This window comes from Nocardia sp. NPDC003183 (assembly GCF_053590715.1).
Genome location: NZ_JBSFTG010000001.1, coordinates 113185 through 343870 on the forward strand (window position 1 = coordinate 113185; position 230686 = coordinate 343870).

Genomic DNA, 230686 nt, shown 5'->3' on the forward strand with positions numbered 1-230686 from the left:
GATGCCGCGACCGCACCGAGTTCGCCGGCGACCCGCCGACAGAATCCGTCGCCCATCGCCGCATTGCCGATGAGGTACCCGCCGCCGTGCACGAACAGCACCGCCGGTGCTTTCGGTCGCGCGCCGTCGGGCCGGAACAGCCGGACCGTGACATTCGCGTCGACCCGCTCGAGCACGCCTTCGGACGGTGGTCGGCTGCCGCTGCGAGCCGTCAGCTTCCGGATGGGACCCACCGACCGTGATCCGACGACCGTGCGTGGCAGGTATCGGGCAAAGCGCAGGTCGGGATGAAAGTCGGTAGGTTCGTCCACGGACGCTCAGGCCACCATCTCGTCGGAGTCGAACGGCGCGAAGAACGCACCCATACCGCCCACTGCCAAGGCGTGGCCGAGGGCATCGAAATCATAGGTCGCGGCGATGTTTCCGGAGGCACCCAGTATCCGGGCGAGGATCTCGTGGGACGTGTCGGGCAGCAGGGCGGCGCGAGCTCGATCCAATCCGGGCAGTGCGCAGCGCTGCTGGACGTGGGCGATCATCAGGTGCAGACACAGCTGCTGGGCTGGTGTTTCCGGCCGCGGGCTCGTGCCGTCGGCGAGCCTGGTGGTGAGCGAGTCCAACGTCTGCGCGAGGTAGAAGCCGAACACCGGTCGCGAGCTGTGCAGGATATCGGCGCGGACTCGGTCGGCCAGGCCGGCGCCCGCGGCACCGAGGGCGGCGGTGATCGCGGGTGTGAGGGCTGGATCCTTCGGCTGTCTCATCGGCTCTGCTCCTCCATCGCCCGCTTCGCGTGATCCAGGATGCATTCCAGCCCCCATTCGAAATTTCGGTCGTCCGGAGCTCCGGTCCGCCTGCCCTTGGCCATGGCGGCCGCCAGCAACGGAGTCGTCTCGGGGTCGACGTGGATGACGTCGTAGTAGGCGGTCGCATCGCTGCCCAGCTCCTGGTTCTTGTCGTGGAGTCGTTGCAGGACGACCGAGCCCTGCACATGCAGGTTGACCGCTGAGTAGACGGTGAACGCCTCGTCGACCGAGAGCCCGGCCTTCACCAGGCTCGCGACCGTGCGCTCCACCTGCTCGGCGCCCAACCTCGCCGCGTGCTGACTCAGCGCCGAACGGATCAGCACGAGGTCGCACAGGATCGGATTGTTCAAGAACGCGCGGCGCATGGTGCGCGCGTGGCGCGACAGCGACTCGCGCCAGTCGTGCGCGTCGACGGCAGGGTAGGGCGCCGCGTAGATGAACTGGCGCAGCGCGCGATCGGTCATGGCGTTGAGCAGGTCGTCCTTCTTGCGGAAATACCAGTAGATGCTCGTGACGCCGACATCGAGATGTTTGCCGAGTAGCGGCATGCTGAGCCCGTCGACCGAGACCTGTTCGGCGAGTTCGAACGCGCCGTCGATGATGTCCGCGGGATTGAGCGATCCTCGTTCGCGTCGGCGACGCGGCTGCCCGAGTTTTCGACCGGTCATAGCGCGACTTGCTGATCGGCGGCGGCGTACACCGGTTCACGCTTTTCGGCTAAGGCGGCGAAGGCCTCGATCACGTCGGCCCCCGTGAGGTTGACGCCCGCGGCCTTCGCCTCGGCATCCAGCGCCTCGGACAACGTTCGATCGGATCCGGCATTGAGCAGATTCTTGGTCTGCCGCAACGCAACGGGCGGACCCGCCGCCAGTTTGCCCGCTATCTCGTCGACGAACTCATCGATCGTCTCGGCAGGCCGCAGCCAGGTGACGAGTCCGAGCCCCTCGGCATGCTCGCCGGTGATCATCTCGGTCAGCAGGGTCAGGCGCTTGGCCTGCTGCAAACCGACGAGCCGGGGAAGCAACCACGAGCCACCGCAATCCACCGACAGCGCACGGCGGGCGAAGATCTGGCAGAACCGTGCCTGCGGGGTCGCGACAACGAGATCGCAGGCCAGCGCGAGGTTCCATCCCGCGCCGACCGCAACGCCACGCACCTTGGCCACTGTCGGCACCCGCAGCTCGTGCAGCAACTGCACGGTCTCGTTGATGGTGCGCAATTCGCGAGCCGGATCCGGAAACTCGTCCATTCCCTCGGTGGCGGCGAGATCGGCTCCCGCGGAGAACGATTCGCCCGCGCCGGTGAGTACAACGGCCCGCACCGTGGGGTCGCTCGTGATGTCACGCAGTGCCGCCCGCAGCGCGTGCCACAGCGGGGTGCTGATCGCGTTCTTACGACGTGGGCGGTTGAGCGTCAGCGTGCGCACGCCGCCGGCGTTGCCGATGAGCAGTACGGGCTCGTCTGTCACAGGGTCATCCTTTCGTCGCCGTCACTGCGGACGGGGCGGGAGTGGTAGTGCCGATCGCACCGCGATCACGGAGTTCCGCGATGTCCGAAGGTGTGAATCCTGCTGCTGCCAAGACTGTCTCGGTGTGCTCGCCGAGACCGGGTACCGCACCCATCGGCGGCGCGAAGCCCGCGATGACCGGAGGCGGCAACAGGGCTGTCACCGAACCCGCGGGAGTGCTGATCTCTTGCCATCGGTCGCGCGCCGCGAGATGAGGGTGCGCGATGACCTCGCGCGGCGTTCTGAAACGAGAGTTCCCGATGCCTGCCGCATCGGCCCGAGCTTGGACGGTGGCTGCGTCATGGCGCGCACACCACTGGGCGATCTCGTTGTCCAGTTCGGTCCGGAGTCGGACCCGGTCGAGGTTGCCCGCGTAGCGCTGGTCGTCGGCGAGGTCGGGCCGATCGAGCAGATCCCGGGCGAGGCGCTGCCATTCACGGTCGTTGGTGGTGCCGAGAACCACGGTCTCGCCGTCCGAGGTTCGGTAGGCGCCGTACGGTGCGACGGCGGGGGAACTCATCCCGAGCGGTTGCTGATCGACACCGGTATGGCGGGTGTAGGTGAGCTGGTAGCCCATCAATTCGGCGGCGGTATCGAACAAGCTCACCGATGCGTGGGTGAACGGGGCAGGCTCGGCGGTGCCGCCGGTGCGCGCACCGGGTGATCGTCTGGCGCAGATCATCGCCAGGATCGTCAGCGCGGCATACAGACCCGAGCTCACATCCGCGATGGGCGGGCCCGGCTTGGCCGGTGCCCCTGGCGAGCCGGTGACGGCGCAGACTCCGGACTCTGCCTGGATCAACAGGTCGTAGGCGCGTTTATGGGACAGCGGTCCCCCCGCGCCGTATCCGTCGATCTCCATCACCACCAGGTCCGGGTGTCGCTGTGCGAGTTGGACCGGTGAGATACCCAGTGCTGCGGTCGCCCCCGGGGCCAGGTTGGCGACGAAGACATCCGCCGTGTCGAGCAGTCGGTGCAGGACCGTCATCCCGTCCGGATTTTTGAGGTCGAGAGTGATCGACTCCTTGCCGCGGTTGGCCCAGACGAAGTGCGCGGCGAGCCCGTGGACCACGTCGTCGTAATGTCGCGCGAAATCGCCGCCGCGGGGGTTCTCGATCTTGATCACCCGGGCACCCAGATCGGCCAGTGTGCGCGTGCACATCGGTGCCGACACCGCTTGTTCGAGCGTGACGACCGTGATCCCGGCAAGCGGACCTTCCGACTCGTCCTGAACAGGGATGTGCACAGCTCACCTCATCGCTCGTCACCACGCCACTCTGGCGCACCATTGTACTGTAAGCTATACAGTAAGAAAGACCGAGTTGGCCACTGTTGCGCTCGACGTGGTTCGTCGGCCAGTGGCACGCTGTCGTGCGCGAACGACGTGCGCGGTGATCTGGACAAAGGAATTCGCGCAATGAAGTACGTTCTCGAGTATCCCGCCGAGCTGCCGACGGCATCCGACGCGTTCTTGGACCCCGCGGTCATTCGTGATGTGGTGAGCCAAGCCGAGGAGTCCGGTTTCGCCGCGGTGGCGCTCAGTGAACACCCGGCGCCGTCGTTGAAGTGGCGGCACAACGGGGGTCACAACACTCTCGACCCGATCGCGGCACTGAGCTATATGGCGGGGTTCACCACGCGTATTCGATTGCTCACAAATCTGTATGTACTGCCGTTCCGTAACCCCTACCTCGCCGCGAAAGCGCTGGGCAGTCTGGACATCGTCTCGGGTGGTCGGTTGATCGCCGGTGTCGGAGCCGGATACCTGCGGGCCGAGTTCGCTGCTGTCGGCGTCGATCATGACCGGCGCGGCGAGTTGCTGGACGAAGCGCTGGATGCGCTGCGGCGCATTTGGGCCGACCCTGAAACGCCGGTCGCGGGAGTGGGTTTCGGCGCGCCGGGGCCGCTGTGGTTGCAGTCTCCCGCGCAGCGCCCGCACCCGCCGCTGTGGATCGGCGGTAACGGCAGGGCGGCTCGGCGCCGCGTCGTCCGGCACGGCAGCGGGTGGATGCCGATCATCGCCGATGCCGGCATGGCCGCTGCTATGCGAACGACCGCTATCGAGAGCGTCGAGGCGTTCGGTGCCGCGGTGGCCGACCTGCGCCATGGTCTGGCGGCAGCGGGCCGAGATGCCGACGCGGTCGACATCCAGGTCGTATGTCCGCACCTGGACTTCGGTGATACCGATACGGTCCTGGCGGCGTCGGGCTATCTGGACGACCTCGAAAAGCGTGGCGCCACCTGGGCTGTTGTGCACGTCGACGGTTCCAGCCCGGCCGCCGCTACGCAGTTCGTGAAGAGATTCGGGGCAGAGGTCATCGCCGGGCGACACGGCATACTGTAATCTATACAGTAACTATATCAATATACGGGTTCTGTTGCGGCGACGACCAGCGCGCCGGTGCGGAATCGTGTATCTCACTGCGAATCGATGGTGGAGACTCTCATGACCTCAAGGGTGCCTACGGAATACGAAGACTTGCTTCAGCGACCGATCGTCGGTGTTCTCGGAACCGTGACCCCGCAGGGTTCGCCTGACCTGTCGCCCATGCGCTTCACCTGGGACGGTGCGCACCTGCGGATGAGCCATACGATCCCGCGACGCAAGTTCACCAGCTTGCAGGCGAACCCGAACTACTCGTTTCTCATCACCGACCCCGATGTGCCGACCAGGTCGCTGGAGACACAGGGATGGCTGGTCACGGTCTTGGGAGACGATGAGGGGGTCTTCTATCGTGAGCTCAGCGAGTTGTACGGTGACGTCGACGCCGGGCTGCCCGATGATGTCTACGATCGCGTCGTGCTGATTCTCGACGTCACCAGGTTTACCGTGAAGTGACTGCTCGCCGATAGTCCTACCCGAACCGTGCAACATCCCGAATACGCAATGCGGCTCCCCGTCGGTGACGGGGAGCCGCATATTTCGCGCTATCGGCTGGGTGACTCCTGGGCGACATTCGAGCCGATCAGATCGAGAGCGTTGTCGCGCATCACTTTCCGGGTGTCCTCATATGAGAATTCCGGAAACTGCGGAATGTCCGCGGTGAAGGTCGTCGGATCGGCGAGCCCCTCGCCGTGTGGCCAATCGGAGCCGAACAAGACCTTGTCCACGCCGATCGTCGCGGCGAGCAGTTTGACGTCGTCTTCGTAGTAGGGCGCGATCCAGACATTGTTCTTCAACTGCTCCACCGGATCCTCGGTGAAGTGGTGAGGAGCAGTGTTCGCGGCCTTCTTCAAGCGCTTGATCAACCGGTAGACGAAGTACGAGCCGTTCTCGATGCTCACCACTCTGAGCTTCGGGTGGCGGGTGAACACCTGGTGCACGATCATCGAGGCGATCGTGTCGTGGATCGCGCGATCGTCGAGCAGGATCTGATCGAGCGGATCCTTCTTGCCGAATCCCTCGAACGTCGCCGTGCCGCCCCACAGCGCGTTGATGGCGAGATATCCGCTGTCGGACAGGTGGAAGCCGACTGGTACGCCGGCTTCGGCCAGGCGGGCCCACACCGGGTCGTGCAGAGGGTCACCGAGGGATCGCGGGCGTGTCACACCGGGTACCGGTGCCGGGCGCACGAGCACCATCTTGGCGCCGCGGCTCAGCGCGAACTCGACCTCCTCGACCGCCGCCGCCGGATCGGCGAGGGAGATGATCGGCGCCGAGATGATGCGGTGGTCGGGACGGTCGAATCCCCAGTCCTCGTCGAGCCACAGGTTGAAAGCGTGGACCGAGGCGATCGTCGCGGGAATGTCGTGCTTGAGCGCTTCCTCTACCCCGCAGGCGAAGGTCGGCAGCATGAAGACAGTTTCGAGGTTCTGTCGATCCAGGACCGTCACGCGAGCGTCGCGGTTCTGGTATTCGGGGTGCTCGGACAGGCGGTCTACTTTCATCAACGAGGCCGGAGAGACGCCCTCGGGAATCTCACCGCGAAACAGCAGATCGAGGCACCCGGGCTTGATGATCGGGTCGAACGTAGGGTTGGGGACGAATTGGTTGACCTTTCCGCCCATTATCGCCAGCGTCCGCTTTCCGTCGTTGACCATCTGCACCCCGCGCTGCTTGAACTCTTTGGGTAGATGGCGGGTGAACGCGTCCAGTGGTTCGTAGTAGTGGTTGTCGACATCGACCGCCAGATAGTCCAGCTTTGTCATTCTTCGTCCTTTCGCAACCGGTGGTCTCGCCGGGCGCTCCGTCGTCGAACCGGGCGATCGGCATCCGGCACGGACCGCGCCGGGAAGACCTCCAGGAAGACCATCGTCGGCACTAACGTTTGACTTACTGTACCTCTTTCAGTAGCGCCTCGCGCAAGTCCGGCTTCACAGCGGTTCGCGGTCGAAGCGTGTCAGTCGGCAGCGCTGATCAATGCGAGTGTCCCCAGGTCGCGAATCGCCCGGCAGCTGCGCTCCAGCATGACGAGGAAAACCTCTTCGCCGCGCGCTGTGGGTGTCGCGAAGGCGGCGCCGAGGGCGATGATCAGCGGGGCCTGTACCATTCCGAATCGATAATCCTGCCAGCATGTTTCGCGGGTATATCCGGTGACGCCGTACTCGAGCAGTCTCCGGTGGTACACGTCGACGAGGCTGTTCTCGCACGCCGATCGCGCGTCGGGGTTCAGGCCGGTCGCGGTGAAGTAGGCGAGATCGCGCGCGGGCAACCCGACGCCGAGCGTTTGCCAGTCGACCACGCTGACGCTGCTCGTCGCGGTATCGAACATGAGGTTGTCGAGTCGGTAGTCTCCGTGCAGCAACGCGAATCGGCCGGTGTCGGAGCCGGCCTGCAGCCAGGGTGTCACCAGACCCAGGGCCTCGGAGAAGGTTTCACGGTCGCGATGATCCATGCGCGCGCCGAGCTTGTCGAGCGTGATGTCGGCGGCCATCCGCGCCACGTCGCCGAGGCCGCCTGCCGCTGCGGTGTCGCCCGGTTTGGGCATCGCTACGGCGAGGTCCAGCCAGCGTGGATCGCGCCAACTCGGCCCGTGTAGACCGGCCAGCGCGGACACGGCCTGGTACGCCGCATCGGTCCCGCAGCCCGCGATCTGGTCGCCGGGGACGGCGGGGGACAGGTCGGCGAGGAGCAGGGCGAATTCGGTCCCGTCCTCGGTGATGTCGCTGTAGAAGCAGCGTGGCGTCGGCACGCTCGTCTGCGTAGCGGCTTGTCTGTAGAAGGTGATCTCGCTGAGATAGCCGAGCGTGACGCCCGCCCGCACACCGTCGTCGTCGGCGGGCAGTTTGATGACGAAGGTCGACGGGAATTCGTGCTCGCTGTGTGCATAGCGTGGCGTGATCCGGAACGTCGCCCCGGTCTGGCCGGTGCCGATCGGGCAGATCTCGACACCCTCGACGACGTCTGCCTCCGGTCCGAGCACCGCCTGCAGCCAGTGGCTGGTGATGTCGGCGGCGCGGCGCGGAATCGGTACGGTCGCACTCATTTCGAGATCCTCACTGTGTCGCTGTCTCGGTACGCGGCGACGACAGGCGCGAGTTCTTCGGGAGTCGCGCCGTGCAGGATCACGCGGTCGGCGCCGTTACCGAATTCCTCGCGTATTCGGTCGGCGCATTGCCTCGGCGTGCCGGTGGCCGCCGATGCCAGCCACTCCGAGGGCAGTATCGCCGCGATGTGCTCGATCTGGTCGGCGGTCGCGACCCCGTCGATCGGACCGGCGATCGAGGTGACGACCCGGTCTTCGCGGAACCGCCGCAGCGCGCCCGGATCCCAGCCGTTCGTGCGCACCATCAGGTCCCCGTATCCCTGCAGATATGTCGCCAGCCGGGCGACGGTCTTCTTCAAGCGAAGCTCTTCTGGCAGATGGTCGCCCACGGTTGCCAGGCATGACCAGACCCGCACCGAATCGGGATCGCGATCGGCCTTCTCAGCAGCGAGCTTGACCGTCCGCACACACCGTCGCAGAGTCTCCGGTGAGAAGTAGGTGTGCAGGATGACGTCGTCGAAGACCCGTCCGCCGAGCGCCAAGGTGTTCGGACCGAACGCGACCAGCGCGAGTGGAATGTCCTCATCGAAGCTCTGGTCGAGAAAGAGTACGGGGTAGGAGCCCAGTGGGCCGTCGTGGCCGATGATCGCCTCCCCCCGCCACAGCCGTCGCATGACGTGGGCCCAATCCTCCATCTGAGCGGTGGTCACCGCTGGGATGCCGAACGCGGAGTACATCGCCGCGACGCCCCGCCCGATACCGAGAGTGAACCGGCCCCCGGAGAGCCTGTGCATGGTCGTGGCCCACGACGCGGTGACCAAAGGGTGGCGCGTGTTGTGGTTGGTCGCGGCAGTGGCCACCCTGGTTCGCTCTGTCACCGCGCAGGCCGCGCCGGTAAGCGACGCGGCCTCTTTGACGTTCCAGCGTTCGGAGATGAACGCTGTGCCGAGCCCGAGTTCCTCACCCCTGCGCGCATCTTCGATCAGGCGTGCCGGACCGCCCCCGCCCGAGCCCGCCAACAGGTAGTAACCCAACTCTTCGAGTGGGCGCTGGTCCACGGTCATGGTGTACCTCGATCTGGAATCGCGAAGGAGACGGCGCAATCCTCAGGTCCGGAGTGGTCGTGGCCTCGGCGCAGCTCGGCTGGGAGCTGGTCGACGCTCACACGTGCAGCGCGGTGAGGACTGGGGGAGCCTCTCGAAGAGGCTACCAATGGGGAAACGGTAATGCTATCGGTTCAGTGAACGGTAGTAGGTCGGAATCACTGATCGATCTGTCCGTGGCGACGCGCAGTTCGAGACGGGTGAGGCTGACCAGCGCCGCACCTACGGGTTCGCGAATTCCCTGTAGAGATCGGGCAGGAATTGGGCCAGGTGGTGCATCTCCTGCCCGCAGTGCAGCAGGAGATCGCGGGCGAGATCGGTGCCGAGGACGAGATCCGCTGCATCGACCGCGGCGCCCCGGCTGATGGCCTGTGCGGCTCGGACCAGGTCGGGGCTGTGGAGCCCGTAGTGGTTGAGATAGAAGCGGCTGCGCATTTCGCATCCGCCGGGAACGGGCCGAACCTGATGCGCGAGCCACCCCAGATCGACGGGCGCCACGCTGCTGCCTACCCGTCCGAAAATCACTGTGTGTCCAGCGGGTACATCGAATCCGTGGTCCTGTGGATCGAGAAAAGCGATAGCCAGCTGTTGTAGTTTCGGGCCGACGTACTCATCGACATAGGAGATATTGCCGACGTACTTCGCGCGATCCGGCACCGCGTGGCCGGTCTTGTCCACGCTGATTCCGGCATACAGGTGTGCGTCGGGATGCCACAGCTTGTATCTCGCCGATTCCGCCGAATGCCAGCCGAACCACCAATCCCACATCGCCGCAGAGACATTCGGCATATCGGTGTGTACTGCCGCCCACACCATTCCGCTCGCGGTCTGTCCGTATCCGGTCTCGACCGGAGAGTAGCCATGGGCGGCGAGATCGTGCGAAAGTGCCGAAAAATCCGGAATGGTATTCGGCGGCACCGGCGGACCGTCGTAGGTGGTGAGCACTGATGCCGGTGCGGGTGCGGTTCGTGCGGCCATGAACCGCGCATAGGGCTTCGCCCGGTCGTCGGCGGAGTACCCCTGGTATCGGACGCCGGGGTCTTCTTCGGCATGTGACACGGCCGAGGCCCCCGCGCCCGAGAACGCTCCACCGACCAGCAGGGCTCCCATCGACAGAGTCTGCCGTCGAGTCCACCGCCTGTGTCTCCACATGTGTCGACGCTATCGAAAGCCGCCCGGCGCGGACCGCGGAACGGCGTGAGCAGGCCGCGTTCTGTGGGAACTAACAGACCGGCTCGCACACTAGTAGGTCCCGTCGACATTCATCGAGACGCGACGCGTGTGCTGAGCGGCAGTGTCACCGGGCTCAGCCGTCGACGGTGTTGGGCGCCAAACCGGCCACGAACGGGGTATCTCCGTCGTATTTCCCGAATTTGGCGGCGCCACCGGGGGAACCGATCGTGTCGAAGAAGTCCACGTTCGTCTGCGTGTAGCCCGTCCACTGGTCGGGGACGTCGTCCTCGAAGAAGATCGCCTCGACCGGGCAGACCGGTTCGCAGGCACCGCAGTCGACGCATTCGTCGGGCTGGATGTAGAGCATCCGGTCGCCCTCGTAGATGCAGTCCACCGGGCACTCTTCGATGCAGGCTCTGTCTTTGATGTCGACGCAGGGTTCAGCGATCACGTAGGTCATGCGGTCGGGATTTCTTCGAGTGCTTCGAGCCGGGCCGGGACGTGTTTGTGCCATGGGGTGCCTGCGAAGGCGTCTTTGAGTGCGAGGCCGGTCAGTTCGTTGGGGGAGACCCCGGCACTGGTCGTTGTTCCGTCGCCGGTGGGGTAGTCGAGGCCGAAACCGTTGGGCAGGGCGATGTTTCCTGCCCGCATCATGTCGCTGACCTCGACGATCACGGTGGCGGATCCATTCGCGGTGACCAGTCGTGCCGGGGCGCCGTCGGTCAGCCGCAAGGCGGTGGCATCCTCGGCGCTGATCCGGAGGTGGCCGTCGCGGTCACGGCGACGCCAGTCGGGGTTGCGGAAGATCGTGTTGGCGGTGAACGATCGCCGCTCACCGGCGGCCAGGACCAGCGGGAACTCCGGGGTCGTCCACGCCGTGCGCGCGGTGGGCAGCCGGCGGACCTGGTCGAGCAGATTGTCGATGTCGATGGTGAAGCGGCGGTCCTTGCGCTTGACGTAGTGCCAGACGTCATCCCAGGTGTCGTCGGTGAAGACCACGCCGCTCGGGGATTCGATGATCGCGTCGAACAGCCGGTTGCCCGGCGTCAGGCCGGTACCGGTGAAGCCCGCTCGGGCAACGGCTTTCGGGTTCGACATCGCACATATCTGACTGATGCCCCACAGCACCGCGGCGCCCCTCATCTGTGGCGCCATCGTGGTGCCGAGCGTTTCGTACAACAAGTACGGAGCGATCTTTCCGAGGGCGGGATCAGCGGCGACGGTGGCCAGGAAGGTCGCGCCGAAGGTGTCACGGCCGGTCTGCGCGGCGCGTCGGAGCCGGGCGACGGTGTCGGTGTCGAGGACCCGCATGCGTCGAAGTACCCGCGCGTAGATCTCGGGTTCGGGCAGCGTGCCGTCGAGCGGCTCCATGAGCGGTTTGCGGAGGTGAACGACATTGCGCGGGAATTCGAAGTTGAAGAACGTCGCTTCGGGCTTCTCGTACTGGCTGGCGGCGGGCAGCACATAGTCGGCCTCACGCGCGGTTTCGGTGAACGCCACATCGATCACGACCGACAAGTCCAGTGCGCGCATCGCGGCCCGGAAGCGGGGCGAATCGGCGAGGGAATGCGCCGGGTTGGACGAGTCGATCCACATCGCGCGGAAGCGATTCGGGTGGTCGGTGAGGATCTCGTCGGCTATCGAATTGCAGGGGATCAGGCCGCCGATGATCTTGGCGCCGGTGACCGGTGAGGTCCGGCCACCGCCGCCACTACTGCCGCTGCCGAGCATCCCGCCCGCCAAGGGAACCATCGCGTCGAGCAGGGCCGAGGCCCCGGCCTCCACCCGCGCGCGCAGCGGAGTCACCCGGGCGAGGGTGGGCAACGTCGCGCTGATCGCCGTGGCCGCCGCGGTGACGGTCCGCGCCGTCAACCGCTTCTGCGCGCGTGCCAGTGCGCTCGGCTTCTTGCGCGGTGATCCGGACCCGGAACCGCCGGTCAGCATCGCGAAGGAGGAGTGCAGGTACATGGTGCCGGGTCTGCCGAAGTTGCCGGTGACGATCCACAGGAGCTTGTCCAGGTAGGACACCAGGGTGCTGTTGGGCGCCTGCTGGATGCCGAGGTCCTCGTAGACGCACACGCTCGACGCGGTCGCGATCCGGCGCGCTGCCGCCCTGATCTCGCCCTCGCCGACACCGCAGATCGTCGCGAAATCCGTGATGTCGCAGGCCTGGAACGCCGCCTGGACCTCGTCGTAGCCGGTGGTGTGCGCGGCGATGAAGTCGGCGTCGACCAGGTCTTCCTGCACGATCACCGCGACCAGTGCGGCCATCAGCCAGGCGTCGCGCCCCGGCAACACCCGCAAGTGGTGCTCGGCCATCGCCGCGGTTTCACTGACGCGCGGATCGATCACGATCATCGAACGGGTCGGGTCGGCGGCTACCTGCTTGAGTACCGGTCTGGCCCGCGGAAAGCTGTGTGATTGCCAGGGGTTCTTGCCGACGAACACCAGTACTTCGGCGTGTTCGAAATCGCCTTTGGTGTGACCGCCGTACAGGCGGCCGTCGACCCAGATCTCCCCGGTCTTCTCCTGTGCCAGCGCATTGGAGTGATAGATCGAGCCCAGTGCCCCGCGCAGCCCGGCCGCGTTGGCGGCCCCGAGGTGGTTACCTTGGCCGCCACCGCCGTAGAAGAAGATCTTGTCTCCGCCGTGTTCGTCGGTGATGGCGGAGAGTTTCGCGGCGATCTCATCGATCGCTGTGTTCCAGTCGATCTCCTGGTAGGTGCCGTCGGGCCGGCGTTTCAGTGGGGTGGTGAGGCGGTGGGCGCCGTTCTGGTACAGGTCCAGGCGCATCGCCTTCTCGCAGGTGTAGCCCTCCGATGCCGGATGCGCCTTGTCGCCGCGGATCTTCGCCAAGCGGCGACCCGCCACCTCGACGGTGATCCCGCAGTTGCACTCGCACAGCACACACGCGGTCGCCTTCGGTTCGGCCATGTCACACCCCTTCGACGAAAGTATGCTAGGCAACATAGCATAATGTTATGCCAAGTAGCATAGTATTGCTGAGTTGACCCGAATCCCGTAAGGAGCGCGACGACATGGGAGCCCGCACCGACACCCGGCAGAAGATGCTCTACTGCGCTGTCGAGCTCCTTCGCGAACGTGGCTCGGCCGGGGTGACCATCGACGCCGTGCTGGCGCGCAGTGAGGCACCGCGCGGATCGGTCTACCACCACTTCCGCGGTGGACGCGCCCAGATCATGACCGAGTCGCTCGCGCTGGCCGGTGACGCCATCGGCACCATCATCGACAAGGCGGTGGAGCAGGGATCGGTTGCGGCGTTGCGGCGATTCGGGCAGTTCTGGAACACCCTGCTCGCGCAGTCCGACTTCGAGGCAGGCTGCCCGGTCGTCTCGGCAGCAGTCGGCAGCTCGCCCGATGACCGGCACCTGCAACCGGCGGTCGCGGGCATCATCCAACGGTGGCAAGCCGCCCTCGTCACCGCGCTCGAAGCCGACGGTGTCGAATCCGAGCGCGCCGTTCGGCTGGCCACCATGGCGATCGCCGCCATCGAAGGCGCGGTGATCCTGTGCCGGGTCAATCGATCCACGACGGCGCTCGACGATGTCATAGAAGAACTCGAGGGGCTGCTCACCTCGGTGGTCGCCGGCTGAGGTGCCCTCGGTGCCCGGCGTCGCGATGGTCGCTCGTGTTCCGAGCTCCGCGGTGAGCCGGTGCTCTGGGGCCGTGGGAGCGAATTCCTATTGCTGCATCTAGTGCAGCTACAGCGTGTGTAGAATTTTCCTCTGCGCTGTCGCTGGACTCGCTCGGCGCGGAGAGGGTGGTACGCGATCGTGGCCGAACGGCAGAGCAGGGCAGCATATGCCCCGCGAATGGCTCCTGAGCAGCGCCGGGAGCAACTGTTGGACGCGGTTTTGCGGGTCATTGTCGGGCAGGGCGTGCACAAGGTGTCCATCGACACTGTCGCGAAGGAGGCCGGTGTGAGTCGCCCGGTCGTCTACGGCCATTTCGACGACTCCGACCAGCTGCTGCTGGCCTGCCTCGACCGGGAGGAGGCCGCGGCGGTAGCGCAGATGGCCACCGTAGTCCCGATGATGACGACCGATCCGACCCAGGCAATGGCGGACAGCCTCGAGCATTTCCTCGACGCGGTGCAGGCCGCGCCCGATAGATGGCGGGCGGCATTCCAGCTCGCCGACTCCAGCACTCCCGCCTTCCGCCGCCGTCTCGAACGCGGACGCCGAGCGTTCACCGAGGCGCTGACCGCGTATGTGCGCGCGGCGGCGCCGTCCGGACAGCTTGTCTCGGTCGATGTCGAACTCACTGCCCGTCTCGTGTACGCGCTGTTCTGGGAAGCGGGCCGGCTCGTTCTGGCGGAACCCGATGCGTTCCCGCCGCAGCGCATTCGTGACTACGCCGCACAGCTCATTCCCGCTCTGCCTGCGTTTCATACCTCTGCCTGATCGAGCCGGGCCGACACCCTCGCGGCCGTCGATGTTTCGCCGCCTTCTCTAGGCGCTGCTGTTTACCGGCCGAAGATCGCCGTTATCGAGCGGCGACCTCGGCATGCCTTGCCGTCGTGTTCATCGACTTCCCGGTGTACGCCCCGCGTGAGGCCCGAAAACCGACTCGTGCTTGACAGGGCACCGCCAGGTAGCAAATACTACACTCAATGTAGCTACAAAGACTGTAGCTTTTGATGGGAGGTCGCCATGACGCGCCGGTACTGCATCATCGGAGCGGGATACACCGGTCTGGCCGTGGCCAAGGCCTATACCGACCTCGGTCTCGACTACGACCACATCGAGGCGACCGCCGCGATCGGTGGCAACTGGTCGCACGGGGTGTACGACTCCACCCACCTGATCAGCGCCAAAGCGGTCACCGAGTACCCCGACTATCCGATGCCGGACGACTATCCGGATTTCCCCAGTGCCGGGCAGATGCGCGACTATCTGCATTCCTTCGCTGCCGCATTCGGGCTCGATCGGCGCATCGAGTTCGACTCTCAGGTCACCGACGTCGCGCCGCTCGATGACACCGGGATGGCGGGATGGCGAGTCGAATTCGCGAGCGGTGAGGCACGTGAGTACACCGGCGTCGTCGTCGCCAACGGGCACTACTGGGACACCAACATCCCGACGTATCCCGGCGAATTCACCGGCAAGCAGATCCACTCCAAGAACTACAAGCGCCCCGCCGACCTCGACGGCACGCGGGTCCTGGTCGTCGGCGCCGGTAACTCCGGATGCGATCTGGCGGTGGAAGCCGCACTGAATTTCGGTACGTCGGAGATCTCTCTTCGCCGCAGCTACTGGTTCATCCCGAAGTATGTGCTCGGCGTGCCGAGCAGCAAGTTCGACATCGGCTCGGTTCCGGTGCCGAAACTGCTGCAGGAGGCCGTCTTCCGGTCGATCGTCGCAGTGGGGATGGGTAGCTTTCACCAGTTCGGGCTGGAGAAGCCGAAGCACCGCATCTTCGACCAGGATCTGGTGGTCAACCAGCAACTGCCGTATTTCCTCAAGCACGGCCGGATCGCGGTCCGTCCCGAGATCGCGCGCTTGGACGGGCACACAGTGCATTTCGTCGACGGCACCAGCGGGGAGTACGACACCATCGTCTGGGCCACCGGTTTCAGGACAACCTTTCCGTTCCTGCGCGAAGGGCTGCTCACCTGGGAGAACGGGCAGCCGCGGCTGGTGTCGCACACTTTCGCGCCTGGCCTGGCCAACCTCTCCTTCGCCGGACTGGTCGCGCCGCGTTCCGGCGCGGGCATGTTGTTGATGAACAGCTCCCGGCTACTCGCCGAGGCCGCGTTGCTGCAACAGCAAGTACGCACCCCGCTCGGCGATCTCTACTCGATCGTCTCCGAACCCTCCGGTGAAATCCTCGCCGGTGGACCGGAATTGCGCTGGGAGGTGCTGCGCGGCCGATGGCTGGTGCGCGTGCTCACCCAGCTGTTCACATTGCGGATCCTGCTGTTGCGCAGTCCCGTCACGACGGCGACGGAACCTGCGAGCCCAGAACCCGTGCCGGTTGCGCCACGCAGGCTGACCCGCATCGTGGTGAGCCCAGTCCTCGCCGTCGCCCGTCGGATCGCTTGACTCCCAACCCACTACACAGGAGCCCCTTCCATGCCTCCCAAGAATCGTGCACCCCGGACGATCGCCGTCGGTAGCCCCTTGACCCTGCCGTGCGGGGTGACTTTGCCCAACCGCATCGCCAAGGCCGCGATGAGTGAACAGCTCGGCGAGATCAACGGTGCGCCCAGCCAGACGCTGACCCGTCTCTACAGTGCGTGGGGTCGCGGCGGCGCGGGTCTGTTGATCACCGGCAACGTGATGATCGATCGCCGCGCCTATGTCGAACCCCGCAATGTGACACTCGAAGACGATCGCCACTTCGAAGCCGTCGGCAACTGGGCGCGCGCGGGGTCGCGGGAAGGTGCCGTGATGGTCATGCAGATCAACCATCCCGGCCGAGTCGCGATCGGCCCGCTGAACCGGCTTCCGGTGGGCCCTTCGGCATTGCGTCCGGGGACGATCGGCTACAACCTGCGCAAGCCGCGCGCGTTGCCGCTCGACGACATCGCCGACCTGCGACGTCGCTTCGTACGCTCCGCGGAATTGGCGGTCGAGGCCGGTTTCGCCGGTGTGCAGGTGCATGCCGCGCACGGATATCTGCTCTCGCAGTTCCTCTCTCCCATCGCCAACCAGCGAACCGACCGATACGGCGGCAGCCCGGCGAATCGTCGTCGGCTGCTACTCGACATCGTCGCCGACGTGCGCGCAGCCATCGGGCCACGCGCACTGCTCTCGGTGAAGCTCAACTCCGCCGACTTCCAGAGCGGGGGACTGGACGAGCGCGAATCGCTCGATATCGCACTCGCCCTCGAGCAGCTCGGGATCGATCTGCTGGAGGTCTCCGGCGGCAACTACGAAGCGCCGGCGATGACCGGCGTGGTGCAGGACAGCACCCGTGCGCGCGAGGCCTACTTCCTGCGCTACGCCGAGAATCTGCGCGCCGAATCGGCGATGCCGCTCATGCTCACCGGCGGTGTCCGCACCCTCGAATTCATGAACGACGTGCTGGCACAGGGCGCGGTCGATGTGATCGGGCTCGGCCGCCCGTTCGCGGTGCGCCCCGATATCGCGGCCGAACTGCTGGCCGGTACGCAGGAGCCGCAGACGCTGCCCACGGCGCCGCGCATCCCGATCAAGGGCGCGACGCCGATCAACTCCTATCTCCAATTGGCCTGGCACGCGGCGAATTTCCGGCGCATCGCGGCTGGCGAGCGTCAGGTGAGCGGACCGGGCGCGATCCGGACTCTGGTCGCCGCCGGGACCACCGTGACCGCCCGCGCGCTCACCCAATTCTGATCACCGAGGAGCAACTCATGAGCCTGCCCACTCCCACTCCCGCCCTGCGGGCCGTCGTCACCGGAGCCTCCTCCGGGATCGGCGAAGCCCTCGCCGACGGCCTGGCCGGTCGCGGATACTCGTTGATCCTGGTGGCACGCCGCGAAGACCGGTTGCACGAGTTGGCCCAGCGGCTTGCCGAACGTCACCGCGTCGAAGCCGAGGTCCGCGCCGTCGACCTGTCCGACCGCGACGAGCGCGCGAAACTGTGCGAGGAACTCGCCACCCGCGAGATCGCCGTCCTGTGCAACAACGCCGGTTTCGCCACCTACGGCACGCTGGCGACCGCGAACCCGGCCAGGGAACGCCAGCAGGTGGAGCTCAATACCGTTGCCGTCCACGACCTCACGCTCGCTGTACTGCCCGGCATGCTCGCCCGCCGCGCGGGCGCGATCCTGATCACCGGATCCACCGCGGGCAACCAGCCCGGCCCGAACAATGCCACCTACGCCGCCAGCAAGGCCTTCGCCAACACCTTCGCCGAATCGCTGCACGGTGAATTGGCCGGCACCGGCGTGCAGTGCACCTTGCTCGCGCCGGGGCCGGTGCGGACCGAATACGCCGAGGTGGCTGAGGTTCCGAACCTGGACCGGATGGTGCCGGGCCCGCTGTGGGTCAGCGCCGAACAGGCCGCGAACGATGCGATCGCGGGCATGGCAGGCGGTCGCCGCCGTGTAGTTCCCGGCATCTTCGCCAAGGTACAGACCGTCGGCGGCCAGTACACCCCGCGCGGGTTGGTCGGGCCGATCCTGCGCACCATCTACCGAAGGGTCAAGTGACATGGGTTGGGAACCTGCCGACCGGACGGAGGGCCGATCTTTCCGGGCGGATATGCGCCGCGCACTGGCGATCGGCGATCCGCGCCGCAGCCTCTACCGCGACGCCCACTACTTCAGCGCCACCGTCGACATCGACCCCGCTGCGATGAAGAGGTGGCTCCCGGCCGGCGTGCGGTTGACCGAACCGGCGCGCGCGGATCTGTTCACCGCGTGCTTCCCGGACAACAACTTCGAGTCGCCGGGATACCACGAGGCGGGGTTGTTCGTGCACATCAAGACGGTGCAGGGCACCGGAATCCACTGCCCGTGGATGATTCTCGACGACGATGTCGCCTTGATCATGGGGCGCGAACTGCTCGGCTATCCGAAGAAGCTCGGTGAGGTCGACTGGACAGTCACCGACACCGAGATCCGCGCCGAGGCGTCGCGCCGCGGCAACAAGCTGCTCACCATGGGTGGCAGGCTCGGCGCGGTTATCGCCGATCCGCCACCGATTCTGGGCCGCCCGCACCGCAATGTCGTCGGCCTCGCCGGGCTGTTTCCCGCCTTCGTGGTGGGCTTCACGCCCCGCGAGCGGGTGATCGAGGTGCGCCAGATCGAGGACTTCAGCCTGGACGTACACGGTTCCGAACGCGATCCACTCGACCAGATGGGGATCGGGCGGGTGATCCAAGCGCGGCTGCACCGCGTCGATCTGCTCGGTGTGTGGGTGCCACCGATACCGCTGCGACCGCTCACCCCGCTGTTCACAGCGAGCCGGATGCGGCCTCGAGTCCTATGAGCATCGCCGATCGACTCATCACCGAACCGCTCGCCATCCCGCGACCGGCCGTCACCGCGCCGTTCCCCCGCATCGATACCTTCGACAAGGCACTCACCGCACCGGGCGGTTTCGGTCCACGACTGCGCGCATGCCGCACGGCCGCACTGGATTTCCGTCGCGAGTTCGCCGCCACCGGGCGACCGGACTCGGTGCGGACCCACGATCTGATATCGCTGCCGTATCCGACCCGCTACGGTCTGTTCCGCGCCGCGATCAGTCCCACACCGTTCGTCACCATCAGCAACCGCTTGCTGATCGTGCGCTGGACCGAGACCGACGGCACCCCGCGCACGTTGCTGTTCGAGCCGAGCGATCATGAACTCGACTCCTACACACCGTATTTCGATGACATGAAGCGATTGGCACCAGGACCGGCACGAGGCCTGTTCGTCCATGAGCACACCGATGTGCTGACTGCCTGCCGCCGCGCCGGAGTCGACCCGGCCGAGGTCGACTACCTCGCCTTCGACCACCTGCACACCCAGGATGTGCGGCGCTGGCTGGGCACCACCTCGCCGCAACCCGACATCAGCCCGAATCAACCTGTGGTAGCGGCTTTCCCGAATGCGAAGCTGCTGGCTCAGCGTGACGAGCTCGAGGCCATGGCCGACCTGCACCCGTTCCAGCGGCCCTGGTATCAGCCGAGCACCTTCGTCGACCTGCCACCCGAGAAGATCCTGCCGCTCGACGGCAGTGTCCTGCTCGGCCCCGGTGTCGCGCTGATCACCACGCCGGGCCACGCCATGGGTAACCAGTCGCTGGTGCTCAATACCGACACCGGCATCTGGGCGATCAGCGAAAACGCCATCGCCACGGAATGTCTCACGCCGGACCAGTCTCGAATTCCGGGTCTGGCGAAGGCCGCGAAATCCTGGGGACACGAGGTGGTGCTGAACGCCAACACCATCGAAACCACGTACGAGCAGTACAACTCGCTGGTCATCGAGAAGACCATCGTCGATGTGTCCCAGCAGGATTCACGCTTCCTGCAATTCTTCCCGTCCAGCGAGCTGACCGGCGCACTGCTCAATCCCGGCACCACACCCACCTTCACCCACCGCGCCATCCGGCACGGCTGACCCACTCGGCGGCATCATGACCACCACACCCGCGCGCAACCTCGGACTTTTCGCTCAGCTGCTCGATCCCGCACACCGCGCAGACCCGTACCCGCTCTACCACCGCATCCGCGAGCACGGACCTGTCCGGCTCGGCGGGGCACCGGTAGTGGTGTTGTCGTCGTATCAGGACTGCGCAACGGTATTGCGCGACAAGGCGAGCAGTGTCGAACGCCACTACGCCTCGATTCCTTTGGGACCCACCCCCGTTCACGACCTCGCGGGAGACCTCGCCGGCGAACTCACCGGCATCGCCCCGATGCTGTTCCGCGACAACCCGGATCACGCCCGCCTGCGTCGTCTGGTCGCCGCGACCTTCACTCCCGCCGTCGTGCGCCGGATGGAGCCACGGATCACCGCCATCGCCGACGCAGCTCTGGACCGTGCGGCCGAGCGCGGGCAACTCGATATCGTCGCCGATCTCGCCGGCCCGCTGCCGGTCACAGTGATCTGCGAACTACTCGGTGTCCCACTCGATGACGAACCCCTGATTCGAGGGTGGTCGACTGGGCTGGCACGCGCTCTCGACCCGGTGTCGGCCACCGCCACCACCGGCCGCCCCGACCCCGCGGCACTGGTCAGCGATAACAACGCGCTGCACGATTACTTCGAACAGCTCGTGCGCCACCGCCGCACCCGGCCGGGTGCGGATCTGGTGTCCGCCCTGATCGTCGCCGAGGACTCAGGCCAGGCCCTGAGCCACGACGAACTCATCGCCACCTGCGCGCTCCTGCTGATCGCTGGACACGAGACCACGGTCAATCTCATCTCCAACACCGTTCTGGCTCTGCTTTCTCATCGCCTCCATCGCCAGAGCCTGCGCGTAGCACCGCCTTTCATCACATCGGTGGTCGAGGAGAGCCTGCGCTACGACCCGCCGGTCCAGCTGGTTCCCCGCATCGCCCGCGAGGCCATCCAGCTCCCGGATATCACCATCGCGGCCGGTGACTTCATCGTCATGCTCCTCGCCGCGGCCAACCGTGATCCGGCGGTGTTCGCCGACCCCGATCGATTCGACCCCGCCCGTGCGAATCGTCATCTCGCCTTCGGTCTCGGCCAGCACTTCTGCCTCGGTGCCCCGCTGGCTCGGCTCGAAGCCACCGTCGCCATCAACTGCTTCGCCCGCCGGGTCATCGACCCCCGCCTGGTCAGCGACCCACTGAGCTATCGCGAGCACGTCACCTTGCGTGGACCGGCGGCGATGCCAGTCACCTTCGCCTCGATCGCTTCCGCGAACGCCGCGTGACCGGATGCGTGTGGTCCTGAGTGACCCGGGCGGGACCCAATCGGTCCAGTCCTCGTTCAGCTGGCGGAACGGGCCATGTAGCAGACCAGAGCCTCGATCGTGCTCGGCAACGAACCGAGGTGAGGCTCTGTGAGTCCGGCCGCCTCGACGCTGAACCGGATAGCGCAGAGGCGCCCGCTCGATGACTTCCGCGCCGGCACGGTGCAGCCCCGGGATCGACCCGGAATTGCTCAGTCCAGGAGCTGGGGGTCCCGTCGGCAGTAGGTGATGGGCGGGTCGATGACGATCACATCGGTGACGGTCAGCAGGTCGGCGGGCACCTGGCCATCGAGGTGGATGAACGTGGGGCACAACACCACATCGACGGCGAGCTCGGTGACGAGGAACTGTAATCGGGCCAACGGTGTCGCCGTGAGTATCAGAGTCCCGAGGAGCTCGTAGCCGAGATCGGTCGCGGTGGTACGGATCAGTGATTCGCACTGCGGTCGGCTCGGACCGGTCAGGTCGGCACGCACATAGCCGATAGCGGTCCTGACGGCCGGACGCCGGCGCCGACGGGCGAACCCGATGTCTGCCGAGGCGCGAGTGAACCGGCGCGCACCGGCCGGGTCCGAGATCTGTTTGTGCATCGGATGTCCTGCCTTCGGTCGAAGCCATGTCTGCGGGCACGGCACGGATGGGAAGGTGATGGCGAGATCGCACCAGGCTGGAACGATCTGGCGCGATGAGCTATCGAGTCCGCCCGCGGACATAGGACGGAGTGGTCGCATCGGCGAAGTAGCGCACGGCGCCACCGGTGGTGATATCGGCTGCGCTGTCGCCGATGTCCGGGTGGGCGGCACACGCAACTCGAGGGGCAATCATCACCTGAACACCTCACTGTCTGCGGGGTGGAGCGTTCGACGGGCCCAACCTCATCACAGTTACCGATAGGCAAATAGAGTAGAAAGTCCCTCTAAAAAGAGTGGTCGGGTAGCCGTGTCAGCATCGGGGACGTGCTCGCGTCTCGGGTAGCGTTCGACCGGGTGGGTTGTGAGTACATCTTCACGAGCAGATCCACTGCTCGGTACGAAGCTCGCCGAAACCCCGGTAGGACTCGCACATCCGGGCACACTGGATCGGCTCGCCGCCGGACCGGCGTGTTACGCCGAAACCGAGACGGCATCACGTGGTGACACCGGCAGCGAATCCGGTACGTCTAGCGAGATTCGCTGATTCCGATTCGATCATGCAGTGCGGCAAGGGGTTTCGGAGCCCACCAATTGGCGCGGCCCATCACGTGCATCGCCGCAGGCACCAGCACAGTGCGTATCAGTGTCGCATCCATCAGCACCGCCAGGGTGAGCCCGAGGCCGAACATCCTCATGAATGGCACTTGCGAGGCTGTCAGCGCGCCGAATGAGATCGCCATGAGCAGCGCGGCGGCGGTGATCACCCGTCCGGTTCGGGCTACGCCCAGCGCCACGCCCTCGTCGTTGGCCTGAGTGCTGTGGTCGGAGGTCTCCCAATGTTCGCGGAACCGCGAGACCAAGAACACCTCATAGTCCATCGATAGGCCGAATGCGATGCAGAACAACATCACCGGCATGCTGGCGACCAGGGTTCCGGTGGGCGTGGTTCCCAGGGCTCCGAGGTTGCCGTCTTGGAAGATCCATACGAGCGCGCCGAACGTCGCCGTCAGTGACAACACGTTGAGGATCAACGCCTTCACCGGGAGCACGACACTTCCGGTGAGCAGGAAGAGCAGTGCGAAGGTGAGGCCGGCGATCAACCCGAGCACCAGCGGCAACCGTGAGGTGATGGCATCCACGCTGTCGCGGTTGATTTGCGCGAGTCCGGATATCTGTACCGATCGGCCCGCCGGGCCCGCCACATCGTGAATCCTGTCCAGCTGTGTGTCGGAGGCGTCAGTGCTCATCGGTGCGGTGCTGAAGACCGTGAGAAACCCGCTGCCCTCGGCCAAGCCGGCCAGATCGGCCGGTGGCCCCACTTTCATGCCTCCCGCGAACGAGCCGGTCGGGGCGGCCACCGCGGCGACGTCGGGCACGAGAGAGAGGTTTGCGGCGTAACGCTCCAGGTCGGCCTGTTCCAGGCCGGACGCGTCAGGGATGACGATGGGGATCGACGCCGCGGGATCGATGGCGAACTCGCTGCGTAACTGGTCACCCACCTGATGTGCCGACATGGAATCCGGGAGCAGGCGGTCGTCCGAGAATCCCCATTTCATGCCGATGGCGGGAGATCCGAGCAGCAGTAGGAGTGCGATCACAGCCAGACCGATCGGTATGGCGTGGCGCATGACGCGCTTGGTCGAGCGGTACCAGAACGACTGCTCGATCGGTGTGGGCACGGGATCGGGTCTGCCCAGCAGGCGTCGAGCCAGGCGCCGCACATCCAGGGCATCCAGTCTGTGCCCCAGCAGGACGATGACCGCCGGTGACACTACGATCGCCGCAATCGCCGCGAAGGCGACGATGGACACGCCCGCGTACGCGAACGACCTCAGGAAGTACATCGGGAACACCGCCAGCACCGACATGGACAGTGCGACGGTGATCGCGGAGAACGCCACGGTGCGGCCCGCGGTGGCCATGGTCCGGAACAGCGCGGCGTTGCCGGTGGCGCCGTCGGCCACTTCGTCGCGGTAGCGACTGATGATCAGCAAGGTGTAGTCGATCGCCAGGGCGAATCCCAGCGCGGTCGCCAGGTTGAGAGCAAAGGTCGACACCTCGGTGCCGAAGGTGATCAGCCTGAGCACCGACAACGAACCGACGATGGCGATCAATCCGACGGCGACCGGCAAGGCCGCCGCCAACAGCCCGCCGAATACCCACACCAGCGCAACGAAGCTCAGCGGAATCGCGATGGCTTCCATCAGAAGCAGGTCGTGCTGGCTCTGCTCGTTGACTTGCGCGTAGGCCAGTGGCGTGCCGCCGGCGCGCACGGTGACGTCGCCCCTGTCGCGCGCCACTTCGTCGGACAGGGTCTTCGCGTAGTGCTCCGCGTCGTTCTCCGAGCCCGCGAGATTGGCCACGATCAGCCCGGACCTGCCGTCTTTGCTGACCATGGCCGCCGCTGCCTGCTCGGGCGAGGTCCACGCCGACGACAGGTCCATGACGTGCGGCGACCGTTTCATATGGTCGACGACATCGATGGCGACCTGTCGACCTTGTTCACTGCGGGCACCGTCGGGGGCGGTCACCACGATCAGCAACTGCTGATCGCTGACGCCGAACTTGTCCGTCAGTAGCCGGGTCGCCCTGGCCGAATCCGACTCCGGATCATTGAAGCCGCCCGCCGACAGGCTCCCCACCGCCGGGATGCCGAATATCGCCGCGCCGACAAAGAGCGCCATCGTGACGGCGACGACTCGTCGTGGTGCGGCGACAGCCAGTTGTGTGATCCGGTGAAACAATGCGGGGTCCTCTCGGGGCGGGAGCTATCGGCGGACGGCTATATGATCAGTCGCGCCCCGGCTTGGTTGCCGAGAAATATGCGATCGCGCCCGAACAATTGATGGTGATCTGATCGAGGCCGGCCGCTTGAAGCCATTGACGAAGCTCGTTCTCCGGGTAGACGTCGGCGAAGATCCCGCGCCGTTGCCACAGTGACACGAAGAGATCGTTCTTCCGGCCCTTACCGGTGAGAACCGTACTTCCGCGCAATACACCGCCCGGGCGTAGCGCGCGCCCGACAGCGGCTATCGCACCCGCCGGATCGGGCATGCAATGCAGGCCCATGTAACTCAGGCAGAGGTCGAATTCCGAATCGTAGGGAAGTGTCACCACGTCGCGTTCGACCAACTCGAGGTTCCCGATTGCGGATTTCTCTGCTTCTTTGGCGGCGAGCGTGAGCATCGCCGGGGAGACGTCGGCGCCGATGTATCGCTTCGGTGTGGTGCCGGCCAGTTGCGGGAATACCGCACCACCGCCGCACGGAATATCGAGGACCTCGGCGCCGTCGACCAGACCGCGCACGTCTTTCAGGTCGGCATAGAAACGCCGGTAATCGGATCCGAATGCGACGTATGTGTAGACCATCGCAACGATCGGATGCTTCACCGTGTAATCCCATCCTGAAGTGATGGGTGTGCCTTTACGCCATTTCTGGGTGACGATCGTCATTGTTCTTTACCATCCTTTTCTTCGGCGTATCGCACTGATATGAGTGTCTTCGAGATCCGGCCGTTCATGCGCAAAACGTATGTCCGCCGATATGTTGGGTTCGAGGGGTGCGCGGGTCGGTCCAGGGCGATCACGTGGATTGCGGGATGCTTGCGAAGGCGCCGCGCGGAAAGCCAATTGCGATGGGGTGCAAGGGTATTGGTGGTCGTAACCACATGCTCCCGGGTCGCGCTCGCCGGCGGCCGGACCGGCGGCCTGCAGTCCGGGGCCGCCACGTCGCTGCTGGACTGGTCTGACCTCTGAAGATGCATGCTGACATGCTGAAATAAACCTGCGCCAGGTATGGCGGCCCCCTGCCGATCCGAGTGGACGAATTGCTCCCCAGGCTTCACGGAGGCCACCATCACCTCAAGCGAGTGTGACTTATCTCACATTAGGCGGAGAAGCTCCGGTCCTACGTAGCTGGTAGCTTCCAAAGTAAGGGGACTCGGGGCGAGGAGCGTCGAAGTCACGCGGGAGAAGTGCAATTCATGGCTCGGAGGGGATGACTATGTTCAACGATTCTAATCCAAAGATCGATGCCGGTGTAGCCCACTGATGCAGCCCGGCGCGGAATCGCTGTTAAAAAAGCTTTCTCCGGCAACCAAGGCTGCGCTACGCCGTGCGCTCGCTGCCGAGGATGTGAACGTATCCACGTCGGCGGAAACGGACGCTGTAGCGCTTATCGGCGTTGGTTGCAGGTTCCCCGGGCGCATCACCGATTCCGGTAGTTACTGGGATTCCCTGATGGAAAAACGGGATGCGATCACCGAAGTGCCGGCGGGGCGCTGGAATATTCGCGAGCAGTACGAACGGCATCCGGGAATTCCCGAGAGCAGTTCGATGAACTGGGGCGGATTCATCGATGATCCCGCTGGGTTCGACGCTGAATTTTTCGGTATATCCAGCGCCGAGGCTACGGCCATGGATCCGCAACAGCGGGTACTTCTCGAAGTCGCTTGGGAGTCGATTCAGAATTCCGGAATTCGCTCCGACGCTCTCGGCAACAGCCGGACCGCTGTGATTGTCGGGATGACGAGCTGGGATTATACGATCGTCAATATCGAGCGGCGCAGTGAGCCGGTCGCGCATATGGCTACCGGAAACACCCACAGCACCGCCGCCGGGCGTATCTCGTATCTGCTGGGTCTGCACGGGCCGTCTTTCACGGTCGATACGGCCTGCTCTTCTTCGCTGGTCGCCATCCACCTCGCGTGTCAGAGCCTGCGGTCGGGCGAAAGCGACCTGGCCCTCGCCGGTGGCGTGCAGCTGAATCTGGCGCCCTACGCGGGGCTGGCGATGTCGCGATGGTCTGCCTTGTCGCCGACGGGCAGGTGCCGGGCGTTCGACAGCGAAGCCGACGGATTCGTCCGGAGCGAGGGTTGCGGTGTCGTCGTGCTCAAACGCCTGTCCGATGCGGTGCGCGACAACAATCGCATCATTTCCGTCATCCGCGGATCGGCGGTGAACCACGACGGACCGACGAACGGGCTCACTGCCCCGAGCAGGGCTGCGCAAGCCGATCTGATCCGTCAGGCACTGGCATCGGCCGATGTCCCGCCGGGGACTGTGGGTTTGATCGAAACACACGGCACTGGAACGCCGCTCGGCGATCCCATCGAGTTCGATGCGATACGTCGGTCCTACGGCGCCGCGGGTATCAGTTGCGCGCTGGGTGCGGTGAAGACGAACCTGGGTCATCTCGAGGCAGCGGCCGGGGTGGCCGGGCTGATCAAGGCGAGTCTGGCACTCTACAACGACGCGATTCCGCCCAACAATCATTTCAACGAGTGGAATCCGCAGATAGACGCGTCGGGATCGCGGTATTTCGTTCCGACCGATTGCACGAAATGGCCGGTCGCCGATCACCCGCGTCGTGCCGGGGTGTCGTCCTTCGGCATTTCCGGCACCAATGCGCACGTGATCGTGGAACAGGCACCGGAAGTGCCGCTGACAGCGGTGCTGGAACGTCCCGTCACGGCATTGCGCCTGACGGGGAAGACGCCGGAACGGATTGCCGCCGAGGCCGATGCCCTCGCAAACTGGATGGCAGGCGACGGGGCGAAGGTCTCGATCGACGATATCGCCCACACCGTCAACCGGACACGGGCGAGCTATCGGCATCAAGCTGTGGTGGCAGGCCGGGACCGGGCCACGATTACCCGCAGGCTTCGGCAACTGTCCCGGCCGGAAGCCGATGGCGCCGTGGTGCATCGACGGTTCCGGAGCGGGCTGCGGCCGGTGTGGTTGTTCTCGGGCCAGGGATCGCAGTGGGCCGGGATGGGTCAGCGGCTGATGGCGGACGAGCCCGTCTTCGCCGCGGAAATCTCGCGGGTGAGTTCGCTGATCTCCGCCGAAGTGGATTTCGATCTTCGTGACATGCTGAGCCGCGGCGAAGAATTCAGCGGAATCTCGCAAATTCAACCCGCACTGTTCGGTGTTCAGGTCGCGCTCGCGGCGCTCTGGCGTTCGTACGGGGTCACACCCGGCGCCGTAATCGGTCATTCCATGGGGGAGATCGCCGCGGCGGTCGTTGTTGGCGCTATCGACGTACAGACCGGGGTGCGCGTCATCTGTCGTCGCTCCCTGCTGCTGCAGCGAAACGCGGGCCGAGGCGCGATGGCGATGCTGTCGCTCAGCTCGGCCGACTGCGCCGCACTGATCCGCGGATACCGCGGCCTGGATATCGCCGTGCTCGCGGCACCGAGCCAGACGATCGTCTCCGGCGACGAAACCGAGCTGGCCGACCTGATGGCACGGGCCGAGAAGGAGTCGATTCCGGTCTGGTCCATCAAATGTGATGTGGCGAGCCACAGCCCCCAGGTGGACAATCTGCTCGGCGATCTGCGCCAGCGTCTCGCGGGGGTGGCGAAAAGACAAGAGCCGGAAGGCGGGTACTACTCTGCGACCTCGGCCGACCCGCTGGAGACGCCGCTGTTCGATCCCCAGTACTGGGTCGACAACCTGCGCCGGCCCGTGCAGTTCCACCGAGCCGTGTCGGCCGCGGCTGCCGACGGATATCGGCTTTTCACCGAGATGTCTCCGCATCCGCTGCTCGCCTCACCGGTCACCGACACGCTCGAGTCGGTGCTGGCGGGAGAAGAGTTCATGGTGAATTACTCCATGAAGCGCGATCAGGATGAAACCGAGGAGTTTCGTTCTCAACTCGAGCGCGTCTTGTCCGCGCTCGAGCCGGCATTCGGCGAACTCGGGCCCGACACGGGTCGATTCGTCGATGTCCCGGCCGCGCCGTGGGCACATCAGAACTTCTGGACGGCCGATCGAGCGCCCGTCGTGGATACCGGCGGTCACCCACTGCTCGGCCGAAACGTTGGTGTCCCGCGCACCGGCACCCACGTCTGGAGTGTCGATGCCGGTACCGAACGGAATCCGTGGCTGAACGATCACCGGGTGCACGGAATGCCGGTGATGCCGGCCGCGGTGTTCGTCGATATGTGTCTGGGTGCTGCCGGTGACGTATTCGGTCTCGGATCCGAACAACTGGAGCTGCACGATTTCACCGTCGACACCATGCTCGTGCTCGACCAGCACTTGACCCTGACCACGCACCTGACCTGGCGGGTTGCTGATCGAACGGCCGAGATCGAGATCTTCTCGCAGTCGGTTGACGGCGACTGGCTCCGGCACGCCGGGGCAGTGGTGAGTCGCGTCGATGATGTGACCGGCGATCGCGACCGGGCTCCCGTCGATATGGCCGGCGAGCCGGGGACTTCCACGAAGACGGTGCCGGTGTCGGCGCTCTATGCCCTGTTGAGGCAATCCGGCCAACTGCACGGGCCTGCTTTCGCGGCGTTGACCAGGATCGAACGGCATGGCGGGGGAAGGGCTTCCACCATGATCGAACTCCCGGCCTCCGCTCCGCAGAACCTTCGATTCACGGCGCATCCGGTCATCCTCGACGCTGCCCTGCAGAGCATCGGCGCCGCGCTGAGTGACACCTCTTCGACGCTGTCTGCGGACGCCACCTATCTGCCGCGATCGATCGAGTCTTTCCGGATCTTCGAACCGATCGGCCACGCAGTCGGCTGCCGCGTACGGCTACGGCAGTCCGACGATGTGGACCGCAGTGTCCAGGCATCGGTCCAGCTCGTGAACGAGGACGGCCGGTCGGTGGCGGAATTCACCGGTATCTCCTTGAGGAAAGTGACCTCCCGGAGGCTGGATCTTCCGATCGGGCACAAGGTTTTCGACACCCGATGGACTGCGAAACCACCGACGGCACCGGCGAGTTCGTTCGATGGGAGCAGCTGGATCCTGGTGACCGACGGCGACAACTGGTCATCGTCCGCGTCGGCTGTCGCCGCCGCGATCGGCGAGAATCAGGGGCGGGTTCTCCCCGCTACGCTCGCGGACGAGCGATCATTGCTCGCGGCATACGAGTCGGCCGCGGAGGGTGAAGGCACTTCCCCGGCCGGGATAGTGATCTTCCTCGATCCCGCCGGGCCGCGGGAGGCAGCCACCGCGGTGGGAATCGCGCGCGCACAGGGGTGGCTGCGGCACTTGTCGTCCATTGTTCGGACGATCGTTCAGCACCCCGCCGAGCAATCGCCACGTCTGTGGCTGGTGGCTCGGGGCGGCCTTGCTGTTCACGATGACGAAGTCGGCGACCCCGGGGTCGGGGCACTGCGCGGGGTGATCCGGACGCTCGCGTTCGAGCATCCGGAATTGCACGCGACGCTCATCGATCTCGACCCCGGTGCCGACGGTGCCGCGGAACTGTTGTCCGAACTGAGGGCAAGCGCCGGAGACGATACGGTCGCCCTGCGTCGCGGTCTCAGATATGTGGAAACACTCGCGAGAGCGCAACTCGGCTCAGACGTTCCGGGCAATACGGTGCGAACCGACGGCTCGTACATCATCACCGGCGGCCTCGGCGGGCTGGGACTCAGCATCGCGCGATGGCTGGTGGAACAGGGTGCCGGCCGCGTGGTTCTCAACGGCCGGTCCGCGCCATCCGACGAAGTAGCGGCGCTGCTGGCGGAGTTCGGCGGCAGCGCCGAAGTGGTCGTCGAACTCGGCGACGTTTCGGCCGCCACGACCGCGGACAGACTCGTCGCGGCCGCCGAGCAGACCGGTCGGCCGTTGCGGGGTCTGATTCACGCTGCCGGCGTGCTCGACGACGGAATATTCCTCTCGCTGGACGACGAGAGCTTGACGAAGGTGTGGCGACCGAAAGTGGCCGGTGCGGTGGCCCTGCACCACGCCACCGTCGGCCGGGACATGGATTGGTGGATCGCCTTCTCATCGATGGCCGCGATGCTCGGATCGCCCGGCCAGGCAGCCTATGCCGGGGCGAACGCGTGGCTCGACGCTTTCGTTCGATGGCGCCGCGCGCAGGGCGCACCGGCATCGGTGATCAATTGGGGCCAATGGTCGGGTGTCGGATTGGCGACGTCGGTAGTCCTTCCTGTAGTCGACCCGCTCACTCCGGCGGAAGGTGTCGAGGCGTTCGGAACGCTGCTGGCCCACAACCCGGCGCGTATCGGAGTCGCGCGGCTGCGGCTGGATCGTGCGCGGGATCTTCCGGAGCTGAAACAGCTGGCCTATTTCGGGGAGGTGATCCAAGAATTCGATCATGCGGACGTATCGGAAGAATGGATCGGCCCGGACGGTCTGCGGAAAATGGGCCCCGACGAGGCGCGCAAGGCAATAGCGGAACGATTGGCCTCCCGTCTGAACGCCATAGTCGGCGCGACGTCGTCGGTCGGACTCGATGCGAGTGCTTCACTGTTTTCGGTGGGAATGGATTCGCTGATGGCGATACGTATCAAGAATGCGTGCCGAAGGGATTTCGGGGTGGAACCGTCGGTTGGACTGCTGTTGCAGGGCGCATCATTGCATGATCTGGTACAGGACATCGCCGGTCAGCTCGGGTTGAGCCTGTCCGAGCATTCGAATGAGAACGACGAAACACATAATCGGCCGATAGCACGTGCGCACGCTCGCCGAAGCGCACGGGCACGACGGTCGCGCGGCGGAGAATAGGATTGCGTGAGTAAGGTGACAGTAGCGGCCGATTCCGGTATCGAGAACTCGATTGCGATCGTCGGTATCGCCGGGAAATTTCCCGGCGCCGAGTCAGTGGAAGAATTTTGGGAAAATCTTCGTCATGGTCGCGAATCCATTATCGATATCTCCGACGATACGCTGATCGGGTCGGGAGTTCCGGAAGCGGTGTTCAAACGTCCGAATTATGTGCGGCGTGCCCCGATTCTGGCAGACATCGACAAGTTCGACGCCGAATTCTTCGGGTTCACGCCGCGAGCGGCACGGATCATGGATCCGCAACACCGGATGTTCTTGCAGACGGCCTGGAAGGCGCTCGAGGACGCCTGCTGTGATCCGTACCGGTACGACGGCGCGATAGGAGTGTTCGGCAGCAGCGCGGCCAGCGGTTACCTGCTGCACAACCTGCTTTCGCACGGTGACCTGCGCGAATCGATCGCTCAGGGAGCGAACGCAGAGCTGCTCAACCTATTGATTCACAACGACAAGGACTATCTGGCAACCAGGCTGTCCCACCAGTTCAATCTCCGAGGCCCCAGCCTGACCGTGCAGACGGCGTGCTCCTCTTCCCTGGTGGCTGTGCACATGGCGTGTCAGAGCCTGCTGTCGAACGAATGTGACATGGCGCTCGCGGGCGCCGTATCGCTTCGGATACCGCACCACGTCGGATACTTCTACGAACCGGGATCCATGGCATCGGCGAGCGGACATTGCCGGCCCTTCGATGCCAGGGCCGACGGTACCGTCTTCGGTAGCGGTGCAGGCATCGTGGTTCTGAAGAGGCTCGAGGACGCGCTGGCGGCGAATGACACCGTCCACGCGGTGATCGCCGGTTCCGCCGTCAACAACGACGGGTCCCGGAAGATGGCGTTCACAGCGCCCAATGTCGCGGCCCAGGCGGACGTCATCGCCGAAGCACAGGCTGTCGCCGGTGTCGACTCGTCCGATATCAGCTATATCGAAGCCCACGGCACCGGGACGCCGCTGGGAGACCCCATCGAGCTGGACGCACTGCGCCGGGCTTTCGAGATATCGAGGAAACAGCGGTCGGCGCCATGCTATATAGGCTCCGTCAAGTCCAATATCGGACACCTCGAGGTGGCATCGGGTGTAGTCGGTCTGATCAAGACCGTACTGTGCCTGAAGAACCGAGCGATTCCGCCGACGCTGCATTTCGAAAAGCCCAATCCCGAACTGCGGCTCGATCGCAGTCCTTTCGTGGCACCGACAGAGTATCGCCCGTGGGATTGGGACGGCCTTCGGTACGCCGGCGTGAGTTCGTTCGGAGTGGGCGGAACGAACGCGCACGTCGTGGTGCAGGAGGCCCCCGTCGTCGCCGCTGCGCCGTCCCGTTCCGGGCCGCAGGTGCTGTTGCTGTCGGCGCACACCCATGAGGCCCTCGTGGAATCACAAGGGCGCCTGGCCGCGCACCTGAATTCGAGCCCGGAACTCGACCTTCTCGATGTGGCGTACACCCTCGACAAGGGACGAAAGCCCCATCAGGTGCGAGTAGCCACCGTGGTGAACGACCGGGCTTCGGCGACGCAGGCCTTGGCCGGTCGCGGAAACGAGCCCAAGATCGTGCTCGACCCGGACGCAGCGGTTGCCTTCCTGTTCCCCGGCCAAGGAACTCAGCACCTGGGGATGGCCCGGGACCTGGTGGAATCGGAGCCGGTTTTCGCCGAGACCTTCAACCGTTGTGTCGACGAGTTCCACAGACTGTCGGGTCGCGATATTCGCGCGGCGGTATTCGGCTCGGACACCACGCAATTGAACCGGACCTGCTACGCGCAGCCGGCGATCTTCAGCGTCGAGTACGCCTTGGCGAAGCTCCTGGAGTCGTACGGCGTCCGGCCCGCGGCGTTGGTCGGGCACAGCATCGGTGAATATGTGGCAGGCACGGTAGCCGGTGTCTTCGATCTCGACACGGCGATCCGGGCTGTGGTCGCGCGCGCTGAGCTGATGCATGCCGCGCCGATGGGCGCGATGCTCGCTGTCGCGTCTGCGGTCGGCGGGATCGAGGACGGGCTGGGGCCGGAGCTGGATGTCGCCGCGATCAACGACCCGCACCAATGCGTGGTATCGGGGTCGACTCCGCGCATCGAGGAGTTCGAACGCTGGTCGGCGGGCCGGGGAATTCTGACCCGCCGATTGGATGTCTCGCACGCATTCCATTCGGGCCTGATGGAGCCAGTGGTGCCGAAGTTCCACGATGCACTCCGGGACCTGCCGCTCGCCGAACCGAAGATCCCGTTGTTGTCGAACAGATCCGGTTCGTGGATGTCAGCGGTGGAAGCGACCGATCCGGCCACGTGGGCGCAGAGTATCCGCGCTACCGTCCGGTTCAAGGACAATATCGAACATGCCCTGGACACGGCCGGCTACGTGTTCGTGGAGGTCGGACCCGGCGGATCGCTGAGCGCATCCGTGAAGCGGCACCAGAGCTGGACCGAGGACAATCACGTTGTGCGCCTCATGCGCCGACCGTCGGAGAACGCGAACGATCACGACGTCTTCCTCGGCGCACTCGGCCTGCTGTGGACTGCCGGAGTGGGTATCGATTGGTCCCCGCGGTATTCGGGCGCCGCTCCGCGCTGGGCTTCGTTGCCGGCGTATCCGTTCGCACGTGACCGCTATTGGATCGACGCGGCCCACGTTGTCACCGGCGACTCAGGAGGAGCCGACGCCACCGAACCGAAGCGGGACGTGTCCGGACGGGTCTCGGCCCCGAGCGAGAACGCCGAAGACGTGGGCGGCGTCCGGTCGATCGAGATCATGCTCAGCGAGATCGCGAACGAAGTGATCGGTGTAGACCACCTCGATCTCGACACGAACTTCTTCGATCTCGGCGTCGATTCGCTCATGGCCGTCGGATTCGTCCGACGAGCGCTGGAGTCCGGGGCGGATATCGAACCACAGGATCTGTTGGAGAATCAGACGATCCGATTGCTGGCGCGGGCCGTGTACGAGCGGTCGTTGTCGAGTGAGGGCAGCGAGAGCGCGGCCACACCCGATGCACAAGCGGCGGATTCGGTCGCCGACACAGGCACACCGGCGAAGTTCACCGACCGCGAACTCACCGGGATCGCCGGTCAGCTGAGCGGACATCGACCGGGAACACCCGTGCCCGTCAGCGAGATCGAAGATATTTATCCGCTGTCTCCGGTACAGAAGGACACGCTGCGATACGTGCTCGCAGACGGGGGCGCCGGTGTCTTCCTCGAACAGTTGGTGGCGACGTTGGTCGGCCCACTCGACGTCGAACTGTTTCGCGATGCGACACAGCGGGTGGTCGACCGGCACCCTGCCTTGAGAACGTCGATCGCGTGGAACGGGGATGCCGAGCCTGTTCAGGTGGTTCGCCGCAGCGCGACAATTCCGTTCGTCGTCGAAGACGTGACGGCATCGGACAGCCACGATGGGGGGAAGCGCGAGAGCGAATTCATTGCCCGGGATCGGGGGCAGGGCTTCGACCTCGCCTCGGCGCCCCTCGTTCGGATCACGATCGTCAAGGTATCCGAGGACCGCCACCGAATCGTGTGGACGCATCATCGGATGCTCCTCGACGGCACATCTTTCGCCATGGTCGTCGCGGAAACCGCCGCCCGATACCAAGGTCTGAAGGCGGGAAGACTGAGCGCGCCGAAGGCCGCTCGGCCGTTCCGGGACTACATTTCGTGGGTTCACGAACTCGACGGCGATTCCGCCGAGGAGTTCTGGCGCGCCGAGCTGAACGGCATGAGGTCCAACGCGCTGAAGGAGATTCGTCCCGCGGAAGCCCCCGCAGCCTGCGGGGAGGGAGACGCGCAGCCGGTTGTCGCCGTCGGACTCACCGCCGCGCAGACGGCACACGTCACCGAAAGCCTGCGTGCTCAGCGCGTAACTTTGGCGACCGCTGCCTACGGGGCGTGGGCGGGCGTCGTCGAGCGGCACAGCGGCGAATCGGACGTCACCATCGGCGCGGCCGTATCCGGGAGGTTCGGTCCCTCGGCCGGCATGGAGCAGATCGTCGGTGCGTTCTCGAACGTGGTCCCGCTGCGCGTTCACTTCGATCCGTCGGTTCCCACCGGAGAATGGCTGCGACAACTCCAGTCCCATGTCACCTCGCTCAGGAGTTTCGAGCATGTCGCACCGCCTGACCTGGCGCAGTGGTCGGGCGTGCCCGCGGGGCGTCCACTGTTCGAGACCGCGGTGTCGGTCGCGGTCCACGCTTACGAAGGTCTGGACGTCGGCTTCGCCGATGTGTCGTTCGAGGATGTCGACGTTCACCTCCGATCGAACGTCCCGCTCTGGGTGATGGTGATTCCCGGCGCCGAGATCTCGTTCCGGGTGATCTACCACGCCGCCCGGATCGACGCAGCGGAGGCACGGTCGCTGCTCCAGGATTGGGTGTCGATTTTCCTGGAGTTGGTCGGGGAGGGTCGGCCGGGTGTCGATGGCGAATAGGGGCGGGCCCGACCGTGTTGCGGTGCCGGTCGTTCCGTGGGTGATTTCGGCCAAGAGTGCTGCCGCGTTGACCGCGCAGGCCGCGAAACTGCTGGCTCACGTGGAGCGACACCCCGGGCTGGACCCGGTCGATATCGGCTATTCGCTGGTGACGACGCGATCCACGTTCGATCACCGGGCTGTCGTTCTGGGCAGGGACAAGGACGAACTCGTCGCCGGACTCACGGCCTTGGCCCAGGACGCCACCGCGCCCGGACTCGTGACCGGCCGTACGACGGTCGGGGCCAAGACCGTTTTTCTGTTCCCGGGCCAGGGCAGCCAATCGTCGGGTATGGGGCGCCTGCTCTGGGATCGGTATCCGGTCTATACCAAGGCGTTCGACGCCATCTGTGCCGAGTTCGACGGAGAACTCGAGACTTCGCTGCGCGAGGTGATCTTCGCCGACCCCGGCTCCGGCACCGCCGAGTTGCTGCATCAGACCGTGTATACGCAGGCCGCACTGTTCGCGGTGGAGGTGGCGCTCTTCCGGCTGCTCGATTCCTGGAATGTGCGGCCGGACTGTGCGATGGGGCATTCGCTGGGCGAGATCACCGCCGCCCATATCGCCGGTGTCCTGCCGCTGAAGGATGCCTGCACCCTGGTAGCCGCACGCGGTCGGCTCATGCAATCCCTGCCCGCCGGCGGTTCGATGATGTCGGTATCGGCGGCGGAGGATTTCGTGGCACCCTTGCTGGCGGATTACGGAGACAGGCTCGGCATAGCGGCGGTGAACGCACCCACCTCGGTGGTCGTCTCCGGCGACGACGACGCGGTCGGAGAATTCGAAGAGGCGCTGGCAGCCGCCGGAAAACAGACGAAGCGACTACGGACCAGCCACGCCTTCCATTCCCGGCGAATGGACCCCGTCCTGGCCGACTTCGCCGCGGTCTGCCGCGGCCTCGATTTTCACGCGCCCGGCATCGAAGTCGTCTCCAACCTCACCGGAAAGCCCGCGGACCCCACCCAGCTCGGTTCACCGGACTACTGGGTTCGGCATCTGCGCGACCCCGTCCGATTCATGTCGGGCGCCCAATACCTGGGCCGAGGTGGCAACGCCGGCAGTTTCCTCGAAATCGGCCCCGGCACCGCGCTTTCCGCGATGACGCGGGAAAGTCTCGCGGCTGCGGGCGACGCCACGCCACCACAGGTCCTCACGTCGATTCTCCGGCTGAACCGTGACGCCGACACGGCTTTCGTCACCGGTGTGGCGGAGGCGTATGTGGTCGGTGTCGGTGTGGATTGGTCGGCTGTCTTCGCGGGGACCGGTGCCGGGCGGGTCGACCTGCCGACGTACGCGTTTCAGCGAAAGTCGTTCTGGCTGAACGAGAGTACGACTACAGATGTCGGCGCGGCCGGTCTATCCGCGGCGGGTCATCCGATGTTGGGTGCGGTGGTCGATCTGGCCGCCGGTAGCGGGGTGTTGCTGTCGGGGCGGTTGGGGTTGCAGACGCATCCGTGGCTGGCCGACCATCGGGTGGGTGGTGCGATCTTGCTGCCGGGGACGGCGTTCGTGGAGTTGGCGCTGCACGCAGGCAGTGTGGTGCAGGCTCCGGTAGTGGAGGAGCTGATCTTGCAGGCGCCCTTGGTGGTGCCGGACTCGGGCGCGGTCGAGCTGCAGGTCGCCGTCGACGAGCCGACGGGGTCCGGGCAGCGGTCGGTGACGGTGTTCTCCCGCCCCCAGGTCCCCGGCCACGGCTCGGGTGCGCCATGGGTGTGCCACGCGACGGGCGTATTGCGTTCGGAGAGTAAGGGTTTCGGAAGTTCGGGCGATTCGGCGCAGTGGCCACCCGCTGGTGCGTCGGCGGTCCCGCTGGGTGAGGTGTACGAAGATCTGGCCGAGGCGGGGTACGAATACGGATCGGTCTTTCGGGGTCTCCGGTCGGTGTGGCGTCGTGGGGACGAGACGTTTGCCGAGGTGAGCATGCCGGAGCATGCGCGGGCGGAGGTGGAAGGGTTCGGCATTCATCCGGCACTGCTGGATTCCGCACTGCACGCGCTGCTGGTCACGGGTGCGCTCGGTGCCGGAACCGCCGCCGGAGATGTCCGCCTGCCGTTCTCCTGGGAGGACGTTTCGCTGTCGGCTGTCGGCGCCACCGATCTGCGGGTTCGACTGCGGGTCGCGGGTTCCGATCGTGTCGAGATCGAGTTGTCCGATCCGGCGGGGGGACCGGTGGCGCGGGTGGGAGCGCTGACGGTTCGAGATGTTTCACCCGCCTCGTTCGGTGCGGCGGCGCAGCGCTTTTCGGTCGGTGACGCACTGTTCACGACCAACTGGTTGGCGGCTCCGTCCAAGGAAGCCGTTGTGCCGCAGGGTGAGTGGACGACCGTTGCCGACGAGACCGGCCTGCCGTTGGAGCGGTGCGTAGTCCACGGCCGGGAATACCTGGTGGCGCGGTGCTTCTTCGCCGAGATCGGTGCGGAGGGCGCCCGACAGGTGCGCACCGGTGTGACCGACGTCCTGGCGCTGTTGCAGAACTTGCAGGGGGTGGATTCGCCGCCGGCCGTCGTGGTCACCTCGGGTGCGGTCGCGACGCATCGCGTCGAGGATGTCGATGATCTGGTGGGCGCCGCCGTGTGGGGGCTGGTCCGCAGTGCCCAGAACGAGAACCCCGGACGGATCGTCCTGGTCGATGTCGGGGATCGTGCGGAATACCGCACCGGGGTCGTCGCCGCGATTTCGCATGGCGGCGAACATCAGAGTGCCGTGCGGGACGGGGAGGTACTCGTGCCACGGCTGGTACGAGTCGGCGCAGATGTCCTCGGCTCCGCGGAGCTTGTCACCGCCGGCGGCGATTGGCAGCTGGTGACGCGAGGGCGAGGGACGTTGCACGGCGACAACATGATCGCCGCTTCCCATGATTCGTCGCCTGCGTCGTTGCGGGCGGGTGAGGTTCGGGTCGGCTTGAATGCGGTCGGCCTGAATTTCCGTGATGTGCTGATCGCGTTGGAGATGTACCCGATTGCGGACACCCCGGTCGGCAGCGAGGGTGCCGGTGTGGTGCTCGAGGTGGCCGACGATGTGGTGGATCTGACGCCCGGCGATCGGGTGATGGGCATCTTCGCGGGGATCGGGTCGACGGTGGTGGCGGATCAGCGGATGATGGTTCGTCTTCCCGAAGTGCTGACGTTCGAAGAAGCGGCCGGAGTGCCCGTCGTGTTCGCGACCGCGGTCTACGCGCTGCGGGATCTGGCGCAGGCGTCGCCGGGCGAGTCGGTGTTGGTGCATTCGGCGACCGGCGGTGTCGGTATGGCCGCTGTGCAGCTGGCGCGCCATTGGGGACTGGATCTCTACGTGACGGCGAGCGTTCCGAAATGGGATGTCCTGCGTGCCGCGGGATTTTCCGACGATCGGATCGGCGATACCCGGAGCACCGATTTCTCCGCCGAATTCCTCCGGAACACCGGCGGCTCGGGAGTCGACGTGGTTCTCAATTCGCTGACCGGCGACAAGATCGACGCCTCGCTGGAACTGCTGTCACGCGGTGGCCGATTCATCGAAATGGGCGTCACCGATATCCGCGAGGCGGAGCAGATCACCGCGCGGTATCCCGGCGTCGAATACCGCGCGTTCATGCTGCCAGAGGCGGGCGCCGACCGGATTCACGAAATCTTGGTCGAGGTGGCCGACCTGTTCGACACCGGTGCGTTGCGGCCGGTGCCGGTCACGGTGTGGGATGTGCGTCAGGCGCCGGAGGCAAGCCGGTTCCTGAGTCAGGCCAGACACGTCGGAAAGAACGTCCTGTCGATACCGAGGAGCCGCAACCCCGAGGGGACCGTGCTCATATCCGGTGGCACCGGTGGTCTCGGAGGCAGGCTGGCCGAACATTTGGTGGCCGAGTGCGGTGTGCGCCATCTGGTGCTGACTTCACGCCGCGGGCCTGCCGCCCTGGGGGTCGGCGAATTGGCGTCGCGATTGTCGGAACTGGGCGCGCGGGTCGAGGTGGTCGCCTGCGACATGGCGAACCCTGCCGCGGTCCGATCACTGGTGGCGGGTATCGATCGGTCGCACCCGCTGACGGCAGTCGTTCAGGTAGCGGGTGTGGTGGACGACGCGGTCTTCTCGTCGCAGACGCCGGGGCATGTCGAGCGGGCGCTGCTGCCCAAGGTGGATGCCACGTGGAATCTGCACGAGGCGACTCGCGATCTGCCGTTGGACGCGTTCGTCATGTACTCCTCGGTGGCGGGGGTGCTCGGCAGTCCCGGCCAAGCGAATTACGCGGCGGCGAACGCCTTTCTGGACGGCTTGGCGCACCACCGCCAGCGGCTCGGCTTGCCGGCGACCGCCATGGCCTGGGGCGTCTGGGAGCGGCCCACCGGGATGACCGGGCACCTGCGGGACGCGGATCTCGAGCGATTGCGGCGTGGCGGTTTCGCGCCGATTTCGGACGCCAAGGGCATGGCCCTGTTCGATGCGGCGATGGCCACGGGTCTGCCGTCGACCGTGCCTGCCCCCATGGAACTGGAGGTGATTCGCCGGCGGATTGTCGACGTGGACGACATTCCGCCGCTGCTGCGCGGACTGGTCCGGGTAACCAGACGAGCTTCCGACAGCGATTCGGGTACCGTCTCGAAGCTGCTGGCTGAATCGGCCGGGCTCAGCCGCGCCGACAAGGAACGACTGTTCCTCGACGCGATCCGCTCGCACGCGGCCACTGTGCTCGGGCACGGCTCTCCCGACGACATCCCCGCCGACTCCGCCTTCGCCGACCTGGGATTCGACTCGCTCGGCGCGGTCGAGTTCCGCAATCGAGTGCAGTCCGCGACCGGTGTGAAGCTGTCGGCGACCGCCGTCTTCGACTATCCGACTCCCTCGGCATTGGCTCGCTACATCGGCGAGCATCTCGCGCCCGACGACAACCCGGCAAGACGAATACTCGGTCAGATCGACTCACTCGCCGAGACCTCGCTACTCGGGGATCTCGAAGATCAAGACCTCCGGATCTTCGCGGATCGTATGGAGGAAATGGCCAGGAGAGTCAGGGCGACATTGCCGGAGAGCGTCGTTGTGAGTCGTGAGGTCGATCCGGAAGAGGACATAGATTTTGATGAAGACGACGCCATATTCGAGTATCTGGACCGTTCCGATCCGACGTTCAACTGAGTTGAGAGGTCTTTGGCAGTGAGGGAGGACGAGCTCCGGGACTATCTGAAGAAGGCCGTCAAGGACCTGCAGAAGGCTCGCCAGCGCTTGCGGGACATCGAGGCGAGGTCGCGCGAGCCGATCGCGATCATCGGCATGTCCTGCCGCTATCCAGGTGGCATCGAATCACCACAGGAGCTGTGGGAGACCGTTCTGAACGGTCGCGATGTCATCACGGATTGGCCGACGGATCGCGGGTGGGACAACCTTGTCCGACATGGTCTCGGGCCCATAGATTTCGACAAGATCCGGAGTCGTTCCGGCGGATTCCTCACCGCGCCTGGCGAGTTCGATGCCGAATTCTTCGGGATCACGCCACCCGAGGCGTCGGCGATGGATCCACAACAGCGCCTGGTGCTGGAAGCGGCGTGGGAGGCTGTCGAATGCGCCAGGATCGATCCACGGACGTTGCACGGCAGCGACACCGGCGTCTATGTCGGCGCGGGCAATGACCAAGGCTATGGATCCCTGGAGGCGCAGGGGGAGTACGCCGATACCGACTCGACGGCTTATCTGACCGGAAGTGTCGCGGCGCTGGCCTCGGGGCGGATCTCGTACATCCTGGGCCTGAAAGGGCCTGCGATAAGCCTGGATACCGCGTGTTCGTCAGGTTTGGTGGCCGTGCATACGGCCGTGCAGGCCCTGCGTTCGGGCGAATGCGCGATGGCGCTGGCCGGGGGCGGTTCGGTCCTCGCGACGCCGGGAGTCTTCGCGCTGTTCGAGGGCGGTCTCGGAGTGGCCGGAGACGGGCGGGTGAAATCGTTCGCGGCGGGCGCCGACGGGACGATTTTCGCCGAAGGCGTGGGAATGCTGGTGCTGGAGCGCTTGTCGCAGGCACGGCGGCTCGGGCACGAGGTGCTGGCGGTGGTGCGTGGTTCGGCGGTCAATCAGGATGGTGCCTCGAACGGGTTCATGGCGCCGAACGGCCTGGCTCAGCAGCAGGTGATCCGCGCGGCGCTGGCCAACGCCGGGGTGCCGGCCGCCGAAGTGGATGTGGTGGAAGGACACGGGACCGGTACCGAGCTGGGGGACCTGATCGAGGCACAGGCATTGCTGGCGACCTACGGACAGAGCAGGCAGCAGGATCGGCCGTTGCTGCTGGGATCGATCAAGTCGAACATGGGCCACACACAGCTCGCTTCCGGGATCGCGGGGGTGATCAAGATGGTGGAGGCGATGCGCTGCGAGACAGTGCCGTCGACGCTGCATGTCGATGAACCCAGCCCCCATGTGGACTGGTCGACCGGGGGCGTGCACGTGGTTACCGAGACACAGTCGTGGCCGGACAATGATTGGCCGCGCCGGGCCGCAGTATCGTCCTACGGAATCAGCGGCACCAACGCGCATGTGATTCTCGAGCAGGTTCCCTCGGGCGTTCCTGTCGACGCGACAGATTCGGCCGTGCTCTCGGTGATTCCGTGGGTGATTTCGGCCAAGAGTGACGCGGCCCTGATGGCGCAGTCGGCGAAGCTGCTCGCTCATGTGCAGCGGCACCCGGAGTTGGATCCGGTCGATATCGGTTATTCGCTGGCGACGACACGATCGGCGTTCGACTACCGGGCCGTTGTCCTCGGCAGGGACAGGAAAGAACTCGTTGACGGACTGACGGCATTGGCCGAAGGTTCCACCGTGACGGGGCTTCTCACCGGCCGAACGGCCGTCGACGCGACGACGACCTTCCACTTCGCTGGACGGGATACCGGTGCGGGACAGCTGCTGTACGAGGAATTTCCGGTTTTCGCCGCCGCGTTCGACGCTGTCACTGCTGAGTTCGGTGAACAGCCGGCGGCGCCGTTCACGGTGGAGGTTGCCCTGGTCCGGTTGCTGGAATCCTGGGGTGTGCGGCCGGATTGTGTGATGGGCAGTTCGCTGGGTGAGATCACCGCTGCTCATGTCGCTGGTGTTTTGTCGTTCAAAGATGCCTGCACGCTGGCGACCGCGGACGAATTGCCCACGGCACTGGCCGATTTCGCTCTCGCGGAGCCGTCGATATCGTTCGCGGCCTCGGGCGAACCGGCCGGGCCGTTCGGCTCCTTGTACACCCCGGAGCCGGCGCGCGACGTGCTGGCACGTCCGGGAGCCACCCTCATCGAGATCGGATTCGACGCACCGCATGCGCTTCTTCGGGGCGTCGCGGGCGGCTGGATTCGAGGGATCCGGGTCGACTGGGGAGCCGTCTTCGGACGGCGGGGCACGGTGGCATTGCCCACGTATGCATTTCAGCGGCAACGCTATTGGCGTGGCATCGCCCTCGGAAATGAGGAATCCAAGTGAGTCATGACTCGTCGGGCGCCTCGTCCGGTTCGCGGCCGGTGAATATTCCCGGTGAGCGAGAAATCCGTTCCTGGTTCATCGGTGCACTCGCGGAGAAGCTGGCGGTACCACGCGCGGAGATCGATACCACCGTGCCGTTCGCGGAGCTGGGATTGACGTCGCTGCAAGGCGTGCGGATGTCGGATGAGCTGAGTCGATGGCTCGGCGTCGCGGTATCGGCCGGAGTCGTCTTCGACTATCCGACAATCGATCTGCTGGCCCGTCACCTGTTCAGTGAGATCAGCGACGGTGACTCGACCGAGATGACCGAAGCATCGGATCCCGGGGACGAGGATGCCGGGGAAAGTTTGGAAGACATAGAGCAACTGCTCCGACTGCTGGATGAGGATGCCGGCGGAGATGGTCACGGGGAGACCGAGTGAGTACTGCGAACTCTTTTCGCAGCTTGATTTGAATGGGTGCGCATATGTTCGGTTCGTTTTTGGATCTGTTGATGCTGCGGAAGGCGGAGCAAGGATCTGGTCTCGCCTTCCGATTCCTGAAAACGGGCGACATCGGCGGTGACATCGATGAACTGACCTACGCCGACCTGGAACGCCGGGCAATGGCGATCGGGGCACGGTTGCAGGCCGAGGGTTTCGCGCATCGGCGGGCGTTGTTGCTGTACCCACCGGGGATCGAGTTCCTCTCGGGCTTCTTCGGCTGCCTTGCCGGTGCCGTGGTGGCGGTGCCGGTGCCGTTGCCACAGCGGCACGAGGTCGATCGGGCGTTGCGCCGGTTGCGTCAGGTCATCGCGGACGCCGACATCCAGGTGGTGCTGACCACCCGATCGGTCATCGATGCGCTCGGCGCGGTGGTCGAGCAGGTGCCGGAACTGGCGAGGCTGCGATGGATCGCGACCGACGAAGTTCCCGGCGATATCGCGTCGACCTGGTCCGATCCCGGGGTGGGCCCGGAAACGGTCGCCTTTCTGCAGTACACATCGGGCTCTACGAGTGCACCGCGAGGCGTCGTCGTCACCCACCGCAACCTCCTGCACAATCAGCAGGCGATCGCCGAGGCCATGGACCACACCCCCGAGCGGGTGGCGTCGTGGAACGGTTCGTTGTTCGTCAGCTGGTTGCCGGTGTATCACGACATGGGGCTGATCGGGCCGGTGTTGCAGACGGTGTATCTGGGGGTCGATGCAGTTCTGTTCTCTCCGTTGCACTTTCTGCAGAAGCCGGAGCGGTGGCTGCACGCGGTATCGCACTTTCGGGCGCACACCAGCGGCGGTCCCAACTTCGGCTACGAACTGGCCGCACGGCGAGTCACCGCCGAACTGGCAGAACAGCTGGACCTGAGCCGATGGCGGGTGGCGTTCAACGGGGCGGAGCCGGTGCGCGCAGGCACACTGCGCCGATTCGCGGACGCGTTCGCACCGTCGGGGTTTCGGCCGGAGACATTCCAGCCGGTCTACGGCTTGGCCGAGGCCACGCTGCTCGTGACGGGCGCTCCGGTCGATCGCGCACCGACAGTGGTGAAACATTCCACCGATGCCGACCCCGCCCGGTCACGTGAGGTGGTCGGGGTGGGTTACCCGCCCCGAGGTGTCACGCTCGCGATCGTGGATCCCGAGCGAGGCGTGGAGTGCCGCGACGGCGAAGTCGGCGAGATCTGGGTGTCCGGCGACAGTGTGGCGGCAGGGTATCTGAACGACGAGGACAAGACGGCCGAGGTGTTCGGCGGCGTCCTCGTCGACGGTCGGGGTCGTTTTCTGCGGACCGGCGATCTCGGATTCCTTTCCGCGGGCGAATTGTTCGTCGCGGGGCGGAGCAAGGATCTGCTGATCATCGACGGCAAGAACCACTACCCGCAGGACATCGAGTTGACGGCCGAATCCGCGCACGGCTCGGTGCGTCCGGGCTGCGTCGCGGCGTTCCCCGTGGACACGGGCGATGTCGGGGAGCGGCTGGTACTGGTCGTCGAAGTGGCGGCGACCGAGGCGGACGAGCTGGACTACATCCGGGCAGCTGTCCGGGGCGCCGTTGCTACCGAACACGCCATCGCCATCCACGATGTCGTGCTGATCCGCCCGCGAACGATCTTGAAGACGAGTAGCGGCAAGGTCCAGCGCCGGGCTTGCCGCACAGCCTATCTCGACGGCGAACTGGACACGGTCGAGGTTCCGGCAGGCGCTGCGGCAGCGGAGAACCAGGAGACTCGACGCATCGCCGACACGGCTTCGGCGGCGCAGATCGAAGCGTGGCTGATCGCCGCGGTGGCGCAGGAGACCGGCCTGCACCAGGACCGGATCGACGTCGATCGTCCGCTGGCCGAATTCGGTTTGGGCTCCAGCAGTTTGGTCCGGCTCACGGCGAGTTTGGCCGAAAGCATCGGCCGGGATGTCGATCCGAGTGTGATCTTCGAACATCCGACTATCACCGCCCTCGGCACCGTCCTCGCTGAGGCGGCCACACCACGAGCCGACGAACAGCCCGACACCGGCGACAGTGCCGTGGCGATTGTGGGGATGGCATGCCGATTGCCCGGCGGAGCAGACGATCCGGAAGCATTCTGGAAGCTGCTGGCCGACGGGACAGACGTAGTCGGCGAGGTGCCGTCGGGTCGATGGAACCTCGACGGGCTGTACCATCCGGACCCCGACGTCGCGGGCACGGCATACACACTGCGGGGCGGATTTCTCGAGCGGATCGCCGAGTTCGACGCCGCCTTCTTCGGCATCACGCCGCGGGAAGCCGCGGCGATGGACCCGCAGCAGCGGCTGCTGTTGCAGACCAGCTGGGAGGCGATCGAACGGTCCGGGTGTGATCCTCGCGCATTGAGCGGTACGTCGACCGGGGTGTATCTCGGGCTCTACAGCAGCACCTACCTCGCCGGCGCGGCGCTGGCTCAGCTCGACGGTTATGTGGGCACCGGTTCGGCGACCAGTGTCGCGGCCGGCCGGATCGCCTACCAGCTGGGCCTGCACGGCCCGGCGGTGACCATCGACACGGCGTGTTCGTCGTCGCTGGTGGCGCTGCATCTGGCCGCGCAGGCACTGCGGGCGGGTGAATGTGATCAGGCCCTCGCGGGTGGGGCCACGGTGTTGGTGGGCCCCGAGACCCACGTTGAGTTCAGCAGGCTGCGAGCGATGTCGCCGTCTGGGGTGTGCAGGCCGTTCTCCGCCGACGCCGACGGCATGGTGTGGGGCGAAGGTTGCGGCGTGGTGATGCTCAAGCGCCTGGACGACGCCGTGCGCGACGGCGATCCGGTGCTGGCGGTGCTTCGGGGGTCGGCAGTCAACTCGGACGGTCGCAGCCAGGGCCTGACCGCTCCGAACGGTATCGCGCAGGAACGGGTCATGCGCGCGGCGCTGGCCGCGGCGGGTCTGCACGCGGCCGACATCGACTACGTGGAGGCGCACGGCACCGGCACCACCCTCGGCGATCCGATCGAAATGCGGGCGTTGGCAAGGGTATTCGGTCCGGGTCGCGAACCGGGGCGTCCGATGGGGGTGGGTTCGGCGAAGTCCAACCTCGGGCACAGCCAGGCAGCGGCCGGGATCGTCGGCGTGATCAAGACCGTGCTCGCGCTGCGGCACGAGACAGTTCCTGCTTCGCTGCACGCCGAGCATCCGACCGAGCGGATCGACTGGGAGACGAGCGGTGTCGCGGTGCAGAATCGGCCCGCGCGGTGGCTTCGCGGTAGCCGGCCGCGGCGGGCCGGGGTGAGCTCGTTCGGGATCAGCGGCACCAACGCGCATGTCGTCCTCGAGGAGGCGCCACCCGCGGCTGTCGAACCGGACGGCGCGGGCAGCGCGACCTTGTTCCCCCTCTCGGCCCGCAGTGATGCCGCACTGCGCGGTCAGCTCGAGCGCCTGATCGGCCTGGTGGAATCGGATCCGGGCCTCGCTCTGCCGTCGGTGGCGCGATCACTTGCCCTGCACCGCACGCACTTCGAGCGCCGGGCAGTGGTCGTGGCCGCCGATCGTGCGGAGTTGCTCGAGGGACTTCGGGCAGTCTCGCTGGGCGAGCCCGCGCCGAACACGGTGGGGCCCGAGGACGCGGTGATCTCGGGCAAGGTGGCGTTCGTATTTCCTGGGCAAGGATCCCAGTGGCTGCGGATGGGCCGGGATCTGTGGTCGCAATCCCCGGTGTTCCGAGCCGAATTCACACGTTGCGACGAAGCGTTGCGCCCCCACACCGGCTGGTCGGCGGTGGGTGTGCTGTGTGGTGATGCGGACGCGCCCCCGCTGCGTGACGATGATGTCGTGCAGCCGATGCTGTTCGCGGTGATGGTGTCGCTGGCCGCGATGTGGCAGGCGGCCGGCGTGCTGCCGGACGCGGTGGTAGGCCACAGCCAGGGTGAGATCGCCGCGGCCTATGTCGGCGGTGCCATCGGGCTGGCGGCCGCGGCAGCCGTGATCACCCGGCGCAGCCGGGCCTTGTCGACCGTCAGCGGTGGTGCGATGGCGGCGGTCGGATTGCCTGCCGCGGCACTGGAAGCGAGGCTGGGTGGCGGGGTGTCGGTGGCCGCGGTGAACAGTGGCGCCTCCACCGTGCTGACCGGTGACCGCGAGGCCGTGACGGCCCTGCTGGCCGAACTGGAGCAGGAGAACGTCTTCTGCCGTCTGCTGGCGGTGAACTACGCATCGCACTGCTCGGACATGGACCCGCTGCGGGAGCCACTGGCTGCCGAGCTGGCGGGGATCGTTGCCCTTCCGGCCTCGATCACCTGGTACTCGACGGTCTCCGCGGAGCCACTGCCCGCCGAGCCGCTGGCGCCGGACTACTGGTATCGCAATCTGCGCGAGCCGGTCCGTTTCGCCGACACGATCGAGCGGATGATCGGCGACGGCTACCGATTCTTCGTCGAGGCGAGCCCGCATCCGAGCTTGACCACGGCCGTCGAAACCGTTGCCGCGGAGTGTGATCGCGCGGTGGTCGCGGTCGGCTCCCTGCGCCGAGGCGAAAGCGGTCCACGTTGTCACGATCGCGCGGTGGCGCAGCTGTACGTCGGCGGTTTCGGGCTGGACTGGACACCTCTGATGCCCGCGTCCGGCCGCGCCGATCTGCCCACGTACGCCTGGGATCCGCAGTCGTACTGGACCGAGCCGAAGGGAATCGGCACGAGCAGGTCGGGGCTGTCCACGATCGGTCACCCGCTCCTGGATGTGGTGGTGGCGCAACCGGATTCCGGTGGTGTGGTGGTGGCAGGCAGGGTGGCCATGGCGTCGGCCGGCTGGCTTCGTGATCACACCGTGGGGGGCTCGGTACTGATGCCCGGTGCGGCCCTCGTGGAGCTGGCCGTGCGAGCAGGTGACGAGGTGGGCTGTCCGGTAGTCGCCGAACTCGTGCTGCACGCGCCGTTGGTGGTGCCCGCTGTGGGAGGCGCCTACCTGCGGGTCGTGGTCGGCGGTCCACAGCAGGGTGGGCTGCGTGCGGTGTCGGTGTACTCGCGCGAGGAGGGCAGGACAGAGGACGGCGAGCGACCCTGGGTGTGCCATGCGTCCGGGGAGTTGTCGCCACAGACCTCGGTGCCGACGATGCCCGAACTGGCCCAGTGGCCGCCGGCGCGCGCGGTCGAGTCCGATATCGGGTGTTTCTACGCTGACCTCGCCGAGCGGGGATACGAGTACGGTCCGGCGTTCCAGGGTGTGCGCGCGGCGTGGCGGCGCGGCGCGGACGAGGTGTTCGCGGAGGTGGTGTTGCCGGAGCCGGAGGACGTCGGCCCGTACGCGCTCCACCCTGCGCTGTGGGACGCGGCGGTGCAGGTCATCGCGTTGGCCGGGTTAGAGCCGGCGGACGGGTTCGTGCTGCTGCCCTTCTCCTGGTCCGGGGTGTCGATACACGCGTTCGGCGCGACCGCGCTGCGGGTGCAGCTGACCCGCAGCGGAGACCGGCAGGTGCGGGTGCGGATGGCCGATCCCTCGGGCGCGCCGGTGGCCTCGATCGAATCTCTTGCGGTGCGGGACATGTCGTTGTCGCAGTTCACATCGACCGTCTCCGGCCCGGGATCGCAATTCGCGGTCGAATGGGTGCCGCTTCCGTCGCCGGGGCGCACCGAAACCGTGGCGCGGACGGTCTTGACGGTGCGACCGCCCGACGCGCCGCACGCTGTCCCGGCCGACCTGGCGGCATCGACGCGGACCGCGGTCGCCACGGTGCTCGAACGGGTGCGGCGGTGGCTGTCGACCGGCCCGGATGCCCCGCTCGTGGTGGTGACGTGCCGGGCGGTGTCGGTCCACGGCGAGGACGTGGTCGATCTGAGCCGCGCGCCGGTGTGGGGATTGCTGCGCTCGGCCCAGACGGAGAATCCCGGGCAGATCGTGCTGGTCGATGTCGAGGATTGGACACAGGTCGACACCGCGGTGTCCGCGGCGCTGGCGGTCGACGAGCCACAGGTGGCATGGCGTGACGGTGCGGTACTGGCACCCCGGCTGATCAGGGACAACGGACAGTCCACCCTCAGCGCGCCCGCCGGGAGCGCCGCCTGGGGACTGGTCACCCTCGGTACCGGCACGCTGGACGCGGACAACCTGGCCTTGCGGCCGTGGCCGGCAGCGGATCGGCGGCTCGGTCCACGCGAGGTGCGCCTGGGTGTGCGTGCCAACGGTATGAACTTCCGCGATGTGCTGATCGCGCTCGGCACCTACCCCGACCCGGGCATCGCGGTGGGTGCCGAAGGCTCGGGCGTGGTCCTCGAGGTGGGGGAGGAGGTGACCGATCTCGCGCCCGGAGAACGGGTGATGGGATTGTTCGCCGGCGCCGGTTCGGTGGCGGTGACCGATCGCCGTACGGTGGTGCCGATTCCCGCCGGGCTGACCTTCGCCCAGGCCGCCGCGATTCCGGCGGCCTTCCTCACCGCCCACTACGCCTTGACCGAACTCGCGGACCTCCGCGCGGGGATGCGCATTCTCGTGCACGCCGCGACCGGCGGTGTCGGGATGGCCGCGGTCGCGCTGGCGCGGCATCGGGGGCTGGAGGTCTTCGCCACCGCCAGCCCCGGCAAGTGGGCCACGTTGCGGGACATGGGATTCGACGACGAGCACATCGCCTCGTCACGCACTCTCGAATTCGAGGACCGGTGCCGCGCGCAGTTCGGTTCCGCCGGAGCGGATGCCGTGCTCAATTCACTCACGGGTGACCTGCTGGACGCGTCGTTGCGGCTGATGGCGCCCGGCGGCACATTCATCGAAATGGGCAAGGCCGATCTTCGCGATCCCGAACACGTGGCAGCCACATACGCCGGAGTCCGCTATCGCGCGTTCGATCTGACCCGGGCCGATCCGGATCGGCTGCAGCAGATGTTGTGTGAGATCGTCGCGCTGTTCGACTCGGGTGCGTTGGCGCCGTTGCCGATTCGCGCCTGGGATCTGCGTGAAGCGCCCGCGGCGTATCGGTTCATGGCGCAGGCGAGGCACGTCGGAAAGCTCGTACTGACGGTGCCCCGGCCGATCGACCCGGACGGAACGGTCCTGATCACCGGCGGGACCGGAATGCTCGGCACGCTGCTGGCCCGGCACATGGTGTCCGAATACGGTGCCAGGAATCTGCTGCTCATCAGTAGGCGAGGACAGGCGGCGGCAGCCGCGGAGGCCGTCACCGAGGAATTGAGGGCGCTGGGTGCCAGTGTCACCCTGGTCGCCTGTGACGTCGCCGATCGGGACGCCCTGGCGGCCGTCTTGGCGGGAATCCCGGCGCAGCACCCGTTGACGGCCGTGATTCACGCGGCCGGAGTCCTCGACGATGCCGTGTTCGATGCGGTGACCCCGGCGGGGCTGGACACGGTGATGCGGCCGAAGGTAGACGCCGCGTGGCACTTGCACGAGCTCACCCTCGACGCGGATCCGGCCGCATTCGTGTTGTTCTCCTCGATGGCGGGTGTGGTGGGCACGCACGGTCAGGCGAACTACGCGGCTGCGAACGTCTTTCTGGACGCGTTGGCGCAGCATCGGCGGCACCGGGGTCTGCCCGCGATCTCGATGGCCTGGGGGCAGTGGGACCAGGCGAGCGAGATGACCGGTCACCTCGACGATCGGGACAGGGCCCGGCTGAGTCGAAGCGGCATGGTCGCGCTGTCCGCCGAGGAGGGCTTGCGACTGTTCGATACGGCGATGGCTGCCACGCGCGCAGTCGTGGTGACCGCGCGGATCGACACCGCCGCCCTCGCGGCGCTCGACGATGTCCCAGCGCTGGTCCGCGCCCTGGTGCCCACCCGGCGAGCGGCTCACGTGGAGCGACCGACCGCCGATACCGTGTCCACCGGCGCCACCGCCGCCGAACGGGAACAGCAGATGCTGGCGTCGATCGTCGAACACGCCAGTGCCGTGCTCGGGTCCGAGCAGCGGTCGGTGCACGTCGATCGTTCGTTCACAGAGCTCGGGTTCGATTCACTCAGCGCGGTGGAATTCCGCAACCGGCTCCAGCGGGCAACAGGCGTCCGGCTGCTGGTGACCGCGGTGTTCGACTACCCGACTCCGGCGGCACTGGCCCGTCACCTGACGGCCGAGATCGCGCCGCGGCCCTCGACACCTCCGTCGGCGAGCCGGATGGTTCGGCCGGACCGCGATGATCCGATTGTCATCGTGGGCAGCAGTTGCCGGTATCCCGGCGGGGCGGATTCCGCCGACGAACTGTGGGAGATAGTTACCCAGGGGCGCGATGTGCTCAGCGCATTCCCCGAAGACCGCGGGTGGAACCTGGCCGATCTCTATCATCCGGATCCCGATCACACCGGTACGACCTACGCTCGCGCCGGTGGCTTCCTCGACAGCGTGGCCGGGTTCGACGCCGACTTCTTCCGGATCAGCCCGCGGGAGGCGCTGGCGATGGATCCGCAGCAGCGGTTGCTGCTCGAGGTGTCGTGGGAAGCGCTGGAGCGTGCCGGGATCGACCCGGAATCACTGCGGGGCAGCGCGACCGGGGTATATGCCGGCATCACCTACGCGGACTATGCGGCCCGCCTGCTGAACAACGCGCCGCCCGAAGCCGAGGCGTATCTGGGCGAGAGCTCCACACTCAGCTTGGGCTCCGGTCGGATCGCCTATTTCCTCGGGCTGGAGGGCCCCGCGTTGACAGTCGATACAGCGTGCTCGTCGTCGCTGGTCTCACTCCATCTGGCCGCACAGGCACTCCGGTCAGGTGAATGCTCGATGGCGTTGGCCTGCGGCGCCACGATCATGGCGTCGCCGGGGGTGTTCATCGGATTCTCGCGCAAGAGGGGGCTCGCGCCGGACGGCCGATGCAAAGCGTTCTCGGATGCGGCCGACGGCACCGGATTCTCCGAAGGCGTGGGTGTTGTTGTGTTGGAGCGCCTTTCGGACGCGGAGCGGTTGGGTCATCCCGTGTTGGCGGTGGTGGCCGGCTCGGCGGTCAATCAGGACGGTGCCAGCAACGGCCTCACCGCACCGAACGGCCCGGCGCAGCAGGCGGTCATCCGCGCGGCCCTGGCCGATGCCGGCTTGGCGCCGAACGAGATCGACGCGGTCGAGGCGCACGGCACCGGCACCACGCTCGGCGATCCGATCGAGGCGCAGGCGCTGCTGGCCGGCTACGGGCAGGATCGCCCCGTGGATCGACCGTTGTGGCTGGGCTCGGTGAAGTCGAATATCGGCCACACCCAGGCTGCTTCCGGGCTGGCGGGCGTCATCAAGATGGTGGAGGCCCTCCGACGCGGCGTGCTGCCCGCGACACTGCATGTGGACAAGCCGAGCCGCCACGTCGACTGGGAGGCCGGCGCGGTGAGCCTGCTCACCGAGGCTCGGGAATGGCCGGCCGCCGATCGTCCCCGGCGTGCCGGTGTGTCGTCATTCGGACTCAGCGGTACCAACGCGCACGTGATCCTGGAGCAGGCGCCGTCCGGGCCCGCCGTTCGCTATGCCGGAGAGGAGCTGCTACGAGATACACCGTGAGCGGCTAGGGCCTTGCGATCGACTTTGCCGTTCGGATTGAGTGGAAATGCCGTTACTTCGACGAATTCGGCGGGGACCATCGCGTGCGGTAGCACTGCGAGCAACTCCTTGCGCAGTCGAGGCTTGTCGAGTGCGTCGGCCGTCGGAATCACGAAGGCGATCAGTTGCAGATCGTCGGCGTCGTCGGCCACCGCGACGACCGCCGCGTCGTTGACCGCACCGTTGCGCCGCACGGCTTGGTCGACCTCTCCCAGATCGATCCGATGACCGCGGATCTTCACCTGCGAGTCCATGCGGCCGACCAGGACGAGCTCGCCGCCTGGCGTCACATAGCCCCGGTCGCCGGTGCGGTACACCGGAATCAGCAGCCCGTTCCGCTCGATCTTCGTGAACCGAGCCGACCCCTCTTCCGACGGGTTGATATAGCCGGCGCCGACACTTGCCCCGGAGATGCAGATCTCCCCGACCTCACCGGGCCCCACCTCGTCCAGGTGCTCGCCGAGCAGGTGGATCGTGGTGTTGTACACCGGCTTTCCGGCCGGCGTGACACCCGCGGCGGCGTAGCCCGGGTAGTCGGTCATCGGGTGGGAGGTGGCGACGTCGGTGCACTCCGCAACGCCGTACTGGTGCAGCAGGACGCAGGTGTTCCCAGGCCGCGTCGCCCACGTCGACACCCGTGTGGAGGACAGCGCTTCGCCACCGATGAACACGTATCCCACCTGTGTCAGTGCCGTGCCACCGCGCTTCATCTCCCGGTCGACCAGCAGGTAGAGCGTGCTCGGGGCGCAGTGCAGGGTTCGCACGTCACGCTCACCGAGCAAGCGGTAGGCGAGCGAAAGGTCGAAGCTGCGGCTGCCGAGCAGGTGCACGGCAGCGCCCGAGAACAGCGGTGTCATGATGCTGCGTTGCGTGATGTCGAACCCGAACGAGCTCACCACGAGACTCGACGAGAGCTGGTCCAGACCGTATTCGAGGACGAGCCAGTTCAACAGGTTGTACCAGCCGCTATGGCGCACCGCGGTCGCCTTCGGAGTCCCCGTCGAGCCCGAGGTGAAGACGACATAGCACAGGTCCGCCGGCGTCACCGCCGACTGCGGATTACTCACCGGTGCATCGCGGATCGCCTGATCGCGCCCCTCGTCGGAGAGCAGGATCGTCTCGGGGCGGCTGGGGCCGAGCATTGCCTCGGTCTCGGCCGAGCCGATGACCATGGCCATGTCGGGCAGCTGCGCCAGCATCAGCCGCAACCGGTCCGGCGGGTACGAGGTGTCGAGTGGTACATAGGCGGCACCGGCCTTGAGTACCCCGAGAATCGCCTCGATCAGGCACGGAGTCCGATCCAGGCAGAGGCCGACCAGGGAACCGGGCCCGACCGATTTCGACCGCAGATGATGCGCGAGCTGATTCGCCCGGGCGTTGAGCTCACCGTAGGACCGGACGACAGGGCCGCATGTCACAGCGACTCGATCGGCAGCGGCAGCGGCGTGGCGTTCGAATTCGAGGTGGACAAGTGGGCGGTCGGGGAGCGCGAGGGTGTGTCCGGGCAGAGTCATACAGGGTGTCCTCGATCGTGATGGCGATGCGATCAGTGAATCGGCTCTGCGGATACCCCGCCGCGAACCTTGTTCACCGCGTTGATGATGGCGCGCACTTCCGCCGCCGTCGTCGAATCGTCCAGACCGACCCCGAAGGACCGCACCTGGTCGACGATCAGTTCGCAGTAGACGGGGTTGCCGTGCGGACAGCTCCGATCTGCCGGTGCTTGACGAGTCACGTCGACAACGTCGATGTCATGCCCCGCTCGACGCATTCCGTCGACGAGAGCGGAGCTCGGGTCCGCACCGGATCCGTGGAATTCGATCAGCCTGCCGTCCTCGGTGACCGTAACGATGACGGAGATCCCGGGGCCGCTGTTCTCCCTCCTGCAGTGCTCGAACAGCAGGGGCGCTTCCACTTCGACGTATTCCGCGCGGAATACGTCCCAGAGTCGATCCGGGTCGAGTTCGGTCCCACTGGCGTCCACCAGCAGCTGAACGGTATCGGCGAAATGGCGACGAAGCGCCTTGGGCAGGTGGAGGCCGTGCCGAGTCTCGAGTACGTGGGCGATGCCGCCCTTGCCGGACTGACTGTTGAGCCGGACGATCGACTCGTAGCTACGCCCCACATCTTTCGGGTCGATCGGTAGGTAGGGAACTTCCCACGCCAGGGAACGCACGTCCCGGTCCGTATCGGCGGCGCGCTGTTGCAGGGCCGCCATGCCCTTGGCGATCGCATCCTGATGGGTGCCGGAGAAGGCCGTGTAGACGAGTTCGCCGACGTAGGGGTGGCGCGGGTGGACCGGCATCTGGTTGCAGTACTCGACAGTCGCCCGTATGTCATCGATGTTCGAGAAGTCGAGTTTCGGGTCGATTCCGCGGCTGAACAGATTGAGTGCCAACGTGGCCAGGCAGACGTTGCCGGTCCGCTCACCGTTACCGAACAACGTGCCCTCGACACGGTCCGCACCGCTCAGCAACGCGAGTTCCGCCGACGCGACGGCGGTCCCGCGGTCGTTGTGCGGATGCACCGACAGGATTATCGATGCGCGATCCTCGAGATTCCGGTCCATCCATTCGACCTGGTCGGCGAACACGTTCGGCGTATCCGTCTCGACTGTCGTGGGGAGGTTCAGAATCAGCGGCCGATCGGGTCGCGCGCCGCAGATGGCCGCCACGGAGTTGGCGAGCTCCAGCGTGAACTCGGGCTCGGTGATGTTGAAGGTCTCCGGTGAGTACTCGAACAGGAGCCGTGACGGGTCGAACGTTTCGGCGCATCGCATCATGTGTTCGGCGGCGCCGTCGGCCATTCGCCGGACGTCGTTCATCGACATGCCGAACACGACCTCGCGCCAGAGGCACGCTGTCGCATGGCACAGGTGCACAACCGCGCGATCCGCGCCACGAACAGCTTCGAACGTCCGATCGATCAGCTCCGGCCTGGCCGGAGTGAATACGCTTATCGTCACATCGTCGGGAATCCGGTCTCCGTCGATAATGCTGCGGACGAAATCGAAATCGGCCTGGCTCGCCGACGGATAGCCGACCTCGATGTCTTTGAATCCGATACCGACGAGAAGATCGAACATCTTCGCTTTGCGGTGCAGGTCCATCGGATGTGCCAATGCCTGGTTACCGTCGCGCAAGTCCACCGAACTCCACAGCGGAGCATTGTCTATCGTTCGAGTCGGCCACAATCGTCCCGCCGGCTCATCTCTCAATTGTGTCGGGTGTGCCGCGCGAACATATCTGCCGAACGGCATCGGCGAGTCGACCTGTTGATTCCGGAACGGCTGAGTTGCAGGCGTCGGCGAGGCAAGCCGAAGATGTGGCAAGTCGCCACTGGTTGTCGTCATGTGCACCCCCGTCGCATATCGCTCCAGCATTGCACAGGTTGTCAAGTGCTGCAAGGCAATCGGCGAGAGTGACAACTGTCGGAACATTCGACAAACCCTGGCGCTCGGGGGAACGGGCACGCTAGTATTCGGTTGACCGGGGGTCACGGGCTCGATCCGACTACACGATCGCCTGTTAGTTGCACGAACGTGCACCGCGAGGGGGAAGCGTCATGGAATTCGTATTCGAGCGCCATCGATTCCGCGCCTCTCGGTAAATATCGACAAGCGGGAAGCTGCCGCTGTATATCGTCGAGCGGCTTACCGAAATGGCATGGTTCAGATGGGAGACTGCCATGGGAGAAAAGACCGACCTCAGTGTCGAGGCCACAGCTTGGGAGAATATCGCGTGGCCGGGTATCGTCCACCTGGCCACTCAGATCAGCGGTGGGCCGACAGATCTCACCGACACGCTGCGAGTACCGCGCGAACTCGGTCTTGGATCGGATACCGAAGAACAGCAAGGCGATCTGTTCCAGCGCGCACTTATCGTCGACGTATTGACAGATTGTGCCGAGCTTCTCGGCGATCAGGCGAAACCGCTGATCGAAGGTGAACTCGATTATCTGCTGAACCGGCGACGGGGTGACGGGCGTGGCTGGAACTACTTCCCCGACCTGCCGGAATTCCCGCCGGACGCCGACACTCTCTCCTGCATCACCATCGCTCTGTCGCAGGCGGGACTGCGAGCGGATGTCGAGAAATATTGCATCCCCGCATTGGAATTCGCGCTGGACCACTGCGTCGGGCCGAACGGCGTGGTCCGCACATGGTTGGTGCCCGACTTCGAACGGACCGCCGACGGGCGACTTCCCGAACCTTGGACGAATTGCCTGTGGGAGGACTCCGGTGACGCCGATGTATTCCCCAGCCTGTTGTTCGCCCTGCACCTGAGCGATCCGGATCGGTTCGCCGGTCCGATAGCGCGCGGAATCGACCACTTGGAACAGGTGCAGCGGCACGACGGGGGCTGGGCAAGCCCCTTCTACTGCGGGCGGTTCTACGCCATCTACGTGGGCCTGCGGCTGCTGTCGGCGGTGCGGCCGGATTCGCCGGCTGTGCTGTCCGCGGTGAATCTGCTGCGAGCGACCCAGCATCCGGATGGTGGCTGGGGCCGCCGTTCCGCGGGTAGCGACCCGCAGAGTACGGCGCTGGCCTTGCTGGCATTGGCCACCGTCCCGGATCTGCTGAACAGCGAAGACCTCGAGCGGTCCGCCCGGGCGGCCGACTACCTCGCCGGTTCTCGCGGTGTGGATCGGCTGTGGCCGGCCGGCTCGCTGTACTGGATCTTGGACGAGGTCGGCAAGCCGCCGACGATGACTCCCTTCGCGAGCTCCACCTTGACTGCGGCGTTCGTGGTGAAGGCGAGCTCGGCGTGGCGCCGGATCGACACCCGCCCCTCCTTGTGATCGTTGTGGCGGAGAACCGGCGTCGGTTTCGTACTCACCTGACCGCGCACTGGGAAACGTGGCGGCCCTACACGCTGGCGTATCCGGTAATGCTCGCGCTGGCCGGAGTCGGTTCGACTGGTTCTGACAGCGACGGCTGGAAGGTCGCGATGTCGTGTGTCGGGCTGTCCGCCGGCTGGCTCGGCGCACACTATCTCGGAGATCTACTCGATCGCGATCTCGATGCGATCGCGAAGCCGCACCGGCCGATACCTTCCGGACGGCTGACACCCACCGAGGCGGCTGTCTCCGCAATGGTGTGTTTCGGTTTGCTCATCGGGATCGGCATCGCGATCGACTGGCGCACGGTTCCCGTGTCCGCGGCGATAATAGTGGGAATCTTCGGCTATAGCGCGAGATTCAAGGCTCGGGGGTTCTCAGGTAACGCTGTGCGCGGCTCGTTGGGAGCTTTCGGACTGTTCTACGGTGCGATGGCCGTCCACTCCTGGGCGACGTGGACCCTGCTGGTATCGGCGTTCGTATTCTGCTGCCACGACATCAGTTCCAACCTGGTCGGTACGCTGCGAGATGCCGAGGGAGATCGAGCGGGCGGTTACGATACCGTCGCCGCGGTTCGCGGGACGACATTCACTGTCGCGCTTGCCCGTTCCCTATACGCTGCGGCGATTGCCGCAGCGATGGTCGTACCGTGGTTTCTGGGGAAGAACAACGTCGCGTACGTCGCGTCGCTCGTCCTTTCCGCGATGCTCGGCTGGTACGCGTTCCGCCTGCTGAGTCGTTCCGATCACTCCCAGAGAATTCGGGCATTACGAGCGCACGCGATGCTGAATATCGAACGACTCGTCCTCACTGCGGGATTCGCGACGTACGCGGTCGATCTGGGAGCGGTGGTGCCGGTATTGCTTGTTTCGATTCTGTCTGCTGTGGTCTTGCATCGCATCATGCGAGAAAAGCACGAATTCGGCGCGAATCACCCGGCGCGGGCGACGTCACCTACCGGACCGGGCTGACGGTCAGCGCGGCCACCGCCCTATCGGCGATCCGGCCGGCTCGCTCCGCCGACATGAGTCCTTCGATGAAGGTGAAGTTCCAGTACAGATCCCCACCACTGATCGTCACAACCGAACGCAGGCAGCTGAGACACGATATTCCGGCGGCCGCCTGAACGCCGGTGACATCCCACTCACCGATTCTGCCGGGCATGTTCAACCGACCGAAGTTCGAGATGGCGATGCCCCGCGACGTCTTGTGGTCGATGAGATCGATGAGCGGCCCGCTGGACTCGACCGACGGCGGAGCCATGAAGGCCAAGGCGGCGAAAGCCGACAGATGCTGCCCGAACCGCAGCCGTCTCGCCAGATCGCGATCGAACTTGCGCGCCGCGATCCAGAAGTCGGCCGCGGGATCGGCGGCGACATGCGCGACCACTCCGCTCGCGTACGAACCGAGTTCCCGGTTGTCGACGCGTGGCACCAATTCATGCCGCAAGCTGATCGCCGATATGACCGATACCCTGCCGGCTCCGGCGGGGGTGATCTCGGCCCCCACCGCCCGTGCCGTGGCGGCGGTCAGGGCAGCGTGCAGGGTGACGCCTTCGTGCCGACAGCGCGCGAGAAGGCCGCTGAGGTCCGCGGCCGGCAGTATCCGCCGGATGAACCGCGTGCGGCGCTCTTGCGGAGGCACTGTGGCCTCGGGTTCGAGCGACTGCGGTTTGCTCAGCGCTGTGATCGCCCGATCCACGCGCGAGACGGCCTTCGCCCGGGCGATGCTTCGTAGTCGGCGAGGCAGCAGGTCTTCCGGAACCGGAAGGGGGCTGCGCGACCGTACGGCCGTTCTCGGCGAAGCATCGTCTGTGGTCGACTGCGCGGCGTGTTCGAGAAGGCGCCGCAACAACGACGTCATGCCCATGCCATCGGTGATGAGATGCGCCGCCGTCAGAATCAGGTCGTGCGACTCGTCCGGTGTGCCACCACCCCGGACGATGTCGACGATTCGGGCCAGCGGGCCGGTTCGCCAATCGATGCGCTCGGACAACTGCACCGTGTCGACCTCGGCGTCGGCCGCCTGCGCGTCGTCTGCCGCCACGTGAACGGTCCGGATCGGGATGCGCGGATCGGCCGTCGGCACGAACCGCGGATTCGTGCCGTCGGGCTCGGTCTCGACGTGGACTCTCAGCAGAGGATGTTCCGCGACCACAGCCTCGGCGGCCAGGGCGAGCTGCTGGTGTTCCATCCGGCCGCGCAGATGCACCCAGACGACCGCGTTCATCGGTGAAATCTGGTCGATGATCCAGAGCCAGCGCTCGGACGGCCCCAGTGGCCGGACCACCTCGGGAGTATCGGACGCGCGGGTACCCGCGGAATTCTCCTGGATTTCCATGAACATGTACCCCTCACAGATCGTTGTACAAAGACTCGAGACGACTCTCGTACCGTTCCTTCAGAGCCGGGCGCAGCAGTTTCCCCGAACTCGACAGCAGTCCGTTCGTTCGGGTGAACTCCTGCTGCTCGACGATGAAATCACGAGGAATTTCGTAGGAGGCGAGTGCATTGTCCGTTGCGACTTGCCGGAGTGCGGCAAAGAGCTTTTCCTTGCCGTTCTCGGGGTCGACGAGATCCTGATTCGGCACGACCACTGCGAGCAAGAACGGCTGTGCGCTGTTGCCGTAGATGTAGATCTGGCGTAATTCGGGAGTGCCGGAGTACATCGCCTCCAGCTTGGACACCGACACGAAACCCACGGCCGCGAGCTTGAGGATATTCGACGCTCGATCGATGTAGGAGAGGCGGCCGGGCGCCACTTCTGCCATGATATCGCCCGTCTTGTAGAAGCCATCGGCGTCGAAAACGTCGGCAGTGTCCTCCGGGCGCTTGTAGTATCCGCTGAAAGCGCAGATGGACTTTATGTACAGTTCGCCGCGGGGATGCGGTCGATCCGCATTCGTGTAGCCGCTCTCCGGTACGTCGACGAGCTTGTAGTCGACCACCGGCGGCTGCAGTATCCAGCCGTTCTCCGTCACCGTGGTCCCGGCTTCCGTCGACCCGTAACCGTCGACGACCTGGATTCCGAGGCACGACTGTACGAAGTCCCGGATCGTCGTCGAAAGCGGCGCGCCCCCACAGCATGCTGTGACAACGCGGCCCCCGAGTACATCGACACGGATCGTCTGCATCGCCGCCGCGGTCGCAGCCGCCTGGTCGATTCCGAGTTCCAGGAGCCGGCTCTCCTCGCTCTGGAACAGCCGGAAGATTTCGCCGCACAGCTTGGGGACCATTACCAATTCTGTCGGACGTACCAGCGTGAGATCCTCCAGGAACGTGGAATTGTCGCTACCAGCGGTGAAATACCCTGTGCCACCGTTGGACAGGGTCGATGCCAGCCATTGCCGCCCGCCGAGAAAGCTCAGTGGCAGATTCTGCAGATGCAGGGCGGGGACGGTCGGGTCCGGGCGGCCGACGGATCGTTGCCAGTAGTGTTTGATCCAGCTCGTCGGAAACATCGCACCCTTCGGCGTGCCGGTGCTTCCGGAGGTGTAGATGATCGTGGCCAAGGTGTCTTCGTCTTCGGGCACATACACCGGCGGTGGCGCGTGCTTCTTCCCGGCGGCGATCTCGTCCGGTAGTGGGGTCAGCGTCAGCTCCGGCCGTACCGTGGACAGGCGTGTTCGAGCACGTCCGAGCAATGACCGATGCTTGTCGTCGTCCGGGACGTAGTCGAAGACGACGACACGCTCTACCGCCGAATCCTCGGCGAGTGCCGCGATCGCCACGGGCAGGGATTCAACGCTGACCGCGAGCAATCTGGGTGCTGTCTCCCGAAGGATCGGAACGATCTGATGAGCGTCGAACGTATTGTGCAACGGCACCGTGACAAGTCCGGAGAGTGTGCATGCCAGATCGACGACGGCATAGTCGGCACTGGTGAATCCGAGCGTGGCGACGAAATCGCCTGCGGTCAATTCGCCACCGTCCGGAGCGGACCACCGGGCTCGTAGACAGTTGATCAAAGAATGAAATTGCCGATAAGTGATGACATCGAACGAGTCGGATCGTCGGTGCCCCAAGGCGGGGCGGTCCGCGTAGCCGCGGAGGTATACCTCGATCATCTGCGCGGCGCTCGAGCTCGGATCACCGGCGGCCGCACTCACCTCTGCCGACGGTGCGGACGAGGCGAACTGTTCGTCGGTGGCCCGAAGGGTCTCGGCGAGGCGATAATTCACCTGCGCGTACGGGTGTAGCGAAGTCAGGTGCGCGCTTATCGATCGGACGGTCGCCCGCCGGAACAATTCGTCCATCGGTACCTCTATGTCGAAATGATCGATGAAAGCTTCCTGGATCCTGGCCATGGTCAGCGAATCGCCGCCGAGAACGAAGAAGTCGTCATCGTCGGAGAATTCGGTGAACCTCAGCTCGCGAGCCCAGATACCGCGTACGGCCTCTGTAATCAACGGCACTTTCCTTATGACCGAGGAGCAAGGTGTGTCCAGCGATATGGTCTGTCCTCGGGGTCGGGGTTGTCAACAGCTCGCACCGGTCGGCCGTTCGGTCGGGTGCCGGCACCGGTCCCGACCTGGCGCGACGATGTTCATTCTGGTGAACCGTTGATGAAAGTCGTTCCGGGGCGCTAGCATTCGGGTGTCGGGGGCGATCATGAGGGGGGATTCTCGATGATGTCGACAAGCCATGGCGATCCTTGTTTCGGTGGTCGGTGCGCACGGCAGCGAGCGGCTGTCCGCGCCCGGGAAGAAGGGTGAGCACAGCATGGAGACCTGGCTCAGGCGCTACTGCGCGCCCCATGGCGCACCGACAGAGCGCCTGATCTGTTTTCCGCACGCGGGCGGTACTTCTCACGCCTTCAGAGGGTGGCCGCGGAGAATGCCCGCCGGCGTCGAGACCATCGTCGTTCAGTATCCGGGCCGACAGGATCGCATCGCCGAGCGATGTCTCGAGGACATGGACGCGATGGCCGACGCGCTGGCATCCGAGCTGACCGAGCTGACCGACCTTCCGATGGCGATGTTCGGGCACAGCATGGGATCCGCGATCGCCTACGAGGTGGCCCTGCGACTCGAGCGCGATCTCGGATTCATCGTCGACACCGTCTTCGTGTCGGGACGAACCGCACCGCATCAGCGCCATGGCGAAGACGACCATCGCCTCGACGACGAAGATCTTGTCGCCGCGATGCGGCGGCTCGGCGGTGGAGACGACGACGTCTACCGCAACCCGAAACTGTGGCCCCTCATCCTCCCGCCACTGCGCTCGGATCTGCGGCTGCTCGATGCCTATCGTCCAACGACGCTGACGCCCCTACAGGCGGCCTTCGTCGCCTTGGGCGGACAAGAGGATCAGACCTGCCCCGTGGCCGATCTTCATGCGTGGACCGCGGCCACGACAAAAGACATCGAGGTCCGAACGTTTCCTGGCGGGCATCACTACCTCGTCGCCGAGGAGGCTGATGTTGTCGCCGCCGTTGTCAGCCGTCTCGCGACACGACCGCCACTCACCTCGACGGAGCAGGACGTGGTCGACATCTGGGCAGAGCACCTCGGAATCTCCGGAATAGGCGTGGACGACGATTTCTTCAGTCTGGGCGGACACTCGCTCGTCGGCATGAAGATCCTCGACGACATCGACCGCAGGCACCATGTCGAGATCTCACCCGTCGAGTTCTACCTGCAACCGACGCCGGCGGCGCTGGCCGCGAGGATCCATCAGACGATCGGCACACCGTGATGCCCGCCGGTGTCATTCGTGACGGGGCCGGCCTCGCCGCAGTCGACCTCCTCGATGCCGGCTTTCACGCCGGTGACCCGCATGCCGTATGGACGTACATGAGGGAGCACGCCCGGCTGCACCGACAGGAGTATGCCCCGGGGCGTTCGTTCTGCTCCGTCACACGATATGACGACGTGTGCAGGGTGCTCGGCGACCATGACGCATTCACCTCCGAACGCGGCACCGTCATCACGCAACTCGGACACGACGACATCGCGTCCGGCCTGCTCATGACCTCCTGCGACCCGCCCCGCCACACCGAGGTGCGTCGACCGCTCGCCAAGCGGCTGAGCGCGGGGGCGACGAACGCGATGGAATCCGAGATCCTTTACGCCGTCGACCGCGTTTTCGCCGACGTGCCCCACGACCGACCATGGGACCTTGCCGAGCGCGCGCTCCGGCTGCCGATGGTGGTCGCAGGCCGGCTACTCGGCGTACCGGAATCGGACTGGGACGACCTGATCCGCCTGGCTGCCATGGCCGCGGCACCCGAGGACCCGAATTTCGCGATCGGTGCCCGAACCGCGACGCTGACCGTCGCGCACCATCAGATCTTCTCCTACTTCACCGAGCTCATCCGGTGTCGGCGCGCGAGTGTCGGACACGACGACCTACTCGGCCATCTCATGTCGATACAGGCAGGCGCCCAGCCGCTGTCGGACGTCGAGGTCATGTACAACACTTACAGCCTGCTGCTGGGCGCCAACGCCACGACGCCGCATACCGTTTCCGGTGCAGTCCTCGCGTTGGCGCGAAACCCCGACGCATGGCAAGCGGCCCACGATGACCCGGCACTCGTCCCCGGTCTGGTCGAGGAGGGGATTCGCTGGACGTCGGCAGCGAGCAACTTCATGCGCTATGCGACACGACCGACGCAACTGAGCGGCGGGACCGTAGCGACCGGGGAGCCGGTCGTGGCCTGGATCGGGTCCGCCAACCGCGACGAGACGGTGTTCTCCAACTCGCACGCCTTCGATATCGCCCGGCGCCCGAACCGCCACATCGCGTTCGGATACGGCCCGCACTATTGCATCGGCGCGCCGCTCGCCCGGCTGACGTTTCGCATCGTGTGCGAACAGTTCCTGTGCCGGTTCGAGTCCGTCGAAGTCGACGGCGAACCGCGACGGCTCCGGTCCTCCTTCATCAACGGCATAACGCACCTCCGGGTCCGGACTCCTAGGCGGGACGAAGCGTGACGCGTTCGACTCCGAAAGTCGCCGGCGGGGCGCGCTGGTTGCTGCGCCCGCCGGATCCGGCGGCGAAGGCACGACTGTTCTGCCTTCCCTATTCGGGGGTCGGTGCCTCGATGTTCGCGCAATGGCCGCGGCGCATCGGAGGTATCGAGATCTGCCCGATTCAGCTGCCCGGCAGGGAGAATCGGATCGGTGACCAGCACTTCGGTTCCTACGAGCAACTCGCGGTAGACCTGACCGAGGCGCTGAAGCCCTGGCTGACGGTGCCTTTCGCTGTTTTCGGCCATTGCTCCGGGGCGCTACCGGCATTCGAAACCGTGGTCAGGATCGAGGAGCTCGGTCTGCCGTCTCCGAAAATGTTGTTCGTCTCGGGTCAGGTGGCTCCCCATGATTGCCCGTTCGATCGCCTGCTCGATCTGGACGAAGACGGGCTCCGCGCCGAACTGTCGGAGGTTATTCGCAGCCGCGGCGCGGTAGCCCGCCCGGCGCTGGTGGATGCCGCGCTGACGGTATTGCGCAATGACCTTGTAGCAACTCGCGGATACCGGCGGTTCCCGCCGGTCCGCCTCGGGTGCGGGATCACGGCAATACATTGGGACCGCGATGCCGAGATCGAGCGTTACCAACTCGACGGATGGCTGCGGTACAGCGATACCTGCCGGATGATCGAGCTGTCCGGCGGTCATTATGACGTCTTGAGCGCGCCGGACTCGCTGTTGCGGGCGGTATCAGCCTGGGGAAAGGACGAGTGGCAGGTTTGTCAGCCCGCGGACGAGGAGGCTTCGTCGCCATGACAGGGTCGCGCCGACAGCGAGTCGAATGTCGGGAAACCGGTCCAGTAGAAACGTGATCGCGATGACCGCCTCCATGCGCGCCAATTGCGCACCGACACATTTGTGGATCCCGTACCCGAAGGCGATGTGATTATTGTGCGCGCGGTTCATATCGAAGCGTTGGGGATCCTGGAATCGCTGTGGGTCACGATCGGCGGCAGCCATCGACACCATGACGAGTTCCCCAGCGGGGATCTCGATGCCGCCCAGGGTGATAGGGACGGTCGTATATCGGAATGTAGCTTCGCAGGCCGACGATTCATAGCGCAGAACCTCTTCGACAAAGTCCGGTATGCGACCCGGGTCGGCACACAACGACCGATGGACATCGGCATCGGCGAGCAAGATTGCGATGGAGTTGCCGATAAGGTGTGCTGTCGTCTCGAACCCCGCGACAAGGAGCATGAACACCATGCTGACCAGTTCCCGATCGGTCAGCCGATCATCGTCATTTCTGGCCGCGACGAGTTCCGACAGCAGATCGGTCCCCGGAGCGGAGATCTTCGTCTCGATCAGCTGTTTGATGTAGACGACGAACTCCTGCATGATCGCGAATTTGTCCCCGGTGGAATGCTCGCCGGAGAAGATGATGGTCGTCCACGCGCGGAATTTGTCGCGATCTCCGCGCGGCACTCCGAGCAGGGATGATATGACCATTGTCGGTAGGGGGATTGCGTAGGAATCGAGTAGGTCGTGAATCTCGCGCGAATCGGCGGCCATGTCGGCGAGGAGGGAATCGGCGATCTTCTCGACGCTCGGGGCCAGATTTCGGACAGCCGGTCCGGCGAACGCCCCAGTGAGGAGGTTGCGTAGCCGAGTGTGTTGCGGCGGATCGTAGAAGACCATCATGTCACTGAACAGACCGCTCTTGACTCGCTGGTCGCCGCCGTGATCGGTGAGTGCTGCCCGGGCACCCGGAGACTGGATCACCTTGCTGATGGTGGTGTCGGCGAAGGCTGCCTTCGCGGACTCGTAGCCGGTGACCAGCCAGCCGGTGCGGCCGTCGGGAAACCTGACGAAATGTACCGGCCCCAGGTCGCGCAGCCTGTCGTAGGCGGCATGTGGATTCCGGTAGTACTCGTCGCCCAATTCGATCGGTGTGGACTGTGACCGCTCGTGCTTCATCCGTCTACTCCCCGCCTGCGCGTCGTTGGATCAGTTTCGCCAACTGTGCGACCGTCATCGTGAGTTTGATGTCTGCCGGTTCGATTTCGGCGCCATATTCCTGATCGATGGCCGCACCCAAATCGATCGCGCCGACGGAGTCCAGCCCCAGATTCACCAGTGCCAGACTCGCGTAGTTGTCGTCCAGTTCTTCGCCGATCAGCCGGGATATGAATTGCCCGACGAATCTTTCGACGTCTCGAGTTCTTCCCTTGTTCGCCGTGCCGTCATCATCGGCTGTCGGTCGTGAAAGACGATTCCACGGTCTGTAATTAACCCGCACAATGCTTCCGCCGTTTCTTCCCGAATTGTTGCAGTGTAATAGCTGGATGCCGGGTGCTCCGGTCCCCCCGATCAGTCGCTATTGCATAGGACTACAGCTGGGTCGGGGTTGTCAACAGTCGGTTCTTGCCGTCTTCGGTGAGTCGTTCGCCGGTACCGGTCGCGACCTGGTGTGACGATGTTTGTTGGGCGGATTCGTTGATGAAATCGGTTCTGTTCCGCTAGTATTCGGGTCGAAGGGGGAGGTGGTTCGGTGAATGGCATAACTGACGATTCGGCCACGATCATGTCCATCGATCGATGGCGGCGATATGTTGCGGACAGCCCGTTCAGCTTCGCGTTACCAGGCGATCGCGCGCACGGTTCGAGGCGAACTCCTGCCCCGAACAATGTATGTGCCACGGTGCCCATTCCGGATATTTCCGATGACTCGATCCGGGATCTCGCAATTGACATGGGGGTGTCTTATCGGCCTGTCTGGCTGGCATTGTTTGCGGCCCTCGTTCACAGGTATACCGGCGAGACGGATTTTCTTGTTGCCGAGGCAACGGCGCAGGGTCTGCTGGCACATCGCATCGACCTGGCCGGCTCGCCGGCCTTCCGCGAGCTGGTCGGCAGACTTACCGCCGAATCCGGCCAGGTGCCGGAACTTCTCGGTCCCATACCGGCCGAGAGCCTCCTCGAGCTGGTCCAGCCCGACGCGCGAAACGCGGAGCGCGTACCCTTCACCGCGGCGTTCGGATCGTCATGCGACGTATCCGATTCCGGTGTCACGGACATCGCCGACCTCACCGTGGTCATCGATCGCGGTGCACTCGTCTACCACCCCGAGCAGTGCTCCTTCGCCGACGCGGAGCTGATCGCGGGCCATTTCGCGACGCTAGCCGCCGCCGTGCTCGCGGATTCGGATCGCCCGGTGAGCGGATTGCCGATCCTGGCCCCACGAGAGCGCGAGACCCTTCTCGTCGAGTGGAATGCCACCGCTGCTCCCGCCGATCCGTTCCGGACGCTGCAGGGGAGGATCGCCGAGCTCGCCGCCGCCGACCCAGGGCACCCGGCAGTCGTCGACCCGACAGGAACCGTGACGTTCGGCGAACTCGACCGGGCTGCCAATCGCCTCGCCAATCACCTTGGGGCCGTGGGTGTTCGGCCGGGCGATCGAGTGGCGATCCTGCTCGAGCGTTCCGCGGCGAACGTCATCAGCCTGCTCGCGATTCTGCGCAGCGGCGCGTCCGCGGTACCCCTGGATCCGGCGAACCCACACTCACGCACCGCGTTCATGCTCGACGACTCCGGGGCGACGGCCGTTGTCACCGCGGACGCCATGACACCACAGTTGGCGGGTGTCCACGGATTGAGGATCATCTGCCTCGACGGCGACGCCGCCACCATCGGCTCGGCCGCGGATTGCGCTCCGCCGCTGAATCCGGAGCCGGACGATATCTGTCATGTGTTCTACACCTCGGGGTCCACCGGGAAACCGAAGGCCGTCCTGGAACGGCACGGTGCGATGTCCAACATGATCGCCTGGACCGCGCGCGCCTGTGGCATCGCTCGCGCCGCTCGCGCCACCTGGATCTCCTCGCCCGGATTCTCCGTCGGGCTCATGGAGTGGATCCCCTTCCTGGCCAACGGCACGACCGTGTACACAGCACCCGCCGACGCCGCGAGGGATCCGAAACGGTTGCGGGACTGGCTGATCGAGAACGCGATAACGCACACATTGCTGGTGAGTTCGGCCGCCGAACGTGTGTGGTCGCTGGATTGGCCGGACGTCTGCGCGCTGCGCTACATGGTGGTCGCCGGTGAACAAGTCCGCCGCTGGCCGCGGGCCGACCTGCCGTTCGAGGTTGTGGTGAGCTATGGCTCGACGGAGACGACGCTCGTGGCCTCGACCTTCGACGCCGCGGCAGGCGTGCGCGTCACCTCGGCCACCGTTGCCGGGGCGGAGCGGGACAGTCCGCCGCCGATCGGAAAGCCGATCACCAACGTTCGCGTATACGTGCTGGACGAGGCAGGCGAGCCCGTCCCCCGCGGTGTGGTGGGTGAGCTGTACGTGGCGGGAATCGGAATCGCGGCCGGCTACCTCGACCGGCCCGAGCTGAACAGCGAACGCTTCGTTCCGAGTCCGGTGCCAGAGGAGCCGGACGCGATCGTCTGCCGCACCCGGGACCTCGTTCGATATCGCGCCGACGGAATGCTGGAGTTCATCGGTCGCGCCGACCAGCAGATCAAGATTCGGGGATTCCGCGTCGAGCCCGGTGAGATCGAGGCGCTGTTGTCGGCCAGGCCGGACATTCTGGAGTGCGCAGTGACGCTGCAGGCGACGACCACGGGTGGGCGCCTGATCGCCTATCTGGTTCCGGAGGACGGCGCCGAGCTGTCGGCCAGCGGATTGCGCTCCGAACTGTCGGCGCAGCTGCCGCACTACATGCTCCCGGCGCAATTCCGCATCCTGGACACATTACCGAGATCGCCCTCGGGAAAGGTCGATCGCACAGCGCTGACTCCGTCGGTCGGCCTGCGCCTGTCGGGTTTGTCGATCTGATCGGACTGATACGTATGAACGCCACTCCCTTCTCCGGCACGCAGATCTCGCGTGCGCCCGACCTGCACGCCGCACTGGCCGACCGCCGCGCTTTGCTCCACGACGGTATGCGCCGGGCCGTCGCGGAATTGAGCGACGAGATCAGACCGATCATCACCTATCACCTGGGCTGGACAGATCCCGACGGAAGACCCGCGAACGGTGACGCAGGCAAATGCCTCCGCGGCTGCCTGGCACTCTTGTCCGCCGAGGCGGTGGGTGCGACGCCGGAAATCGCCGTTCCCGGCGCGGTGGCGGTCGAGCTCGTCCACAATTTCTCGCTTCTGCACGACGACATCGTCGACCTGGACCGGGAACGCCGGCATATGCCGGCCGCGTGGACTGTGTTCGGCGTCGGACCCACCATCGTGGCGGGTGATGCCCTGCTGATGCGCGCCCTCGACGTCCTCGGCGGAACCGGCAACTCGGAAGCTGCCCTCGCGCTGGCGACGGCGACATCGACAATGATCGAGGGCCAGGCGGTCGATCTGTCCTATCAGGTGCGGCGCGATGTGGGCGTCGATGACGTTCTGGCGATGTCGGAGAAGAAGACCGCAGCCTTGATCGGCTGCTCGACCTCGATCGGGGCGCTGCTCGGCGGCGGGGCACCCGACGTGGTAGCGGCGCTCCGGGACTTCGGGACGTATCTGGGTATCGCATTCCAGGCGATCGACGACATTCTCGGCACCTGGGGCGATCCCGCTGTCACCGGTAAGGATGTCGGCGGCGACGTGCGCCGCCGGAAGCTGACCATGCCGCTCTCCGCCGCGATGAGGCAGAGCGGGGTGGAGGCCGCAGAGCTACGCACCTTGATGAACAACTCCACCGACCTCACGCAGGCGCAAGTCGCCCGGGCGATCCACCTGATCGAGCACTGTGGGGGCAGGCAGTGGACCGAACGATGTGCAGGCCGACACCATCAGCTGGCGCTCGCCGCGCTCGCCGTCCTGGACACCGATACCGACGCATGGCGGTTGTTGTCGGGAGTGGGGGAGTTCACGGTCGGCCGCTCGTATTGATGTAGGACTCGAGATCGATCACGAATTCAGAATTGGGGAGATATATGACTGTCGATATTCAGATCGGCCGGAGATTCAACCTTCCAGAGCTCAGCCGATCGGCGGAAAAGGCGAAGAACATCGACGTGCGGGGAATATTGGGGCTCGAGATCGATGCCGATCTTCCCGACGACCCTGCTGTGGTGGCTCTGGCGTTGACTCGCGACACCTCCGTCTCTACAGAGGAATTGAGAACCGCGGCCGAGCGGCGGATCGCCCAGCGGTCACCGCGGCTGCATACGTTCGTTCCGCTGTACACGACGAACCACTGTGATTCCGAATGCAAGATGTGTGGCATGAAGAAGAGCAACACGCGGATGATCCGGAAGCTCGCAGGGAAGCGCGAGATCGAGGACCAGCTGCGTATCCTGCTCGAACACGAGGGTGTGGCCGGCGTCGGATTCCTGACCGGCGAGTACGAAGACGAATACACTCGGCTCGTCAACGCTTTTCGGATAGGCTGGGCGATCCGGACGGCATTCGATATGGGGTTTCAGCGCGTCTATTTCAATATCGGCAGCATGACCACAGCCGAGATCGAAACGCTCGGTGAATGGATCGACCGCGATGAACCGGCGACTATGTGTGTCTTTCAGGAGACGTACGACCGCCATACTTACGAGCGCTTCATGGGAGGTAAGGACGGCGCCCCGAAAGCGGACTACGATCGGCGGATCCAGTCCTTCGACCGGTGGTTGGACGCGGGGTTCAAGTATGTGAACCCGGGTGCCTTGATCGGCCTGCACGATATCGAATCGGAAATGATCGCACTCGTTTCCCACGCGACATATCTCGCCCGCCGCGGCGGGATCGTCGATATCTCTCTGCCGCGTCTCCGGCCCGCGATGGCATCGAGCAACCGGACAAAGGTCGACGACCAGGCATATATTCGGCTGATGGCGGCGATCGCCTTCGTCTGCCCGGACCAGCGACTGGTCTTGACCAACCGGGAGGGAAAAGCACTCCGGGACAGCGTCATCGACCTGTGTGGCGTCATCAGTCCAGGCAGTCCGGACGTTGCGCCCTATCGGCGTGGCGACGACATCGTGAACGAGGAGAACTCCTCGCAGTTCTTGGTCGCGGACCTGGCTCGGCCGTCGACGATCTTGAAACAGATAACCGACACCGGGCGTGCCGTGCAGAACTTCGCCCCTGAACCGCGCTGACGTGCGCCTGGACGGGGGCTCCGCCTAGGCGGAGCCCCCGTCCAGCGTGCGCTATTTCTTCGATTTGCGACGGGTGAGGCGCGGATAAGCCCTCAAGACGAGGCTCAGGAGCAGGGCGATTCCCGGATTGCTCGGGTTGATGTACTCGCGAATCGAATCGATACGACCGTCGCGAATATGTGCTATCCAGCAGTAGCCGTCGATGTTCAGCCGGACGCCACGGACAACGGCCTTGCGCTCGTACTCGACCACGACATGATCGTCGTTTCTGAACCAGCTGGTGATCCGCACCGTGGGCTCGCCGTCGTGCGAATCGGTTCCGCCCGAGACAGTGAGCGCCCCGATGACGTCCTCCCGGCCCTTCCATGTGTGACCGATCGGGACGAGAGTGAACTCGCAGTCATCCGTCAGCAGCTCACCGAACGTTTCGTAGTCGTGGTCGGCGATAATCTCCAGGTATCGTTCGACAAGTTCTTCGGAGCCGGCTTCGCTCGACGTCATTCGCACTTCTCCTCACTCGCTTGCGGGTGGACACGCCGACGTGCGGTCGGCGTCGGTGATCGGGATCTACGGAAGTACGCGCACCGGGACATTGTTCCAGCCCGCGAGATTCTGCATGTTCACCCGCTGGCAGCCATCCCAATCGACCTCGTACCGTGGCATGAAGTCGAGCAATCTCTGCAAGGCGATAGCGCTTTCCATCCGTGCCAGCGCCGCCCCCAGACATGTGTGAATGCCGAAGCCGAATCCGAGATTCAGGGCCTGGGTGCGGTCGCGATCGATGTCGAAGACGTCGGGCTCCTTCCAGGCGTCGGGATCGCGATTGGCGGCGCCGACCAGCAAGAACACCGGCTTTCCGGCGGGGATGGTGACGCCGTGCAGCGTGACGTCCTCGCGTGAGCGACGCACATTGTATTGAGTCGGTGATTCGTAGCGGAGCACCTCTTCGACCGCCGCGGGGATCTTGCTGCGATCGGCCTGCAATTTCTCCCACTGTTCGGGGTGCTGCGCGAACAACACCACCATGCTGGCCACCAGTCGCGTCACGGTCACCGCGCCCGCTCCGCCCAGAACGAGGGCGAACTGAGCGATTTCGGTGTTGTCCAGGCCGGTGACCTCACCGTTTTCGCGCTGCACCGTAGCCGACACCAAATCGCTGATCATGTCGTTCCGCGGCCGGGCCCTGCGCTCCTTCACCACCTGGTAGTAGACGACCAGCATCTGCAGGGCTGCCTGGAGGCCGGCTTGCGAGATCTTCACCGCGCCGGGCTCGCGGTGCAGGAAGTCGTCGAGCCACAGCCGAATCTGCCCACGACGCTCGTCGGGGACACCGAGCATCGTCGTGATGACCTCGATGGGGAACAGCGCCGAGAAGTCTTGAACGACATCGAATTTCGCAGGATCTGCGGCGTGGAGATGTCGATCGATCAAGTCCGTGGCCAAGGGGCGCAGTTCCTCGATCGCACGCGGGGTGAACACCTTGTTGACGAGGCCGCGCATATGGCGATGCTCGGGCGGATCCATGGTGATGATCGACTTGTGCATGGGGGGTTCCCCCGATTGCACGGTTCCGAGGTCTACGCCCTCGGCCGAAGAATACGTCTCGAAATTCTTGTGCCCGGCCGCGACATCGACATGGCGGCTCAGAGCATAGAAGTCATACTTCTCGTTGTAGTAGACCGGGGCGTCTTCACGCAACCGGCGATACGTCTCGAACGGTCCGTTGAAATAGTCTTCCGAGAAAGGGTCGAATTCTATTTCTTCAGGCGGCACCTGTGGCCTTCTTTCGCGCATTGCAAGAGGATTGCTGTGACCCGTCGTGTACCGGACCGGCTACGAAGCGGCTTCGTCGTGGTACTTCTTCGTCATCTGATCGATGACCTCCTGGTGCTGCTGGGCGAGTTCGTCTCGCACCTGTGCCGCCCGGGCGGCAGCATCCAGTGTCGGCTGCGATTGGCCCTGGAAGTGCGGCATCACCTCGTCGGCGAAGAGCTCAGCCGAGCGCTTGGTGGCCGCGGGATTCGCCCATTCGTGAGCCATCTGCAGCATGCAGCCGAACCCACCGGACTGGTCCCACAGTCGCTGAACCTGTGCCCGAGCGCGCTCCGGCGTGCCGATGACGCCCACCCCGAGGTTGTTGATGATGTCGATCATCTCGTCGAGTTTCTCCCCCGGCACCGTGAGGTGGGGGAAGGCAGCCACCTTCTGGAAATAGCGGAACCACGACTCGATGCCGAACTTGACGTCCTCGCGGGCCTGCTCGTCGGTCTCGGCGATATGGAACGGCCCGGCCAGCGCCCAATTCTTTCGGTCGACCCGGGTGCCGAAGGCTGCGGCCTGTTTCTCGGCGATATCCCAGTGGTACTGGAGGGCGTTGAAGCTTTCCAATGTCAGCGTCGAGCCGATGGAGATCAGGCCGATCCCGTGCTTTCCGGCCAGCCGCGCGCCGGTGGGGGAGGAGACTGCGGCGACGGCCAGCGGTATCCCGCCATCGGAATAGGGGGCCAGCTGCAATCGGGCGTCGCACAATTCGTGTGTCGGCGTTTTGGCGCTGACGGTTTCGCCGGCCAGCAGACGGACGACGATGTCGAGATTCGTCTCGAGGAGTTCGCGCGTATCCGTTTGGCTCAAACCGATCATTCCGGCATCTGTCGGAAGTGAACCCGGACCGAACCCGCCGATCAACCGGCCGTGTGTGAGATGGTCGAGCAGCATCAGCCGGTCGGCGACCCACAATGGGTTGTGGTACGAGAGGGAGATGACGCCGGTGGCGAATCGGATTCTCTTGGCTCGTTGTGCGGCAGCGGCGATGAAGATCTCCGGCGAACCGATTATTTCGCTCCCCGCCGAGTGATGCTCGCCCAGCCACGCCTCGTCGTAGCCGAGTGCGTCGATATGTTCGATGAAATCGAGGTCGCGCTGTAGCGCAAGTGTCGGGTTCGTACCCGCGCGATGAAAAGGTGCGATGAAGTACCCGAACCGAAGCCGAGCCATGATGAATCCTCCCCTTGACGTGATTTCCTGAATCGTAGCGCGCTGGTCGGCCCGCCGCCATGGTTCGAGTCGACGTTCCGGCGGTAGGTGGGCCCGTTGGTGTATGTCTCTGCGGCCGTCGACCCTGGTGATCGGCTTGCTCGTACGGCTAGGTCCGAACGTGTGGATGTGCGGTGGCCCAAGCGATCTCGATAGGCGGGGGACGCGTCAACGGCCGTTGAAGGGAGCCATGACATCCGTCTGGTACCGCTGCATCGCCGCTGCCGGGTCGCCCCAGAACAGCCCCGCGGGAACTAATACCCGACTTACGCCGAGGCTGCGCAGAGTGTCCAGTTCTGCAAGGGAGTTCTTTCCGATGAGGGTTGTGCTGACGGTGACCTCGATATCGTCCAGATCCCTGTCTTCCGCTACCGCGGCATTTCTCATCTCGATCAGCAGGGATTTCAGGGTGTCGGCTTCCCTGGTCATCGGAAAGAATCCGTCGCCATAACTCCCCGCCCGCCTGGCCGAGGCGACAGAATTGCCGCCGATATGAACGGGTATCGACTTCTGGGCAGGCTGTGGGCGCAGGATACATTTGTCGAAATCGACGTACTTGCCGTGATAGCTTGCGACCGGCTGTGTCCACAGTGCTCGAATGGCTGAAATGTATTCGTCCGCGCGCGCACCACGATCCTCGAAGGGTACGCCGACGGCTTCGAACTCCTCCTTCAGCCAGCCCAGTCCGATGCCGAACTCGACCCGTCCGCCACTGAGGTGGTCGAGCGTGGCGAGTTGCTTGGCCAGTACAACTGGATTCAGCAGGGGAGCGATCATCGTGCCGGTGGCCAGTCGTATGGTGTCCGTAGCCGCCGCGATATAGCCGAGCCATACCAGCGGATCCGGGATCGACATATCATCGCCGCCGGGCATTCGGCCGTTCTGAGTATATGGACAGGGTGACGTATAGCCGGAGGGAATGACAACGTGCTGACTGGCCCACAAGGATTCGAACCCCAACCCCTCGGCCGTCTTCGCAAGGTCGGCCGCAGCTGCCGGCTCACCCATCGTCCCCGTGTTCGCGAAGAGAATACCGAATTTCATGATGTTTCTTCCTGCTGATCGATCACATCGTGCCGTCGTGACCGAAGCCTAGCCTCGATCTTTCGTGCGCTCAGCTGAACAGGAGGTCGCCCCTGGTAGGTGATCGGTCCGCGACATGGCCCGGAAACGGTTCTCCTGTCGGCGATTTCACCGAGGGCCTCGGCCGCGATCGTCTGAGCAGCCGCGGCCCGGGTCTTCGGCGTCGGTCTGCTTCGGGATGTCGCGGGTTGATGCGGGGGAGGGAGGCCCCAGGCGGCTCAGCCTCGTTCGAGTTCCCCGCGCACGGTGGCGGCGATGCGGGTGAGCGCGGTCCCGAGGTTGCGGCGCTGAGCGGCGGTCAGCGGATCGAACACGAGCCGCTTCACCTGCGCCACGTGCTCCGGGGCGCTGTCGGCGAGCTTGCGGCGGCCGCCGTCGGTGAGGGTGGCGAAGGTGTATCGGCCGTCGCTGGGGTCGGGTCGGCGGGTGACCCAGTCGCGGGCTTCGAAGCGGTCCATGGCTTTCGACAGCCGGGGCTGGGTGCTGTCGCAGACCCGGGCGAGGTCGCTCAGGCGCATCGTGTCGTCGTCGGCCATCGACAGCCTGGCCAGCACCCCGTACTCGAAGTTGGAGATGCCCGCGTCGCGCTGTAGCTGACGGTCGAGAGCTGCGGGGAGGGCGGTGACGACCGTGAGGAGCGCCTGCCACAGCTCCTGTTGGTCCTCATCGAGCCAGGGTGACGGGGTGTTCATGCGCTCATCGTACTTGCCCAGGAAACACGTACTTGCCTGGGCAAGTAATCGTGCGCTACGTTGGTACTTGCCTAGGCAAGTGAAAATACTTTCCAGGGCAACTTAAGGAGCTGATATTGATGACAACCAGCCGCCTCTCCGCGAACGGCCGAGCTTCGGGCAAGCCTGCTGCCGCCTACACGGAGCTGCTCGCCCGTGTTATGCCACAGGCGCGCGAACACCTCCTGTGGAGTCCGGCCGACGGGCCGCTGCCGAGCCTGTTCGTCAGCCACGGTGCCCCGTTCACCCTCGACGATCCGCAGTGGCTCGGCGACCTCTTCGCCTGGGCTCAGTCGATGCCCAAACCCCGTGGCATCGTTGTTGTTTCGGCCCACTGGGAACAAGCACCAGCCGCGGTCACCGGGGCCGTGGCAGGCACTCCGCTCTACTACGATTTCAGCGGCTTCGACCCCCACTACAAGACCCTTCCCTACGCGACCCCGGACGCCACCGACCTCGCCCGCCGAATCGCCGGTCTGCTGGGCCCTGCGCCCGTGCACGAATTCGCTGACCGCGGCTTGGACCACGGCGCCTTCATCCCGCTCATGGCCATGTACCCCGCTGCCGATGTGCCGGTCGTACAGCTCTCGATGCCCGGCCTCGATCCCCGCGTGCTCCTCGAACTCGGCGCACGCCTGCGGCCCCTACGCGAAGAAGGCATCCTCGTGCTCGGCTCGGGCTTCATGACACACAGCTTCGCCGTCTTCCGCCATCCTGAGCTCGTCGCCGAGACAGCAGCTTTCGATGAGTGGGCAGTCGATGCTCTGGCCCGCGGCGACGTCGATGCGCTGGCTGATCACCGGAGGAAGGCGCCCGGGGCCGCGGTTGCCCACCCGACGGCCGAACACTTCGTTCCGCTGCTGCTCACTGTCGGTGCCGCTGCGGACCCCGCCAGTGCGGTGAGCGCCATCGACCGCCTGGTCATGGGCAATTCCATCCGCTCGGTCCAACTGACCTGAGCCGGTTCGGCTTTCCCTTCCCGCTCGATCGCCTCATCCCGCGGCGACGAGATCGCACACCCTGGAGGACAGTTCCATGAAGGCAATCCGTTTCCACGAGTTCGGCGCCAGCGAAGTCCTACGCTACGAAGACATCGAACGTCCTGTCCCCGCGCCGGGGCAGGTACTCGTCCAGGTCGTCGCTACTTCGTTCAACCCGGTCGACGATCACATCCGCGCCGGGCATCTGGCGCAGATGCTCCCGATCGTGCTGCCGTATGTGCCGGGCATCGACCTGGCGGGCACCGTCGTCGAACTCGGCGCGGATGTGACGGGCCTGGCGGTCGGTGACCGGGTCGTGGCGATGTTGCCCCTCGACTCCGCGGGCGGCGCAGCCGAATTCGCGCTGGTTCCCGCCGAGTCCCTGGCCGCGGCACCGCAGTCGATCGAGTTGGCGGACGCCGCGGCGCTGCCGCTGACCGGCCTCGCCGCCTGGCAGTTGGCGTTCGAGCTCGCCGAGCTGAAGCTGGGTCAGACGGTCCTGGTCAACGGGGCGGGGGGTGCGGTGGGCAGCCTGGTGGTGCAGCTCGCTGTCGATGCGGGAGCGCGGGTAACCGCGGTGGACGCGCCGGAGCACGCGGACCGGCTCGGCGGCTACGGCGCGGTCCGGGTTGAAGGCCCGCTCAGCCTTGCCGATGGTCCGGACGCGGTGGGTGGTCCGTTCCAGGTGGTGGTGAACCATGTGCGTGTTTCCCCCGAGGACCTCGCACAGTTGACGAACTATGTCGCCGACGGCGGGATCGCCGTCAGCTCGGCAGGCCCCATTCCCGAAGACACCGCCCGCGGGGTCCGCAGCGAGAGTCTCTGGGTTCGTAGCGACGGGGCCCAACTGGGCGAGCTGGTCGCCAAAGTGGACGCCGGCAAGCTCCGCCTCCACGTCGCCGACCGTCGCCCGGTCGCAGAGCTGGCCGAGGTACACGCGGACGCGGGCGCCGGTCGACTGACCGGGAAGACCGTCGTGCTCGCCCCCTGATCGCACCCGACCGAGGTAAGGCGCTTCCCGCTCGAGCGGGAAGCGCCTCCGCATCGAGGGTCGGGCGAGCTCGCCGCCGGCCAGGTGGAATGCAAGATCGTTGTAAGGTCTTGCCGGATCGGGGCGTCAGCCCATCGACACGCATCCCTGCAGGGTCTGGAAGTCGCCTGCGAATCCGGGCCCGCCCGCACAGGTGGGTGTCGAGGTCCCGGTGACAGTCACCGTGGCTCCGGGTCCGGCGATGCCGATGGACAGTCCCGGCCGCACGCCGGTGACAACCGCCAGTGCACCCGGCCCCACCGCGATCGCGGCCGGTCCGGACAGATACTGCGATGCCGAGGCGGCCTCGCCGCCGTTCGCCGCGATCGCGAGCGACAGGCTGGTGGGGGCGGCGTCGGCGTCGGCGTTGCCGTCGAGTCCGTATGCCGCGGCCGCCCCCATGGTCTCGCTTTCCGCGGCGCAGGACGCACCCTCCTCGCCCGCCTGGGCCGTGGTAGCGCCGGGGGCCGGACAGGCCGCGACCGGCGCGGCATTCGCTGTCGGGCCGCCGACCAGAGCCGACAGTGAAACCGCACCCGCACCTACCAATAGGGCCGCGGCGCGCCTAGCAGTGAAGCTGAACATCGGGGTCACCCTCGCTCTCGATCGTGTCGCTCGTACCCGGCAACCCGCGAGGCTGCCCGGTCGAGCTGAAATCTGAGTTGGACAACCTTCAGCTTACGCACCTAATGATGCAAATTCGATGCACTCGGCTACTTTTACGTTCGCAGGACGGGCGAGACCGTTGAGCAGGCTGCGGCAGCGTGGAAGTGCCCGTACAGGTGGGCTCCGAGATCGGCCGGGCGGCCACGCCGCCGCTGAACACGACGAGCGAGCGAGGGCTCAGCCGTTCTTGAAGGGGTTGAGGGTCTTTCCGGCGAGGTAGCCCAGTCGGATGGGCAGGGGCTTCATGGCGACGGCGGAAATCTTGTTGACGATGCCCGGGATGCACACGGGTTTGCCTTTCATCACCGCGGCCCAGCCTTCGGTGACGACAGCTTCGGGCTGCTGCCAGAGGATCCGGGGTAGTTGGTCGGCTGCGTCGCGAGTGCCCATGACGTCGTGGAATTCGGTGCGGGTGAAGCCGGGGCACAGCGCGGTGACATGGATGCCGTGGGGCTCGAGTTCCATGTCGAGGGCTTGCGAGGTGTTGAGGACGTAGGACTTGATGCCGGTGTAGAGCAGGCCGGCGCCGGGCGGGGCGAACGCCGCGACCGAGGACAGGTTGATGATCCGGCCCCAGCGGCGCTCCTTCATGCCGGGGATGACCAGGTGAGCGAGTTCGGTCGGGGCGGTCACCATCAGCTGGATCTCCGCGGCCAGGGCGTCCCACGGGGTGTCGGCGAACGCGGTCTTGCCCGACAGGCCCGCATTGTTGATCAGGACGTCGACGTCCAAGCCCTGCTGGGTGGCGTAGTCGAGGATCGCGGTGGGTGCGGCGGGGTCGGTGAGATCGGCGGCGAACACCTCGCAGCGCACCGCGTGGCGTTCGGTCAGCTGCGTGGCGAGCTCCTGTAGCCGGTCGGCGCGGCGGGCGACGAGCAGCAGCTGGTAGCCGCTGGCGGCCAGGTGGTGGGCAAACGCCGCGCCGATGCCGGCGGACGCGCCGGTGATCAGGGCGGTGCGGGGGGAGGTGGTCATGGGTCCTTCGTTTCGGATGGGGGCCGACAGGTGGGCGGTGTTCAGGCAGGTGGGCCGGGCAGCTCGCGAGGACCGGGTGTGAAGTCATGGCGGGCTTTGCCGATGTCGCCGCGGTAGGAGCCGACCGGGCCGGTCAGCAGGAAGGGGCGGGGTACGCGGCGCTGAGCGTCGGTGAATCCCCAGGTGCCCATGCCCAGATAGACGCCGGGCGCGGCACGCCGCACCTCGTCCACCATATGGAGCGACCCGCACATCGAGGTGTAGGCGCGATAGATGAGCGTGTAGGCCGCAGCGCCGTCGTAGCGGGACGGCGCCAACAGTGTGCGCATCGGGTAGCGCTGCCGGACCCGGCCGAACTCGCTGAAAGTGTTGTAGCCGCGCCCGCTGTTCTCGTCGACGGGCCGGAATGCCTTGCACAGCCATGGACCGAGCGGGTTGGCCACGGCCACCTTTCCGGTCGCCACGGCGAACAGGTTCGGCTGCGCCAGCAGGGCGGCGGTGTATTCACCGTCGATCTCGCTGATGGTGGGGGCTTCGAGGGTGGTGAACAGGGCACGCAGGCCGCTGGTGTTCAGGCGGCGCAGCTCCGCGGTCACGGCTTCGGTGCCCACAGGGAACTCCACTTCTCTCGACTTCTTGAATGGTCCTCAAGAAGGTAGCGCGTTCTTGAGGACCATTCAAGATAAAGTGATGGGGTGCCCAGGAATCGACGCCCGCAGGATCGCGAGGAGAAGCGCGCGGAGATCATCGCTGCCGCGCAGCGCCTGTTCATCGACGACGGCTACGAGTCGGCGCCCATGGGGCAGATCGCCAAGAGCGCAGGAGTCACCGTCAATACGGTCTACTGGTACTTCCGAGACAAGGACGAGCTGCTCATCGCCGTCCTGGATCGCCTCCTGGCCGAAGCGCTCGCGACTTATGCGTCGGTCGACGGCCTGCCGCTCAACGACCGGCTGCTGTGGGTGGTCGACCAGCTGGAACGGCTACACGGGCTCGTCAACACCGTGCACACCCGCGCCCCGGCCTCTCCCGCCATCGGCACCTGGCACACCGGGTTCCACCAGCTGGCTGACGCCCTGTTCGCCGACGACCTCCGCAGGGCAGGCGCCGCCGAAGCCGACCTCGCCGCCATGACCGCCATCGGGACCTTCGTCATCGAAGGCCTACTGACCCATCAGCGCGACGACGCGGGCAAGCGAGCCGTCATCGACCTGCTCGTCCACAGCCTCACCGCCGCCCCCGGCCGAACCGGGACAAGCTGACCCGCAGTCGTCGAGATCGGGTGTTACGAACGGATCTTGTGCCCCCCGACCTGCTCAACCTGGAGGCTGCCAAAATCTCCCAGGCTGCATATGCCCAGGACGAGGCTGTTGGAAGGTGTCCATCACCATTCGGATCGCGGCAACGACGGCACCCGGACCGTGTTCAGGCCTGCTGTCGAAGTCTTCGTATCGCACTGCGGCCGACCCGTGGACGATCAGTTCTTCGGTGTCCGCCGGATAGAAGCCATAGCCCACTCCGTCGGTGAGTTCGGTGTAGGGATGACGACTGGAGTAGGCCGTAGCGAGAACGCCCGGGTGGGGAGAGCGCACCAGACCGCTGGCCGCCGCACGGTTGATCAGTGCTTCCAGTGCCGATTCGATCTCGAAGTCGGGGGTGCGGAAACCGAGCAGGTCGGCCCAGTCCGGAAACGTCGACTGGCGTAGCTGCAACGCCGCCGGTGCGCCGACGACCCATGCTCGCGCCCACTCGTCGATTGCCGGATCGATGACGAATTCCCAACTCCGCGCATCGAATTCCTCGTGGGCTCGCCGCGCACGCCGGGAGTCCTCGGCGTAGTAGGCCTCTCGAAACGCCGCGGTCGAGCGGTCGACAATCGGGGAATTGCTGTGCAGCGCCCTGTCCCGATCGTCCCAGCGCCGCACGGGAGCGATGCGCGCCAACGAGAGTTCGTAACCGGACGGCTCGTGCTTCATACACGCACAGTACCGATGTTCAATTTCCGCGGAGGGCTGCAGCGAACGAGCACCAGCAGTCTCAACGGCAATTTATCCGCAACGGCATATTTCCGTGAGTGAGTGAGCTGGTCCGTCGATCCGATCAGGGGGACGCGCGCGCGTCCTTCGCGACGCGGCGCGGGGCTTGACAGGGGCGCCGGATACGGCTTTGACTGACTTGGAAATGGGTTCCACCTCCTACGACAATGCTCTGAGAGGTCGACGATGGGTACCACGCGGATAGCGAGCCCGGGGCATCGGCGCGGATCGTCCGCCCGCCGCGGAGTCATCTCGGTTCTGGCACTGATCGGTGCGTGCCTGCTCTCCTTGACGGCTACCCAGACCGTCTCAGGGCAACCCATGGCAAACACCTCCGATACCGGATTCGCGATCCCCTTCGCCGGTGCGCCCGCCTACGAACACGTCGCACCACCGCTGATGACGAGTCCGGAGCAGCTCAACCAGCCGCTCGGTCAGGCATTGGCCGACACGATCGCCGGTCAGGTGGGTCTCGGCAGAGCCGACGCGCTGACCGAGCAGCAGTATCGTGACCTCAGCACCGGCGGTGGCGTCGGCGGCAGTCGCGAGGCGGCCGAGGTGATCGTCGCCTGCGTCGAGATCCTCACCAATACGGTCGGCCGCCCTCTCTATTCCGAGGTCAACGGGCAGCGCACGCCCTCGGTGCTGGCCAGCTACGGACTGTATGTGAACCCCGGTGGGCTGTTGGAGAGCCCGGCCAACGTGGACGCGCCGACCAGGCAGGTGAACACCTTGCTCGCGCCCGGCGGTTACGTCGGAACGTGGTTGCGCGACAACGGCGCGTTGCGAACTCTGGTCGCGCTCTACCGGTCGGCCTACACGGTGCAAGCTGCCTACGGCTTCGCGGCACAACAGATTTCGGGCGCGGCGCAGCTGGTGACCAACACCAAGGGCGGCGTGAGCTCCGAGGTCGGCATGTCGATGGCCCCGCCGCTGTGGATTGTGAACTTCGCGCTGATCTATATCTTGAACCCGGCCCTGGCGGCGGAGATGCCGGCCTACTGGGCTCCCATACCCCCGCAGGTCGCCGACGCCATCACAGCGAGCCCGACCGGCCAGGTCCCTTTCGGCGACTATGCGGTCTACTTCGAGTGATGTGGTCAGCACCACGGTGTGCCGGCGGTCGTGCGAGCGGAGCGTCAGTTGATGGTGCCGGCGTAGCCGATGATGGTGTCGCGCGCTGTGTTCCATGCAGCAGACTCGGCGTCGGCGAATTCACCGTGTCCGGTACCGCGCAGGATTCGTAGGTCGGCGATGCCGCCGGCGCGAGTGACAGCTTCGACGTAGCGGTGACTTTGTAGCGGCGCCACAACTCGGTCGTTCTCGCCGTGTAATGCGGTGATGCGCGTGTCGTTCGCCGGGAGGCGGTGAATGGGGGAGGCGTTGCGGTAGCGGTCGGGTACCTCCGTCGGCGTACCGCCGAGGAGCTTCGGGACGAACGAGTCCTGGCTCGCGGTGACGGCCAGATCCAAGTCGAGTACCGCCGCCATGAGGGTGAGACTGCGGATGCGAATCGCGGGATGCCTCGGTGGTTCGGCCGATCGGTGTCCGGCGGTCCAGGCGGCGAGGTGGCCGCCTGCCGAGTGTCCGGCGAGGTGAACCCGCTGTAGGTCGAGCAGGTTACCGAGGCGTGGTGCGACGGTGTTCGCCAGCGCGTCGACGGCGTCGTCGACATCGGTGAGTGTGACCGGCCATCCGCCGCCGCCGTTCACTCGGCGATACTCGATGTTCCACACGGCGACGCCGTCGCCTGCCAGCGCACGGGCATGGGCGTCGAGTTGCGCGAGGGTCCGGTTCTGCGCCCATCCGCCGCCGTGGATCAGCACCACCACGGGCAGTCGCGTGTTCGATGCCGGTGGCAGGTAGAGGTCGCCGAATGTCTCCGGTGAGTTTCCGTAGTTGATGCGCATCGGGGATGGCGGAATCGCCGATGCTTCCACAGCGATCGTCTCGGCCGGTACCGACAGATCCGTGGCGCGATATCCCAGGGCGAGGATGAACACCGCGAGCACACCGAGACCGGCAATGCGACGCTTGCCTCCGTGTGCCATTGGTAGATCTCCTCTCGATATCTGCTCCGTATCGTTCCCGCTGTCGGTCAGCGACGAGATGGGGCGGTCGGATCCAGCGGCGTTCCTCACCACCACCCGAGTATCGGTTGCAGCTCCCGTCCGAGTGGTCCGGCCAGGGATCGGGAGTAGCTCGCGGTCAGGTGGTGTTCGTCGTGATAGATCAGGATGTTGCCTTCGGCTACCGCGCAGAGCGTGGGTTCGCAGACCGCGTCCGTCAGGTCGATCGGGAAGACACTGGGAAACGCCGAGGCCGGTTCCAGTCCTGGGTTGACCGGGTCGAGCGCGTCCTCGCGGCGCATGCCGCAGCTGGTTCGGTTCCCGCCGCCTGCCAAGCAATCGGTGGCCTTGTATCGGACGGTTCCGCGGCGCAGCCAGGGGGTGTCGCGGATGGCGACCACGTTGAGACCGCGGTCCGACAGTGCCGCCCAGACGTGGAGATAGTCGGCGGGCGTCTCGTCGCCGCCCTCGTCGCGGGGCCGGGTACCGGTGGTGAACACCCAGTCGGGGCGGTCGGCATCGAGGCGGTCGATCACTTCGGCCGACCAGTCCCGGCAGTCCGGGATGGGCTCGCCCTTGTAGGTGGCGTCGTCGGCGAGCGTGAGCGGGCAGCCCATCTTCAAGTACACCTGGATGCGGAACGAGTGTTCGGTGGCGAGCACCTGGAGCGCGGGCAGCCAGTGTTCGGCATGGGAGCTCCCGACCAGTGCCAGTGTTCGATCAGCATCCAGGTCGCCATAGGTACAGGTGACGACGTCGCGGGTGTCCCAGTCCGCGATACATCCGTCCGCCGTGGGCGGGGGGACTTCGGTGGGCGCGGCGAAGACGGTGGGTCGCATCGGCTCGTCGGGTGTCGCAGCGCCGGAGGCCAGCGCCTCCGCACCCGGGTACAGTGCCGGGTCGAGCTCCCCGGCCGCGACCGGTGGCTTGACCTGGACCACTGCGAACTGCCAACCGGCGGTGGCGGTGATGGTCGCCGCCAGCAACACCGCGACCGCGGACGCGGCGAGGTGCCGCGATCGTGCGTCCCCGGCATCGTTGCTGTCGGCTGGTGAAGTGCGCTGCCGCAGTGGCTGTTCGATCCAGCGGTGTGTCATCCAGGCCAGCACAACAGACAGCCCGATCACCCCGGTGCCGCCCACGAGACCGGCGTGGGTGTTCCCGCGTTCGGTGAGGAAGAAGATCAGGATCGGCCAGTGCCACAGGTACAGGGGATAGGCGATATCGCCGAGCCACCGCATGGCCGGATGCGCCAGTAGCCGGTTCGGCAACGGCCAGTCGGCGAACCGCAGCTGGGTCACCGAGAGGATCACCGCAGCCGTCGCGCAGACAGGGAGCAGGGCCGCGGGGCCGGGGAACCGGTTGGCGCCGTCGATGATGAGCCACCCGCACAGCACGACACCGAGAACACCGAACACCGACAGCGCGACGCGCACCTGTCGCCACAACATCAGCGTCGGCGCGACGACGGCGAGCCCGGCGCCGGCCAGCAACTCCCATCCACGGGCGAAGCTGTCGTAGTAGTTCCACCCCTGGTTCGTGGCGACGCCGTAGGCCGCGTAGACGAACGAGGCCACCGACACCGCGACCACGACAGCGCCGATGGTCGCGCGAATCCGACCAGGTCGTGAGAGCCGCGCGCACAACCAGGCGACAGCCGCGACCGTCAGCAGTGCGGCCAGATAGAACTGCCCCTGCACCGACATCGACCACAGATGTTGCAGCGGACTGACCGAAGGATCGGCGGCCAGGTAGTCCGACCAGGTCAGGGCGAGCTGCCAGTTCTGGTAGTAGAACAGCGAGGACAGAACCTGCGCCGCCGCCGTCGACCATTGCGTATACGGCAGCAACACCACCGTCGCGACGACAACCGCCGCCAACACGACCGTCATGGCCGGGACGAGCCGCCGCAGAGTGCGGCGCACGACCGACCGAGCCCAGAACGGCTCCGGCGACTCCGCTCGGCGCAGCAGCAAGCCCGTGAAGAAGAACCCCGAAAGCACCAGGAAGACGTCTACACCACCGGAAACACGACCGAACCACACATGAAAGACGACGACCAACGCGATCGCGAGACCCCGCAGCCCGTCCAGATCGAAGCGGTACTCCAACTCACGGTTGGTTCGCGTTGCCGTGCTGAGACGAGTCTGCTCGGTCGAATCGGCGTCAACATCGGTCACAGCCCCTGACACCGCCCCGCGGAGCTCACATCGGGTACAGGCGAGCCGGTTCTCCGGAGAACGGACGATGACGAGGACATGACAACTCTCCTACCACGGACGAAACCGCCAGGTCCATTCGCCGGCGCTGGCTTTGAGCCGGGGGCCATGCCATCGGGCGTCGATATTCGCGGCGATCGTGGTGGCGGTAGGTCGCCGAACGGATAGTGGTTCGGTAAACATGATCTGAATTCCACTCGGGCAGTTATGGTCTGGGTGCCGTCGTCATGAAGGGACGTCCATGGACACCACCGACCGAACGACACCCGATCAACACTCCTGGGTCCGCCGGAATCGGTGGATCGTCATCGCGAGCGCGGTCGGCGCGGTGATCGGGTTGACGTTGGCCGGCGGTGGCCTCCAGTACCTGAAACCGCTGTTCGGTATCGAGAGCGATTCGGTACGGTTGACCGAACCCGATGCCCTGCAGGGTCTTCCGCGCCTCGCCGGTCCCGAAATTCAGCGCGAGGCCGCGACTGTCAAGAGCACCTACGGTGCGGACGTCGACTCGGTGGTCGCCGCTTACGGCGCCTCCAGCGAGCAGCCCGAGCTGATGGTCCATGTGGTGGCCGCGTCTTTGAAGAACCCCGAGACCAACCTCGACCGGCTGTTGACCGACACGCTCGGCACCACGCCCCGAGACGTGACGAGGGTCGACGCGGGCCCGTTGGGCGGTATCGCCCAGTGCGCCACTGCCGAAACCGTTCAGGGCGCGACGGCCCTGTGCTCGTGGGTGGCCGACAACAGTTTCGGCAAGATCGTCTGGGTGGGCGCCTCACTAGCTGACGCGACGCGCGAATTCGCGCACATCCGGGGCCAGTTCGAGAGCTGATGTCCGGCCGAACTGCCAGTCGGCGCGCGAGTTCGGCCACAGCGTCATCTCCGCGCAGCGGTGGTCTACCGATCTTGTTGAGTCGACTCGGAACGTCGCTGGCTTCGTGCGACGGGTTACCGTCCAGCACTACGTTCGGCGGCGTGCCGTCGGCGTCGGTCAGAGCGATAGCTTTGGTTGTGCTTACGGTGATGATGAACGACCGAGCGACGAGGGTGCTCGGTGTTCGGGGCGGATTCGGCGGCCTGGACCCAGAGGAGGGCTTGGCGGCCGGTCTGCGGAAGAGGGTGGACGGTGGGATCGAATGCCGCGGCGAGGTGGTGTGCTGGGGTCCGGTTCCCGCGCACGCTGACAACGCGCCGGGGCAGGCCGTCGATCTGACCGGCTGGGAATGTACTCATACCAGCTTCCATCTCGAAGACTTTGTGCCCGTTGAGGCTACGTACGCCGAAGGGCCGATCGTCAGCGTCGACGCGCAGCGAACCCTGCTTCGGCAGGGGATCGCACTGGCGCGGGAGGTCGGGCGACTGGCTGGTGAACTAGACGCGTCGATTCCGCTGCGATGCATCATCGCGACCAACGAAACCAACGGTACGTTCCGGTTTCACAAGATCCGGCCCGATGAAAGCTGGCTGGCCGACGACCTCGACGGTTACAACGGTGAATGCATAGTTGCTATCGACTTTCCCTCGACTCACCCTTGATCTGTGAGCCTCTGTGCGTGGACGGCAGCGCGTTCGGGTTGGCGACAAACGACACGGCTGTGTGTACCCAATCCCGAAACAAGCCAAAGACCAACGCACGGCGTCCAGTACCCGGGTCCGCCACCCGTTTGGGTCGCTCTCCAGCACGGTGGCGTAGGTAAGTCACCTGTGCGGACACCGACGCGCTCCCGATGGTCGACGCGATCCGTCTACGCCTGTCCGATTGGCGCTCTGGTCAGTACCCGGCTATCCGTTGACCGGGTACCTGACCACAACGACTCGGCTGATCGGAACGCCCGGCCGCGGGATACCGCGGCCGGGAGCGTCGGTAGATCAGGGCTGGCCGCTGACGGCGGCGGTGACGGCGTCGAGGAAGGGCTGGCCGCCCATGGCGTAGCCGCCGGCGATGGCGCCCAGGACCAGGCCGACGGGGCCGGTGATGATGCTGAGGAAGCCGAAGCCGAGGACCGTGCCGATGAGGCCGCCGAGGATGCCGCCCGCGACGACGCCGACCACGTTGCGGTTGATCTCGTTGGTCAGCTGGGACATGGGGCTGATGGCCTGCATCTCGCCGATTCCGGTGGCGCTCGCCTGCGGGGCGAGGACGAGGTGATGGCCGTTGTCGGAGATCGTTTGCGCCACCCGCATCTCCTTGCCGGAGATCTGGTAGGTGAGCGGGATACGGGTGACGACGGCGCCGGAGTCGGCGACGAGGGTGACCGCGGTGTTGTCGTCGGTGGTGGTGAACGTTCCGCCGGCGACGGTGGTGGTCAGCACCCGGGAGAACTCGGTGAGGGTGGCCTCGTAGTGCACGGACTGGTCGACCCCGGCTGTGGTGACCTCAGGGCGCGGCGGTGCGACCGGCTGCGCGGCGGCGGTCCCCGCGGTGATCCAGACGGCGGCGCCGACCAGGAGCGTGGCAGCAGGGAAGTAACCGAGTTTCATCAGGGAATTCCTTTACGCATCACGAAAGTTTGCGCGGCAAAACGGCGCGCCGCTGCTCGGGGCGCGAACCGTGTTGTCCGCCAGTGAGATCGGGCAGACAATAGCATCCTTTTCCGGCTGTCGGTGAACCGTGTCGAATTGGGCGGTGGACCAGTGTTTAGCATTGTTAAAAGACGCAGATTCACAATTCGACACGTTCGTGTGTGCCGTGTAAGAACTGTCAGGCGAGTGGGACGTCGGTCGGGGATGTCCAGCGGATGAGTAGGACAACACAGATGGCACGTCGAAGAAACCTAGCCATGCTCGGCGTGTCCATAGGGGCGGTGTTTGCCCTGGCAGGTGCGTTCTACCTGGCGCTTTCGGTCGTCGTGGGGTTCGCAGCCGAGGAGCCCGACGGGCCTGAGAATGCCTCCGCTGAAAAAACTTTGCCGAGCGAGGTTTCGGCAACTCAACCGCTGGGAACTATTACCGATGTTTCTGGCAGCGTCGTGTCGACTTTGACCAAATCCGCGACGCGGATTCCCTGGGTGGAACTGCGTGCCGGCGATTGTGTGGATTTGAATGCGAGTCCGGACGATATTCGCCAGGTCTCGTGCGGCGACATCAACTCCCGCTACAAGGTGACGGAATTGGCGTCGGTGGGCGGGCACTGCCCGGGCGACGTCGACCGCGCCCAACCTCGGACACTGCCCGGCGGCGTGGACCAAACCCTCTGCCTGGACATCGACTGGACCGTCGGGGAGTGCCTCGATATGGCGGGGGACGCGGCGAGGCACGTGGACTGCGCCGCCGACATCCCCGGTCGGGTCCGCGTCCTCGAGATCCGGCATGACACCACGGATGTGAACGTCTGCACGATCGGCGACCGCGGTGTCGTCTACGACCAGCGCCGCTACGTGGTGTGCGTCAGCACCCGCTGACGCGCCGGGATCGTCAGTCAGCCGTGCCGATGGTCGCGGCGGTCGGTCTCCGCGCTCGATGTGGCCTCGATCCGACTGACCGGCTCCTGCCCATTCGCTGTGTGTGAGATCCTCGGTGTACCACCGTGACTGGTGTATTCGAGGAGGAACCATGACCAACGCAGTCGGCATCACTCCCGCTGGAATCGGACGTCGGGCAGGGGCCAGGTTCATCGACTGGATCATCGCCGGAATCGTCGGCGCCGTGCTGTTCTGGATCCTCGAGCGAGTCACCGATCTCCCCAGCTGGATCGCGATCCTGCCCGGCGCCGGATTCGGGTTCCTGTACTTCGTCGTCTTCGAAGTGGCGACCGGATCGACCCCGGGCAAGAAGCTGCTCGGTCTGCACGTGAACGGCGCGGGCGGAGCGGTCAAGCCCGATCTCGTCGAATCGGTCAAACGCAACGCCTACATGCTGCTGAACCTGATTCCCTGGCTGGGCGGGCTGCTGTGGTTCGTCGCGGCCATCGGCATCGCGGTGACGGTGAGTTCGAGCCCGAGTAAACAGGGCTGGCACGACAAGTTCGCGGGTGGCACCCAGGTGGTCAAGGACTGATCCGGCCGTGGTGCGGTTGTGTTGCGTTCTTCGCGGCCCCCGGCGATAAGGAATCGGCGAACGCCGAAACTCCTGCGCCGGAAGAGGAACCGAACACACATGGCCGTACCGGTGGTCTTCACCAGCAACTGTTCCGACCAGTCCAACGACAACGGTTTCCAGTGGGAGTTCCGTTGCGAACGCTGCACCACCGTCCACCGGTCAGCGTTCCAGCAGAACTACCTGTCTCGGGGTCGCGGTGTGCTGCGCTCGATGCGTGATCTGCTCGGGGACCGAATCCCTCTCCTCCACAAAGTATCTTCGGCCGCGGACAGCTACTCCAACAGTTGGGGCGGCTCCGCGTCGAGCACCAAGGACGCTGCGTTCGCCAAGGCTGTCGATGAGGTAGCGCGCGAGTTCCGTCTGTGTGCGGGCTGTGGTTCGTGGACGTGTGCGCGGATCTGCTGGAACGACCATGTCGGACAGTGCACCAACTGCTCGCCGCAGGTGGGGCACCAGATCGCGCAAGCGCAGGCAGCCGCCCGCGGCGCGCAGATCCACCAGGCGGCTCAGCGTCAGGAGTGGGCGGGACAACACGACCTCGGTACTCCCGCGCGCGTCGCCTGCCCCACCTGCGCCGCGACCACCGACGGCGGCCGGTTCTGTCCATCCTGTGGCAGCGCACTCGACATCCGCATCGATTGCCAAGGTTGCGGTTCCCCTGTAGGTCCAGGCGCGTTGTTCTGCTCGAACTGCGGTCGCGCCAGATAGGCGCGGCGATCGGGGGCGCTCACGACATCGGCATGAGCGCCCTCGGTTATCGGGGCGGTGTCGTCATCGCTTCGCTGACCAGCGGTTTACCCTCCGCTCGGTTCTCCTCGCCGAGGCTGCGCACCAGCAGCGTCGCACCCGCGACGGCGCCGGGCATCAGCAGCACGGCCACGAACGGGATCAGGAAGACAAGGGCGAGTGGAACACCGAAGCCCCAGGCGAGCATGCGTCGTCCGCGCAAGACGGACAGTTGTTCGCGCAGTTCGACGCCGCGACGCTGCCATGCCACCGCGGTGAGTTCTTGGGCGAGGAAGAAGGCGGTCACGCCGATCCCGATCACCGGAACGACGGTCTGGCCGAGGACTGGGATGAACCCGAGAACGAACAACAGCACGGCCCAGGCCAGCACTCTGATCAGCAGGCGAACACTGTCGCGGGTCGATATCCACAGATCCCGCCCGAACCCGTTGCCCGATTCCGGCGCGGTGCCGTCCGCCGACTCCGACCTGTCGACCTGCTCGGACAGTCGCTCGTAGAACGGCTGCCCGATCACCAAGGTGATCGCGGTGAACGCCACGACCGCGACCAGGGCACCGAACCCGAACAACACCACGCCCAGCAACCCACGAAACAGCCCGCGCCACGGCGAGTTCCAGTCGTCGGCGAACGGCGACATCCATGCGGTGAAATCCCCGACACCGAACGCCGCAGCGGTGAACACCGCGACGTAGAGGATCAACGTGACCAGGCCGGGCAACAGCCCGAAGCCGAACCAGCGACCGTGGCTCGCGACCCACCGCTGCCCGCTCCACAAGTAACCGAACCCTGTCCCCAGTTCATGCATGGCCGTAGCCTATCCGCGATCGATCGACCCCTCTGTGGTGTTGTGGGCGTTGAGCTTTCACGCCCTGGTACGAAATGATTTCTCGTACAGTGGAACCAAGCATTCCTCGGGGGTGAGAGGCGCAACGGTGTCGACGAGTCTGTCGAAAGGGCAGAACAGCCCGCTGACCGTCCACGATGTCGTGGTCGCGGTGCAGATCGATGCGGCCGCGGACCTGTCGGCGCTACTGGTCACCGACGCGGGCAAGGTTCGCTCGGACGCGGACTTCGTCTTCTACAACCAGCCGACAGGGCCCGGCGTTCGCCTGCAGCCGACCTCGTCGGGGCGACCGTCAGGGTTGACGGTTTCGCTGGATCAGGTCCCGGCCGATGTCGCCCAGATCCGGGTGGTGATCACCCTCGACGACGCGCGTGCCACGTTCGGACGGATTGCGGCCCCGTCGGTGTTCGTGACAGACGCATCCGGCATTCGGTTGCACGAGTACCGGATCGACGGGTTGACGACCGAGTCCATCGTGATCGCGGTCGAGTTCTACCGTCGCCAGGGCAGTTGGAAGGTTCGCGCGGTCGGACAGGGATACGCGGGCGGATTCGCCGCCTTGGTCACCGACCACGGCGTCGCGGTCGATGACCCTCCGCCGTCGGCCCGCCCCGCCACACCGGTCCCGAGCTATCCGCCGCCGCTTCCGGCGACTGCCGGTCACCCGCCACCGCCGCGCGCGACGCCACCGGTCGCCGCCGGTGAGGTCAGGCTGTCGAAGAATCGACCCGTCAGCCTGGCGAAAGGGCAGCGGGTCACGCTGCGCAAAGACGGTGGCGTCGCGTTGACCTTCATTCGGATGGGGTTGGGCTGGGATCCGATCCGGCGCGGCGGGCTGTTCGGGCGCCGTGCGATCGAGATCGACCTCGACGCCTGGGTGGCGATGTTCGCCGACCGAAATCTGGTCGACGTCGCCTATTACGGGCAGCTCGTGTCCAAAGACGGCTCGATCCGGCACCAGGGTGACAACCTCACCGGTGAGGGGGAGGGCGACGACGAGGTGATCCTGGTCGATCTGACCCGCGTCCCGGCTCACGTCACCACGTTGCTGTTCATCGTGACCTCGTACCAGGGACATACTTTCGAGAAGGTCGTCAACGCCTTCTGTCGCTTGGTGGACAACACGACCGACACCGAACTGGCCCGATACTCGCTGACCGGTGGGATGCGGTGCACCGCGATGGCCATGGCGAAGGTCTTTCGCGGCGACGGACACTGGCAGCTGCAAGCCCTCGGCGAGGGCTTCGATGCCAAGCATCCCGGTGAGGCGGTGCCCCTGCTCGGGCGATTCGTCACACGAGGATGACCTAGCTCCTGGGGTCGACAAGGGCCGCGGGAGCCGGTGATCGGCCGGCCGTCACGTGCGGTCGTGGAGAGTGACGTGATAGCCGTCGGGGTCGGCGAAGGTGAAGGTTCGGCCGAAGGGGCCGTCGATCGGTGCGGCGACGATGGTGTGACCGTCGGCGGCGAGAGCATCGTGAACGGCCTGGACATCTGTGGCGTGGAGCCAGATCGCGACACCGATGCCGGGCTGGGAAACGGCGGCGAGATCGGTGCCGGGAACGATGTCGCGCAGGGCGAACGCGATCGGTTTCGTCTCGAAGACGACGGCGTGCGGAGGACCGGTCGGTGAGCGGACGAGGCCGAGGTACTGCTCGTAGAACGCTTGGGAAGCGTCGAGGTCGCGTGTTTGCAGCGAGAGGAAGTCGGGGCCGGTGGCGGGCATGATGAACTCCTTCTAGTCGTGTCAGTATCCTGACACGAACCAATCTATGTCAGAATACTGACATGAGTCAAGACGGAGTAGATCTGGGGACGTCGCTGGGCTACCTGCTGAAAGAGGCGTCGAGCGCGCTCCGCATCGCCATGGAGGAAGTGCTGCGCCCGCTCGGGATGAGCGTGACGCACTACTCCTGCCTCGAGCTGCTGGCTCAGCGACCGGGCTTGTCGAACTCCGAGCTCGCGCGGGGCGCGTTCGTCACCCGGCAGACGATGAACGTGCTGCTCCAGACCCTGGAACGAGACGGCTATGTGACCAGGCCCGCGGCGGCGCCCGTCGGGAAGGTTCTTCCCACGCGGCTCACACCTCGCGGACGACGGAGTCTCGAGCAGGCCACCGTGGCGGTCCGGTCCGTCGAGGTCAGAATGCTGGCCGGCATGACCGAGGCCGAGCAGTCGGGCGCGTTCCGGATCCTGCGGAGCATGATCGGTTCTCTGCGCGAGGACAGCGACGGCGCATAGTCCGTTCCCCGGCGCGCTCTATGCTGTCGGCGTGGCACGCACCGAAGGAACCCGAGCTCCCGGCCGCCCGGCCGCGGCGAGCCGTGACGACGTGCTGGATGCTGCCGTGCAGGTCTTCCTGGCGGGTCATCGAGTCGACGCGAATGCCATTGCCGCCCAACTCGGTCTGGGCCGCACCAGTATCTACCGGTGGTTCGGTTCCCGGGACGGGCTGCTCGGGGCCGCTTTGGCGCGCCAGCTCGAGCGCATGGTCGCCTACGCCGAACGGCGCAGCACCGCCACCGGCGGGGAACGGCTCGTGGAGATCCTCGACCGCGCCATTCACTGGCTGGTCGAAGACGGTTCGCTGCGCACCTACTTCGATCAGGAATCCACGTCGGCACTGCGCGTGATCACCCGCAGCGACGGGGTGGTGCACCCGGCGGCGGTCTCGATCGTGGAAGGTCTGCTCGAACGCGCCGAGGAGCAGGGCTATCAGCCGCCGATCGATCGCGCCACCCTCGCGTATGCCTTGGTCCGGCTGTGGGAGGCGTTCCTGTACAACGACGCGGTGGCCGGATTCCAGGGTGACGTGGAGCGGCTGAGTCGCGTCCAGGCTGCCCTGCTTCGGGCTTAGTCGCCACTGTCGCGCAGGCGTGAGCAGTACCACGCGGCAAGGGTGTCCAGCGCCGCCTGTCGCGATATCGGTTGCCGCAGGCGGTGCCATTCGTGTGCCGCCGCCAGGGTCGCGCCGATGAGTCCGGCGGCGAGGAGGCGGGTGCGCTGTGACCGATTTACGTACGGGTGCAGGTGAGTGGCCAGCGTGTCGACGAAATCCGCCAGTGCCCTGGCGATTCGGGACTCGACGGTGTGGTCGCCGACGGCCCCTGCTCCGAAAACCAGCTCCGATGTGGAATGCGGGCCGGACTCGACGATATCGAAGAGGACCGTCACGCAGTGCCGCACCTGGTCGACGTCTGAGGTCGCCGCGTCGTGGGCGTTGCGCAGCCTGTCCGCGACGTCGTCCAGATACTCCAGGATCACCGCGAGATAGAGCTCGCTCTTGGTGGAGAAGTGGCGGTAGAGAACGGGTTTGGTCACATCGGCGACGGCGCTCACGGTGTCCATCGTGGTGCCGTGATAGCCGTGCGCGGTGAACGTCGTCCGCGCGGCGGTGATGAGCCGACCGCGCTGCACGCTGCTGGATCGAGACGTTGCGAAGGAAGTGCTCATGTGCCGGGTCCCTACCTCCATTTGATACACGCAGAACTCTATGTAACATACTGGACCATGCAACTGGCCTTCACCGAGGACGAGCTCGCCTTCCGCGACGAGCTGCGAGCCTTCTTCCGCCGTGAGATTCCCGCGGACATCCGCGGGCGGAACCGACACATGCACGAGCTGAGCAAAGACGACTTCGTCACCACTCAGCGCATCCTCAACGCCGCCGGGCTGGCCGTACCCCACTGGCCCGTCGAGTGGGGTGGCCGGGACTGGTCGGCCGTGCAGCACCACATCTGGCATCACGAAATGCAGCTCGCCTCGGTGCCCGAGCCACTCACCTTCAACACGAACATGATCGGCCCGGTACTCGCCGAGTTCGGCTCGCCCGAGCTCAAGGCCCGATTCCTGCCCGCGACGGCGAATCTCGACATCTGGTGGTGCCAGGGCTTTTCCGAGCCCGACGCCGGCTCCGACCTGGCCTCGCTGCGCACCGTCGCGGTGCGCGACGGTGATCACTACGTGGTCAACGGGCAGAAGACCTGGACCACCGCCGCGCAGAGCGCGGACTGGATGTTCTGCCTGGTCCGCACCGATCCCACCGCGCCCAAGAAGCAGGCAGGCATCTCGATGGTGCTGTTTGCCATGGACACCCCCGGCGTGACGGTGCGGCCGATCGAGCTGATCGACGGCGGCTTCGAAGTCAACGAGGTGTTCCTGGAGAACGTGCGCGTCCCGGCCGATCAGCTGGTCGGCCAGGAGAACCACGGCTGGGCCTACGCCAAATTCCTGCTCGGCAACGAACGCACCGGCATTGCCGCGGTCGGGCAGACCGAGGTCCGCCTGGAGCTGGCGAAGGAATACGCCGCCCAGACCAGGCTCGGCACCGGCACGCTCCTCGACGACGCGACCTTCGCCGCCCGGATCGCCGATCTCGACAACGAACTGCTGGCACTCGAGCTGGTGCAGCTGCGGGTCGCGGCGAGTTCGAGTGGCGGCGCTCCCAACCCCGTCTCGTCGATCCTCAAACTGCGCGGTACCGAACTGCAGCAGGCCGTCACCGAACTGCTCGTCGATATCGCGGGCCCCGCTGCCGTCGCCCGGGTGGGGGAGACCGACGACTGGGCGCGTCGCACCATCGCCGGATACCTGAACTACCGCAAGACTTCCATCTACGGAGGATCGAACGAAGTGCAGCGCACCATCATTGCCTCGACGATCCTCGGACTGTGAGTAACCGCCATGGATTTCACCTTCACCCCTGAGCAGACCCTGCTGCGCGACACAGTGCGCAGCGTGCTGACCCGCCACTACACTCCCGGACGCCGCGCGGAGGTGATCGCCGATGTTCCCGGCTGGGATCCGAAGGTGTGGGCGGACTTCGCCGAGGTCGGTCTGCTCGGGCTGACCGTGTCCGTCGAGGACGGCGGCGTCGGCGGCGGCCCGATCGAAACGATGCTCGCGCTGGAGGAAATCGGCCGCACCCTGGCGCCGGAACCGATCTTCGACTGCGCCCTGCTACCCGCCCTCGTGATCGGCCGGGCGGGCACGGCAGACCAGCGTGCGTCCCTGCTGCCCGGAATCGTCGACGGCGAGCAGCTGTTCGCCTTCGCCCACGCCGAGCCCGGCGTCCGCTGGCCGGACACGCGTTCGGAAACCCTGGCCGTCGCCAACGGTGACCGGTGGACGCTGACCGGTCGCAAAAGTCCTGTGCCCTCGGGAGATCGGGCCGACCGGTTGATCGTCTCGGCCGTGGTACCCACCGGCGAGACCGCGTTGTTCCTGGTCGATGCCGAGGAGACGGCGGTCGTGCGCACCGCCTACCGCACCTACGACGGAGGTAGTGGCGCCGAGATCGAATTCCGTGGTGCGCCCGCCGAGTTGCTCGGCGCCGACCTCGACGCCGGTGCGATCATCGACGAAGCCGTGATCACGACGCAGGCCGCACTGGGCGCCGAAGCGGTCGGTGCGATGGCCGAGGCGTTGCGACTCACCACCGAGTATCTGAAGACCCGCAAGCAGTTCGGTGTCGCGCTGCGCACCTTCCAGGCTCTCACCCACCGGGCGGCGGACATGTACGTCGCGCTGGAACTGGCCCGCAGCATGAACCTGTACGCGGCGATGTCCTTGGCAGACGGCGTCATCGATCCGACGGTGGCTTCCCGTGCGAAACGGCGAATCGACCTCTCCGGCAAACACATCGGCCAGGAGGCTATACAGCTGCACGGCGGAATCGGCATGACCGCCGAATACCCGGTCGGGCACTACACCGCCCGGCTCACCACCATCGAACACACTCTGGGCGACACGAACGATCACCTGCGCTACCTGTCCGGTCCGCTGGGCGAGCACCGGAAAGCGAAGATCTGATGCGTATCCGTGGCGCGGTTCTCGACCACCCCGACCGGCCGCGGCCGTTCGCGTCGTCGCGCCCGATCGGGGTCTACGACCTCGAACTCGACGAGCCGGGCCCCACCGAGGTGCTGGTCAGGATCGAAGCGGCCGGTGTGTGCCATTCCGATCTCAGTGTGGTCGACGGCAATCGGGCACGGCCGCTGCCCATGCTGCTCGGCCACGAGGCGGCGGGCATCGTGGTGGCACTCGGCGACCAGGTCGACGATCTGGCAGTGGGCGACCGGGTGGTGATGTCGTTCCTGCCGCGGTGCGAGCGCTGTGCGGCGTGTGCCCGCGGCGGTGAGCTGCCCTGCACCGAAGGGACCCGGTCGAACACGGCAGGCGAGCTCCTGCACCACCCCGGCAGACTGACCAGGGCCGGCAGGCCCGTGCGTCATCACCTCGGCGTCTCCGGGTTCGCCACGCACGCGGTGATCGACCAGGCCTCGGTCGTCGCGGTCGGCCGCGACGTGCCGCCCGAGGTCGCGGCACTGTTGGGGTGCGCCGTCCTGACCGGCGGCGGCGCCGTGCTCAATGTCGCCGACCCGGGGCCAGAGGACGACCTGATGGTGGTGGGGCTGGGCGGCGTCGGCATGGCCGCGTTGCTCACCGCCTCCGCGATCGGGGTGCGGCGCATCGTGGCGGTCGACTGTCTGCCCGCCAAGCTCGCGGCCGCCCGCGACCTCGGTGCGACCGAAACCTGCACACCCGAACAGGTTGCGGCACAGGGGATCCGGGCGCGCTACGTGATCGAGTGCGCTGGTCACCCCGCCGCGTTCGAAACCGCCTTTCTGGCCACCGCTCCCGGTGGAACCACCGTCACCGTCGGTCTGCCCGCCCCGTCGGCCACTGTGACACTGTCACCCCTGATGTTCACCGCGGAAGCCCGCACCGTGGTCGGTAGCTACCTCGGCTCCGCGGTGCCGGCGCGCGATATCCCGCGCTACGAGCAGATGTGGCGGGCGGGCAGGCTGCCGGTCGAGAAACTGATCTCCGCCCGCATCGGCCTCGACGACCTCAACGAGGCGATGGATCAACTCGCCGACGGCGCGGCGGTGCGTCAGGTGATCGTCTTCGAACCCGACATGGAGCCACGATGACATCCACCCTTTCCGACCTCCCGGTCGCCCAGTTCATCGGCGGCGACTGGGTGCGCAGCGCGGCGACGATGCCGGTGCGCAACCCCGCCACCGGCGAAGAGGTCGCCACCGTCGCCGACGGTGACGACCGGACTGCCTCGGCCGCGCTGGACGCCGCGGTGGCCGCCCAGGACGACTGGGCGGCCGCCGATCCGCGCCACCGCAGTGACATCCTGCTGCGCGCGTTCCACCTGCTGCATGCCGACACCGAGCGCATCGCCCACACGATCAGCCTGGAAATGGGCAAACCGCTCGCCGAGGCACGCGGCGAAGTCGCCTACGGCGCCGAATTCCTGCGCTGGTTCGCCGAGGAAGCCACCCGTGGCAGCGGAGCGTACTTCCGCGCACCGAGTGGTGGCCGCCGCATCGCTGTCCGCACACAGCCGGTGGGACCGGTTTTCGCGATCACACCGTGGAATTTCCCCCTGGCCATGGTCACCCGCAAGGTGGCCCCCGCCCTCGCCGCCGGCTGCACTGTTGTTCTCAAGCCCGCGCCCCAAACCCCGCTCACCGCAGTGGCATTCATGCAGATCCTGGCGAAGGCAGGCGTGCCACCAGGGGTCGTCAACTGTGTCACCACCTCGCGCGCGCCGCTGGTGTCGGCGCGGATTCTCACCGACCGGCGGCTGCGCAAGCTCACCTTCACCGGCTCCACCGCCGTCGGCCGCACCCTGCTGACCCAAGCCGCGCAAGGAGTCCTGCGGGTTTCGATGGAACTCGGCGGCAACGCTGCCTTCGTCGTCTTGGACTCCGCCGACCTGGACAAGGCCGTCGACGGCGCGGTGCTCGCCAAACTGCGCAATGCGGGCCAGACCTGTGTCGCCGCCGACCGCTTCCTGGTCCACGAATCGCGGGCAGCGGAGTTCACCGACCGGTTCCTCGCCGCCGTTTCCGCGCTGCCGGTGGGCAACGGCCTCGACCGAGCCACCCGCATCGGACCCGTGATCGACGACGCGGCGGTACAGCGGATCACCGCGCTCGTCGACGAAGCGGTCAGCCAGGGCGCACGCCTGCACACCGTCGGAACCGACACCGCAGGATCCGGTTACTTCGTGCAACCGGCGGTCCTGACAGACGTCGACACCCGAACCCGGCTCTGGAATTCGGAGGTATTCGGCCCCGTCGCCGCGATCCGCACCTTCACAGACCCGGCCGAGGCCCTGCAACTGGCCAACGACACCGACTCTGGCCTGGCCGGGTACGTCTTCGGCGAAAACCTCGGCGACACCCTCGAATTCGCCGAGAGCCTGCAGACCGGCATGGTCGGTGTGAACACCGGCGCAATCTCCGATCCGGCCGCGCCCTTCGGCGGGATGAAATCGTCCGGACTGGGACGGGAGGGTGGCAGCACCGGGCTGGAGGAGTACCAGGAACTGCAGTACCTGGCCATCGACCGGTGACGTGCCGATCGGTGAGGTTCACCCAATTCGTGTGATGCGATCTCGGCGGTGCCGGACGATCGTCGATCCCGACGATTTCCGGACCCCGACAGGAGCGCTTCATGTGCGAGAAGCCGAAGCCCGCGAGCGCCGCGACAACGGATATCAACCACGCCGCGACGCAGCTCTACGACCTGGAGAACCGGGCCGACTTCGCCGATGCGCAGCGGGGGCTCATCGCTCCACTTCCGGGCACCGTGTACTCCGACGCCGATCCCCACCAGGTGGTCTTCGACCCCGCCGAGTTCGACTACCTCCGTGGTGACCCGCCGGTCCCGGACTCGGTGAACCCCAGCCTGTGGCGGCAATCGCAGCTCATCAGCATGGGCGGGCTGTTCGAGGTGACCAAGGGTGTCTACCAGGTCAGAGACAACGACATCGCGAACCTGACGGTGATCGAGGGCGAGGACGGCATCATCGTCATCGACTGCATGGCCGGTGTCGAATCCGCGCGGCAGGGCATGGACCTCATTCGTGAACACGTCACCGACAAACCCGTCGCGGCGGTGATCTACACCCATACCCATGTCGACCACTACGGCGGCGTGAAGGGGGTGGTCTCGGCAGAGGATGTGGCGTCGGGCAAAGTGCCGATCATCGCCCCGGGTCTGCAGTTCGACAAGTTCGCGATCGGTGAGAACGTCGTCGCCGGTAATGCCATGGCGCGCAGAAGCTTCTACGCTTTCGGCGCGCTGCTGCCGCCCGGTGAACGTGGGTTCGTCACCTGCGGTATCGGTATCGCGTCGACGAACGGGCCGTCGATCTCCTACATCTCACCCACCGACCTCATCACCGAATCCGGGCAGCGGCGCGAGATCGCGGGCGTCGAGTTCGAATTCCTCTACACCCCCGACACCGAGGCGCCGGAGGAGATGCACATCTGGATTCCGCAGTTGAAGGCGTTGACCTGCGCCGAGAATGCCAACCATGCCCTGCACAACATCCAGACGCTGCGCGGCGCCCGCACCCGCGACGCCCGCAACTTCGCCCGCTATCTCGACGAGACCTTGGAGCGGTGGGGCGACGACGTCGAGGTCCACTACGGCCCCCACACCTGGCCGGTCTGGGGCAACGAGAACGTCACCACCCTGCTGGAATCTCAGCGCGACACCTACAAGTTCATTCACGACCAGGCCCTGCGGTTGGCCAACAAGGGTTACACCCCGCTCGAGGCCGCCGAGGTGATCGAACTGCCCGACGAGCTGGGCCGGAACTGGGCCAACCGCGGCTACCACGGCACCCTGCACCACGACGTGCGCGCGGTGTACACCAAGGAACTCGGAATGTGGGACGGCGATCCGGTCTCGCTGCACCCCCACACGCCCGTGGACGCGGCGACTCGGTTCGTCGAATTCGCCGGCGCCGACAACATTCTCGCCGAGGGCGAGCGCGCGATCGCGACGGCCGACTACCGCTGGGCGGCCGAGATCCTGCACAAATTGGTGTTCGCCCAGCCCGACAACCAGCGAGCCAAAGACCTGCAAGCCGACGCCTACGAGCAGATGGGCTATCAGGCAGAGGGTCCGCAGTGGCGCGGGATCTTCCTCTCGGCCGCACTCGAACTGCGTGAGGGTACTCAGCCACCGCCGTATGTGATCGCCAGCCAGGACACCATCTTGGCCATGCCCATCGACATCCTGTTCGACTTCGTCGCGGTGCACATCATCGGCGAACGTGCCGCCGAGGTGGACCTGCGCCTCGATCTGGATTTCACCGATGCCGGTGAGCAATGGACGATGTGGGTTCGCCGCGGCGTGCTCAACGCACGCCGAGGCAAGTCCGACAACCCACAGGTAGCAGTGTCCGGACCGAAGCCGTTCCTGGTCTCGACACTGTTGAAGCCGGAGACTGCGGTCCCCCTCGCCGACAGCGGCAAGATCACGATCACGGGCGATCCGGCGGTCCTCAGCACCTTCGGCACGCTCCTCGACGAGTTCGATCCGGCTTTCCCGATCGTCACCCCCTGATCCGCCGTGAGAGGTCCGCGAACTGGTACCGACCCCGAACGGCTGGGGTCGGCTGCCGGCGGTGTCGATGAGTCGGCACAACCGGACCGGGGGCGACGAATTCCCGGACCTCGTTCAGTGACGCCGAGACCTGGATTTCATCCGAGGACGAGGTTGCGGTAGGTATCGAGGATGCCGCGGATCGACGATGTCACCGGCAGCTCACCATCGAGTGGTGCCCAGATGTAGCGGGCGTGCGCGGTGAGGTGGATCGGGTGTGTCGCGGCGACATCGACGGCGAAATGCAGACGGCGAACCGGGTGTGCGTCGGGGGACAGGTAGTCGAAATCCCCGACGTGGTGGCGGATGCCGGTGACCATCAGCCCAGTTTCCTCGAGCACGCCGCGGGCGACCGCCGCTGCGAGGGATTCTCCCGGCATCACCGTCGCACCGGGCAGCTTCAAGGGTGCCTTGATCGGACCGGTGTCGTGGCGCTCGAGAAGTAGTATCTGCCCGCCACGATCGATGATCGCGCCGACTCTCGGTGCGGTGCCGTCGATCGCGGCCCGGCGGGACAGATCTTCGAACTCCGACTCAGATACCGTAGGACTCACCGACTCTTCACTCCTACACCCACTCGATACCAACGGCCGGATTCGACGAACACAGCCGACTATTACGGTACTTGCCGGACGCCGCAGATGGACGCGAACCGGAGGGTAGCTTGAGTTGGCCACTGCTGCAGCGAAACTGGACAATTGACCGCTGTCCGGTCGATGCTGGGAACAGTCGAGCGGGCGAGGGACTTTCGGGGAGCCACATGGGGGCCTGTGTCCAATAAGGTGGGCACCGATACCGGATCCAGGGGTGGGGGTTGTATTGACAGGCAAAGGTTCCCGAGGTCTCGCGACCATCGCAGTGGCACTGTGCACAGCGGCCGCCACTGCCGTCGTGCCATCCTGCGCCATACCACCGGTGGCGCCGGGCGCACCTGTCGTGGTGTCACTGCCGGCGCCGACCGGGCCGAACACAGTCGGCGTCACCGAACTCCACGTGAGCGACTCTCGCCGCGCCGATCCCTGGACCGGTGCCACGCGCGAACTCCTCGTACAGATCTGGTACCCGGCGCAGCCCGCCGGTGACGCGGTCGCGGCGGCGTGGATGGCGCCCGGCGGCCGCTCAGCACAGGAGGCCTACCTCGCCGGCCTCGGGGTGCCCGAAGCTCGATGGTCCCTGGGGCCGAGCCACAGCTACCCGAACCGACCGGCTCGCGAAGCTGGTGGGCCGTTCCCGGTCCTGCTGAACTCTCCCGGCATGGGTGACGCCACCGGCTGGAGCACCGCGCAAGCCGAGGATCTCGCCAGCCACGGCTACGTCGTTGCCGCGATCAACCACACTCATGAGGCCTTCGCCGTCCACTTCCCTGATGGCCGGGTCGAGCACACGGTCGTTCCTCTCGATTCGCCCCAGGAAGTCCTGCGAGATCTTCTGGTCCCCACTCGGGTGGCCGACGCTCGTTTCGTCCTCGACGAACTCGCCGCTGCGACGACCGACCGGCAGTCGGCAGCGAGGTTGCCCGTCGGGCTGACCGAGCGACTCGACCTGTCCAATGTCGGAATGTTCGGGCATTCGCTCGGCGGATCGACCACAGTGCAGTCGCTGCACGACGAACCCAGGATTCGCGCCGGCGTCAACTTCGACGGGCCGATTCTGGGCTCGGTCGCTACCGACGGGACAGCCCAGCCAGTGCTGATGCTCGCCAGCGGCGCCTCGCCGTGGTACGGAAACGCAGGCTGGGAACCGAACTGGCCCAACAACTCCGGGGTGAAGATTCCCCAGCGCGTCGCGGACACCGAGCACATGTCCTTCAGCGACCAGCAAACGATCCTGCCCCAACTCACCGCCGCAGGACTACTGCCCGCCACCACAACAGCGAAGGCGGTCGGTGGGATCGACCCACAACGATCCATCGACCTGCAGCGCACCTCGCTACGCACATTCTTCGACGCAGTGTTCGGCCGCAGCGCTGGCGGCGTCGTCGAGGCGATCGACAACTTGGATCAACCCGAAGTCGCTGGACCTCGATAGCTACACGTGCCGTGACCGCGCCGTGGGCAGCCCACGGCGCGGTCGGTGTCAGCTTTCGATGGCGGCGTGGAAGGCCACGGTGTCGAAGATGTCTTCCATCCGGGTGGCTTTGCCGTGGCGCATGGTCCAGGAATGCAGGAACGGCAGGGTGGTGATCGTCCCGCTGCGGGCGGTGACCCGGCGGGTGCCCATGACGATGACGCGGTCGTTCTGTTCGATGAACTCGACCGGGTCGAGCGCCATGCCGCCGAGTACCGACGGAACATGGGCGAGGAACTGCTTGATTCCGTCGTGGCCGATCTTGGTTCCGCCGAGGCCGTACTTGTGCATGCCGTCCGGGTGGACCCATTCCACGTCGTCGTGCATGACGGACAGGATCTTGCCGACATCGCGCGTCGCGAAACCGTCGTAGGACGTGCGGATGGCCTCGATGTTCGGTGTCGTCACCTGTGCGCGGCTCATGACGGCGTCACCTGACGCACGTGCGCCGGGTGGTGCGCGGCGAGCGTGCGACGAATGCCGTCGCGCCAGTCGACCGTGCACGGGCCGGTGAGGGACCGGCGCAGTTCGGGATCGAACTGGTAGGTCTCACGGGTGACCTCGGCGGGGACGAGTTTCGCCTCGATACCGCTGAGCTCTTCGAGGTATCGCACACAGTCGGTGATACCCACCGATTCGTCACCACCCCAGTTGACGAGCCTGGCCGGCACCGACGCCGCGTTCCACAGGTCGGGAACATGGGCGACGAGGTCGTCGGTGTAGAGCAGCGAACACCAGTTCTGCCCCTCCAGCGGAACCGGAATCGGTTCCCCGGCCAGCATCCGCTGGAAATACAGCATCGGCACACCGCCGTATCCGCCGGGACCGTAGGCGATGTTGAGCCGGGCGATCGTGGTCGGCAGTTCGAGCACGTTGGCCATCGCCCGCACGGTGCCTTCGGCGGCGATCTTGCCGACCGGGTAGGTGGGCAGCCAGTCGGCGACGCCGTCGATCGGGTCGGATTCGCGATAGGCGTGGTCGAGGGTCTGCCGTTTGTAGAGCGCGCCGGTCGAGACGAACAGGAACGACTCGGCGGTGCGGCAATGTGTCATGAGCCGCGCACAGGCGGTGGCGTTGATGCCGAGCGCGTCCTCGAAATCGCTGCCGTCACCGCGATGGACCGCGGAGTGCAGTACGTGGGTGAAATCGGTGGGCAGCTGTTCGTAGCCCGCGGTGGTGGTGTCGTTCATGTCCCACTGACGCGTGATCACACCGACCTCGCGCAGTTCGGCTTCGACACCCGGTGTCCCGAAGCGGCCGAGACACCAGACCTCGTTGTGTGCGGCGAGCGCCTCGGCGACAGGTCTGGCGACCTGCCCGGTCCCGCCGGTGATCAGAATCTTCTTGCCGTGCAACGTGTTTCTCCCTATCGGTCGGCGTCGGCGAGTGCCCGGTCGAGTTCCTTGCGCAGAACGGACTGGAACGCGGTGACGTGCCGTGGCCCCATCAGCGTGTAGTGCTCGCCGGGGACGTCGATGTAGCGGTTGGGTTCAGTGGTGAACTCGTCCCACCGGCTGAGTTCGTTGTCGATCCAGTCTTGTTTGGTGCCGCGCAGGGGAACCGCGCAGAACACGCTCATCGAGCGCACGGCACCACCGGGCGAATACGTGCGGCCCAGGCCGGTGAGACCGTCGGCGAGCTCGGCCCATGCCGTGAACTTCGTCAGGTCCAGATCGAGTTCGGCGATCCGTTCGGGTGGGGCGAGCTCGATCAGGCGTGCGAGCTGCCGGCTCTTGGGCAGTGCGCGCAGCTCGGCGGGCAATTCGGCGGCCTGCCGCTTGCTGATCAGGTCGAGGAACATCGCCAGATTCGCCGCGGTCTCGGTGAAGTCCAGCTCGTCCATCCGGTACTTGATATGCGGTGGCAGGTTGAAGCTGCCGAGGAAATCGACCCGCTCACCCTCGGCCTCGAGTCGCTTGGCGATCTCGAAAGCCACCGCGGCACCGAAGGAGTAACCGGCGAGGGCATACGGTCCGTGCGGTTGCCGTCGGCGGATGGCATCGAGATAGACATCGACCATCTCGTCGAAGGTGTGGAACGGCTCCTCACCGCTGTTGAATCCGCGGGCGCGCAGCGCGTAGAACGGCCGATCGCCGACGAAGTACTTCGCCAGGTTGACGAAGACCAGGACTTCGCCGACGCCGGGGTGGACACAGAACAGCGGCGTTTTGTCGCCACTGGTCTGCAACGCCACGATCGGATCGTATCGGCGCGGTCCGTCACCGCCGCCGTCGACGATGGCGGCCAGCTCCCGCACCGACGGGGCGGTCAGGATGGCGATGATCGGCAGGGTCGCCACCTCGAAGCGTCGCGCGATCTGCTGCTGCAATCGAAGGATGTCGAGCGAGGTGCCACCCAGATCGAAAAAGCTTGCCGTGACGCTGATTTCGGTGACCGGAAGATCGAACAGCTCCGCGTAGACACCGGTCAGGATCGACTCGGTGTTGCCCTCCGGTGCCGAATATCCGCCGAGCTGACGGGTTGTGACAGCCGCGGTGTCGGCGATGACCTGGTCGTAGCCACCCGATTCGAGCCGTTGCCGCATGCGTGGCCGCAAGGTCTTACCCAGACTCGTCTTGGGAAAGTCCGCCTTGTCCAGCGGCAGGATGAATCCGGGCCGGAACCCGCACAGCAACACGACCGTGGAACGCACCGCGGTCAGCAGGCGATGCAGACCGGCTTCGTCGGCCCCGGTCTCGGCGTGGATGGCGATCACGAGCTGTTCGGTGTCGCTGCCGGGGCGCCGCGTCGGGAACGCGGCGACATAGCCGGGGGAGATGCCGTCGAGTTCCTCGATCGCCGTTTCGATCTCGTGGCTGAAATAGTTGACGCCGTTGACGATGACGCTGTCCTTGCTGCGCCCGACGAGCGTGAGCCTGCCGTCGGCCAGCCGCCCGAGATCGCCCGTGCGGAACCAGCCGTCGGCGGTGAAAGCCTCGCGGGTGGCGTCCGCGTTGTTGAAGTAGCCGTGAGTGACCATCGGGCCGAGCAGTTGCACCTCGCCGGTCGCACCGTCGGGTAGTGACAGGTCTTCGTCGTCGGCGACCCGCAGCTGCAATCGGGGCACCGGATGTCCGACAGCGGCGAACTCCTGCCCGGTGTCGGCACTGGGGAAATCGCGATTGTAGATGCTGCCCGCGCAGGTCTCGGTCATCCCGAACGCGGGCCACAACGCGGCGTCGTGCAGTCCGCAGGCGGCGAAGGTCTGCAAGAACGTCTGTCCCGTCGCGACCACATTGGCTTCGCCACCGCTCACGATGTGGCGCAGGCAGGTCAGATCGAGCAGGTCGCTGTCGCTTTCTGGTTCGAACAGCGCATTCAACTGGCCCAGTAGGAAATTCGGTGTGAATGTCATGGTCACCCGGTGGCGGGAGATGATCCGCAGGAACTGCATCGGGTCGTCGGCGACGATCTCGCTCGGAGCATGGATCTGCTGCGCTCCGGAATACAGCGGAAGCAGATGTGTTTCCAGCAGCGCCGCGACGTGGTCGAACGAGATCCAGTTGAAGGTGGTATCGGCCGGGGTGAGGTGCTGCACCGCCGACTTGCCGGCCATGGAGCTGAGCAGGTTGCCATGGGTGAGTGACACCGCTTTGGCGTTTCCGGTGGATCCGGAGGTGAGGACCAGCAGCGCGAGGTCGTCGCTGCTCGCGTGGTGCACGAACGGTGGGTGTTCGCCCGTCCGCAGGGATTCCACCGTCACCGGCGCCAGTCCTGACACGGCGGGCATGGTGTCGCGCATCGCGAGCGATGTCACCACCAGTGGGCCTTCGAGCAGTTCGCCGACATGGCGCAGTGCGCTCGCCCAGCGCGTCGGGTCGGCGGGCTGGGCGACCATGGGACACGGGACGAACCCGCCGAGGAAACAAGCCCACAGCACGGTGACGAAGTCTTCGTGATCATCGAGCAGGAGAACGACTTTCGACTGTGGTCGCAGCCCTTGGTCGCGCAGCGCGCCGGTCAGCCGCAAGGCGTCGTCGAGCAGTTGTGGATGGGAACGATGGACCCGAACCGCGGGTGCGTCGGCGGTGCGTTGCAAATAGGTCGTGCCGCTGGTCGGATGATGGCGCGCGGCGTGCAGGAGAATTTGTGGTACCGACTCGGCGTCGCGTACCGCATGCGGTACAGGCACCGTCGAAAGAATCGATGTAGCAGTCATTTTCACCTAACCACTGATCAGACGTGCGGCGAACCGCGATGTTCAGGCAGTGCCGAAGACCTCGTCGTACTCGAGCCGGGGAAGGCGGCCCATCCAGGCGTCCGGGCCTGGCTTGCCGATGTTGATGACGCACAGCGGTGCGTGCCTGCCGTCGGGGAAGAACTCCCGGGCGATGGCGTCGGCGTCGAATCCGACCATCGGGCCTGCCGCGAGACCCGCGGCCCGGATTCCGATGATCAGGTACGCCAGCTGCAACGCCGCGTTGAACGTGGCCGACTTCTCGCGCACCGCCGGGTCGGCGAAGACGTTCTGCGGGTTCTCCATGAAGGGAACCAGTTTGGGCAGCTCGTCGTGGAAATCGAGGTCGGCCCCGAGCACGACTGCCAGTGGCGCCTGCGCGGTCTTGTCCTTGTTGCGATCTGTCATGGCCTCGACCAAGCGCGACCTCGCCTGGTAGGAGCGCACGAGGACGCCGCGAAGGGGTTGCTGGTTCATGGAGGTCGGCCCGAATTTCACGAGTTCGTAGATGGCGCGGAACTGTTCGTCGGTCACCGGCTCGTCGGTGAAGGTGTTGGCCGTGCGGGCGGTGCGGAACAACAAGTCCTGCGCTTCCGCGTCCAGTGCCAGCTGCTCGGTCGATACCGTCGCCGCCATGAAACCCTCCAGGGTGAGTTGATTAGACTAGTCGGTCCAGTCAAGTAAATAGTAGATAGACTGACTCGTCCACCCGTACTGTTGGTGACGCGGGTCACTCACCACGAAAGGCGCAGACGGACATGTCGACATCGGCCATACGCTCGAGTGGATCCGGTGGCCGCCCACCCGGCGGCGACCCGGGTAAACGTCGAGCCATCCTCGATGCCGCGATCGATACGTTCCTGCGAGACGGCTACGAGCGGGCGACCCTCGACGTGATCGCCGAACGGGCCGGCGTGGCGAAGCAAACCGCCTACAACCACTTCGGTGACAAACAGACCCTGTTCCTGGCCGCTGTGGACGACGAACGCAGCCGTGTCGCCGCGAACTTCGGCACAGACATCACCGGCGCGGATCAGGCCGACGATCTCGATGCCATCACCGCTCTCGTCGAGATCGGCCACCTCGTCCTGCGCGTCCTGCTCGACGAGCGCGCCTCCGCGCTGCGCCGCCTGGTCATCAGCGAGGTCGCCCGCATCCCGTCCCTGCGCCCTGCCTGCGCGGACGGCGAACCGAAACAGCTCGTCACGCAGATCGCCGACCTGCTGCGTCGCCGCAGTGAACGAGGTGAGCTCGATGTCGACGATTCGTCGACCGCCGCCCGGCAGTTCGTCTCACTGCTCGTCCAACAGGGTCTGCACGCCTCGATGTACGGCACGATCCCACTGCGTGCCGACGACGCCGCAACGATCTGCACCGAGGCCGCCCACCTCGTCGTCCGCGCCTACCGCCCGGCCGCGGATCCCGACTGATGGACCGTGACTTTTGTCGAGATCGCGGTCCCGGTTGTGCGGAATGTAGGCAAAGGGCTTGTGTCGCTTGCCATTGAGGTGCGCAGGGGATTCGATCCCCGGAGCGATCGGGAATGGGCGCGGCATCGCTGTGCGAGAGGCTACAGCGCCTAGGATGGATCCTGCCCCCGCGACGTGGCGGCGGCGCGTGGGTGCACGGGGAAGGCTCGCCTCGACCGGTCGACCGGTCGAGGCGAGCCGCACCGCCTTGCGAACGCCGAGGGCGTCAGTGATTACTGCGCGATCGCTGATCATGGGGAGGTCGGAGGGAATCCATCCGATCAGAGAGACAGCATGACAGCGACCATCGCCGTTTGCCCGAGCAGCTGAGCTATCGGATCGTCGATTGTTGTGCCCATTTTCCCATGGGACTCCGGTCCACCGACACGTTCTGATCTGACACTGGACAAGAATCCCATCGTCGTGGCACTTCGCGCCGACCGGAGGTGTTGAGGACGGTCGTGGACATGCCTTCGGCGGCTTCTTCCAGCCCGGCGCGCTGCGTATTCTGGTCGGATGGTCTCCGCAGGTATCGCGGCGATCGAATTCCTTGTGAGCGGAGGGTAATTCGTGAGCAGCGCGCAGGTCGGGTCGTCGCGAGGGGTGGGCGAACAGGAGATCCTGGATCGGGTGGCCGAACTGGCGGTGGGGTTTGCCGCCGACGCGGCCGGCTATGACGAGCGGGCCGAGATTCCGGTCGCCGAGCTGACCGCACTGCACGATGCCGGGGTTGATCGGGCGGTGCTGCCTCGGCGGCTGGGTGGGCTCGGATCGAGCTATCAGTCGTTCGGGACAGTGGTGCGGATTCTGGCGAAGGCCGATCCGTCCATCGCGACGATCTGGGTGATGCACGCTGGTGCGGGCGTCGCACTGGCCGAGTTGACCGGGGATTCGGCGGGGTCGTTCTTCGCCGAGGAGTTCCTCGCGGGTAAACGGTTCGCCAACGCGTTGTCCGAGCCGGGCAGCGGGAACCGGTTTCTGCAACCACAGCAGGTGGCCGAACCTGTGGTGGGCGGCTGGTCGCTCACCGGCGCGAAACGGTTCGTCTCCGGTAGTGAGATCGCGGACTACCTGCTCGTGAACGCGCTGGTTTCGGGGGCACCGACGTTCTTCGGGGTGGTACCGGACGAGTCCGTATCGATCATCCCGATCTGGGACACCCTCGGTTTGCGCGCGACCCGCAGTCAACTGCTGGCCTTCGACAACACCGTGTTGCGCGCCGAATACCGTGGTCGTGCACCGGGACCGGGTGATTTCGCGGTGATCCCGGCCGGGTTGCCCGCCATCTCCCTCGGCATCGCCGACGCGGCGCTCGCCGCGTTGGTCGCGCACGCCCGGTCGCGGATGATCCTGGGCAATCCGCTGGCCGAGCAACAGTGGGTGCAGCACGAGGTCGCCGACGTACAGGTACGCCTCGCCGCCGCCCACGCCCTCTACGACCAGGGTCTGCGCGAGGCCGACGGCGCGAGCCCCGCCTTCTTCTCCACCCTGTCGCGGGCGAAGTATCTCGCGAACAAGGTGGCAGTGGACGTCGCCCAGTTGGGTGTGCGCGTGGGTGGAGCATCGGGGTATCTGCGTCAGTCGCCGATTCAGCGGCACCTGCGCGACGCCGAGGCGGGGCAGCTCATGGCGTACTCGACCGAGGTGCTGGCCGGTGAGATCGGCCGGGAGGTGCTCGGCGCCGATGTGCCGCCGCCGAGCTCTTGATCACCTCGGTCGAGATCGGTTGTCTTCCAATACTTCAGGTGCCACGGCCGTCGTCGGACGTGGAGCTACCGGAGTCACTATCCGGCCATGGCGTCCTTGCGCCGTGCGGCGCGGTAGGCGGCCGGGGTGACCCCGTACTTGGCGCGGAATGCTCGGGAGAGTTGATCGACCGTGCGGAAACCGCAGCTGTCGGCAATGTCGCGCAGGCCACGGGTGTCATCGCTGAGCGCGCTCGCCGCGGCAGCCAGCCTGCGGGTGCGGATGAGCCGCCCCACGGACAGGCCCTGGAGTTCGAACGCCCGGAACAGGGTCCGCCTGCTCACGTGCAGCCGGACCGCGACCGCATCGGGATTCACCGCCGGGTCCGCGAAATTCCGGTCGATGAAGTCGGCCGCGCGGCGACGCAGCACATCCTCGGTTGTCAGCTCCCTCGTCGCATCCGTGAGATCGCGTTCGAGCAGCGCGACTATCGCCGCCCGGAACAAGATCTCGTCGATGCGAGCCACAATTCGCAGATGGTCGGGACTTGTTGCGCCACAGGCGATATCACGGCCGAACATCAAGGCAGACACCGCCGCGCGCGACAGCGCCCAGGACCAGCCGCCTGCCGCGGCCGCGTCCAGTCCCCACGCGGTCAGCGAATCGACCGGTAGGTAGAGGTACAGCACATCGGTGGCCGGAGCCTCGCAGCGCGCGAGGGTCGACCGGAACGGGCTGTCGAGGCACACCGCGAAAGCCTCACCGGCCACCGCGGTCGATCGGTGGCCTCGTTGCTCGAGCGTGGCCCGCCCGGCCAGCACCAAACCCAGTTGCAGGTATTGGCTGTAGTGGTCGTCGCCGACGCCGGCGCCGCGCTCGGCGGTGATGTCCGAGGATCGCAGCCGGGCGACCAGCACCGACCCGGTGCTCGAGGTCCACAGCGTGGCAGCGAAATCCTCCCGGGCGCGCAGGCGGCAGCCGAACGCCACCCGCTGCAAATCGGGCGTCCCGCGGAGGGCCACACCCTGGTCGGCGGCGGGGCCCGGTCGCTCCAAGGGGCACACAGTTGCCGGTCGAATCAATTCGCTCGCCGATTGCCCCAATTCGAACAAAACGGACTTCTCTGGCACTGGGACCCTCGGAAAGGCCTCCGTTCGGTCGGAGTGCTGCTCGCCGTGCTCGGTTCGCCCTCCGGTCTCGATCCTGTGCGCGTCCGCCTCGCTGTGCATATTCCACCTCCGCGCTGGGGGTGCGCGGTCGCCGGAAACGGGTAGGACGCGGATCCGTCACCGGTTGCCTGCACCTGTCGACAATGGGAGTTGCTCTCGAAAAACCAAGGATAACAGCGTAATTCGCTGACATAGTACGGTCTATCGGATCTCGGTGTCACCTCGTGGGCGACACTCGCATTCCGTGCCAGGTTCGCCGGGATGTCGTGCCAGGACGGGTTGCGCGGGCCGTGCTCTCGACTGCCTCGAAGGCGGTTCCCGCCTGCCGATTTCGGTCATCCGGTAGCCATCGGGGGCGCTCGTCGATGGTTTGCCTGGTTATTGCGGCACTCCTGCCTGCGGCCTAACCTCGACACCGTTGGCTCCCTTGCTATTCCGCGTTCACCGGTCGCAGGATTCCTCATCGTGTCCTCCCTGCTCGCGCGCATTCCTCGCTCACCTCGACGACAAAGGACTACTGAGACATGCTGTGGGAAGCACTGCTGTGGGTGATCGTCGCCGCAGGACTGGCCGGAACCGCCGCCTACCTGCTGCGCAGGCGCGGCAAGGGGCGCGACGGAGAGGCCACCAACGAGTCGGTGGGGCAGGTGTTCACGCTCGTCGGCGGACTACAGGTGGTGCTCGCGTCGTTCCTGCTCATCGGCGTGCTCGACACCAACGCCGGTGCGGCGAAGGCGGCATCGGACGAGGCAGACCGGCTGCTCGCCTTGCAGTGGGCGGGCGACGCGTTGTCCGAGCCGGCCCGCAGCACCGTCACCAGGGCTGTTCACTCCTATACCGGCCAGGTGATCGAGGTCGAATGGCCAGCCATGAGCTCCGGTGGGAGTGTCGATGACAGGGCGTGGAACCAGTTGTCGGCGGTGCGTACCAGTATTGCGGCCAGTCCCGCCACCGACGAATGGCAACGTTCGCGTCAGATCGCGGCAGCCGATCGGCTGTGGGAGGTCTACGAGGCAAGGCAAGCCAGGATCGAGGCCGCGGGCAGCGCGCTGTCGCCGATGATGTGGCTGGCGCTGGCACTCGGCGCGATTCTGTCGGTGGGTTTGTCACTGCTGTTCTCGGGCACCAGCGCGCGCATTCACGTCGTGGTGGTGGCCAGCTTCGCGGCGGTGGTGACGTTCATGATCTTCACCATCTTCGAGCTACAGAACCCCTATGGCCGAGCGGCGGCTGTCGCACCGACGGCCTTCGACGCCGTGCTGGTGCAACTGAGGTGAAAAAGACTGTGCGGAGAGGGATCTGGGCTGCCGCACTGGCGGGGGTGGGCCTGTTCGCGCCCGGATCGGTCGGTGCGGTTCCAGGTCCGGTATCACCGTCTATCGAGCCACCGAGCGTCGTCGTACCGCGAAACACGCCGCGAATCGGGACGTTGACCACCGCCCCACCGGAACCCGCGGAGACGCTACGCGTACCGCCGCCTCTCGCGACGACCGGCCAGCTTCCTCGGTCGGTGCCGCGGTACGAGGAACCGGAGGTCACCCGGCGGCCGTTCGTGGAACCCCGGCTCCCCGGTCAGGGCGACCGGCCCGATCTACCGGAGACGACCACGCCGAGAAGGCCGTTCGAGAAGCCGGCTGTTCCTTCGTTCGGGCGGCCGACTGTTCAGGTGCCGGTACCGCCTCGCGGTGGTCTGGAATTGCCCGCTCCGGCCCGCCCGTTCGATGGACGGGAAGCGCCGGTTCCGCAGGCCCCGCGTCCGCTCCCGTTGCCTGCTCCGGCACCTCCGCCGTTCCCGTTACCTGCTCCCGCGCCGCCGAAGCCGCTGCCTGTACCACCGCCACCTCCCTCGGTCCCGGCCCCGCAGCCGACTGTGCCGCCTGTCCCTGAACCGTCACCTCCACCGGAACCTCCTCCGCCACCGCCGAGCGTGTCGGTCAGCCCCCCGCCGGCCCCGATTCCATCACCCGTGGAACCGCCACCGAGTCCACCCGTCCCGGTCCCCAGGCCGGTGAGGTTTGTCTCGCCGCCCGAGAAGGAGCCGGAGGCGGTGGTTGCCCAGCCGGTGGCGGTCGAACAGCGACGCTGGGCGCTCACCGCCCTGCTGCTGGTCATCGGAAGCGCGGGTGCGGGGAGGGCGGCGATGAGGCGCTCATGAGTCACTGAAGTAGACATGCAGCGTCCTCATGGCAATGCAACGAGGGCTGATCCAACCTGGCTACGGGCACGCGCGAGAATCGTGAAGAGCTACGAAAGCACTTCTCGCACAACAGGTTTCGAGCCATTTTGCTCCGTAGATCGCGCACGATCCGCTACAGTCGCTTCTGCCACAATCGATAGCCGGTGGATAACTGATTCGTTCACTCCCCGTGGTGTGTCATCTCGTTTCTCCCATGTCTCTCGAAGCAGGAAGAACTCATGACTGAACTGGCTGAACCATTCTCTGGAACCATCGCCGCCGCCCAGCTGAGCCTCAGCACCGTCGCCGCGCGCAACCTCGCAACCACCACCAAATCCGTGCCGCAGATGCAAGGCATCACCTCGCGGTGGCTGCTGAAACTGCTGCCCTGGGTGCAGGCCGACGGTGGTGTGTACCGCGTCAACCGCCGCCTCACCTACACCGTCGGCGACGGTTTGATCACCTGCTACGACACCGCGGGCCAGGCGCGGGTCCTCGCACCCGACCTGCGTGAACTGCGCTATCTGCGTGACTACACCGACGATGCCGCCCTGCAGACGGTGGCGGACTCCTTTGTCGAACGCCAGTACGCGCCCGGCGACATCATCGCCGAAGCAGGCCGACCGGCCGAAGAGCTGGTGGTCCTCGCCCACGGCAAGGCCGACAAGCTCGGCACCGGTGCCTACGGGGAGTCGACCGTCCTCGAGATCATGACCGACGGCCGGTTCATCGGTGAACGAATCCTCGGCGCCGACGCGCAGCCATGGGACTTCACCGTCAAAGCGGTGACGGCGTGTACCTGCCTGGTCCTCACCGACCGTGCGCTGGCCGAGGTCAGCGCACGGATCGAAGGATTGCGCGAACACGTTCGGGCGGCCCAGCTCGACGGCGCCGTCACCGACGAGCGGGCCAACCCCTACGGCGAGAGTTCGATCGAGCTCGCCTCCGGTCACGAGGGCGAACCGCAGTTGCAGGGCACCTTCGTCGACTACGACCTGTCCCCGCGTGAATACGAGTTGAGCATCGCCCAGACCGTGCTGCGGGTCCACAGCCGCGTCGCCGACCTCTACAACAAGCCGATGGACCAGATCGAACAGCAGCTGCGGCTGACCATCGAAGCCCTGCGCGAGCGGCAGGAAGACGAGATGGTCAACAACCGAGACTTCGGACTGCTGCACAATGCCGCACCGCAGCAGCGGATCAGTACTCGCACCGGAGCTCCGACACCGGACGACATGGACGAATTGCTCGCCCTGGTCTGGAAGGAACCCGCGTTCTTCCTGGCCAATCCGAAGGCCATCGCCGCCTTCGGCGCCGAATGCAGCCGCCGCGGCATCTATCCGACGAGCACCGAGCTGAACGGACATCGGGTGCCCTCGTGGCGCGGGGTACCGATCCTGCCGTGCAACAAGATCGGCACCTCGGCCGGCCGCACCACCTCGATCATGCTGATGCGCACCGGTGAATCGTCACAGGGCGTGATCGGCTTGCGCCAGACCGGAATTCCCGACGAGTACGAGCCCGGACTGAACGTGCGCTTCATGGGCATCGACGACAAAGCGATCATCTCCTACCTGGTCAGCACCTACTACTCGGGTGCGGTGCTGGTGCCCGATGCCCTCGCGATCCTCGAGAACGTGCAGCTCGGCGCCGAGGGCTGACATCGTGCAGCCCTTCGAGCTGCCCGAGTTCTACGTCGCTCATCCCGCGCGGCTGAACGCGCACGTGGAACAAGCACGGGCACATACCAAACAGTGGGCCTACGAGATGGGAATGCTCGGCGACACCGTCGGTGGCGATGTGGTGTGGGACGAGCCGAGTTTCGACGGCATGGACTACGCCGGTCTGTGCGCCTACACGCATCCAGAAGCCGGCGCACCGGTGCTCGACACCGTCACCGACTGGTACACCTGGGTCTTCTATTTCGACGACCACTTCCTCGACGCGTTCAAACGCACCGGTGACATGGACGGTGCACGACGGTATCTCGACCGTCTGGCCACGTTCATGCCGCCCGACGGTGCCGCGATGCCCGAGCCGACCAACCCCGACGAACGCGGTCTCGCCGACCTCTGGACCCGGACGGTGTCGTCGATGTCGGAATGCTGGCGCGAACGGTTCCGCGAAAGCACCCGGAACCTGCTGCTGGACTGTGTCTGGGAGATCGGCAATATCAATACCGCCCGGATTCCCAATCCCATCGACTACATCGAGATGCGTCGCAGGGTCGGCGGCGCACCGTGGTCGGCCGATCTGGTGGAGTACGCCCGCGGCGTCGAAATTCCCGAAGCCATCGTCGGCACCCGGCCGATGCGCGTGCTCAAGGACACGTTCTCCGATGCCGTGCACTTACGCAACGACATCTTCTCGTATCAGCGCGAGACCGAGGAAGAAGGCGAGGTGAACAACGGAGTCCTGGTGGTAGAGCGGTTCTTCGACTGTTCGCCACAGCAGGCCGCCGACATCGTCAACGACCAGCTCACCTCGCGGATCCACCAGTTCGAGAACACCGTGCTCACCGAGCTGCCGCTGCTGTTCGACGAGCACGGGCTGGACGCGGTGCAGTGCGCGGCGGCGCTGTCGTACGCGCACGGTCTGCAGGACTGGCAGTCCGGTGGCCACGAATGGCACCTGCGGTCCAATCGGTACATGAACGGCTCCGCGGCGACGGGACCGATGTCGTTCGGTCCCGCGGGAATCGGCACCGAACTGGCCAGACCCGGGTTCTGGAAAGGTCTTGCCGGGCCGGGCGGCGCGCGCAGCCACACCCGGACTCCGTTGCGCCGCACCGGGCAATTGCCGCTGCCGGACTTCGACGTGCCGTTCGAGTTGAGTCTGTCACCGCACCTGCCCGTGGCACGCGCGGCCAGTATCGACTGGGCGCAACGGGTCGGATTCCACGATCCGCTGCCCGAGCTCGGTGGGCGGCAGTTGTGGACTCGCGAGGATACGGCCGGATTCGATTTCGCGCTGTGCTCAGCCGGTTTGGACCCCGACGCCGATGTCGACGTGCTCACGCTGTCGGCCGAATGGCTCACCTGGGGGACCTGGGGCGACGACTATTTTCCTACTGTCTTCCCACCCACCCAGGGCGCCGCCGCGATGGCCGGCGCGAAAGCCTGCAATGCCAGACTGTCGACGTTCATGCCGCTGGACCTGAAACCTGTTGATACACCGGTCAACCCGCTGGAACGGTCGTTGGTGGACCTGTGGTCGCGCACGGCGGGGCCGATGTCGCCGACGGCTCGGCGCACCTTCCGGCAAGCGGTGGAATCCATGACCGAAAGCTGGTTGTGGGAGCTGGCCAACCACATCCAGCATCGCGTCCCCGATCCCGTCGACTACCTCGAGATGCGCCGCCGCACCTTCGGCTCGGATCTGACGATCGCCCTGTCGAAGATCGCCCGCGGCGGCCTGATCCCCGATGCGGTGTTCGAATCCACCACCATGCGCGGCATCGAACACGCCGCACAGGATTACGGCTGTTTGATCAACGACTTCTACTCCTACCAAAAGGAAATCGAATACGAATCCGAGCTGCACAACGCGATTCTGGTGGTCGAGTCGTTCTTCGATTGCGACCGCGACGTCGCCGCCACCGTCGTCGATGACCTGATGCGGGCCAGAATGCGGCAGTTCCAGCGACTCGTCGACGACGAATTGCCCGTCCTGTTCGAACACCACCGGCTCGACGACACCGCTCGCGCGGCGCTGACCAGCTACATCGACGAACTGCGTGATTGGATCGCGGGCATCCTGCACTGGCATCGCGGCACCAGCCGCTACCGCCCCGAGAACTTGCGCCGCCCGGTCGGCCAGCAACCGCGAACCGCCGCCCGCCCGGTCCACACGTGGGGACCCTCGGGCATCGGCACCGCCGCCGCCCGGGTTCGACCCCGAGTCGGATCCGTCGCCACCCATGCCACCTCGCCGGGAAGGACCTCCTTGTGACCAGCACCGCCCAGAACCCACCGACAGCGCTCGGTGTCGCCGCCGCCCGCACACTGTCGACCACCACCAAATCTGTTCCGCAGATGCAGGGGATCACGCCCCGCTGGCTGCTGCGCATGCTGCCCTGGGTCGAGGTCGACGGCGGAACCTACCGGGTCAACCGGCGCCTGACCTACACCGTCGGGGACGGCTACGTCACCTGCACGCTGGCCAACGGCCGGTACCAGGTGGTCCCCGCCGAACTGCGCGAATTGCGAGCGCTGCGCGATTTCGACGACGACGACACATTGCGCGAGATCGCCCACCTGTTCACCCAGCAGGAGTTCGCGGCGGGGGAGACGATCTGCGAGTTCGGCAACGAAATCGACGCGGCCTATGTGCTCGCCCACGGCCGGGTCGTGCTCTCCGGCCCCGGCGACTACGGTCAGCAGGTACAGCTGGACGTGCTCGACGACGGCAGCCACCTCGGTGCCTCCACACTCCTTGGCGGGCAGGCTATTTGGGAGCACACGGCGACCGCGAACACCGCCTGCACGGTTCTGGCGTTGCCGCGCGCCGTGTTCGACGCCCTGTGCGCCCGAGAACCGCGCCTCGCCGCCCATGTCGCCGGCCTCGGAGCCGCGGTCGCCGCCGAACGAAGCGGTGCCGACAAATACGGTCAGGCGGCGATCGGACTGCTGTCGGGCCAGCAGGGTGAGCCGACGCTGCCCGGGACCTACGTCGACTACGACCAGCAACCACGCGAACTCGAGCTCAGCATCGCGCAACTGCTGCTGCGCGTACACACCCGGGTCACCGACCTCTACAACAAGCCGATGAACCAGCTCGACCAGCAGCTGCGCCTGTCGATCGCGGCGTTGCGGGAACGCCAGGAACGCGACCTGCTGACCCACCACGACTACGGTTTGCTGCACAACGTCGACCCGAGTCAGCGGTTGTGTTCGGCCACCGGCCGCCCGACACCCGAGGACCTCGATCGCTTGCTGGCCCGCCGTCGCAAGACCGCGTTCTTCCTCGCCCACCCCCGCGTCATCGCCCAGTTCGGCCACGAATGCACAGCCCAGGGCGTCTACCCCGATCACACCGAAATCGAGGGAAGACGGGTGCACGCGTGGCGCAACGTGCCGCTGCTGCCCTCGGACAAGATTCCGATCTCACCGAGCGGAACCAGCACGATCTTGGCGATGCGGATCGGTGAATCGGATGACGGGGTGATCGGCCTGCGCCAGACCGGTCTGCCCGACGAAGTCGAGCCGGGCGTCAACGTCCGCTTCACCGGCATCGACGACCGCGCCATCGCCTCCTACCTCATCAGCGCCAATCATGCTGCGGCAGTGCTCGTTCCGGACGCACTCGGCGCGCTGACCGAAGTGCAGGTGAATCGATGAGCACCCCGGATGTCGCGACCACACCGATCCCGGTGCCCACACCCGCTGTTGCGCACAGCTCACGCACGGCCGCCGACGTCCTCGATCAATGTCGGGAGACCTGCGCGGCCACCCTGCATGCCACCGTGCAGATGATGCCTGCCACGGTCCGCACGATCGTGGGCTACCACTTCGGCTGGTGGGACAAGACCGGCCGACCGGAACGTCACGACGGCGGCAAGGCCATTCGCCCCGCCCTGGTTCTCTCGGCCGCGCGGTTGACCGGCGGCGACGTGGGAGATGCCGTGCGCGCTGCCGTCGCGGTCGAACTGGTGCACAACTTCTCGTTGCTGCACGACGACGTGATGGACCGAGACACCACCCGACGGCACCGGCCGACGGCGTGGACCGCGTTCGGGATCGGGCCTGCCATCCTCGCCGGCGACGCGCTGGTGGCCCAGGCGTATTCCCTGCTCGCCGCGGAGCCGGACACACCGATCGTCGAAGCGACGAATCTGATGAGCCGCTCGGTGCTGCACCTCGTCGAGGGGCAGTGCGCGGACCTGGGATTCGAGCGGCGCACCGATGTCGAGCTCGAGGAGTGCTTCACCATGGTCGACCAGAAGACCGGGGCGCTGTTCGGGTGTTCGGCCGCACTCGGGGGCCTGTTCGGAAACGCGGACTCCGGTGAGCTGTTGCGGCTGCAAGACTTCGGCAGGCGCTTGGGCCGTGCCTTCCAGCACACCGACGACCTGCTCGGCATCTGGGGCGACCCCAGCGTCACCGGCAAATCGGTGTTCTCCGACCTGCGCAGCCGCAAGAAGTCGTTGCCGGTGGTGTTCGCACTGCGCTCGAACACCCCGGAAGCGGGCGCCCTCGCCGACCTCTATCTCCGTGAGAAGCCGCTCGACGACGCCGAATTGGTCCGTGCCGCCGAGCTGGTCGAAGCCGCGGGCGGCCGGGAATGGAGTCGGCTGCAGGCCAGGCAACTGTACGAGGAAGCCATGTCGACGATCAGCGAGGTCGGGGCGAACGCCGAAGCTCTGGCCGACCTGGACCTGCTCGCGGCGCTGGCCGCGAACCGAGACTGCTGAGCCGAGTGCTTCTCATGTCACCGCCCGATCGCGGCCACGGTCCCGATCGGGCGGAGGCTGATTCGAGATTCCACGGCACAGCACCGATCAGGCCGCCACCACGTCGGCGGCGCCGTTGAGCCGGGCATAGCGTCCTCCGTCGTCGACCAGGGACCGATGGTTTCCACGCTCGGCGACCCGGCCATGGTGCAGGACCGCGATCTGGTCGGCATCGCGGATGGTGCTCAGCCGGTGCGCGATCGTGATGACCGTGCGGCCCTGGGCGACCACGTCGATGGCTGCCTGCACCGCACGCTCGGTCTCGTTGTCGAGGGCGCTCGTCGCCTCGTCGAGTACCAGCACACGCGGGTCGCGCAACAGGGTGCGCGCCAGCGCGATCCGCTGCTTCTCACCGCCGGAGAACCGATGACCGCGCGACCCGACCACAGTGTCGTAGCCCTGGGGCAGTGAGGCGATCAGCTCGTGGATCTGGGCGGCACGGGCCGCGCGCTCGATCTCCGCATCGGTCGCACCGGGCTTGGCATAGCGAAGGTTCTCACGAATGGTCGTGTGCAGCAGGTACGACTCCTGCGACACCACGCCGACGATGCGAGCGAGGGTGCCGAGCTCCAGGTCACGGACGTCGACGCCGTCGATGGTCACCCGGCCACCGGTCGCGTCGTGCAGTCGCGCGACGAGCGAGGCGAGGGTGGTCTTGCCGGAACCGGTCTCGCCGACCAGAGCGAGCGTCGACCCGGGAGGTACGACGAGCGAGACGTCATCGAGCACATCGGGGCCCGCGGCGTCGTAGCGGAAGCTGACATGCTCGAACCGGACTTCGCCCACGACATCGCGTGGGTCGAGGTCGACCGGCTGGGTGGGTTCATCGATCTCGACCGGAAGGTCCAGGTAGCCGAAGATCCGGCTGAACAAGGCCATCGAGCTGGTGACTTCGACACCCACATTGAGCAGAGCCATCAGCGGCCTGAACAACCCTGCCTGCAACGTGGTGAAGGCGACCAGGGTGCCGATCGTCATGCCGCTGCTGGTCGCCGGAAGACCGGCGGCGAGGTAGAGCAGCGCCGGGATGGCCGCGAAGAGGATGCTCATAGTGGCCATCCGCCAGCGGCCCGCGAGCTGTGAGCGCACTTCGAGGCCGACCAGGTCATGCGAGGTCTGCTCGAACTGCGCGGACGCGAGAGGACCGGTGCCGAGGGTCTTGCCCAGCTGGACGCCGCTCACCGAGAGTCCTTCCTCGACCTGGCCGTGTAGATCGGCGAGGTGACGTTGGCGCTGGGCGGTGATGTCGCGTCGCAGCAGCGCTACGCGCCGGGTCAGCCAGATTGCCGGCGGCAGCACCACCAGCGACAGCAGCGACAACCGCCACGACAGCACGGCCATCGCGACGGCGGTGCCGACCACGGTGGTGACATTGCTCGCGATGGCGGTCGCGGTGCTGGTGACCACGGATTGCATGCCGCCGACATCGTTGATCAGGCGCGACTGGACCTCACCGCTACGGGTGCGGGTGAAGAACGCCAGCGACTGCCGCTGTAGGTGGCGGAACACGTCGGCACGCAGGACATGCATCACCTGCTGCCCGACCGTGGTGGAGATGAGTGTCTGGCCTACGCCGAGCACGGCGGTGAGCACGGTGACGGCGAGCATGCCGCCCACGGCCCAGAGCAGGAGTGGGACGTTCTGCTGGGGGAGCGCGTCATCGATCACCAGTCGCAGCAGGAACGGCGAGGCGAGGCCGATCGTCGAACCCGCCACGATCAGGACGGTCAGCAGGGTGAGCTGAAGCCGGTACGGCGCGAAGAGCGCGGCGATCCGGCGCAGGGACACGGGGGACTCGCGCAGTTGTGCGCGATCGGCCGGGTCGGGTCGGCGGGCGCGGCCGCCGCCGGCGGAGACTTTCACTTCCATCTGCAACCCCCTTGGGTTGTGTTTATGCTGAGGTTACCTCACTATCTGGTAGGGGAAACAAAGCGAGAGGCGGGTTTATGCCCGACAACGAGAGCGACCTCCTGATGCAGGTCGCCAGGACGCTCCGTCGGCGCTGGTCGGCGGCGTACGCGCCGATGGGTCTGACGCCACACCAGGCCCGCGCGCTCCGCGTGGCCGGCGAGCACGACGGTCTCCGGCTGTCGGCCATCGCGGACGCGTTGCGGATCAGCGCCCGGTCGGCCACGGAAGTGGTGGACGCGCTCGAGGAAGCTGATCTGGTCGCGCGACGGCCCGACCCGACCGACCGCCGCGCGATTCTCGTGGTGGTGACCGCGCTGGGCAAGCGGACTCTCGCAACCTTGACTGCCGCCCGGACGAAGGACGCCGACGACTTCTTCGGACGACTCACCGACGATGAGCGCGCTTCGCTGCGCGACATTCTCGGCAAGCTCGTCTCCGAGGGTGAGGAGCAGATTTACCCGATCCGGCGCTGAGCGCGGAACATCGAGCGGTGTTGACCTACCGGTGATTTCATGTCGTCGTGACGGATGAGGGACTACCGACCCGTCAACGGTCAGATGCCGGCGGGTTCGTGGGGCGGAAACAGCGCTGCAGTGCCGTGCGGAGCGCCTGTCGGTCCGCGCTGTCCGGGCACCGGGATGCGGTTGCCCATGCGACATAGCAGTCCGGGCGCAGGAGCAGGGCGGTGGGCAATCCGGGTTGGGGGCGTGCGGTGACGATGTCGAGTTGGTCGTGCCACTCGGGCAGCGTTTCCGCCAACCCCGTGTTCCCGGTCAGGTCGAGCAGCAGTGGCCGTGCAGTCCTGGTCAGCTCGGCCAGCCGGACGGTCCCGTTCGGGGTGGTCAATTCCATGTCCGGCGCGAACCGGCCGATGAGCGGGTGGGTATCGGGTCCGCCCGTGTCGTAGCGGATGTCGGCGCCCGCGGTGAGGGCGGCGAGACGCTGCACGGTGTCCTGGTCGCGTAGTAGTTCGGTGAACAGTTCGCGCAGGGCGGTGACGTCGCTGCCCGGGGCGATCAGCGCGGATTGTGCTTGGGCGTAGGTGACCATGCGGGAGGCGGCTTGCCAACGTTCGGCCTCGTAGCTGTCGAGTAGGTCGGTCGGGGCGTTGCCGCGGATGTCGGCGGCGAGTTTCCAGCCGAGGTTGGCCGCGTCCTGCAGGCCGAGATTGAGCCCAGGGCCGCCTCCTGCAGTGTAGATGTGGGCGGCGTCGCCGATCAGGAACACGCGGCGGTCTCGGAATCGGTCGGCGATTCGGGTGTTGCCACCGCTGAGCCGGCGCAGCACGTGCGGTTCCTGGCCGGAGGGCGCGCCGAGTGGGATGTCGGCGGCGAGTACACGGTCGACGCTGGCCCGAAGCTCGTCGAGGCTCATGGGAGCGTCGGTCTCGGGCTGGTCCCACTCGATGGTGCTGATGAGCGGCGAATGGCCGGGGAACGGCGCGTAGGAGAAACCCCCGTGCTCGGTGCGCAGTGGCAGGAATGGTTGGACGGACCCGTAGCCGGGCACAGTCAGGACGCCGGTTGTGGGGTCCACCCAGTCGGCCGGGACGGTGGCGTGCGCCGCCCGGCTGGTCGCGCGGTCGTAGGTGACACCGGGGAATCCGATGCCGGACAGCGTGCGGGTGACGCTGTGCGCCCCGTCCGCGCCGACGAGATAGCGGGCCCGCAGGCGGTAGGTTCCGTCCGGGCCCGCGACGTCTACGGTGACCATGTCGTCGTCTTGTGCCAGGCCGACGACCTCGTGTCCGCGCCGGATCGCCGCGCCGAGTTCGACAGCACGCTGTTCCAGGACCTGTGCGATGTGGTGCTGCGGCGCCGCCAGCCCGAAGACCGGGCTGTCGTCGAGCAGGCTCAGGTCCAGGGCCATCGCGGCGAACATGAAGTAGGTGGAGTTCGGTTGCGGCGGCGCCGGGCTGCCGCTGAGCCGCTCGTACAAACCCCGCCTGTCGACCAGTTGCACGACCTGGCCGAGCAGCCCGTTGGCTTTCGGTTCCTCGCTCGGTTCGGGTAGGCGCTCCAGCACGATCGGCCGGATCCCGGCCAGGCTCAGCTCGCAGGCCAGCATCAGCCCGTTCGGGCCGGCTCCGCTGATCACAACATCGACGGTCATCGGTGATTTCTCCTTCATCGGGATGGAAAGACGCGCAGCTCGCGCTCGACTTCGTCCAGGTCGACGCGCGCACGGGAGATCGTGCCGCCCCTGCCTCTCATCGACCTGGTTCCTGTCGGTCGGGGATGAGGAGGCCAGACTAGAGGACAAAAGTGCGTGCACGCAATTTTGCGTGTGCGCAAAGTCGATGGAATACTGAAGCGGTGACGACACGACGGGCAGGGTTGCGCGAGCAGAAGAAGCGGGCCACCCGGGAGGCGCTGTGCGAGGCGGCACTTCGGCTGGCGCTCGAGCGCGGGCCGGACAACGTGCGCGTGGACGACATCGCCGAGGCCGCCGGCGTCTCACCCAGGACCTACAACAACTACTTCTCCAGTCGAGAACAGGCGATCGTCGCTGCCATCACCACGGAACGGGAAACGCGGGTCGCGGCGGCAGTGGCAGCTCGGCCCGCCGCCCGACTCGCCGATGCCGTCATCGACGCGATCGTGGATCAGTACACCGCTCAGGACGAATCCGGTCGTGACGCGCTGCTCCTGATCGCCGGCCATCCCGCGCTGCGTGACGCCTTCGTCCATACCTCCACCGCGATGGAACATCCTCTCGCCGACGCGATCGCGGCCCGCCTCGGCGACATCGACCCGCACACCGCCCGCGTGCTCGCGGCCAGCGTGACCGCCGCGGTTCGCGTCACCCTCGAACGATGGCTCCAACCGGCCCCCGTGAGCAGCGGACTCGTCGTGCCATCCGGCGCGTTACCGGAGCTGCTCCGCGCCGGACTCGCACCACTCGCCCCCGCACTCGATGCCGCCGAGAAACGACCACACCGCTGACATTCGTGCACCGCGAAACCCGTGCCCGCGGCCTGATCTGCGCCGATACCGGACTGCTGCGATGGCGGGCCGGCAACATCCGGCACCGACCCATCCCGGATTTCCACCCGCACTACCCGGTCATGGTTTACCGAGTCGATTTGTCGCGCAAAGAAATCGATCCTGAACCGGGCCGCAGGGCAAAACTCTAGGTCGCCATCGCGTCGGCTGGCAGGCGGACCAGGCCGAGGTGATCGCATCGGCGGATCAGCGGTGTGAGGATGCGATCGGCATCGCTCGCGCGGTCGGCCCGGCGCAGGGCGCTGCCGAGCAGGAACCCGGCACGCAGCGCGGCCAGCGGCCTGCGCTGCACATCTATCCCGGCGACCAAGTTCTCGGCGCGCTCGATCGCCGACCGGGGCCGACCCGTCGCCAGCAACACGCGGATCGCGGAGTCCTCATCGAATTCATCGATGGTAGTGGCGGTTCCGTTGTCACGCCGGATCGTGCGCGCGCTCGTCAGTGCCGCCGCCACGGTGGGATCGAGTTCGACGCCGAGACGCACCCGCTCGTTGCGGACCCGGGCGGCCAGGCGCGGCAGATCCAAGAGTTCGGCGTGGGACATGCCCTCGTCGAGGAGTTCCAGCGCGCCGTCCCGGTCGCCGCGCAGGGCTCGTACCCGCGCACCGGTCGCGTAGGTGGCGAGCATGATGTCCACTCCGCCGCCGCCTTCGGCGGACAGTTCCCTGCTCTGCTCCAGTAGATCCGCCGCGATATCGAAATCACCGGTCTCATAACGTAATTCGCCCAGCAAAGCGCACGCGAGGCGAGTCGCGTGGGCGGCGGCGCCCATGGTCGTGCGTGCGGTGTCGAGCGCGGTCGTGAACAGGTCGTCGGCGCCGATGATGTCGAGCTGTTCGCGGGCGGCCACACCCGCGAAACAGCGCCCGTACACCGACAGGAACGGGCCGGTCGCCTCGTGATACGGCGCTGCCCAGAGCTGCCACCGGCGCGCCTCGGCGAAGTCGAAGCGCTGGATCGCCGCGAAGCTGGCGATATTGGCCGCCACTCCGGGGATCCGTGGGGAGAAGTCGTCGGGCCGGGCCAGCGCGTCACCGATCAGACCGTCGAGCTCGGATACGCGGTCACCGAACATCTCCCGGACGCTGATCGCCACGTCCGCTTCCGCGCGCAGATCGGTGCGCTCGGGCTCGGCGGGTCGGGCCGCGGCCAGCGCGGTCTCGAAGCGGGCGAGGGAGGACGCGGTGGCCGCGGGTCTGCGCAGCACCAGGTTGACCCAGACGCCGAACAGCTGGATACGGGGCCTCGCCCGGCACACCCTGGCGGGTAGTTTTGCCAGAATGCCCTGCAGCATCACCATTTTCGACAGCTCCAGCAGGTAACCCGCGCCCTGTTCGACGAGATCGGCCGCGCGTTCGGGGTTCTGCGCGGCCAGCGCTTGGTCGACCGCGTCGTTGAGCAGGTGATGGTGCGCGAACCAGTCGGCGGCTCGCAGCCGCAGACCCGCGATCTCGCCCGGGCGGTCCTGGGCGAGCCTGCGGCACAGATAACCAGCGAACAGCTGGTGGTAGCGGTACCAGTGGTGGTCGGGGCCGGTGGGCAGCAGGAACAAACCGCGGTCGGCGAGATCGGCGAGGAGGTCGGCGGCGTCGGTGCGGCCGGTCAGGGCGGTGGCCAGTCCGCCGCAGATCCGCTCGCAGATCGAGGTCGTCATGAGGAATTCGAGGGTGTCCGGATCCAGTGTGCCGAGTACGTTCTCGGCCAGGAACGCCCCGATGTCGGGGTGCGCGGCGAGGCTGTCGAGCAGGTGCGCCGGGTCCTCACCCGCGCGCAGCGACAGCACCGTCAGCTGTAGTGCCGCGACCCAGCCGTCGGTGGCGCCTGCCAGCGCGGCCACCTCGTCGGCGGCCAAGTGCACACCGCCGGCTTCGGCGAGGAACGCATGTACTTCGTCGGGATTGAAACGTAGTGTCGTGGCGTCGATTTCGGCGAGCTCACCGTGGATGCGCAACCTGCTCAACGGCAGGTCGAGCCGCTCGGTGCTCGTGACGACGAGGGGCAGATGGTGACACCCGTGCTCGAGCAGGAACCGGACCGCGTCCACCGAGGCGGGGGCGGTGACCCGTTGCCAGTCGTCGAGTATCAGCGTCACCCGCCGGTCGTCGGCGTGCAGACCGTCGACGAGCGCGGTCAGCACGGCGCGGGTCGGATCGTCGGGGTTGGCTTCCAGCAGCCGGTCGAGATCGTCGGCGAGCACGGGGACGGCGGGCCGGATCGCCTCGGCGAGGTGGGTGAGGAACCAGGAGACATTGTCGTCGTCCTCGTCGACGGTCAGCCACGCGACTGCGGCGCCGTGCTCGACCAGCTCGTCGTGCCATTGGGCGGCCACCGTGGTCTTGCCGAATCCGCTGGGCGCGTGGATGGCGGTGAGCCGGGTGCGTTCGGTGGTGCGCAAGTGCTCGAGCAGGCGCTTTCTGGCCAGAGTCGCCCGCGCCGGAGTCGGCGGGCGATACTTCGTGGCGGGTGTGGGAGGCGCGGTGGTGCGGTCGCGGGCCCGGGCCGCCGGTGCGATCGGCACCGCGACGGGGCGCTGGGTATCCGGGACCCGGAGGACATCGACAGGGCTGCCGGTACTGCGCTGGGCCGCAACCAGTTCCGCGCCGAAGGCGGCGGCGCTGTCGGGCCGGTCGGCGGGGTCGGTCGCCATCGCGTGCTCGATGGCGGCTCTGACCTCGTCGGGCACATCCTGGCCGGTGAGATCGGGACCGGGCTGCGCGGAGACTCGCAGGAACTGTGACAACACCTGCTCTCCGACGCGCCGCTCGTAGGCGACATGTCCGGTGAGTGCGCAGAACAGCGTGGCGCCCAGGCCGTACACGTCGGCGGCGGCGGTGGCTTGCGCGCCGCGCAGGACCTCCGGCGCGGCGAAAGCGGGGGAGCCGGTGACGATTCCGGTCGTCGTGTGGAACCCGCCCTGGATCCGGGCGATCCCGAAGTCGGTGAGTTCGGGTTCGTCGTAGTCGCTGAGCAGGATGTTGGACGGTTTCACGTCACGATGCAGGATGCCGGCCCGGTGCGCGGTCTCGAGGGCGCCCGCCATCTTCACGCCCAACCGCAGTGTCGCTGCCCAGTCCAGCGGGCCGACAGTGTGGATACGTTGTTCCAACGAACCACGCGCGTGATAGGGCATCACCAGGTAGGGGTGCCCGCCGTGGGTGGTGCCCGCCTGGAAGACCGCGACGATGTAGGGATGACCGGACAGCCTGCCCATCGCCTGCTGTTCGCGCACGAAGCGCTGCAATCCGTCGGGGTCGAGTTCGGCGGTCAGTACTTTCACCGCGACCACGCGGTCCAGATCGGGCTGGACGCAGCGGTAGACCACACCGAAACCGCCGCGTCCGATCTCCTGGGCGTCCTCGAAGCCCTCGGCGGTCAGTTCCGCCGCGATCCCGGTGGCCGAGCTGCGCTGCGTCGGCAAGTTTTCGGCCATTCAGGCTCGATTCGGTGCAACCTCGTGGCGGTGCGCTGGTGCGCCGCCCTCTACCGAGGATAGCCCCGGAACCCATGGTGTTCGACGACGTCAGGCGCGTTTCCGGTGTCGGCGAGAGCCTCTGTGTTCGCGCTGCGGGCGGGTGGCTCAGGCCCGCTTGTGCGGCGGGTCGACGAAGATGTCGTATTCCAGCCCGTCGGCGCCTCCGTAGGGCGAGAGATCGGTGACGCCTTCGGCACGGAGCACGTCGATGTCGAGGAAGGTGTTGCCGGTGACCGATCGTGCGTCCTTGCGCAGGAGCGCCACCGCGGCGTCGGCCATGATCTGTGGGGTACGGGCTTTGGCGATCGCGTCGTCGCCGCCGAGGAGGTTCTGCACCGCGGCGGTGGCGATCAGGGTCTCGGGCCACAGGCAGTTGCCCGCGACGCCGTGTTCGGCGTATTCGGCGGCCCAACCCAGCGTGAGCAGTGACATCCCGTATTTGGCGAGCATGTACGCGGGGTAGGCGCCGAGCCATTCGGGTGCGAGATTCAGCGGCGGCGACAGGCTGAGGATGTGGGCGTTGTCGCTGCGGCGCAGGTGCGGCAGGCAGGCACTCGAGAGCAGGTAGGTGCCGCGCAGCTGGATCTGCTGCATAAGGTCGAACCGCTTGATCGGCAGTTCCTCGGTGGGGGCGAGGGCGATCGCCGAGGCGTTGTTCACGCAGTAGTCGATGCCGCCGAAGCGCTCGACCGCGCGGGCCACCGCGTCGGCGACCGAGGTTTCGTCGCGCACGTCGCCCACCACGGCGAGTGCCTGTCCGCCGGCGGCTTCGATCTCGGCGGCGGCGGTGTGGACGGTGCCCGGCAGTCGGGGGTCGGGCGTATCGGTCTTGGCGAGCAGCACGATGTTGGCGCCTTCGCGGGCGGCGGCGACGGCGATCGCCAGCCCGATGCCGCGGCTGCCGCCCGACATGATCATGGTGCGCCCGGTCAGCGGGAACGAGGAGGTCGTGGATGTGGTCGTGGTCATACCGTGCGACGTTACAGTTTTCTGACAGTCGCGGCAATAGTGAAATATGTAGACTCGGTCTCGTGAAATCCGCTGCTACCGGCTTCGACGCACGGGTCCGTCCGGTGTCGGCCCGTTCGGCGGTGATCCGGATTCTGATAGCGGCCGAGTCGCCGACGACCACCTCGAGTGAAATCTGCGCTGCCACCACCGCCGTCGGCTATCCGGAGACAACGGTGCGTGTCGCGGTGTCGCGGATGGTGGCCGCGGGCGAGCTGATCCGCGAACAGCGCGCCTACACGCTCGACCCCGCCTTGCGCGCCCGCCGGACCGAACTCACCGCCCCGCCCGTTCGGCCCTGGGACGGCGACTGGGAGCAGGTCGTCATCACCGCCGCCGGACGGCCGTCGGCCGAGCGTGCGGCCCTGCGCGCCAGGCTGCTCTCGCTTCGCCTGGCAGAACTTCGCGAGGGAGTCTGGCTGCGACCGGCCAACCTCGTCCGCGAGCTGCCCGCGGACCTGGCTACCACCACGCTCCATTTCCGACTCCGGCCGGTCGAGAACGCTGCCGACCTCACCGCCGAACTGTGGTCGCTGGCCGATTGGTCGGCGCGGGGGCGCGCCCTGCTCGACGACATCGAAAACCCTGACCCGGCAGCAAGATTCGCGGTGGTATGCGCCGCGCTCGACCTGCTCACCACCGACCCCGCCCTTCCTGCGGCGCTGCAACCCGACGACTGGCCGGTCGACGATCTCCGGGCACAGACCTCGGCCTATCTCGCCTGGATCAGACAACTCGACCTGTAAGCCGTCCCGGCGCCGCAGGTCAGGAGAGGACGACTGCGCGGGCGCCGTTCTCGCCGGCGCAGTAGTCGACGGCCTTGGCGAGGTCGCCGAAATCGAAGGTCTCGGTGACCAACCGGTCGTCAGGTCGCGTCGTCCACGGTGGTCTCGGCCGACCTGCGACGGCTTCGCCGGGGCTCGCGGGGAGCCTCGGGGATCCCCAGTTGCGCGCAGGTCAGCAGGGCCACTTCGATGTCGAGCCTGCGCTCGCCGAGCGGATGTCCGAGCAGCTCTTCGGCTTTGCGCACCCGGTAGTGGACGGTGTTCTTGTGGACGTGCAGCCGCGCGGCGGCGTCGGTGTAGCTGCCACGGGCGTCGAGGAACGCGCGGACGGTCTCGCGTAACCGCGCTGCTGTCTCGTCCGTGCCCAGCAGTGCGCCGAGCACACGCTCGGCCCACACCCGCATCTCGGGCACCCGGTCGGCGAACAGGGCGGTCAACGCCACGTCGGAATGGACGGTGAGTCCGTGCTCTCGCCTGGTCAGGGCGACGGCGCGGGCTTGTTGCGCGTCGCGGAAGGTCTGGCGGAATCCTTCGAGGCCGGTAGCCGGATCGCCCAGGGTGATCGACAGATTCGGATGGGCCCGCAGATCGTGGGCGAGTTGTTCGGTGTCGAGCACGGGTCGGGCCACCGAGGAGATCCACACCCACCGGTTGTGATCGTCGACCTCGACGGTCATCGGCGTCTTGCCGGTCGCGGCCGCCAGCAGGGCGGTGCCCGCGCGCAGCGACGCGCGGGGATCGCGGGTTCCCGGTGGTGTCCACAGCGTCGCGAACTGGTGCCAGCCACGCAGGGAGGCCGACAGCATCTGCTCGGCCGAGCCCACGTCCAGATCATCGGCGTCGACCACGGCGCGCACCTGTGCGGCACGGGCGGCGTCGGTGCGCGCGTCCCAGCGGCGGCGCTCGCTCTCGTAGATATCGATCAGGCCCTCGATCACCTGGTCGATATAGCTGTTGACCAGGTAGGCGATGCGGGCCGCGGTGGCCATCGCCACGTCGGTGGGCGGATTCAGTTCGGCCAGCAGCGTCATCGTCCACTGGACGAACATGTTCTCGCCGAGCCGGTAGGCGCGCAGCAGTGCCTCCAGCGACAGATCGTGCTGGGCGAAGCGGCGGGCGTACTCGGCGGCGGCGGGCGGCACGGTGATGTCGTCGAGGCCGATGGCCAGCGTGAGTATGTCCAAGATCGCGGACAGGTTGGACTCCGTGCTGGCCACCATCAGTCTGCGCACTTCGTCGTCGTGCCGGAATTCGGGGATGACCTCGGTGAACATCGTGGTCATCCTCGGTGACAGGTGGTCCAGGTCGGCTTTGATCCGGCCCGCCACCGCACGCACCAGTGGATCGTTGTCGTGGGCCATGGCCGCAGACAGTACCCCCGACGCTCACCTGTGTGGCGCTGTTTGTGCCCGTGGCACAACACGTCGGCGCAACGCTGGGCTGCGGGCCCGTAGTCGGCGCCTGATTCGCGCCCTACCGTGAGTGATGTAACTCAGATCACATTCGCCACCGGTGAGGAATCATGCGACACATCGCCGAATTGCCCGAGGTCAGAGCCGCTGCCGACCCGCACGGACCCTGCATCGCCGACGACACCGTCACACTGTCCAATGCGCAGTTCCATGCTCGGGTCGATGCCGCTGCGTCGGTCCTGCATCGTGAGGGCGTGCGGTCCGACGACGTCGTCGCGGTGGTGCTGCCCAACCGCGTAGACCTCGTGGTGGCCCTGTTCGCGGCCTGGCGACTCGGTGCGGCCGTCACTCCGGTGAATCCGGGGCTCACCGACGACGACATCCGGTACCAGGTCGAAGACTCCGGCGCCGCCGTCGTCCTCGGCGAATCCGGCAGGCCCGCAATCACTCTCGACATCACGGAATTGGCCGAGCACGCCGGTCCCGTCGCCGCCGCGTCCTCTGACGATCTCGCCCTGATCATCTACACCAGCGGCACCACGGGTAGGCCCAAGGGTGTGCTGCTCGGTCACGAGAACCTCGCCGCCATGTGCGCGATGATCATCGACTCGCTCGGCCTGAACGAGACCGACCACAGCCTGCTGATCCTGCCGCTGTTCCACGTCAACGGCATCGTGGTCAGCGTGCTGTCGCCACTGCTGGCGGGCGGACGCACCACCATCGCCGGAAAGTTCTCCGCCTCAGGCTTTTTCGACACGGTCGAGCGGGTCCGGCCCACCTATTTCTCGGCGGTGCCCGCCATCTACGCGATGCTGGTGGCCCAGCCCGACGGTCCTCGTCCCGACAATTCCTCGTTGCGCTTGGCGATCTGCGGTGCCGCGCCGATGCCCGCCGAGCTCATCGCCCGGTTCGAGCAGCGCTTCGGTGTGCCGATCGTCGAGGGTTACGGTCTGTCCGAGGGGACCTGTGCGTCGACTCTCAATCCCGTAGCGGGCCAACGGAAGCCGGGGACTGTCGGTATCCCGTTGCCCGGTCAGACCGTAGCGATCATGGATGTCGGCGGCGCGTTGTCGGCGCCCGGCGAACCCGGCGAAGTCGTCATTCGCGGAGCGAACGTGATGCGCGGCTACCTCGGCAGGCCGACGGAGACGGCGAAAACCGTCGTGGACGGCTGGCTGCACACCGGCGACGTCGGCTACTTCGACGCCGACGGCTATCTGGTTCTGGTCGACCGAATCAAGGACATGATCATCCGGGCGGGCGAGAACCTGTACCCCAAGGAAATCGAGAACGCGCTCTACCGTCATCCCGCTGTTCACGAAGCCGCGGTAGTCGGTGTGCCCGACGCCGTGCTGGGCGAGGTGCCGGTCGCCCACGTGGTGCCCGCGCCGCAGGCCGCGGTCACCGTCGAAGAGCTGATCGAACACTGCCGCGTGGAACTCGCGGCGTTCAAGGTTCCCGCCGCGATCGTGTTGACCGCGGAGATGCCACGCAATCCGGTCGGCAAGATCGACAAGAAGCAGCTGCGGCTCTCGGCCGCGCGCACCTGAGCGGTTGTGCACCGCAATCCACTTCGAACGAAAGACAGCCCTTTCGGTCGCGGTCACTCGCGTCCGGAAGCCGGAAGAAAGGGATCGAGCCATGGGATTCAAGACGGGAGACTTCCCGCCGGTGGACACCGAGACATTCTTGGATCTGCCGCTGCGCGAACGTATACGGACGCTGGCACTGCACTGGGCGGAATACGGATTCGGCACGCCGAAGATGATCCACACCGTGTATCTCGCGAAAGTGCTCGTGCTCTACATCATCGGCGGCATCGCGATCGCGACGGCGACGTCGGGCACCGGACCGTTCTGGGATGTGGCGCAGTGGTGGAACCAGCCGGTGGTCTACCAGAAGCTGGTCCTGTGGACGGTGCTGCTCGAAGCCCTCGGCGTCGCGGGCTCCTGGGGACCGCTGGCGGGCAAGTTCAAGCCGATGACCGGCGGCATCCTGTACTTCGCCCGACGGGGAAGTATCCGATTGCGGCCCTGGTATCGGGTGCCGTTCACCAACGGTGACTCGCGCACCGCCCTCGACGTGGTCCTGTATCTGGGCTTTCTCGCGTCGCTGGTGATCGCCCTGGTCGCACCGGGCCGGACCACCGCCGCACTGCTGGAAGCGCTGCCGGACAACACCTCCGGACTGGTCCGGCCCGTGCTGCTGATCGCGCCGATCCTGCTCTACATCCTGTGCGGGCTGCGCGACAAGACGATCTTCCTGGCGGCTCGCGGCGAGCAGTATCTGCCCGCGCTGCTGTTCTTCGCGGTGTTGCCGTTCACCGACATGATCATCGCGGCCAAGCTGCTGATCGTGATCGTGTGGGTCGGCGCGGGAGTTTCGAAGTTCGGCAAGCACTTCACCAATGTGGTGCCCCCGATGGTGTCCAACAGCCCGTCGATGCCGTTCCGGTCGATCAAACGCGCCCACTACCGCGACTTTCCGCGCGATATCCGCCCGTCGCGGGTGGCGGCGTTCATGGCTCATGTCGGTGGTACCGCCGTGGAGGTGATCACCCCGATCGTGTTGCTGTTCTCGACGAACCACTGGCTCACGTTGGCCGGTGTCGCGATGATGGTCATCTTCCACCTGTTCATCACCTCCACCTTCCCGCTGGCCGTGCCGCTGGAGTGGAACATCCTGTTCGCCTACCTCACCGTGTTCCTGTTCCTCGGGTTCCCGAACTCGGACGGGTACGGGGTATTCGACATGTCGTCGCCGTGGTTGACGGTGGCGATCGCGGCCGGGCTCGCCTTCTTCCCTGTGCTGGGTAACCTGCGTCCCGACCTGGTGTCGTTCCTGCCGTCCATGCGTCAGTACGCCGGCAACTGGGCCTCGGCGCTGTGGGCCTTCGCGCCGGGGGCCGAGGCGAAGCTCAACACCATCGCGCACCGCCCCGCCGACAACCAGGTCGACCAGCTGCTGGCCATGGGCTACCCGCCCGCGGTCGCCGAGATCACCATGCAGCAGACCATCGCCTGGCGTTCCATGCACAGTCAGGGCCGCGGCCTGTTCTCCCTGCTGTACAAGCACCTTCCCGACATCGATCGCTGGACCGTGCGCGAAGCCGAGTTCGCCTGCAACTCGCTGATCGGCTTCAACTTCGGCGACGGCCACCTGCACAACCTCGACCTGATCGACGCGGTGCAGGCGCGGGTCGGCTTCGCTCCGGGAGAATGGATCGTGGTGTGGGTGGAGTCGCAGCCGGTACACAAGAGCACGCAGCAATACATGGTGGTCGACGCGGCGCTGGGCGTCATCGAACGCGGAACATGGGAGGTGGCCGACGCGGTCGAGGCGTTGCCGTGGCTGCCGGACGGTCCCATTGCGCACACCGTGACCTGGCGGCGTGAAGACGTCACCGCACCGCGGCAGGGCGTGGTGGCTCCGGCCGAATAGCCGAGCACCGGACGATATCTCGAACAAGAGAAAGGCATGTCGATGACAACGGCGACAGTGGTCGGCAGCGGCCCCAACGGGCTGGCCGCGGCCATCACCCTGGCCCGCGCGGGCGTGGAGGTGACGGTTCTCGAAGCGGCCGACACGATCGGCGGCGGCACCCGCTCGAGCGAGGCGATTCTGCCCGGTCTGCTGCACGACCACTGCTCGGCCATCCACCCGATGGCCGTGGGCTCGCCGTTCCTGCGGCGCATCGACCTGGAACGGTACGGATTGCGGTGGGCGTGGTCGGAACTCGACTGCGTGCACCCCCTCGACGACGGCACCGCCGGTGTGCTGCACCGCTCGGTCGCCGAGACCGCCACGGGCCTCGGCGCCGATGAACGGCTGTGGCGCACGCTGTTCGAACGCCCGGTCGCCGGCTACGACGTATTCGACGCCGACATCATGCGCCCGCTGCTGCGCGTTCCTCGCCATCCGATCCGACTGGCGCGCTTCGGCATTCCGGCGACCGCGCCCGCCACACTGCTCGCGCGAGCTTTCCGCACCGAAGCGGGACGGGCCTTGTTCGGCGGCGTCGCCGCACACGCCTTCGAGCCCCTCGAACGCCCGTTGAGCGCCAGCGTCGGGCTCGGCATCCTGACGGCGGGACACCGATACGGCTGGGCGGTCGCGGTCGGCGGATCCCAGCGGATCGCCGACAGCATGGTCGCGGTACTGGCCGATCACGGCGGAAAGGTCGAGACCGGCGTCCGCGTGCGCTCGGTCGCCGACCTGCCGCCATCCGATATCACCATCTGGGACCTCGCCCCGACCGCAGTCGCGGAGATCCTCGCCGACCGACTCCCCACTCGAATTGCGCGCGCCTACCGCCGATTCCGCTACGGCCCCGGCGCTTTCAAGGTCGACTTCGCCGTCGACGGCGGCATCCCGTGGACCGCCGAGGCCGCCCGTCGCGCGGGCACAGTGCACCTGGGCGGCTCCTTCGCCGAGATCGCCGCGGGCGAACGTGACATCCACGCCGGCCGAATGCCTCAGCGCCCCTTCGTCCTGGTCGGCCAGCAATACCTCGCCGACCCTCAGCGATCCGCAGGATCGGTTCACCCCGTCTGGACCTACGCCCACGTCCCCAACGGCTACACCGGCGACGCCACCGCAGCGATCATCGCCCAGATCGAACGCTTCGCACCCGGCTTCCGAGACCGCGTAGTCGGCCTGACCACCCGCACCACCACAGAATTCGCCGACTACAACCCCAACTACGTCGGCGGCAACATCATGACCGGCGCCAAGAACATCCCGCAGCTGGTCTTCGGCCCCCGAAAAACCCTGCAGCCCTACGACACCGGCCTCCCAGGCCACTACCTGTGCTCGGCGGCGACCCCGCCCGGCCCCGGCGCGCACGGCATGTGCGGTGCCAACGCCGCCGAACGAGCACTGCGACGGCTGAGGTAACCAATATTCGAGGACCGACAATGGTGGCTGACCCATCACATATGCCACCACCAGCGGTGCCCGAACGTCCGCTCATGGCGATGAGCGCGAGGTTTGCAGGGGTACTCGGAGAGTATGTCTGGGCAGCAACTGGTTAGCCGCCCAGAAACTCGAGACGGTTGCCCACCGGGTCGGTTGTGTGGAATCGGCGGCGGCCGGGAATCTCGGCGGGATCAGCCCAGTGGACTTCGTGTCCAGCCGCCGTGACCGCGGACGCGAGGGCGTCCACGTCAACGATGAAGGCGGGATGAGCTTTGCGCGCAGGATGGAAGGGTTCCTCGACGCCCACGTGCAATTCCCCATCCGGGCCGCCCACTCCCGGAACCGTGAACCAGCAGCCGCCTCGGGCAGCGAGCAGCGGAGGTTTGGGGAGTTCGGCCCAGCCGAGGACACCGGTGTAGAACGACCGCATGCGACCTTCGGCGCCTGGCGGACAAGCGACTTGTACGTGGTGAATCACGGATCCCCTCCTGACATCTCTTGCAGGACAAGCGTACTGCTTGCCGTCATCCAGCGCCTGGAGGAACATCCGAACCGCCACGTCAGAACGCACTCAATGCCGATCATGTAGGGGGACGACCGACTGTGTACCCGTCGTGCTCGGCTTCCGGACGGCGTGCTCCTTGGAGCGAAAATGCTCCAGTGAGTCTTCAGTCTGTACGAACAGCTCCACCGGCCACTCACCGAAATGTATCGATGAACGGTAGGACGCCGATGAACCATGCATCAATACGGTGATATCCAGATCAGAAGTCGCCGTAGCCATTCCGAGAGCCACGCTGCCGCCTAGCCACGCTGCCCGAGTCTGCGGAAAGTCTCGCGGGACCAGCAGCCGTGCTACTTCAACCCCGTCGATCGCCACCGGGCATGTCTGTCATCGTGTCGGCTCTGCGACGATTCCCCCGCGATCTAGTGGTCCAGCGTTTCGTCATTTCGTCAGTCCGAGCAGTGCGGCGGTGAGCCCGTAGTCGGGGCCGAAGTCGTGCATGTTTCCGGAGCGGCAGCCATCGGACTTTATCTGGATCCGCTCACAGAACACGCTGACGATCTCGCCGGAGAGGGCGGTGCCGATCAGGGCGTGTATGCGCACGAAGCCCTCCTGCTTGTTCATGGCGCCGTCGATGTTCTGCATGAGCAGCGGCACCACGTCGACGATCTCGACCATCGCGCCGGAGTTGGCGCGCAACTGGTTGGTCACGGTGGTCAGGCCGGTCAGCGAGGCGGCCAGTTCTTCCTGATGCCCGGCGAAGGTCGTCGAGGTGTTGTTCAGGAACTGGTTGAGCTGGTCGAGGGTGGCCTGCAGACCGGGCGCCTGGTCGGCGAGCAGCCCCGACATGGCGGTCATCCGGTCGCTGAAGTCGCGCACCGACTGGTCGTTGTCGGCCAGCATCGTCGTGAGCTCGTTGAGCTTGATGATGATGTTGGCGATGGCGTCTTTGTTGTCGACACCGACCTTTAAAGCGCCCGAGAGCGCGTCGAGGGTTTCGCGGATCTTCTGGCCGTTGCCGTTGAGCACCGGGTAGAGCGCCCGGCCTGAGAGCGGGCCGAGACCCTCCTGGCCGGGTTCGGGCTCGAGCGAGGCTGCGAACTGGTCGATGGTCTTGATCATCGTGTCCAGCTCGACCGGGGTCCTGGTCCGCGTGAGCGGCAGGTGATCGCCGGATTCGAGGGTGTCGCCGCCGGTGTAGGGCGGGGTGATCTCGATGTGGCGGTCGGTGACGATCGAGGGCGAGATGATCGCCGCGATGGCGTCTTTCGGGACCTTGACGCCGGCGTCGATGGTCATGTGGACCTCGACGTAGGTGCCCTTGGGCACGATCTTGTCGACCTTGCCCACCGCGAGACCGAGGACCATGATCTCGTTGCCTTCGTACATGCCGGCGATGTTCTCGAAGTCGGCGGTGATCTTGGTCGAGCGGCCGAGCGGGTCGTTCACCTGGCCGGGTATGGAACAACTGACGATCGCGATGGACGCCGCTGCTAGGACCAGAGAGCGGAAGGATCTGTACACGGTGCTGCGCAGGTACCTCATTGGTTCCATCTATTTGTTGTCAGTGTCGGTGAGTGGTGGTCGCGGCCCCAAAGCTGTGGCGATGGATGGTCCGTCGAAACTGCTGGGCAGTCCGTGTCCTGGAACCAGGGTGTGCGCGTGCACCGTTGCGAGAGTCGTAGCGGTGTCGTAGGTGAGTGCTTCGTCGTGATTGAACACCGCCGGTAGCAACTGGGGGCCGACGTGAGGTAGCAGCGGATGCCCGGTGACGAGTGCGTCTCCGGAGAACAGCACGCCTTCGGCGGGAAGGAGGTAGGCGGTGTGGCCGCTGGTGTGCCCGGGGGTGGGTATCGCGACGAGTCCGCCGGGCAGTGCCGCCAGGGTGGCGGGCTCGACCGCCTCAGCTTGTGGGATGGCCGTGCCGATGTGGCCGTGGACCGCGCGCAGGGTGTGTGCGACCCAACGGCGGCCGCGGCGGGTGGCGAGTTGTTCGAGCATTCCGATCGGCGTGATCTGTTGCAGGTATTCGCGTTTGGCGTGGCGCACTTCCTCGGCGCCGGTGTAGACCGGCATGCCGAACTGCTCGATGAGCGCCGGGATCGCACCGATGTGGTCGAGATGGGCATGGGTGATCAGCACGGCCCGAACATCGGCAAGCCGACCGCCGATCTGCCGGACAGAACCGAGCACGTCGGCGGCGTCAGCGGGGTATCCGGCGTCTATCACGGTGATCCCGGAATCGTCGCTGATCAGTGCCCAGTTGACGTTGGTGCCGGCTACGACATGGACGGAGTCGGAAACCTGATCGATTTTCATCTCGGGCCTACTTCTGGATGTCGTGTTCGATGATGCCGATGCCGTCGATTTCCAGGCGCAGATGGTCGCCGGGGGCGAGCCAGCGGCCCAGTTCCATCCCACTTCCACCGGGCAAGGTGCCGGTCGACAGCAGTTCGCCGGGGTAGAGCTGTTCGCTGCAGGACACGTGCGCGATGGCTTGGGCCATCGAGTACCGGGCATTGTGTGTTCCGGTGCGCGCCACGGTCTCTCCGTTGATCGTGACCGTGGCGGTCAATCGGTCGAGCCGATCGATGAGCGCGGGCCCGGCGGCCGCGGTCGCCGACATCGAGGTGAGGAAGTGTTTGGATCGTTGCGGTCCGAACCCCGAACGCATTTCGGCCAGTTGGACGTCGCGGGCGGAGAAGTCGTTGATCACCACCACTGCGGCGATCGCGGCGGCCGCCTGTTCGACGGTGGCGTCGCGCAGCGGAACACCGAGCACGACGCCGAGTTCGAGTTCGAAATCCAGTGCCCGCGTGTAGTTCGGGGCAGCAACCGGCAACCCGGAGGGGACGATGGTCAAGGCGTTGGACATGTAGTAGATCGGCTGCCGGTACCAGAGCGCGTGCGGCCGGAACGGCGGGAAAGTGCGCCGGGTCAGTGTCTCGTACGCGGTGGCGACGCGGGAGCCCGCAGGCAAGAATCGGCGGGCCAGACCGCGCGCGGCGTCGACGGCGTGCCTTTCGAAGATCATGAAATCGCGGAACGAGGCCGGGCACACCGGCAGGACGAGGGCCCCGTCGTCCAGCCCGAGGGCGTCGTAGCGCGCTAGCTCGAAATCGAGGGTAAAGGCGGGCTCGATTCTCGGGAACCCCTGGCTACCATCGGATTCGGACTCGGTGCGCCATCCCGTGCCGTATCCGATCTGGGTATCGATTCGGTGTGTGCTGCGATCGAGGATGCGCCGCATCCGAGGGATCGCCGCAGTGGCCCGATCGTGTGGGTGGGTCATGCGGTGACCTCGACGCCCACACGTAGGTGATCCCGAAGGAATTTCGTCGACAGTGCTGTCCACTGCTCGGCGTGGCCCATGGCACAGTGGTCGTCCTCGGCATAGAGCACCAATTGCGCGTCCGGTGCGGCGATGGCGATGTCGATCGAGTCCTGGGTGGAGGCAAGGGTGTCGCGGGCGCCGTTGATCACCAACAGCGGGATGTCGATCCGGCGGTAGTGCTGGGCGAGTGAGAATGTCGCCAATTTGCTCGACAAGTCGGCAGGGCCTCGAGCACCAAGGGTCGAGACCAGCGCGGAGACCATGATCTCGGGCATGCCGATCGAGTTGAGCAGCCCGAAACTGCGGTCAGCGAGCGGGCCGTTGGACACTGCTACCGTCAGCCTCGGGTCGACGGCGGCCATCCGCGTCGACCAGTAGGCTCCGAAACTGAAGCCCAGCATGCCGATCCGTTGCGCATCCAGGCGCGGGTCAGCGCACAGGTGATCGATGACGGTCGAGTAGATGGTCTCGGCGTCGATGCTCAGCGGCTCGGTATACGCGTAGGTGCCGGGCATCTCCATCACGAATACGCCCATACCGGCGTCACGCCGCGACAACAGCGGCAGTAGCGCTTCGGCGATGGTGCCTTCCAGCCCGTTGGTGACAAGGATCGTCGGTACCGACTCCACACCGGCTGGAAGCATCAGCATTCCACGCACAGTCTGAGCGCCGACCGGAATTCGCACCATTTCGATACGCACTCCCATCGCGGTGTCGAGCGAACCCAGCAGCACTTCGCACAGCCGGTGCGAGCGCTCGTAGGCGACGAGCCTGGCCGGGCTGAACCCCGGCCAGGCGGCGATGAACTCGTACACCAACGCCTTGATCAGCCCGTCGATCGCGATCGCGGCATCGGCGGCGTCGGGATGAGCCGCACAGAATCGGTCGACTGCCTCGGGATCGGCCACCGGCCCTCGGTCGGCCAGGATCGTTACCGCTGGTGAGAGCAACTCGCCAAGAGCATGCAGGTCCAATGGCGCGGCGGGGTCGAGCAGTTGGTCGGTCGACGGCCCGCCCAGGCGCAGCAACGCCGTGTCGGCCCGCGCGAAGTGTTGGCGGGCGAAGTCTTGCCAGTACCCGGTCCAGCGGGTGTCGTCGAAGGACCGGCAACCGTGCAGCTGACGCTGGAATTCCTCGGTGTCGATCCCGCCGAGGTGGGTGAACCTCTCGGCGAACAACCGGGGCAGGAATCCCGCCACGCCGACCCGCCGGGCCGCACGCTCGGTGGTGTGAGTCATCGCGCGAGCGCTGATGAGCACTCGTTTGCCGATCTCCCGCACTGACGTCATCGTTGTGCCTCTCGATCTCTAATCGCAGATGTTTCTGCTTTTGTGAGCGTAGGCACAGCGATAGCCAAAAGCAAGAAGCTCTGCTTTAGCATGGGGCTATGTCGGAAGCCGAGAACATCGAGCCGCCGCGTCGACCCGGAGGACGGGCGGCGAAGGTCCGCGAAGCCGTGCATCGCGCCGTGCTCGACGCTGTCGAAGAACACGGCGTGGACAAGGTCGGCATCCCCGATATCAGCCGCCGCGCCGGTGTCCGCGACAGCTCCATCTACCGGCGATGGGGAACGCGGGAGAACCTGGTGCTCGATGTGATGCTCAGCGCGAGCGAGCGCACCCTGCCGCTGCCGGACACCGGGTCGTTGCGCGGAGACCTTTCCTTCTTCGCCACCGCACTCATCGCCTACCTCGATAGCCCTCTGGGTACCGGTCTTGCGCGCGCACTGGCGTTCATCAGCGACTCCGAAGACATCGCCCGAGCACGGAACACCTTCTGGGAAACCCGCTACGAAGCCAACCGGGCCATGGTTGCCCGGGCGGTCGAACGCGGCGAGCTACCCGCCGGCACCGATACCCGGACCGTCGTCGAAACCCTCATCGCGCCGATACACTTCCGCCACTTCCTCACCCGCGAACCGATGGACGAACGGTTCGTCGACCAGCACGTCATCCGGGTGATCCGCGCGTTGCAGTCCGATCCGGCCGAATGAGCGACCGCCCATGACGCCTCCGATACCCCTCGACGAACAGGTAGTACATGACTGATCCCGAACCCCGGCAGCCTTCGGCCTACACCAACGGCCTGCGCACCCGCGAAGAAGTCATGGGTGAGGAGTACGTTGCCCAGGCGCTGGCCCGCACCTCCGGCAGCGAATCGGCAGACCTTCAGCGCTTCGTCACCGAGCATGTCTGGGACGCGGTATGGAATCGGCCTGGTCTGGATCGCCGCGACCGCAGCCTGCTCAACCTGGGAATCCTCACAGCGTTACGAGCACACGACGAGCTCGCCGGCCACGTGCGAGGCGCGCTCAACAACGGGCTCACGCGCGCGCAGATCACCGAGTCGATCATCCACACCGCCGGATATTGCGGCGCACCCGCGGCACTGGCCGCCATGCGGATCGCCCAGCAGGAATTCGATCAACTCTGACCAACCCCGCAGCAGGTCGAACCTTTTGCCGCGCAGCGAACTCGCACTCGAGTCTCCGAGGCGTACACTGATCAGTTTCGGCCTTCTGACGCCTATGGAACATTCTGTACTCGACGAGACTGTCAGACATCCTGTACTGCCGAAGAGGGAGCATCCTGCGTTTGACGTTGACACAGCACGGAAAATCGATTGCCGCTTGTGCTCGAATGCGAAAGCTGACCCACGTGAGTTTCTCGAGCGATGATTCCGAGATCGCGTATGTGGTGTCAGTCGAGCTGAGGTTGGCCGACCGCAAGATTCGCAACTCCAGCGAGGAATCTGACGGGACCCCGGTGGTCGGTCCACCGCGTGTGAGAGCCGGTTATCGGTGGATGCAGGTTGCAGCGTAACCGGCTGGGGTGTTGTAGCCCAGAGCGGAATGTCTTCGGCGGTGGTTGTATTCGTCCTTCCAGTCGCTGATCACGACACGGGCCTGGGTGAGGGACCAGAAGCTGTTGATGTTGAGGCATTCGTCGCGCAAGCGGCCGTTGAACGATTCGATGTAGCCGTTGCGCCAGGGCTGACCGGGTGGGACGAACGCAAGTCCGACCCGTTCAGCCGCCCAGGCAACCATCACCTGGCACGCGAATTCTGGCCCGTTGTCGCAACGCAGCACGGCGGGGTAGCCGCGATCGACGGCGATCCGGTCCAGCTCGTCGATGAGTCTGTCGGCGGTGATCGACCGTTCCACCAGCCCGCCCAAGCATTCGCGGGTGTGCTCATCGACGATGGAGACGATCTTGACTGGGCGTCCGTCGTCGGTGGCGTCGAATTGGAAATCCACTGCCCATACCCGGTTGGGTGCGTTTGCCTCCATCGCCGTGGTGGTGGAGGTGCCCAGGCGTTTTCGGCGGCGCCGCTGCGGCACTCGTAGTCCCTCGTCGCGCCAGAGGCGTTGGATCTTCTTGTGATTGGCTATCCAGCCTTCGCCGCGGGCGTCGTGGTAGGCGCGGCGGAACCCTTGCCGTGGATGGGTTTTCGACCAGCCACGCAGCCACTTACGCAACGCCGCATCGGGATCTGCGCTGGTTGCGGCGGCAGAAGGGTGACGTTGGGTGCTTCGATGTTGCCCGGTCACCCGGCAGGCGAACCGTTCACTGACCGTCAGCACCCGCATCAGGTGCGCCACGGCCGCCCGCCGGCGTTCCGGGTCTAGAAGTTTCCCTTGGCGATCTCCTTCAACGCAGCTTTCTCCAGCTCCGCCTCGGCGAGAAGTCGTTTCAGAGTGGAGTTTTCGCGTTCGAGGTCCTTCAACCGTTTGGCGTCGTCGGCCTTCAGTCCGCCGAACTGGTTGCGCCACCGGTAGTAGGTGGCCTCGGTGATCTGCAGATGACGGCACACGTCAGCGATGTCTTTACCCTCGCTCAGCAGCCGGTCAGCGTCGCTCAGCTTGCGCACGACCTGTTCAGGTGTGTGCCTCTTTCGTGTCGCCATGGTCATCGAGCCTTCCTGCCCACTACGTGGGCCGCAAGGCTCTCACAGTCGCCGGACCGATCTCATGGGGTCAGGTCAAATCCTCTGCACTACTGGCCTCGGAATTTCGCGAGTTCGGCGCATCCGCCATGGTGTGGGACAGAGAGTCGATCCTCGACATGATGGCCGATGATGGTGCCTGCCTCAGTCGAGCTGCGCACGGTGGGGTGTCGGGCGCGGTGTTCCTGCTGCCGGTGCAGATCAGCGTGTTGGGCTAATGGCCTCCAAATCGTCGAAGGCCGGACCCGTACTGGTGTGCTGCGCGGCCGTCATCGTGACGGATTCCACGTCGCCAACCACCACAGTGTGTGGATAGGGCGGTAGTCACGCATTGTCGACGCTGCCAGCGCTAACACTGCCCACCACCGAAGCGGGCCGTTGCGAGGCGCACGGGCCCAGTAGCGCGCGGTTGGCGGAACGCGGTGAGTCGTGGAATCGCCACAGCGTTGCATTTTCTGCGCCAGTTTCCGGCTTGGACGAACCGGCGCGAGCTCGACGAGTGTGGGTGCGGATCAGCCAACGCCCAACGGATGCGATCTGACGCACTCGCTCGCACATCACGGTCAGCGGCACGATCCTTAACTGGCCGACGAGTGGGCTGCGATCACCGCGATTCGCCCGTCGGTCAAGCTTGAGCTGACAAAGTCGTTGATATCAGCAGCGGACAGGCCACTGCTGCCTACCCATCCCATCTTTACCAACGCTGCGAACTGGCTGTTGCTGAGCCACCGTCTGAGGTTGGAGTGAGTGATCGCTGCCCCGCCCCGCGGTCCGATCAAGTGACCGCCGTCGTGCAAGCGCTTCAGTAGCTCGGAAGGTACGTACATTCCGTTCGTTAGGTCACTTTCCTTCTGTGGGGACACGACTGGGTACGCAAACTTTGTGTAGGTCGCACCTGCCCCAAGTCTGAAGGTAGTGGGTTCTGGCCCGCCCGACTGCATGTGACTCAGAGCGTCGAAGGCGACCATTCGCCGGAGTTGATTCGGGAGTCTCGCGTCGACACCAGCGATACGCGCGCCAGCTTCACTATCCATGCGCTTGTACTGCACAAGTACGTAGCAGTCATAGTCGTGGCTAAAGTAGATCAGGTCGACGCCGGTTGCGGCTTCGATTCCAGTGGCGTTGACATTCATAACATCGAGGGTGTGCTCCTCGTCAGTGAAGCGGACGATGTCTTCGGCATGGGGCTCGCCGTTCATGCCTGGAAAGTTGCGTAGGTCGTTGTCGATGAGGCTTGCCTCTGATGGGCTGAGCCGAAGCTGCCTTAGGGGACTCTCGCCGGGGAGTGGCGCATAGCGCATCTCTCCAATGTCCATGTCGCTGAACATCAAAGCAGTGCCGATTGCGTTGGTATGGTCCTGCCGGATGTTCCCGTCGATCCTCGGCGTCATCCACTCGGGCGTGCCGTCTATCCCAGGCCACTCGTTTTCCGCGACTCGCGATTGGAGCGCAGCGCGGAGCTTGGACGAGCCCGCGAGTGTTAGGGCTCCTCCTCGTCGGCTTCTTGCGGCCTTCAAGACGCCGCCCTACGAACGACCGAGCTCAGCTTCGATCTCTGAGAACGAAATCGGATCTGACAGCTCGTGAACCGCACTGAGTACCCATGTCGAGTCCAGGTTCGTCCGTCGTGGGCCAGACTTCACCCATCCAAGATGTGTGATGCCGACCTTGCCGCGATGGCCATGCGTGACGACGACCGCTACCCGGCCGAGACCGGGACTCTCGGAACCGCGATCGACTGCGAAACTGATGGTGTCGCGCCCAAGGTCCATCTGGTCGTCGAGCTCGTGCGCAGATAGCACCACAATGTGCAGACGGTTTGATGCGGTTGAAGGCATACCGCATTCTTCCATCTCTGCTAAGACCCTGAGGTTGATGAGTGCGGAACCGTATGGGGCACTGTGAGATCGGAAGTACGCGGACGCGCGTCAGGCTGGTGAATGGAGTTCGAGAAGCGGTGCCAGGTGCGCCGTCCTGTGGGCTTGGGCCGCCGACGGTCGCCGCGTCGGGTCGCGGAGCAGTCCATCGGGTGCGCCACCGCTACACAGCTCGGTGGCCGGGCGTGAGGAGGGTGCGGTGACTAACCCTTGTCCGCAAGATAGGTTCGGAGTTGCGGACGTGAGGCAGCCGCGATGTTTCCGCGCCGACCCGAGTGCGTACACCAACAGATTGTCCGGGTTTACTCGTCTGTGAGCTGTGTATCTGCAGGTCGGCACAGCGCTGAAAGTGTTTGATCTGATAATCCGTTGCCGCCGTGTACTGCGCCGGCCGAGTATTTGGCATGACTTCTGATCTCGCACAGCACTACTCCGGCGCCTCGGAGGACGATCGCCTGTCCAGGTCCCCTCACGGCCGTCTGGAGTTCCTTCGCACACAAGAACTGATCCGCCGTGTCCTCACGGCTTCGATGAGAGTGCTCGATGTCGGTGGGGGGACCGGGGTCCACGCCGAATGGTTGGCGAACGACGGTCACATCGTGCACCTCGTCGATCCAGTACCTGGACACGTCGAGACGGCTGCGACGCTACCTGGGGTGACCGCCGAGCTGGGCGATGCGCGGCGACTACCTGTCCCCGACAACAGCTTCGACACCGTTCTGCTGCTCGGACCGCTGTACCACCTCACCGAATCCGTCGACCGGACAACAGCTTTGTCCGAGGCCGTACGCGTGCTTCGTCCCGGAGGCATCCTGGTCGCGGCCGCGATCAGTCGCTACCTGTCGGCCCTGGAGACTGGCACAAACGGCACCCTCGACGACACACTGACAGCTGCGGTGGGCGAGGTGATCGCCACAGGTGACTACGACGGCCACGTCGGGTTCGTTCGGACTCATTGGCATACGGCAGACGAGCTCCGTACCGAGCTGGAAGCAGCCGGTCTCATTGATGTCGTGACCTACGGCGTCGAAGGCCCGGCCTGGCCCACACTCGATCACGCCGGACAAAACAGCTTTCGATCCCTCGTAACAGCAGCACTGCACTGTGCACGGCTACTGGAACAGGACCCGCTGCTGATCAACGCAAGCGCACACCTATTGGCAATCGCCAGGACCGAGCACTGACCTGGCCCGTGATATCAAACCCACGCCGCATGCCGCATGCCGCGCTGACCGAAGCGGCCAGCGCGGTGCGTAGGAAAATCAACTGACCGTACCGATCCGACGTCGGCGGAACGTCCGCCTGCTACTGCTCACTTCCTGCAGCCTGTATGCCCCCGCGAGCCCCGCTCAGCTACCAGTTAGCCATCGGCGTTCGATCGTGGAACGAGCCTTTGCCCAGGCTTCTCGGAACTGCTCAGCAGTAATCTCTTCGAGGGAAGAGGCCTCGACGTGCCAGTCATCGGCGCTGGATTCCGAGAGGACTCCATATTTGCTCTCGTATGCCTGAACTGCGCCGATTCCCCCGTGATCTCGGGCACGGATTATCTCTTCGAGCGCTGCGGCGGTGTCGGGCTCACTGTCTGAACCTCGCAGATTGACTTGCCGGTTCGGCCAACCGTCGTCATCGAGTTCGAGGAGAAGCCAGATGCCTTCGTCCTCGTAGTAGTCGCGAATCCACCGCATCCGGCCACAGTATCGTGGCTCGGTAGTCGCCGAGGCAACGTACTGACATGCTGCGGCTGCGATCCAGATAACCGCGGAACCAGCCGACGAACGCACTCAACTGCCGAGTTGAGTGCACAACTGGCGACTGTGGCTGAAGACCGACGGTAGCCCTTCCTGATTCCAGGTGTTCGAAGGTCAGAGCTGGCCGGTGGTTTGTCGGGAGAGGAACAGCTGACGTTTTTCTCGGTCGACATGGGTGACAACGACCGTGACCCTGTCCCCGATCTGGACGACTTCGTCTGTCGGCTGGGTGAGGTCTCGGCGACGAATCAGCCCCTCGATCCCGTCCGCCACTTGGACAAAGACGCCGAAGGACACCAGCTGGGTGACATGCCCGCGTAGTTCTCTACCGACGGTGATGCGCTCGGCAAAGGCATGGAAGGGGTCGGGCTGTAGTGCTCGCAGAGACAGCCTGGCCTCGGCATTCCAGGTATCGAACTGCAGGAATTCACCCGAAACGCGCTGCCCGACCTGGACAATGTCGGAAGCCGCTTCGAAACGCCTCCAGGACAATTCCGGGATCGTGATGAACCCGACGCCCGGGTAGAGCGGATGCGCGGGGCCATCGTCGAGCGCCACGAACACGCCGAACAATTCGATCGCTGTGACGGTGCCGGAAAGGACCTCGCCGCACCGTAAGGATCCCAGGAACGCCCAGAGTTCGGGGCTCTCGGCCCGCCAATCCATCTGTCCAGCCTTTCATGACGCGCTCAGCCCCTCCAACGACCCTGTGGAACGTCGCGCCATGGCTGGATCGCAGAGTCGTTCCCAGGCTTGCCTTTTCGTTTCGCCGCTGGTCAGCGAGCATACGACGTGGACCGGGGCTGCGAAATCCTCAGTTTGCTCGTGGAGCCTTGCAAGTCTTCGAGGAAGCTCTGCGTCGCTCCCTTGTACACGTGGTAGCCGCCGATCGCGATGATGATCAACCCGGCGGCGACGAGAACGATCGTGCCCACGCTCGATCGCATCATCGCAGCAGTGATCCCCGTACTCTGCTCGCTATTGGATTTGCCCGCGCCCCGGGCGAATCCGGATGCGGAGATGGCGAAACCGAGGTAGACCACCGCGAGGGAGAAGGCCTTGACGCGATTGACGGCCTCGGATTTCTTGCTGTCGGAGTCGGGTCTGGAGGAGCTGCCGAGCGCTGCTTCGGCGAGCCGCCACAACGCCATCAGCGAGAACGCAACGACACCGACCCAGAGCGCGAGGGCCCCCCGGCTTGGCGGCCAGTTCCGCCATGGCCCCCGATTGGTCGGCGGTTCCGCCGCCGCCACCGAGGGCGAGCCGGATGGCGATGTAGCCGATGAACAGGTGCACGATGCCGCTCATGACGAAGCCCGCGCGGGGTCTACTGCGAGGTCTCTCGTTCGGCGACGCTAGCTCTTGAAGGCGTCTTTGATCTTGGCAGCGGACTGTTTCAGGTTGCCCTTGAATTGTTCGGCCCGACCTTCGGCCTCCAGGCTTCGGTTGCCAGTGGCTCGACCGAACACCTTCTTCACCCGGCCCTTGGTGGCCTCGACGGAATTCGCGATTTTCTTGCTCATGCTCATGGCGGTTTCCTCGCTGTGTGCGATCAAGTCAACGCCGGAATCCCACGGCTGTCAACGATGTCGATCTTCGACACAAGGAGCAGAGAGCGATCGTGGTGAGCCTTCTGGCCTGCTGCCGCGACCTTGCCTTCTCTGCCACGCTGATCTGCGATTATCGGATGGATGCCGAACGAGGCCGGGTGGCAGGAGGGCGTAGTCGGGTGATGGCCCGGGTTGCGAGTCCTGCGCCGCGCATCAGCAATGTGAAGGCTGTGGTCGAAGGCCCGGGTACGATTCCGGCCAGTTGTACGCCGTCGAGCAGGTCGTAGAGCGTTTCGCCTTCGTACATCAGGTGTTCGGCGTTGAAGTGATATCGGTCCACCGCGGTGCACTGGATGAACGCGCCGTTGCCCGGGATCGCGGGGGCGTCCGCTCCGTATGGGTGAAGCTTCAGCGGCCCGACGATGTGACCACTTCCGTAGTAGCGCACGACCATCCGAACCTCACCGGTCGGTGACAGGTCGACGTAGCACTGTCCGGGTATCGGATCATAGCGCCAGTCGGGGATGGCATCGAAGAACGCGAAGTTGTAGGCCACGAATTCGTCGAGGCCGACCATTGTCGCGCCGAGGGTCGTCACATCCTTGTACCTGAGATCGCCGGTGTAGAGCTCGTGGTTATGGCTCATATCCCGGGTCTGCCAGCTCCACCAGTACTTCTTCGCCCAGTCGAGAGTCCAGGCGATATCGAGGCCGTGGTCGGCATAGAACGCGATCTTCTTCTCGTATTCGTCGAACCACGTCTGCGTCATGGCGGTCAGCGCGGCTTCATCGAGAACATCGACCGGCTCGGCGCGGTTCGTCAGCACTGCCGGAATCGGTTGTGCCAGGCGCGGCTGTCGCAGTGACAGTTGGAACTGCTCGTCGGTGAACATGACCCTCTCCATCCGGAAGCACATGCTTCCTGATTAATGATGGTTGTTGTAAAGTGGTGCCGTGTCAAGGAGCTACGGCGGACAGACGGCGCAGAGCCGCGCCGCCGACCGGCGGGCGCGGCTGATCGATGTGGGTGTCGAAATAGTTGGCACGCAAGGTGTTTCCGCCCTGGGAATGCGGCCGGTCTGCCGTGCGGCGGGGCTGAGTCAGCGATTCTTCTACGAGAGCTTCGCCGACACAGACGTGCTGCTGCACGCGGTGTACCGGGCGACGCTGTCTCGCTTGGAACAAGCCGTCGCGCCGGCGGTGGCATCCGGCGATCTGCATGCGGTGTTCGAGGCCGCCGCCCGACTGATGGAGGCCGATCCTCGTGTCTGCCGCATCTTGCTGGTCGAGCCGGTGGCGGATGTGCGACTGCGGGGCTATGTGCGAGAAACTGTTCCGGCTCTCGCAACAGCCGCACTGGGCGATCGCATCGCGGGTTCCCCGGGCGATCCTATTGTCCGCATGCATTTTTCGGCACTCTTCGGCGCCTTGATTTCACTGTTCGTCGAGTGGACGGAAGGTAATCTCGGCACCGACCGGAACGCCTTCGTCGGCCACGTGACTACCGTCGCGAAACAACTTATGAGCGAGATCAGCTCGGCCGAAACAAGGCGCCGATGATGAGGCGAGCGCTGCAGACATTGACGCCGTGATTCTTTCGACTGGGCAGGGCGTCGTGCGCCTCGGTCGGTGAGCCCCCGCAGGGCCCAGGCCGATCAATCGCTGTTCAGAGCAGGGCGCGACACCTCGTGTGCCGGTTCTACGAGGACGCCGGGCATATAGTCGTCAGTGGCGACGCTCGACGAGGTGCACCGAATTTCCACCCCGTATGTCCGCACCTCCCCGCTCCGCATGAGCTGTCTCGGATGGGTGCGACTAACGGGTGAGGACCGATGGAACGCGACAAAAACAAGCTCTTACACGGGCCTTTGTTCGCCCGGAACATTCCGCTCGACCGTCGGAACGCGGCTCGCCGGATCAGCGCGTACATCTATGGGAACGTCCTGATCCTCTCCGCGCTGATCCCGGTCGCGCCATCCCTCGAGGATGTCGGCATCGCGGTCGTTCTCGGGGCCGCCCTGTCGACGTTCATCGCCCATGTCTTCGCCGAGAGCGTCGGGCAATCGGTACGCCAGAGCGGCGTGCCCTCCCCGCCCCAGCCATGGCTCGACCTGCGCGATTCGCTGCCGATCCTCAGTTCGGCGGTGCTGCCCTGCGCGATCCTCGCGGCGGCGGCGGTCGGATGGCTCGAGCCACGTACCGCCCAGGTGCTCGCCGAGGTCGCCATGCTGGTGCGGATCGGTGGAATCACGTTCGTCATCCGCAGGCTCGAGGGTGCGCGGCCGGATCGGTCGACTCTGCTCGGGGCGATTCTGCTCGGCTGCGCAGCCACCGCCGTCGTGGCGGCGAAGGTCATCCTCGCGCACTGATCCGAGGCGGAACGGTCGGGGAACGCCCCGACTGCCTTCGGGAATATGGTTCACCGGGGCTGGGGACGCGCTTTCCCTGCGCTGAATCTAGAACACGTTCTACACTCCGGTCATGGACCTGGTTGCTATCGAGGAGATCAAGCGTCTCAAGCACCGCTACTTCCGCACGCTCGACCTGAAACTGTGGGACGAGTTCGCGGACTGCCTCGCCGAGGACGTCTCCGCGCGCTATGGCACCCAGGCCATGGGCGAGCCATTGCACTACGACAATCGCGCCGACGTCGTGGCCTTCATGCGCAAGAACCTCGGACCCGGGATCGTCACGGTCCACATCGCCAACCACCCCGAGATCGAGACCGATGGTGACATCGCGAAGGGTTCGTGGGCATTCGAGGACACCGTCCTGGTGCCGGGCGCGAAGATCCAGATCCGCGGCGGCGGATACTATTGCGACACCTATCGTCGCGACCCGGACGGGGAGTGGCGGATCGCCTCGACGCGATACGAGCGCATCTACGAGGCATTGACCTCGCTGGAAGACCTCCCGAGCTTCACGCTGCTGGCCAACCGCTGGGATCCATCGCTGGAGCACTGACCGGTGATTGCCTGTGCGAGCATCCAGCGGGCGGCATCATCGCACGCCCACCGGACGCCATCCGTCTGTCACACCTCGACAGCGGCCTCATCTATAGGATCGGGCACGCGAAACGCGGAATCAGGGGGCGACAGGTATGGATCAGCAGGCATCGCAACAGTTTCCGTCCCGGACGGGCAGGAGTATCGAATCGCGCGGTGACACAGCACCTTCGCAGATGCCGGGGAGGGTCCGGGCAGCGCGGGTCATCATTTTCGTGATGTCGGCGATCGGACTGGCCGGCACCGTCGCGCTGATAGGAATGGGTCATCCCCATGCGGCGGGCGGGAACACACAGGGATACCTGTTCTTCTGGGCGATGGCCGTCACCGCCTTGTTCTTCGCGCGGCGCCGGGGCTGGGCCCGGATCACCGCGACCGTCTTCGCCGTGATCGAAGGGCTCGTCGCTTTCGGTTCCATGGCCTTCAACGGCGAGACCGTGGACACCGATGCCGGTTTCGCCTTCGTCCGGATGTCACCCGGGCCTTTCGGGCTGGTCGCGGTGATCGCCATCATCGCCCTGCTGTTCGGTGGATCGGCCGACCGATGGTTCGGTCGTCCCGCCGGGGCGGCACCGGGCAGCCCGCGACCGACGCGGGATCCGGGCGAGCCGCTGCTGCGCCGCCGCCCTTACGTGGTCGGTGTGCTGATCACGATCGTGGTCGTCATCGGCATCGTGACGGCGGTGGTCATCGGCAACACCAGCAACACCACCGGGCCCGGCGCGCTGTCGGCCGGCGACTGCGTCGCGACCCAGGACGACCTGAGTATCGGTTTCTCCGATGCCGAGTTGGTGAAGGTCGGCTGTTCGGACGTGAGAGCCCAGGCGAAGGTCATCGCCCGAATAGCGGGCACCGACAAGACCACCGAGTGCCAGAAGTACGAGGACTCCGTCAAGCTCGCGGGGTACATCGGCTCCGACGGCGGTGCGTCTTTCGTGCTCTGCCTGCGTTCGTTCAGCTGAATTCGGCGACCCCGGCGGCAGCCGCGTCGGAGGAGACATCACAAGGTCCTGACGAGCCTGAGTCGGTCGAGCCCGATGGGCGCGTAGATTCGACCTTGCTGTGATCGTGAGCGTTCCTCGACGAAGGGATCTCTGTCATGAGCAAGTCGCCCAGGCATCGCGGATGCCGCAGAGCATGTGCGGTGCTCGCGGTCGTGCTCGCCATCGCCACGGGCGGCTGCGGTGCGGAGGACATGTCCGGCGGCTCCGCGTCTTCGGCGGTCGAGAGTGCCGAAGCGGCGAAGATCGCCGACATCGTTCGCGCCAAGATGACCGAACTCGATCTCAGCTCCGCGGTCTACGGCGCATGGCGGGGCAGTGAGCAGATCGCTTTGGGCGCGCTGGGCGGATCACCGCTCGGTGTGCCCGCGACCGCGGAGATGCGCTTGCGCGTCGGCCAGCCGATGGAACCCATGCTGTCCACGGTCCTGTGGCGACTCGACGGCCAGGGCGTGCTGAAACTCGACGAACCCATCGCCCGCTGGCTGCCCGATTTCCCGCGCGCGGACAAGATCACTGCGCGGATGCTCGCCGACAGCACCTCCGGGATCTCCGACTATGTGACCGAACCGGAGTTCCTGAAGATCTTCGGCGAGAACCCGATCCGCGAATGGACCGCGCCGCAACTGCTCGAACGCGCCAATGCCCGCCCGCCGCTGTTCGAGCCGGGCACCAGTTTCGCCTACGCCCACAGCGATCTGGTCGTGCTCGGCGAGGTCCTGCAGAAGGCAGCGGGCAAGCCCCTCGGCGAGCTGATCGCCGAGCACATCACCGTCCCACTGGGCATGCACGACAGCAAAGTAGTACTCACCCCGCAGGTCGACGAACCGATCCTGCACGGCTACACCAACGAACGAAACTTCTTCGAAGACTCCACCTTCTGGAACCCCACCGCCTTCCTGCACAGCGGCAACATGAACTCCACCGTCGGCGACGTCGGCCGCTGGGTCCGCGCCCTCGGCACCGGCGAACGACTCACCCCCGACCAGTTCCAGCAGATGATGGGCCCGTCGACCGCGGGCCTCGGCCCGTTCACCACCGAAAAATACTTCGCCTTCGGTGTGGTCCACCTCGCCGACTGGCTGTATATGAACCCGTCCTACGGCGGGTACGACGGCGTCGCCTTCTACGACACGAAAACCGAGACCACCGTCGTCGTCTACGACACCCTCGGCCCCACCTCCGACTCCGATCAGAACAACGCCGTCGGCATCGGCACGGAGATCGCCACGCTCCTGGTCCCCGAACGCCCGCCGGCGGTCCCCTGAGCAGTGGGCACCGCCCTTCTGCCGGGTGCGGTCGGCAGGCAACGCCGGCCCGCGATCACCGGTCGCGCAGGACTTCGAGGCGGCCGTTGACCGACGCCAGACGACATCCGGTTGTGCCGGTGGTCAGCAGCATGTTGGCGACTTGGAGCAACAGGACTAGGGATGGTTTGCCGGAGGTGGACCGGCGGGGCCATTCGTGCCAATAGTGCGGTGGGTCGAGGCCGGCGTCGGGGCCGGTGGGTAGCCGCAGTCGATCACCGGGTGCGAGGACGGTGATGTGGAGATCGGTGAGTGCCCCGATGGCATCGCCGGACAGGGGAAAGGTTCGGGTGAGCATCGCCCAGCGGTGCAGCGGAACGCAGGCAGGCGCCGTGGCGAGGGTCGGTACCGCCAGCGCGTTGCGGTCGTAGGTGGCGGCGGCCAGTCCGGCGGGAACGAGCAGCGCGGTGACCGTGTCGTCGCACACCAGCTCCACGCCTGTTCCGTCGGCGGTGACCTCGGTCGGTAGTCCTCGATGCTGGTAGGCATCCAGCCAGTCCAGGGGGGTGCGCAGTTGGAGTGTTTCCGGCCAGGGCAGACCCCGGGATCCGTTCAGGACCGCCCACGCGGCGGCGCCGAGCTCGCACTCGTGGTGGCGATGGTCGGACCAGTACCGGCGGGCGTCGGTGGGGGAGAGCGCCAATGGTGGATTGGCACAGTCGAATTCCTCGTTCTCGAGTCCCATCGGTGTTCCTCCGGTGTCGGATGGCGGCCGATGACATCGGCCGCGGGCACCGACGATCGTGCCACACGCTTCCATACTTTCAGGTATGGATAAGTGTGCTTCATAGTATGGTCGGTGGACGTGACGCCCAGCGGGGTCGTTCAGCGAATTTCACGTCAGGAGGCCGACATTGGCCGAGTTCGTCGAGGATCATCTCCAGCGGGTCGCGACCCGCGCCGCGAGCAGCGTGGACACCGTGCGAGCGCCGTCGAGATGTCCCACCGCCTTTCGCTACTGGGAGGCCCGTGGCACGCCGGCAGTGCGACGGATCGAACGCGCTTTCGCGGCCGTGACCCGGCAACCGCTGTTCCCCAGCGACGAGCAGGCTGCGGCCATGTGCGAAGACCTGTTCGCGGGTGACCCGGTGGCCGAGCGATTCGTCGCCGAGGTGATGCACGGCGAGATCGGATCGAAAGCCGGGCGGGCGATGCTGGAGACAGCGCTGGCCGAGGGCATCGACGCCGTCGCGGACGCACCGGAATCCATGCGCGCGTTGTTCGCCGAGTTCGAAACAGTGCCCGACTGGGTGGTCCCCGAACTGGTGGAACAGGGCGCGGCGATCTGGCGGCGCTGGGGCACCATGCTGTTCAGCTTCGCCGGGGCCGAAACCCTCGAGATGTACACCGAAGCCGCGGTCGCGACCCCGTTGTCACTGGCAGGCGGCTACGCCGGAGACAGCGCGCTGCGCCGGTTCCTGGAGACCACCCGCTTCTGGATGGACGTCTCGGCCCCCGATGCGCTGCTCACCCCAGGATCGGCGGGCCGGGCCACCGCGCTGAAGGTCCGCGTCATGCACGTTTCGGTGCGGGCGAAGGTCGCCGACCATCCCGAATGGGACATGCGGCGGTGGGGCTTGCCGATCAGCCAGACCTACCAGATGCTGACCCTGCTGGCAGGCAGTGTGACCCCCGGACTGGGCCTGTGGGCGCTGGGCTACCAGACGACGCCCTCGGAAATCCGTGCGCTGCTGCACTTCCAGAAGTACATGGGCCACCTGCTCGGTGTGCGGTTGCGCTGGTACCCCGAGACCGTGCGCGACGCGCTGCGGGTGCTGGCCATGACGATGGTCTCGCGTTCCTACGACGCGGGTCAGCACGGTACGGAATTGATCGAGTCGTATCCGGCGGCGTTCGCGCCCCGCGACGGGCACCGTGGCCTGACCCGGTTGCGCGAAATGTACAACTACCGGATCAATTCCGTGTACTCCGCGATGTACATGGCGCCGGGAACCCGTCGGCGCTACACCATGCCGCCCGCGTTGCCGTGGATCATCGTTCCGATCGCGCGATTCCCGCTGATCACCGTGATGGAGATCGTGCGCCGGGTCTGTCCGCCGTTCGCGCGGGCGCACGAGAAACTGATGCTCGCGCATCGCGAGAACTGGTATCGAGCCCAGATGCAGGGCCGCACCGCCGCATTCGACGCCAGCGGCGCACTGCGCCGATGAACCCACCGAAGGTAGCCATGAGCACTGCCCCCATCGTCGAAGTGTGGAACGGGCCGGGACGTCGCGACGGCGTGCTGACCCCGGTCGAGCCTCGGCACAACGCGTTACATCCGTCGTCGAGCACACTGGCCTTCGAACACTGGTACTTCGACGCGCACCTCGACACCGGGCACGTGGTGATCGGGTTCCTGATCAAACGCAGGCCCGAGGATCTGCCCCTGGCCAGGCCCTGGGTGGAGATGATGGTCTATTCGCCCGACGGCACCTTGCGTCAGGTATCGCAGCGCTACCCGCGTTCGGCCACCTCGTTCTCGGCCGAGGGGTGCGACGTGCGCATCGGTCACAACACCGCACGCACCGTGTCCGACGCCGACGGGCAGGTGAGCCATCACCTGCGGATGGCCGAGGGCGGCATCGAGTTCGATCTGCGATTCCACAACGAGGTACCCGGTTGGATGCCGGGCAAAGGTGAAACCCGCTTCGGCACCAAGGATTCCTTCGGCTGGATGGTCGCTGCTCCCCGCGCGCGGGTGACCGGCGCGATCGAGCTCGACGGCGTGCGGCACGAGGTCACCGGGCGTGGCTATCACGACCACAACTGGGGTGTCGGCGACATGAAGAAGATCATCGAGCGCTGGCATTGGGGGCGGCTCTATGTCGAGGACTACTCGCTGCTGTTCGCCTCGGTGCTGACCCAGCAGCGCAGAGGCGGACACGAGATCAGCCCGCTGATGCTGGCCCACCACGACGAGATCGTGCTGTCCACCGGCGAGACCAGGCTCATCGAGGGCCCGGAACGCTTCGATGTGACCGCAGGACGCACCTATCCCGAATGGGTCGAACTGCATGTACCGGATCAGCTCGACCTCCGGTTGGACGTGGTGCGCGTCATCCACGCCCACGACCTGCTCGACGATCTTCCGGTGGTGCGATCGCGGGTGATCAAGCCACTGATGCACCGATTGGTCGGGCACCCCGGCTACTTTCGGTTCGAATCCACCTTCGACCTCAGCGTGCGCACCGCCGCGGGAACGCAGCGACGAACCGGCTCGACCCTGCACGAACTGGTCGCGCTGACCTGACCGGCACCGCGCGCCCCGGACGGTCAGCCCGGTGTCTCCCCGCTGGTGATGAATCGGAAGAACTCGCGGCGTTGCTCCTCGGTCGGTACGGGCAGGTTCTGGTTCCCGTGCACGAAGCCGATTCCGGCGAAGCACATCAGACCCGCCCGCATCTGTGCCTGCTCGGTCGAGAACCCCATATCGACGAGGGTGTCGGACAGTGTGTGAAATATCCGCTGATCCAGGGCTTTCACGGCCTCGGCCACCTTGGCGTTCGTTCGGGCCCAGTCCCGGACCGCGAGTTCGACCTGCCAGACCCGTTCTCCGGTGAGCAACTCGCCCATGCGGGCCAACCGCTGCTGCGGTGGCAGCTCGTCGAGGTCGTGGAAGCCGCGCGCCGCGTCGTTGTGGTCGGCGCACCAGAACTGCGCGGTGGTCTCCAGGAGTTGATCGATGCCGTCGAAATGCCAGTAGAAGCTGCCCTTGGTCACGCCGAGTTCGTCGCACAGGGTGGAAATGGTGATGGCGGCGACGCCCTTTCGCAGCAGCAGGCCGAGTGCGGCGGCCGTCCAGTCCTCGACTCCGAGCCTGCGTGCCCCGCGACCGGCCGCCGCCGCCTTGCGCTTGGACACCGGCTCGGCCGGTCGCGAAGCCCTGGTCCCTCCGGTCATGGCCGCCTTCCGTGTGCGCGTCGCGGTCAGCTTATCGCGCGGCGTCCGGCGTGTCGGCCGACCACTGGATACACACTGACTGGTCGGTAACGGCGTGCGCGGCGAGAGGCAGCGCCCCCAGGACGAATTCTGCGGCGATTCGTACTCTGCGCGGGCACGTACTCTGTTGAGTGCCTGCACATTTGGTGACCGTAGACCGTAGGATGGAGCCTGATGGACCACACGGACCCTTTCCCCCGCCCTATTCCCGTCACGGTACCGAAGCTGCTAGTGGGCTTAGGGTCAGCGTTGGTCGTCGCCGCGGCAATCGCATCCTTCACCTTCACCTCCACCCTCGCGCGGGTAGCCGGAGTTCCCGAGCACCTGACCTGGCTGTGGCCGGTGGTGGTCGGTCTCACCGTGGCGCTGGTCGCCTGCACGTTCATCACGCTGGTGGGTATCCGCGATGAGAAGGCCACGTCGCTGGTGCGGGTCTACGAGTTGCTGCTTGTCGGCGCCGTGCTGTCGAGCATCTGCGGAAACCTGCTCTCCATCTCCCGCGATCCGATCGAGATGGGAACCCTCGGCACCGCGATCGTGGTGTCCGTTCCCCCGATCTGCCTGATGATCTGCGTGGGTAACTATCTGTTGCTCACGGCAGTCATTCCCGTTCGTATCGTGGCAGCGATCCGTGAGGACGACTGGCGGCTGAGAGTCCTCGGCATACCCGGTGCGCCGTCGTCGTCCAAAGGTTCGCCCCCCGCCCAGCACGACAGCGACTCCTGGTGGGACCAGCACCGCAGCGAGGCAAGGACCCCGCCGACGACGCCGAGAACCCGGACGTAAGAACCCACGCCCCAGTACATCGGGGCGTGCGCGCCGCGATCTGCCTCCACCGATACCCGGGCTATTCGCCGAGCTGTTCGCGGACGAACGCCGCAGCTTGGTCGCGGGTGTCATTGAGGAAGTACATGAAGTGGCCGTAGCTCAGCGCATTTCCGAACCCGGCGGCCGGGTCGCCACCCTGGCAGACGCGGTCGCCGGTATTGCAATAGTCGCGCAGGCGATCGGCGAATTCCGTGAGCGCGCCCAGGCGCAAGGACCCGGTGCCGGACAGCGCGGGATCGAAGCTGCCGCGGTTGTAGGGTTCGGCGCCGTTGAACAGCGGGCTGCCGAACAGGGCGATGGCACGGACTCGCGTGGCCGCCTGTTCGGTCAACGTGGTTCGCGCGGAAAGGGCGTTGCCGATCACGCGTGCGCCTTGCGAGTAGCCGAGTAGAACGAGCTGCTGGTCAGGGCACGCGGCGGCGGTCGCGTTCAGGAGCGCGGTGAGATTCGCGATTCCTTGGACGGAGCTGTCCGGGCTCATCGAGGCCGGATACTCGAGTTCACCCACCGTGGTGCGGCGGCCGGATTCCTGGGCGATCCGCTCGCCCAGCGGAGTGAGCAGCCGGCTGCCGGACTGCGGTTCGAGGGTGCCACGGACGGTGACGACTCGGACCTCCGCGCAGCCGCCGGGCTGGGGTATCGGGTCGGCGGCCGCAGTAGAGAGAACCGGCAGCGACAGCGCTGCCGCGGCGCTCGAGAACGCCAGGATTCGAAAACGTCCACGCATGCGGCCACTGTATTGCTTCCGCAGACCGAATTCGACCGACATCGACGACCCGTTCAGAGCGGGGCGTTGCGCCACCATCGGTCGTAGAGGTCCTGGCCCGAGGTGCCGCCCGAGACTGCGAGGGCACACCGGGATCGGGTGCCGTTCTCGAACTCGACCAGCATCTCGCCTGTCGGTCCCGCCACTCCCTGTGCGTCGTTCCAGCGGGCGTGTCCGCGGCCGCTGGGCCGTTGCCAGTCCTCCTCGCCGACGAAAACCGCGGTGGCGGAGGAGACGTAGCGTTCCACCGGTTCGTCGGTTCCGCAGGTGAGCAACAAGCGGAACACCGGGTTCTGGTCACCGTTGCAGGCGAGTGCGTTCAGCGAATCGCGGGTCTGACGCGCGTCGATGGGACGTTGGTTGCCGTCGACGGCGCTGCACCGCAGGCCCTGGTAGCCGCTGTCTGTCTGAGATTTCGGCAGCAGCTCGGGGAAAGCGTCGACGACCCACTGGTGGGCCGCCCAGGAATTCGGGTCGATCGGAGCCGTCGAGGTCGCCGCAGCTGTGTTCTCCTCGGGCGAATCACGATTCAGCACAACCACACTCGTGACGATCGCCGCGATCGCCGCCGTCAGCGCGCCGACCACGATGCCGAGGCGACGGCGACGCGCCGGTCGATGCCCCACCACCGCTACCGCGTCGGTGGCGACGCCCAGGGCGGCGGCGGCATCGGCGGCCAGCGCGCCGCAGCTCGGATAGCGCCGCTGCGGATTCTTGGCCAGCGCGCGGGCGATAACGTCGTCGATCCGGCGCGGCAGCTCCCCGGCCACCGCGCTCGGGCGGGGTGGCGGGTCGTGCAGGTGTGCCGCGATCACCGCGTCGACGCTCGGTCGCGGGAACGGTTTGGCGCCGGTCAGCAATTCGTAGAGGGTGCAGCCGAGCGCGTAGATATCGGCACGGTGATCGATCGCCGTGCCGGTGAGCTGCTCGGGGGCCGCGTAGGCGACGGTCGCCAGAATGGTTCCGGCCTGGGTCAGCGTCGTCGCGGCCGCGGCCTTGGCGATGCCGAAATCGGTGACCGCGACCCGATCCGGTTGTCCCGGAATGGATTCGACCAGGATATTGGCCGGTTTGACATCGCGGTGCAGCATCCCGGCCCGGTGCGCGTGATCGAGTCCACGAGCCACCCCGGTGACCAGATGCGCGACACGGTGCGGGGTGAGCGCGCGGTCGCGCAGCAGGGTGGCGGCGTCGGGGCCGTCGATGAAGCGCATCGCGATCCACAGTTGACCGTGTTCGATGCCACGGTCGTAGACGCCGATGATGTTCGGATGGTCCAGCCGCGCGGCGAGTTCGGCTTCGCGACCGAAGCGCGCCCGGAACTCGGGGTCGGCGCCGAATTCCGCCGACAGCACCTTCACCGCGTCGCGGCGCGGGAGCCGGGGGTGGGCGGCGACGTAGACGGTGCCCATGCCACCGACGCCGAGTACCCGCTCGATCCGGTACCCGGCGAAGACCGTGCCCGGCGGCAGCGGGCGGCTATTCACTGCGCACCAGCAGCGCGTACTGGGCCGCGCTCTGCTGTGCGGCGTGCGCCGGGCTGCGGCCGATGATCGAGGCGGTGTATCTGCCGTAGAGCACATGGCAGTAGACCTGGGCGGGTGACGCCGGGTGCTGATCGAGCTTGTTGCAGTAGACATCCGGCACGCCGACCGGTGTGTCGATCATCGTCGCGGGATTGGCTGCCTGCCGCTCCTTGGTGAAGACCCGGCGCGCGCTGACCGCGTCGGGAAACCGTTCGACCACATTGTTGCCGTTCACGGCGACGACTTCGATCGGATCCTGGAAACCGAAGTGCTTCATCAGCCGGGTGGCTCGTGGACCGAGCACGACGCCGCCGATCTCGATCGAGGCCGACCAGCCGGCATTGGCGTCGGTATCGGCGGTGATCACCGTCGGCGGGGGCCAGTGCCCGGCGCCGAAGGGAAGTACGCGCGCGACCATGCCGTCGCGATCGAGCGGCAGGTCGGCGAACCGGTCCGGCGCGGTCGGCTGGAAATCCTGCAGCCGGGGGAGCTGGACGTCGAAGGTCTTGCGCACCATGGCCAGCAGCGCGGCCTGGTCCGGGCTGGTGTGCGCGGCCAGCACACTGACGACGAACGACCCGTGCGCGAGGGTGGCCGCCATGGTCGGCACGGTCGGGCGCCAATGCGCGAACGCCCCCGGGTACTCCGCGATCCGCGCCGCGACGTTGTCGGCGGTGACCGCGGCGTCGGTGGCGTTCATCTGCCTGGCCGCCAGCCGCGCCTTCGTGTCGTCGGGGAAGCGCAGCAGCAATACGGTGAGCAGACGGGCGGAGCCGATCTCCGGTGCTTTGCCACGAAAGTTGGCGTCGCTGCCGCTGACCACGAATCCGGCCAGCATGTCCTGGGATTCGAGCACTTCGCGGACCGGCTCGGCCAGAATTCCGGCTGCTTTCAACGGTGTGGGCAGCGGTGCGGTCCGGTTGGAGATGCCGTTGGTCAGGGTTGGATCGACCTCGACCGGATCGAGCACCGCCTCACCCATCCGCACCGATTCCAGCACCCTGCCGTACTTCTCGGTGCTCGAGGCCGGCGGCGTCATCGGGTCGACACTGTTCGAACCCACATCAAGGGTGGCCAGGTCGACTCGCTGCGGGACCGCTTCGCCGGGCCGCACGCACCCGCACAGCACCGTCAACGCCGCGGCCAGGACGGCCACGGTTCGGATTCGCTCACCCCGCGAGAACATCGACTACCCCTGTCCCAGTGGCGCATCCGGCCACCAGCGTTGCCACAGCACCGAACCCGAGGTGCCGCCGGAGATGCGCAGCTTGCAGAACTGGCGGTCGGGCCCATCGAACATCACGTCGAGCCGACCGATGAGCGCGCCCTCGTCGCCGGTGATGGTTCCCCATCGCACCTTTCCGCTCGCACCGTCGCGGGTCCACAGTTCCTCGCCCTCTACAGCCAGATTCGCTGTCCACGCCGGAATCTGGGTGCGATCGGACCGGCAGACGACCGAGAGCGTTTCGACGGGGTTCCGGTCACCGAGGCAGAGCACCCCGCCGATCTCGACCTGCTGATCGAGCGCGAGCGCATTGCCGTCCTGGTCGACGTGTATGCAGCTGTTGACGTCCTGGTATCCGACGGCCAGCGGTGCGACCGGCAGCAGGTTCGGCAAGGTCTCGGCGGCCAGCGCGGCCGCGCCCCATGCGTCGGAGTTGGTGGCGACCCGGGCAGGGGCAGCCGAATCGGGATCGTCACCGGCGAACCCGATGACAAGCGAAATCGCCACCGCCACGGCCACTACGGCTGCGATCGCCACGCCGGTCGGCAGTCGGCGCGGCTCGGCAGCGGCTTCGGGTACGCAGGCCGCCCGCGCGGCAGCAGCCAGTTCACCGCAGCTCTGATAGCGCTGCGCGGGGTCCTTGGCCAGCGCCGTGGCGATCACCGCGTCCAATTCGGCCGGTACCCGGCCGTTTTCGCGTGACGGCCGAGGCGGTTCGTCGGACAGGTGCGCGTACATCACCGCCGCGGGACTGCTGCGCGAGTACGGGACCGTCCCGGTGAGCAGCTGGTAGAGCGTGCACCCCAGCGAGTACACATCGGCGCGATGGTCCACCGGGTCGCCGTTGATCAGCTCGGGCGCGGCGTAGGCCAGTGTCGCGGTGAATCCGGCACCCTCGGCGAGAGTCCCGTCTGTCTCGGCGGTGCGGGCGATCCCGAAGTCGGTGACCAGCACCCGATCCGGTTGGCCCGGTTCCGCGGTGAGCAGCAGGTTCGCTGGCTTCACGTCGCGATGCTGCAGGCCGACCCGGTGGATCTCGTCGAGACCGTTCGCCGACTCGGTCACGATGCGCAGCGCCCGCTCGACCGGAACGGCGGTCTCCTGCCGGATCAGCTCGGCGACATCGCCACCGTCGACGAACTGCATCGCGATCCACAGGCGGCCGTCCTGCTCGCCACGATCGCGGACCGCGACGACATTGGGATGTTGTAGCCGCACAGCGACTTCCGCTTCGCGCAAGAACCGCGCGCGGAATTCCTCGTCGTCGGTGTATCGGTCGGACAGGATCTTCAGCGCGTCGTGTCGGGGGAGCCGGGGGTGGTGCGCGAGGTACACCTCGCCCATGCCGCCGGCGCCGAGCCGCCGTTCGATCCGGTATCCGGCGAACTCGTCGTCAGAACGGAGCATCTGGCCACCACCGGTCGTAGAGTTCCTGGCCTGTTGTCGCGCCGATCACGACGACCATGCAGAAGTTTCGGGATGGCTCGTCGAATCCGACCCCGACCAAGCCGAGATCGCCGGTGGACACGGTCATGGTCGACCAGGTCACCCGGCCACGCCCGGTAGCGCGTTCCCACTTCTGGTCGCCGAGAACCACGGCACCCGGTTCGTTCACGAGGATGAAGGGGTGCCGGTTCGTCGAACAACGCACGTCGACATCGCGGATGGGGTCGTTGTTGCCGGTGCAGGTGATGCGGGCGACTTCGTCGGGCATCAGATTCAGGTCGGCGGCCGCACCGGTGTTCAGGCCCATGGCGGCGCATCGAATGCCCTGATGTCCGGTTCGGGTCGGGGTAGCAGGCAGCAGCCCGGGCAGCGCATCGGCGATGAAGGCGTACCGCCCCCAGGTCACCCCGGCACTGCTGGTCGGCGTGGCGGGGCTCGCGGTCGAATCGTCGGGGTCGCGGACGAGTGCCGCGGCGACGGCGAGTGCCAGCACCAGCATGATGACGGCGCCGGCCATGGCGGCATACCGCAGCCGTGAAGTCTGTTGCTGCGGAGGCTGTTTCGGGGCGGGCACGACGGGGCGATCGGTGCTGGGCGAGGGCGGTGCGGGCGGTGCGCCGGCGACCACGGTGTGATCCGCCGCCACGCCGAAGGCGCCGGCGGCCGCCGCGGCCAGTGCGCCGCACGACGAATAGCGCTCGTCGGGGTCCTTCGCCAGCGCGCGGGCCAGCACCGCGTCGATCGCGGGCGGCAGTTCCGGCCGAAGGGCCGTAGCCCGCGGCGGCACCGCCATCAGATGCGCCTGCATCACCGCCACCACCGAATCGCGGGGGAACGGCTTCGTACCGGTGAGCAGTTCGAACAGCGTGCAGCCCAGAGCGTAGACATCGGCGCGATGATCCACGCGCTGTTCGGTCAGCAGTTCCGGCGCCGCGTAGGCCAGCGTCGCCACCACCGTTCCGACCGCGGTGAGCGCGGTGCCGTCACCGGCGGCCCTGGCGATGCCGAAATCGGCGACCAACACTCGATCCGGTGCGTCCTCGACCGGCTCGAGCAGGATATTGGCCGGTTTCACATCGCGGTGCAGGAGGCCGTGGCGGTGCGCCTCGTCCAGCCCGCGCGCGGTCTCGGTGACGATGTGCACGGCCCGCGGCGGCGGTATCGGTGACTCGTGGCGCAACAACGCGGCCACGTCGGTCCCCGCCACGAACTCCATCGCGATCCACAACTGGCCCTCGTGCTCCCCGCGGTCGTGCACCGAGACGATGTTCGGGTGATCGAGCCGGGCGGTGAGTTCGGCCTCGCGCAGGAAGCGCGCCCGGAACTCCTCGCCCGCACCGGCGTTCTCGGGCAACACCTTGATCGCATCACGGCGGGGCAGCCGCGGATGCGCGGCCACATACACCGTGCCCATGCCGCCGGTGCCGAGCACCCGCTCGATCCGGTAGCCGGCGAAAACGGTTCCCGGGGGAAGGGTTTCGGTCATCGCCTCTACTCGCTGTTCACCAGCAGCGCGTACTGCGCCGCCGCTCGTTGCTGGACATCCTGGTAGTCCCGGCTGAAAACCAGCGCGACGTAGCGGCCGTACTTCAGGCGGCAACTGAACTTGGTGATCGGCGAGTCTCTCGTCGACTCCGCGCAGTTGATGTCGACCATGCCCTTCGGTGGCGGAACCGCGAGCTGGTCGTTGTTGTTCGGCAGGTCGGCGAAGAACGCGGCCGCTGTCGCCGCGTCGGCGAAGCGCATCAGGCGGTCGTACCGGTTCAGGCTGACCAATTCGGCGACCTCGCGGCTGGGTTGGTAGAAGTGGCCCGCACGCGGACCGAGAACGATGCCGCGCGCCTGCAGCAGGCTTTCCCACCCGGCGACCTCGCTGAAGTCGCCGAGAATCACCACCGGAAACGGCCACCGCCCCGGTGCTTCGGGCACCATCCGTCCCAGCATGCCGTCACGGTCGAGGGGCAGGTTGGCGAACTGCTCGGGCGGTGTGAGCGCGACATCGCGCAGCATCGGGCGCTGTTCCTCGAAAGCCCTGCCCGCCAGCGTTGTCAGGGCGGCGAGGTCGGGCGAGGTGTGCCCGGCCATGACCGTGACGACGAACGAGTCCACGGCCATCGTCGCCGCCAGCGTCGGAACCGTCGGACGCCAGTGCGCGCGAGCCGCCGGGTGCCCGGGGATCGTGACAGCCACATTGTCCGGGCTCACCGCCGCGTCGGCGGAGTCGATCTCCTGCGCGGCCAGTCCCGCGGCTGCCGCATCGGGAAATCGCAGCAGCGTGAGCTGCAGAATCCGGCTGCTGCCGATCGAGAATTGGGTGGAAGCATCGGTGGCGCCGACGGTGTAGCCGGCCAGCATGCCGTGACGCTCCAGGACCGCGCGCACCGGATTGGCCAGCAGCGCCGCCGCTTTCGCGGCGGTCGGCAGGGGGTCCGAACCCGATCGTGAGCGGGGCACGGTCAGCGCCGGGTCGACCCTGGCCGGATTGGCGATGGCCTCGCCGAGCCGAACCGATTCGACCACGCGCCCGTGATACTCGCTGCCGCGTTCGGGCGCGCGCAGCGGGAAGCGGCTGTAGGGGCCGACATCGAGGGTGGCGGGATCCGGCACGGGCATTGGATCACCGGTCATCGCGCAGCCCGAGACCGCGGCGAGGATCACAGCGAGCGCGAGAGCCAGGGGTGCGAGTCTCACAGCGGTGCCTCCGTCCACCAGGCGGCCCGCAGCTCGGTGCCGTCCCGCGCGCCGGTGACGACGATGTAGCAGAAGCTGCGGTCGGGATCGTCGAAGTACAGCCGCAGGTAACCCGTCAGCTGCGGGGCCTTGTAGAGGTCGAGATAGGTTCCCCAGTGCAGGTTTCCGTGGCTCGACGGCCTGGTCCACTGTTCGTCGCCCTCGGCGCGATCGTAGGTGGGCGGCGGGGCGATCGGGGTGCGGTCGGCGTTGCACACGAGTTCGATCGTCTGCACCGGTTCACGATTGCCGAAACACATGATCCGGCCGGTCGGGACGAAGACGTCGACGGGCAGGTCTTGCAGCTGTGCGTCGGAGGGCCTGCACCCCCACATCTCCTGATACCCGGTCCCGAACTGTGAGGCAGGCAGCAACTCCGGAAATGCCTGCGCGACATAGGTGTACGCACCCCAGGACACCGGGTCGACCGCGGTTTGCGGTCCGAGCGCGATCGCGGTCGGCGCGTGTTCGGTGGAACCGGTTCGGCTGACACCGAGCACCGCGGCCGTCAACGCGATCAGGACAGCGGCGGCCAGCGCGCCGTAGACGAGCGGGCGCCGCCGGACGGGAGCCCGGACCGCTGCCAGCCGGACCGTCCCCTGCGCGGCGGCCGACGCGGCGGCGGCCAAGGCGCCACAGGTCGGATACCGGTCGCCGGGGTTCTTCGCGAGCGCGGTCGCGATCACCTGGTCGAATCCGGGTGGGAGCCCGGGCTTGTCGAGTGTCGGCGGGGCTTCGTTCAGGTGGGCGTACATGACCGCGGCCGGGGTGTCGCGGGGGAACGGCACCGACCCCGTCAGCAGTTCGTAGAGCACGCAGCCCAGCGCGTACACGTCGGATCGGTGATCGATCGCCCCGCCGTTGATCTGCTCGGGTGCGGCATAGGCCAGGGTCGCGCTGAGCCCGGCGCCGGTCGCATCCGTGGGCGCGTCGGCGGGTCTGGCGATGCCGAAGTCGGTGATCAGCACCCGGTCGGGGCGGCCGTCCTGTTCGGCGACAAGGATATTGGCCGGTTTCACGTCGCGGTGCAGCACACCTTTGCGATGCAGCAGGTCGAGTCCCTTGGCGGCCTCGGCGACGATCCTGACCGTCCGCTCCAGCGGCAGCGCGCCCGGTCCACGGCGGATCAGCTGGGCGAGGTCGACACCGTCGACATACTGCATCGCGATCCACAACCGGCCGCCGTGCTGACCGCGATCGCGCACCGCGACCAGGTTGGGGTGGTTGAGCCGGGCCGCGATCGTGGCCTCACGCAGGAAGCGCTCGCGGAACACCGCATCGCCGGAGTGCCTGTCGGACAGCACTTTCAGCGCGTCCTTGCGCGGTAGCCGCGGATGCTGGGCCAGGTAGACCGTGCCCATACCGCCCATGCCGAGGCGCCGCTCGAGGCGGTACCCGGCGAAATCCATGCCCTCAGAAACAGTCAACCGTCGTGCTTCCCGAACCTATCGGCGCCGGGACCCTTCCGGCGCAAGTCGACCGACCCGTGGTCGACCGGCCGACTATAACCCGACTGGCGGTTGGGTTACCGGGGGACAGTCGAGCTACCGGTTCCCCCGGTAGTCGACAAGCAGGACAGCGGTTTACGACGCGGCACAGGACATCGTGCCCTGCCCGCTGACGTTCGATCACGATCATCGGAAGCCCTCCTCGCCACGCCGACGCGAAGCGCCTGCTGCATGGTTAGACGAGACGACCGAAGCGAATTCATCGCCGGCCCGATCCGACCGGTCGCAGCCCGACCTCGGCACAGCCCTGGAGCAGCGTGTCGAAACCGAATGCTTCAACCGGACCGACGACACCGTTGGCGCGAGGTGTCGTTGTAGCCAGTTGTTGGGCGGCCCAGGCCATGAGTTCCCCGGTCAAGCTGTAGGCGCTGGGGCCTTCGACGTGGACTTCGGCAGGGCGCGAGCCCTCGGAGGTGGCGACCGCGACGACATGTGAGCGCGTGCGTGCGCGCTCGTCGGCGTCGGGGCCGCCGGGCGGGCCGATCATCGGACGGGTCAGCGCATCGATGAGCCTGCGCCCCAGCGGGATCCGCGCTGTCAGGGCGGTGATCGCCGACAACGCCACGAGCGGGCGGCTGAGCGCGGGGAACCAGCCGTTGTAGACGGTCACGGAATCTAGGGTGGGGAGGTCGAGCGGTAGGAAGAGGACCTCGGTGCCGGAGACGAGTGTGGCGTTGCGACGCCGGCCGTGCACGTCGAACCCGCGAACCCGCGAACCTGTTCGCTCCTGGATGAGCTCACCGCGGCGTCGGCGCGGCGCGGGCAGGGTGAGACCGTCACGCAGGGTGGTGCGGGTGCCGTGACTGAGCCCTCGGCACAGGGAACCGATGGCGAAATAGCCGATGTCGACCGAGCGCACAGTGGGGCCCGCCTGCCGCGCCGCCAGGGTCGCGGCGAGCATGCCGGGCACATAGTCGTAGCCGAACGCGGGCAGCATCACCGAACCGGTCTCGCGGGCCAGCTCATGCAGTTCGCGGCGCAAATCGAGCACGAATCCGACCTCGCCGGTGGAGTCGATGTAGTGCGCGCCGGACTCCGCCGCGGCACGGGCGACGGCATAGCCGAAGCGTTCGAACGGTCCGACGGTGCTGATGAGTACGTCGCCGCGATCCACGAGGTCTGCGACTTCGGCGGAGTCGGTGACATCGACGACGGCGTACTCGAGGCCGTGGCGGTCGGCGATCGCGGCGAGCGCCTCCCGATTGCGTCCGGCCACAACGGGTTCGATCCCGCGCCGCAGTAGCGCGTCGAGGACGAGCCCGCCGGTGTAGCCGGTGACGCCGAGCAGCACGATACGACCGGTCATCGAGATTCTCCTTCGGAGCGAGGTATGCCCGTGATGCGGGTGATCAAGTCCCCGACTTCGTCGGGTGCTTCCCACTGCGGGGTGTGCCCGGTGCCAGTCAATACGGTGGTGCGTACGTGGCCCAGGTCGGCGAATTCGTCGGTGGGCAGGGCGAGGCGGGCATCGAGGTGGCCGAAGACCAGCTCGGTCGGGATCGGTAGGTTGCGGAGGCGGTCGGCGAGTGGGCGAGCGCCGAGATAGCTGTCGATCGCCCGCGAACTGCGGACGAAATTGCGCCTGCCGCGTGTTCGCGCGTCGGTGATGAACTGGTCCGGCACGGTGGCACCGGGAGCGAAGGCGCTGCGTTGTGCGGTGCGCTGCTGTTCGCCGGAGGCGAGGGCCCACATCAGCTCACCCACTCCGGGCATCGCCAGGGCGCGCTCGACCGGCCCACGTGCGGTCAGCCGAGCAGCGCGTGACCACGGCGGGCACAACAGCACCAACGCGCAGACCAGGTCGGGACGACGCTCGGCCAGCGCGGTGGCGACCAGTCCGCCACGGGAGTGGCCGACAACCACGGTCCGCGTGTCGAGCAGGGCGGCCACGTCGCCGGCGTCGTCGCCGATCGAGCCGCTCGAGTCCAGCTCGACGGCGACAATCCGCGTCATGTACTCGAGCTTCGGCACGACCCGGTCCCAGGCGCGGTGGGAGCCGGCGAGACCGTGGACCAGGACGACCGTCGGCAGGCCAGGGTTGCCAGTGAGCACTGCGCCCGCGCTCACGACAGCACCGTCGCCTCGCGTCGCCGCATCAGATGCTGGGTGGGGTCGAAACGTAGTGTGCGGCGCCGGAAGTCGAAGGTCGAGCCGGGCCAGATGTTGGTGTTGCGGCCGTCCTCGTTCAGATACCAGCTGGTGCAGCCGCCACTGGTCCACACCGTGCCCTCACCGAGGCGTTCGACATCGTCGGCGAACTCCTGCTGGGCTCTGGCGGTCGGTTCGACGGCGGCCAGCTCGTGCTCGGCCGTATAACCGACGGCGCCGGCGATGTAGTTGGCCTGGGATTCGAACATGTGGATCACCGAGGTGTGGCCGAGACCGATGTTCGGGCCGTGCATGAGGTACATGTTCGGGAAACCCGCGACGGAAGTGCCCAGGTACGCGGTCGGGCTCGTGCCCCACACCTGGGCCATCGTGCGCCCGTCGCGCCCATGGGTGCGATCGGTCAGTGGCAGGCGCGAAGTCCGGAATCCGGTCCCGAAGATGATGACGTCGACCTCGTGCTCGGTCCCGGCGTCGTCGACCAGTCCGGTTGCGGTGATCTCCCGGATTCCCGCTGTTTCGAGCGCGACGTTGTGCCGGTCGAGGGCGCGCAAATACTCGTCGGAGATGAGCACCCGTTTGCAGCCGAACCGGAAGTCGGGCACCAATTTCGCGCGCAGCTGCGGGTCGCTGACCTGTGCCGCGAGGTGGCGACGCGCACCGCGTTCGGGCAATGCCATGAGCGCGGGATTGCGGAAGGCCACCACCTGCCACTCGCGTCGTAGATACAGGCGCAGGCGCTCGAGCCGCTGGATCGCGGGCAACCGGCGATACAGCAGTCGGCGCAGCGCGCTGATGGGTCGATCGTGGCGCGGGACCACCCACGCCGGTGTGCGCTGGAAGACGGTCATCCGCGCGACATCAGGTGCGATCGCAGGGACGAACTGGACCGCCGAGGGGCCTGTGCCGATCACGGCGACCCGCTTGCCGGTGAGGTCGACCTCGTGATTCCACCGGGCGGAGTGGAAGCTCACGCCCTCGAAACGATCCAGCCCCGGAATCGCAGGGACGAGGGGGTCGGCGAGTGCGCCGGTCGCCAACACCACATGGTCGGCGGTGCGTGGCCCGTGTGCGGTCTCGAGCCGCCACCGCTGCGCGGCGCAATCCCATTCCAGCCTCGTGACCGCGCAGTCGAGTACCAAGTGCGCGCGCAAACCCTGCGAGTCCACGACGTCTCGGAGATAGGCGAACAACTCGGGCTGCTCGGCAAAGGTATTGCGCCAGTGTGGATTCGGCGCGAACGAGAACGAGTACAGGTTGCTCTGTACGTCGACTGCCGCGCCGGGGTAGTTGTTGTCACGCCACACACCGCCCACCTCACCGGCGCGTTCGAGCAGGACGACATCGGCGAATCCCGCCTGCCGCAGCCGCACGGCGGCGGCGATCCCGCCGAAGCCGGTGCCGACGATCGCGACATGATTGTGGGGGATGGGAGCACCGTGGGGGTCAGCGTGCTCCCGGGTGGTGGTCGATGACATCACTTGGCGGCCAGCCACTTCGAGTAGCTGCGCAGTGCGCGGGTTTGCACGCGCTGGTCGGCCAGCATGGCCAGCGCAGGGCTGACATCGATCGCGGGATCGGCGCCGGTGGCCATGCGCCGCATCTGGTAGCGGACCATCGCCATCTCGGTCGCCGAAGCCAGCGCCTTGTCCGTCCAGGTCACCGCTTTCATGGTCCTGGGGGCTTCGCGTCCCTCGCGCCAGCGGTGAGGCAGATCGGGCGTAACCGCGAGTGCTGTCGCCATGCCGATCAGCGCGACCTTGTTGTCCAGCACTCGTTCGGCGGTGTCCCGGCGCGAGATGCCGCCGGTCAGCATGAGCGGCAGGGCGCTGGTCGCGGCCAGTTCCGCGGCCAGTTCGAGGAAGTAGGCTTCGCGTGCGGCGGTGCGTCCGTCGGCGGGTCGGCCCGACATCGCGGGGCTCTCGTAGCTGCCACCCGATACCTCGACCAGGTCGACACCGAGCGAGGCGAGCATGCCGATCACCGCGTGCGCGTCGTCGGCGTCGAAACCGCCGCGCTGGAAATCCGCCGAATTCAGTTTCACCGCCACGGCGAACGTCGGCGATACCTCGGCGCGAATGCCGCGCACGATCTCGGTCAGCAGCCGGGCGCGGTTCTCGAGTGAGCCACCCCATTCGTCGGTGCGATCGTTGACCAGCGGCGAGAGGAACTGCGACAGCAGATACCCGTGTGCGGCGTGAACTTCCACGCCGTCGAAGCCGGCTTGTTCGGCGCGGCGGGCGGTGGTGACGAAACGCCCGATGGTCTCGTGGATCTGCCGGGCAGTCATCGCCACCGGCTGTCCGAAACGCTTGGAGTGACGCCCCAATTCGACCGCGATGTTCGACGGACCCCAGACCACGCCGGGCATGCGAGCCTGCACCTGACGGCCGGGGTGGCTGATCTGCATCCACATGGCCGCGCCTGCCGCCTTGCCTGCCTGCGCCCATGCCGTGAACGGCGCCAGCGGCGCCTGCGCGTCGAGCACGATGCCGCCCGGCCCGGTCAACGCCTCGGCGTGCACCATCACGTTTCCGGTGATCAGGAGCCCGGCGCCGCCAGCGCCCCACCGCCGATACAGCGCGATGAGGCGCTCGTCGGGAAGTTGGGACTTGCCCGCCATTCCCTCCTCCATCGCAGCCTTGGCGATCCTGTTCTGCAGGACCTGGCCGGATCGCAACCGCAGAGGCGAGAACACCTCGCCCGAGTCCGCACCGCTCGCCATTGTTCGCTCCTTTCGGCACGCATATTGACACTGCTTACATTCGCGTGCGGAGCCCAACGGTAGAGGTAAATGTAAGCAGTGTCAACACTTGCTAGATTTGTTTCCATGGCAATGTCGAACACGTCGTATCACCACGGCGATCTACCCAGCGCGCTCGTGCGCGCTGCCGTGGAGCTCCTCGAGGAGGATGGCGCGGCAGACCTCTCGCTCCGGGCGGCCGCCCGCCGTGCCGGGGTGTCCACGGCCGCGCCGTACCGTCATTTCGCCGATCGCGACGCACTGCTGTCGGCCGTCGCCGCGGTGGGCTTTCGTGAGCTGGCCGAACAGCTGGTCGCCGCGAGCGCGGAGCCGAGCACGCCCGAGGATCTCGCGACCATCGCTGTGGCCTATGTTCGATTCGCCTTGGCGCGGCCCGCGTTGTTCCGGGTCATGTTCTCGGACCCGTGCGATCCGACCAGTCCCGAACGCGTGGCCGCGACCACGGCGATCCACGACTACGTCCAGGCGATCGTGCGGAGGATCTATCCCACCGCCGACGAGGAATCGCTGACCAACGCGATGTGGGCTCTGGTGCACGGTCTCGCGTTCCTCTATCTGCAGGGCAAGTTCGATGCCGCCGCCGACGCGGAACTCGAAAGTCGTATCCGCGGTACGGTGTTCGCGGTCGTCGAACTCCCGACGCTGCCGTCCGCGCACGGCTGAGCGCCGCCGCCGAGCGCTCAGCGCGGATGCGGACAGCCGTGTTGCGGTGAGGAACCAAGCGCTGCGCGACGGTGAATCGGCGCCGCGCCCCGGTGTTCACCCGATCTCAGCGGGCACCCACCTTCTTCATGCCCGCGAGCACGGTGGTCAGAGTGGTCGCCCACGCGCTCCGTGACAGACCTGCCGGTGTGTCGAAGCCGAGGAGGCGCTGGTGTGCGATCGTCTGCGGCTCCGTGTATTTCAGCATGCCGTCGGCGCCGTGCCTGCGGCCGAGCCCGGAATCGCCCATGCCGCCCATCGGCGAATCGACGCTGCCCCACGCCGCAGCGTAGGCATCGTTGACGTTGACCGTACCCGCGCGCACCCGGGCCGCAACGGCCCGGCCGCGGGCGCCGTCGCGGGTCCAGACGCTGGCATTGAGACCGTAGGCGGTGGCGTTGGCCCGCTCGACGGCCTCGTCGATATCGGCGAAGGGGTAGATCGACACCACCGGCCCGAACGTTTCGTGGTCGTAGAGCGTCATTTCCGGGGTGACATCGGCGAGGATGGTCGGTTCGTAGAACAGCGGCCCGAGATCGGGTCGCGCCCGGCCACCGGCCAGCACAGTGGCGCCCTTGGCGACCGCGTCCTCGACGTGCGCGGTGACGGTATCGAGCTGGGACCGGTTGGTCAGGCAGCCGACGTCGGTGCTGTAGTCGTAGGCGGCACCGATGTTCATCGCCTTCGTCCGCTCGACGAACGCGGCCACGAACTCGTCGCGGATCGCCTCGGCCACATACATCCGTTCGATCGACACGCACAGCTGCCCGGTCGAGGAGAAGCACGCGGACACCGCACCGTCGGCGGCACGATCGATATCGGCGTCGTCGAGGACGATCATCGGGTTCTTGCCGCCGAGTTCGAGAGAAGCGCCGATGAGACGTTCGCCCGCGTCGCGGGCGATCCGGCGACCGCTGGCGGTGGACCCGGTGAACATCAGGTAGTCGGCGTTGTCCATCAGCGACGTGCCGATCGAGCTGCCACGGCCGACCACCATCTGCCACACCCCGCTCGGCAGACCCGCCTCGTGCATCAGATCCAGGGCCCACAGCGCGGTGAGCGCGGTCTGGGTGTCGGGCTTCTGTACCACCGCGTTGCCGGCCAACAGCGCCGCAATCGCGTCTCCGGCCCCCATACTCAGCGGATAGTTCCACGGCGAGATCACAGCGACGACACCCTTCGGATGGTGCAGCTCGGTGGTGTGGGTCAGGATCGGTATGGCGCCCCGGCGACGCTTGGGAGCGAGCAGCCGTGCGGCGCTACGGGCGTAGTACCTGGTGGCGATCGCGATGTCGGTGACTTCCAGGAACGCGTCGCTACGAGTCTTACCGTTCTCGGCCTGGATGAGGTCGAGAACCTCGGCCTGACGTTGCAGTAGCAGGTCGTGGAACCGCAGCAGGATCGCCTTGCGCCTGGCCACCGGCATTGCGGCCCACGAGGTTTGGGCCGTGCGGGCACGCGCGAACGCCGCCTCGACGTCCTCGGGAGTCGAGACGGGCAGCGTGGCCAGCGGGTTGCCGGTATAGGGGACCGTGGTCGTCACCTGTGTGGCGTCCGGACCTGCCGCGATCCGTGCGGTCAACCGGTTGATCTGGGCCGGGGACAGGGAAGGCGGCAGGCCCTCGGTTCGGGTGGCGTGGTCGACAGACATGAAAGCTCCATGGTTTCGGATTCAGTGCAGTGCCGCGCGCAGGGTGTCCTGCGCCAGCTTGATGGCGGCGTCGGCCGCGTGCGTCGAGCGCATCGAATTGATCATCACGAAGTCGTGGATGATGCCGCCGAAGCGCACCTGGGTGACCGGCACCCCGGCCGCCCTGAGCTTGGCCGCGTAGGCCTCGCCCTCGTCACGCAGGACGTCGGCTTCCCCGGTGATCACCAGCGCGGGTGGCAGGCCCGCGAGCTGATCGACCGAAGCGCGCAGCGGTGACGCGTAGATCTCGGCACGCTGGGCGTCGTTGTCGGTGTACTGGTCCCAGAACCAGCGCATGCCGTCGCGGGCGAGAAAGTAGTGCTCGGCGAACTGGTGGTAGGACGCGGTGTCGAAATCGGCGTTGGTGACCGGATAGAACAGCACCTGCTGCGAGATCCGCACATCGCCACGGTCCTTGGCCATCAAGGTGAGTACAGCGGCCATATTGCCGCCCACCGAATCGCCCACGGCCGCGAAACGCGTAGCGTCGAGACCCTTTTCAGCACCGTGTGCGAACACCCATTGTGCGGCGGCGTAGTTCTGTTCGATCGCCGTCGGATATTTCGCTTCCGGCGACAGGTCGTACTCCGGGAACACCACGGCGGCATCGGCGCCGACCGCGAGTTCGCGGACCAGCCGATCGTGGGTGTGCGCGTTGCCGAATACCCAGCCCGCACCGTGGATGTAGAAGATCACCGGAAGCGTGCCGGTGGCGCCCGCCGGTTTGACGATGCGGACTTTCACCGAGCCGGTCGGCCCGCCCTCGACGGTGATCCATTCCTCGTCGATGGCTGGCTTGTCGATGTCACCCGATTGGACCTCGTCGACCGCTTTGCGACCCTGCTCCGGTGGCAACTGGAAAAGGAACGGCGGGGTATCGGTGGCTGTGGCGAACTCCGCTGCCTCAGGCTCGAGAACCGGCTTGATTTCGGTCATCACGATCTCCTTCTGGTCGGGTGTTCATTCAGGCGATGTGGCGTCCTATGCCCTTGTCGGGACCGAAGTCGGAACCGGCATGTGCAAAGCGTTCTGGCCTTCGCTCATCACGTCCAGGCGCAGAGTCTTGATCGGCGCGAGTGATCGAAGATCTCGCGAGAGGCGGCCGTGCCCCATCGTCAGCGTGACGTCACGGGGCATCGTCGTGCTGCCGGCCGACAGGACGTTGGTCTGGCTCAGTGTCGAGTGCCAGCCGCCCTTGATCGAGGTGTAGGAGGTGAGCGTCGACACCCGCTCACCGCTGGGATATGCGGTCTGGGCAGGTGTGGCCACCGACAAGGTCAGATCTGTTGCGCCGCTGTCGTCGAGGACCCGGCCGGTGGTCCGGGCGCCATCGACCTCGAAGTCGATCTCGGTGACCCATTTGGGGAAGCCGTAGCCGTCGTGCCCACGGACCTGGGCGATCTCGGTGCTCACCGGCAGCGACAGCACATAGGAATCCAGGCGGTCGCTGTCGAGGCCGGTGAGCAGGTCGGCGAGACCGAGCTTGCCGTGTCTGGCCGGTCGGACCGCGATGCCCACGGCGGCCTCGGTATAGAAGTCGATATCGCAGACGTCGTAACGGAAGAACATGACCGAGACCACGCCGAATCCGGGGAACACTTCCAGCGGCGCCAGCTCAGCGGGCAGCCGGGAACGGATCGCGCGCGAACGGGCCAGCATCGTGAGCCTGGCACTGGACATCCGGTAGTAGAAATTCGGCGTGTAGGTTTCGCCGATCAGTGAGTCGACCTTGGTTTTAGGGAGTTCCCGGAAAAAGTCGACACCGCTGACCCGGGAATCGCGCGCTATCTCGTCCAGATCGGGATTCATGCGATATCTGTCGTAGAGACCGTCTTCCGGCACGGTGACCGTACGACCACCGAGATCTACCTGGACCGTGCTCTGTTGAGTCGTTGACATCGGCGCAGCTCCCTTTGTTTGCTTTTCGAGGCGATCCCGACGCTAACCGTCAATGTAAGCACTGTCAACACTGGTGTGGCGTGACCGTTAGACGGTCAGGTCAACGACCATGCGGCGCCGACGTCGGTGATGAGTCGGTCGGCGAGCTCTTCGGAGGATTGCGGGTTCTGTCCGGTGTAGAGGTTTCCGTCGACCACGATGTGTGGCCGTAAGGGGATGAGCGCCTTCGAATAGTCGACGCCCAGTTCTTTGAGCTTGTCCTCGAGCAGCCACGGTGCCTTCCAGGCGAACCGGTTGAGTAGCTCTTCCCGATTGGACAGCCCGGTCATCCGGCGACCGGCGAACGGATTCTTTCCGTCGGGTCCGGTCGCCGCCGTGATCGCCGCGGGAGCGTGGCAGAGCAGGGCCAAGGGCTTGCCAGAGGCCAACCGGGCGGCGAGCAGCGCGCCCGAGGTCTCGTCGTAGGCCAGGTCTTCCATCGGGCCGTGACCGCCCGGGTAGAAGACGACGTCGAAAGAATCGGAGTCGACAGTGTCGAGCGGGACCGGTGTGGCGAGCGCATCCTGAATGCTGTCGAGGTAGTGCTCGATGTCGCGGCGCTTGCTCGGCATTCCGCCGGACATGCCGAGGCTGAGTCGGTCGAGCGTGGGTTTCTTGCCGCCCGGGGTCGCGATGGTGATGTCCCATCCGGCTTCGGTAAAAGCGCGGTGCGGAAAAGCGACCTCTTCGGCCCAGTAGCCGGACGGGTGCACCGTGCCGTCTTTCAATGTCCAGCGATCCGCGGCTGTGATGACCATCAGCACTTTCGTCACAACATGTTCCTCCTGGGTGCGGTCGTACTCTCGACAGAGGGGATGCCAGGCGGCCGGAACGGCAGAAGAGTCCGTAGACCCGCAGCCAATGTTTTCGCTGCTAACATTAGCCTCGGGGTTGCCCGCCGTCAACGACCCGATGGGCGTATCGGACGAACGAAGGAGTGCATCAGTGAGCAGGTCGAGTAGTCGGCATTCGGGTGGTATCGGGCCGAAGGCGATATCGCCGATCGTCTTGATCGCGCCGGCCATGGCCATCGGTTCGCGCTTCTACGCCCCGCTCGTCGCGGCATTCGCCGACCTCGGCTGGAGCGCGCGGGCGCTGCCCAGGCGGGGCTTCGAACAGGGCACGCCGCAGGCATCGCGGCACAACAACTGGTCCTACCGGGACGAGATCGACACCATCGCGCACGCGGTGGCCGAGGCCCGCAGGGAAGACCCCGCCCGGCCGGTCGTCGTCCTCGGACACAGCCTCGGCGCCCAACTCGCCGCGGGCCACGAGCTCAACCACCCCGGCGCCGATGGCATGGTGACCGTCGGCGGCAGCCTGCCATACCACCGGCATTTTCCGAATTTCGGCCTGCCCGTGGCGATCATGGCTTCGCTCGTGCCGGTCATCACGGCGGTCTTCGGTTATCTGCCCAAGCCCGCCTTCGGCGCACCTGGAGCACGCACGCAAATGCGCGAGTGGGCCGCCATGGTCCTGACCGGGCGGCCTCCCTTCCCTGCGGTGGACACAATCAATACGCCGACGCTGGTGATCGCCCTCGAAGACGACGCACTGGCACCGCGACGCGGTATCGAGGCTTTCGCCCGCCGGCTGTTCACCCCGGGCAGGGTCACTCGATGGGACTACCGCACCGCGGACGTACCGGCTGGTGCGTCCAACGACCACATCAAGTGGGTGCGGACACCAGGGCCGGTGGTCGACCGGATCGCCACGTGGTGGCACCAGGTGTCGACGACAGCGAGTCATTCGAGCGTGGCCGGCGTGACGGAGTGATCCGGGGCGCATGAGCATTCGCGAAGGGCGTTGTCCGAGTAGGTAACTCGCACGGGATCAGATGATGCGGCCCGGTGTGATTCTCGGTGCGCGCCCCAGCAATTCGGGGCGTGCGCGCCGCGAGGACACACGGCACGGTGGAGCTATGAACAAGCTCGCGGCGTCGTCCGCACTCGCTCTCTTCCTGCTCGCGTCCGCCGTCGGCGCGGGTTCCGCGCACGCCCAGCAGCCGGTGGCGGACACCGGCTCGTCGAGTCTGGACGTGCTCTGCAGCCCGGTCGGGGGCCTGCTGGTCATGGTGGGCAGCGCCGAGAATCGGTACGGCCCGCTGCTCGGGATGGTCTGTCTCAACCGATGATCAGGGCGGCGTGAGCTCGGTGACCGTTCCGAGGAAACTGGTGACGTACAGGGCGTTCGGATCCCAGCCGGGTCCGGACCCGAACCGTACCGACGACGACAACGGCAGACTGTCGGCGATCGCGCAGGTCCGGCCGGTGTCCATATCGACCTGCTGAACTGCGCCGGCCACGTTGAGGGTCACGTACGCCTTGCCGTCCGGGCCGACGGTCAGATCGTCGGCCGAGTTCAGTGGCCCGACACCGGGAATCACGGCCTGGCGTGGTGGGCTGTCGGGATCGGCGTAGTCGACGGCGGCGATGACCGATGTGGGGTTGAACGTCGTCGAGACGATGAGCCGATTGCGGTACGGGTCGAACGCGAGGCCGTTGGTGGAGCTCAGTGACGGCGCGTAGGGTGTCGCGATGTTGTCAGAGGTGACCCGAGTCAAGGTGCCCGCGCCGATGTCTCTGCTGACGACGAAGTCGCCGTTCGGCAACTGCGCCAACCCGTTCGGCATCGTCAGACCGGTGGCGACTGTCTGCACGGTGCCGCTGTCGAGGTGCAGGGCCTGAATCGTCCCGTCGGCGCGGTCGGTGAGGGCGGCGGTGACGCTGTTGCCCGTCGTGAAATACGCGGTGTCGCCGGCGGTCAGGATCGACCCGGGACCCTCCACGTCGCTCACCGCGACAGATCGCGAGCCGTCGGCACCGAGGCGTTGCAGGGTGCCGGACGATCCGGTGGCGGATTGCTCTGCCAGCAGCAGATTTCCGCGACCGTCGAACCCCAGGTTCTCGAGTATTCCGTACCCCGCCGCGACGGTGTGCCGAGTCCATTGCGCGCACGAAACCGGTTCGGCGGAAGCGGTCTGCGCGGCGGGAAGGGTGGAGGCTGTCGCGGTGATCGCTATCGCGGCGAGCGCGCGAGACATAATGGGGGAGAGGGGCATGGGGTTCCTCGGGTCCGGGCCGGCAGCTCTGCCGTTGTCGGAGGCGGTGTTGTCGACGAGATCGGGCCAAGCCTAGGGCGGCAGTCGTGGAACTCGCACCGAAACAACGGATCGGCCGCGGACGTCGGCGAAAGCCTCCGTGGGGTGATGAAGTCGGAGCTGTGGTCGGCGGGCCACGTCCGCAGCGTCAGAGGTCGCCCGCTTCGAGGATGGTCAGTAACTGGTCGGCCGCGTGGCGCGCTCGGCGGGTGATTTCTTCGGTGTCGGGCTGCGCTCCGCCGAGTAACACCTGGTCGAAGAGCCTGGCCTTCAGCAGTCCGCCGAACACCGCGGCCGCCTCGTACTTGTCGGCGATTCGCCAGCCCTGCCGCTCACGCCACCGGTCCAGATAGGACGCGAAGATCAGGCCGCCACGGCCGAGGACTTCCCGCCGGTAGATGCGCCCGAGTTCGGGAAAACGATCCGCGTCGTGAGCGACCACCCGGTAGAGCGCGAGCTGCTCGTCGGAAAGGACATGGCGAAGGTACTCCTCGCCCGCGCGAACCAAGCCGACCTCGGGCGGATCGGTGTACCAGGCGGGGTCTCGGGTGGTGTCGCTGTCGGGTGCGCACAGTCCCGCGATGACGGCGGTGAAGAGCTCGTCCTTCGTCTCGAAGTGGCGGTAGAGCGTCTTGATCGAGACGCCGGCCTCGTCGGCGATCTTGTTGACCGAGCTCGCGGCGTATCCCTCGTCGAGGAAGGCCGTACGCGCGGCCGCGACGATCTGGGCACGCTTGCGCGCCATGAGCCCGGCCTTGGGATCGTCTGTCGCCCACGTTCTGACCATGTGTCCGCCTTCCGTCTTGACCGACCTTACGACAGTAGTTACTGTCGTTTCAAACAACAGTAACTACTGTCGTGAGGGTGGATCGTCCAAGTGGGCGATCGCGATCTCGAACGACCACACAGAGGCGGGGCTCGGAACATGAAACTGGTGGTCTTCGGTTCGACCGGTATGGGCGGCAGCGCTGTTGTCGCGAAAGCGCTCGAACGCGGGCACGACGTGACAGTCCTCGCGCGCTCCGCGACAAGCGCCGACAAAGCGCCCCACGGCGTTCGCGTCGTGCGCGGCGATGCGCTGGATCCGGCGGCGGTCGAGCGCGCGCTGGACGGCACCGACGCCGTGATCCAGTACCTGGGGGTCGGCGGGCTCGGCGACGGCAAACCCAATGACCTCGTCCCCGACGCCACACGCGTGATCATCGAGAAGATGCGCGCGCACGGCGTCGAACGACTCGTGTGCGCGAGCAACATGGGACTACCCGGTTCCGGCGCCTTCCTTTTCCGCCGCGTCCTGGTGCCGCTGTTCGCGCGCCGCCTGCCGCCCATTCTCGATGCCAAAGTGGCGATGGAAGCCCAGCTCGCAGCCAGTGAGCTGGCCTGGACAGCCGTTCGCCTCCCGGCTCTGAAGGCGGTGGCAGACAAGGGAACCGTCAAGGCCGACCCGAGCGGGCGGGCGACGGGCTACTCCATCACCTGCGGCGATGCCGCCGACTTCATGCTCGACATCATCGAGCAGCGCCAGCACCTGCGCACAGCGGTCGGCGTCTCCAACTGACAGCTCACAATCCTGGCCGACCTCGAGTCTCGCGGCTGTTCCGTCCCTGGCCGTTGGAGATCCGGGGCCTGGTGCGCCGCTCGATCAGCGGCCCCGATGCGGTCCTCACCCTGGAGGGGAGGGTGAGGCCCGTGTCGGTCGACGCGGCACCCGCGCGCAGGCTTAGGTGCGCGGGCCGCCGGATCTCACACCACCCGCCGATTGCCCACGTACACCCGGCCGTCGAAACAGCGAAGAGGACTGCCGAAGTCGAGTGACCAGAGCGGATTCGAGTGCTCGCCGGCCGGAATCGCGGTCACCGTTCTCTGACCGCCTCGCGGAACGGCCACGACTCGGGTGCCGTCTGTCGCCCAGGGGATCTGCTCGCTCGGCAGGACGCCGCCGTCGGCGGTGTACGCGTCGAACCACGCATAGGCGACGGCGTTTGTCGCATCGGCGAATCGGGACTTTTCCGTCGTATCCCATCGAACGAGAATCTTGCTGCCGATGCCCGCCACGGTCAGGTGGTGACCGTAGCTCGCCTCTTTGGGGACCTCCCTCGACCAGAGGGCGGAACCGGTCGCCGGATCGAACGCGCCGACGACACCGGTCTGCTTGTTCATCAGCACCGGCACAGCTGCCGCGGTAGCGGGCTCCGCGTAGTGCTCGGCGCCGCCGTTGGGCGAGGGGTCGTCGCCCTGAGTGGAATAGACGGCGTTCGGGATGACGCGCCAGTCGGCACCCACGCTCGACCGTTTCGTGCCGTCGAGCGCGTATATGTCCCGGCCGACAGCGAAGCCGCCGGGAAATGCCGCCCAGTCCGGCGCCCAGACGGTCGCGGAATCGGCGTTCTTCGGCGTCATCTGATACACGATCTTGCCGCTCTCGACAGCTCGTAGCTCGAAGCTCGCTGTCGAGAACGGATCACCCGAGACCGGATCCTTCTCCAGCGACAGCACACTCGCTCCGCGCACCAGACCGGCGCGAACGCCGTCGGCCTGCCAGATCACGGTGCCCGCGCTGTTCGCGACGGTCACCGAACCGCTGGAACTGCCCTTGCGTTCGGGCTCGAAGATCGCGAATGTTTCTCCCGCCGCGACGATTTCGGTCGCGGCGCCGAGCCTGCCGGAGACCGCCCCGGCCTCGATGTCGATGATCGTCGTCGCGTACGAGTCCGAGTCGATGTCCGCGGTTCCCGCCGCCGACTCGGCGTGGCGCACCCGGCATCCCGCGTAGCGGCCCGAGGGCGTGAACTCGCAGGCGCCGATGCTCCCACGGCCCACATCGACGCTACGGAGCACCGTCCCGTTCTCCGCGTCGAGGATGTCCAGAGAGTTCGTCCGCCCGGTTCGGGCGTAGAGCACCACGTCGTCCGAGCCGCCGACCGGGTACTCGGAGCCCGGCACCGCCGGCTGCCGCCACCGCTCGGCTGTGGGCTGGACGGCAAGGTCGGGACTCTGCGCGGTCACCGAGACGCGGGGCATCGCGCGGGCGGCATCGGTCGGCCCCATCTCGTCGGAACCACTCGACCACGCGACGATCGTCGTCACGACCGCGACGACGATCGCGGCTGCGCCCGCCCCCACCCACCTGCCATGTCTCGGTCGAGCGGGTGCGTCGCTGTCGCGGATCACCGTCGCGATGGCGGCCTGTGGCCCGCCGGGAGGAGGCGTCTCAGCGCCCCGCGACCCACTGCCGGACAACCCCAGCGCCGAACCCAGTGGGTTCGCGAAGTCCGACGATGATTCGAAGCGGTCGGCGGGCCGTTTCGCCATCGCCCGTGCGAGCACCCGATCCACCTCGGGACTCAGCTCCGGTCGCGCGGTCCGCACGCTCGGCGGCGCGGCCGTGGCGTGCCGGGTGACCACCACCGCGGGGTTCGCATCCGCGAACGGTGGCCCGCCGGTCAGCAGGTGAAAGACGCTGCAAGCCAGTGAGTATTGATCACTTCGCCCGTCCAGTGGCAATCCGGTCAGCTGCTCGGGCGAGGCGTAGTTCAGCGTCCCGATCATGACGCCCGTGCCGGTCAGATCCGAGGTGTCCGAGACTTGTCGCGCTATCCCGAAATCGGTCAGGAGGAGATCGCCGGTCCGGCTCAGCAGGATGTTCGCCGGTTTCGCATCCCGATGCACCAAACCTTGCGCGCTCGCGCGATCCAATGCTCCGGCAACGGATTCCGCGATCCGGACCACCTCGTCGGTAGCGAACGGCCCGATCGTGGACAGCCGCTGGGCCAGGTCCACACCCTCGACCAGTTCCATCGCGATCCACAATCGGCCGTCGCACTCGCCACGGTCATAGACCTTCACGATCGCCGGATGCGACAAACCCGCCGCGAGATCGGCCTCCCGCTCGAACCGGACCCGGTACTGCGGATCCAGCGCGAACTCCGCCGCCAGCACCTTCACCGCGTCCGAGCGCGGCAACCGCGGATGCCTGGCCGCGTAGACCTCGCCCATCCCACCGGCACCGAGCAGCCGTTCGATCACATACCCGGCGAAAACCTCTCCTGGACGCAACATCAGTCCCTCCTCCGGCGACGAGGTTACCGACACTTCCCTGCGGAGCAGGAGCAACCCGAGCCGGGGTCCGGCCAAGAATGCGCAGCGCGGTCCAGCGTTGAGAGCCGGTCCGTGACGCGTGATCTCTGGTGCGGCCGCAGTCGCAGCGCTGCCAGAACGATCAAACGATGCGCAAACGATGCATTTTTGCTCGATCGGTGTCACAATCGATGGGTGGATGCCGAACGAGTAGCAATCGCGCTTCGACCTTGTGAACCCGCAACCGGTGATGACGGATCCGCGCGGTTCGCCGACTGGCTCGCGCGCACACAGATCTCGGTCCGCGGTCATGTCGACGAGTTCGTCCGCGCGCGTTGCCGGGCAGAACTCGACCCGGCGGGATTCTCGTTCCCGGGCCGGTTGATGATCGATTTCGCGTCGGGCGGCAAGTGCGTACGGTCGGTGTTCGTCTATCTCGGCTGGCTGTGCGGCGGCGCAGGGGAATCCGAAGCCGCCCTGCGTGCGGCCGCCGGCGCGGAGCTCCTGCACGCGTTCGCGCTGGTGCAAGACGACGTGATGGACGAGTCGACGGTCCGGCGCGGACAGCGGTCAGCTCACCTCCGGCTCGCCGCATGGCACCGCGATCAGGGATTGTCGGGCTCGCCGGCCCGATTCGGCGAGTCCGCGGCGATCCTCATGGCCGACCTGTTCCTGGTGTGGGCTGAGCGCATGGTGCGCGAGAGCGGCCTGCCTGCCGCCGCGCTGGATCGGGCATGGCCGCGCTACGACGCGATGCGCAGCGAACTGGCGGTAGGTCAGCTCGCGGATCTGACCAACGACGCGAACCGGCTCCCGAGCGTGGGCGAGGTGATGGATATCGCGCGGCGCAAGTCCGGCAACTACACAGTGCGGCGCCCACTCGAATTGGGTGCGGCGATGGCCGGCTGCGACGAGACGGTGATGCGCGTTCTCGGCGAATACGGCGACGTGATCGGGGAAGCGTTCCAGCTCCGTGACGACCTTCTCGGCATCTTCGGCGACCCGTCGACTACCGGAAAACCCACCGGAGACGATGTCCGGGAACGTAAGGCGACCACCGTGATCGCGCTGGCCGATCAGCTCGCCGAGCCGTCGGATCGCGCCCGGCTACGAGATCTGTGGCGAGCCGAGTTCATCGACGAGCAGGCCGTAGCGCTCGCCCAGACCGTGATCATCGACAGCGGCGCACGCCGGCGTGCCGAGCAGATGATCGGCGAGCGCGTCGAGCACGCACGCCGGCTCCTCCAGAGCGCCGACCTCGAACCATCGGTGGCCGACGCGCTGCAGCGCATGGCGCTGTTGTGCACGCACCGCTCGCACTGACCGGCGAACCCGCCGCCCCACCGAAAGGAAGCAATGCGCACGATATCGGGAACAACCGATGAGGTGGTCGTCGTCGGGGCCGGTCTGGCAGGACTGGCCGCCGCGTTGCACCTGGCAGGACGCGGACGCAGCGTCACGGTGGTGGAGCGCGATACGGTCCCCGGTGGCCGGGCCGGACGGCGCGACGTCGACGGCTATCTGCTCGACACCGGACCGTCGGTGCTCACCATGCCCGACATCGTCGCCGACACCCTCGCCGCGGTCGGTGACAGTCTCGAGTCCCGGTTGGAGCTGTTGCCCGTCGCCCCGGCCTATCGCGCGCACTTCGCCGACGGCACCGCGCTGGATGTCCACAGCGACGCCTCGGCCATGGAGGAATCGGTCCTGGCGTTCGCCGGACCGACAGAGGTCGAGGGATATCGCCGGCTGCGTTCGTGGTTGAGCGAGCTGTACCAGGTCGAATTCGAACGGTTCATCGCCGCGAATGTCGACTCTCCGCTCGGGCTGCTGACGCCGGCGTTCGCGCGGTTGATCGCGTTGGGCGGATTCCGGCGCCTCGACAAGGCCATCGGATCGTTCCTGACCGATGAGCGGCTGCGCCGCGTCTTCACCTTCCAATCGCTCTACGCGGGCGTTTCGCCACAACGCGCGCTGGCGCTGTACGCGGTGATTTCCTACATGGACACCGTGGGTGGGGTCTCCTTTCCGCGCGGCGGCATGCGCGCACTACCCGACGCCCTGGCCGCCGCCGCTGTCGATGCCGGTGTGACGTTCTGTTACGGCGAGACAGTCAACGACCTGGAGCGGCGTGGATCCCGGATCACCGCGGTGCTCACCGAGCGTGGCCGCCGAATCCCTTGCGACGCTGTCGTTCTGGCGACCGAACTTCCCACCGCCTACGAGCTGCTCGACCGCGTCCCGCGTCGGCCGAGCAGTTGGCGCCCAGCGCCGTCCGCGGTCGTCATGCACGTCGGTGTCCCCGAATCGGTGCCGACCGCCCATCACAACCTCGTCTTCGGCGCCGCGTGGGAGCAGACCTTCGACGAACTGATCGGTGCCGGAAAAGTGATGACCGACCCGTCGTTGCTGGTGACCCGCCCGACCGCGACCGACCCCACCCTGGCCCCACCCGGCCGCGACCTGTTCACTGTTCTCGCCCCGGTGCCCAACCTCTACCGCAGCGGTGACCTCGACTGGGATCGCCGTGCCACCGCCTACGGCGAGGAGCTGGCCGCGATAGTCGAGAACCGGTTGGTTCCGGGCTTCGTCAGCGACGCCCGGGTCGTGCATCTGGACACGCCCGCCGACTGGCAGCGGCAGGGCCTGCTGGCCGGAACCCCGTTCTCGCTCGCGCACACCTTCGCTCAAACCGGTCCCTTCCGCCCCGCGAACCTGCCGCGCGGTGTGAGCAATGCGGTGCTGGCCGGCTGCGGCACCGTACCCGGCGTGGGCGTACCGACGGCACTGTTGTCGGGCCGCCTCGCCGCCGACCGCGTCACCGGCACGGTGTCCGCGTCGCGGGCTTCGACCTCGACCTCGATCGGAGGCGATCGACGATGATTCGCACGGAACTCGACGCGGCCGGTATCCGCGATGCTCGATTGCGCGAGGCGTACCAGCGCTGCCGGGAACTCAACGCGCGCCATGGCCGCACCTTCTTCCTCGCCACCCGGCTGCTCGCGCCCGCACAGCGCCCGGCGATCCACGCTCTCTACGGCTTCGCCCGGTGGGCCGACGACATCGTCGACGAACCGCTGACCGACGATGCAGCGGGCACTCCGGCGCAACGGCTGGACGCGGTGACGAGGGACCTGCACGACAGCCTTTCCGGTGCCCCGGTCGACGACCCGATTTTCGCCGCGCTGGCCGATACCGTCGCCAGATACGAGATCGACCACGTCCTGTTCGACGAATTCCTCGACTCGATGCGCATGGATCTGACTGTCACCGACTACCCCGACCGGGCCGCGCTCGACCGCTATGTGCGCGGTTCGGCCGACGTGATCGGTTTGCAGGTACTGCCGGTGCTCGGCACCGTCGGCGAACGAGCCGATGCTGCCCCCTACGCGGCTGCGCTGGGAAAAGCGTTTCAGCTCACCAACTTCCTGCGCGACATCGCCGAGGATCTCGACCGCGGCCGGGTGTACCTACCGGCCGACGAGCTGGCTGCCCATGATGTGGACCGCACCAGGTTGCAGTGGTGTCGTTCTCGCCGACGCACCGACGCGAAGGTCCGGTCAGCGCTGGCCGAGCAACACGCGATCGCGCGCGACTGGTATCGGTACGCCGACAGTGGAATAGCGCAACTACACCCGGTGTCGCGACCCTGTGTAGCCACCGCGGCGGTGCTGTACTCGGAAATTCTCGACCGCATCGAGGAGAGCGAGTTCGCGGTGTTCACTGCGCGCGCCACCGTGGGCAACGCGCGCCGCACCCGCGTTGCCGGTTCGGCGTTGGCTCGTGCGCTGTGGGCGCGGCGAGGCAGCCGCGCTCGCGCGCTGACGAACGCGGCGGGCTGATCGTCAGCTGGACGGCACCGCGCCGTCGGCGGGGTCGTGTTCGGCGGTGCCGGTGATGTTGCGGACCATGCCGCCGAACACGGCGTTGTGAAACGGCGTGATCGCTTTCCAGTAGAGGTGCCCGGCGAGACCGTGCGGCTGGAAGATGGCCCGCTGCCGATAGCGGGAGCCGCCGGTCGGGTCCGGTTCCACACCCAGTTCGAGCCACGCCAGTCCCGGGAGCTGCATCTCGGCGCGCAGCCGCAGGAGATGGGGCCGGTCGATGTATTCGACGCGCCACCAGTCCAAGGCTTCGCCCGAGTGCAGGTGGCGGGGGTTCTTGCGGCCGCGGCGTAACCCGACACCGCCGGTGACACGGTCGATCCAGCCGCGCAGCGACCAGGCGAGAGGGAAGGAGTACCAGCCGTTCTCGCCGCCGATGGCTTCGATCACCGCCCACACGGTTTCGGGGTCGGCGTCGGTGTGCTGCTCACGAAGGTCCTCGTAGAGTGAGCCGCCCGACCACGCGGGGTCGGTGGGCAGCGGATCCGAGGGTGCGCCGAATGTGCTGGCATCGGACCAGCGGGTGGGTACGTCGGCATGGCGAATACGGGTCAGCGCCAGTTCCACGGCTCGCGCGTAGCGGGTGAGACCTTCGGCGGGATCCGGGATGTGGGTGGCGATATCGTGCTCGCCGCACACGACTTCGTGCACGAGCGACTCGATGAGCGGTACGGCCAGCGCTCGTGGCACAGGGGTCACGAGGTTGACCCACTGCGCCGACAGCCACGGCGTGAGCACCGGAACCGGCAGCACCACACGACGAGTGAGCCCGGCTACCACAGCGTATTCACGCATCATGGTCAAGTAGGTCATGACGTCGGGCCCGCCGATATCGAACGAGCGATTGACGTCGGCGGGCAACTCCGCGGCCTGCACCAGGTAGTAGAGGACGTCCCGAACGGCGATGGGCTGGATCCGGTTGTGCACCCATCGCGGGGTGATCATCGCGGGCAGGCGTTCGGACAGGTATCGCAGCATCTCGAAACTGGCCGAACCGGATCCGATGATCACCGCGGCGCGCAGTTCCGCTGTGGGAACGCCGGATTCGCGCAGAATTTCGCCGACCTCGGCGCGGGAGGCGAGATGGCGTGACAGCGTCGCGTGCTCGGGGATGATGCCGCCGAGATAGACGATGCGGCGGACACCGGCTGAGTTCGACGCGGCCGCGACGAGCCGCGCCGCCTCGCGATCGATGTCGGAGAAGTCGTCCCGGGCCAACGAGTGCACCAGGTAGTAGACGACCTCCTGGTCGGCGACGGCGGCGCGCACCTCGTCATCGTCGGTGACATCGCCACGGACGATCTCGACCTGTTCCCGCCAGGGAACCTCGGCCAGCTTCTCCGGGGTGCGGGCCACCACCCGGACCTGATGGCCGCCCTGGATCAGCTCTGGCACCAGACGTCCACCGATGTAGCCGGTCGCGCCGAACACCACACACCGCATGCTCATCACCCGTTCCCTGTGCTCGTCATCGGCATTGTTCGATGCATAAATGATTCATCATATCGGGATGGTGATCGTTGTGCGAGCTGTTGCCGTGCGCTGACCCGCGCGGACTATCCCCAGTCGCGTCGTGTCGCGGGCATCTCGGCGTTGCCTGTCGCTTCGGGCACCACGCCGAGGACCTGGTGAATCCCGAGTCCGCCGTCCTCGAAGCCCAGCGCGGACGCAGCCATGTACAGCCGCCAGATTCGGGCTCGCCCATCGCCGACGAGCGAAACCGCCTGTTCCCACTCGTTTTCCAGATTCGCGACCCATTGGCGGAGGGTACGTTCGTAGTGCTCGCGCAGGGCTTCGACGTCACGGACCTCGAATCCGGCGCGTTGCATGGCGAGCACGACCTCGCCCACATCGACGAGTTCGCCGTCCGGGAAGACGTAGCGCCCGATGAAGGAACGATTGCGCATGACGGATCCGCCCGGCGAGGAAATGGCGTGGTTGAGCAGCCGTCCGCGCGGGTGCAGCAGTGCGCGCAGAGTGTCGAAGTATTCGGCGGCGCGCCCGGAGCCGACGTGCTCGAACATGCCGATCGAGGAGATGGCGTCGAACTGCTCGCCGCGCAGGTCCCGATAGTCGGAAAGCCTGATCTCGATACTGTCCGACAACCCCGCCTCGGCGACGCGTTTGCGGGCGAGCTCGACCTGAGCGCTGCTGATGGTGACGCCGACGACCTGCGCGCCGTAGGTCGACGCCGCGTGGATCGCCATGGACCCCCAGCCGCAGCCCACGTCGAGCAGGCGCATACCCGACTGCTCGGCCAGGCCCAATTTGCGGCAGATCAGGTCGTGCTTGGCTCGTTGGGCGGCCTCGAGCGAGCCGTCGTCGTCCGGTACGAACCGCGCGCAGGAGTAGGTCATGCTCGGTCCGAGCACCAGCCGGTAGAAGTCGTTGCTGACGTCGTAGTGATGACTGATCGCCGCCGCATCGCGCCGCTTGGTGTGCAGGGGTCCACGCTGCGGGCGGGCTTCCTCCGGCGGCGGTTCCAGGCGGCGACCGAGCGCCCCGAGCTGGCGCGCCGCGCCGATGGCCTGCCATGTCGCCCCGAGGCCGAGGCGGGCATCGTTCGGCGCGGTCGACTGGAGTGCTCGCAGCATCGTGAAGATATCGCCGTCGAGATCCACCGCGCCCGAGACGAAAGCACGCGCCAAGCCGAGCTCACCCGGCGCCCAGACCAGGTGACGTAGCGCGTCCTCGGAGCGCACGCGCATCGTGCCGGGACTCTCCCCGTCGGGATGGATCGTGCTGCCGTCCCAGAACTCGAACCCCACCGCGGGGCGGGGGCCCAGCGTGGCTCGCAGCAGGGGTTGGAACGCGGTAGCGATCGTGGACTGGTTACCCATCCGACCACTATGGCCCGCCTGCCGCTGCCACTGCGGCAACGACGCGGCTGTCTGTGCCAGAGGCGGTGGGACTGCGGAGTCGGTCGGTTCGTGGATGCGGTGATCGGCTCGTTCCGGGCGAGCCGGGGGCGGGCGTAGCGTCTAGCGATATGGCCGCGAGATCCAAGCACACCCTTCCCTCGGTGGGTACGAGGGAGCTGGTGGCCGCGTGCCGAACCGAGATTCCCGCGCTGACCAGGCAGTTGATCGCCGCGATCTTCACCGATATCCCGGAGTGGACCGACTACTCGCCGGTGAGCCGGGAGGACCTGCACCATGCGTGCTGCCGCTATCTGACCAGGGTGCTCGATCTGGTCGCCGGTGACGTGACGGGCCCGGATCGCGACGAAGTCGCCGCCGCCATCGGCCGCAATCGGGCCGCGCAGGGCGTGCCCCTGGAGGTCATGTTGCGGACGTTCCGGCTCGGCGGTCAGATCGTGTGGGAGGCGCTGCTCGACAAGGCCGGCGAACTCCCGCCCGGTGAGGTCCGCAAGATCGGAGTGGCGACCTGGTCGGCCATCGACGGCATGTCGTCGTCGCTGGTCACCTCCTATCGCAGTACCGAACTGGAGCAGGTTCGTCGCGACGAGCGGCGACGCCACGGCGTGATCGAGGACCTGCTGGCGGGCAGCGCCCGTGACGCGACTTTCGCCGCGCGGGCGGCGCGCGAGCTGAACTTGCCCGCCCACGGTGGGTATCTGGTGGTCGCGGTGCGCGGTGATCGTCCGCACGTGGAGTTCGGCACCGAGACCGCGTTGGCGGCGATGGGCATTCGGTCGATCTGGCACGACCGCGTCGAGACCATGGTGGGGCTGGTCTCGCTCGAGCAGCGAGACGGTTCCGCTGTGCTGGACCAGGTGGGAAGCCGGATCCGGGGCCGGGCGGCGGCGTCACCGGTGGTGCAGGGATTGGCGCAGATCGAGACGGGCCACGCGCTGGCGATGCTCGGCTTGGAGACCCTGCCCGCGACAGCACGGGGTCTGGTGTCGTTGGAGCAGCGCTACCCCGAAGCGTTGTTGCTGCGCTCTCCCGACCTGACCGCGCTCATGGTCGCGCGCACCCTCGGCCCGGTGCTGGAACTGCCGGCCAAAGAGCGCGAGATCCTGTTGCGCACCCTGGCGATCTGGCTCGAAGAGAACTGCTCGGCGGCGAATGCCGCGCCGCGACTGCACTGCCATCGCAACACCGTGATCAACCGGCTCCAGCGAATCTCCGCCCTGCTGGGTCGGCGACTGGAAGGACAGCGGTCCTACCTGGAACTCTCCCTCGCCTTGGCCGCGCTGGAGATGGGCGTCAACCCACCCGGCTGACCACCCCGCAACCGCGACCGATTGGGCGCAGCGCCCATTTTCGAGCTCCGAATTCTGGGCTGTCGGTTGGTTGTTTGTGCATTTGTGGACCGTGAGACTCGACGGATGATCCAAGCCACGACCGTGGATGGGTTGATCGTTCGAGCTGAGGAGCACCACGAGTGCTGGAATTCGATCTATTGGTGATCGGTGGTGGACCGGGCGGATACGTGGCCGCCATCCGTGCCGCGCAACGCGGCCTGAAGGTCTGCGTGGTGGAGAAGGAGCGCCCCGGCGGCGTGTGCCTGAACTGGGGTTGCATTCCCACCAAGGCGATGCTCCGCTCGGCGGAGGTCTTCCAGACTCTCACCACCGCAGCGGAATTCGGCGTTCTCGCCGACAATGTGCGCTACGACTTCGGCGCGGTGCGCCAGCGCAAGGACTCCATCGTCAAAGAACTGACCGACGGTGTAGCCGGCTTGCTGAAGGCCAACGGTGTCACGGTCATCGAGGGCCATGCCCGGTTCGTCGAACCGACTGTCGTGGAGGTCCACGAAGTCGGCGCCTCACCGATCTTCGACGGCGGCCCCCGCTACGCCGCGCCCGCCGGAACGGCGATTCGCCGGGTGAACGCGCGCGACGTGATCGTCGCGACCGGTTCGGTCCCCGCGCGGCTACCGATCCCGGGCGCGGGATTGCCCGGCGTCGTCACCTCCGACGGCGCGTTCGGGCTGACCGAGGTACCGCGACGGTTGGTGGTCATCGGCGGCAGCGCGGTCGGCGCGGAATGGGCCAGCCTGTTCGCCACGTTCGGCAGCCAGGTCACGGTCGTGGAGATGCAGGACCGCCTGGTTCCGTTGGAGGACAAGGAGATCGGCGACGCACTCGGCCGCTCGTTCCGCAAGCGTGGCATCACCGTTCTCACCGGCGCCACCGTCACGGCGATCACCGAGGGCGACGCGCTGCGGGTATCGGTCGGCGGCCCAGCGGCCCAGGAACTCGACGCCGATGTCGTCCTCGTCGGCGTCGGGCGACGCCCCAACACCGCCGAACTCGGTCTCGATGTGGCTGGAATCGCCACGGACGCGCGCGGTTTCATCGAGGTCGACGATCGACTGCGGACAAATGTCGAGCACGTGTCCGCCATCGGCGACGTGACCGGCCGGGCCCTGCTCGCCCATGTCGCCTCCCACCAGGGCATCACCGCGGCCGAGGTGATCGCCGGGCACGACACTCACATCGACTACACGGTCATCCCGGCAGCGACGTTCACCCACCCGGAGATCGCGAGCGTCGGTCTCACGGAGGAGGCCGCTCGCACGGCAGGCCATGAGGTGATCACCGCCAAATTCCCGTTCGCGGCACTGGGCCGGGCCAAGACCTTTGGCGAGACCGAGGGGTTCATCAAAATCGTGGCGGGGCAAGCGCATCAGGAAGTGCTCGGCGTGCACATCATCGGCCCGTCCGCCAGCGACCTGATCGCCGAGGGCGCGCTGGCGATCTCGCTGGAAGCCACGCTCGACGAGTTGGCCGACACCATCCACGCCCACCCCACACTCGGCGAAATCGGCATGGAGGCGGCCATGGCCGGACTCGGACTGCCGGTACACATCGCGCCACGCAAGCGTTGAGGAGCTCGACATGACCACGACCACCGCGCGGAGCAAGCCCGCCCGCAAGCCGGCCGAAACCGCCGCGCCCGCTTCGGATGTCGACTCCGCAGTCGCGGCCGAGAATCCCGAGACCCTGCGTGGTCTCTACCGCGACATGCTGTTCATCCGGCGCTTCGAGGAGCGCACCGCGCAGAGCTACCAGCAGGCCAAGATCGGCGGCTACTGCCATCTCAACCTCGGCGAGGAAGCCACGGTCGTCGGCCTGGGCGCGGCGATGCGCCCCACCGACTACCTCTTCACCAACTATCGCGAACACGGATACGCACTGGCCAAGGGCATCGATCCGGGTCGCGTGATGGCCGAGCTCTACGGCCGCTCCACCGGCACCTCCAAAGGGTGGGGCGGCTCGATGCACATGTACGACACCGCGACCCGGCTGCTGGGCGGCTACGCCATCGTGGGCGGACAGGTTCCCCTGGCGATCGGCGCGGCGCTGGCCATCGACTACAACGACGGCGACGACGTCGTGGTGTGCCAGATGGGGGAGGGCACCACCAATATCGGCGCCTTCCACGAGTCGCTCAATATCGCGGCGCTGTGGCGGCTGCCGGTGGTGTTCCTGGTGATCAACAACCAGACCGGCATGGGGACCACGGTCGAGAAGTCCTCGGCCGAACCGGATCTGTGGAAGCGCGCCGCGGCCTATCGCATGCGCGGGGAGCGGGTGGACGGTACCGATGTGCTGGCCGTGCGCGACCTGGCGAGCGAACTCATCGAAGGTGCCCGCCGGGAAGGCAAACCCGCACTGCTCGAAGCGGTGAGCTACCGGCTCAAGGGTCACTCGGTGGTCGACCCGGCCAAGTACCGCAGCACCGAAACCGTTGCCACGGTGCGTGAACACGATCCGATCGTGTTGTGGCAGCGGCGTTTGCTCGCCGCCGGTGTGCTCACCGAAGCGTCGCTGGCCGATCTCGACCGTGAGGTGGCCGACGGTGTCGCCGCCGCCGTCGAATTCGCCGACGCGAGCCCGCATCCGGAGCCGTCGAGCCTGTTCGACTACACCTACGCCACTCCGGTGCCGGGCGATTCCCGCCGTCTGCCCGCCGATCCGCTCTTCACCCACTGAGGACTCCCACTGTGCCTGTCATGACCTATCGCGAAGCGCTGCGCGAGACCCTGCGTGAAGAGATGCGACGCGATGACGACGTTTTTCTGATCGGGGAGGAGATCGGCGTCTTCGAAGGCTCCTACAAGATCACCGCCGGTCTGCTCGAGGAGTTCGGCGAGAAGCGAGTACGCGACACCCCCATCGCCGAGGAGGGGTTCGTCGGTGCGGCGATCGGCGCCGCGATGCTCGGATTGCGCCCGGTCGTGGAGATCATGACGATCAACTTCTCGCTGCTGGCGCTGGACCAGATCGTCAACCACGCCGCGAAGATCTACGGCATGTTCGGCGGGCAGACCAATGTGCCCATGGTGATCCGGACTCCCGGTGGCGGCGGCCAGCAACTCGGGGCGACGCATTCGCAGAACATCGAGTTGTACTACGCCTTCGTGCCCGGTCTGAAGGTCGTGGCGCCCAGTACTCCCGCTGATGCGCGGGCGCTGCTCAAGGCCGCGATCGCCGACGACGATCCGGTGTTGTTTCTGGAGAATCTGTCGCTCTACAACACCAAAGGCGAAGTGCCCGAGGATCTTGCGCCTGCCCAGATCGGCAAGGCGGCGGTCACCCGGGAGGGAACCGACATCACGCTGATCGGCTACTCCCGGATGGCCACCGTCGCGACCGAGGTCGCGCAACGTCTTGCCGGCGAGGGAATTTCGGTGGAGGTGATCGACCTGCGCAGCTTGCGTCCGCTCGATCGCGACACCATCGTGGCCTCGGTCCGCAATACCGGGTGCGCGGTGATCGGCGAGGACGACTGGCTCACCTACGGCATCGGCGCGGAAATCGCGGCCTCCATCTCCGACGGTGCCTTCGACTATCTCGACGCGCCGGTCCGCCGTGTGGCGATGGCCGAGGTTCCGCTGCCGTATGCCAAGCCGCTGGAGAAGCTCGCCTTGCCGTCCGCGGAATCGCTCTATACCGCCGTGACGGAAACCCTGGCCGCTGTCGGCCGGCGGCGCTGAGAACCAGGAACAGGACGGACAAGATCATGCCCGAAATCGTCATGCCCCGGCTCTCCGACACCATGGAGGACGGCGTCGTCTCCGCCTGGCTCAAACAGGTCGGCGACCAGATCACCCGCGGCGAGATCGTCGCCGAGATCGAAACCGACAAAGCGCTGATGGAACTCGAAGCCTACGACGACGGAGTGCTCGAGAAGATCCTCGCCGAGCCGGGCGTTCGGGTCGCGATCGGTGAGCCGATCGCGATCGTCGGCGACGGCACCACCTCGACGGCGGATTCCGGTGCCGCTGCTGCGGTGACGCCATCCGTTGCCGTGCCGACCGCTGTCAACTCTCCTGTCAGAGACTCTGCACCACAACGTAGTTCGCACAGTGAGCCCGCCTCGGTCTCGCCGAGGGTCGTGGTCAAGTCCTCGCCGCTCGCTCGCAAGATCGCCCGCGAGTTGCAGGTCGATATGGACTCCGTCGTGGGTACCGGCCCTGGTGGGCGGGTCACCAAACGAGACGTGGAGGCGGCCCACAGCGTCGCGGCGCCCGCTGACATCTCGACGCCGTCGCCTGAGGCGAGTGCGGTTGCCGTGCAGTCTGTTCCGGCTTCAGGGGAGTTCGAGGAGGTCGCGCTGACCAACATTCAGCGCGTATCGGCAACTCGGCTCACCGAGAGCAAGCAGCAGGCGCCGCACTTCTATCTGACCAGCGCGATCGACGTGACCGAGTTGTTCGCCTTCCGCGCGCGGATCAACGCCACCCTGGACGCGGCGGGCGAGAGCAAGGTCAGCGTGAACGACCTGCTCGTCAAGGCGGTCGCGACTGCACTGCGCAAGGATCCCTCGGTCAATATCAGTTTTGCGGGCGACAAGCTGTTGCGCCACAAGGGAATCCACATCGGCGTTGCGGTGGCGACCCCGGTCGGACTCCTCGTCCCGGTCATCCGTGACGCCGACCGCAAGAGCGTCTCCGAGATCGCGACCGAGAGCCGCGACAAGGCGACCCGCGCCCGCGATCGCAAGCTCCGCGCCGAGGACATGTCGGGCGGCACCTTCACCATCTCCAACCTCGGCATGTTCGGCATCGAACAATTCACCGCGGTGATCAACTCGCCCGAATCCGCGATTCTCGCCGTGGGAGCGGCGGCCGACGAACTCCGCCTCGACAACGGCGAAGTGGTCGCCCGCAAGATCCTTCGCGTCACCATGTCCGCAGACCACCGGGCCATCGACGGCGCGGTCGCAGCTCAATTCCTGGCAACCCTGAAGGAATTCGTCGAAAATCCGCTACGGATCGTCACGTAACAAGGACACCCGGTCTCTGCGGATGCATTTCCGCAGAGGCCGATTACCTCATCCCGCCCCCCATTCCCACAGCCATACCGCCACCTGCAAATGCACACGGCAATCGTCCGGTCGGTGCTGGTTGTGCAGCGCCTGAAGCTCCAACGCGCGGGTGAAGGTCAAGCCGAGGAGCTGCACCTGGCACATGTGCTCGGCCAGCAGGCCCGCGGCATCCACGAACATGTTCTGCGCATTCGGATCTGGCGTAGACATGGCGGATCGCCCTTCGATTCGAGATAGCGGTAAGTATGGCGGGCACTTGCGAGCTGCTGGCGAACTTCAATCCCAGAGCCTGGCGCACGGGAGGGGTGGTAGTTCGCGGTGAAGTTCGTCGTCGATCGTCACGACGAACTGCGGGCGGCCTCGAGTCAGTTCGTCGGCGACATGTCGAGCTTGGACTGGCTGGGCATAGCGTCTCCGGTTCAGCAGCTTCAGTGGCGGGAATTGGACGCACCCGGCACCGGGGCTTTCGCCACCGCCCTGCCACCCACGGGCAGACCGGTGCACCGCGAAAGGGGCTCGCGGCGTCGCCCGGTGCCGGATACCTGCCTCAGCCTTGTCGCCGAAGCCCCCCGGCGGTATGCCGCGACTTCGCCCCGGCGTATGCGCCGGGCGTATGGCCGGGGCTTCTGCTCGCTGCCTCTGACGCCGCCCCTTGAGCCCGAAAAGCCCTTTAGTACAGGGAGTTTCGAGGTATGTATGAAACGTATAGCGCCCCTGATCATGGGCTGGTACGGTCCACCTGACCAGGGGAAATGGCATCACCCGAGCGAATCCGGGAGTAGCAAGTCATGACGCGGGCACCCAGAACGCAGCGTTACTGCGCTCACTGTGGGAACAGGCTCAGCAGTTACAACGCCCAGAAATTCTGTCATCCTTGCGATCTCGCCTTTCGTGAACAACTGGCTCACCCACCTCAGGTACCCGCCGGATTCTGGCAAACCGACCAAATGCGAGATGCGCTGTCTACTTGGCATATCGGCCGGGTCATCTACGCCTATCGGCTGCATCCGCACCATGGTCGCGTTCTGCCACAGGAACTGATCGCCTCGTGGCTCGGCCTGACCCAAGCCCAGCTGAGCAGGATCGAGAAAGGCCCCGCCCCCGAACATCTTTCGCGCCTCACCCAGTGGGCGCAGGCGCTGCGCATTCCGGCTGAGTTGTTGTGGTTCAAGTTGCGCCAGTCAGACGAGGACGAAGCCACCCTGCCCGAGGACCACGACGGCGAAGCCGATGTTCGCCTCGCCCGGTGGCTCCTCGGTGGTGCCCGAGGCACACCACCAGATTCCAGCCACGCCGGCCAGCTCGAGCAGATCGCGCTGGCGCTGCATGATGGCTACCGCTATTTCGATGGGGCAGCGATCACGTTCTTCCGAGAACAACTGACGAAGAGCAAAGCCGATGACGGCACACATGGTTCAACCGCAGCTCTGCCGCTAGCACTTGCAGTGCATGCGGCAGTGCGACGTCACTGTAAGGAGGTGAGGTCCTCGGTTCGGCAGCCGCTGCTGGCCCTCGGAGCCGATGGTGCGGAATTCATCGGCTGGCTGTACCGCGATCTCCGCCAACCCACTGCCGCCGGATATTGGTACGACCGCGCTACCGAGATGGCGCAAGAAGCCAACGATCTCCCGATGCAGGGTTACGTGTTGCTGAGAAAATCCCAGATGGCCTACGACGACCGCGACGGTTCACGCGTACTTTCACTCGCGGAAGCGGCCCATCACGGCCCTTGGCAATTGCCGGTCGAAATCCGATCGGAGATCACACAGCAGATCGCTCGCGGGCTGGCGATGGGCGGCGAGTCGTTCAGCGAGGTGGAGCGCAAACTCGACGAAGCCCGGCAGGTATTGGCACTGGGGCCAGGCAACGAAAACGACGAGCACACGCACCAGCTGCGATCGGCAAGTACCTACATTGAGGCAGGTAGACCACTCCAAGCTGTATCCATCTACCGCACAGTGCTTGGCTCTGGCGCGCTGTCGACTCGTGATGAAGGCTACTTCCGTGCTCGGCATGCTGTCGCTCTGGCGCTGTGCGGCGATCCCGACAGTGCTGCCGACGAGGGCCTGCTGGCCGTACGCTGCGCCACCGATAAACGGTCGGCCCGCACAAAACAGGAACTTGCCCGAGCCATCGAGGCGATGGACCGCTGGCAACACCGTCCGGGGCCGCGAGCACTCCGAGAAACCGTGTACGCGAGCGCTACCCGTCTGTAAGCCACTCCGCCACGTTTCGGATGACGAACGCCTGCCACTGCTGGCTCTGCGGATCCAGGTACTGCGGGTCGTCGTGGACGGCGAAGCCGTGCTGAGCGCCGTCGATCTCCACGAACCGGTTTTCGACCTGTAGCTGTTGGACGGCTTCGCGGGATGTCTCGACCGGCACGAAAGTGTCCTTTGTGCCGTGAACAACCAGCGTTGGCGTCTGAATCTCACCGATGACCTTGTTCGGCTGAATCCAGAACACCTCGTTCAGGAAAGTCCGGCTGTGCTTCACCGTCGCCGAGTGATTGAGGTAACCCTGCTGCCGCAGCTCGGCGGCCTTCTCGTCGCTGAGGAAGTCGTTGACCCAATACTGCTTGTGATCGATGTAGCGGTTCTTGTAATTGAGCTGCGGGTTCAGCAACACCAATCGGGTGAGTTCTGCAGGATGCTTCGCCGCGTAGTAGGCGGCGAGACCCCCGCCGAAGCTGGTACCGACCAGATGCACTGTCGGCGCGTTGGTCGCGACCGACAGATGCCCTAGGGCGACGCGAATGTCGTTGAGATGGGCGGCAAGTGACGACTCCTCTGGTCGGCCATCACTCTCCCCGTGAGCGCGCAGATCGAACCGCAGCGAGGCAACCCCGGACTCGGCCAACCCATCCGCCAGCCGGGTGAAGAAGCCACCCTCCTCGCAGGTGACACCACCACCGTGCACCAGCAGCGCGGCGTGAGCCGGCGGTTGGTCAGGGGTGACGATGGTGCCTGCCAGGTGCAGGCCGTCGAGGGTGCGGATGCTGGTGATGGTGCTCGTGGAAACCACAGGGCCAGTCAACCAAACAATCGGCGAGGGTTCTATACGCCGGTGGCTGCGTCGTCGAGTATCGGCAGTCCGTTCACCGAGGACGCGCCGCATACTGTCGACGAGATCCGGGCCGAAGCCAAGGTTCAGGCGGTCATCGCCGAGGTCCGTGGCGCCGGTGCGGCAGGAGACGGAGCCATCAGCGCGACCATCGACGCAGGCGAACGCTGCCGGGTTCCCAGACGATGCGACGGACTTGTGCGCCGCCGGTCCACGCATTTTCAGCGGCCTTGGAGATGAGCTCGCTGTTGTGATCGAAAACAGGTGCGGGCCTATTCCGGTTGCCTCACAGTGGGACAGGGTTCGATATCGGTGACCGTGAATAAGGGAATGTTCGTATGCGACTTCGGCGAAACAGCATCTCGGCATTGGTGACAGCATTGGCGATGGCCGGAATCGGCGTGTCTGCCGCAGCCCCGGTCGCGAGCGGTGAGGTGCCCGTCCGCACGGAAACGGTGTACTCGACTTCGTCGCCGGTGACGTCGGTCGTCGCATCGAAAGTCACTCTCGCGGTGCCGTTGCCGCCGGGCAGCCTGCCGCATCCGCAGGCGTGCGACACCCTGTCGTATCTGCGGTGGCGGGCGATCGACGGACCGCGGTCCTCGGCCGACGCCGAGCGTGTCCTGGTCGCGCAACCCGGTGTCTTCGAGGGGGCTGGCGCCTTCGACAGCGTGGCGCGCAACACTGTCGCGTCGGCGGCGGAATCGGGACGATACATCGAATTCTGGGCACTGGATCGTCGGTCGAACTGCTTGGAGGACCACACCGGGGTCGCCGCGGCCTTACGGACCGGATCGTTCGATACCGCGGCGGACTACTACTTCCGCGGCGCCGAGGCCGACGGTCGCCGGTTCAGCGGATATGCCGACGGTGCGGCAACAGCGTGGTTGCGAGATCAGGGACTCGCACAAACCCTGCGCGACCAATACGACGTGCTGCGGATCGAATTCCCCGACCAAGCGGTGCGCAAGCGAAAGGTACTGTGCGGCGGCCATTCGCTGGGCGGCTTCGTCACCGGCTATTTCGCGGAGTGGGACTTCGACGGGGATCCGGCAACCACCGATGACGCCGGATATAACCAGTGCTCGGGCTATTTCGCGCTCGACACCACTATTCAAGCCGGACTGAGCCTGCGTGGCCTTCAGGTCCCCGAGCTTCCCGCGCCGATTGCCGGATCAGTGGAAGCCGTATCGCTGCAACTCGATACCGCGCTGCCGGTCTTACGCCTGCCCGCGGTGATCAATCCCGAAACCACCAATCTGCTCGCCTTGGCAGGCCTCGCGGCCAGACTGAGTCCCGACGGCGTCAACGACCTCGTACGACGACTGCCCGACAATCCCAATGTCGCCGCAACCCTGCGAACCCTGCTCTCCCAGGACGCCGCCATGTTCGTCACCGGGCAACCGGATGTGCGTGACCTGAACGCCACCAACGAAGCTGTGCTGGGCGCGATCCTCGACGACAATTCCCAACCACTCGGATTCCTCCAAGCGAGCGTGGGTTTCCCCACCGGCGGCCCGATCGGCCCGAAATCCTTTCCCCTTCCGGACTCGATCGCACTGAGCCCGCTGGCGATGGGGATGTTCGGCGACGCACCGAAGGTTTCGCCGACGGTCTACCATCCGGATACCCTCTATCGCTGGGCGGACTACAACGACACAGCGGAACTGACCGCCCCCTACACGTCCTCGACCAGCGAAGTGACCGCCATCGGTGAACTGGCCCGCAGTCTGTGCGAACCACCCCTCGACTTCACCGAATGGTATTTCCCCACCCGTCTCAGCCTCGACCTCCAACAGACGACGGCACCGTCGTTCGCCGTTCATCACATCCATCTCGACGGCGTGGATCGCAACCCCATCCTGACTTTCCGCAGCAGCGGCGGCATCCCGGTCGCGGACTCGGGAAGCCCCCAGGACGAAGTGATCCACCTCCCTGGCTACAACCACATCGACGTCCTCACTGCCGCGGCTCATCAGAACGACGGCAGACCCGAGGTGGTCTCCACTCGTCTCGCCGAATTCGCCACCGGCGCTTCCTAGTGCGGGTGTGCTGCGGCCGCCGCCGATCGGGGGGTGTCTGTGGGGCGAAGGCTCGCGTCGAGGCCGAACGCGTCGACCGGGCCCAGCGCGACCGGGGTGAGTAGCATCTGCCCATGAGTTCCGGTAAGTCCTCGGTCGTCCTGTTCCATGGCGTCACCATGTCGGCGGCGGCGTGGGAAGACGTCGTTCCGCGCCTGACCGATCATCACGACGTGGTCGCGCTGACAGCGCTCGGGCATCGGGGCGGGCCGGCGGTGCGCGAGCGTCCGGTCAAAGTGCGCGACATCGTCGACGCGGCGGAGCGCATGCTGGACGAGCGGGGTATCGGGAAGGCTCATCTCGCGGGGAACTCGCTCGGTGGGTGGATGGCCATCGAGCTCGCGTTGCGGGGTCGGGCATTGAGCGTCTGCGCGCTCTCACCTGCCGGGTTCTGGGATGGTGGTGGCCATGGGCAGACCGGCGCGGTCAGGAAGCTGCGCCGCTTGGGCGCCCTGGTCGAGCTGTCCCGACCGGTTCAACCGGTGGTCATGCGATCGGCGGTGGTCCGGCGGCTCGCGCTGCGCGATATCGCTTGTCGCGCTGATCGTTTGACACCGACGCAAGCACTGACAGCGGCCGCCGACCTCATCGGGTGCACGGTCACCGAAGACGTGCTCGACACCAGGGAGCAGATCGCGTCGGTGTCGGAGTTGCCGTGTCCGATCACCCTGGCCTGGTCGGAGAAGGACGCGATCCTACCGCCGGCGGTCAATGGCCGCATCGCCCAGGAGCGCTTCCCGCGGGCCCGCTTCGAGATCTTGCCGGGAGTCGGCCATGTGCCGATGATCGACGATCCGAAACTGGTCGCGGCGACGATTCTGGCGACGACGGGCGCCGTGCCCACCACGACGGGCGTGCCGTCGGCGAGCCTTGACGGCGACCGGTAGGAAGACGGTTAGGCCCCTCCGGCGCCCGCGTTCAGTCGTTCGACTCGAAGTGCTGCTTGAGGTTGCGCAGCGTGCGGCGGATGTTCTTGCGCTGGAATTCCACGAAGGTGTCGCCGCCGGTGGCGATCCGGTCGAAGACCTGAACCGCCGCGTCCGGCCATGACTTGCGATCGTCGTGCCAGGTCTCGGTGACCAGGGTGCCACCGTCGTCCGGCTCGAACCGGTAGTCCCAGGTCGCGATACCCGCGCGGATCCATGGCCGCCGGACGCCGATCGCCTCGACGCGGAACGCGAACCGCTGTCCCGGCTCGGCCGCGATCACCACGCAGCGGGTCACCCAGCGAGCACCGCCACGCTTGTTCAACCCTTCGAATTCCATTCCCACATAAGTGGACTCGCGCGGTTGGGCCACCTTCGCGCCACGGTTCTCCGGGCTCCATCGGCCCATCAGGGTCGGATCGCTGACCTGCTGATAAATGGACACCGGATCGGCAGCGATGTCGATGCTGTCGAAGACGGTCGTGGTGCGGCTCATGGGCACGAACCTAGCCGACTGTGGTGCCGGCGCCGTAGCTCGGTGATCGCCGCCTCGGCGGACCGAGGACATCTCACAGCATGTCGTCCGAAAAACTATGTCGGATAGTAAATTGGGCGGGCGGCATCCGGTCCGGTGGTGTTGTCGCGGCGGACGAGGGGGAGTGATGAAGGGGCTCGGGGCGCTGGAGAGCCAGGTGATGGCTGTGCTGTGGGAGAGTTCGGCGGCGCTGTCGGTGCATGATCTGGTGGATCGGTGGGACAACGACCAGCGGGTTCCCGCGTACACCACCGTGCTGACCGTGGTGACGCACCTGTGGGAGAAGAAGTGGGTGCGGCGCGAGAAGGTCGGGCGTTCCTATCGATACCGGCCCAGCCGGACCCGGGCCGAGGCGACGACCGATCTGCTGCGCGAGATCCTCGACGCCAGCCCCGACGCTCCCGCGGTGCTGTTGCATCTGGTCCGCACGGCCAGTGCGCCCGAGGTCGAGGCGCTGCGCCGGGGACTCTCCGACGACGAGCGCGGACCATGATCCTGCTGACCGCGTTGCTGGCGGCCGGTATCGCGCTGGCTGTGCTCGCTCCAGCGTTCCTGTCCCGGGTCGATTTCACCGCCGCCCCGGTCGCCGGGTTGGTGGCGTGGCTGGGTGCGCTCGTCGCGACGATCGGCTGTGGGGTGCTGGCCGTGATCGCATTGGCGTGGCCGGGCGATCCGCCGGGAAATGTGTTGGCGGGCACCGTGGTGCGCAGTCTGGCCGCGGTCGAACCGGCGGTCGTCACCTGGGCGGCGGGGCTGATCATGCCGATCGCCGTGGTCGCCACGATCGTACCGACCGGACAGCTGGCACGGATCGTCGTCGGCTACCGGGGGCGCGGGGCCGCGCTGCGCCGCAAGCATCGGGAGTTGGTCGAGATGGTGGGCCGGGTCGATGGGGCTGGGGCGAAACTGGTACGGCTCGATCATCCGATTCCGCTGGCGTACAGCGTCGCCGGGCGCGGTGGGTACGTGGTGGTCACCGACGGGCTGCGGAGCTGCCTGACCGAACGGCAGTGGCGTGCGGTACTCGCGCACGAACACGCGCATCTGCGCGGGTTCCATCACCACATTCTCGGCGTCTGTCAGGTTCTCGCCCAAGCCTTTTCGTGGATTCCGCTCTTCGCCGCGGCCCCGGTCGCCGTTGCCACCTTGGTCGAATTCGCCGCCGATCGGTCGGCCGCGGCCTCGACCGATTCGCGGGCGCTGTCCGGGGCGCTGCATACCGTCGCCTCCCGCATGCCGTCGATCCCGGGCACGCCGCTGCCGTTGATCGATGACTCGCTGTCGATGCGTCTCGAGTGCCTGGCGGCCGCGCCGGAGTCTCGTGCGGTCGCACGTCGAACGGCGATCACGATGCTGGTCGCCGTGATGCTGCTCGCGCCTGCGGCGGCGGTGGCCGTGGTCGGTGTGAGTGCGGCACTGGTGAGCGCGCTGGTGGTCTGAGAACCCGCCACGAAAAACTATGTTCCATAGTATTTTGACCGAGAAAGGTGAAATACCTCTAGTTCAGAATTGAGAAGTCTTGCGTTCCACCATCTCCCGTTGGGGACCAGCAGGTTCGACGTACCTACCGATACTCGCCGTCACCCTGATCGCCACAGGTCTCGCGGTGCCGGGGCACGCCACCGCTGATCCAGGACAGACCCGCTATTCGCTGGTCGACGGCTGCTACCGAATCGACACGCCGACAGGGCCGTTGGTCCCGGGAGCCGGGCCGTACCGGATGCGGGCGACAGCGCTCGGCGAATACCTGCTCTACGGTCGCAACGGCGACGTCCTGGCAGCCGGACAGGGGGCGATCAGCCCCGCGACGAACCCGACGCCGTCGGCGGTATGGAAGGTGGACGGCACCGGTGCGAGCGGATTCGTTCTCAGCAACAGCGAAACCGCGACCAGCACGCCCGCCACGTTCGTCCAGGACACCGGGTGCGCGAACTTCCCCGAGGCACAGACCGGCGCCCAGGGAACTCCGGGCCCCAGCGTCGGCGCCGACGGCGCGGTCGTGGGCGCCATCGACGCACACGCGCACGTCACCGCCTACGAATTCATGGGCGGCAACTTTCACTGCGGCCGCCCGTGGCACCCCTACGGAGTGAGCTACGCGTTGCCCGATTGCGCGCAGTACCGCACCGGCACCAACGGTGTGATCGCCGACTTCCTCGACCACGGCGAACCGTTCCACGCCTCCGACACCCGAGGCTGGCCTACCTTCCGCGACTGGCCGAAACCGTCGGTTCTCACCGCCGAAGGCACCTACTGGACCAGCATCGAGCGCTCGTGGAAGGCGGGCCTGCGCGTGATGACCGTCGACCTGGTGGACAACGAATCACTGTGCGCCATGATGACCGATCGCCGAAACCCCTGTGACGACATGGCTTCGGTGCGCAGGCAGGCCGACAGCCTGCGGGCGTTGCAGGACTACATCGACGCCCAGGCCGGTGGGCCCGGGCAGGGCTTCTTCCGCATCGTCACCGATCCGGCCCGAGCACGCCACGTCGCCGCGTCCGGCAAACTCGCCGTGGTCCTCGGCATGGAGTTGTCCGACCCGATGGGGTGTGGCGTGTTCCTCGGGCAACCGGAGTGCGGCCGAGCCGACGTCGACCGCTGGCTCACCGAACTTCGCGCCATCGGCGTGAGCAGCTTCTTCCCGGTACACAAATTCGACAACGCGTTCGGTGGCACGAAAATGGATCACGATGTCACCGGCCTGCTGGTGAACGCGGGCAACTTCATGCAGACCGGCACGTTCTGGAACGTCCAGCCCTGTCCCGGACCCGAACAGGACAGCACCCAGCTCTCGGTGCCGCTCGCCGGTCATATCAACCAGTTCATCGCCGATCTCACCGGCCCGCTGCTCGGCGGCGCACCACTGCCGCTGTACGCGGCGGGATCTCACTGCAATGCGCGCGGGCTGACCGACCTCGGCGAGTACCTGATCAACGCGATGATCGACCACGGTTTTCTCATCGAGATAGATCACCTCAGCGAAGCCACCGCGGAGGAAGTCATGACGATCATCGAAAAGCGTGACTACCCCGGTGTGCTGTCCTCGCACGGCTGGGACTCGCCCACCACCACCGAACGAGTCTATGCGGCAGGCGGTTTCGCGACTCCCTATGCCGGTGGGCCCGCGAGCTTCGTCCAAGCCTGGCGGGAAGCCCGCGTGCTGCCCCGGCCCGGCGCGGAGTTCGGTTTCGGCTTCGGTTCGGATATGAACGGCATCGCCGGCCAGGGCGGCCCGCTCGGACCCGGCACCATCCGATATCCCTTCGTCTCCCACGACGGCGCGGTGACATTCGACAGGGAACGATGGGGCGAGCGCACCTTCGACATCAACACCGACGGCACCGCGACCTACGGAACCTACGCCGACTGGCTCGAAGCGGTCCGTGTTCTCGGCGGCCCGGAGATCATGGCCGACGTCTTTCGCGGTGCCGAGGTCTACCTGCGCCTCTGGGACGAGGTCAGGTCATGACGCGCCCAGGTGCTACTGACCCTGGTGCGCGGCGTCGAGGAGCGGCTGCCCGATGACACCCATCGCCTGCGACGCGCCACCGAGGACCCACCCGCCGTCAGCGGGAAGCACAACACCGGAGACGTAGTCGGCCAGCGGGGAAGCGAGGAAGCGGCAGACGTTGGCGACGTCGCGGGGGGTGCCGTAGCGGCGCAGCGGGACGCTGCCGGTGACCAGGGCCCGGTCCTGCTCGGTCGGGGCCAGCCTGGCCATGCCCTCGGTGCCATCGATCGGGCCCGGGATCACACCGTTGACGCGGATGCCGAACGGGCCCCATTCCATCGCCAGGACCTTGGTGAGCATGTCGACGCCGGCCTTGGCCGCACACACGTGCGCCTGGGTGATCGTCGGCAGCTCCGACTGCGGTGCCGAGATGTTGATGACGGAGGCGCCGGGCTTGCGCAGGAATTGGTAACTCGCGCGCAGGACGTTGTAGGTGCCGAGCAGGTCGATGTCGACGACCGACTTGAATCCGTTGGCGGACATGCCGACGGCGGCGGCGGGGAAGTTGCCTGCCGCACCGGAGATCATGACGTCGAAGTCGCCGAACTGCTCGTGCACCGATCGCAGGACGGCTTCGGTCGCGCTGTAGTCGCGGACATCGGCGCTCCCACCGAAGGCTTCGGCCCCGAGCTCGCGCAGCCGTTCGACGGCCGCGTCGACCTTGTCCGCGGAGCGGCTCAGCACCGCCACGCGAGCACCGGCCCGCGCGAAGTCCTCGGCCACACCGAGATTGATGCCGCTGGTGCCGCCCGCGACGACGGCGACCTTGTCGGCAAGGTCGATCTTCTGGATGAATTCTGACGCCATGCCGGGCAGACTATCAGTAGTACGAACTATTATCTGTAGCGATTATCGGTGATGATGGCTGCCGATGACCGACGCGGGTGTGGCGCCGACTACGATCGCCTCTGCTGTCCAGCTCAGAAATCGAGGTTTCCCACCAGTGACCGAACCGTTGATCCCGGACATGGTCGCCGACCACACCAGCTGCCTGCTGATCAAGCTCGGGCAGGTGATGTTCCGTGTGAGCGAGGATCGGCTCGCCACCCTGGGCCTGCGGACCAGACACTTCATGATCTTGAAGGTGCTGGCAGGCGACCAGGCCAGCTCTCAGCTCGAACTGGGAACCCGGCTGCGCATCGACTCGACCACCATGGTCGCCGCGATCGACCATCTGGAGTCGGCGGGCCTGGCCGCCAGGATTCGCGATCACCGCGACCGCCGCCGGTTTCTCGTCGAGATCACCGAGCAGGGAATGCGCGCCGTCGAGCAGGCCGACGAGCTCGTCCGCACGCTGAACGACGACCTCTTCGACGGTCTGGATCAGGATCAGCGCGCGAACTTGCACCAAGCGTTGCTGGCGATGAATTCCGGCGAGGCGTTGCCGCGGGCTTACGACGCCGTGCGGCAACGCTGACCCCCGCGCGAGAGCGTTCCACCGGATCTCGGTGCCGGTCGATCCGGTGGAACGGGGTTTCGTCGCTGCGGCGAACAGCTAGCCGCGCAGGGCGGAGGCGAAGATCGCCGGTAGCTTGGACCACCCCGGCGCCGCCGAGAAATAGGCCAGCAGACGGCCCGTGGTGGCGGCGGTCTTGTTGGTCACGAACCAGGGCGGCTTGGGCGCCAACGTGAATTCACCGCGCGTGATCGACCTGGGCGCGGGTCGGAACGGCCCACGGACGACAGTGCGTTCGGGATCTTCGATCAGCAGCGCGTTGTGGACCACGCCGATACCGCTCTGCACATCGTCGAGGGTATGGCCGGGGAACGCACCCCAGCTCGCGCGGGCGGTCAGATAGCCGACTCCGGTCCAGGCGTTGATCGCGACGGTGCCGTATCGAAGGTCGACGATCGCTTCATCGAGCGCGGCGCCGAGCTGACGCAGCGTCTTCGGGTGGGCGATGATGTTCACGCCCAGGGTGCCGATGAACTGCTCGTTCGAGACCTCGACCGCGGCACGCAGGAACGTCGACCCGGTGCCGGGCAGTTCGGTGACACCGAAAACGGGGGAGAAGTACTCCTCGTGCAGCGCTGGTTCGTCCTTCGACGGCGAGATTCCGAGCACCAGCGTGCGGTCGTTGTTCGGGCCGACGCTCTGTGCCTGCGGATATTCCTTGCGCGCGTTGGCCACTCGACTCTCGCTGCCCGGGTAGTAGGCCGGTCGCCCCGGTGCCCGCTCGAACGCCGCACGCAGCTCGGCGAGGAATTTCTCCTTCTGTGGCCAGTCCGCGCTCACGATGGCGACCTGGGACGCGACACAGTTGTACCCGTTGTTGTGCAGTCGCTGCGTCGCAAGGTGTTCGGCCTGGAACTTCAGATCCGCCTCCGACCACTGCCCGGGGATCACGATGGTGGGTGAGACGCCGCCGAGTTCGCTGGTGATCGGTTTCGTCAGCAGCGGTGTGTTCGCTGCTTTGCGTTGCGCGCCTTCGGCTCCCCGGCCGAACACGATGGCGTCGTGGGTGTTGCTGCTGCCGGTCATGTGCACCGAGGTCACGTCGGGATGGTTGACCAGCGCGGTGCCGACATCGGCACCGCCGGTGAGGATTCGCAAGAACCCGCGATCGATCAGCGGGGCGAAAATGCGCTCGAACACCGGAAGCAGCGGATCGGTGATGGGGTTGAGCTTCAATGCCACGACCCGGTTGTCCGCGATCAATTGGTACAGCAGGTCCAGCGGCGGAATGGAGAAGATGTTCCCGGCGCCGAGCACGACGCCGACCCCGCCTGCCGTGTGTGGTGCGCGTGCGCCCGAACCTGCTCGTGCCCGGACGGTGGCGGCGTCGACGCCGGGCTTGGTCCACACCTCGGCGGTGAAGCCGTTGAGCAGCAGCCGATCGAAGATCCCGTGCGGGAGCACGTGCACGGCCGACCTGTTGCCGGGCGCCGCGGTGACCTCGAAGCCGTCGACCGGGCTACGACCGGCATCGAGCGCGGCGAGGCTTTCGATCAACGCGCCGGTGCCGGTGATCACCGGATAGGGGCCGCTGATCCATTCCTCGCCGACCAGGGGTGAATCCTTCGGCAGGCCCTTGATGCCGATGGCGATGTCTACCCAGTCCTGCGCGTGTTGCTCGGTCAGGTCGTGCACCTGCTGCAGCAGCAGGCGACGGTCGGCGAGCGCAGTCGCCGCCCACCGCGCCGCGCCCTCGGTCAATGCCTCGATCGCGGCGTCGATTGTCGTTGCTGTGCTGGTCATTTCGTTCCTCCGGTGGTGGCGACGGCATCTTCGCGAATGAGGTCGGCGGCCTTCTCGGCGATCATGATGGTCGGCGCGTTCGTATTGCCGCGCACGACCGTGGGCATCACCGACGCGTCGACGACGCGCAAGCCCTGCAGGCCGAGCACCCGCAGCCGGCTGTCGACGACCGACCCGATGGCACACGTCGATGTCGGGTGATACAGCGTCTGGCCGTATCGGCGGGCGAAGGCGAGCAGGTCTTGCTCCGAATCCGACTCGGGGGCAACGAATTCCGCGGTGATGTGCTCGGCGAGGGCGGCCCGGCCCGCGATGTCGAGGGCGATGCGCAGGCCCGCCACAATGCTGCGCCGGTCCTCGTCGGTGGCGAGGTAGTTGTGCACGATTCTCGGCGCGGTGGTCGGCGCGGCCGAACGGAGCATCACCTTGCCGACGCTCGTCGGATGGAGCACGCAGGGTCCCACGGCGAATCCGTGCGCGACGGGTGCGCCGAGTCCCTCCTCGTGGAACAGCACCGGTGCCAGGTGGAACTGCACGTCCGGACCTTCCAGGCCGGACGTCGTCTCGAAGAATCCGCCCGCCTCTCCGATGTTCGAGGTGAGCGGACCACGGCCCTGCTCCTGCAACAACGCGAGGTTCTCCGGCGACAGTGCGGTCATCAGCGATTCGGTGTCGGTGCGGTAGTTGATCAGCGTCATGTAGTGGTCTTGCAGGTTCTCGCCGACCGGAAGGTCGCGCACCACCTCGATCTGGAACAGCGCGAGCTCATCGGCGGGACCGACGCCCGACAGCAGCAACAGATGCGCCGATCCGTAAGTGCCGCCGGAGAGGATGACTTCGCGTTCGGCACGAACCGTGTCGACCTCGCCGCCACGGCTGATCTCGACGCCGACCGCCCGATCGCCCTCGAACAGCACCTTCTGGGCGAGCGCATCGGTGATGACGGTCAGGTTCGGCCGCGTCATCGCCGGATGCAGATAGGCGACGGCTGTGCTGCACCGCATGCCGTCACGCTGAGTCACCTGATAGCGGCCCACGCCCAATTGTGTTGCGCCGTTGAAGTCCTCGTTGCGCGCGTACCCCGCCTGCTCGGCCGCCTCGACGAAGGCTCCGGCAATAGCGTGCTGCGAACGACTCTCCGAGACGCGCAGTGGTCCACCGGCGCCGTGATAGGCGTCCTTGCCCCGTTCGTTGTCCTCGGCTCGCTGGAAATACGGCAGGACATCGTCGTAGGACCAACCCTCGGCACCGGCCGCGGCCCAGGCGTCGTAGTCGGCACGGTTGCCCCGGATGTAGATCATCGCGTTCATCGAGCTCGATCCGCCCAGCATCCGGCCCCGGGGCAGGTACGCGCGCCGACCGCCCAGCTGCGGTTCGGGTTCGGTGTCGAGATCCCAGTCCCACTCGCTCTTGAACAAGGCGCCGAACGCGGCCGGGATATGGATCTCGTCGGCGCTGTCGGCCGACCCTGCTTCGATGACGGCGACCGATACCGCCGGATCCTCGGAGAGTCTGGCAGCCAACACGGCGCCTGCCGAACCCGCGCCGACGATGACGTAGTCGTACATTGCAATGCCTCTCGATGCGATGTAGTGAGGTGGATCACTTGTCTCGATCGTGGCCGACGGTGGGCGGGCAACCTATGGTCCAGCGCTCCGGATTACCGTGACCTCAGTGTGCAAGTGCACAACGCAGCTGGTAGGGACGCTTTTCGCAGCGCCTACAATAAGAGGATGACGACAGTTCCCGAGGTGTCGTCCGACGTATCGGTGGAGCTTGTCGACAGGCTGTTGCTGCGGGCGGACGAGCTGACCGACGTGCTGGTGGCGCAAATCCTGTCCGGCGACCATGCCTATGCCGAGGCGACCCGGTTGACCCACCAGGACCTGCGCCAGGCCACCTACGACAACCTGGTGACTCTGCTCGGTCAACTCGGGGGTCGCTCCCGGCCGCGGCTGGACGCCGCGCGCGCCGCCGGACGGCTCAAGGCCGAGCAACAGGTTCCGCTGGCGGCGCTGCTGCACGCGTACCGGCTGGCGGGCCGGTTGCTCTGGGACCGGCTGCTCGGCGAGATGGGCGGCGAGCTCACAGAATCGTTGGCGCACAAGGGCTCCGAGCTGTGGAGCATCATCGACGACTACTCGAGCGCGGCCGCGGAAGCCTACGGTGAGGTGGCGTTCGAACGCGCCCATCGCGACGCGCAGACCCGCAGCCTCGCGTTGCGCTCACTGCTGTCGGCCGCCGTCGACGACGGCGCGCCACTGTGGGAAACCCTGCGCCTGCTGAACCTGCCGGAGACCGGGACGTTCCTGGTGGTCAGCGCCGAAATCGTCGAGCCGGTCGCGGCCCCGCTGCGCGGCGTCGAGGAACGTCTGCGCTCGATCGGCGTGCACTCGATCTGGACGGTCGAATTCGACACCCACATCGGCTTGATCAGCCTGAAACCGGGCACGGCGCGGGCCGAAGCCGACGCGGTCCTCGGGGGCCTGGCCACCGGCCGGGTCGGGGTGAGCCGCCCGTTCGACGATCCGCGTCGAGCCCACGACGCGCTCCACGAGGCGAAACTGGCGTGCCGGTGCGCCCGGCCCGGCGATATCGAGGTCAACAACTTCGGTGACCAGCCGATCCCGTTGCTGATCGCGCATCTGCCGGAGGTGAGTCGTCAGCTCGCCACCGGAATTCTCGGCTCGGTCCTCGAGCTGCCCGCGATGGAGCGGGACACGCTGTTGGAGACGCTCGAGGCGTGGTTCGCCGCGGGCGGGGTGGTGGCCGATGCGGCGAAACGACTGCACTTCCACCGCAACACCGTGCACCAACGGCTGCGGCGAATCGAAGCCCTCACCGGCCGCAGCTGTACCGATCCCACCGCGGCCGCCGAGTTCTACTTCGCCTTGCAGACAACCCGACTCGTCCGACCGCGCCAGGCGGGGTCGGACGAGTCGGGTACCGCTATCCGGCGTTGACGACCTCGGCGGGCGGGTTCTCCGCGTAGAGCTCGTCGATCTGCGCGGTGTACTTCTCGGCGATGACCTTGCGCTTGAGCTTCAAGGTGAGCGTGACCTCGTCACCGCCCGCCTCCCAGAACGTGGGCAGAATGCGGAAGCGCTTGATCTGCTCCACCCGCGAGAGCTTGCTGTTGCCCTGTGCCACACCGGCTTCGATCGCGGCCCGCACCGTGGGATCGACCGCCAGCGCGGCGGCGGAGGCGTCGGGGAGCGCGTGCTCGCGTGCGTAGGGCTCGACGGACTCGGCGTCGAGCACGATCAGCGCGGTGTTGTAGGACCGGCCGTCGCCGAGCACGGCCATCGCGCCGATCAGCGGCGTGGCCGCCTTGATCGCGTTCTCGATGTTGGTGGGGGACATGTTCTTGCCCGCCGCGTTGATGATCATCTCCTTCTTGCGGTCGACGACGCGAAGGTAGCCGTGGTCGTCGATGCTGACGATGTCGCCGGTGCGCAACCAGCCGTCGGCGTCGATCGCCTCGGCGGTCTGCTCGGGCATCCCTCGGTAGCCTTTCATCACCAGCGGCCCACGCACGTGCAGTTCACCGTCGTCGGACAGCCGTGATTCCATGCCGGGCAACAGCTTTCCGACCGCCCCGAGCTTGGCGTCACGGGGATGGCTGACGCTACAGATGCACGACAGTTCCGACATGCCCCAGATCTCGGCGATCGGGATGCCGAGACCGGCGAAGAAGGCCAGCGTCTGCGGCGGGATCGGGGCCGCGCCGGACATGGCCCACCGCACCCGGTCCAGACCGAGGGCGGCGCGCAGCTTGCTCAGCACCAGTTCGTCGGCCCGCGCCCATTCGGCGGCGAGCTCGGCGGGTACCGGTTCATCGGCGAGCTGATGGGCGGCGCGGGCCGCGGCGACCGACATCGCCCACGCCATGCCCTGGCGGCGGGTCTCGTCGGGTTCGGCCGCGACCTTGAATTCGATGGCGGCCTTGAGCTTTTCCCACACCCGCGGCACCGCGCCCCAGATGGTCGGATGCAGGTCGGCGAGGGCGGCGGCGATCTGCTTGGGATCGCCGACACTGGTCACCTGGGTGCCGAGCACCTCCTGGACATAGAGCGCGGTCAGCCGGTCGGCGATGTGCGCGGTCGGCATGAACGAGGTGATGGTGTCACCGAATTCGATGCCGAGGATGTCGGCGATGCCGTACACCTGGAACAGCAGGGCGGCATGGGTGGTCTCGACGCCCTTGGGCGCGCCGGTGGTGCCCGAGGTGTAGATGAGTGTCGCGACGTCCTCGCCACGGACCGCGCGCCAGGCGGCGTCGAAGTCGAAATCGTCACGGCCCGCCGCGAGCAGATCCTTCACCGACAGGGTTGCCTCGGGCGCCTCGTCTACGCACACGATGTGGTCGACGTCGACCCCGGACGAGGCGATGAGCTTCGCGTACTGCGGCTCGCAGATCACCACGCGCGCTCCGGCATTGCCGAGCACGTAGGCGAGCTGTTCGGGGGAGAGCGTGTTGTACACCGAGAACGAGGTGGCGCCCAGATGCTGCGCACCCACTTCCAGGGGATAGAACTCCACCCGGTTGCTCATCATCAGTGCCACGGTGTCGCCGCGACGCACCCCGAGACCGGCCAGTCCGGCGGCGACGGCGCGGACCTGGGTCGCGTACTCGGCCCAGGTGAGGGTCTTGGTGTCGCCGGGGGTGCGCAAGGCGATCGCGGTGGGGGCGATCGAGGCGGTGTGCTGGAACGCTGCGGGCAGGGTGTCGAAACGGGAAATGCTCACGAGGCAGGCGCTTTCTGGGTCATGACCGCGGGGGCGGTGTCGAGATGGGTGGCGACGAAGCGAGCCGCTGCGCGATAGGCGGTCCTCGACTCGGGGACGACGATCGGCAGGGTCTGGAAGGCGTGCATCTGATCCGGCCACACCTGCAGTTCGCACTGCGCCCCGGTGGCCTGCCAGCGCCGCGCGAGTTCGGTCGCGTCGGCGCCGAAGTACTCGGTGTCGCTGGCGTGGATCAAGGTGGGCGGCAGCCGCATTCCGTGGACAGGCCGCAGGTCGAACGGTTCGGCGGTGAACGCGGCGATCGCCTGCCTGGCGATCTGGGTGGACAGCAGACCGTCGCGGTGCTGGTTCTCGTGGCCGATGGCGGTGGCCAGACTCAGGTCGGCCATCGGGGAGAACAACACCAGCGCACCCGGTTCGGGCTGCCCGGCGCGGGCGTTCTCGATGGTCAGATGAGCGGCCAGGAAGCCGCCGGCGGAATCACCGGCGACGACGATCCGGTCCGCCGGACAGCGCCGCGACAGCCACTCGAAGGCGGCGGCCACATCGGTGGGTGCGGCCGGGAACGGGTGCTCGGGCGCGAGGCGGTAGTCGAGGGTGAACACCGCGAGCTTGGTCGCGGTGGACAGCCGGGAGGCGACGCCGCGGTACCCGAGGGCCGAACCGGCGACGAACCCGCCGCCGTGGATGTAGAGCACGACCGCGTCGGTACGGTCGGCGCGCGGCCCACGCACCCACTCGCCGCGGATCCCGTCCTCGTCCACCGGCTCGGTCGCCGTCGCGCGCAACGGCGGCGCGCCCGCCCGCAGTGCCTGTTCGATCAGCAACCGCGACGGCGGCAGCGTGTAGGCGTTCACCGGCGCGAACGCGGCCAGCTGACCCACCGTGAGCGCCGACACCCGCCGGACGGTGCGCGCCCGCAGCGACCCGCGTTCGGCGCTCACCGGCGTTGCTCGATCGCCCGGATCAGCGCGTGCACCGTGGAGTCGGCGGCGAGCCGGTGATCGAGCACGACGTTGATCGCACCGCGCAGCAACGCGTAGGGCTCCCACCCGCTCGGGGCGATGGTGCGCGGTGCGCGCCGGGCGATGCCGTCGGCGATCGTCTTGGCCGCGTACTCGGCGGTGATCCGCACATTGAGCGGCCACGGCAGCATCGCGTCGAGCTCTTTGCCCAGGTCGTCGGTGTCGAGCATGTCGTGGGTCATCGCGGTGTCGACGACGCCGAAGTACGCGACGCCGGCACTGGCCCCGCTCGCGGCGAGTTCCACGCGCAGCGCCCGCCCCAGCTGTTCGACCGCGGCCTTGCTCACCATGTACGGCGAGCCGCCCATCCCCGGTGCGAACGCCGCGCACGACGACACCACCACGACGTGCCCGCGCGCGGACACGATGTGGTCCAGGGCCGGGTGCACGGTGTTGAACACGCCGGTGAGGTTGATCCCGATCACCCGGTCGAAGTCCGCCGGGTCCATCGTGCGCACGGTGGCGGGCTCGGGCGTCACGCCCGCATTGGCGACCACCACGTCGAGGGTGCCGAATCGGCGCACCACCTCGTCGACCGCCGCTGTCATCTGCGCCCGGTCGGCGACATCGGCGCCGATACCGTGGGCGTCCAAACCCAACTCGTCGGCGGCCCGGCGGGCCGCGACCGCGTCGATATCGACCACCACGACCCGCGCACCACGATGGGACAGGATCGCGGCCAGCTCACGGCCGATGCCCTGGCCCGCGCCGGTGATCAGGACGACCTTGCCCGCCACGTCGTAGGAACGCGTGAACCAGGAGGTCGGCGCGAGATCGGGCAGGCCCATCATGCCGACACCTCATAGGACTCGATGTCGAATCGTCTGGTGCGGCGGCGGTATTCGAAGCTCCAGTTCGGATACAGCCCGGCGTTGCCGCCCTCGGCGGTGGTGTAGTAGCTCTCGCAGCCGCCGGTGAGCCACACGGTCTCGGCGCTGCGCCTGCCCATCTCCTCGACGAAGTCGCGCTGGACCTGCGACCGCACCTCGATGCGGGTTTCGCCGCGGGCGCGCAGCGTGCTCAGTGCGTCGACGATGTAGGCGATCTGCGACTCGATCATGAACACCGCCGACTGGTTGCCCGCCGCACCGAACGGACCGAGGGTGCAGAAGAAATTCGGGAACCCGGCCACCGCGGCACCGAGATAGGTCTGCGGACGCTGCCGGAACAGCTCGGCGATCGAGCGCCCGTCGTGGCCGACGATGCGATCGAAAACACTCGGCGTCGAGGTGAAACCGGTGCCGTAGATGATGGTGTCCACGGGGATCTCGACCCCGGCGCGGGTCACGATGGAGCGTGCGCGCACCTCGGCGATACCGTCGGTGACGACGTCGACGTTGTCCTTGTCGAGGGCGGGGAGATAGGCGTCGGAGAAGATGGCTCGCTTGCAGCCGATCATGTAGTCCGGCGTCACCTTCGCACGCAGCTTCGGGTCGCGGATCTGGCGGCGCAGCTGGATCCGGCCCAGCAGCTCGAAGGGATGCCGGAATCGGTTGTCGACGAACCCGACCAGCCCGAAACCCTCGATCAGCGAATACCAGGTCCCCCGAACAGCCTTCTGTGCCAACGGGATCTGACGCAGCAGGCGACGTTCGAGCCCGATCGTCGGGCGGTCCATCCGCGGCACGATCCACGGCGCCGACCGCTGGAACACCGTCAGCGCGGCGACCTTCGGCTGGATCTCCGGTACGAACTGGACCGCGGAGGCGCCCGTGCCGATCACCGCGACGCGCTTGCCGGTCAGATCGTGGTCGTGGTCCCAGTGCAGGGAATGGAAGGCCGTGCCCTCGAAGGTGTCGAGACCGGGCAGCGACGGATACTTCGCCTCCGCGAAAATTCCTGCGGCGGAGAGGAAGTAGTCCGCGGTGAGCTCGCCTCGCGAGGTCTCGATCCGCCACAGCGACCGCTCGTCGTCCCAGCGCGCGTCCACGAGTTCGGTACCGAGCCGCACGTGCCGGATCACGTCGTTGGACTCGGCGACAGTGCGCAGGTAGTCGAGGATCTCGGGCTGCTTGCCGTAGGTGCGCGACCACTCCGGGTTGGGCGCGAAGGAGTAGCTGTAGAGCTGGGAGGGGACATCGCAGGCGCAGCCGGGGTAGGTGTTGGCCTGCCAGGTGCCGCCGAGGTCGTCGGCGCGTTCCAGCACGACGATGTCGTCGAAGCCGGCTTCGCGGAGTTTGATCGTCAGCCCGATCCCGCCGAATCCGGCGCCGAGCACGACGATGTGCGTGTGTTCTGCGGGCATGGGTCAGCCGATCCTTCCGTGCAGCACCGAGACCAGGCGATCGACGACGGTGTCGATCCGGGCGCTGCGGGTGAATGTCGTGAGCGCCAGCGGCGAGGGGAACCGTTGCCGCGTAGTCGCTTTGGCGTAGGTGAACTCGCGCAGACCGTCGGGACCGTGCACCCGGCCGAAGCCGGAGGCGCCGACCCCGCCCAGCGGCAGCGCCGGGATGGTGGCGTGCGCGACGAACGCGTTGATCGAGGTGGCGCCCGCGTCGATGCGGTCGGCGATGGCGTCGCCGTCGCGGCGGGCGAAGACGGTGGCGCCGAGCCCGTACTCCGAGTCGTTGACCCGCTCGATCGCCTCGTCCATGGACGCGACCCGGGTGACGACCAGCGTCGGGCCGAAGGTCTCCTCGGTGACCGCCGCGGCGTCGTGCGGCACGTCGACCAGGATGGTCGGCTGCACGAACTGGCCCTCGATGGCGTCGAGGCCGCCCAGCAACGCCCGCCCGCCGCGCGCGAGGGCGTCCTCGATGTGGCGGTGGATCACGGCCAGCTGTTTGGGCATGGTGATCGGACCGATCTTCGCTGTTCCCGACCCGGCTCGCAGGCCGCGGGCCCGATCGAGCAGTTCGGTGAGGAAGGTGTCGTAGACGTCGGTGTGGACGTACACCCGCTCCACTCCGAGGCAGGTCTGCCCGGCATTGGCCATGCCACCCCACAGCGCGGCGTCGGCGGCGGCGCCGAGGTCGGCGTCGGCGTCGACGACGAGTGCGTCCTTGCCGCCGCATTCCATGAGCACCGGCGTGAGCCGCTGCGCACAGGCGGCCATCACGCGTTTGCCCGTCTCGGTGGAACCGGTGAACCCGATCTTGCCGACCCGGCTGCGGCACAGCGCCGCGCCGGTCTCACCGCCGCCGGTGATCACTTGCAGCACCGGCTGTTCGGGGACGGCGCGGGCGAACGCCTCGGCGAGCCAGACGCCGACTCCCGGGGTGTACTCGCTGGGTTTGAACACCACCGCGTTGCCCGCGGCGAGGGCGAACGAGATCGAGCCGAGCGGGGTGAACACCGGGTAGTTCCAGGGGCCGATCACCCCGACCACGCCGAAGGGGCGGTACTCGAGCCGGCAGGCCTGGTTGACGGTCAACAGGCTGGGCGCGACCGATCGCGGACCGAGCACGTCTTTCGCGTTGTGCGCGGCCCATTTCAGGTGTTCGAGCGCCATCACGATCTCGAGCGCGGCGTCGGAGTGGGGTTTGCCCATCTCCTGGCTCATGATGCGAGCGAGTTCGTCACGGCCGCGGGTGATCTCGGCGCGCCAGCGATCGAGACGACGCGCACGTTCGTCGAAACCCGCGGTGCGCCACCAGGTCGCGGCACCGTGGGCCCGTTCGACGGCGGCCTCGACGGCGCTCTCGTCGTGGCTGGGATAGGAACCGACCAGGGCACCGGTCGCGGGGCTGTGGACGTCGAAGCTGAGGGTGGTGGTCACGGGAGGCGTGCCTTTCGCGGTCAGAGGTCCAGCGTGAGTGCGCCACCGGCGGAACGGGACACGCAGGTGAGGAGGTGGTCGGCACGCTCGCCCGGGGGGAGCAGTCGGTCGCGATGATCGATCGAGCCCGCGAGGACCTTGGTCTTGCAGCTGCCGCAGAAACCCTGTCGGCAGGAGTAGACGACGTCGGGGCGCACCCGGCGGATCGCGTCGAGCGCGGTTTCGGTGCTCTCGACGCGCACGGTCCGCCCGCTGCGCGCGAGGGTGATGTCGAAGGCTTTGCCGTCGGTCACCGGCCGCGCCGAGAACAGTTCGGTGTGTAGCGAGGCAGTGGGATTCAGCGCGAACAGGCTGCGCTGGGCGGCGTCGAGCACCGGGGGAGGACCGCACACGTAGACCGCCGCACCGGGGGCGGCGGTGGCCAGCAGTGCGGGCAGATCGGGTGAGCCGAATTCGTCGTCGGGGCGCACCTCGGCGCCTGCCGGGAGCTCGGCCAGGAACGGCATGGTCTCGCGCGAACGGCCCAGATAGACCAGCCGCCCTCGGGAACCGGCCGCCCGAGCCATAGGCAGGATCGGGGTGATCCCGATGCCCGCGGCGATGAACAGATACGACGGCGCGGTCTCGACGAAGGTGAAGGCGTTGCGCGGACCGCGGATGCGCAACACGTCACCGGCGCGCAGGGTGTGCATCTCCCGCGATCCGCCGCCGCCGTTGTCTATGCGGCGCACCGCGATCCGGTAGCGATGGCGGTCGCGCGGGTCACCGCACAGCGAGTACTGGCGCTGGCGGCCCGAGGCAAGGAAGACATCGATGTGGCATCCCGGCCGCCACGACGGCAGGTCCCCGCCGTCGGCGCCCACCAGGGTCAGACTCACCACGTCGGCGGCCTCGGCGTGCACCGCTTCCACCCGCACGTCGAGATCGAAGCCGTTGTGCCGCACCGGATGTGGTGGCGACAGCGCGGGCTGGGTGAAAACCTTCTTGTAGATGTCGACGGCGGCACCGAGGGCTCGCAGGCTCGGTGTCGCGACACCCGCGGGAGGGTTCACGCGCGAGCCGCCGGCGAGTGCGCCAGATACCGCAGCGCGTTGTCCATCGAACCCAGATGGGAGGGATGGAAACTCGGTCGCAGGTAGCGCGGCATCTCGGTGACGAACGTGGTGAAGCTCGGAATCACCCCGCGCACGGTGGCGCTGACGAATTGCCTGGCCCAGGAGCGGCCCTTGTCCTTGCTCGGATCCTGGCGATACAGGTACGCGGTCGAGATGACGAACAGCGGCAGCAGGGTGCCGCTGGCGAGCAGCCCGGTGCGCAGTCGGCGGGCGTAGCCGCCGTCGACGTGCATGTAGGCGTCGAACACCACGCTGCGGTGCTCGACCTCCTCGGCGCCGTGCCAGCGCACCAGGTCGAGCATGGTCGGGTCCATCCCGAGCTCGGCGAGTACGTCCGATTCCAGCAGCCACTCGCCGATGACGGCGGTGAAGTGTTCCATCCCGGCGAACAGGCCGAGGCGTTCCTTGAGCCATTCCTCTTTGGCGCGGCCGGTGAGTCCCTGGTCGCCCAGGATCCGGTCGACCATCCAGGCGATCTTGGCGACATAGGACTCGACATCGAGTCCGATCGACTGCAGATGCCGCCGCGCGCCCTCGTGGCTGCTGGCGTGCATCGATTCCTGGCCGATGAACCCGGTGACCTCCTCCCGCAGCCGCTCGTCCTCGATATAGGGCAGGGCTTCGGCCAGGCAGGTGGCCATCGCCCGTTCGCCCTCGGGGAGGACGAGATGCATCACGTTGGTGACATGTGTCGCGAGGACTTCGCCCGGGATGTAGTGCAGGGGCACCGACGAGAAGTCGAAATGCACATCCCGCGCGTGAATTGCGTGCGCTTGTTCCTGATAGGAGCGCGCCGTTGCACCGTTATCAGCCATATCGGAACCGTACAGTGCAACAAATAGTATCGCAATGTTGCAGACGGATCTGATCTGCGGTTGTGATCGGGACCCGCCGCGCCTGATACCGTCGAAGCGTGCTCTCCGCCGCCGCGACCTCGGGAAATTCGCCCACCGCCGACTCCGTCGAAGAACGAATTCTCGATGCCGCCCTCGTGCAGTTCGAGCGGGTGGGCGTGCGCAAGACGACGATCGAGGACATCGCCAAGGCCGCCGACGTCGACCGCGCCACCGTCTACCGGCGGATCGGTTCGCGCGACGATGTGGTGAGCGCGGCCTTCGAACGGGAGGTGCGCAGGCTGCTGGCCGACCTGGGTGAGATCCCGGCGCGCCACGACACCTTCGACGACATCGTCGTCGACGTGTTCACCACCGTGATCACGCGCTGGCGGGCGCACCCATTGGTCGAGCGGCTGCTCACGCTGGAGGCCGACCGCCTGCTGCCCCAGCTCACCGTCGACGGGGCGTCGTTCTTCCTGCTCTCGGTCGCGGCGTCCACCGAGATCCTCCGAAAGGTGCTCGAGGACAGCCGATTTCCCGACATTCCCGACCTGAGCGCTCGGGTCGAAGTGGTCTGCCGCGTGGTGCACTCGCTGATCCTGCAGCCGGTGGGCACCATCGACACCGGCTCGGAGCAAGCATTGGCAGCGTTCGCCCGCACGTACGTGGTTCCGATTCTGGTAGCCGGGTTGTAAGCGCGGGCTCCGCATCGGGGGGTCGGGTCCTCGGTGACCCGGTCGGCCCCCGCGTAGCTGGTCTCGAGTTCTGCACTACTTTGTTGGCGGTATGTCAATAGTGTCGGTCCCTGCATTGACAAACACCGGGCCGGACTGCGAAGGTACCAATTACTTGGACATCCAACTATTGGAAACCCTCCAACTGCGCACACCGCGCGACCGACATCAACGGAGTAGGACTGGCATGGTTCGCGAACTCACGCACTTCATCGGCGGCAAGCACGTCACCGGCACTTCCGGCGCCTTCGGCGACGTCTTCGATCCGAATCTCGGGCAGGTGCAGGCCAAGGTTCCGCTGGCGAATGCCGCCGAGGTGAGCGCGGTGATCGACAACGCGGCCGCGGCTCAGCCGGTGTGGGCGGCGTTCAACCCGCAGAAGCGGGCCAGGGTGCTGATGAAGTTCGTGAACCTGGTCAACGACGAGATGGACAGCCTGGCCGCGCTGCTCTCCTCCGAGCACGGCAAGACCATCGCCGACGCCAAGGGCGACATCCAGCGCGGCCTCGAGGTCATCGAGTTCGCGATCGGCATCCCGCACCTGCTCAAGGGCGAGTACAGCGACAGCGCGGGCACCGGTATCGACGTGTACTCGATGCGTCAGCCGCTGGGTGTCGTCGCGGGCATCACGCCGTTCAACTTCCCGGCGATGATCCCGCTGTGGAAGGCAGGTCCGGCGCTGGCCTGCGGTAACGCCTTCGTGCTCAAGCCCTCCGAACGCGATCCGTCGGTGCCGCTGCGCCTGGCCGAGCTGTTCCTCGAGGCGGGTCTGCCGCCGGGGGTGTTCAACGTGGTCAACGGCGGCAAGGAAGCCGTCGACACGATCTTGGGCGACAAGCGGATCAAGGCGGTCGGTTTCGTCGGCTCGACTCCGATCGCCCAGTACATCTACGAGACCGCGACCGCCAACGGCAAGCGCGCGCAGTGTTTCGGTGGGGCCAAGAACCACGCGGTCGTGATGCCCGATGCCGACCTCGACGATGTCGCCGATCAGCTGATCGGCGCGGCGTACGGGTCCGCGGGGGAGCGCTGCATGGCGCTGTCGGTGGCTGTGCCGGTGGGCGCGGAGACCGCTGATCGGCTGGTCGCGAAGCTGACCGAGCGGGTGCACAAGCTCAATGTCGGGCGCTCCGACGACGCGGGCGCCGATTTCGGTCCGCTGGTCGGGCTCGATGGGGTGAACCGGGTCAACGACTACGTCCAGATCGGGGTCGACGAGGGCGCCGACCTGGTGGTCGACGGCCGCGGCCTGAGCGTCGAGGGTGCCGAGAACGGCTTCTTCGTCGGCGCGAGCCTGTTCGACAATGTCACCGCCGATATGCGGATCTACAAAGAGGAGATCTTCGGCCCGGTGCTCACCGTGGTCCGCGCGGGCGACTACGAAGAAGCGCTGAAGCTGGTCGACGAGCACGAATACGGCAACGGTGTCGCGATCTTCACCCGCGACGGTGACACCGCGCGCGATTTCTCCGCTCGTGTGCAGGTCGGCATGGTCGGGGTCAATGTGCCGATTCCGGTGCCGATCGCCTACTTCACCTTCGGTGGCTGGAAGGGCTCGGGCTTCGGTGATCTCAACCAGCACGGCCCGGATTCGATCCGGTTCTACACCAAGACCAAGACGGTGACCCAGCGTTGGCCTGCCGGGCTCAAGGAGTCCAACGCTTTCGTCATCCCGACGATGGACTGAGGCGGCGATGTTCACCCTCGATGCGGACGAGCGCGCGATCGGCGAGACCGCGCGCCAGTTCGCCGACGAGTTCCTGGCGCCCAACGCGCTGGATTGGGATGAGCGCAAACACTTCCCGGTCGACGTGCTGCACAAGGCGGGCCCGCTCGGCCTCGGCGGCATCGCGGTGCGCGCCGATGTCGGCGGCTCCGAACTGCGCAGGCTCGACGCGGTGCGGATCTTCGAACAGCTCTCGACCGGGTGCCCCTCGGTCGCGGCGTACATCTCCATCCACAACATGGCGACCTGGATGATCGATGCCTACGGCACCGAGCAGCAGCGCCACCGGTGGGTGCCGGGAATGGCCGCGCTGGAGCTGCTCGGCAGTTACGCGCTCACCGAACCGGGCGTCGGATCCGACGCGGCGGCCTTGAGTACCAAGGCCGTTCGCGACGGCGAGGACTACATCCTGTCCGGCGCCAAGCAATTCATCTCCGGCGCCGGCGCCAACGACGTGTACGTGATGATGGTGCGAACCGGCGGGGACGGCCCGCGCGGCATCTCGGCGCTGATCGTCCCGGCCGACACACCGGGTCTGACGGTGGGACCGAACGAACGGAAGATGGGCTGGAACGCGCAGCCGACCCGGCAGGTGATCCTCGACGGTGCCAGGGTGCCGGTCGCCAACCGGCTCGGTGAGGAGGGCGACGGCTTCTCGATCGCGATGAACGGCCTCAACGGTGGCAGGCTCAATATCGCCGCCTGCTCGATCGGCGGCGCGCAGGCCGCGCTCGACAAGACGGTCCGCTACCTCACCGAACGCCACGCCTTCGGAAAACCCTTGGTGCGCAACGAGGCACTACAGTTCGAGCTGGCCGACATGGCCACCGAACTGGAGGCGGCGCGGACGCTGCTGTGGCGGGCCGCCGCCGCGCTCGACGCGGACGCGGCGGACAAGGTATCGCTGTGCGCGATGGCGAAGCGATTCGCCACCGACACCGGGTTCGACGTGGCCAACAAGGCACTGCAATTGCACGGTGGCTACGGCTACCTGCACGAATACGGCCTGGAGAAGATCGTGCGCGACCTGCGGGTGCACCAGATCCTCGAGGGCACCAACGAAATCATGCGGGTGGTTGTCGCCCGCTCGCTGATCGGAGCAGCATGACCGACGAACCCGAGGTGCTGATCGCCGTCCGTGACGGTCTCGGCGTGATCACCCTGAACCGGCCCAAGGCCATCAACGCGCTCAATCACGCGATGACACTGGCCATCACCGACGCGCTGCGCTCCTGGGCTCACGACGACGCGGTGCGCGCCGTCGTGGTCACCGGCGCGGGGGAGCGCGGGCTCTGCGCGGGCGGCGACATCGTGGCCATCCACGCCGACGCGAAAGGCGGTACGGCGGGCACCGATTCGCCCACCGGGCGGTTCTGGCGCGACGAGTACCACCTCAACGCGCTGATCGGCAGCTATCCCAAGCCGTATGTGGTGCTCATGGACGGCATCGTGATGGGCGGTGGGGTCGGCCTGGCCGGACACGGCAGCCACCGCATCGTCACCGAACGGTCCAAGATCGGGATGCCCGAGGTCGGCATCGGTTTCGTCCCCGATGTCGGTGGCACCTACCTGCTCTCGCGGGCACCGGGTGAGCTCGGCACGCACGTGGCGCTGACCACCGCGCGGATGTCCGCGGGCGACGCGATCGCGGCCGGATTCGCCGACTACTACGTGCCCTCCGACGCACTACCCGAGCTGCTCGACGCGCTGGGCACCGTCGGTGTCGACGCGGCGATCGCGAAGTTCGCCGAGTCCGCGCCGGCCTCGGACCTGCTCGCACAGCAGCGCTGGATCGACGCTTGCTACAGCGCGGACACCGTCGAGGAGATCGCGGCGCGGCTCCAGGCCGACGAAGCGCCCGAGGCCGTCGAGGCAGCCGCTGCTCTCCTCGCGAAATCCCCAGTTGCGCTGAAGGTCACGCTGCGGGCCTTGCGTGCCGCGCAGGACCTGCCGAGCCTCGAGGCGGTGCTGGACCAGGAATATCGGGTCTCGATCGCCTCACTCGGCTCGCACGACCTGGTCGAGGGCATCCGCGCCCAGGTGATCGACAAGGACCGCAATCCCCAGTGGCGGCCCGCGACCCTCGCCGAGGTGACCGACGAGCAGGTGGCGGCGTACTTCGCCGGACTGGGTGCGGCGGAGCTGGGTTCGACGACAGCGGAGGCACAGCGATGACGAAGACGATCGGTTTCCTCGGGCTCGGCCACATGGGCGGCCCGATGGCGGCGAATCTGGTGCGGGCGGGCTACGACGTGCTCGCCTACGACCCGGTGCCCGCCGCGCAGGAGCAGGCGCGCGCCGACGGCGCGACGGTGGTGGCCACCGCCGTCGAGGCCGCCGTCAACCGTGACGTGGTGATCACCATGCTGCCCAACGGCAAACTCGTCCTCGACGTCTACGCCGAGCTGCTGCCCGCCGCCACGCCGGGCACCCTGTTCCTCGACTGTTCCACCATCGATGTGGCCGACGCGAAAGCCGCTGCGGCCCAGGCTGTGACGGCCGGACATCGGCCGCTGGACGCACCGGTCTCCGGTGGGGTGGCCGGTGCCACCGCGGGCACCCTCACCTTCATGGTCGGCGGCACGGCCGCCGACTTCGCCGACGCCGGCGATGTGCTGGAGGTAATGGGCGGCAAGGTGGTGCACTGCGGTGACTCCGGCGTCGGTCAGGCCGCCAAGATCTGCAACAACATGCTGCTCGGGATCTCCATGATCGGCTTGTCGGAGGCACTGGTTCTCGGTGAGCGGCTCGGCCTGAGCCATCAGTCGTTCTTCGACGTGGTCTCCACCGCATCCGGCCAGAGCTGGGCACTGACCAGCTACTGCCCGGTGCCCGGCCCGGTCCCCACCAGCCCGGCCAACAACGACTACCAGCCCGGCTTCGCTACCGCGCTGATGTCGAA

At 66.5% G+C, this 230686-nt stretch carries 187 protein-coding genes and 4 pseudogenes (2 of these 191 running past the window's edge); 94 read left to right on the top strand and 97 right to left on the bottom strand.

Features of this window, described 5'->3' with window-relative positions:
- The 5 genes in view from ACWDXS_RS00530 to ACWDXS_RS00550 are tightly spaced (at most 6 nt apart) and all read right to left on the bottom strand, a layout consistent with a single transcriptional unit that may run on beyond the window.
- A protein-coding gene (locus ACWDXS_RS00530) for an alpha/beta hydrolase (RefSeq protein WP_449960497.1) crosses the window boundary here: on the bottom strand, positions 1–311 show its beginning. Its footprint begins 610 nt before the window's first position; the window shows 311 of its 921 coding nt (coding positions 1–311); it begins with the start codon at positions 309–311; its stop codon lies off the left edge, out of view.
- A 6-nt stretch (positions 312–317) separates the two neighbouring features.
- Entirely contained in the window at positions 318–758 is a 441-nt protein-coding gene (locus ACWDXS_RS00535) for a hypothetical protein (protein ID WP_378992985.1), read from the bottom strand.
- Entirely contained in the window at positions 755–1468 is a 714-nt protein-coding gene (locus tag ACWDXS_RS00540) for a TetR/AcrR family transcriptional regulator (RefSeq protein WP_378992987.1), read from the bottom strand. Before ACWDXS_RS00540 ends, ACWDXS_RS00535 begins: the two co-directional genes overlap by 4 nt.
- Entirely contained in the window at positions 1465–2268 is an 804-nt protein-coding gene (locus tag ACWDXS_RS00545) for an enoyl-CoA hydratase/isomerase family protein (RefSeq protein WP_449960502.1), read from the bottom strand. The genes ACWDXS_RS00540 and ACWDXS_RS00545 overlap by 4 nt, the downstream gene beginning before the upstream one ends.
- A 4-nt stretch (positions 2269–2272) precedes the next feature.
- Positions 2273–3469, bottom strand: a complete 1197-nt coding sequence (locus ACWDXS_RS00550) for a CaiB/BaiF CoA transferase family protein (RefSeq protein ID WP_449963353.1) — start codon at positions 3467–3469, stop codon at positions 2273–2275.
- A 255-nt stretch (positions 3470–3724) separates the two neighbouring features.
- On the opposite strand from ACWDXS_RS00550, the gene ACWDXS_RS00555 reads away from it, so the two are divergent.
- Both ACWDXS_RS00555 and ACWDXS_RS00560 read left to right on the top strand, forming a co-directional pair.
- Entirely contained in the window at positions 3725–4651 is a 927-nt protein-coding gene (locus tag ACWDXS_RS00555; RefSeq protein WP_449960505.1) for a TIGR03619 family F420-dependent LLM class oxidoreductase, read from the top strand.
- Positions 4652–4738: 87 nt separating this feature from the next.
- Positions 4739–5146, top strand: a complete 408-nt coding sequence (locus tag ACWDXS_RS00560) for a pyridoxamine 5'-phosphate oxidase family protein (RefSeq protein ID WP_449960508.1) — start codon at positions 4739–4741, stop codon at positions 5144–5146.
- A gap of 89 nt (positions 5147–5235) precedes the next feature.
- Here the strand turns inward: ACWDXS_RS00560 and ACWDXS_RS00565 are convergent, their stop codons facing one another.
- The 6 genes from ACWDXS_RS00565 to ACWDXS_RS00590 form a co-directional block, all read right to left on the bottom strand.
- Complete coding sequence (locus ACWDXS_RS00565) at positions 5236–6456, bottom strand: amidohydrolase family protein (protein ID WP_449960511.1); 1221 nt, start codon at positions 6454–6456, stop codon at positions 5236–5238.
- A 191-nt stretch (positions 6457–6647) separates the two neighbouring features.
- Complete coding sequence (locus ACWDXS_RS00570; protein ID WP_378992993.1) at positions 6648–7733, bottom strand: phosphotransferase family protein; 1086 nt, start codon at positions 7731–7733, stop codon at positions 6648–6650.
- The gene (locus tag ACWDXS_RS00575) at positions 7730–8797 is read right to left on the bottom strand and encodes a TIGR03857 family LLM class F420-dependent oxidoreductase (RefSeq protein WP_378992995.1); all 1068 of its coding nucleotides are present in this window, start codon (positions 8795–8797) and stop codon (positions 7730–7732) included. The genes ACWDXS_RS00570 and ACWDXS_RS00575 overlap by 4 nt, the downstream gene beginning before the upstream one ends.
- A 261-nt stretch (positions 8798–9058) precedes the next feature.
- The gene (locus ACWDXS_RS00580; RefSeq protein WP_449960516.1) at positions 9059–9946 is read right to left on the bottom strand and encodes a DAPG hydrolase family protein; all 888 of its coding nucleotides are present in this window, start codon (positions 9944–9946) and stop codon (positions 9059–9061) included.
- Between the two features lie 196 nt (positions 9947–10142).
- Positions 10143–10469 carry a ferredoxin gene (fdxA, locus tag ACWDXS_RS00585; protein ID WP_379312515.1) on the bottom strand — a complete coding sequence of 109 codons (327 nt, stop codon included), beginning with the start codon at positions 10467–10469 and terminating at the stop codon, positions 10143–10145.
- Positions 10466–12943 (bottom strand): molybdopterin-dependent oxidoreductase, encoded by a 2478-nt coding sequence (locus ACWDXS_RS00590; RefSeq protein ID WP_449960520.1) that lies wholly within the window; start codon positions 12941–12943, stop codon positions 10466–10468. The genes fdxA and ACWDXS_RS00590 overlap by 4 nt, the downstream gene beginning before the upstream one ends.
- A 104-nt stretch (positions 12944–13047) precedes the next feature.
- Between ACWDXS_RS00590 and ACWDXS_RS00595 the strand changes: the two genes are divergently transcribed.
- From ACWDXS_RS00595 to ACWDXS_RS00630, 8 genes are all read left to right on the top strand, one after another.
- A complete protein-coding gene (locus tag ACWDXS_RS00595; protein ID WP_449960523.1) occupies positions 13048–13623 on the top strand; it encodes a TetR/AcrR family transcriptional regulator in 576 nt (191 codons plus the stop codon).
- Between the two features lie 219 nt (positions 13624–13842).
- Positions 13843–14433: a TetR/AcrR family transcriptional regulator gene (locus ACWDXS_RS00600; RefSeq protein WP_378989560.1), complete on the top strand. Its 591-nt coding sequence runs from the start codon at positions 13843–13845 to the stop codon at positions 14431–14433.
- A 249-nt stretch (positions 14434–14682) separates the two neighbouring features.
- Positions 14683–16074: a flavin-containing monooxygenase gene (locus ACWDXS_RS00605; RefSeq protein ID WP_378989561.1), complete on the top strand. Its 1392-nt coding sequence runs from the start codon at positions 14683–14685 to the stop codon at positions 16072–16074.
- A 30-nt stretch (positions 16075–16104) separates the two neighbouring features.
- Positions 16105–17349, top strand: coding sequence for an NADH:flavin oxidoreductase/NADH oxidase family protein (locus ACWDXS_RS00610; protein WP_449960528.1), 1245 nt, complete (start codon positions 16105–16107; stop codon positions 17347–17349).
- 17 nt (positions 17350–17366) lie between these two features.
- Entirely contained in the window at positions 17367–18167 is an 801-nt protein-coding gene (locus tag ACWDXS_RS00615; RefSeq protein WP_449960531.1) for an SDR family NAD(P)-dependent oxidoreductase, read from the top strand.
- Between the two features lies 1 nt (position 18168).
- Complete coding sequence (locus ACWDXS_RS00620) at positions 18169–18948, top strand: acetoacetate decarboxylase family protein (RefSeq protein WP_449960534.1); 780 nt, start codon at positions 18169–18171, stop codon at positions 18946–18948.
- Positions 18945–20069: a hypothetical protein gene (locus ACWDXS_RS00625; protein ID WP_449960536.1), complete on the top strand. Its 1125-nt coding sequence runs from the start codon at positions 18945–18947 to the stop codon at positions 20067–20069. The genes ACWDXS_RS00620 and ACWDXS_RS00625 overlap by 4 nt, the downstream gene beginning before the upstream one ends.
- A gap of 16 nt (positions 20070–20085) precedes the next feature.
- Positions 20086–21354, top strand: coding sequence for a cytochrome P450 (locus tag ACWDXS_RS00630; protein WP_449960539.1), 1269 nt, complete (start codon positions 20086–20088; stop codon positions 21352–21354).
- Positions 21355–21584: 230 nt separating this feature from the next.
- Here ACWDXS_RS00630 and ACWDXS_RS00635 read toward each other — a convergent pair whose 3' ends face one another.
- The 4 genes from ACWDXS_RS00635 to ACWDXS_RS00650 form a co-directional block, all read right to left on the bottom strand.
- A complete protein-coding gene (locus ACWDXS_RS00635; RefSeq protein WP_378989567.1) occupies positions 21585–21983 on the bottom strand; it encodes a hypothetical protein in 399 nt (132 codons plus the stop codon).
- A gap of 100 nt (positions 21984–22083) precedes the next feature.
- Positions 22084–22218 carry a hypothetical protein gene (locus ACWDXS_RS00640; RefSeq protein WP_449960542.1) on the bottom strand — a complete coding sequence of 45 codons (135 nt, stop codon included), beginning with the start codon at positions 22216–22218 and terminating at the stop codon, positions 22084–22086.
- A gap of 334 nt (positions 22219–22552) precedes the next feature.
- A complete protein-coding gene (locus ACWDXS_RS00645) occupies positions 22553–24769 on the bottom strand; it encodes an MMPL family transporter (protein WP_387446760.1) in 2217 nt (738 codons plus the stop codon).
- Positions 24770–24815: 46 nt separating this feature from the next.
- Entirely contained in the window at positions 24816–25478 is a 663-nt protein-coding gene (locus ACWDXS_RS00650) for a class I SAM-dependent methyltransferase (protein ID WP_378989570.1), read from the bottom strand.
- A gap of 597 nt (positions 25479–26075) precedes the next feature.
- Here ACWDXS_RS00650 and ACWDXS_RS00655 point away from each other — a divergent pair.
- The 7 genes and pseudogenes from ACWDXS_RS00655 to ACWDXS_RS00685 all read left to right on the top strand — a co-directional run.
- Entirely contained in the window at positions 26076–31523 is a 5448-nt protein-coding gene (locus ACWDXS_RS00655) for a type I polyketide synthase (protein WP_449960547.1), read from the top strand.
- Between the two features lie 6 nt (positions 31524–31529).
- A complete protein-coding gene (locus ACWDXS_RS00660; protein ID WP_449960550.1) occupies positions 31530–35990 on the top strand; it encodes a type I polyketide synthase in 4461 nt (1486 codons plus the stop codon).
- A 22-nt stretch (positions 35991–36012) separates the two neighbouring features.
- On the top strand, positions 36013–41130 hold the full coding sequence (locus ACWDXS_RS00665) for an SDR family NAD(P)-dependent oxidoreductase (protein ID WP_449960553.1): 5118 nt from the start codon (positions 36013–36015) through the stop codon (positions 41128–41130).
- An 18-nt stretch (positions 41131–41148) separates the two neighbouring features.
- Positions 41149–43443 carry a type I polyketide synthase gene (locus ACWDXS_RS00670; protein ID WP_449960556.1) on the top strand — a complete coding sequence of 765 codons (2295 nt, stop codon included), beginning with the start codon at positions 41149–41151 and terminating at the stop codon, positions 43441–43443.
- Positions 43440–43865: an acyl carrier protein gene (locus ACWDXS_RS00675; protein WP_449960559.1), complete on the top strand. Its 426-nt coding sequence runs from the start codon at positions 43440–43442 to the stop codon at positions 43863–43865. The genes ACWDXS_RS00670 and ACWDXS_RS00675 overlap by 4 nt, the downstream gene beginning before the upstream one ends.
- A gap of 71 nt (positions 43866–43936) precedes the next feature.
- Positions 43937–49855: pseudogene (locus tag ACWDXS_RS00680) on the top strand (beta-ketoacyl synthase N-terminal-like domain-containing protein); the annotation flags it as partial.
- 102 nt (positions 49856–49957) lie between these two features.
- Positions 49958–53293 (top strand): annotated as a pseudogene (locus ACWDXS_RS00685) (type I polyketide synthase); the annotation flags it as partial.
- Between the two features lie 8 nt (positions 53294–53301).
- Here ACWDXS_RS00685 and ACWDXS_RS00690 read toward each other — a convergent pair.
- Together ACWDXS_RS00690 and ACWDXS_RS00695 are read right to left on the bottom strand one after the other, a co-directional pair.
- The gene (locus ACWDXS_RS00690; RefSeq protein WP_387446767.1) at positions 53302–54891 is read right to left on the bottom strand and encodes an amino acid adenylation domain-containing protein; all 1590 of its coding nucleotides are present in this window, start codon (positions 54889–54891) and stop codon (positions 53302–53304) included.
- Positions 54892–54923: 32 nt separating this feature from the next.
- Positions 54924–56876, bottom strand: coding sequence for a 2-isopropylmalate synthase (locus tag ACWDXS_RS00695; RefSeq protein WP_449960563.1), 1953 nt, complete (start codon positions 56874–56876; stop codon positions 54924–54926).
- A 188-nt stretch (positions 56877–57064) separates the two neighbouring features.
- Between ACWDXS_RS00695 and ACWDXS_RS00700 the strand changes: the two genes are divergently transcribed.
- Positions 57065–58177 carry a hypothetical protein gene (locus tag ACWDXS_RS00700; protein WP_449960566.1) on the top strand — a complete coding sequence of 371 codons (1113 nt, stop codon included), beginning with the start codon at positions 57065–57067 and terminating at the stop codon, positions 58175–58177.
- 89 nt (positions 58178–58266) lie between these two features.
- Positions 58267–59187: a UbiA family prenyltransferase gene (locus ACWDXS_RS00705; protein ID WP_449960569.1), complete on the top strand. Its 921-nt coding sequence runs from the start codon at positions 58267–58269 to the stop codon at positions 59185–59187.
- On the opposite strand, the gene ACWDXS_RS00710 is transcribed toward ACWDXS_RS00705, so the two are convergent.
- The 3 genes and pseudogenes from ACWDXS_RS00710 to ACWDXS_RS00720 form a co-directional block, all read right to left on the bottom strand.
- Positions 59171–60562, bottom strand: coding sequence for a phthiocerol/phthiodiolone dimycocerosyl transferase family protein (locus ACWDXS_RS00710; protein WP_449960572.1), 1392 nt, complete (start codon positions 60560–60562; stop codon positions 59171–59173). The genes ACWDXS_RS00705 and ACWDXS_RS00710 overlap by 17 nt on opposite strands.
- A 7-nt stretch (positions 60563–60569) precedes the next feature.
- Positions 60570–62324, bottom strand: a complete 1755-nt coding sequence (locus ACWDXS_RS00715; RefSeq protein WP_449963356.1) for an AMP-binding protein — start codon at positions 62322–62324, stop codon at positions 60570–60572.
- 108 nt (positions 62325–62432) lie between these two features.
- Positions 62433–62630 (bottom strand): annotated as a pseudogene (locus ACWDXS_RS00720) (acyl carrier protein); the annotation flags it as partial.
- A gap of 229 nt (positions 62631–62859) precedes the next feature.
- Here ACWDXS_RS00720 and ACWDXS_RS00725 point away from each other — a divergent pair.
- The 3 genes from ACWDXS_RS00725 (at position 62860) to ACWDXS_RS00735 (ending at position 65941) form a co-directional block, all read left to right on the top strand.
- Positions 62860–63912: an alpha/beta fold hydrolase gene (locus tag ACWDXS_RS00725; RefSeq protein WP_449960575.1), complete on the top strand. Its 1053-nt coding sequence runs from the start codon at positions 62860–62862 to the stop codon at positions 63910–63912.
- Positions 63913–64088: 176 nt separating this feature from the next.
- The gene (locus ACWDXS_RS00730; RefSeq protein ID WP_449960578.1) at positions 64089–65150 is read left to right on the top strand and encodes a cytochrome P450; all 1062 of its coding nucleotides are present in this window, start codon (positions 64089–64091) and stop codon (positions 65148–65150) included.
- Between the two features lie 38 nt (positions 65151–65188).
- Positions 65189–65941, top strand: coding sequence for a thioesterase II family protein (locus ACWDXS_RS00735; protein WP_449960581.1), 753 nt, complete (start codon positions 65189–65191; stop codon positions 65939–65941).
- Here the strand turns inward: ACWDXS_RS00735 and ACWDXS_RS00740 are convergent.
- Together ACWDXS_RS00740 and ACWDXS_RS00745 are read right to left on the bottom strand one after the other, a co-directional pair.
- The gene (locus tag ACWDXS_RS00740; RefSeq protein WP_449960584.1) at positions 65876–66829 is read right to left on the bottom strand and encodes a cytochrome P450 family protein; all 954 of its coding nucleotides are present in this window, start codon (positions 66827–66829) and stop codon (positions 65876–65878) included. The two genes, ACWDXS_RS00735 and ACWDXS_RS00740, sit on opposite strands and share 66 nt — an antisense overlap.
- Before the next feature lie 280 nt (positions 66830–67109).
- Positions 67110–67427: an acyl carrier protein gene (locus tag ACWDXS_RS00745; RefSeq protein WP_387446776.1), complete on the bottom strand. Its 318-nt coding sequence runs from the start codon at positions 67425–67427 to the stop codon at positions 67110–67112.
- Between the two features lie 459 nt (positions 67428–67886).
- Between ACWDXS_RS00745 and ACWDXS_RS00750 the strand changes: the two genes are divergently transcribed.
- Genes ACWDXS_RS00750 through nocL form a run of 3 tightly spaced genes read left to right on the top strand, consistent with a single transcriptional unit; the run spans position 67887 to position 72237 of the window.
- Entirely contained in the window at positions 67887–69974 is a 2088-nt protein-coding gene (locus ACWDXS_RS00750; RefSeq protein WP_449960587.1) for a non-ribosomal peptide synthetase, read from the top strand.
- Between the two features lie 14 nt (positions 69975–69988).
- A complete protein-coding gene (locus ACWDXS_RS00755) occupies positions 69989–71032 on the top strand; it encodes a polyprenyl synthetase family protein (protein ID WP_378989590.1) in 1044 nt (347 codons plus the stop codon).
- 44 nt (positions 71033–71076) lie between these two features.
- Complete coding sequence (nocL, locus tag ACWDXS_RS00760; protein ID WP_378989591.1) at positions 71077–72237, top strand: 3-methyl-2-indolic acid synthase; 1161 nt, start codon at positions 71077–71079, stop codon at positions 72235–72237.
- A 51-nt stretch (positions 72238–72288) separates the two neighbouring features.
- On the opposite strand, the gene ACWDXS_RS00765 is transcribed toward nocL, so the two are convergent.
- The 5 genes from ACWDXS_RS00765 to ACWDXS_RS00785 form a co-directional block, all read right to left on the bottom strand.
- On the bottom strand, positions 72289–72738 hold the full coding sequence (locus tag ACWDXS_RS00765; RefSeq protein ID WP_387446779.1) for a nuclear transport factor 2 family protein: 450 nt from the start codon (positions 72736–72738) through the stop codon (positions 72289–72291).
- Between the two features lie 66 nt (positions 72739–72804).
- On the bottom strand, positions 72805–74031 hold the full coding sequence (locus tag ACWDXS_RS00770) for a cytochrome P450 (RefSeq protein ID WP_387446780.1): 1227 nt from the start codon (positions 74029–74031) through the stop codon (positions 72805–72807).
- Positions 74032–74070: 39 nt separating this feature from the next.
- Positions 74071–75231 (bottom strand): LLM class flavin-dependent oxidoreductase, encoded by a 1161-nt coding sequence (locus tag ACWDXS_RS00775; protein ID WP_378989596.1) that lies wholly within the window; start codon positions 75229–75231, stop codon positions 74071–74073.
- Positions 75232–75438: 207 nt separating this feature from the next.
- Entirely contained in the window at positions 75439–76314 is an 876-nt protein-coding gene (locus ACWDXS_RS00780; protein ID WP_387446781.1) for an LLM class F420-dependent oxidoreductase, read from the bottom strand.
- Between the two features lie 257 nt (positions 76315–76571).
- The gene (locus ACWDXS_RS00785; RefSeq protein WP_387446782.1) at positions 76572–77045 is read right to left on the bottom strand and encodes a MarR family winged helix-turn-helix transcriptional regulator; all 474 of its coding nucleotides are present in this window, start codon (positions 77043–77045) and stop codon (positions 76572–76574) included.
- Positions 77046–77164: 119 nt separating this feature from the next.
- Here ACWDXS_RS00785 and ACWDXS_RS00790 point away from each other — a divergent pair, with 119 nt between their 5' ends.
- Positions 77165–78043: a dioxygenase family protein gene (locus tag ACWDXS_RS00790; protein WP_449960596.1), complete on the top strand. Its 879-nt coding sequence runs from the start codon at positions 77165–77167 to the stop codon at positions 78041–78043.
- A 76-nt stretch (positions 78044–78119) separates the two neighbouring features.
- Positions 78120–79055 carry an NADP-dependent oxidoreductase gene (locus ACWDXS_RS00795; RefSeq protein WP_449960599.1) on the top strand — a complete coding sequence of 312 codons (936 nt, stop codon included), beginning with the start codon at positions 78120–78122 and terminating at the stop codon, positions 79053–79055.
- Between the two features lie 126 nt (positions 79056–79181).
- Here ACWDXS_RS00795 and ACWDXS_RS00800 read toward each other — a convergent pair whose 3' ends face one another.
- The 3 genes from ACWDXS_RS00800 to ACWDXS_RS00810 form a co-directional block, all read right to left on the bottom strand.
- A complete protein-coding gene (locus ACWDXS_RS00800; protein ID WP_449960602.1) occupies positions 79182–79679 on the bottom strand; it encodes a DUF6764 family protein in 498 nt (165 codons plus the stop codon).
- A 258-nt stretch (positions 79680–79937) separates the two neighbouring features.
- Complete coding sequence (locus ACWDXS_RS00805) at positions 79938–80735, bottom strand: SDR family NAD(P)-dependent oxidoreductase (RefSeq protein ID WP_449960605.1); 798 nt, start codon at positions 80733–80735, stop codon at positions 79938–79940.
- A gap of 41 nt (positions 80736–80776) precedes the next feature.
- The gene (locus ACWDXS_RS00810) at positions 80777–81346 is read right to left on the bottom strand and encodes a hypothetical protein (RefSeq protein ID WP_449960608.1); all 570 of its coding nucleotides are present in this window, start codon (positions 81344–81346) and stop codon (positions 80777–80779) included.
- Positions 81347–81430: 84 nt separating this feature from the next.
- On the opposite strand from ACWDXS_RS00810, the gene ACWDXS_RS00815 reads away from it, so the two are divergent.
- Complete coding sequence (locus tag ACWDXS_RS00815; RefSeq protein ID WP_449960611.1) at positions 81431–81997, top strand: TetR/AcrR family transcriptional regulator; 567 nt, start codon at positions 81431–81433, stop codon at positions 81995–81997.
- Positions 81998–82051: 54 nt separating this feature from the next.
- On the opposite strand, the gene ACWDXS_RS00820 is transcribed toward ACWDXS_RS00815, so the two are convergent.
- Positions 82052–82711: a hypothetical protein gene (locus ACWDXS_RS00820; protein ID WP_449960614.1), complete on the bottom strand. Its 660-nt coding sequence runs from the start codon at positions 82709–82711 to the stop codon at positions 82052–82054.
- Between the two features lie 246 nt (positions 82712–82957).
- Here ACWDXS_RS00820 and ACWDXS_RS00825 point away from each other — a divergent pair, with 246 nt between their 5' ends.
- The gene (locus ACWDXS_RS00825) at positions 82958–83866 is read left to right on the top strand and encodes a hypothetical protein (protein ID WP_449960617.1); all 909 of its coding nucleotides are present in this window, start codon (positions 82958–82960) and stop codon (positions 83864–83866) included.
- 44 nt (positions 83867–83910) lie between these two features.
- On the opposite strand, the gene ACWDXS_RS00830 is transcribed toward ACWDXS_RS00825, so the two are convergent.
- Together ACWDXS_RS00830 and ACWDXS_RS00835 are read right to left on the bottom strand one after the other, a co-directional pair.
- Complete coding sequence (locus ACWDXS_RS00830; protein ID WP_449960620.1) at positions 83911–84822, bottom strand: alpha/beta hydrolase family protein; 912 nt, start codon at positions 84820–84822, stop codon at positions 83911–83913.
- A gap of 86 nt (positions 84823–84908) precedes the next feature.
- Complete coding sequence (locus tag ACWDXS_RS00835) at positions 84909–87020, bottom strand: acyltransferase family protein (protein WP_449960622.1); 2112 nt, start codon at positions 87018–87020, stop codon at positions 84909–84911.
- A gap of 280 nt (positions 87021–87300) precedes the next feature.
- On the opposite strand from ACWDXS_RS00835, the gene ACWDXS_RS00840 reads away from it, so the two are divergent.
- Both ACWDXS_RS00840 and ACWDXS_RS00845 read left to right on the top strand, forming a co-directional pair.
- Complete coding sequence (locus ACWDXS_RS00840) at positions 87301–87891, top strand: hypothetical protein (RefSeq protein ID WP_449960625.1); 591 nt, start codon at positions 87301–87303, stop codon at positions 87889–87891.
- A 143-nt stretch (positions 87892–88034) separates the two neighbouring features.
- Entirely contained in the window at positions 88035–88595 is a 561-nt protein-coding gene (locus ACWDXS_RS00845; RefSeq protein WP_378989611.1) for a hypothetical protein, read from the top strand.
- A gap of 333 nt (positions 88596–88928) precedes the next feature.
- Here ACWDXS_RS00845 and ACWDXS_RS00850 read toward each other — a convergent pair whose 3' ends face one another.
- Complete coding sequence (locus ACWDXS_RS00850; RefSeq protein ID WP_378989612.1) at positions 88929–89540, bottom strand: hypothetical protein; 612 nt, start codon at positions 89538–89540, stop codon at positions 88929–88931.
- Between the two features lie 299 nt (positions 89541–89839).
- Here ACWDXS_RS00850 and ACWDXS_RS00855 point away from each other — a divergent pair, with 299 nt between their 5' ends.
- From ACWDXS_RS00855 to ACWDXS_RS00865, 3 genes are all read left to right on the top strand, one after another.
- Positions 89840–90460 (top strand): LppU/SCO3897 family protein, encoded by a 621-nt coding sequence (locus ACWDXS_RS00855; protein WP_449960630.1) that lies wholly within the window; start codon positions 89840–89842, stop codon positions 90458–90460.
- 151 nt (positions 90461–90611) lie between these two features.
- Positions 90612–91055 (top strand): RDD family protein, encoded by a 444-nt coding sequence (locus tag ACWDXS_RS00860; protein WP_387446801.1) that lies wholly within the window; start codon positions 90612–90614, stop codon positions 91053–91055.
- Between the two features lie 99 nt (positions 91056–91154).
- Positions 91155–91805, top strand: a complete 651-nt coding sequence (locus ACWDXS_RS00865; protein WP_379312808.1) for a zinc ribbon domain-containing protein — start codon at positions 91155–91157, stop codon at positions 91803–91805.
- Between the two features lie 46 nt (positions 91806–91851).
- Here ACWDXS_RS00865 and ACWDXS_RS00870 read toward each other — a convergent pair whose 3' ends face one another.
- Positions 91852–92649, bottom strand: a complete 798-nt coding sequence (locus ACWDXS_RS00870) for an EI24 domain-containing protein (protein ID WP_449960634.1) — start codon at positions 92647–92649, stop codon at positions 91852–91854.
- Positions 92650–92776: 127 nt separating this feature from the next.
- Between ACWDXS_RS00870 and ACWDXS_RS00875 the strand changes: the two genes are divergently transcribed.
- On the top strand, positions 92777–93994 hold the full coding sequence (locus ACWDXS_RS00875; RefSeq protein ID WP_449960637.1) for a TerD family protein: 1218 nt from the start codon (positions 92777–92779) through the stop codon (positions 93992–93994).
- Between the two features lie 51 nt (positions 93995–94045).
- Here ACWDXS_RS00875 and ACWDXS_RS00880 read toward each other — a convergent pair whose 3' ends face one another.
- On the bottom strand, positions 94046–94414 hold the full coding sequence (locus ACWDXS_RS00880) for a VOC family protein (protein ID WP_378989618.1): 369 nt from the start codon (positions 94412–94414) through the stop codon (positions 94046–94048).
- A 62-nt stretch (positions 94415–94476) separates the two neighbouring features.
- On the opposite strand from ACWDXS_RS00880, the gene ACWDXS_RS00885 reads away from it, so the two are divergent.
- A complete protein-coding gene (locus ACWDXS_RS00885; protein WP_449960640.1) occupies positions 94477–94929 on the top strand; it encodes a MarR family winged helix-turn-helix transcriptional regulator in 453 nt (150 codons plus the stop codon).
- A 31-nt stretch (positions 94930–94960) separates the two neighbouring features.
- Entirely contained in the window at positions 94961–95545 is a 585-nt protein-coding gene (locus ACWDXS_RS00890; RefSeq protein WP_379312804.1) for a QsdR family transcriptional regulator, read from the top strand.
- On the opposite strand, the gene ACWDXS_RS00895 is transcribed toward ACWDXS_RS00890, so the two are convergent.
- Positions 95542–96141: a TetR/AcrR family transcriptional regulator gene (locus ACWDXS_RS00895; RefSeq protein ID WP_449960644.1), complete on the bottom strand. Its 600-nt coding sequence runs from the start codon at positions 96139–96141 to the stop codon at positions 95542–95544. The two genes, ACWDXS_RS00890 and ACWDXS_RS00895, sit on opposite strands and share 4 nt — an antisense overlap.
- Positions 96142–96198: 57 nt before the next feature.
- Here ACWDXS_RS00895 and ACWDXS_RS00900 point away from each other — a divergent pair, with 57 nt between their 5' ends.
- The 5 genes from ACWDXS_RS00900 (at position 96199) to ACWDXS_RS00920 (ending at position 103068) form a co-directional block, all read left to right on the top strand.
- Positions 96199–97362, top strand: coding sequence for an acyl-CoA dehydrogenase family protein (locus tag ACWDXS_RS00900; protein ID WP_449960647.1), 1164 nt, complete (start codon positions 96199–96201; stop codon positions 97360–97362).
- Positions 97363–97371: 9 nt separating this feature from the next.
- Positions 97372–98499 (top strand): acyl-CoA dehydrogenase family protein, encoded by a 1128-nt coding sequence (locus tag ACWDXS_RS00905; protein WP_387446812.1) that lies wholly within the window; start codon positions 97372–97374, stop codon positions 98497–98499.
- Complete coding sequence (locus ACWDXS_RS00910; RefSeq protein ID WP_449960650.1) at positions 98499–99623, top strand: alcohol dehydrogenase catalytic domain-containing protein; 1125 nt, start codon at positions 98499–98501, stop codon at positions 99621–99623. Before ACWDXS_RS00905 ends, ACWDXS_RS00910 begins: the two co-directional genes overlap by 1 nt.
- Positions 99620–101062 (top strand): NAD-dependent succinate-semialdehyde dehydrogenase, encoded by a 1443-nt coding sequence (locus tag ACWDXS_RS00915; RefSeq protein WP_449960653.1) that lies wholly within the window; start codon positions 99620–99622, stop codon positions 101060–101062. Before ACWDXS_RS00910 ends, ACWDXS_RS00915 begins: the two co-directional genes overlap by 4 nt.
- A 101-nt stretch (positions 101063–101163) precedes the next feature.
- Positions 101164–103068 carry an alkyl/aryl-sulfatase gene (locus ACWDXS_RS00920; RefSeq protein WP_449960655.1) on the top strand — a complete coding sequence of 635 codons (1905 nt, stop codon included), beginning with the start codon at positions 101164–101166 and terminating at the stop codon, positions 103066–103068.
- 137 nt (positions 103069–103205) lie between these two features.
- Here ACWDXS_RS00920 and ACWDXS_RS00925 read toward each other — a convergent pair whose 3' ends face one another.
- Positions 103206–103661 carry an NUDIX hydrolase gene (locus ACWDXS_RS00925; protein ID WP_378989627.1) on the bottom strand — a complete coding sequence of 152 codons (456 nt, stop codon included), beginning with the start codon at positions 103659–103661 and terminating at the stop codon, positions 103206–103208.
- A gap of 439 nt (positions 103662–104100) precedes the next feature.
- Between ACWDXS_RS00925 and ACWDXS_RS00930 the strand changes: the two genes are divergently transcribed.
- Positions 104101–105135: an alpha/beta hydrolase family protein gene (locus ACWDXS_RS00930; RefSeq protein WP_387446818.1), complete on the top strand. Its 1035-nt coding sequence runs from the start codon at positions 104101–104103 to the stop codon at positions 105133–105135.
- Between the two features lie 48 nt (positions 105136–105183).
- On the opposite strand, the gene ACWDXS_RS00935 is transcribed toward ACWDXS_RS00930, so the two are convergent.
- From ACWDXS_RS00935 to ACWDXS_RS00950, 4 genes are all read right to left on the bottom strand, one after another.
- A complete protein-coding gene (locus ACWDXS_RS00935) occupies positions 105184–105597 on the bottom strand; it encodes a nuclear transport factor 2 family protein (protein ID WP_378660098.1) in 414 nt (137 codons plus the stop codon).
- Positions 105594–106529, bottom strand: a complete 936-nt coding sequence (locus tag ACWDXS_RS00940; protein ID WP_449960660.1) for an NAD-dependent epimerase/dehydratase family protein — start codon at positions 106527–106529, stop codon at positions 105594–105596. The genes ACWDXS_RS00935 and ACWDXS_RS00940 overlap by 4 nt, the downstream gene beginning before the upstream one ends.
- 11 nt (positions 106530–106540) lie before the next feature.
- Entirely contained in the window at positions 106541–109306 is a 2766-nt protein-coding gene (locus tag ACWDXS_RS00945; RefSeq protein ID WP_449960663.1) for an AMP-binding protein, read from the bottom strand.
- A gap of 69 nt (positions 109307–109375) precedes the next feature.
- Positions 109376–109987 carry a malonic semialdehyde reductase gene (locus ACWDXS_RS00950; RefSeq protein WP_378989633.1) on the bottom strand — a complete coding sequence of 204 codons (612 nt, stop codon included), beginning with the start codon at positions 109985–109987 and terminating at the stop codon, positions 109376–109378.
- A 122-nt stretch (positions 109988–110109) separates the two neighbouring features.
- Between ACWDXS_RS00950 and ACWDXS_RS00955 the strand changes: the two genes are divergently transcribed.
- Positions 110110–110781, top strand: a complete 672-nt coding sequence (locus ACWDXS_RS00955) for a TetR/AcrR family transcriptional regulator (protein WP_449960666.1) — start codon at positions 110110–110112, stop codon at positions 110779–110781.
- Between the two features lie 609 nt (positions 110782–111390).
- On the top strand, positions 111391–112527 hold the full coding sequence (locus ACWDXS_RS00960) for an acyl-CoA dehydrogenase family protein (protein ID WP_449960669.1): 1137 nt from the start codon (positions 111391–111393) through the stop codon (positions 112525–112527).
- Positions 112528–112604: 77 nt separating this feature from the next.
- Here ACWDXS_RS00960 and ACWDXS_RS00965 read toward each other — a convergent pair whose 3' ends face one another.
- On the bottom strand, positions 112605–113561 hold the full coding sequence (locus ACWDXS_RS00965; RefSeq protein WP_449960672.1) for a helix-turn-helix domain-containing protein: 957 nt from the start codon (positions 113559–113561) through the stop codon (positions 112605–112607).
- A 638-nt stretch (positions 113562–114199) separates the two neighbouring features.
- Here ACWDXS_RS00965 and ACWDXS_RS00970 point away from each other — a divergent pair.
- The 5 genes from ACWDXS_RS00970 to ACWDXS_RS00990 all read left to right on the top strand — a co-directional run bounded on the left by ACWDXS_RS00970 (position 114200) and on the right by ACWDXS_RS00990 (position 122263).
- Complete coding sequence (locus ACWDXS_RS00970) at positions 114200–114952, top strand: bestrophin-like domain (protein ID WP_449960674.1); 753 nt, start codon at positions 114200–114202, stop codon at positions 114950–114952.
- 1138 nt (positions 114953–116090) lie between these two features.
- Positions 116091–117512, top strand: a complete 1422-nt coding sequence (locus ACWDXS_RS00975) for a family 2B encapsulin nanocompartment shell protein (RefSeq protein WP_387446828.1) — start codon at positions 116091–116093, stop codon at positions 117510–117512.
- A 4-nt stretch (positions 117513–117516) separates the two neighbouring features.
- The gene (locus tag ACWDXS_RS00980) at positions 117517–119802 is read left to right on the top strand and encodes a terpene synthase family protein (protein ID WP_449960678.1); all 2286 of its coding nucleotides are present in this window, start codon (positions 117517–117519) and stop codon (positions 119800–119802) included.
- A complete protein-coding gene (locus ACWDXS_RS00985; RefSeq protein WP_387446832.1) occupies positions 119799–121190 on the top strand; it encodes a family 2B encapsulin nanocompartment shell protein in 1392 nt (463 codons plus the stop codon). Before ACWDXS_RS00980 ends, ACWDXS_RS00985 begins: the two co-directional genes overlap by 4 nt.
- Positions 121187–122263 carry a family 2 encapsulin nanocompartment cargo protein polyprenyl transferase gene (locus ACWDXS_RS00990; protein WP_449960681.1) on the top strand — a complete coding sequence of 359 codons (1077 nt, stop codon included), beginning with the start codon at positions 121187–121189 and terminating at the stop codon, positions 122261–122263. The genes ACWDXS_RS00985 and ACWDXS_RS00990 overlap by 4 nt, the downstream gene beginning before the upstream one ends.
- An 87-nt stretch (positions 122264–122350) precedes the next feature.
- Here the strand turns inward: ACWDXS_RS00990 and ACWDXS_RS00995 are convergent, their stop codons facing one another.
- Positions 122351–124171: an ABC transporter ATP-binding protein gene (locus ACWDXS_RS00995; RefSeq protein WP_378989644.1), complete on the bottom strand. Its 1821-nt coding sequence runs from the start codon at positions 124169–124171 to the stop codon at positions 122351–122353.
- A gap of 77 nt (positions 124172–124248) precedes the next feature.
- On the opposite strand from ACWDXS_RS00995, the gene ACWDXS_RS01000 reads away from it, so the two are divergent.
- Positions 124249–124686 (top strand): MarR family winged helix-turn-helix transcriptional regulator, encoded by a 438-nt coding sequence (locus tag ACWDXS_RS01000; protein ID WP_449960684.1) that lies wholly within the window; start codon positions 124249–124251, stop codon positions 124684–124686.
- Between the two features lie 73 nt (positions 124687–124759).
- Here ACWDXS_RS01000 and ACWDXS_RS01005 read toward each other — a convergent pair whose 3' ends face one another.
- A complete protein-coding gene (locus ACWDXS_RS01005) occupies positions 124760–126325 on the bottom strand; it encodes an FAD-dependent monooxygenase (protein ID WP_449960687.1) in 1566 nt (521 codons plus the stop codon).
- Positions 126326–126528: 203 nt separating this feature from the next.
- Between ACWDXS_RS01005 and ACWDXS_RS01010 the strand changes: the two genes are divergently transcribed.
- Complete coding sequence (locus tag ACWDXS_RS01010) at positions 126529–127158, top strand: TetR/AcrR family transcriptional regulator (protein ID WP_378989648.1); 630 nt, start codon at positions 126529–126531, stop codon at positions 127156–127158.
- A 187-nt stretch (positions 127159–127345) separates the two neighbouring features.
- On the opposite strand, the gene ACWDXS_RS01015 is transcribed toward ACWDXS_RS01010, so the two are convergent.
- Positions 127346–130648, bottom strand: a complete 3303-nt coding sequence (locus ACWDXS_RS01015; protein ID WP_449960690.1) for a protein kinase domain-containing protein — start codon at positions 130646–130648, stop codon at positions 127346–127348.
- Positions 130649–130795: 147 nt separating this feature from the next.
- Complete coding sequence (locus ACWDXS_RS01020) at positions 130796–131659, bottom strand: SDR family oxidoreductase (protein WP_449960693.1); 864 nt, start codon at positions 131657–131659, stop codon at positions 130796–130798.
- 62 nt (positions 131660–131721) lie between these two features.
- Here ACWDXS_RS01020 and ACWDXS_RS01025 point away from each other — a divergent pair, with 62 nt between their 5' ends.
- Positions 131722–132444: a PaaX domain-containing protein, C- domain protein gene (locus tag ACWDXS_RS01025; protein ID WP_378989652.1), complete on the top strand. Its 723-nt coding sequence runs from the start codon at positions 131722–131724 to the stop codon at positions 132442–132444.
- Positions 132445–132563: 119 nt separating this feature from the next.
- Here ACWDXS_RS01025 and ACWDXS_RS01030 read toward each other — a convergent pair whose 3' ends face one another.
- A complete protein-coding gene (locus tag ACWDXS_RS01030) occupies positions 132564–133844 on the bottom strand; it encodes a helix-turn-helix domain-containing protein (protein WP_378989653.1) in 1281 nt (426 codons plus the stop codon).
- A gap of 161 nt (positions 133845–134005) precedes the next feature.
- Between ACWDXS_RS01030 and ACWDXS_RS01035 the strand changes: the two genes are divergently transcribed.
- The 3 genes from ACWDXS_RS01035 (at position 134006) to ACWDXS_RS01045 (ending at position 138791) form a co-directional block, all read left to right on the top strand.
- Positions 134006–135445, top strand: coding sequence for a class I adenylate-forming enzyme family protein (locus ACWDXS_RS01035; RefSeq protein WP_449960696.1), 1440 nt, complete (start codon positions 134006–134008; stop codon positions 135443–135445).
- Positions 135446–135536: 91 nt separating this feature from the next.
- Positions 135537–137336 carry a DUF3556 domain-containing protein gene (locus ACWDXS_RS01040; protein WP_449960699.1) on the top strand — a complete coding sequence of 600 codons (1800 nt, stop codon included), beginning with the start codon at positions 135537–135539 and terminating at the stop codon, positions 137334–137336.
- A 42-nt stretch (positions 137337–137378) separates the two neighbouring features.
- The gene (locus tag ACWDXS_RS01045) at positions 137379–138791 is read left to right on the top strand and encodes a phytoene desaturase family protein (protein WP_449960702.1); all 1413 of its coding nucleotides are present in this window, start codon (positions 137379–137381) and stop codon (positions 138789–138791) included.
- Between the two features lie 133 nt (positions 138792–138924).
- Here ACWDXS_RS01045 and ACWDXS_RS01050 read toward each other — a convergent pair whose 3' ends face one another.
- The 5 genes from ACWDXS_RS01050 to ACWDXS_RS01070 all read right to left on the bottom strand — a co-directional run bounded on the left by ACWDXS_RS01050 (position 138925) and on the right by ACWDXS_RS01070 (position 143940).
- Positions 138925–139242, bottom strand: coding sequence for a VOC family protein (locus ACWDXS_RS01050; RefSeq protein WP_387446846.1), 318 nt, complete (start codon positions 139240–139242; stop codon positions 138925–138927).
- Between the two features lie 516 nt (positions 139243–139758).
- Positions 139759–140862 carry an MCE family protein gene (locus tag ACWDXS_RS01055; protein ID WP_449963358.1) on the bottom strand — a complete coding sequence of 368 codons (1104 nt, stop codon included), beginning with the start codon at positions 140860–140862 and terminating at the stop codon, positions 139759–139761.
- A 9-nt stretch (positions 140863–140871) separates the two neighbouring features.
- A complete protein-coding gene (locus ACWDXS_RS01060) occupies positions 140872–141636 on the bottom strand; it encodes an MBL fold metallo-hydrolase (protein ID WP_387446847.1) in 765 nt (254 codons plus the stop codon).
- A gap of 7 nt (positions 141637–141643) precedes the next feature.
- Positions 141644–142609, bottom strand: coding sequence for a fumarylacetoacetate hydrolase family protein (locus ACWDXS_RS01065; protein ID WP_449960707.1), 966 nt, complete (start codon positions 142607–142609; stop codon positions 141644–141646).
- Positions 142606–143940, bottom strand: a complete 1335-nt coding sequence (locus ACWDXS_RS01070; RefSeq protein WP_449960710.1) for an alpha/beta hydrolase family protein — start codon at positions 143938–143940, stop codon at positions 142606–142608. The genes ACWDXS_RS01065 and ACWDXS_RS01070 overlap by 4 nt, the downstream gene beginning before the upstream one ends.
- Positions 143941–144038: 98 nt before the next feature.
- Between ACWDXS_RS01070 and ACWDXS_RS01075 the strand changes: the two genes are divergently transcribed.
- Both ACWDXS_RS01075 and ACWDXS_RS01080 read left to right on the top strand, forming a co-directional pair.
- Complete coding sequence (locus ACWDXS_RS01075) at positions 144039–144644, top strand: TetR/AcrR family transcriptional regulator (protein ID WP_378989662.1); 606 nt, start codon at positions 144039–144041, stop codon at positions 144642–144644.
- 47 nt (positions 144645–144691) lie between these two features.
- Positions 144692–145084, top strand: coding sequence for a carboxymuconolactone decarboxylase family protein (locus ACWDXS_RS01080; RefSeq protein WP_387446853.1), 393 nt, complete (start codon positions 144692–144694; stop codon positions 145082–145084).
- 361 nt (positions 145085–145445) lie between these two features.
- Here ACWDXS_RS01080 and ACWDXS_RS01085 read toward each other — a convergent pair.
- A protein-coding gene (locus ACWDXS_RS01085; protein WP_449963361.1) for an IS3 family transposase occupies positions 145446–146557 on the bottom strand; the annotation gives its coding sequence in 2 pieces (ribosomal slippage) (positions 145446–146290 and positions 146290–146557; 1113 coding nt in all).
- Positions 146558–146583: 26 nt separating this feature from the next.
- On the opposite strand from ACWDXS_RS01085, the gene ACWDXS_RS01090 reads away from it, so the two are divergent.
- Positions 146584–146814: a hypothetical protein gene (locus tag ACWDXS_RS01090; RefSeq protein ID WP_449960714.1), complete on the top strand. Its 231-nt coding sequence runs from the start codon at positions 146584–146586 to the stop codon at positions 146812–146814.
- A 360-nt stretch (positions 146815–147174) separates the two neighbouring features.
- On the opposite strand, the gene ACWDXS_RS01095 is transcribed toward ACWDXS_RS01090, so the two are convergent.
- On the bottom strand, positions 147175–147987 hold the full coding sequence (locus ACWDXS_RS01095; RefSeq protein WP_449960717.1) for a hypothetical protein: 813 nt from the start codon (positions 147985–147987) through the stop codon (positions 147175–147177).
- 261 nt (positions 147988–148248) lie between these two features.
- Between ACWDXS_RS01095 and ACWDXS_RS01100 the strand changes: the two genes are divergently transcribed.
- Positions 148249–148395 carry a hypothetical protein gene (locus ACWDXS_RS01100; protein WP_449960720.1) on the top strand — a complete coding sequence of 49 codons (147 nt, stop codon included), beginning with the start codon at positions 148249–148251 and terminating at the stop codon, positions 148393–148395.
- A 482-nt stretch (positions 148396–148877) separates the two neighbouring features.
- The gene (locus ACWDXS_RS01105; protein WP_387446859.1) at positions 148878–149657 is read left to right on the top strand and encodes a class I SAM-dependent methyltransferase; all 780 of its coding nucleotides are present in this window, start codon (positions 148878–148880) and stop codon (positions 149655–149657) included.
- 165 nt (positions 149658–149822) lie between these two features.
- Here ACWDXS_RS01105 and ACWDXS_RS01110 read toward each other — a convergent pair whose 3' ends face one another.
- From ACWDXS_RS01110 to ACWDXS_RS01135, 6 genes and pseudogenes are all read right to left on the bottom strand, one after another.
- Positions 149823–150158 carry a hypothetical protein gene (locus tag ACWDXS_RS01110; RefSeq protein ID WP_387446860.1) on the bottom strand — a complete coding sequence of 112 codons (336 nt, stop codon included), beginning with the start codon at positions 150156–150158 and terminating at the stop codon, positions 149823–149825.
- Between the two features lie 177 nt (positions 150159–150335).
- Positions 150336–150887: a S1 RNA-binding domain-containing protein gene (locus tag ACWDXS_RS01115; RefSeq protein WP_387446861.1), complete on the bottom strand. Its 552-nt coding sequence runs from the start codon at positions 150885–150887 to the stop codon at positions 150336–150338.
- Between the two features lie 110 nt (positions 150888–150997).
- On the bottom strand, positions 150998–151372 hold the full coding sequence (locus tag ACWDXS_RS01120; RefSeq protein WP_387446863.1) for a DUF1206 domain-containing protein: 375 nt from the start codon (positions 151370–151372) through the stop codon (positions 150998–151000).
- Between the two features lie 82 nt (positions 151373–151454).
- Positions 151455–151529: pseudogene (locus ACWDXS_RS01125) on the bottom strand (hypothetical protein); the annotation flags it as partial.
- A 47-nt stretch (positions 151530–151576) separates the two neighbouring features.
- Entirely contained in the window at positions 151577–151744 is a 168-nt protein-coding gene (locus tag ACWDXS_RS01130) for a CsbD family protein (protein ID WP_387447024.1), read from the bottom strand.
- Between the two features lie 157 nt (positions 151745–151901).
- Positions 151902–152663 (bottom strand): nuclear transport factor 2 family protein, encoded by a 762-nt coding sequence (locus ACWDXS_RS01135; protein ID WP_378989665.1) that lies wholly within the window; start codon positions 152661–152663, stop codon positions 151902–151904.
- Positions 152664–152724: 61 nt separating this feature from the next.
- Between ACWDXS_RS01135 and ACWDXS_RS01140 the strand changes: the two genes are divergently transcribed.
- The 5 genes from ACWDXS_RS01140 to ACWDXS_RS01160 all read left to right on the top strand — a co-directional run bounded on the left by ACWDXS_RS01140 (position 152725) and on the right by ACWDXS_RS01160 (position 157044).
- Positions 152725–153330 (top strand): TetR/AcrR family transcriptional regulator, encoded by a 606-nt coding sequence (locus tag ACWDXS_RS01140; RefSeq protein WP_449960727.1) that lies wholly within the window; start codon positions 152725–152727, stop codon positions 153328–153330.
- A gap of 272 nt (positions 153331–153602) precedes the next feature.
- Positions 153603–154139: a hypothetical protein gene (locus ACWDXS_RS01145; RefSeq protein WP_387446866.1), complete on the top strand. Its 537-nt coding sequence runs from the start codon at positions 153603–153605 to the stop codon at positions 154137–154139.
- A gap of 112 nt (positions 154140–154251) precedes the next feature.
- Entirely contained in the window at positions 154252–154734 is a 483-nt protein-coding gene (locus ACWDXS_RS01150; protein ID WP_379312449.1) for a nuclear transport factor 2 family protein, read from the top strand.
- Between the two features lie 259 nt (positions 154735–154993).
- Positions 154994–155737, top strand: coding sequence for an LppU/SCO3897 family protein (locus ACWDXS_RS01155; protein ID WP_449960731.1), 744 nt, complete (start codon positions 154994–154996; stop codon positions 155735–155737).
- Between the two features lie 137 nt (positions 155738–155874).
- Positions 155875–157044, top strand: a complete 1170-nt coding sequence (locus ACWDXS_RS01160; protein ID WP_387446871.1) for a serine hydrolase domain-containing protein — start codon at positions 155875–155877, stop codon at positions 157042–157044.
- Between the two features lie 55 nt (positions 157045–157099).
- On the opposite strand, the gene ACWDXS_RS01165 is transcribed toward ACWDXS_RS01160, so the two are convergent.
- On the bottom strand, positions 157100–157768 hold the full coding sequence (locus ACWDXS_RS01165) for a hypothetical protein (RefSeq protein WP_449960735.1): 669 nt from the start codon (positions 157766–157768) through the stop codon (positions 157100–157102).
- 226 nt (positions 157769–157994) lie between these two features.
- On the opposite strand from ACWDXS_RS01165, the gene ACWDXS_RS01170 reads away from it, so the two are divergent.
- Positions 157995–159254: an oxygenase MpaB family protein gene (locus ACWDXS_RS01170; protein WP_378990007.1), complete on the top strand. Its 1260-nt coding sequence runs from the start codon at positions 157995–157997 to the stop codon at positions 159252–159254.
- Between the two features lie 17 nt (positions 159255–159271).
- A complete protein-coding gene (locus ACWDXS_RS01175; protein ID WP_378989672.1) occupies positions 159272–160336 on the top strand; it encodes a lipocalin-like domain-containing protein in 1065 nt (354 codons plus the stop codon).
- Positions 160337–160359: 23 nt separating this feature from the next.
- Here ACWDXS_RS01175 and ACWDXS_RS01180 read toward each other — a convergent pair whose 3' ends face one another.
- On the bottom strand, positions 160360–160986 hold the full coding sequence (locus tag ACWDXS_RS01180) for a TetR/AcrR family transcriptional regulator (RefSeq protein ID WP_378989673.1): 627 nt from the start codon (positions 160984–160986) through the stop codon (positions 160360–160362).
- A gap of 270 nt (positions 160987–161256) precedes the next feature.
- On the opposite strand from ACWDXS_RS01180, the gene ACWDXS_RS01185 reads away from it, so the two are divergent.
- A complete protein-coding gene (locus ACWDXS_RS01185) occupies positions 161257–161811 on the top strand; it encodes a hypothetical protein (protein ID WP_378989675.1) in 555 nt (184 codons plus the stop codon).
- Between the two features lie 61 nt (positions 161812–161872).
- On the opposite strand, the gene ACWDXS_RS01190 is transcribed toward ACWDXS_RS01185, so the two are convergent.
- The 11 genes from ACWDXS_RS01190 to ACWDXS_RS01240 all read right to left on the bottom strand — a co-directional run bounded on the left by ACWDXS_RS01190 (position 161873) and on the right by ACWDXS_RS01240 (position 175885).
- Positions 161873–162580, bottom strand: coding sequence for a cutinase family protein (locus ACWDXS_RS01190; protein ID WP_378989676.1), 708 nt, complete (start codon positions 162578–162580; stop codon positions 161873–161875).
- A gap of 53 nt (positions 162581–162633) precedes the next feature.
- The gene (locus ACWDXS_RS01195) at positions 162634–164106 is read right to left on the bottom strand and encodes a serine/threonine-protein kinase (protein ID WP_378989678.1); all 1473 of its coding nucleotides are present in this window, start codon (positions 164104–164106) and stop codon (positions 162634–162636) included.
- Positions 164099–165331 (bottom strand): DUF7373 family lipoprotein, encoded by a 1233-nt coding sequence (locus ACWDXS_RS01200; RefSeq protein ID WP_378989679.1) that lies wholly within the window; start codon positions 165329–165331, stop codon positions 164099–164101. The genes ACWDXS_RS01195 and ACWDXS_RS01200 overlap by 8 nt, the downstream gene beginning before the upstream one ends.
- A 3-nt stretch (positions 165332–165334) precedes the next feature.
- Entirely contained in the window at positions 165335–166777 is a 1443-nt protein-coding gene (locus tag ACWDXS_RS01205) for a serine/threonine-protein kinase (protein ID WP_449960743.1), read from the bottom strand.
- Positions 166764–168302, bottom strand: a complete 1539-nt coding sequence (locus ACWDXS_RS01210) for a serine/threonine-protein kinase (RefSeq protein ID WP_449960746.1) — start codon at positions 168300–168302, stop codon at positions 166764–166766. Before ACWDXS_RS01210 ends, ACWDXS_RS01205 begins: the two co-directional genes overlap by 14 nt.
- Before the next feature lie 5 nt (positions 168303–168307).
- Positions 168308–169507 (bottom strand): DUF7373 family lipoprotein, encoded by a 1200-nt coding sequence (locus ACWDXS_RS01215; RefSeq protein ID WP_449960749.1) that lies wholly within the window; start codon positions 169505–169507, stop codon positions 168308–168310.
- Positions 169504–170973, bottom strand: coding sequence for a serine/threonine-protein kinase (locus ACWDXS_RS01220; protein ID WP_449960752.1), 1470 nt, complete (start codon positions 170971–170973; stop codon positions 169504–169506). Before ACWDXS_RS01220 ends, ACWDXS_RS01215 begins: the two co-directional genes overlap by 4 nt.
- 280 nt (positions 170974–171253) lie before the next feature.
- Complete coding sequence (locus ACWDXS_RS01225; RefSeq protein WP_449960755.1) at positions 171254–172360, bottom strand: saccharopine dehydrogenase family protein; 1107 nt, start codon at positions 172358–172360, stop codon at positions 171254–171256.
- Positions 172357–173121, bottom strand: coding sequence for an alpha/beta fold hydrolase (locus tag ACWDXS_RS01230; protein WP_449960758.1), 765 nt, complete (start codon positions 173119–173121; stop codon positions 172357–172359). The genes ACWDXS_RS01225 and ACWDXS_RS01230 overlap by 4 nt, the downstream gene beginning before the upstream one ends.
- Positions 173118–174638: a flavin-containing monooxygenase gene (locus tag ACWDXS_RS01235; RefSeq protein ID WP_449960761.1), complete on the bottom strand. Its 1521-nt coding sequence runs from the start codon at positions 174636–174638 to the stop codon at positions 173118–173120. Before ACWDXS_RS01235 ends, ACWDXS_RS01230 begins: the two co-directional genes overlap by 4 nt.
- Positions 174638–175885 (bottom strand): NADH:flavin oxidoreductase/NADH oxidase family protein, encoded by a 1248-nt coding sequence (locus ACWDXS_RS01240; RefSeq protein WP_378989689.1) that lies wholly within the window; start codon positions 175883–175885, stop codon positions 174638–174640. Before ACWDXS_RS01240 ends, ACWDXS_RS01235 begins: the two co-directional genes overlap by 1 nt.
- Before the next feature lie 105 nt (positions 175886–175990).
- Here ACWDXS_RS01240 and ACWDXS_RS01245 point away from each other — a divergent pair, with 105 nt between their 5' ends.
- A complete protein-coding gene (locus ACWDXS_RS01245; protein WP_449960764.1) occupies positions 175991–176587 on the top strand; it encodes a TetR/AcrR family transcriptional regulator in 597 nt (198 codons plus the stop codon).
- Between the two features lie 106 nt (positions 176588–176693).
- On the opposite strand, the gene ACWDXS_RS01250 is transcribed toward ACWDXS_RS01245, so the two are convergent.
- The 4 genes from ACWDXS_RS01250 to ACWDXS_RS01265 form a co-directional block, all read right to left on the bottom strand.
- A complete protein-coding gene (locus ACWDXS_RS01250; protein ID WP_449960767.1) occupies positions 176694–178277 on the bottom strand; it encodes a succinic semialdehyde dehydrogenase in 1584 nt (527 codons plus the stop codon).
- A gap of 21 nt (positions 178278–178298) precedes the next feature.
- On the bottom strand, positions 178299–179252 hold the full coding sequence (locus ACWDXS_RS01255; protein WP_378989695.1) for an alpha/beta hydrolase: 954 nt from the start codon (positions 179250–179252) through the stop codon (positions 178299–178301).
- 45 nt (positions 179253–179297) lie between these two features.
- On the bottom strand, positions 179298–180215 hold the full coding sequence (locus ACWDXS_RS01260) for an acetoacetate decarboxylase family protein (protein ID WP_378989696.1): 918 nt from the start codon (positions 180213–180215) through the stop codon (positions 179298–179300).
- Between the two features lie 95 nt (positions 180216–180310).
- Positions 180311–181027, bottom strand: coding sequence for a type 1 glutamine amidotransferase domain-containing protein (locus ACWDXS_RS01265; RefSeq protein ID WP_378990008.1), 717 nt, complete (start codon positions 181025–181027; stop codon positions 180311–180313).
- 250 nt (positions 181028–181277) lie between these two features.
- On the opposite strand from ACWDXS_RS01265, the gene ACWDXS_RS01270 reads away from it, so the two are divergent.
- Both ACWDXS_RS01270 and ACWDXS_RS01275 read left to right on the top strand, forming a co-directional pair.
- Positions 181278–182030: a serine aminopeptidase domain-containing protein gene (locus ACWDXS_RS01270; RefSeq protein WP_379313646.1), complete on the top strand. Its 753-nt coding sequence runs from the start codon at positions 181278–181280 to the stop codon at positions 182028–182030.
- A gap of 145 nt (positions 182031–182175) precedes the next feature.
- Complete coding sequence (locus ACWDXS_RS01275; RefSeq protein ID WP_378989698.1) at positions 182176–182388, top strand: hypothetical protein; 213 nt, start codon at positions 182176–182178, stop codon at positions 182386–182388.
- Here the strand turns inward: ACWDXS_RS01275 and ACWDXS_RS01280 are convergent, their stop codons facing one another.
- Both ACWDXS_RS01280 and ACWDXS_RS01285 read right to left on the bottom strand, forming a co-directional pair.
- Positions 182389–183315: an SMP-30/gluconolactonase/LRE family protein gene (locus ACWDXS_RS01280; RefSeq protein WP_449960773.1), complete on the bottom strand. Its 927-nt coding sequence runs from the start codon at positions 183313–183315 to the stop codon at positions 182389–182391.
- Between the two features lie 187 nt (positions 183316–183502).
- Positions 183503–184141: a TetR/AcrR family transcriptional regulator gene (locus ACWDXS_RS01285; protein WP_449960776.1), complete on the bottom strand. Its 639-nt coding sequence runs from the start codon at positions 184139–184141 to the stop codon at positions 183503–183505.
- A gap of 90 nt (positions 184142–184231) precedes the next feature.
- Between ACWDXS_RS01285 and ACWDXS_RS01290 the strand changes: the two genes are divergently transcribed.
- On the top strand, positions 184232–184912 hold the full coding sequence (locus tag ACWDXS_RS01290) for an NAD(P)-dependent oxidoreductase (protein ID WP_449960779.1): 681 nt from the start codon (positions 184232–184234) through the stop codon (positions 184910–184912).
- Between the two features lie 185 nt (positions 184913–185097).
- Here ACWDXS_RS01290 and ACWDXS_RS01295 read toward each other — a convergent pair whose 3' ends face one another.
- On the bottom strand, positions 185098–187413 hold the full coding sequence (locus ACWDXS_RS01295) for a protein kinase domain-containing protein (RefSeq protein WP_449960781.1): 2316 nt from the start codon (positions 187411–187413) through the stop codon (positions 185098–185100).
- Between the two features lie 213 nt (positions 187414–187626).
- Between ACWDXS_RS01295 and ACWDXS_RS01300 the strand changes: the two genes are divergently transcribed.
- The 3 genes from ACWDXS_RS01300 to ACWDXS_RS01310 are packed head-to-tail and all read left to right on the top strand — an operon-like array spanning position 187627 to position 191273.
- Positions 187627–188754 carry a polyprenyl synthetase family protein gene (locus tag ACWDXS_RS01300; protein ID WP_387446900.1) on the top strand — a complete coding sequence of 376 codons (1128 nt, stop codon included), beginning with the start codon at positions 187627–187629 and terminating at the stop codon, positions 188752–188754.
- Between the two features lie 33 nt (positions 188755–188787).
- Positions 188788–190314 (top strand): phytoene desaturase family protein, encoded by a 1527-nt coding sequence (gene crtI / locus ACWDXS_RS01305; RefSeq protein ID WP_387446901.1) that lies wholly within the window; start codon positions 188788–188790, stop codon positions 190312–190314.
- Positions 190311–191273 carry a phytoene/squalene synthase family protein gene (locus ACWDXS_RS01310; protein WP_387446902.1) on the top strand — a complete coding sequence of 321 codons (963 nt, stop codon included), beginning with the start codon at positions 190311–190313 and terminating at the stop codon, positions 191271–191273. The genes crtI and ACWDXS_RS01310 overlap by 4 nt, the downstream gene beginning before the upstream one ends.
- A gap of 3 nt (positions 191274–191276) precedes the next feature.
- Here the strand turns inward: ACWDXS_RS01310 and ACWDXS_RS01315 are convergent, their stop codons facing one another.
- Entirely contained in the window at positions 191277–192764 is a 1488-nt protein-coding gene (locus ACWDXS_RS01315; protein ID WP_449960787.1) for an SDR family oxidoreductase, read from the bottom strand.
- Between the two features lie 107 nt (positions 192765–192871).
- Complete coding sequence (locus ACWDXS_RS01320) at positions 192872–194155, bottom strand: class I SAM-dependent methyltransferase (protein WP_449960790.1); 1284 nt, start codon at positions 194153–194155, stop codon at positions 192872–192874.
- A 149-nt stretch (positions 194156–194304) separates the two neighbouring features.
- Here ACWDXS_RS01320 and ACWDXS_RS01325 point away from each other — a divergent pair, with 149 nt between their 5' ends.
- The 5 genes from ACWDXS_RS01325 to ACWDXS_RS01345 all read left to right on the top strand — a co-directional run bounded on the left by ACWDXS_RS01325 (position 194305) and on the right by ACWDXS_RS01345 (position 200518).
- Positions 194305–195504, top strand: a complete 1200-nt coding sequence (locus ACWDXS_RS01325) for a PucR family transcriptional regulator (protein ID WP_449960793.1) — start codon at positions 194305–194307, stop codon at positions 195502–195504.
- A 161-nt stretch (positions 195505–195665) separates the two neighbouring features.
- On the top strand, positions 195666–197114 hold the full coding sequence (gene lpdA, locus ACWDXS_RS01330; protein ID WP_449960796.1) for a dihydrolipoyl dehydrogenase: 1449 nt from the start codon (positions 195666–195668) through the stop codon (positions 197112–197114).
- 10 nt (positions 197115–197124) lie between these two features.
- On the top strand, positions 197125–198222 hold the full coding sequence (pdhA, locus tag ACWDXS_RS01335; RefSeq protein WP_449960799.1) for a pyruvate dehydrogenase (acetyl-transferring) E1 component subunit alpha: 1098 nt from the start codon (positions 197125–197127) through the stop codon (positions 198220–198222).
- A 20-nt stretch (positions 198223–198242) separates the two neighbouring features.
- Complete coding sequence (locus tag ACWDXS_RS01340) at positions 198243–199226, top strand: alpha-ketoacid dehydrogenase subunit beta (RefSeq protein ID WP_449960802.1); 984 nt, start codon at positions 198243–198245, stop codon at positions 199224–199226.
- Between the two features lie 26 nt (positions 199227–199252).
- Positions 199253–200518: a dihydrolipoamide acetyltransferase family protein gene (locus ACWDXS_RS01345; RefSeq protein WP_449960805.1), complete on the top strand. Its 1266-nt coding sequence runs from the start codon at positions 199253–199255 to the stop codon at positions 200516–200518.
- A gap of 48 nt (positions 200519–200566) precedes the next feature.
- Here ACWDXS_RS01345 and ACWDXS_RS01350 read toward each other — a convergent pair whose 3' ends face one another.
- On the bottom strand, positions 200567–200770 hold the full coding sequence (locus ACWDXS_RS01350; protein WP_449960808.1) for a hypothetical protein: 204 nt from the start codon (positions 200768–200770) through the stop codon (positions 200567–200569).
- Positions 200771–201507: 737 nt separating this feature from the next.
- On the opposite strand from ACWDXS_RS01350, the gene ACWDXS_RS01355 reads away from it, so the two are divergent.
- Complete coding sequence (locus ACWDXS_RS01355; RefSeq protein WP_449960811.1) at positions 201508–202776, top strand: XRE family transcriptional regulator; 1269 nt, start codon at positions 201508–201510, stop codon at positions 202774–202776.
- Here ACWDXS_RS01355 and ACWDXS_RS01360 read toward each other — a convergent pair.
- The gene (locus ACWDXS_RS01360; RefSeq protein WP_449960814.1) at positions 202763–203842 is read right to left on the bottom strand and encodes an alpha/beta hydrolase; all 1080 of its coding nucleotides are present in this window, start codon (positions 203840–203842) and stop codon (positions 202763–202765) included. The two genes, ACWDXS_RS01355 and ACWDXS_RS01360, sit on opposite strands and share 14 nt — an antisense overlap.
- A 119-nt stretch (positions 203843–203961) precedes the next feature.
- Between ACWDXS_RS01360 and ACWDXS_RS01365 the strand changes: the two genes are divergently transcribed.
- Positions 203962–205665, top strand: coding sequence for a hypothetical protein (locus ACWDXS_RS01365; protein WP_449960816.1), 1704 nt, complete (start codon positions 203962–203964; stop codon positions 205663–205665).
- Here the strand turns inward: ACWDXS_RS01365 and ACWDXS_RS01370 are convergent.
- Positions 205662–205814 (bottom strand): hypothetical protein, encoded by a 153-nt coding sequence (locus ACWDXS_RS01370; protein ID WP_449960819.1) that lies wholly within the window; start codon positions 205812–205814, stop codon positions 205662–205664. The two genes, ACWDXS_RS01365 and ACWDXS_RS01370, sit on opposite strands and share 4 nt — an antisense overlap.
- A gap of 9 nt (positions 205815–205823) precedes the next feature.
- On the opposite strand from ACWDXS_RS01370, the gene ACWDXS_RS01375 reads away from it, so the two are divergent.
- Positions 205824–206591: an alpha/beta fold hydrolase gene (locus ACWDXS_RS01375; RefSeq protein ID WP_449960822.1), complete on the top strand. Its 768-nt coding sequence runs from the start codon at positions 205824–205826 to the stop codon at positions 206589–206591.
- 31 nt (positions 206592–206622) lie between these two features.
- Here the strand turns inward: ACWDXS_RS01375 and ACWDXS_RS01380 are convergent, their stop codons facing one another.
- Positions 206623–207126, bottom strand: a complete 504-nt coding sequence (locus ACWDXS_RS01380) for an SRPBCC family protein (RefSeq protein ID WP_378989720.1) — start codon at positions 207124–207126, stop codon at positions 206623–206625.
- Positions 207127–207292: 166 nt separating this feature from the next.
- On the opposite strand from ACWDXS_RS01380, the gene ACWDXS_RS01385 reads away from it, so the two are divergent.
- From ACWDXS_RS01385 to ACWDXS_RS01395, 3 genes are all read left to right on the top strand, one after another.
- Positions 207293–207658: a BlaI/MecI/CopY family transcriptional regulator gene (locus ACWDXS_RS01385; protein ID WP_449960825.1), complete on the top strand. Its 366-nt coding sequence runs from the start codon at positions 207293–207295 to the stop codon at positions 207656–207658.
- Positions 207655–208605 carry a M56 family metallopeptidase gene (locus ACWDXS_RS01390; RefSeq protein ID WP_449960828.1) on the top strand — a complete coding sequence of 317 codons (951 nt, stop codon included), beginning with the start codon at positions 207655–207657 and terminating at the stop codon, positions 208603–208605. Before ACWDXS_RS01385 ends, ACWDXS_RS01390 begins: the two co-directional genes overlap by 4 nt.
- Before the next feature lie 79 nt (positions 208606–208684).
- Entirely contained in the window at positions 208685–210637 is a 1953-nt protein-coding gene (locus ACWDXS_RS01395) for a peptidase (protein WP_449960831.1), read from the top strand.
- A gap of 12 nt (positions 210638–210649) precedes the next feature.
- Here the strand turns inward: ACWDXS_RS01395 and ACWDXS_RS01400 are convergent, their stop codons facing one another.
- Positions 210650–211486: an SDR family oxidoreductase gene (locus ACWDXS_RS01400; protein ID WP_449960834.1), complete on the bottom strand. Its 837-nt coding sequence runs from the start codon at positions 211484–211486 to the stop codon at positions 210650–210652.
- Positions 211487–211622: 136 nt separating this feature from the next.
- On the opposite strand from ACWDXS_RS01400, the gene ACWDXS_RS01405 reads away from it, so the two are divergent.
- Positions 211623–212096 (top strand): MarR family winged helix-turn-helix transcriptional regulator, encoded by a 474-nt coding sequence (locus tag ACWDXS_RS01405; RefSeq protein WP_378630766.1) that lies wholly within the window; start codon positions 211623–211625, stop codon positions 212094–212096.
- Between the two features lie 78 nt (positions 212097–212174).
- Here the strand turns inward: ACWDXS_RS01405 and ACWDXS_RS01410 are convergent, their stop codons facing one another.
- Both ACWDXS_RS01410 and ACWDXS_RS01415 read right to left on the bottom strand, forming a co-directional pair.
- Positions 212175–213878, bottom strand: a complete 1704-nt coding sequence (locus ACWDXS_RS01410; protein ID WP_449960838.1) for an aldehyde dehydrogenase family protein — start codon at positions 213876–213878, stop codon at positions 212175–212177.
- Positions 213875–215446, bottom strand: a complete 1572-nt coding sequence (locus tag ACWDXS_RS01415) for a GMC family oxidoreductase (protein WP_449960841.1) — start codon at positions 215444–215446, stop codon at positions 213875–213877. The genes ACWDXS_RS01410 and ACWDXS_RS01415 overlap by 4 nt, the downstream gene beginning before the upstream one ends.
- Positions 215447–215611: 165 nt before the next feature.
- Between ACWDXS_RS01415 and ACWDXS_RS01420 the strand changes: the two genes are divergently transcribed.
- Positions 215612–216841: a PucR family transcriptional regulator gene (locus tag ACWDXS_RS01420; protein ID WP_449960844.1), complete on the top strand. Its 1230-nt coding sequence runs from the start codon at positions 215612–215614 to the stop codon at positions 216839–216841.
- Here ACWDXS_RS01420 and fadD11 read toward each other — a convergent pair.
- Genes fadD11 through ACWDXS_RS01455 form a run of 7 tightly spaced genes read right to left on the bottom strand, consistent with a single transcriptional unit; the run spans position 216828 to position 225303 of the window.
- Complete coding sequence (gene fadD11 / locus ACWDXS_RS01425; protein ID WP_379312601.1) at positions 216828–218627, bottom strand: fatty acid--CoA ligase FadD11; 1800 nt, start codon at positions 218625–218627, stop codon at positions 216828–216830. The genes ACWDXS_RS01420 and fadD11 overlap by 14 nt on opposite strands.
- Entirely contained in the window at positions 218624–219571 is a 948-nt protein-coding gene (locus tag ACWDXS_RS01430) for an alpha/beta hydrolase (RefSeq protein ID WP_449960847.1), read from the bottom strand. Before ACWDXS_RS01430 ends, fadD11 begins: the two co-directional genes overlap by 4 nt.
- Positions 219568–220440, bottom strand: a complete 873-nt coding sequence (locus ACWDXS_RS01435) for a short-chain dehydrogenase/reductase (RefSeq protein WP_449963366.1) — start codon at positions 220438–220440, stop codon at positions 219568–219570. The genes ACWDXS_RS01430 and ACWDXS_RS01435 overlap by 4 nt, the downstream gene beginning before the upstream one ends.
- A complete protein-coding gene (locus tag ACWDXS_RS01440; RefSeq protein WP_449960850.1) occupies positions 220440–221897 on the bottom strand; it encodes a flavin-containing monooxygenase in 1458 nt (485 codons plus the stop codon). The genes ACWDXS_RS01435 and ACWDXS_RS01440 overlap by 1 nt, the downstream gene beginning before the upstream one ends.
- 3 nt (positions 221898–221900) lie before the next feature.
- The gene (locus ACWDXS_RS01445; RefSeq protein ID WP_449960852.1) at positions 221901–223373 is read right to left on the bottom strand and encodes an aldehyde dehydrogenase family protein; all 1473 of its coding nucleotides are present in this window, start codon (positions 223371–223373) and stop codon (positions 221901–221903) included.
- A 20-nt stretch (positions 223374–223393) separates the two neighbouring features.
- On the bottom strand, positions 223394–224425 hold the full coding sequence (locus ACWDXS_RS01450) for a PDR/VanB family oxidoreductase (RefSeq protein WP_449960855.1): 1032 nt from the start codon (positions 224423–224425) through the stop codon (positions 223394–223396).
- Positions 224422–225303: a metal-dependent hydrolase gene (locus ACWDXS_RS01455; protein ID WP_449960858.1), complete on the bottom strand. Its 882-nt coding sequence runs from the start codon at positions 225301–225303 to the stop codon at positions 224422–224424. The genes ACWDXS_RS01450 and ACWDXS_RS01455 overlap by 4 nt, the downstream gene beginning before the upstream one ends.
- 98 nt (positions 225304–225401) lie before the next feature.
- On the opposite strand from ACWDXS_RS01455, the gene ACWDXS_RS01460 reads away from it, so the two are divergent.
- The 5 genes from ACWDXS_RS01460 to mmsB form a co-directional block, all read left to right on the top strand.
- The gene (locus tag ACWDXS_RS01460) at positions 225402–226019 is read left to right on the top strand and encodes a TetR/AcrR family transcriptional regulator (RefSeq protein WP_449960860.1); all 618 of its coding nucleotides are present in this window, start codon (positions 225402–225404) and stop codon (positions 226017–226019) included.
- 226 nt (positions 226020–226245) lie between these two features.
- Entirely contained in the window at positions 226246–227745 is a 1500-nt protein-coding gene (locus ACWDXS_RS01465; protein ID WP_449960863.1) for a CoA-acylating methylmalonate-semialdehyde dehydrogenase, read from the top strand.
- A gap of 7 nt (positions 227746–227752) precedes the next feature.
- Positions 227753–228892, top strand: a complete 1140-nt coding sequence (locus ACWDXS_RS01470) for an acyl-CoA dehydrogenase family protein (RefSeq protein WP_449960866.1) — start codon at positions 227753–227755, stop codon at positions 228890–228892.
- Positions 228889–229959: an enoyl-CoA hydratase/isomerase family protein gene (locus ACWDXS_RS01475; RefSeq protein ID WP_449960868.1), complete on the top strand. Its 1071-nt coding sequence runs from the start codon at positions 228889–228891 to the stop codon at positions 229957–229959. Before ACWDXS_RS01470 ends, ACWDXS_RS01475 begins: the two co-directional genes overlap by 4 nt.
- A protein-coding gene (mmsB, locus tag ACWDXS_RS01480; RefSeq protein ID WP_449960870.1) for a 3-hydroxyisobutyrate dehydrogenase crosses the window boundary here: on the top strand, positions 229956–230686 show its 5' portion. It continues 166 nt past the right edge of the window; only the first 731 of its 897 coding nucleotides appear in the window; its start codon is at positions 229956–229958; its stop codon lies beyond the right edge, outside the window. Before ACWDXS_RS01475 ends, mmsB begins: the two co-directional genes overlap by 4 nt.

Excerpts from the sequence above, each read along its gene's own strand:
- ACWDXS_RS01475 (WP_449960868.1), top strand. The coding sequence starts at position 228,889 with ATGACCGACGAACCCGAGGTGCTGATCGCCGTCCGTGACGGTCTCGGC.
- ACWDXS_RS01130 (WP_387447024.1), bottom strand. The coding sequence starts at position 151,744 with ATGAGCAAGAAAATCGCGAATTCCGTCGAGGCCACCAAGGGCCGGGTG.
- ACWDXS_RS01015 (WP_449960690.1), bottom strand. The coding sequence starts at position 130,648 with ATGGCCGAAAACTTGCCGACGCAGCGCAGCTCGGCCACCGGGATCGCG.
- ACWDXS_RS01070 (WP_449960710.1), bottom strand. The coding sequence starts at position 143,940 with ATGACGTCAGTGCGGGAGATCGGCAAACGAGTGCTCATCAGCGCTCGC.
- ACWDXS_RS01080 (WP_387446853.1), top strand. The coding sequence starts at position 144,692 with ATGACTGATCCCGAACCCCGGCAGCCTTCGGCCTACACCAACGGCCTG.
- ACWDXS_RS00860 (WP_387446801.1), top strand. The coding sequence starts at position 90,612 with ATGACCAACGCAGTCGGCATCACTCCCGCTGGAATCGGACGTCGGGCA.
- ACWDXS_RS00655 (WP_449960547.1), top strand. The coding sequence starts at position 26,076 with ATGCAGCCCGGCGCGGAATCGCTGTTAAAAAAGCTTTCTCCGGCAACC.
- ACWDXS_RS01310 (WP_387446902.1), top strand. The coding sequence starts at position 190,311 with ATGATTCGCACGGAACTCGACGCGGCCGGTATCCGCGATGCTCGATTG.
- ACWDXS_RS01165 (WP_449960735.1), bottom strand. The coding sequence starts at position 157,768 with ATGGGACTCGAGAACGAGGAATTCGACTGTGCCAATCCACCATTGGCG.
- ACWDXS_RS01345 (WP_449960805.1), top strand. The coding sequence starts at position 199,253 with ATGCCCGAAATCGTCATGCCCCGGCTCTCCGACACCATGGAGGACGGC.
- ACWDXS_RS01360 (WP_449960814.1), bottom strand. The coding sequence starts at position 203,842 with ATGCGTGGACCGGCGGCGCACAAGTCCGTCGCATCGTCTGGGAACCCG.
- ACWDXS_RS00570 (WP_378992993.1), bottom strand. The coding sequence starts at position 7,733 with ATGAGTGCGACCGTACCGATTCCGCGCCGCGCCGCCGACATCACCAGC.
- ACWDXS_RS00865 (WP_379312808.1), top strand. The coding sequence starts at position 91,155 with ATGGCCGTACCGGTGGTCTTCACCAGCAACTGTTCCGACCAGTCCAAC.
- ACWDXS_RS01355 (WP_449960811.1), top strand. The coding sequence starts at position 201,508 with ATGCGAGATGCGCTGTCTACTTGGCATATCGGCCGGGTCATCTACGCC.
- ACWDXS_RS00580 (WP_449960516.1), bottom strand. The coding sequence starts at position 9,946 with ATGGGAGCCCTGCTGGTCGGTGGAGCGTTCTCGGGCGCGGGGGCCTCG.
- ACWDXS_RS00850 (WP_378989612.1), bottom strand. The coding sequence starts at position 89,540 with ATGAAACTCGGTTACTTCCCTGCTGCCACGCTCCTGGTCGGCGCCGCC.
- ACWDXS_RS01180 (WP_378989673.1), bottom strand. The coding sequence starts at position 160,986 with ATGACCGGAGGGACCAGGGCTTCGCGACCGGCCGAGCCGGTGTCCAAG.
- ACWDXS_RS01175 (WP_378989672.1), top strand. The coding sequence starts at position 159,272 with ATGAGCACTGCCCCCATCGTCGAAGTGTGGAACGGGCCGGGACGTCGC.
- ACWDXS_RS01225 (WP_449960755.1), bottom strand. The coding sequence starts at position 172,360 with ATGACCGGTCGTATCGTGCTGCTCGGCGTCACCGGCTACACCGGCGGG.
- ACWDXS_RS01350 (WP_449960808.1), bottom strand. The coding sequence starts at position 200,770 with ATGTCTACGCCAGATCCGAATGCGCAGAACATGTTCGTGGATGCCGCG.
- ACWDXS_RS01095 (WP_449960717.1), bottom strand. The coding sequence starts at position 147,987 with ATGACGCCGAGGATCGACGGGAACATCCGGCAGGACCATACCAACGCA.
- ACWDXS_RS00995 (WP_378989644.1), bottom strand. The coding sequence starts at position 124,171 with ATGGAAGTGAAAGTCTCCGCCGGCGGCGGCCGCGCCCGCCGACCCGAC.
- ACWDXS_RS01135 (WP_378989665.1), bottom strand. The coding sequence starts at position 152,663 with ATGTTCACCGACGAGCAGTTCCAACTGTCACTGCGACAGCCGCGCCTG.
- ACWDXS_RS01285 (WP_449960776.1), bottom strand. The coding sequence starts at position 184,141 with ATGGTCAGAACGTGGGCGACAGACGATCCCAAGGCCGGGCTCATGGCG.
- ACWDXS_RS00590 (WP_449960520.1), bottom strand. The coding sequence starts at position 12,943 with ATGGCCGAACCGAAGGCGACCGCGTGTGTGCTGTGCGAGTGCAACTGC.
- ACWDXS_RS01105 (WP_387446859.1), top strand. The coding sequence starts at position 148,878 with ATGACTTCTGATCTCGCACAGCACTACTCCGGCGCCTCGGAGGACGAT.
- ACWDXS_RS00550 (WP_449963353.1), bottom strand. The coding sequence starts at position 3,469 with ATGTGCACGCGCACACTGGCCGATCTGGGTGCCCGGGTGATCAAGATC.
- ACWDXS_RS00595 (WP_449960523.1), top strand. The coding sequence starts at position 13,048 with ATGGGAGCCCGCACCGACACCCGGCAGAAGATGCTCTACTGCGCTGTC.
- ACWDXS_RS01210 (WP_449960746.1), bottom strand. The coding sequence starts at position 168,302 with ATGACCGAAACCCTTCCCCCGGGAACCGTTTTCGCCGGCTACCGGATC.
- ACWDXS_RS01205 (WP_449960743.1), bottom strand. The coding sequence starts at position 166,777 with ATGCTCCGTTCTGACGACGAGTTCGCCGGATACCGGATCGAACGGCGG.
- ACWDXS_RS00540 (WP_378992987.1), bottom strand. The coding sequence starts at position 1,468 with ATGACCGGTCGAAAACTCGGGCAGCCGCGTCGCCGACGCGAACGAGGA.
- ACWDXS_RS01465 (WP_449960863.1), top strand. The coding sequence starts at position 226,246 with ATGGTTCGCGAACTCACGCACTTCATCGGCGGCAAGCACGTCACCGGC.
- ACWDXS_RS00785 (WP_387446782.1), bottom strand. The coding sequence starts at position 77,045 with ATGAACACCCCGTCACCCTGGCTCGATGAGGACCAACAGGAGCTGTGG.
- ACWDXS_RS01370 (WP_449960819.1), bottom strand. The coding sequence starts at position 205,814 with ATGGAACAGGACGACCGAGGACTTACCGGAACTCATGGGCAGATGCTA.
- ACWDXS_RS00615 (WP_449960531.1), top strand. The coding sequence starts at position 17,367 with ATGAGCCTGCCCACTCCCACTCCCGCCCTGCGGGCCGTCGTCACCGGA.
- ACWDXS_RS00780 (WP_387446781.1), bottom strand. The coding sequence starts at position 76,314 with ATGAAATTCGGTATTCTCTTCGCGAACACGGGGACGATGGGTGAGCCG.
- ACWDXS_RS01295 (WP_449960781.1), bottom strand. The coding sequence starts at position 187,413 with ATGTTGCGTCCAGGAGAGGTTTTCGCCGGGTATGTGATCGAACGGCTG.
- ACWDXS_RS01100 (WP_449960720.1), top strand. The coding sequence starts at position 148,249 with ATGTGTGATGCCGACCTTGCCGCGATGGCCATGCGTGACGACGACCGC.
- ACWDXS_RS01035 (WP_449960696.1), top strand. The coding sequence starts at position 134,006 with ATGCGACACATCGCCGAATTGCCCGAGGTCAGAGCCGCTGCCGACCCG.
- ACWDXS_RS00990 (WP_449960681.1), top strand. The coding sequence starts at position 121,187 with ATGAGCACCCCGGATGTCGCGACCACACCGATCCCGGTGCCCACACCC.
- ACWDXS_RS00880 (WP_378989618.1), bottom strand. The coding sequence starts at position 94,414 with ATGCCCGCCACCGGCCCCGACTTCCTCTCGCTGCAAACACGCGACCTC.
- ACWDXS_RS01255 (WP_378989695.1), bottom strand. The coding sequence starts at position 179,252 with ATGACCGAAATCAAGCCGGTTCTCGAGCCTGAGGCAGCGGAGTTCGCC.
- ACWDXS_RS01415 (WP_449960841.1), bottom strand. The coding sequence starts at position 215,446 with ATGTACGACTACGTCATCGTCGGCGCGGGTTCGGCAGGCGCCGTGTTG.
- ACWDXS_RS01190 (WP_378989676.1), bottom strand. The coding sequence starts at position 162,580 with ATGCGTGGACGTTTTCGAATCCTGGCGTTCTCGAGCGCCGCGGCAGCG.
- ACWDXS_RS00555 (WP_449960505.1), top strand. The coding sequence starts at position 3,725 with ATGAAGTACGTTCTCGAGTATCCCGCCGAGCTGCCGACGGCATCCGAC.
- ACWDXS_RS00975 (WP_387446828.1), top strand. The coding sequence starts at position 116,091 with ATGACTGAACTGGCTGAACCATTCTCTGGAACCATCGCCGCCGCCCAG.
- pdhA (WP_449960799.1), top strand. The coding sequence starts at position 197,125 with ATGACCACGACCACCGCGCGGAGCAAGCCCGCCCGCAAGCCGGCCGAA.
- ACWDXS_RS01260 (WP_378989696.1), bottom strand. The coding sequence starts at position 180,215 with ATGTCAACGACTCAACAGAGCACGGTCCAGGTAGATCTCGGTGGTCGT.
- ACWDXS_RS00775 (WP_378989596.1), bottom strand. The coding sequence starts at position 75,231 with ATGGCTCGGCTTCGGTTCGGGTACTTCATCGCACCTTTTCATCGCGCG.
- ACWDXS_RS00535 (WP_378992985.1), bottom strand. The coding sequence starts at position 758 with ATGAGACAGCCGAAGGATCCAGCCCTCACACCCGCGATCACCGCCGCC.
- ACWDXS_RS00700 (WP_449960566.1), top strand. The coding sequence starts at position 57,065 with ATGGGAGAAAAGACCGACCTCAGTGTCGAGGCCACAGCTTGGGAGAAT.
- ACWDXS_RS01160 (WP_387446871.1), top strand. The coding sequence starts at position 155,875 with ATGAGCAAGTCGCCCAGGCATCGCGGATGCCGCAGAGCATGTGCGGTG.
- ACWDXS_RS00885 (WP_449960640.1), top strand. The coding sequence starts at position 94,477 with ATGAGTCAAGACGGAGTAGATCTGGGGACGTCGCTGGGCTACCTGCTG.
- ACWDXS_RS00800 (WP_449960602.1), bottom strand. The coding sequence starts at position 79,679 with ATGTTCAGCTTCACTGCTAGGCGCGCCGCGGCCCTATTGGTAGGTGCG.
- ACWDXS_RS00575 (WP_378992995.1), bottom strand. The coding sequence starts at position 8,797 with ATGACCGTGGACCAGCGCCCACTCGAAGAGTTGGGTTACTACCTGTTG.
- ACWDXS_RS00765 (WP_387446779.1), bottom strand. The coding sequence starts at position 72,738 with ATGACGTCGAGCGAAGCCGGCTCCGAAGAACTTGTCGAACGATACCTG.
- ACWDXS_RS01110 (WP_387446860.1), bottom strand. The coding sequence starts at position 150,158 with ATGCGGTGGATTCGCGACTACTACGAGGACGAAGGCATCTGGCTTCTC.
- ACWDXS_RS01000 (WP_449960684.1), top strand. The coding sequence starts at position 124,249 with ATGCCCGACAACGAGAGCGACCTCCTGATGCAGGTCGCCAGGACGCTC.
- ACWDXS_RS00610 (WP_449960528.1), top strand. The coding sequence starts at position 16,105 with ATGCCTCCCAAGAATCGTGCACCCCGGACGATCGCCGTCGGTAGCCCC.
- ACWDXS_RS00565 (WP_449960511.1), bottom strand. The coding sequence starts at position 6,456 with ATGACAAAGCTGGACTATCTGGCGGTCGATGTCGACAACCACTACTAC.
- ACWDXS_RS01420 (WP_449960844.1), top strand. The coding sequence starts at position 215,612 with ATGACGACAGTTCCCGAGGTGTCGTCCGACGTATCGGTGGAGCTTGTC.
- ACWDXS_RS00955 (WP_449960666.1), top strand. The coding sequence starts at position 110,110 with ATGTCGACATCGGCCATACGCTCGAGTGGATCCGGTGGCCGCCCACCC.
- ACWDXS_RS01275 (WP_378989698.1), top strand. The coding sequence starts at position 182,176 with ATGAACAAGCTCGCGGCGTCGTCCGCACTCGCTCTCTTCCTGCTCGCG.
- ACWDXS_RS01455 (WP_449960858.1), bottom strand. The coding sequence starts at position 225,303 with ATGGCTGATAACGGTGCAACGGCGCGCTCCTATCAGGAACAAGCGCAC.
- ACWDXS_RS00895 (WP_449960644.1), bottom strand. The coding sequence starts at position 96,141 with ATGAGCACTTCCTTCGCAACGTCTCGATCCAGCAGCGTGCAGCGCGGT.
- ACWDXS_RS01470 (WP_449960866.1), top strand. The coding sequence starts at position 227,753 with ATGTTCACCCTCGATGCGGACGAGCGCGCGATCGGCGAGACCGCGCGC.
- ACWDXS_RS01075 (WP_378989662.1), top strand. The coding sequence starts at position 144,039 with ATGTCGGAAGCCGAGAACATCGAGCCGCCGCGTCGACCCGGAGGACGG.
- ACWDXS_RS01440 (WP_449960850.1), bottom strand. The coding sequence starts at position 221,897 with ATGCCCGCAGAACACACGCACATCGTCGTGCTCGGCGCCGGATTCGGC.
- ACWDXS_RS01240 (WP_378989689.1), bottom strand. The coding sequence starts at position 175,885 with ATGGCGAGCGGTGCGGACTCGGGCGAGGTGTTCTCGCCTCTGCGGTTG.
- ACWDXS_RS00920 (WP_449960655.1), top strand. The coding sequence starts at position 101,164 with ATGTGCGAGAAGCCGAAGCCCGCGAGCGCCGCGACAACGGATATCAAC.
- ACWDXS_RS00915 (WP_449960653.1), top strand. The coding sequence starts at position 99,620 with ATGACATCCACCCTTTCCGACCTCCCGGTCGCCCAGTTCATCGGCGGC.
- ACWDXS_RS00740 (WP_449960584.1), bottom strand. The coding sequence starts at position 66,829 with ATGATGGTCTTCTACGATCCGCCGCAACACACTCGGCTACGCAACCTC.
- ACWDXS_RS01380 (WP_378989720.1), bottom strand. The coding sequence starts at position 207,126 with ATGAGCCGCACCACGACCGTCTTCGACAGCATCGACATCGCTGCCGAT.
- ACWDXS_RS01115 (WP_387446861.1), bottom strand. The coding sequence starts at position 150,887 with ATGGATTGGCGGGCCGAGAGCCCCGAACTCTGGGCGTTCCTGGGATCC.
- ACWDXS_RS00650 (WP_378989570.1), bottom strand. The coding sequence starts at position 25,478 with ATGACGATCGTCACCCAGAAATGGCGTAAAGGCACACCCATCACTTCA.
- ACWDXS_RS00635 (WP_378989567.1), bottom strand. The coding sequence starts at position 21,983 with ATGCACAAACAGATCTCGGACCCGGCCGGTGCGCGCCGGTTCACTCGC.
- ACWDXS_RS01365 (WP_449960816.1), top strand. The coding sequence starts at position 203,962 with ATGCGACTTCGGCGAAACAGCATCTCGGCATTGGTGACAGCATTGGCG.
- ACWDXS_RS00790 (WP_449960596.1), top strand. The coding sequence starts at position 77,165 with ATGACAACCAGCCGCCTCTCCGCGAACGGCCGAGCTTCGGGCAAGCCT.
- ACWDXS_RS00805 (WP_449960605.1), bottom strand. The coding sequence starts at position 80,735 with ATGACCACCTCCCCCCGCACCGCCCTGATCACCGGCGCGTCCGCCGGC.
- ACWDXS_RS01020 (WP_449960693.1), bottom strand. The coding sequence starts at position 131,659 with ATGACCACGACCACATCCACGACCTCCTCGTTCCCGCTGACCGGGCGC.
- ACWDXS_RS00795 (WP_449960599.1), top strand. The coding sequence starts at position 78,120 with ATGAAGGCAATCCGTTTCCACGAGTTCGGCGCCAGCGAAGTCCTACGC.
- fdxA (WP_379312515.1), bottom strand. The coding sequence starts at position 10,469 with ATGACCTACGTGATCGCTGAACCCTGCGTCGACATCAAAGACAGAGCC.
- ACWDXS_RS00900 (WP_449960647.1), top strand. The coding sequence starts at position 96,199 with ATGCAACTGGCCTTCACCGAGGACGAGCTCGCCTTCCGCGACGAGCTG.
- ACWDXS_RS01315 (WP_449960787.1), bottom strand. The coding sequence starts at position 192,764 with ATGAGCATGCGGTGTGTGGTGTTCGGCGCGACCGGCTACATCGGTGGA.
- ACWDXS_RS00770 (WP_387446780.1), bottom strand. The coding sequence starts at position 74,031 with ATGCGCGAAAGAAGGCCACAGGTGCCGCCTGAAGAAATAGAATTCGAC.
- nocL (WP_378989591.1), top strand. The coding sequence starts at position 71,077 with ATGACTGTCGATATTCAGATCGGCCGGAGATTCAACCTTCCAGAGCTC.
- ACWDXS_RS01120 (WP_387446863.1), bottom strand. The coding sequence starts at position 151,372 with ATGGCGTTGTGGCGGCTCGCCGAAGCAGCGCTCGGCAGCTCCTCCAGA.
- ACWDXS_RS00755 (WP_378989590.1), top strand. The coding sequence starts at position 69,989 with ATGAACGCCACTCCCTTCTCCGGCACGCAGATCTCGCGTGCGCCCGAC.
- ACWDXS_RS00710 (WP_449960572.1), bottom strand. The coding sequence starts at position 60,562 with ATGTTCATGGAAATCCAGGAGAATTCCGCGGGTACCCGCGCGTCCGAT.
- ACWDXS_RS00825 (WP_449960617.1), top strand. The coding sequence starts at position 82,958 with ATGGGTACCACGCGGATAGCGAGCCCGGGGCATCGGCGCGGATCGTCC.
- ACWDXS_RS00870 (WP_449960634.1), bottom strand. The coding sequence starts at position 92,649 with ATGCATGAACTGGGGACAGGGTTCGGTTACTTGTGGAGCGGGCAGCGG.
- ACWDXS_RS00725 (WP_449960575.1), top strand. The coding sequence starts at position 62,860 with ATGGCGATCCTTGTTTCGGTGGTCGGTGCGCACGGCAGCGAGCGGCTG.
- ACWDXS_RS01055 (WP_449963358.1), bottom strand. The coding sequence starts at position 140,862 with ATGAGGTACCTGCGCAGCACCGTGTACAGATCCTTCCGCTCTCTGGTC.
- ACWDXS_RS01030 (WP_378989653.1), bottom strand. The coding sequence starts at position 133,844 with ATGGCCCACGACAACGATCCACTGGTGCGTGCGGTGGCGGGCCGGATC.
- ACWDXS_RS01145 (WP_387446866.1), top strand. The coding sequence starts at position 153,603 with ATGGAACGCGACAAAAACAAGCTCTTACACGGGCCTTTGTTCGCCCGG.
- ACWDXS_RS01060 (WP_387446847.1), bottom strand. The coding sequence starts at position 141,636 with ATGAAAATCGATCAGGTTTCCGACTCCGTCCATGTCGTAGCCGGCACC.
- ACWDXS_RS01280 (WP_449960773.1), bottom strand. The coding sequence starts at position 183,315 with ATGCCCCTCTCCCCCATTATGTCTCGCGCGCTCGCCGCGATAGCGATC.
- ACWDXS_RS00560 (WP_449960508.1), top strand. The coding sequence starts at position 4,739 with ATGGTGGAGACTCTCATGACCTCAAGGGTGCCTACGGAATACGAAGAC.
- ACWDXS_RS01340 (WP_449960802.1), top strand. The coding sequence starts at position 198,243 with ATGACCTATCGCGAAGCGCTGCGCGAGACCCTGCGTGAAGAGATGCGA.
- ACWDXS_RS00855 (WP_449960630.1), top strand. The coding sequence starts at position 89,840 with ATGCTCGGCGTGTCCATAGGGGCGGTGTTTGCCCTGGCAGGTGCGTTC.
- ACWDXS_RS01040 (WP_449960699.1), top strand. The coding sequence starts at position 135,537 with ATGGGATTCAAGACGGGAGACTTCCCGCCGGTGGACACCGAGACATTC.
- ACWDXS_RS01410 (WP_449960838.1), bottom strand. The coding sequence starts at position 213,878 with ATGACCAGCACAGCAACGACAATCGACGCCGCGATCGAGGCATTGACC.
- ACWDXS_RS00640 (WP_449960542.1), bottom strand. The coding sequence starts at position 22,218 with ATGATTGCCCCTCGAGTTGCGTGTGCCGCCCACCCGGACATCGGCGAC.
- ACWDXS_RS01325 (WP_449960793.1), top strand. The coding sequence starts at position 194,305 with ATGGCCGCGAGATCCAAGCACACCCTTCCCTCGGTGGGTACGAGGGAG.
- ACWDXS_RS00690 (WP_387446767.1), bottom strand. The coding sequence starts at position 54,891 with ATGACTCTGCCCGGACACACCCTCGCGCTCCCCGACCGCCCACTTGTC.
- ACWDXS_RS01005 (WP_449960687.1), bottom strand. The coding sequence starts at position 126,325 with ATGACCGTCGATGTTGTGATCAGCGGAGCCGGCCCGAACGGGCTGATG.
- ACWDXS_RS00625 (WP_449960536.1), top strand. The coding sequence starts at position 18,945 with ATGAGCATCGCCGATCGACTCATCACCGAACCGCTCGCCATCCCGCGA.
- ACWDXS_RS00820 (WP_449960614.1), bottom strand. The coding sequence starts at position 82,711 with ATGAAGCACGAGCCGTCCGGTTACGAACTCTCGTTGGCGCGCATCGCT.
- ACWDXS_RS01200 (WP_378989679.1), bottom strand. The coding sequence starts at position 165,331 with ATGTTCTCGCGGGGTGAGCGAATCCGAACCGTGGCCGTCCTGGCCGCG.
- ACWDXS_RS00970 (WP_449960674.1), top strand. The coding sequence starts at position 114,200 with ATGCTGTGGGAAGCACTGCTGTGGGTGATCGTCGCCGCAGGACTGGCC.
- ACWDXS_RS00910 (WP_449960650.1), top strand. The coding sequence starts at position 98,499 with ATGCGTATCCGTGGCGCGGTTCTCGACCACCCCGACCGGCCGCGGCCG.
- ACWDXS_RS00830 (WP_449960620.1), bottom strand. The coding sequence starts at position 84,822 with ATGGCACACGGAGGCAAGCGTCGCATTGCCGGTCTCGGTGTGCTCGCG.
- ACWDXS_RS00950 (WP_378989633.1), bottom strand. The coding sequence starts at position 109,987 with ATGGCGGCGACGGTATCGACCGAGCAGCTGGCACTGGACGCGGAAGCG.
- ACWDXS_RS00705 (WP_449960569.1), top strand. The coding sequence starts at position 58,267 with ATGCTCGCGCTGGCCGGAGTCGGTTCGACTGGTTCTGACAGCGACGGC.
- ACWDXS_RS01155 (WP_449960731.1), top strand. The coding sequence starts at position 154,994 with ATGTCGGCGATCGGACTGGCCGGCACCGTCGCGCTGATAGGAATGGGT.
- ACWDXS_RS01385 (WP_449960825.1), top strand. The coding sequence starts at position 207,293 with ATGAAGGGGCTCGGGGCGCTGGAGAGCCAGGTGATGGCTGTGCTGTGG.
- ACWDXS_RS00605 (WP_378989561.1), top strand. The coding sequence starts at position 14,683 with ATGACGCGCCGGTACTGCATCATCGGAGCGGGATACACCGGTCTGGCC.
- ACWDXS_RS00620 (WP_449960534.1), top strand. The coding sequence starts at position 18,169 with ATGGGTTGGGAACCTGCCGACCGGACGGAGGGCCGATCTTTCCGGGCG.
- ACWDXS_RS01065 (WP_449960707.1), bottom strand. The coding sequence starts at position 142,609 with ATGACCCACCCACACGATCGGGCCACTGCGGCGATCCCTCGGATGCGG.
- ACWDXS_RS01050 (WP_387446846.1), bottom strand. The coding sequence starts at position 139,242 with ATGCGGTCGTTCTACACCGGTGTCCTCGGCTGGGCCGAACTCCCCAAA.
- ACWDXS_RS01235 (WP_449960761.1), bottom strand. The coding sequence starts at position 174,638 with ATGTCATCGACCACCACCCGGGAGCACGCTGACCCCCACGGTGCTCCC.
- ACWDXS_RS01045 (WP_449960702.1), top strand. The coding sequence starts at position 137,379 with ATGACAACGGCGACAGTGGTCGGCAGCGGCCCCAACGGGCTGGCCGCG.
- ACWDXS_RS01245 (WP_449960764.1), top strand. The coding sequence starts at position 175,991 with ATGGCAATGTCGAACACGTCGTATCACCACGGCGATCTACCCAGCGCG.
- ACWDXS_RS01270 (WP_379313646.1), top strand. The coding sequence starts at position 181,278 with ATGGCCATCGGTTCGCGCTTCTACGCCCCGCTCGTCGCGGCATTCGCC.
- ACWDXS_RS01400 (WP_449960834.1), bottom strand. The coding sequence starts at position 211,486 with ATGGCGTCAGAATTCATCCAGAAGATCGACCTTGCCGACAAGGTCGCC.
- ACWDXS_RS00935 (WP_378660098.1), bottom strand. The coding sequence starts at position 105,597 with ATGAGCCGCGCACAGGTGACGACACCGAACATCGAGGCCATCCGCACG.
- ACWDXS_RS00905 (WP_387446812.1), top strand. The coding sequence starts at position 97,372 with ATGGATTTCACCTTCACCCCTGAGCAGACCCTGCTGCGCGACACAGTG.
- ACWDXS_RS01320 (WP_449960790.1), bottom strand. The coding sequence starts at position 194,155 with ATGGGTAACCAGTCCACGATCGCTACCGCGTTCCAACCCCTGCTGCGA.
- ACWDXS_RS01375 (WP_449960822.1), top strand. The coding sequence starts at position 205,824 with ATGTCGGCGGCGGCGTGGGAAGACGTCGTTCCGCGCCTGACCGATCAT.
- ACWDXS_RS01150 (WP_379312449.1), top strand. The coding sequence starts at position 154,252 with ATGGACCTGGTTGCTATCGAGGAGATCAAGCGTCTCAAGCACCGCTAC.
- ACWDXS_RS00600 (WP_378989560.1), top strand. The coding sequence starts at position 13,843 with ATGGCTCCTGAGCAGCGCCGGGAGCAACTGTTGGACGCGGTTTTGCGG.
- crtI (WP_387446901.1), top strand. The coding sequence starts at position 188,788 with ATGCGCACGATATCGGGAACAACCGATGAGGTGGTCGTCGTCGGGGCC.
- ACWDXS_RS01390 (WP_449960828.1), top strand. The coding sequence starts at position 207,655 with ATGATCCTGCTGACCGCGTTGCTGGCGGCCGGTATCGCGCTGGCTGTG.
- ACWDXS_RS00840 (WP_449960625.1), top strand. The coding sequence starts at position 87,301 with ATGGACACCACCGACCGAACGACACCCGATCAACACTCCTGGGTCCGC.
- ACWDXS_RS00630 (WP_449960539.1), top strand. The coding sequence starts at position 20,086 with ATGACCACCACACCCGCGCGCAACCTCGGACTTTTCGCTCAGCTGCTC.
- ACWDXS_RS01250 (WP_449960767.1), bottom strand. The coding sequence starts at position 178,277 with ATGTCTGTCGACCACGCCACCCGAACCGAGGGCCTGCCGCCTTCCCTG.
- ACWDXS_RS01435 (WP_449963366.1), bottom strand. The coding sequence starts at position 220,440 with ATGGGCCTGCCCGATCTCGCGCCGACCTCCTGGTTCACGCGTTCCTAC.